The following is a 230,686-nucleotide window of genomic DNA, read 5'->3' as shown; positions in this document are numbered from 1 at the left end:
GTACAGACTGAACCCTTCACGGCGCGGGTGTTGGCATCGCCCCCCGGCTGGGTGCACCCTGAGCGCGATGCCTGCCTCTCTTCCCGCCCGAACGTTCCGCCACGAGGCGGCCGTGCTGATCCTGACCGGCCTGCTGGCCACGGGCGCCGTGCCGACGGCCACGGCGTCAGCGTCCTCCGGCAATGGCGGCGACCTTGCAGCGGCACTGGCGAAAGCCGCTCCCAACGCGGACCGTCGCGTGCTGCGACTGGCCGCCACGGCCATGCGCTGCGCATTGAAGCGCCCGGGTTCGGCGGTCGCGCGCGGGCGCCTGGGCGTCATTGATTATTCGCGCCCTTCCACCCAGCCGCGGCTGTGGGTGTTCGATCTGCAGCGGCAGCGGCTGATGTTCGAGGAATGGGTGGCGCACGGGCGCAACAGCGGCGCCAACCGGACCGAACACTTCTCCAACCGCGAAGGCAGTTACATGTCCAGCCTCGGTGGTTTCACCGCGGCAGAAACCTACAGCGGCAACGGCTATTCGCTGCGGCTGGATGGCCTGGAACCCGGCTTCAACGACCAGGCGCGAGAGCGTGCGATCGTGATCCATGGCGCCCCGTACGTGAACCCGGCGACGGCCCGCCTGCAGGGGCGCCTGGGGCGCTCGCTGGGATGCCCTGCAGTACGGTTGTCGGTGGCCCGGCCGCTGATCGACGCGTTGAGCGGTGGCACGTTCGTGTTTGCGTATTACCCGGATACGACGTGGCTGCAGCACTCGGAACTGCTCAGCGCCGATTGCGGGGACAGCGTCGCCGCGCGATGACCTGCGGCTCCGCGCAGGGCACACTGGTGGCATGAACGAAGCCGCCTTCCTGCATGCACCCAGCCGCGTCATTCCGTCCGGGGACTACGTACGCGAACGCTGGCGCAACGGCCTGGGCTGGACCCGGGAGATCCTGCGACTGCCCGCCCCGGGCATGGACTGGGCACTGCGTCTGTCCATCGCCGAGATCGAGCAGGACGCCGCGTTTTCGGCGTTTCCGGGCGTCGAGCGGGAGCTGGTGCTGCTGCACGGCAACGGCGTGCGGCTGCACCACGGCGATGGCCGGGTCAGTGACGTCCTGCCGCCGCACGGACGTGTCCGGTTTGCCGGCGAACAGGACGTGCAGGGCGCCCTGGTGGATGGCCCCACGCACGATTTCAACCTGATGTGGCGCCGCGATGTGCTGCACGCCGAACTGCTGCACCGGCCGCTGGTGGGCTCGATGTTCTTCTTCACCGGACCGGACGTGGCCTGGGCCATCCATCTGCTGGCCGGGCACGCCACGTTCGATGCGGGCAGTGGAATGGCGGCGCTGGCGCAGGGCGATACCGCCTGGCTGGGGGCGGGCGAGCGCTGCCGGTATGGCGTGGAGGGTGGCGGTGAACTGCTGGCGATCCGCGTGGCGCCGGGACCGGCGCGCGCGCTGTAGCTTGCGTGCGCATCGCGCTGCGGCGCCGCCCTCAGTACACGTCGCGCCGGTAGCGCCCCGAAGCTAGCATGGCTTCACGCAGCTCGGCGCCCAGGACCGCTTCGATCACCGCATCCACCGCCGGCGCCATGCCCTGCAGGCTGCCACAGACCAGGATCGTGGCGCCGTCGTCCACCCATGCGCGCAGGCGCGCGGCGTCGGCCTGCAGCCGGTGCTGCACGTAACGGTGGGTGCCGCCATCGCGGCTGAAGACGGCATCCAGCTGTAGACGTCCTTGCTGTTGCAGCGCAAGCAGTTCATCGCGGAAATGGAAGTCATGCGCGGCCGAGCGCTCGCCGAACAGCAGCCAGGTGCGTTGGCCGTCCACCAGGGCGCGCTCGCGCAGGTGCGCGCGCAGGCCGGCGATGCCGGTGCCGTTGCCGATCAGGATCAGCGGCGCTTGGGGCGAAACGCCGTGGAAACCGGGGTTGGACCGCACGCGCAGCGCCTGCTGCTGGCCGGTTTGCAGGTGATCGCAGAGCCAGCCGCTGCCGAGGCCTGGGCTGCCATCGGCACGCCGTTGCCGGCGCACCACCAGCTCCACCGCGCCATCGGCCATCACCGAGGCGATCGAGTATTCCCGGTGCGGCAACGGTTCAAGCTGGGCCACGAGCGTTGCCGCGGGCATCTCCTTGAACGTGCCGGGCGCCGCCTCGGGCAGGTGCGACCGCGCGAGGTGGTCAGACAATGGCCGACCTTCCACCTGCGTGGCATCGCCTTCGCGTCCGTGCGTGCGCAGCCACGTGGCCACCGTGGCCGGTGCATGGCGCGGGCCGATCTCGGCGATGTCGCCGGCCTGCCACGCCGGCTGCGTGCCGGCCGGGGCCTGCAGGCGCAGCCAGAACACCGCGCCGCCCGCACTGCCGGGATTGAGGTGCGTGCGCTCCAGCAGTGTCCACGGCTGGTACGCCGCCGGGCTCCAGTCCGGTACTTCGCTGGCCTCACCGCCGAGCTGGCCAAGCAGCTGTTGCCAGTGGCGCAGGGCAGCGGGATCGGCGTTGTCCACGTCCACCGTGTCGAACAGCGCATGCGCGCCGCGCTGGCGCAGCCACGCATCGAGCTGGTGGCCGAAGGCACAGAAGTGTCCGTAACTGCGGTCACCCAGTGCCAGGACCGCGTACTGCAGTTTTTCCAGCCGGAGCGCGGCTGGCATGACCCGGCGCAGGAAGGGCAGTGCGTGGTCAGGCGCATCGCCTTCGCCGGTGGTACTGGCGATGAACAGGGCGCGCCCGGTCTGCTGCAGCAGCGCGGCGTCGACCTGGTGCAGGCTGCGCACATGCACCGGCACGCCCGCGTTGCGCAGCGCCTCAGCGCTGCGGTTGGCCAGCGTAAGCGCGAAGCCGGTCTGGCTGGCCCACACGACCAGCACCGGTGCCTGTCCGGAATCTCCGGAGCTGTCACCCGCGCGTCCACGCCAGCAGAAGAGCAGGCACAGCGCAGCGTAGGCGAGCACGCTCAGCCCTGCCCAGGCCCAGTGCGTACGCGTAGCCGCAGCGGACCAGCCGGCATCGCCCAGATGCAGGCGCAGCAGCAGGCCCGCGATGACGGCCAGGGACAGCATCGCCAGCGCGTTGCCGAGCAGCGGGCGGGAAGGTCTTCTCATGACAGCAGGGCTTCAAAGGCGGGGCTCATCGTTTCCACCGGGGCCTGGCCTGCGCGTGCGTGCTCGAGATAACGCACGGCCAGCCCCCGCGTGGTGGCCAGCGCCAGGCCGTCCTCGCGGCCGAGCACGGTCAGTGCGGTGGCCCACGCATCAGCGAGCATGGCGGTTGCCGCAACCACGGTCACCGCCGCCGCCGCCCGCTGTACCGGTCGTCCACTGCGCGGATCCAGGCTGTGGCTGAGCGGGCCTTCGTCACCGCCATACTGGTGCCAGCGGTCGCCCGAGGTCGCCACGGCGTTGCCCTCCAGCGCGATCACGCGGGGTGGCGTGGACAGGCGCGCATCTTCTTCCGGCGCCGATTCCACCAGCACCCGCCACGGTTCGCCACCAGGCTTGGTGCCGTAGCCGTGCAGCTCCCCGCCCACCTCCACCAGCGCGGCGGTCACGCCCTGCGCGCGCAGCCAGGCGGCCACATCGTCCACGGCGAACCCTTTGGCGATTGCAGAAAAATCCAGCTCCACGCCGCCGGGCTGCAGCACGCCGCGCGCATCGCAGGCGATGCGCTGCCAACCGCAGCGCTCACGGGTGAGGGCGAGCGTCCGGGGGGCGGGCGGGTGGCGGGGCCCGGCGTGCGCGCCGAAGCCCCACAGCGCCACCAACGGGCCCACCGTGGGATCGAAGGCGCCGCCACTGGCCGCTGCCACCGACAGCGCAGCGTGCAGCACGGTGCGCATCTGGTCGGGAACCGCGATCCATCGGCCTGCCTCGGCGCGGTTGTAGCGGCTGATGTCCGATTGCGGTTCCCACGTGCTCATCTGTGCGACCACCGCGTCCAGCCGGGCCTGGATGCCGGCGTGCAGGGCGTGCAGATCGCGGCTGCGCGCAACGCACAGGCGGACGCTCCACGTAGTGCCCATGGTGGCGCCGCCGAGGCAGGCGGGTTCGAGGGAAGAGGCTGTCATGTCCGTTTCGTGCGTGGCGCCGGTCAGCAGGGTCGATGCGGTTCCTGCATGATGCAGGGACCGCATAGGGTCGTCACGCCGCCAGCGTCGCCGTCACTGCGGCAGCACTTCCAGCGTGGCCACGTAGCTCAGCCGACGCTTGGCCGCCTGCTTGACGGTGGTCTTGCTGTCTTCGCTGCCGGTTTCGAGCCAGTACATGCCGGCGTCCGGCCAGGTCACTTTGATCTCGCCCCTGGCATCGCTGGTGACCTTGATCTCGTCCTGCGCGTTGCGGTAACGCGTGGCGCCACGCACGATCTCGAACGCCAGGCCCGCCTTCGGCTGTCCATCCACCAGGACGCGGAAGGTGGCTTCTTCACCGGCGAACAGATCATTGGGATGTGCGAGGGCGACCAGTTCGATGCCCGTGCCGGTGGGCTTGAGCGCGGTCGCGTTCGGGGCACCGTTGGTGACGAAGGTTTCCACGCGGCCCACCGATTCACTGACCTGCAGGTTGCTGGCGTCCTTCGGCAGTTCTCCCAGCGCGGCGGCGGTGCCGCGCCAGCGCTTGCGCTCGCCGTTGAGTTCGTAGGTCGCCGACAGACCCTTGTTGACCGAGGCGATGCGATAGGTGCCCTGCTGTTTCAGCTCCACATCGAACACGCTGCGGAACTTGCCGGTGGCCCCGTTCTGCGGCTGCACGGCGGTGCCATCCGGTGCGGTGATCACCACCGATTCCAGTCGCAAAGGCACGTGGTTGAAATAGAACAGGTCGTTGGATACCGCACCGTCCACGGTGATCCACGGCGTGTTGCCGGCGATCACCGTCTGCGAGGGCAGCAGCCACGCCTTGTGCGCGAGGGCGGAGAAGGGAAGGGCGGCCGCAAGGGCGGCGGCGAGGACAAGCGTGCGCTTCATGAGGGAATGGACTCCGGAACGGGGACGGGTGCTTCTCAAGGGGCGGCGAGGCGATGGGCGGTACACGCCGCGCCGCCTGTTGTCAGGGTTTGACGGCGAGGGTGACCTTGCCGAGTTCGCTGGTGCCCTGGGCGCTGCCGCTCTGCGCGGCGTTGGCGGGCCAGGTGAAGGGAACCTTCAGCAGTTCGCGGCCGCCCACCTCGCGCACCGCCTCCACGACCAGGGTGTAGGTGCCCGGCGCCAGGCCCTTGAGCGCCGGCTGGCGGCCGTTGAAGCTCAGTGCATGGGTGCCGGCCGGGCGCGTTGGACCGGTCACGCCGTCCACCGGGACCTCCAACGTGCGGCCACTCTTGCGCCACCACTGGCGCAGGTCCGGCAGCCATTTGGTGCCATGGCCTTCGCTGTTGCTGGTCTGCTGGTACCACACCGACAGGTTGGCGGCGACCTTCTGGTCCGCGCCTTCCAGCCACACCGCGACATAGGGGCGGTGATACTCGGAGACGTTGAGCCTGGGCACTTCGACGCTGATATCGAGGGTGGCCGCGTAGGCCGGCGAGGTGGCCAGCAGGCCACTGAGGGCGATGGTGAGGGTGACGCGCATGGGCGGCTCCGGAAGCAGGACGGAAGGAATCAGTGGATCAACAGCAGGGCGATCAACAGCGGAATCAACAGGCCCAGGCCGACCAGCGGCCAGGTCATGCGCCGCTGCCGGGCATGCAGGTGGAGCAGGAACAGGCCGGTGATGCAGAACACCAGGCAGGCCACCGCGAACAGGTCCAGGAACCAGCCCCACGCCGGGCCCGCGTTGCGACCCTTGTGCAGATCATTGAGGTAGGACACCGCGCCGCGCGAGGTGGATTCGTACTCCACCGCGCCGCTGTGGCGGTCAATGCTCAGCCAGGCATCGCCGCCGGGGCGCGGCAGCGACAGATAGATGTCCTCTGCCGACCACTCTGCCGCACGGCCGCCGATGGAGATGCCCAGCGCGTGATCCAGCCAGCCGCGCACGCTGCGTGGCAGCGGTGCGTTGCCGTCCTGGCGTTCACCCAGCTGTTCCCGCACCTGCCGGGGAAGCTCGACCTGCTGGTTGATGACCTGCGGGGTGGCTTCGATCTTCGCGGCATGGTTGAGCGTGATTCCCGTGGCGGCAAACAGCAGCATGCCGATCAGGCACACGGCCGAGCTGATCCAATGCCACTGGTGCAGCGTGCGCAGCCAGAAACCACGGCGCTGTTGCGTCTGCACGGGCGAAGCGTCAGGTCGGCTCACAGGTCTGTTGGGCATTGCAGGCACGAAGGCGGCATTACAACATTGATGAGAATGGTTCGCAATTGAGGGGCCCGGGCGTGGTGGGTCAGAGCGAGACGTTCAGGCTCACCCACACACTGCGGGCCTTGTCCTTGTTGTTGTAGTCGTCCTCGAAAAGCACTTCGTTGGTGCCGTCGGCGTACACGCCATCGCCATCCAGATCGTTGAACAGCGACTGGTAGGTGGTGAAGTCGCGGTCCAGCAGGTTGTTGATGCGCGCATTGACTGTCAGCCACGCACTGGCTTCGTACGAGGCGCCCAGGTGCAGCACGGTGTAATCCTTGTAGTGCAGCTCCTGGCCGGTGATCGTGCTCAGTCCGCGGTAGCGCCTGGAACGCGCCTCGGCGGTCAGGAACACGTTGAAGCGGTCGCTGGCCTGCCAGTTGAACGTGGCATTGGCCATGTGGCGCGCGGCATTGCCGAGCGGATGGCCCTTCTCCGCGCCACTCTTCTGCTCGCTGTCGGTGAAGGTGTAGTTGGCACGCAGGCCGAGCCGTTCGCTGAGGTTCCAGCGGCCGGCGACTTCCGCGCCCTGGATCACCACCTCGTCGATGTTGACCGTGCGGGTGCTGCTGGCATAGCCGAGCTCGGCGTAGTCGCCGCTGCTGCTGCAGCCCACGCGCAGCGCGGGGCCGCAGGGCTGCTGGCTGATCTTGTCGTCGAACCGGTTGTGGAAGATCGTGGCGTTGAACGTGTGGCCCTGCGGGTGCTGCCAGTACACCGCCAGTTCGGTGCTGGTGCTGGTTTCCGGCTGCAGGTCCGGGTTGCCGTACATCGGCGAGGTGCCCTGGCCGCCGAACCCGGTCACCCCGTCGTACAGCTGGGTTGTCTTGGGGGTCTTGAAGCCGGTGCTCACACCGCCCTTGACCGTCCACTGCGGGTTGACGGTGTACACGCCGTACAGGCGCGGGCTCAGGTGGTTGCCGAACACTGCGTGGTCATCGAAGCGCAGGCCGTAGGTGATGGCCAGCGGGGCGGCCACCGTCCAGGTGTCTTCGGCGAACAGCGAGTACAGGTTGTGGTCCTGGGTCTGCCCCGGGTTGCCACTTTCCATGCCGAACACTCCATCGGTGAGTTCGCCGCGGATGATCTGGGTACCGACCACGGCCATGTGCTCGCCAGCGGCCTGGAACGGGATGTCCAGCTTCGCATCGAGGGTGTACTGCGCGCTTTCCAGCGTGCGCTGCGGGCGTGGCAGGAAGGTGGCTTCGGCGATGCGGCGGCGCTCGGCGAGCGGCAGGCCGGCATACGCACCGGTGCCATCGATCATCTGCAGCAGTGTGTTGCGCTCTTCCACCGTGAACGGCAGGGTGCGGCCTTCGTTGTTGGTGGCCACGTGGGCCAGCGATACCAGGCTGTTGCCGAAGCTCCAGTTGCCTTCATGGGTCACTGCCCACGCATCGCGGGTGAACTGCTGGTCGGGGCTGTAGCCCACGCGCGGGTCCGCGCGCCGCGCCCACGTACCGCCGCTGGCGCGGCAGGCATTGGCGTTGGCACCGGCGCCGCCGCGGCAGAAGTTCGCGCTGCGCCAGATGCTGCTGAGGTTGTCGACGGTGCCGACCGGGTACTCCTCCACGCCGGCGTCATTGATCTTGATTGAATTGTCGTAGTCCTGGCGGGAGGTGTCGTAGTCCAGGGTCAGCTGCTGGGCATCGCTGAGGTTCCATTCCAGGCTCACGCCGCCGGCCTTGTTGGTGTTGTCCACGGTCTTCCCGCCGGCACCGAAGCCGAGCGCCCGGTCGTGCGGCCGGCCGGCCGGATCGGTGACCGGTGCGAACACCGGGTTGGAGGCCTTGCGGTCGTACCAGCTGGCCCGTGCGGTGAGGTTGAGCACCCCCGGCACCAGCGGCCCGGTGAGGTACACATCGGCCGTGCTGTCATCGCCGAACTGGTCATCGGTCTCGAACGTGCGGCCCAGCGTGGCCGAGCCCGACCAGCGGTCCAGCGAGCGCTTGGTGATGATGTTGATGACCCCGCCCATGGCGTCGGCCCCGTACAGCGTGGACGCCGGCCCCCGGATGACCTCGATGCGTTCGATCGCATCCAGCGGCGGGATGTGGTTGAACTGGTTGCCGCCGAAATTGTTGGGATAGATGTCGCCGTGGTTGTTCTGGCGGCGCCCGTTGACCAGGATCAGCGTGTAATCCGAGCCCATGCCGCGCATCGAGATGGTGCCCTGGCCGGTTTTGTCGCGGGTTTCGCCTACGTCCACGCCTTCCAGGTCGCGCACGGCATCGAGCAGGGTCATGTAGGGGCGCGTGGTCAGTTCCTGTTGGGTGATGACCGAGATGCTGGCCGGCGCGGCGGTGATCTTCTGTTCGAAACCCGAGGCGGTGACCACCACCTGGTCCAGCGTTTTCGGGGCAGCGGCCAGTTCGGCCCGGACCGGCGAGGCCACCAGCGCGCTCAGCAGCGCGCTGGACAACAAGGTGTGGGGGAAGGACCGGCGGAAAGCAGGCGAACGGAAGCGATGGCGCTGGGCCATGGTGGCGACCTCGGAAAAAGTGCAGAGCGCGGCACCCTGCACGGAGCGGGTACCTGCGGAGCGCCCGGAGCGGGCAGCGGTGATGGGTAGGGCGGACGGGGCGGTACGCCGCAATGGCGTACGCGCGCGCTGATCAGGCCTGCGGGGGCGCCTGTCCGCGCTGCTGGCGGCGACCCGGCGCATCGCGTGTCGGTGGCGCGGACTGCACGGTGGGCCAATCGTTGGCCTTCAACACACGGCGTGCGGCGGGCAGCATGAGCGCAGTCCAGCACGGCGCGGCCGCCAGCAGGGCGGCCGGCTGCCTGGCATCAGGGCGGCTGGGAACCTGCAGCGCGGTCCGGCGCAGCTTCACCGGTGCCGGCTCGTGCAGCGGCAGCTCGCCGCCGCGGTCTTCGCTCTGGCGGTGCTGCAGGGTCACCTCGCCCTCGGCTGCACTTGTCGCGGTGACCCGTGGCAGCGCGACGAGCGTCATAGCCGCCAGGACAACCCACAGCAGCAGGCCCGACAGCGCAGGCTGCCGACCGCGCATGGCGGCGCCGAAGTGGAGGTGGCGGTGCGGATGACGCAAGGAAGGCCCCCGGAAGGTGGACATCCGCGGTGGGCGGATGTGCATGGGGCGTGATTGTAGTGAGATACGTTCGCAGTTGCAAATGATAATGATTTGCAAGAATCGCGCATCGCTTACCAAGGGCCTTCAATCGCGGTCGTCGCGCACCCAGACGGCATCGTGTTCACGCTTGACCGGAAACTTCGGAGCCGGGCTGTACGCCGGTGCGCACAGTGCGCGCCCATCGCGCACATCGAAGCGTGCGCCATGCAGGACGCACTCGATGCTGCCTTCGGTCACGTTGAACTCGCCTGCGGACAGCTCGAATTCCTCGTGCGTGCACTGGTCCTCCAGCGCATGCAGATCGCCGTCCAGGTTGAAAACGACGATGGGCGTGCCCGTAACCTCATCGAACACGGTCTTCATCTCACCGGGCAGCAACTCCGCGCTGGCGCACACGAAGGTCCAGGCCGCGCTCACAGCGGCTTCTCCAGGATCTCGAACTGCAGATCGTCGCGCTTGGGGATGCCGAAGCGCTTATCGCCGTAAGGAAACGGCTTCTTGATGCCGGTGCGCATGTAGCCGCGGCGCTCATAGAAGGCGATGAGTTCCTCGCGGACGTCGATGACGGTCATCAGCATGCGCGGCACGCCCCACGCGCGTACGGCGTGGGCCTCGGCCTCAGCGATCATCTGCTTTCCCAGGCCACTGCCCTGTTCGCAGGGGCGCACGGCGAACATGCCGAAGTAGCCGTGCCCGCCGCCGTCGGAGACATGCGCGCAGGCCAGCAGTTCACCGCCGCGCTCGGCGAGCAGGATCTGCGAACGCGGCGTGTCGAGCGCCGTCTGCAGGCTGTCCGCATCGATACGGGCGCCGTCGAGCAGGTCCGCTTCGGTGGTCCAGCCCGCACGGCTGGCATCGCCACGGTAGGCCGAGGTGACCAGGTCGATGAGGGCGGGAATGTCGGCCGCCGTCGCGGTCCGGTAGGTCAGTGTGCTCATGGCGCCCATTGTAGGCGCAGCCCAGGGTCCGGAACGACCCGGCGGCAGGGGCGGGCCGGGACGCCGGGACCTCAGCCGAGCAGTACGCGGACCTTGCGCAGGGCTGTCACGAAGCGTTCGATCTCATCATGCGTGTTGTAGAACGCCAGCGACGCACGGCACGTGGCGGCCACGCCGTAGTACTGCAGCAGCGGGTGCGCGCAGTGCTGGCCGGAGCGGATCGCCACGCCTTCCAGATCGAGCAGGGTCGCCAGATCGTGGGCATGCGCGCCCTCGATCAGGAAGGACACCACCGCCGCCTTGTCCGGCGTGGTGCCGAAGATGCGCAGCCCCTCCACCTTCTGCAGCTCTTCGGTGAAGTGGGCCAGCAGCTCCGCTTCGCGCGCCTCGACGTGGGCCAGGCCCAGCGTGTCCAGGTAGTCCACGGCGGCCCCCAGGCCGATGAAACCGGCGATGTTCGGCGTGCCGGCTTCGAACTTGTGCGGCGCCTCGTTGAACACCGTGCCTTCGAAGCTGACCTCGCGGATCATCTCCCCGCCGCCCAGGAACGGCGGCATGGCATCAAGGTGCTCGCGGCGTGCCCACAGTGCGCCGGTACCGGTCGGCCCGCACATCTTGTGGCCGGTGATGGCGTAGAAATCGCAGCCGATGGCGGCCACGTCGACCTTGCGGTGCGGCACCGCCTGCGAGCCGTCGACCACCGTGACGATGCCGCGCCGGCGGGCTTCGCGGCAGATCTCGCGCACCGGGTTGACCGTGCCCAGCACATTGGAGACGTGGGTGATCGCCAGCAGCTTGACCTCGGGCGTCATCGCCCGGCGCAGCGCGTCCATGTCGATCGCCCCGTCCGGGGTGATCTCGGCCACGCGCACGCTGGCGCCGGTACGCTCGGCCACCAGCTGCCACGGCACGATGTTGGCATGGTGCTCCATGCGCGAGACGAGGATGACATCGCCGGGCTGCAGGCGCGGCAGCGCCCAGGAATAGGCCACCAGGTTCAGGGCGAAGGTGGTGCCGCTGCACAGCACCAGCTCGCTGGCGCGCACGTTGAGGAAGCGTGCCAGCTTGCTGCGCGCGCCCTCGTAGGCGTCGGTCGCCTCGGTGCCGAGGGCGTGCACCGCACGGCTGACATTGGCGTTGTAGCGGCGATAGAACTCGTCCAGCACGCCGATGACCTGCATCGGCTTCTGCCCGGTGTTGGCGTTGTCGAAATACACCAGCGGCTTGCCGTGGACCTCGCGCATCAGCAGCGGGAAATCCAGCCGCACCCTGTCCCAGTCCGGTGCCTGGGCCTGGCCGGGGGCGCCCGGTTGCGTGGACAGGTTCATGCGACGCCTGCCTCGACCAGGGCACGGTCAAGCTGTGCACCCAGCTGCTCGCGCAGCGCGTCGGGCAGCACCCGCAGCGGCTCATGGCAGAACGCGGCGCTGAGCAGGGCCTGGGCCTGCGGCTCGGGCAGGCCACGCGAGCGCAGGTAGAACAGCGCGTTGGCATCGAGCTGGCCGACCGTGGCGCCGTGGGCGGCCTTGACCTCTTCGGCGTCGATCACCAGCGTGGGCTGGGTATCGATCTCGGCATCGGCAGACAGCAGCAGGTTCTTGTTGGACAGGTTGGCGTCGGTGCCATCGGCCCCTTCGCGGATATGGATGCCGCCATGGAACACCACGCGGCTGCGGTTGCCGGCCACGCCGCGCCACAGCAGTCCGGCGCTGGTGTCGCGGGCGATGTGCTCGATGCCCAGGCGGGTATCCACGTGGCGGCGTCCACTGCCCAGCAGCACGCCGTTGGCGGTGAGGTGGGCGTTGTCACCCTCCAGCCGCACGTTGAGCTCGTGGCGGGCCAGCGCGGCACCCAGTTCGAGGTCCACGCGGTGGTACTGCGCATCGCGCGCAAGCACCGCATCGGTGCGCAGGAAGCTGGTCTGGCGTGCGCTGCCGGCCTGCACGCGCGCATGGGAGAAACGGGCGTCACGGGCGATGTGGACGTGCATCACGCTGTTGTCCAGGTGTGCCGCATCACCGACCTGCAGGTGATGCTCGACGATGCCCAGCTGGGCGCCGGCGCGCAGCTCCACCCAGTGACGGTGGTGCCAGGCCAGGTCGGTGCCGGTGGCCGCGCTGGCGAACACCAGCTGCAGCGGCAGGGCCACCTGCACGCCTTCCTCGACACGCAGCACCACGCCTTCATCGGCGAGGGCGGTGTTGAGGCGCGCGAACACGTCCTCGGGCCGTTCATAGCGGCGGCCGAGCAGGCGCGCGCTGTCCTCGCCAGCCGCCACGGCCTGCGAGAAGCTCTGCAGCTGCACGCCGGCAGGCAGGCCGGTGAGGTCGCTCAGGCCGGCATGCAGGCGCCCATTGACGAACACCAGGCGCGGCGCGGGAATGCCCTCCACGAAGGTCGCATCCACCACCGGGGCCTCCAGTGGCGCCGGTGCGAAGGTGCGTCGATCGAGCTGGCGCAGCGATGTGTATTTCCAGGCCTCGCTGCGGGCACCGGGCAGGCCGTCCTGCAGCACGCCCTCGAGCACCTCGCGGCGTGCGTCGGCGCCATCGAAGGCGGTGGCAAGTGAATCCAGCAGGGCGCTCATCAGACCGCCGCCTCCGGCACCACACGGTCCTTGAGGAAATCGTAGCCGTGCTTTTCCAGCTGCAGGGCCAGCTCCGGACCACCGGACTGCACGATGCGCCCTTCGGCCAGCACGTGCACCACGTCCGGCCTGATGTAATCGAGCAGGCGCTGGTAATGGGTGATCACGATGAACGACCGTTCCGGGCTGCGCAGCGCGTTGACGCCGTCGGCGACGCTCTTCAGCGCATCGATGTCCAGGCCGGAATCGGTCTCGTCGAGGATGGCCAGCTTCGGTTCGAGCACCGCCAGCTGGAAGATCTCGTTGCGCTTCTTTTCACCGCCCGAGAAACCTTCGTTGACCCCGCGGTGCAGCAGTTCATCCTTCAGGTGCAGCACGGCCAGCTTCTGCCGCACCAGTTTCAGGAACTGCATCGAATCGAGCTCGGCTTCGCCACGGGCGCGCCGCTGCGCATTGAGCGCGGCACGCAGGAAATAGGTGTTGTTGACGCCGGGAATCTCGACCGGGTACTGGAAGGCCAGGAACAGGCCCGCCGCCGCACGCGCTTCGGGTGCGAGGTCCAGCAGGTCGGCGCCTTCGAACTGCACGCTGCCTTCGCTCACGTCATAGCCTTCGCGGCCGGAGAGCACATGGCCCAGCGTGGATTTGCCCGCGCCATTGGGGCCCATGATGGCGTGCACCTGGCCGGGCTTCACGTCCAGCGAGAGACCCTTGAGGATCTCCTTGTCACCGATGCGGGCGTGGAGGTTGTCGATCTTCAGCATGGCGGTTTTCGTCTTCTCGGATAGGGGGCTGGCGGCAGCGCGACTCAGAGGTCGTATTCGCTGCGCTCAAGGAACTGGTTGCGCAGGAAGGCCGTGCGCGTGGCGGTCAGCGCGGCCTTGGCTTCGGAATGGAGCATGGGGTACATGGAGCCGTAGAGCAGGCGCGGATCTTCGTCTTCGCCGACCGGATACCGGGCCTCCAGATCGGCGTCGCGCAGCTGCACCCACAGCCGCTGCGCTGCCTTGATACGGGCCAGCGCCACGGGGGCGTCGGCGTGGCGGGCAAGCACCTGCCGGTAGACCGCGTTGAGTTCGGCATCGGCCTTGCTGAAGGCCTGGCCGGCGCAGGCGTTGAGCTCCAGCTGCGTACCGGCGGGATTGCAGGCCGGCGCATCGTCGGCGTGCGCGCTGGACGCACCCCCGAGCAGCAGCGCGCAGGTGAGCGGGAAGGATGACAGGCGCATCATCCGACCGAACCCTCCAGGCTCACTTCCAGCAGCTTCTTGGCTTCCACCGCGAACTCCATCGGCAGCTCGCGGAAGACCTGCTTGCAGAACCCGTCCACGATCAGCGAAACCGCATCTTCCTGGCTGATGCCACGTGCCCGGCAGTAGAACAGCTGGTCATCGGAGATCTTGGAGGTGGTCGCTTCATGCTCCACCGTCGCACCGGGATTCTTGACCTCGATGTACGGGAAGGTGTGTGCGCCGCACTTCTTGCCGATCAGCAGCGAATCGCACTGGGTGTAGTTGCGCGCACCGTCTGCGCCGCGTTCCACCTTGACCAGTCCGCGGTAGGTGTTCTGGCCGCGGCCGGCGCTGATGCCCTTGCTGATGATCTTGCTCTTGGTGCGCTTGCCGACGTGGATCATCTTGGTGCCGGTGTCGGCCTGCTGGCAGTGGTGGGTCAGGGCGACGGAGTGGAATTCCCCGACCGAATCGTCACCGAGCAGCACGCACGAAGGGTACTTCCAGGTGATCGCCGAGCCGGTCTCCACCTGGGTCCAGGTGACCTTGCTGCGGTCACCGCGGCACTCGGCCCGCTTGGTCACGAAGTTGTAGATGCCCCCGACGCCGTTCTCATCGCCGGGATACCAGTTCTGCACCGTGGAATACTTGATTTCCGCATCGTCCAGCGTGACCAGCTCCACCACGGCGGCATGCAGCTGGTTCTCGTCGCGCATGGGCGCGGTGCAGCCTTCCAAGTAGGAGACGTACGCCTTCTCCTCGCAGATGATCAGCGTGCGCTCGAACTGGCCGGTATGGCCGGCGTTGATGCGGAAATAGGTGCTCAGTTCCATCGGGCAGCGCACCCCCTTGGGGATGAACACGAAGCTGCCGTCGGAGAACACGGCCGAGTTCAGTGCGGCGAAATAGTTGTCGCCCACCGGCACCACGCTGCCCAGGTACTGCCTGACCAGCGCCGGATGTTCCTTGATCGCCTCTGACATGGAGCAGAAGATCACGCCCTTCTCGGCCAGCTCCTTGCGGAAGGTGGTGCCCACGGAGACCGAATCGAACACCGCATCCACGGCGACGCCCGCCAACCGCGCGCGCTCATGCAGCGGCACGCCCAGCTTGTCGTAGGTATCGAGCAGTTCCTTCGGCACATCGTCCAGCGAGGCGTACTTCGGGCCCTTGGGCGCGGAGTAGTAGCTGAGTGCCTGCAGGTCGATCGGGGCGATGCGCAGCTTCGCCCAGTCCGGCATCGGCATGGTGAGGAAATGGCGGTAGGCCTCCAGCCGCCACTGCGTCATCCATTCCGGCTCGTCCTTCTTGGCGGACAGGGCGCGGATGACGTCCTCGTCCAGGCCGGGCGGCAGGGAGTCCGATTCGATGTCCGTGATGAAGCCGGCCGAATACTTGCGGCCGAGCTGTTCATGGATCTCGCGGTTGGGGGTATCGCTGTCAGCGACGGATTCGATGATTTCGGTGGCCATGGGGCTGCCTGTGGATCAGGAGACAACCGCAGCGGCGATGGTGCGGCGCGGGTTGTCATCGACAAGGGGAGGAGGGGGGAGAATCTGGGCGAGGGTGACGTTGCGCAGGGCCTCGGACACCACGTCGTTGATCAACCGCCAGCTGCTGCGCGCGCCACACTTGGGCGCCATGCCGCACTGATGGTTGTCGTGGCTGCATTCGGTCAGCGCGAGTGGACCTTCCATGGCCTCGACCACCTCGCACAGCGAAACCTCCGCCGGTGCGCGGGTAAGGCGGTAGCCGCCGCGCACGCCGCGCAGGCCTTCCACCAGCCCGGCCTGCGCCAGCGGCTTGAGCACCTTGCTGACGGTGGGGGGCTCCAGGCCGGTGAACTCGGCCAGCTCGGTCGCACTCATGACCTCGCCGGGGTGGGCAGCGAGCACGGTCAGCACGACGGTGGCGTAATCAGTGAGCTTGGTGACGCGAAGCATGGGCGGATGCAGCAACGGTAGCAAAGCGGACCAAAATTGTACGCTTTTATCATTCCCGAGCCAAGTCGCGCGTTGTCGCACGGCCAGATGGCCGCGGCCCGCCATGCTGCGGCCATGCGGGCATTTTGGCAATCACGAAGATTAAGGGAGAATCAACGCCCAACCCACCAACTGCCGCCCGCACCCATGCCGAAGAAGATCAAAGCCCGCAAATCCGCCATCCATGGCAATGGTGTGTTTGCCGTCGAGCCGCTGAAGAAGGGCGAGCGGATCATCCGTTACCGCGGCCTGCTGCGCACGCACGCCGAGGTGGACGCCGATGACAGCGGCGACGTGGAAAGCGGGCACACCTTCCTGTTCACCCTCAACGATGAGTACGTGCTCGATGCCAATTACAACGGCAACGATGCGCGCTGGATGAACCACAGCTGCTCGCCCAACTGCGAGGCGGTGATCGAGGAGAGTGCCGACGATGACCGGCGCGAAGACAAGGTATTCATCGAAGCGATCCGCAACATCAAGCCGGGCGAGGAGCTGGTCTACAACTACGGCATCACCTTGGCCGAGCGTCACACGCCACGGCTGAAGAAGATCTGGGAGTGCCGTTGCGGCTCGAAGAACTGCACCGGCACGATGCTGCAGCCCAAGCGCTGAGGCACCCCCGCCGTGCCGCCCGCGGGGGCCGGCACGGCCGTCCGGTGCGGGCCGGTCAGCGGCCGAGCAGCCCGGCCGGCACCACTGCGCCCAGATCCTGGTTGAAGGTCACCACCAGCCGCCCGTCCTTGACCTGCGCGGACTGCACCTGCAGCGCGCCGAGCAGGCCGGCCACCGAGGGGTCGATGCGGTAGATCGGCTCACGTCGCGCGTAATCGGTCAGGAAGGCATTGAGCAGGCCGCGCGTGCGCGCGTCCAGCGTCGCGCCCTGCTGGGCGGGCACGAAATCCTCCACGTTCGGCTGCTGCAGGTGGAATCCCTGGGTCTGCGCGTCATAGCGCAGCCCGCTGCTGAGCTTGACCGTGCCGAGCCGGGTCGGCTGTCCACCGGCCGTCGCCAGGGCGACGTCCATGCCGAGGTTGAGGCGTTCGCCTGCAGGCAGCGACAGCTGCGGCCGGCTCATGGTGAGCGCGATGAGCCCACCGAGCGCGTCCTGCGTGCGCGGGAAGCTGCCTTCCAGGTACTGCTGCACGTCCCCCGCACCGACGGAGATCTGCTTGCCGTTGATCGACGGTGCGGCCTGTGCGCCGACGGCGGCAGCCACGAGGACGGCCGACACGGCCAGGCGGGTGAAAAGCGGGCGCAGGGACATGGGCAAGGTCCGTCGGGAAGAAGGTGGCAACGAAGATAGCCGGAGGCACTGAACGCCACGTGCACGGCGGTGGTGGCAGGCGCGGCCTGCCGCGTGCCAGGCGGGCTCAGTCAAGCACCGGCTGCACGCTCGCAGCGTGCAGTTTCCATTGCTGCCGCGCCGGGTCAGGGACCAGGCGGTACCAGCCGCTGTAGCGCAGGTGACCGGCATCGGTGACCACCCGGACCGTCACCGGCACCTCGATCAGCGTGGCGGGCTCGCCTCCATCGCGGGCCACGGGCCGGCCGGTGGCCACGCGCAGGTTACGCACATCGCGCAGCGCACGCAGCGCGCCATCGCCGGCCGCTGTCGGCGCGGGGGCATGCAGCCAGTAGGCGTCGGACGCGCGACGATCATCGTGCAGCAGCGAGATGACATAGCCGCGCACCACCTCGGAAGGGCGCATCGCGCCGGCGGCCACGGCCCCGACGGAAGGGTCCGGAGCGGGCGCCTCTGCGCGGCGCTCCGGCGTGTCCGCGCTGACCGGCGTGCTGCGCCCGACGCGCGGCGCCTGCTGACCGGCAGCGGCGGCATCGGGGGGGTCAGGCTGGCAGGAGCAGCCTGCCAGCAGCAGCGGAAGCAGCATCAGGGGACCGCGCATCGGGGACGCTCCTGCGGACGATGGCGCAGTGTAGCTCTCGCCTGCTCAGCGTGGACGATGGAGCGCATCGAGCGCTTCGAACGCGGCCTGCAGCGCCTGTGCGTGTGCACTCACCGGGTGGCCGGGATCGTCGTGGTGACGCGCCACCACATCGCGCAGGATCTCACCGGCGATCAGTACCGCGGCCCGCTCGTCGCCGCTGAAACCGGCCAGCCGCGGCGCATTTTCCAGCAGGCGCATCCAGTCCTGGCGGGCACGATGCTCCACTTCGATGGTGCAGCGCCCGCTGCAGTGCATCCCGTCCTTTTCGATGGGCGTTACGGTCAGTCGGTAGCGGGTGGACGGGGAGGCCATGGCGGAAGCTCGTGGTCGAAGGAGCATCCACCATAGGGGCGCGGCGGTGGCGCGACGACCGCACGCGCATGCATGCAGCGTTCCATCCGGGACACCGGCCGCCAGGGTGTTGCCGATGCAGGCCTGCACAGGGCGCGCAGGCGGTCCGCCCACTGCCCGGACACAGTGTTCTGTCGTCGGCGGCTGGAAAACGAAAGGGACGGCGTGGCCGTCCCTTTCGTTCGATTCGTGCGTCGGGCGGGCTGGATTACAGCGCAGCGTCCTTGAGCTTCTTGAGCGGACGCACCTTGAGCTTGATGGTCGCCGGCTTGGCAGCGAACCACTGCTCTTCCTTGGTGAACGGGTTGATGCCCTTGCGCTTGGGCTTGGCGGCGACGCTGACGGTGGAGATCTTCAGCAGGCCCGGCAGGGTGAAGCTGCCAGCGCCCTTCTTGTGCACGGACGAGTGGACGGCGCTTTCCAGCGAAGCCAGCACGGCGCGCACGTCCTTGGCGACAACGCCGGAGGTTTCAGCGATGTGTGCAACCAGGCCGGACTTGGTCAGCACTTCCTTGAGCGGCTTCGGCGCGGCCGGCTTGGCGGCGGCCTTGGTAGCGACTTTCTTGGCAGCCTTCTTCGGGGCGGCCTTCTTAGCGGTCTTTGCCATGATTTCCTGATTCCGTGAACGGTTGGTTGTGGTGGACGCGCCGAACCCGTCGGCAAACGCAATGTAGGGCAACTGGCGGGCGCCGCCAATAGGCAGAGCGTGGAAATCGCGGGATTTCATGCGGTCCCGGCGCCGGCCGGGGACCTGGCGGCGTCCCTGTGCTGTCCCACGCGTGTCGCGGGACCGACGCCGCACTAACGCGCGGCAGGCTAGCGTGGGGTTCCATTCAAGCCGATACAGGAGCTCCACCATGGGAATTTCGCGACACGCCAACGCGCATTGGGAAGGTGATCTGAAGTCCGGCAAGGGCCAGCTGAGCACGCCGCAGAGTGGCCTGCTGGACAACACCCGCTATGCCTTCAGCAGCCGCTTCGGTGACGAGAAGGGCACCAATCCGGAAGAACTGATCGCCGCCGCGCACGCTGGCTGCTTCACGATGGCGCTCTCGGCGAAGCTCGCCGAAGCCGGCTTCACCGCGACCTCGCTGGATACCCAGGCCCAGGTCGATCTGTCGATGGACGGTGGCCCGGCCTTCTCGCAGATCACCTTGAAGCTGAAGGCGGTGGTGCCGGGGATCGATGAGGCCCGCTTCCGTGCGATCGCCGACGATGCCAAGCAGAACTGCCCGGTGTCAAAGGCGCTGAGCGCAGTGCCGACCACGCTGGAAGCCGAGCTGGCCTGAGCGCAGCGGTCCGCCTGACCGGCAGCACCCGGCGTTGCGCGGTGCTGCCGGGACGGGGTCGCTCACCAGTCGAGGGTTCCGCGGATCACGGTCTGGACCTGGCCGCCGGACCAGACATCGCCCTGATCATCGATGGCCAGTGACAGGCGCGCATCGTGGCCCACCTCACGGCCTTGGCTGACCTCGTAGGTGCGCCGGCCCTCCGGCAGCGCCTGCCGGAGATCAAGCCATGCCGCAAGCACGGCATTGGCCGCACCGGATGCGGCATCTTCGAAGCGGCGTCCATTGCCTACGAACGCGCGGACCGCCAGGTCATACCCGGTGCCGGCGGTGCTGCGGGCATACGCGAAGATGCCCATGGCATCGGTGGCTTCGGCCAGCACGGCAAGTGCTTCCCAGGCCGGCACGAGGCTGCGCAGCGCGGCTTCATCGCGCAGTTCCACCACCCACCAGCTGCGGCCGCCCTGCATGCGCGCCGGCGGCAGCGGCCCCAGGGGCCAGCCGGCCAGCGCCGCCTGCAGCCGTGGATCGGTGGCCGCGGCCACTTCGGCCAGCGTGGCACGCGGCGTGCGGATGAAGATGCGCCGTGCGTCGCCGCTGCCTTCCACGCGCAACGGCAACAGACCGGCGATCCCGTCCTGCGTCAACATGCCTTCATCCGCAGTGGCAAGTCCTGCTTCCAGCACCGCGTGGGCCGTGCCGATGCTGGGATGGCCGGCGAAGGGCACCTCCTTCTGCGGGCTGAACATGCGCAGCCGGTAGCGGCTGCCGGATGACCCGGCCGCGAACACGAACGTGGTCTCGGGCAGCCGGGTCCAGCGTGCGATGGACTGCATCGCGGCCTCGTCCAGGCCGTCGGCATCGAGCACGACCGCCAGTGGATTGCCTGCGCCAGCGGTGGGGGAGAAGACGTCCAACTGCAGGAAGCGGCGTGAGGTCATGGCAGGGTCCGGGGGCAGGGCTGCGCAGCTTAGCAGGCACGTCGATCCACCCCCGCGGCACCTGGCTCCCGCGTGGTACCGCGGCCTCGGCCGCCCGAGCGCGGCGCTGCGCGCTCATCACAGGCGCGTTGGGCTTAGAATCGGGGGTCCCGCCCCTGCGGGCGGTCTTCCCCCCTCTACCAAGCCAATTCCATGCCTGCTTCTTTCCCTGTCGATCGCTGGATCGTCCTCAAGTTCGGCGGCACATCCGTGTCGCGTCGCCATCGCTGGGACACGATCGGGAAACTGGCGAAAAAACGCGCGGAAGAAACCAATGCGCGGGTACTGGTGGTGGTCTCGGCGCTCTCCGGGGTCACCAACGAGCTGACCGCGGTCGCCGAAGGCGCCGCCGACAGCCGCGCGCGCGTGGCGGCGCTGGTCGCCCGCCACCTGGCGTTCCTGGATGAGCTGGCGCTGGCGCACGAGGTGCTCGACGAGCGCCTGGCGGCGTTGCAGGCGCTGCTGGACGATCCACGGGCCAGCACCCGCACGCTTGACTGGCAGGCGGACGTGCTGGGCCAGGGCGAACTGCTGTCTTCGAGCATCGGTGCGGCCTACCTGCGCAGTGCCGGACTGGACATGGGCTGGATGGACGCGCGCGACTGGCTGCACGCGTTGCCGCCGCAGCCCAACCAGAGCGCCTGGTCGCAGCGGCTCTCGGTCAACTGCCAGTGGAAGGGCGAGGGCGACTGGGCCCCGCGCTTCCGTGCGCAGCCCACGCGCCTGCTGATCACCCAGGGTTTCATCGCGCGGCATGCGGACGGTGGCACCGCCATCCTCGGCCGCGGTGGCTCGGACACCTCGGCGGCCTATTTCGGCGCGCTGCTGGGTGCCAGCCGCGTGGAGATCTGGACCGACGTGCCGGGCATGTTCAGTGCCAATCCCAAGGACGTGCCGGACGCGCGCCTGCTGACCCGCCTCGATTACTACGAGGCACAGGAAATCGCCACCACCGGCGCGAAGGTGCTGCACCCGCGGTCGATCAAGCCATGCCGCGATGCGGGCGTGCCCATGGCGATCCTGGATACCGAGCGGCCTGAAATGCCCGGTACGAGCATCGATGGCAGTGCCGCACCGGTGCCCGGCGTCAAGGCGATCAGCCGCCGCAACGGCATCGTGCTGGTGTCGATGGAAGGCATCGGCATGTGGCAGCAGGTCGGCTTCCTGGCCGACGTCTTCGGGCTGTTCAAGAAGCATGGGTTGTCGGTGGACCTGATCGGTTCGGCCGAGACCAACGTGACCGTATCGCTGGACCCGTCGGAGAATCTGGTCAACACCGACGTGCTCTCGGCGTTGTCGGCCGACCTGTCGCAGATCTGCAAGGTCAAGGTCATCGTGCCCTGCGCGGCGATCACGCTGGTCGGCCGTGGCATGCGTTCGCTGCTGCACAAGCTGTCCGATGTGTGGGCCACGTTCGGCCGCGAGCGCGTGCACATGATCTCGCAGTCCTCCAACGATCTGAACCTGACCTTCGTCATCGACGAAACCGACGCCGACGGGCTGCTGCCGATCCTGCATGCCGAGCTGATCGACAGCGGTGCGATGCCGGTGGAGGAGACCGAAGTGTTCGGCCCGCGCTGGCGGGAGATCGCCGGCACGGTGCGTCCACGCGCAACGCCGTGGTGGCGGGGCCAGCGGGCGCAGCTTCTGCAGCTGGCCGAGGCCGGCACGCCGCGCTATGTCTACCACCTGCCCACCGTCCGCGCCCGCGCCCGTGCGCTGGCCGCCATTCCCTCCATCGACCAGCGCTACTACGCGATCAAGGCCAACAGCCACCCGGCCGTGCTGGCCACCGTGGTGGAAGAAGGTTTCGGCCTGGAATGCGTTTCGCTGGGCGAACTGACGCACGTGTTCTCGATCCTGCCGCAGCTGGCGCCGCAGCGCGTGCTGTTCACCCCCAGCTTCTGCCCGCGCACGGAATACGAAGCCGCGTTCGCGCTGGGCGTGACGGTCACCGTGGACAACGTGGAAGCGCTGCAGCGCTGGCCGGAGCTGTTCCGCAACCGCGAGCTGTGGCTGCGCGTGGACCTGGGGCGCGGTGAAGGCCACCACGCCAAGGTGCGCACCGGTGGCAAGGAATCCAAGTTCGGCCTGCCGATGGCACGCGTGGACGAATTCGTGCGCGTGGCGACCGAACTCGGCAGCACTGTGGTCGGCCTGCATGCGCACCTCGGCAGCGGCGTGGAGACGGCGCAGCACTGGCGCCTGATGTGCGATGAACTGGCCGGTTTCGCGCGCCGCATCGGCAGCGTGCAGACCATCGACATCGGGGGCGGCATGCCGATCCCGTACAGCGAGGAAGACGAGCCGTTCGATCTGGAGGCGTGGGCCGCCGGCCTGGCTGAGGTCAAAGCGGTGCATCCGACGTTCCGCCTGGCCATCGAGCCGGGCCGTTACCTGGTGGCCGAATCCGGCGTGCTGCTGACCCGCGCGACCCAGGTGGTGGAGAAGGAGGGCATCCGGCGGGTGGGACTGGATGCGGGCATGAACACCCTGATCCGTCCGGCGCTGTATGACGCCTGGCACGATATCGAGAACCTGAGCCGCCAGGGGGGCTACGCCGAGGCCGCTTTCGATGTGGTCGGGCCGATCTGCGAATCCAGCGATGTCTTCGGCAAGCGCCGCAAGCTGCCTGCTTCCACCACGCCGGACGATGTGATGCTGGTGGCCGACACCGGTGCCTACGGCTTCGTGATGGCCAGTACCTACAACCAGCGCGCACTGCCGGACCAGGACATCCTGGAATGAGCCCTCCGTGCCTGCGCTTGACTGCCTACCCGCGCCGCGCCCATGCGCGCCGATGCGCTTATCCGGGATGAACATGACTGCTTTTGATAAACACCAGGTTGCCTGCTTCCGCTTCGTCCGCTGTGATTTCGCAGCCGACACCGGGGTGGCGCGTCTGGTCTACGCCTTCGACGATGGCCCGGAGATGGTGGAAACCATCACCGTGCCGGGCGCACCGTTCCAGCTCGAGCCGGCGCGCGCCGAGGCCGTGCAGCGTGCGCTGCGGCTGCTGCACCTGATCGCGGGCGTGAGCTATTACAAGGCCGGCGTGCCCGCGCGCGTGGCGGTGGAGAGCCATGCGGTGGACGCGGAGACGGCCGCGCTGGTGGAAGCGATCTACCTGCAGGGGCTCGGCGAGTTCGCCTATCGCAATGGACTGAACCTGCGTGGACGCTTCCGCCTGCCGGTCGGCGCGGCAGCGGCAGCGGCACCGGCGGCTGCAGCAGGATTGCGCGCGCATGCGCTGGTGGCCATCGGCGGCGGCAAGGATTCGCTGGTCAGCATCGAGGCCCTGCGCCGTGCCGGTGTGGAGGAAACGGTGGCCTGGATCGGGGGTTCGCAGTTGATCCGCAGCTGTGCCGAGCGTACCGGCCTGCCCACGCTCAATGTCGGGCGCGCGCTGGCCCCGGAGCTGTTCGAGCTCAACCGCCAGGGGGCCTGGAACGGCCATATCCCGGTGACCGCGGTGAATTCGGCGATCCTGGTGCTGGCGGCGCTGCTGCAGGGCGTGGACCAGGTGGTGTTCTCCAATGAACGCTCGGCAAGCTACGGCAGCCAGATTCCCGGCACCGGCGAAGTGAACCACCAGTGGTCGAAGGGGTGGGCATTCGAGCAGTCCTTCGGCACCCATGTGCAGCGCTTCATCGCCGCCGACCTGCAGTACTACTCGCTGCTGCGGCCGATGTCCGAGCTTGCCGTCGCCCGCCAGTTCACCAAGACCGATTTCTACGACGCGCATTTCTCCAGCTGCAACCGCAATTTCCACATCCTCGGCGAGCGGCCGGTCAACCGCTGGTGCGGTGTCTGTCCGAAATGCCACTTCGTGTTCCTGGCGCTGGCACCGTTCATGTCCAAGGCCCGTCTGGTGCGCATCTTCGGCCGCAACCTGCTGGATGACAGCACCCAGGCGCCCGGTTTCGACGCGCTGCTCGAATTCCAGGATCACAAACCGTTCGAATGCGTAGGCGAAGGGCGTGAATCGCGGGCCGCGATGGCCGCGCTGGCGACCCGTCCGGACTGGCAGGAGGATGCGCTGGTGAAGCGGTTCTGCAACGAGATCCTGCCGCAGCTGGATGCGGATGAACTGGCGCTGGAGCCGCTGCTTGAACTGCAGGGCGAGCACCGCATTCCTGCGGCACTGTGGGAGCAGGTGCGTGCAGATTTCGCAGCTTGAGGGTCGGCGCGTTGCCCTGTGGGGATGGGGCCGCGAGGGACGTGCGGCCTTTGCCGTGCTGCGCGCGCGCCTGCCATGCCTGCCGCTGACGCTGTTCTGCCCGCCGGCTGAAATCGAGGCGGCGCGTGCCGAGGCGGGTGGCGCGCTGGACGTGCGGGGCGAGCCCGATGCGGCTGCGCTGTCCGCCTTTGACGTGGTGATCAAATCACCGGGCATCAGCCCGTACCAGCCCATCGCGCAGGTGGCCGCCGCGCAGGGCACGGTCTTCCTCGGCGGCACCGCGCTGTGGTTCGCCGAGCACGCTGCGGCCGACGGCATCGTGCACGACACGATCTGTGTGACCGGCACCAAGGGCAAGAGCACCACCACGGCGCTGCTGGCACACCTGCTGCGGGCGGCTGGGCATCGCACGGGGCTGGTGGGCAACATCGGCGTGCCCTTGCTGGAGGTTCTCGATCCATGCCTCGCCCCTGTTTACTGGGCGGTCGAACTCTCCAGTTACCAGACCGGCGAAGTGGCACGCAGCGGTGCGCGGCCGGCGATCGCCGTCGTGCTCAATCTCTTCCCGGAACATCTGGACTGGCACGGCAGCGAGCAGCGCTACATCGAGGACAAGCTTTCACTGGTCACGGCGGCGCGGCCGCAGATTGCCGTGCTCAATGCCCAGGATCCGCACCTGGGGCGGTTGCAGCTGCCCGGCAGCCTCGTGGTGTGGTTCAACCAGCCACAGGGCTGGCACATGCGTGGGGAGGTCGTGTATCGCGGCGCGCAGCCGATCTTCGATACCCGCAACGCGCCGCTGCCGGGCCGCCACAACCGCGGCAACCTGTGCGCGGTGCTGGCCGCGCTGGAGGCGCTCGGGCTGGATGCTGCCGCGCTGGCACCGGCGGTGAGCACCTTCCGCCCGCTGCCGAACCGGCTGCAACGGCTGGGTGAGCGCGAGGGCGTGGTGTACGTCAATGATTCCATCAGCACCACGCCGCATGCCAGCCTGGCGGCCCTGGACTGCTTTGCCGGGCAGCGCATCGTGCTGCTGGTGGGCGGGCATGATCGCGGACTGGACTGGCAGGATTTCGTCGATCACATGGCGCACGGCACGCCGCCTCTGGCGATCGTGACCATGGGCAGCAACGGCCCGCGCATCCACGCGCTGTTGCAGCCCTTGGCCGACGCCGGGCGCCTGGCCCTGCACGCCGCTGCCGATCTGCCGCAGGCCATGGCGCTGGCGCACGCGGCGCTCGCGGGCGAAGGCGGCGTGGTGCTGCTGTCGCCCGGTGCGCCGAGCTTCGGCGCCTATCGGGACTATGTGGCGCGCGGCCAGCACTTCGCCGCGCTTGCGGGGTTCGATCCGCAGGCCATCAGTGCGATTGCCGGGCTGGGCGTGCAGGAAGCGGCGCACCGTCGGCCGTATGCTGCCGGCCTGCCGATGGAGGGACCATGAGTGACTTCGTCAGCCTGGTGCTGCCCGCCGGTGCGGATACCGTCGCGCTGGCGAGGCTGATGGCAGCGCATGGCCGGGACCTGCGTCCGCAGGACAATGCCAGCCTGCAGGCGCACATCGGCAGTGACTGGCGCGCGTTCCTGACGCACACCGGTGAATCGGACGAGGGCACGGCGCTCGGCGCAGGCAGCCGCCCATCGGGGCCTCGGCTTGATGCGGAACGCGACGCTGCCCGGATGCGCAAGCGGGGATGGAACGAAGCTCGGATCGCGCGGGCCCTGGCCCAGCGCTCGGCGCACGCACAGTGGGCGGGACAGCAGGCGCCCCAGCGTGCGCATCTACGGGCCGCGCACACCGCGGATGCGGAGGCCTGGAGCGCGCTGCTGCAGGCGCTGTTCGCCGAGGGCGTGGAGCGGCTGGGACTGATGGTGCGTTCGTACGAACGTTCCGTCGGCGCACGGCTGACCGTGGACGCAGAGCAGGACCTCACCCTGGACGCGGTGGATCCGCAGTCCCTGATCGACCTCCGCCCCGGCGTGCTTTACTGGATCACCCGCTGAGGGTCAGTGGCTGCGCTGGATCGCATAGCGCGCCAGGCCGCGCAGAGCCGCCACCGCTTCGTTCTCATCCAGTCCATCCAGCGCCTGCTCGGCACGTGCGGCGTAGGCTTCGGCGCGCTCGCGGCTGTAGGCCAGCCCCCCGGTCGCCTGGATGGCCACCAGCACCTCCGGCATGGCCGAGGCGTCGCCGTTCTGTACGATGGCGCGCAGACGTTCGCGGGTGGCGGAATCCGACTGCGCCATGGCGTGGATCAGCGGCAGGGTCGCCTTGCCTTCGGCCAGGTCGTCGCCGAGGTTCTTCCCCAGTGCTTCGGCGTCGGCCGAGTAATCGAGCACGTCATCGGCGATCTGGAAGGCGTAACCGAGGTTCAGGCCGTAGGCATGCAGCGCCTCCTGCACCGCGGCGTCCCGGCCACTGGCGAGCGCACCCAGGCGTGTCGCCGCGGCGAACAGCACCGCCGTCTTGCGTTCGATGACGCGCAGGTAGGCGGCCTCGTCGGTATCCGGGTTGTGCACGTGCAGCAGCTGCAGCACCTCGCCTTCGGCGATGCGGTTGGTGGTGTCGGCCAGGATCTGCATGACAGGCATCTGGTCCAGCTCCACCATCAGCTGGAAGCTGCGCGAATACAGGAAGTCGCCCACCAGCACGCTCGGCGCGTTGCCCCACAGCGCGTTGGCCGTGCTGCGGCCGCGCCGCAGGCTGGATTCGTCCACCACATCGTCGTGCAGCAGGGTGGAGGTATGGATGAACTCGATGATCGCCGCCAGCTGGTGGTGGTCCGGCCCGGCCCCACCCACCGCGTGCCCGGCCAGCATCACCAGCATCGGCCGCAGTCGCTTGCCGCCAGCGGAGATGATGTGGTCGGCGATCTGGTTGATCAGCACCACATCAGAGGACAGCCGGCGCCGGATCAGGCTATCGACAGCCGCCATGTCGGCAGCGGCGAAGGACTGGATCCGGGGCAGGCCCAGGGCGGGGCGGGTGTCTTCGAGGAGGGTCATGCGGCTTTGCACTGGGATATCCAGCGGAATTATAAGCGCTTGGCGTGAAATAGACGCGGCGGGCCCGCAGGCCGTCTTCTGCGCCGCATTGGCGTGGTGCCGCGTGGCGGGGCATGGCATGACCCCGGGGCGGCGACAGGCTGACGTTATCAGGCCGGCTGCCCGCCAAAGTTCTGCACTGCGGCGCACATCCGGCCTGTGATGGGACTCGCGTTGACAACTGCTGCAGCGGGAAATGACGCAAATCTGAAAAAAGAGGCCAGACCGGGCTGGCTAACGTTGCCCCGTCATTCCGACAACAACGAGGGTTCGACATGAAAACGTATTTCCGGATTGGAACCGCTGCCGCGCTGCTGATGCTGGCCAGCCAGGCCCTTGCGCAGACCACGCCGCAGGTGTGTCGCGAGAACTTCGCCCGGTCCGAGGCGTCGCGGACGTGCATCGTTTCCGGTGTCGTGGTGCCACCGGGCAGCACCCTGTGCCAGATGCAGATTGCCTGCCGGCGCAATGACGGCAGTTACCGCAACTACAACGGCGCTTTCAATCCCCATCAGCTTCCCAACTACTGCAACCGCAATGGTGAGCTTGTCCTGGGCTGTGCGCCGCGCCCCTGACGGCTCCGCGCCGTCCCGGCCCCCCGGGGCGGCGCTCCGGGGGGCCGTGAATACGTATGCACCGGCCACCGCGCAGGACGGCTGCCCGCTAAGCTTCCATCGGTGATTTCCGGCCCGTTCCGCGCCGGGTCAATGTGCCCGGAGGGGGCCCCGATGTCGAACAATCCGTGGTGGCGCGGCGCCGTCATCTACCAGATCTATCCGCGTAGCTTCCTTGACGCCAACGGCGACGGCGTCGGCGATCTGCCCGGCATCATCGAGCGTCTGGATTATGTGGCCGCGCTGGGCGTGGATGCCATCTGGATTTCGCCATTCTTCAAATCCCCGATGGCCGACTTCGGTTATGACATCGCCGATTACCGGGCAGTGGATCCTCTGTTTGGCAACCTTGAGGATTTCGATCGCCTGCTGGCCAAGGCGCACGCGCTGGGCCTGAAAGTGATGATCGACCAGGTGCTGAGCCATACCTCGATCGAACACGCGTGGTTCCGCGAGAGCCGGCAGGACCGTACCAACGCCAAGGCCGACTGGTATGTCTGGGCCGACCCCCGCGAGGACGGCACTCCGCCGAACAACTGGATGTCCCTGTTCGGCGGCGTAGCCTGGCAGTGGGAACCGCGCCGCGAGCAGTATTTCCTGCACAATTTCCTGGCTGACCAGCCGGACCTGAATTTCCATCACCCCGAGGTGCAGCAGGCCACGCTGGACAATGTCCGGTTCTGGCTGGATCGCGGCGTGGACGGGTTCCGCCTGGATGCCATCAATTTCTGCTTCCACGATCCGCTGCTGCGCGACAACCCACCCAAGCCGGTGGACAAGCGGGTCGGGCGGGGCTTCAGTCCGGATAACCCGTACGCTTATCAGTATCACTATTTCAACAATACCCAGCCGCATAACCTTCCGTTCCTGGAGGCCCTGCGCGCGCTGCTGGATCAGTACCCGGGCGCGGTGAGCCTGGGCGAGATCTCTTCGGAGGATTCGCTGGCCACCACCGCCGAATACACCACGGGCAAGCGCCTGCACATGGGCTACAGCTTCGAGCTGCTGGTGAATGACTACAGTGCCGCCTATATCCGAGAAACGGTCTCGCGGCTGGAAACGGCCATGACCGAGGGATGGCCGTGCTGGGCCATTTCCAATCACGACGTGGAGCGTGCCGTGACCCGCTGGGGCGGCCATCCGGCCAACCCGCGGCTGGCGCGCATGCTGGTGGCGATGCTGTGCACGCTGCGCGGCTCGATCTGCCTGTACCAGGGCGAGGAGCTCGGGCTCGGCGAAGCGGACGTGCCGTTCGAGGCGCTGCAGGACCCCTACGGCATGACCTTCTGGCCGACGTTCAAGGGGCGCGACGGATGCCGTACGCCGCTGCCCTGGACCAATGCGCCGTTGGCCGGTTTCACCCGCGGCGAGCCGTGGCTGCCGATTCCCGCCGACCACCAGGCCCGGGCCGTGGCGGTGCAGGAGGCCGATCCCGATTCGGTGCTGGCCGCGTTCCGTGCCTTTTTGGCATGGCGGCGGACCCAGCCGGTACTGCTGGCCGGTGCCATCGAATTCGTTGAAACGGCCGAGCCGGTGTTGATGTTCAAGCGCACGCTGGGCGAGCAGATCCTGCTGCTGGCCTTCAATCTGTCGGGTGAGGACGCACGCGTGGCGCTGCCCGAGGGGGCCTGGCAGACCGTCGCGGTACCGGGGCCGGACGCCGGCCACGCCGAAGGCGCGGTCCTGCGGCTGCCGGCGCACGCGGTCTACTGCGCGCGCCGCAGCGCCTGAGGAATTCTCCGTTGGTGGCACTTGAGGGACGGTCCGCGAGGGCCGTCCTTTTTTATGCCTGAGACCTGCAGGCTGTTGATTGTCCGGCGCAGGCGGCGGCCCACGTTGAAGCCCCGGCAGCAACGAGGGAGGGGCGCTGGGCTGGCCTCAACGAAAAAACCCGCTGCGTTGCCGCAGCGGGTTGCTGTCCAGGGTGGGCTCCGCGGACGCATCCGCGGAGACGGCACCTCAGAACTTGTAGTTCACACCCAGCATATAGGTGCGGCCCCACTCGACGTATTCCAGCGGTCGGTCGGTGGTGCCGGCGTACGTGCGGTACGGCGCGTTGGTCAGGTTCGTGCCCTGCAGCAGCAGGGTCAGGCCGGCCATCGAACTGCTGTCGCTGAAGGTGTAGCTGATCTGCGCGTCGGTCACGTTCTCGCCGACCACGTAGCGCAGGGTGCGGTTGCCGTTGAAGTTGCCGATCTCGCCGATGAAATCCGAGCGGCGGCGCTGGCTCACGCGTGCCTCGAACCCGTTGCGTTCGAAGTAGGCGGTGACGTTGTACACGCGGTCGGAAAGCCCGGGAAGCGCGATGGGATCGCTGCCCACGCTGGACGCGCTTTCCGGATCGAGGATCTCGATATCGCTGTCATTGAACGTGGCACTGGCCTGCACGCCGAAGCCGCGCAGTGCATCGGTGAACATGTCCAGCGGCAGCGAAGCGGTCAGCTCCAGGCCGCGCAGCGTCCCGCCCTTGCCGTTCTGTGGCGAGGAGAAGGTGCCGGTGGACAGCACCGGTGCGACCATGCCCGGCGGCGGCACGTAGCTGGCCAGCAGGTCGGAGAAATCATAATCGTCCACCGACTGGGTGTAGACGTAGCTCTTGAGGTCCTTGTAGAACACTGCGGCGGCCACGTAGGCACGCTCACCGAAGTACTTTTCGTAGGACAGATCCAGTGCCGTGGCACGCCAGGGATCCAGCAGCGGGTTGCCGCCGCTGCCACCGGGGCGACCGGTGGAGGTGTCCACGCCGAACTCCAGGCCTGCACGCATCTGGTCCACGCGGGGCCGCGCGACCTGCTTGGCGGCGGCGAAACGCAGCGTCTGCTGGTGCGGGAACATGAAGGCCAGGTTGAGGCTCGGCAGCCAGTCGTTGTAGCTCTTGCCGTCATCGATCGGCAGCACGTTCTGCCCGGCCGGTCGCGAACGGTCGAAGTAGTTGGACTGCGAGCTCTGATCGGCATGCTGCATCTGCACGCCGATGTTGCCGCGCACGCCGACCACGCCGATATCGGTGTTGATGTTCGCGCGCAGCCAGGCGGTGGTGATCTTTTCCTGCACCGTCCAAGCCTTGGGAATCAGGTAATCCAGATCGTTGACCGGGTTGAACTCCATGTAGCGGCCGACGGCGGCCGGCACGTTCCAGGCCGGGATGTAGCCGATGCCGGCGAAGCCCAGGTTGACACGCCCGCGCTGCAGGTCCGAAGCGATGTTCGCATCGCCCTGTTCACCGAGCAGGATGTTGCCTTCGGCCTGCGACTTGTCTTTCTGGCGGTCGGCATAGTTGACGCCCACATCGATATCGGCGAACACCGAAGCGATGCCTTCCGGCGCCGGCAGGGTGAGGGCTACTCGCGCGCCCTTCAGGCGGTCTTCCACGGTGGGTACCTTGCCGTAGCCGGAACCGTAGATCGTGTTGGTCAGGAACAGCGCGTCCGGGTTTGAGTAATCCAGCCCAGGGGTGATCTGCGAGAAACCATTGGGCCGGATCACCAGGCCGATGGTGTCCAGCTGCGGCATCGGGGTGAGCTGCAGGTTGTTTTCCAGGTTCAGCTCATCGCGCGTGGCCTTGGAGTAGTTCAGGTCAGCGACCAGCTTGACGCCGTTGCCGAAGGTGAACTCGTTGTTCCAGCCGAACGCATCGATCTTGTCTTCGCGCTTGTTGTACATGCCGCGCACCAGCGGATACACACCGCTGGCCGTACCACCGGCGAAGCTGCCGTTGGCGTTGACGATCGGATTGCTGATGAAAAGCCCCGGCGTGTAACCGCCGTTGAAGTTGCTGAGATTGAGCTCGAACTGGTTGGCGGTGTCGATCTGCTCGGCTTCGGTATGGAAGGCGTCGAACGTGCTGGTCCAGCTGTTGTTCGGGCGGAACTGCACGGTGGCCATCACGCCGTCGCGCTTGTTGTTGCCCGTGCGGCGCAGGGCCTTGATGCCGTCGCTGAAGGCCACGCCCGGGGCCACGCCCGGCCGGTTGCCGTTATCGGTCTGCTCGGTCGTCCAGGGCTCGTACAGGCCGACCTGGTTTTCCTGGATCGGGTTGTCGCTGTGCGCGTAGCCGATGGCAATACCAAGCGTATTGTCGAGGAACTGGTCGATGTAGCTGGCGCTGAAGCGGTTGCCGAACTCATCCACGCCGGCGGCCTCACCGAGCGAGCTCTTCTGGTAGCGGCCGCTGATGGCGATGACGCGGTCCGGGAAACTCAGCGGGCGCGCGGTCTGCATGTCGATGGTGCCCGACAGGCCCTGGCCGACCAGCGCGGCGTCGGGGGTCTTGTAGACAGTCACGCCGTTGACCAGTTCCGAAGGGTACTGATCGAACTCCACGCTGCGGTTGTCACCGGTGCTGACCACTTCGCGGCCATTGAGCAGCGTGGTGGCGAAGTCCGGCGAAAGGCCGCGCACGCTGATCACCTGCGCTCGGCCGGCCACGCGCTGCGCGGCCAGGCCGGGCAGGCGCGCCAGTGATTCAGCGATGCTCACGTCCGGCAGCTTGCCGATGTCCTCGGCGGAGATCACTTCCACCACCGAAGTGGCGTCCTGTTTCACCGCGATCGCATTCTCGATGCCACGGCGGATGCCGGTCACCTGGACGGCATCGAGATTGGTTGCGGCGGTGCCGCCGGTGCCCTGCGTGCTGGTCTGCGCGGATGCGATGACCGGTGACAGTGCGACGGCCAGCGCGATTGAAAGCGCGTTGCGCGTGTGGTTCGACATTTCCCCTCCCAGGCAATGGTGCCGAAACTGGATATGGTCCGCATCGGCGGTGCCGATGCGGGTCGCGACGCGGTGGTCGCTGACAGCGGGGCTATGGTATGCAGCGCGTCGTTGCGGCGAATCAGCCTGCATACGTATTCACTGCCGACGTGCGCGTTGTAAGCGATTACATGCGGGTCATCCCACCCAGACCGCCGTCCGGTACGGCGATTACAGCGGCGTGAAGCGGATCGCCTGGCCGCCACCCGGGGCCAGTACCAGCTGCATGTCGTCGCTGGCAGTGACCGTGTGCGTCTCGCGCACAAAGGCAAACGGGCGCGTACGGAAATCGGCACCCTCACCGTCCCGGTAGATCTCCGCGCGGTAACGCACTCCCGGTTCGAGGAACCCCAGCGATACCGGCAGCACCCGGCCGTGTTCGTCGGTGATGCTGCCGAGGAACCAGTCGCGGCTGTTGCGGTCGCGCCGCACGATCGTCACGTAGTCGCCCACTTCGCCCTGCAGCACGCGCGTCTGTTCCCAGTCCACCGCCACGTCCTTGATGAACTGGAAAGCGTCGCGGTGCTCCCGGTAATGCTCGGGCAGGTCGGCCGCCATCTGGATCGGGCTGTAGATCACCACGTACAGCGCGAGCTGGCGCGCCAGCGTGCTGGGAATGGACTGGCCATGGCGACCCTTCAGCGAAAGCACGCCGGGGGTGTAATCGAACGGGCCGGCCAGCATGCGCGTAAAGACCAGGTTGACCTCATGCTCCGGTGGATTGGGCGGCTGGCCCCAGGCGTTGTACTCCATGCCACGCGCGCCCTCGCGGGAGATCCAGTTGGGATAGGTGCGGCGCAGGCCGGTGTCCTTGATCGGCTCGTGCGGGTTCACCGAGAGCCGGCGCGCGGCGGCCTCCTGCACCACCTTGAGGTGGTGGCGGGCCATGAACTGGCCGTCGTGCCACTCCCGCCACAGCGGGCCACCGGCCGGGTTGCGTCGATCGATCTGGCCGTCATCGCAGACATAGCCGGTCTTGAACGAATCCACGCCCAGGCGGGCGTACAGGTCCAGCGCCGCGCCGAGCTGGTCTTCGTAATGCTCGATGGCGCAGCCGGTCTCGTGATGGCCGACCAGCCGCACGTTCTTTTTCGCGGCGTAGGCGGCGAGGCTTTCGATATCGAAATCCGCAGTGGGACGGGTGAAATCGAATTCGTAGCCGTTGCCGACCCAGTTGTGGTCCCAGCCCGGATTCCAGCCTTCCACCAGCACGCCACGGAAGCCGTTCTCGGCCGCGAAATCGATCACCCGGCGGGTCTTGGCGGTGGTGGCCGCATGCCGCGGTCCGGTGGCCCAGCTTTCCTCGTCCAGGTGCATCGACCACCACACGCCGAGATACTTCGATGGCTTTACCCAGCTCACGTCGCCCAGTGCGTTGGGCTCGTTGAGATTGAGGATGAGGTCCGATTCCACCAGCCCACCGGCGCGGTCACTGATCTGCAGCGTGCGCCAGGGCGTGGTGAACGGCAGGGTGCGGCGGACCTTCCAGCCCTCGGCCGAAGGCGAAAGCTGCGCGCGCAGGCGTTGTCCTTCGGTGCGTCGCAGCCACATGCCCGCGTAGTCCACCAGCGCGGCTTCATGGATCGCCACGTGCAGGCCGTCGGCACTGCGCAGGGTCAGCGGGGTATGCACCGTGGGCACTTCGCGCAGGGGCGTGCGTTCGTACAGATACTCGTAATGGATCGGCTCGCCGGCCGGGATCCACCATGCGGTGGATTCGGCGGCCAGGTCGAACTCGGTCAGTTCTTCATCGATGATGGCCTCGCGCACGCCCGGCTGCTGCGGGAAAACGTAGCGGAATCCGATGCCGTCGTCGTATACGCGGAACACCACGTCCAGCCGCCGCGCAGGTTGTTCCCCGGCACCGGGCTGGCGCAGGGCCACGCTGAGTTCGTTGTAGTGGTTGCGGGTGAGGCGACGCTCGCCCCAGGGTTGCTCCCAGCGTTTATCGAAGGTGCTCACGCGGCTGTCGACCAGCTGGAAATCGCGGTCCAGCCGGCCGTCGCGGAGCTCGAATCCGAGCCTGGACGCGCGTACCACCGGCTCGCCAAGGCGCTGCACCGAATAGCGGGCGGTCCCGCCATCCACCTCCAGCGTGACCTTCAGGATCCTGCCTGGCGAGTCCACGCTCGCCACCTGCGGTGCGGCCTGCAGGGGAGAGGTGGAGAGGGTCAGCACAAGGCCAAGCGCGCACGCGGCGACGCCACGCCACGATGATGAGAACAGCTGCATTTTCCCCTCCCGGGGCGACTCCGTATCTGCCCGGACCTTAGCCCACGCATCGCGCCGGGCCGTCGGCCGGTGGCATGAATACGTATGCAGGCAGGGCGGCTCCGGCGTGCGCCGTCTACCATGTCCGCACGGTGCCTTGAGGGAGGCATTGCGCCCCTGGCAGCCGCAAGGCCGGCAGGGCACTACAACGAGCAAAGAGGGAGGGAGGCCGACAGGCGCAAGCCGGTCCGCCGCTTCGATGCTGAAGATGATCTGCCTGTCCGTCGCCCTGAGCGCGGCGATGGGTTCGACCGCAGTGGCGGCGGACCTGGAATTCGACGGCCGCCATGCGCGCGCCACCGCCACGGCCACGGGGGGCTTCGTGCTGCATGCGGAGGGGCGGGCGGTCACCATCGCCCCGCAGCCGATGCACGCCACCACGGCCAGCGTGCTGTTCGATGCACTGTTCGCGCTTGCGCAGCAGGAGCTTGACCAGGACCGCGTGGATGCGATCCGCGACCCGTCCTTCGACGAAGGCCGCCCGGTACCGTGCGAGTGCTTCAAGACCGGTGCGAACTGGCCCTACGTCTGGACCCGCGACATGAGCTTTGCGGCCGATCTGGCCCTGGCCCGGCTGGATCCGCAACGCACGCGGCAGTCGCTGCAGTTCAAGCTGTCGGCCGCGCGCGACGGGCATACCGACGGGCTGTTCGTTGCCCAGGACACCGGCTCAGGCGGCAGCTGGCCGATCAGCAGCGACCGCGTAGTGTGGTTCCTCGCCGCGCGTCACCTGCTCGATGATGCGACGTTCTCCGCCCAGGTCTGGCAGGCCCTGCAGGCCACGCTGGCGCAGGACCGCGCCATGGTCTTCGACCCGCATACCGGCCTGTACCGCGGCGAGACGTCCTTCCTGGACTGGCGCGAGCAGACCTATCCGGACTGGACGCGCGAGGATGTGCGCTTCATCGGCGAGTCCTTCGCGCTCTCCACCAACGTACTGCATTACCAGGCCCTGCGGCTTGGCCAGCAGCTGGCCACCACGCAGGGCGATGCCACGCTGGCGGGTGAATACGGCCGCTGGGCCGACGCGCTCGCGGTGCAGATCGATGCACGCTTCTGGCGTGAGGATGCCGGCCAGTACATGAGCTACATCGGCGAAGCCGCGCACCCGGTGCCGTACGCAAAATACGATCTGCTCGCCACCTCGCTCGGCATCCTCGCCGGCGTGCTGCCGCCGGACCGCGCGCAGCGTGCGCTGTCAGGGTATCCGGTGACGGCCGCCGGCAGCCCGGTGGTGTGGCCCCAGGAAGCGCAGCAGCCGATCTACCACAACCGTGGCATCTGGCCGTTCGTCAGCGCCTACGCGCTGCGTGCCGCGCGTGCGCTGGACGACGCGCCACGGATCACGATGGAGATTGAATCGCTGATGCGCGGTACCGCGCTGGCCGGCTCCAACATGGAGAACTACGAGCTGCTCACGCAGAAGATCCACGTGGACGAGGGGGCGCTGAGCGGCCCAGTGGTCAACTCCGAGCGCCAGCTGTGGTCGGTGGCCGGCTACCTCTCGATGGTGATGGAAGGCATCTTCGGCGTGCAGGCGGACGGCCGCGTGCAGCCCAAGCTGCCCGTTGCGCTGGTGCCGCGTCTGTTCGGCGAGCGCCGCAGCATCGCGCTGGAGGCCCACGGCCAGCGCTACGTGCTGCTCAGGCCGCAGACGCTGAGCGGTGAGCTGCTGGTGGCGGGCGTGAGCCGGCACGAGGGCACGACCACCACCGTGCAGCTGGTCCCTGCGCCGGTCGGCACCGGCGCTCCGCGCACGCCTCCGGTGCTGCAGGGCGCTGCGCATGCACCTGCCACACCGGCGGCGCCGGTGGTGCGGGCCGCGGGCGCGCAGTGGCAGGCACAGGTGCCTGCCGGCCACCGCCTGTGGCGGGATGGCCAGGCCGTAGCGCCCGACGGCGGCATTGCGCAGTGGCCCGATGATGGCCTGCAGCACTGCTTCAGCCTGACCCGGCGCGAGCACGGGCTGGAATCCCTGCACAGCCCGACCACCTGCGTCGGGCCGCAGCAGCGCCTTGCCGGTGCGGCCGCATGGCGCTGGACGCAGCCTGTGGCCGGCCGGGTACGGCTGCGCCTGCAGTATGAGAATCCCAACGGACCGATCAACACCGGTGTCACCGCCGCGGTGAAGCAGCTGGCGCTGCACTGCGACGGCGCTGCCGTGCAGACCCGCACCGTGGTGATGCCGCACAGCGTGGCGCGGCAGGACTCCACGGCGGCCGAGTTCCAGGTGCCTGCCGGTGCCTGCCGCGTTGTCCTGGAGGAGGGCTTCAACATGAGCGCGCTCCAGCATTTCGCGCATTACACCGGCGGCAAGGGCGGGCGCGATGGAAGGCTCAACCAGGCCGACGTCAAGGCCCTGCTGCTGTCACCGGTGCCGGTGGCGGAGGCCGTGCGATGACCCGTCGTGAGAAACCGCAGCTGTCGTTCTGGCAGATCTGGAACATGTGTTTCGGCTTCCTCGGCATCCAGTTCGGCTTCGCGCTGCAGAACGCCAATGCAAGCCGCATCTTCGAAACCCTCGGCGCCCCCATGGAGGCCGTCCCCGGGTTATGGATCGCCGCGCCGCTGACCGGGCTGCTGGTACAGCCGATCGTGGGCTACCTGTCCGACCGGACCTGGACGCGCTGGGGTCGGCGCCGACCGTTCTTCATGATCGGTGCGGTACTGACCACGCTGGCCCTGCTGGTGATGCCCAACTCGCCGACGCTGTGGATCGCGGCGGGCACGCTGTGGGTGCTGGATGCCTCGATCAACATCTCGATGGAACCGTTCCGCGCGTTCGTCGGCGACCAGCTGGCGCCCCGCCAGCGGCCGACCGGTTTTGCCATGCAGAGCTTCTTCATCGGCGTGGGCGCGATCATCGCCAGCTTCCTGCCTTTCATCCTGGCGCACGCCGGGGTAGCCAACACGGCGGCGCCGGGACAGGTGCCCGATACCGTGCGCTACGCGTTCTACTTCGGTGCGGCGGTGCTGCTCATGGCCATCACCTGGACCGTGGTCAGCACGCGCGAATATCCACCGGGCGAGCTGGCGACGTTCGCCGATGCCGAGCCACCGGCGAACACGCAGGTCGCCGCGGTCGTGAACAGTGCACCGTGGTCCGCCGCGGCGGGCTGGGTCGCCGCCGGTGCGGCGCTGGCGCTGCTGATCGTCTGGCAGGGCGGCGACAAGATGCTCTATGTGCTGGCTGGGCTGATCGCCGCTTACGGCCTGCTGCTGGGCAGTGCGCGCGTGCTGCCGACCACGCACATGGTGGCGGTGATCGTGGGTGACCTGCGCAACATGCCGGCCACCATGCGGCGACTGGCGTGGGTGCAGTTCTTCTCGTGGTTCGCGCTGTTCGCGATGTGGATCTACACGACCACGGCGGTGGCCGGAACCCACTTCGGTTCGGTCGATCCCAGGTCGGACGCCTACAACGAAGGCGCGAACTGGGTCGGCGTGCTGTTCGGCGCCTACAACGGGTTCGCCGCGTTGGCGGCCCTGCTGATTCCGCTGATGGTGCGTGCCATCGGGCTGCGCTGGAGCCACCTGGTCAATCTGTGGCTGGGTGGCGCCGGGCTGGTGTCGCTGATGCTGATCGACGACCCGGCCTGGTTGCTGCTGTCGATGGTCGGCGTGGGCTTCGCCTGGGCGTCCATCCTGTCGCTGCCATATGCGCTGCTGTCGGACAGCGTGCCGGCCGCGAAGATGGGCGTGTACATGGGCATTTTCAACTTCTTCATCGTGATCCCGCAGCTGGTTGCCGCCAGTGCGCTCGGTTTTGCCCTGCGTGCCTGGCTGGGCGGCGAGCCGATGCACGTGCTGGTGCTGGGCGGGGTGAGTCTGTTCATTGCGGGACTGTGTGTGCTGCGGGTTCCGTCCCGTCCGGAGGTGGTGTGATGCGTGTGCGTCTGTCTGTTGCGGTTGCCCTGTCCCTGTGCGCCGGCGATGTGCTGGCCGCGCCCCGCCCGGAGTACGTGGGCACCACCGAGCCGTTCGCCAGCGATGCGGTGTACTTCGTGGTCACCGACCGCTTCGTCAACGGCGATCCCTCAAACGATCACCGCGACCAGGGCGGGGAACACCGCACGTTCGATATCCCGGTGCCATGCCCGGACAAGGTGGACGGCAACATCGGCTACCTCGGTGGCGACTTCAAGGGCGTGCTGGACAACGCCGCCTACATCCGCGGGCTGGGCTTCGGTGCGGTGTGGATCACGCCGATCGTGGACAACCCGGACCAGGCCTTCACCGGCAGCAAAGCGATCAGCTGCACCAGCACCCTGACCGACCGTGGCAAGACCGGCTACCACGGTTACTGGGGCGTCAACTTCTTCAAGCTCGACGAGCACCTGCCCAGTGAAGGGCTGGATTTCGCCGCCTTCACCAAGGGGCTGCACGCGGCGGACCTGAAAGTGGTGCTGGACATCGTGGGCAACCATGGTTCGCCCAGCTGGACGATGCCGAAGGCGCAGCCGCAGTTCGGCCAGATCTTCGACAAGGCAGGGCGGCTGCTGGCCGACCACCAGAACCTGCCGCCGCAGCAGCTGGATCCCGCGCACAACCAGCTGCACGCGTTCTACAACAACCGCGGCCCGGTGGACGCCGGCACGGGCTCGATCTTCGATGGCAACCTGGCCGAGCTGGGGGACTTCAACGAGCGCAATCCAGCGGTGATGGATTACCTGGTGGAGGCCTACCTGCAGTGGACGGCGCAGGGCGTGGACGCATTGCGGATCGATACCATCGGCTGGTTGCCCCACCCGTGGTGGCACGCGTTCGTGCGCCGCATCCGCGACCAGCACCCGGGCATGTTCATGTTCGGCGAGGCCTTCGACTACGATGCGGCGAAGATCGCCGAGCACACGTGGTCGTCCAATGCCGGGGTGAGCGTGCTGGACTTTCCCTCGCGTGGCGCGATGGAGCAGGTCTTCGGCACGACGGGCAAGGGTTTTGAGGCGTTGTCCGAACCGCTGCACCTGCTCGGCGGGCCGTACGCCAACCCGTATGAGCTGATGAGCTTCTACGACAACCACGACATGCCGCGGCTGGATGCCAGCGATGACGGCTTCATCGATGCCAACAACTGGCTGTTCACCGCACGCGGCATCCCGGTGCTGTACTACGGCTCGGAAACGGGCTTCATGCGCGGCCGCGCCGAACATGCCGGCAACCGTGCCTACTTCGGCCAGGCGCGGGTGGACGCGGCACCGCAGAGCCCGATCTTCGCACCGCTGCAGCGCGTGGCGCGGCTGCGCCAGGCGACGCCGGCGCTGCAACGCGGGCTGCAGGTCAACGAACGGCTGCAGGGTGACCAGGCGGTCTTCTACCGCGTGCTGCAGCACGGCGATACCACGCAGACCGCGCTGGTGCTGCTGAACAAGGGGGATGCCGCGCAGGCGCTGGAGGTATCGCGTTACCTGCAGCCGGGCGCGTGGCGCGACGCACTGGACGGCGGCACGGTGGACGTGCGCGGTGTGCTGAAGACCGTGGTGCCCGCGCACGGCATCAAGGTGTTCGTACTGGACGCGCCGGTGCGGCAGGGTCCGCTGCAGAAGGAGCTGGACAAGGCGATGGCCGAGCGCAGGCTGCCGCCGCGCTGAGCGTGAGGGCGTGCCCGCGCGGGCGGGCACGTCCCCTGAAGCGGCGCGTGGGCCGCGCTACACTGCCCCGCCCTCCATCCCGCCTTGGCGTCATGACCGATCTTCCGCCCCAGACTCCCCTCGAAACCCTGCTGCAGACGGCGATGGCCGGGACCCTGCCGATCGGCGCGTTCATGCAGGCCTTCGTGGCGTCCGACGTGCTGGTACTCACCGGCAGCCTGGTCACCCCCGATGGCAGTGGCTTCGATCCGCTTCTGTTCGACAAACAGGGCACGCTGCACGTGGCGGTGTTCACCCATGCCGCGCGGATCGGTCCGCATGCCCAGCAGGCACCGCACCAGATCCGCTGGCTGATGCGCGACGTGCTCCGGCGCGTGCCGGGCGGCTATGGCGTGGTGATCAATCCGGGTACCTCGCTGGGCTTCGAGATTTCACCGGGCGGCGTTGGCGAGATCCTCAAGGACTTCGGCGGATGAGCGTCCCGCTGTTCCACCCTGTGTCCGGCGGTGCTTGAAGCTGCCGGCCTCAACGGGCTGGGGAATCCCCTCGCGACGAGTCGCGCACCACCAGCCTGACCGGGATGCTCAGGCCTTCGGCGGGTTCTCCGGCCACCAGGGCCAGCAGCTTCTCCACCAGCAGCAGTCCGGCCTGCTTGGTGTCCTGGGCCACGGTGGTCAGCGGCGGCGACACCGAAGCGGCCAGCGGGATGTCGTCGAAGCCGGTCACCCGCACGTCCTGCGGCACGCGCAGGCCGCTTTCGCGCAGCGCGCGCAGGGCCCCGATGGCGATGAGATCACTTGCCGCGCACACCGCGTCGAACGGCCGTCCGCGCGTCTGCAGGATCTCGCACGCCGTCTGGCCGGACTCCTCGGTGGTGATGGCGTCCACCTGCAGCAGCGGGTCCGGCGAAAGGCCCTGCGCGCGCAGTGCGGCCACGTGTCCACGGTAGCGTTCCTGGAACTCCGGATAGTGACTGGAGGCGTGGCCGAGGAAGGCGATCCGCACGCAGCCCTGGTCCAGCAGGTGGCGGGTGATGTCGAAGCCGCCCTGGTAGTTGTCGCTGCCGATGGACACGCCGGGCTGGTCGGGCAGGGCCGCACCCCAGCGAACGAAGTGGGTGCCCTGGGCGACCAGCCGGTGCAGCCGCTCCACTGACTCGTGATAGTCGCCATAGCCCAGCAGGATGATGCCGTCGGCCTTGTTGCTGTCTTCGAAATCCGTGTGCCAGTCGTTGGACAGCTGCTGGAACGAGACCAGCAGGTCACGGCCGTGCAGGGCGCAGGCGCGCGTGATCGAGCCCAGCATGGAATGGAAGAACGGATTGATGAGCGAATCGTCGGTGGTGGGGTCTTCGAAGAACAGCAGCGCGAGCGTGCCCGCATTGCGCAGACGCAGGCTGGAGGCGTTCTTGTCGACCTTGTAGTTGAGCTCGCGGGCGATGCGCAGGATGCGTTCGCGGGTCTCCGCATTGACCATGGGGCTGCCGCGCAGGGCACGCGACACCGTGGGCTGTGACACCCCCGCCAGGTGGGCGATGTCCAGGGAGGTGGCCTTACCTTTGATGGTCATGAACGCGGTGCCGGGGTGCCGGCCTGCATGATGCCATGGGTGGTCAACGGACGCGGGGAGGCATCCGCACCTGGACCGGGTGTCCGCGCCGCACGGCGTAGTGGAGCAGTATCCGGATGGGGGGATTCCGGCCGTCGGGACCCCTTTTTCCGGCGCGGTCCGCAGGCGCGGCGGTGATAACATGGGGCGGTCTGTACCCCCTTTTTTCACTGGGGCGGTCCTGCGCCGGTGCCGCGAGGCCCGCCTGGAGCGTCCCCGGACAACGGAAGAACACTCCTATGGCGCGTGGCATCAACAAAGTCATCCTGGTCGGCAACCTCGGCAACGATCCGGACGTGAAGTACACCCAGGGCGGGATGGCGATCACCCGCATCAGCCTGGCCACCACCAGCGTGCGCAAGGACAAGGATGGCAACCAGCAGGAGCGCACCGAATGGCACCGCGTGGTGTTCTTCGGCAAGCTCGGTGAGATCGCCGGCGAATATCTGCGCAAGGGCAGCTCGGTCTACGTGGAAGGCAGCCTGCGCTATGACAAGTACACCGGCCAGGATGGCGTGGAGAAGTACTCCACCGACATCATCGCCGATGAAATGCAGATGCTGGGTGGCCGTGGTGAAGGCGGCGGCGGCGGCGGCGGCGGCGGAAACTACGGCGGTGACCGTCCGCAGCGCCAGCAGGCGCCGCGACAGGAGTACGGCGGCGGCGGTGGGCAGCGCCAGGGCGGGCAGGGGGGCGGCTACGGCCAGCAGCGTCCGCAGCAGCAGCCCCAGCAGTCGGCCCCGCCGATGGACGACTTCGCGGACGACGATATTCCGTTCTGATCCCCGCCTCCACGCCCATCCCCCAACGACCCCGGTATGCCTCGCGCTGTCGGGGTTTTTCTTTGGCCGCGCAACCCTCGCCGACCCGGATCCCGCTGCCTTGGATCCACGCAAGCCCCTGTTTTACTTAACCATTCACCCGTGGCCGCTTGCAGTATCAATCAAGACTAAAGATTGCCCGCCCTGAGCCGATCATGTGATGCACGGCACACTTTCATGTTTTCTAAACATCTGCGGCCTCAGGGGACCAGGGAATGAACAGAGTATTCAAGGTGGTATGGAGCAAGGCCGTAGGCCAGTGGGTGGTGACCTCCGAATTCGGTGTGGCCGCGGGTGGCCGCACCCGCCGCACGGTCAACCGGCTGACTAGCGGGCCGCTGGCGGCCCTGAGCCTGATGACGGCGTTGGCGCTGTACGGCCCCTCGGCCATGGCCGCGGTGAACATCAACAACATCGGCTTTGAAACTGGCACCCTGAGTGGCTGGACGTACTCCAAGACCGGTACCCAGGGCTCGACCAGCTATGGCAGCACCGGCGTTGGCGCCTCGGTGGTCACCGGCATGACCGATTTCGAAGCCGACGACGGCACCCACAGCTGGACGGTGACGCCCTTCGGCAACAACATGGCCTCGCTGCAGGCCGGCTCCGGTTCGGACTCCTTCGCCACGGGTGCCGCGGCGCTGGGCCTGAGTGCTGCGAGCAGCTCGCTGGTGGCGAGCACGATGGCCGGCTCGCCGACCAACGCTTCGTGGCTGTACCAGGACCTGACGCTCGCTGCTGGTGACTATTTCAGCATGGCCTGGCAGTACGTCTCAACCGACTACGAGCCGTACAACGATGCTTCGCTGACCTCGCTGGTCAACCTCGGTGATGCCTCTGTGTTCGCAACGGTCAACAACCAGAACGCGCAGTACGCGCTGCTGGGTGCGACCAACAAGGGCACGGGCAGCTACTCCACGGGGAGTTATGGTGCGACCGGCTGGCAGGTGGCCACCTATCAGGTGAGCACGGCCGGCACGTACCGCCTGGGCTTCATGTCATTGAATCTGCAGGACACCATGCTCAGCCCCGTCCTGTTCATTGACCAGGCGCCTGGCCTGACCTTCGACAACGGCGTGCCCTTCGGCCCCGTCGCGCCCAATCCGGGCAGCGGTGCGCCGACCACGCCCACGACCCCGACGACCCCGCCCGGTCCGGTCGTCATCGATGGCCCGAAGGGCACCGATGAGCTGGGCACTGCAGACGAAGCCTCCTTCGAAGGTGGCACGCTGGTGGTCGACAAGGACACCAGTGTCGATCAGGATTTCAAGATCGATGACAAGCCCGGCACCATCGACCAGAACGGCCACGACTCGACCTTCACCGGCAAGATCGACGATGCCGGCACCGGCATCCCGGGTTCGCTGATCGTCAAGAACAGCGGCAATGGCGGTTCGGTCACGCTGACCAACACCAACGGCTATACCGGCACCACGCAGGTGGACAAGGACGCCACCCTGGCCCTGTCGGGTAACGGCTCGATCGACACGTCGAAGAAGGTGGTGATCGACGGGACGCTGGACGTGACCCAGGCCGGCCCTGAGGTCAACATCACCTCGCTGGGCGGCAAGGGCGAGGTGGCGCTGGGCAGCAACACGCTGTCCCTCACCGATGCCAACGATGAGTTCGAAGGCACCATCGGCGGGCAGGGCGCCGTGGCCATCAAGGGCGGCACGCAGGTGCTCTCGGGCAAGAATACCTACGCCGGGGGCACCTCGGTCAGCAACAACGCCGTGCTGCAGGTGAGCAGCGATGAAAACCTGGGCGACGCTGCAGGCAAGCTCACGCTTGATGGCGGTACCCTGCACACCACCGGTGATGTGGTCAGCGATCGCGATGTGGTCCTGGCGGGCAACGGCACCTTCAACACCGACACCAACACCACGCTGACCAACAGCGGCGATGTGTCGGGTAATGGCGGCCTGATCAAGAACGGCGAAGGCGGCCTGGCGCTGACCGGTACGGTCAGCCACAGCGGTGGCACCACGGTGAATGAGGGTGAGCTGACCCTGTCGGGCCAGAACACCTACACCGGGGGCACCACGCTCAACGGCGGCGTGCTCAACGTGAGCAGCGATGGCAACCTCGGTAATGCGGCGGGCAACCTGACCTTCAATGGCGGCGAGCTGCACACCACCGGCGACGTCAACAGTGATCGTGACGTGGTCCTCGCAGGCAATGGCACCTTCAACACCGACACCAACACCACGCTGACCAACAACGGCGATGTGTCCGGCACCGGCGGCCTGATCAAGAACGGCGAAGGCGGCCTGGCTCTGACCGGTACGGTCAGCCACAGCGGTGGCACCACGGTGAATGAGGGCGAGCTGACCCTGTCGGGCCAGAACACCTACACCGGCGGCACCACCCTCAACGGTGGCGTGCTCAACGTGAGCAGCGACGGCAATCTCGGTGATGCGGCAGGTGGCCTGACCTTCAACGGCGGCGAGCTGCACACCACCGGTGATGTGGTCAGCGATCGCGACGTCACACTGGCAGGCAATGGCACCTTCAACACCGACACCAACACCACGCTGACCAACAGCGGCGATGTGTCGGGTAGTGGCGGCCTGATCAAGAACGGCGAGGGCGGCCTGGTGCTGACCGGTACGGTCAGCCACAGCGGTGGCACCACCGTCAACGAAGGCGAGCTGACCCTGTCGGGCCAGAACACCTACACCGGTGGCACCACCCTCAACGGTGGCGTGCTCAACGTGAGCAGCGATGGCAACCTCGGTGATGCGGCAGGTGGCCTGACCTTCAACGGCGGCGAGCTGCACACCACCGGTGATGTGGTCAGCGATCGCGACGTCACACTGGCAGGCAATGGCACCTTCAACACCGATACCAACACCACGCTGACCAACAGCGGTGACGTGTCGGGCACCGGTGGCCTGATCAAGAACGGCGAAGGCGGCCTGGCGCTGACCGGTACGGTCAGCCACAGCGGTGGCACCACGGTGAATGAGGGCGAGCTGACCCTGTCGGGCCAGAATACCTACACCGGTGGCACCACGCTCAACGGTGGCGTGCTCAATGTCAGCAGCGATGGCAACCTCGGTAATGCGGCGGGCAACCTGACCTTCAATGGCGGCGAGCTGCACACCACCGGCGACGTTAAAAGTGATCGTGACGTGGTCCTCGCAGGCAACGGCACCTTCAACACCGACACCAACACCACGCTGACCAACAGCGGTGACGTGTCGGGTAATGGCGGCCTGATCAAGAACGGCGAAGGCGGCCTGGCACTGACCGGTACGGTCAGCCACAGCGGCGGCACCACGGTGAATGAGGGCGAGCTGACTCTGTCGGGCCAGAACACCTACACCGGTGGCACCACGCTCAACGGCGGCGTGCTCAACGTGAGCAGCGACGGCAACCTCGGTGATGCCGCAGGTGGCCTGACCTTCAATGGCGGTACCCTGCACACCACCGGCGACGTCAGCAGTGATCGTGACGTGGTCCTCGCAGGCAACGGCACCTTCAACACCGATACCAACACCACGCTGACCAACAGCGGCGATGTGTCCGGCAATGGCGGTCTGATCAAGAATGGCGAAGGCGGCCTGGCGCTGACCGGTACGGTCAGCCACAGCGGTGGCACCACCGTCAACGAAGGCGAGCTGACCCTGTCGGGCCAGAACACCTACACCGGTGGCACCACCCTCAACGGTGGCGTGCTCAACGTGAGCAGCGATGGCAACCTCGGTGATGCCGCAGGTGGCCTGACCTTCAACGGCGGTACCCTGCACACCACCGGCGACGTCAGCAGTGATCGTGACGTGGTCCTAGCGGGCAACGGCACCTTCAACACCGACACCAACACCACGCTGACCAACAGCGGCGATGTGTCCGGCACCGGCGGCCTGATCAAGAACGGCGAGGGCGGCCTGGCGCTGACCGGTACGGTCAGCCACAGCGGTGGCACCACGGTGAATGAGGGCGAGCTGACCCTGTCGGGCCAGAACACCTACACCGGTGGCACCACGCTCAACGGCGGCGTGCTCAATGTCAGCAGCGATGGCAACCTCGGTGATGCCGCGGGCGGCCTGACCTTCAATGGCGGCGAGCTGCACACCACCGGTGATGTGGTCAGCGATCGCGACGTCACACTGGCAGGCAATGGCACCTTCAACACCGACACCAACACCACGCTGACCAACAGCGGCGATGTGTCCGGCACCGGCGGCCTGATCAAGAACGGCGAGGGCGGCCTGGCACTGACCGGTACGGTCAGCCACAGCGGCGGCACCACGGTGAATGAGGGTGAGCTGACCCTGTCGGGCCAGAACACCTACACCGGTGGCACCACCCTCAACGGTGGCGTGCTCAACGTGAGCAGCGATGGCAACCTCGGTGATGCGGCAGGTGGCCTGACCTTCAATGGCGGCGTGCTGCACACCACCGGCGACGTCAAAAGTGATCGTGACGTGGTCCTCGCAGGCAACGGCACCTTCAACACCGATACCAACACCACGCTGACGAACAGCGGTGACGTGTCGGGTAATGGTGGCCTGATCAAGAACGGCGAAGGCGGCCTGGCACTGACCGGTACGGTCAGCCACAGCGGTGGCACCACGGTGAATGAGGGTGAGCTGACCCTGTCGGGCCAGAACACCTACACCGGCGGCACCACGCTCAATGGTGGCGTGCTCAATGTCAGCAGCGATGGCAACCTCGGTGATGCGGCGGGCGGCCTGACCTTTAACGGCGGCGAGCTGCACACCACCGGCGACGTCAACAGCGATCGCGACGTCACACTGGCGGGTAACGGCACCTTCAACACCGACACCAGCACCACGCTGACCAACAGCGGCGATGTGTCCGGCACCGGCGGCCTGATCAAGAACGGCGAGGGCGGCCTGGCACTGACCGGTACGGTCAGCCACAGCGGTGGCACCACGGTGAATGAGGGTGAGCTGACCCTGTCGGGCCAGAATACCTACACCGGTGGCACCACCCTCAACGGTGGCGTGCTCAATGTCAGCAGCGACGGCAACCTCGGTGATGCCGCAGGTGGCCTGACCTTCAACGGCGGCGTGCTGCAGACGTCTTCTTCGATGATCACCGGGCGGTCGATGGTGCTGGATGGCGTGGGCGCGCTGCGCAGCGGCGAAGGCAGCACCCTGACCGTCAACGGTCCGATCAGCGGCGGCGGCACCCTGGTGGCCGATGGCCGGGGCACGCTGGTACTTGGCGCGGCGAACAGCCACGCGGGCGGCACGGTGATCAGTGGCGGCACGGTGGTGCTGGCGCATGCCGGCGGCCTGGGTTCTGGTGCCGTGGCGATCAACGATGCGACCCTGCGCACGACGGTCGACACCCGGCTATCGCAGCCGCTGCTGGTCATGGGCGAGGCCACGCTGGACGTGGCTTCGGGCACCACGACGCAGCTGACCGGCCTGCTGGATGGCTCGCGCAGTACCGGCTGCTTCATCAAGAGCGGTGCGGGTCGCCTGAACATGGCGGGCACCGCGGTCCTGGCCAATGGCACCTGCGTCAACGAAGGCACCCTCAGTGCCAACGGCGTGCTGCTGAGCAACGTGCAGGTTGAACGTGCCGGCACGGTGCGCGGCACGGGCGCCATCGCCGGCAACATGCGCGTCGATGGCACGCTCGCCCCGGGCAACTCGCCGGGTACGCTGGCGGTGACGGGTACGGTCACTTTGACCGACGCGGCCACGCTGCAGATCGATATCGACGGCTATGGCACCGGCGCCGGAGCGGGCAATTACTCGCGCCTGCTGGTGTCCGGCGCGGCCGGACGGTTCGTGGCCAACGGCACCCTGCAGCCCCTGCTGCGCGGCATCAGCGGCAATGCCAGCAACACCTTCACTCCGAAGGTGGGCGACATGTTCCGCATCGTCAGTGGCGAGGGCGGCGTCACCGGAACCTTCGACAGGCTGCTGCAGCCGACCGAGGGCCTGGCCGCCAGCACGCGTTTCCAGGTGTACTACACCACCGGTTTCGACATCGACCTGTACGTGACACCGACGGCCTACAGCGCCGACCTGGTGGGCAAGGTCAACGGTAACGGCCTGGCCACGGCGGCTGCACTGGATACGCTGGTGGACGCCAGCGACGCCGGCACTGCGACCGCCGATCAGACCGATCTGCTGCGCACGGTGTGGCAGCAGGATGCGGTGACACTGCCGGTGCTGGTCACCGCCCTGACCGGCGAGAACCACGCCAAGCTGGCCGCGCTCGCCCAGTCCAACGCCACCGCACTGGCCGACGATGTGACCGGTCGGCTGGGCCAGGGCGTGCTGGTGGATGCCTCCAGCACGCGGATCGAACAGCTGCTGTGGGCCAACATCGGCTACGGGGATGTGTCGGTGGACGCCGATGCCAGCGCCGACCGCTTCGATGCCCGCCAGCGTCGCGCCAGCGCCGGTATCGACGTGTACCGCTCCTCGACTGTGGCGTGGGGTGCCGGCCTGGGCCGCACGACCTCGGAGCTGGAGCGCAGTCCGCTGGACAACACCCTCGACAGCAACGCGTTCTTTGCCTACGGCGCTGCCCGGGCGGGTGCGGTGGTGCTGGACGGCATGCTGTCCTACTCGGCCGATCGCTGGGAAAGCCAGCGTCCGGACATCCTGAGCGCCGATGGCGTGCTGGCCGGCAAGGCGTCGGGTACCACGCGCATGGCCAGCGTTGGTGTCAGCCTGCCGTTCACGGCGGCAGGCCTGAGCTGGCAGCCGTCGCTGCGCGGTAACTGGCAGAAGGTGGAGCGCAATGCCTACCGCGAAGGTGGCGACTCCCTGGCTGCGCTGGACGTTGCACGTCTGCAGGCCGAAGGCAGCCGCGCCACGCTCGGCCTGTCGGTCGGCTCGCTGGTGGACAACCCGCTGGCGGCGCGTGCGACCTGGCAGTTCGGCCTGCAGGCGGGCCTCAACCACGGCCAGGTGCGCCAGGCCACGGTGACCACCGCACTGGCGGGCCAGCGCGTGGACCTGTCCGCCGCCGAGGCGGGCAAGGCCTTCGGCCGGGCCCAGCTGCAGGGCACCGTGCGACTGGGGGCCTCGAGCTACCTGTACGGTGGCATCAGCACCGAGCAGGGGTCGGGCGTGGAAAACAACAGCGTCAACGCGGGTATCCGCATCGCGCTGTGATGCCGGGGCAGCGGGAGGGCGTCGCCTTCCCGCTGCGGTATGCACCTCAAGCCGCGCAGTCCACCGGGGTGCGCGGCTTTTTCATGTCCGCACGGCGCAGCTCACGTCAGATCGTGCAGATCTTTCAGCGACGCCGGCCCCAGCGTCCAGTCCGAGAAGCTCACCCGCAATCCGCCGCGCTCCGGGCTGCACGCCATCGGGCCGGCCCAGTAATGCGATGCTGCGGGCAGGGGACACAGCCGCACCAGGGGCCACTGCCGGCCATCGCGGGAAACCTGCAGGCGCAGCACCGCATTGGACACGGTGGCGCGCATCCAGAAGTCCGCCGGATCATCGCCGTAGGGTGCGGTGGCCCAGTCCGAGCCCCCATCGGTGCGCACACTGCTGAGCATTGCGTGGCCATCATTCACTTCGATACCGGCCTTGACCCAGCGCTGGGCATCCACGCGCACCATCAGGCCCGCCTGGTCGTACAGGGCTTCGTATGTGCCACGAATGCGCAGCTGGCAGGTGAATGCGGAGGGGGTGCGGATGCCCAGGAAATGACCGCTGTCGCGGGTGAAGCCGTAGTGCGTTTCGCGCCAGAAGTCCGTGTTGGCGCCGGTCACCAGATGCAGTGCACCGCTGCCATCGAACGCGTGCTCGGCCGGGGTGTTGAGCCACTGGCCCTGCTCGAGCCCGTCGCCGCGGTCCCCGGCGGCGGGTGTGCGTGGGTTGCCTGCGCCCATTTCAATCTCCATTGCCACCTCGTTGCTCCAGGATGCGTGCCGGTATTTCAGCATGGCCACGCTCCGCAGGGGGCATGCGGCGTGCATCATGGGCGCACCTGAAAGCGAAGTGACGGTGCTCCGATGACGAACCAGGCGTTGCAGGCCCGCCGCGCAGCGTTCCGTGCGCTGCACGAACGCGGATGTTTCGTGCTGCCCAATCCGTGGGATGTGGGCAGCGCGGTTGCGTTGGCCGGGTTGGGATTCAAAGCGCTGGCCACGACCAGCGCGGGGCACGCGTGGTCCTGCGGCCACGCCGATGGCGCGATGAGCCGCGATCAGGTGCTCGCGCACCTGCGCATGCTCGCCGGGGCTACCGATCTGCCTTTGAACGCGGATTTCGAAGACGGCTTCGGCGTGGACCCGGACGCCGTGCACGAGAGCGTGCGCATGGCCCTGGACACCGGGCTGGCCGGGCTGTCCATCGAAGATGCCAGCGGTGATCCCCGGCAGCCGCTGCGTACGCTCGACGATGCCGTGGCACGCCTGCGCGCGGCACGCGCGGCCATCGATCGCCATGCGCCGGATGTGATGCTGGTGGCGCGTGCGGAGAACTTCTTTGTTGGTTGTCCTGATCTGGACGACACCGTGACGCGGCTGCGGGCATATGCCGATGCGGGTGCCGATGTGCTGTATGCGCCCGGCATCCGCACGCCCGACCAGGTCCGCGCGGTGTTGGCCGCCGCCAATGGCCTGCCCGTCAACCTGCTGCTGGGCGCTTCCGGCTCGATGTCTTTCAGCGAAGCCGCGGCGTTGGGCGTGCGGCGGATCAGCCTTGGCGGTTCCCTTGCGCGCAGTGCCTGGGCCGGGTTCCTGGATGCCTCTAGGGCGATCATCGAGCAGGGTGCCTTCGATGCCGTCGCCACGGCACCCACGGGCGCGCAGCTAAATGCGATGTTCGCACACCGCACCGACGACGAGTCGACCCTTGTTCCCCAGCAGGACGACCGTCCATGACCGTGCACTGTTCCGGGACCCACCTCACCGCGATCTTCACCGGCCGCGCGGTGCCCTACACGCGGCCGGGCAGCCTCAGTGCCATCGCGAAATCCCCCGTACCTGGGCCCGTGTGCGTGCACGCCGAAGGCATCGAGGGCGACGAGCAGGGTGACCGGCGCGTGCATGGCGGGCCGGACAAGGCCATCCACCACTATCCGTTCGAACACTATGGATTCTGGCGCGGGCTCCACGCGCATCCGCTCCTTGAGACGGCGGGCGCGTTCGGTGAAAACTTCTCCAGCACCGGCTGGACGGAGGCGGACATCCATCTGGCCGACGTCATCCGCGTAGGCACGGCCACCCTGCAGGTGTCGCAGGGGCGGCAGCCCTGCTGGAAACTCAACGACCGCTTCGGCCATCCGGAGATCGCACGGGCCATGCAGTCCAGCGGGCGCACGGGCTGGTACTACCGTGTGCTGGAGCCGGGCACGGTGCGGGCCGGTGACACGATGGCCGTCATCGAGCGTCCATGTGCCGAGTGGCCCCTGAGCCGCCTGATGAGCGTGCTGTTCGATCGTGCGCTGCGCGCCGAGGTGCTGCGCGAGGCGAGCCTCCTGCCGCTGCCCCCGTCATGGAAGAACCTGCTGCAGCGGCGGCTGGAGAAAGGCGAGGTGGAGTCGTGGCAGTCGCGACTGCAGGGGCCGTCCAGCGCGCCCTGAACATCAAGGGAGGGTCCGCTCAGCCGCCCAGCGCTTCGGCGATCGGGGTGTCGCCGGCCGTCGCTTCGATGATCACCCGGCTGATGGCCGGCCGTTCGATCAGCGCCAGCAGCGTGGCGGCGACATCGTCGCGCGCGATCTCGCCATAGGCGATGGCGGGACCGGCGTTGATCCGCCCCGTGCCCGGTGCGTCGGTCAGCGTGCCCGGCCGCAGGATCACCCAGTCCAGGTCGGACTGGGCGAGGTGGACTTCGGCGGCCTTCTTGACCGCCATGTAGACCTCGAACGTATCTGAAACCACCGTGCCACGGCCGGCTTCGGGAAACGCGGATACCAGCAGCAGCCGGCGTACACCGGCCAGCCGTGCGGCGGCTACCGCCTTCTCCAGCCCCGCACCGTCGACGGCACGGGTGGCCTCCACGCCGCCCTTGCCGCCGGCACCGGCAGTGAAGACCAGAACCTCGCTGCCATCGAGCTGCTCGGCCAGCGCATGCGCATCCATCGCCACCAGGTCGCCGGCGACGGGAACTGCACCCAGCTGCTGCAGCATCGCAGCCTGCGCGGTGCTGCGATGGAGCGCACGCACGCGATGGCCGCGGCTGGCGAGCTGGGCGGCCAGTGCCCGGCCGACCTTGCCGGCGCCACCGATGATGAAGACAGTGCTCATGAGGGGGCATTTCCAACCGGGACAGACGGGCAAGGGTGGCGCACCGCGTGTCGGCGCAATGTCGCGATGAACCTGCACGGCGAGACGGGTCAGGCGTGTCCGGCGGTCGTGGGCACACCCAGCCCCCGCCGCACCGCTCCACGCGGTGATTTCCCGTACCGGGGTGGACAAAGCGGGGACGGCGCGAATGTCCGGCGCCCCCACGGGCCACCGATCGCCGCTGGCTGCGGCTCGGCGGCGGCGTGCACGCGAACCTAGTACCCTCGCATTCCCTACGTTGGCCTGATCCGGGAAGTTGCCTGTGCTGAGCGTCGTTGCGTCTGTTCTCGCGTTGTACATCGTGCTTCGGCTGGTCTGGCCGCTGCGCCTGCCAGTGGCGGTGCGCCTGCTGCTTGGCCTGTTGGTATTCGCCATGGCCCTGCACCATCGCATCGTGGCGCAGTTCGCGGGCACGATGGCTTCGCCGGAGATTCCGGAAATGGCCATCGCCGTGCTGGCCACCGGCTTTACCGCCCTGCTGCTGGGTGCCCTGTTCCTGCTGCTGCTGGACGCGGCGCTGCTGCTTGCGCGCCTGCTGCGCTCGGCGCGGGCAGTCCGCGCATTGCGTGTGCGCTGGCTGCGGCCGGCAAGTGCAGGCATCGCCCTGGTGCTGGCGGTGTTCGGGGTCAGCCAGGGCATGGCCGTGCCCAAGGTACGCACGCTTGATGTGGTGGTGGACGGACTTCCCGCCGCGTTCGAGGGCTACCGCGTGGTGCAGCTCACCGATACCCATGTCAGCCGCCTGCTCACCGGCGACTGGCTGGCCCGTGTCGTTGCGCGGACCAATGCGCTGCAGCCGGACCTGGTGGTCATCACCGGCGACCTGATCGACGGTGACGTCAGCGCACGGGCGGACGCTGCACGGCATTTCGCGGACCTGCGCGCAGCGGACGGCGTTATCGCCATCACCGGCAACCATGAGTATTACGCGCAGTACGCGCAGTGGATGCGGGCCTTCCGGCAGCTGGGCATGACGGTGCTGGAAAACAGCCACACCCGGGTGCGCCGCGGCGATGCGGCGCTGACCATCGCGGGCGTGACCGATCCGGTGGCCTCGCGCTATGGACTGCCGCTGCCTGACCTGGACGCCGCGTTGGTGGGCGCTGATCCAGCGGCGCCGGTCATCCTGCTCGATCATCGGCCTGGCCAGGCGCGCCGCAATGCCGCCCGCGGCGTGGCGCTGCAGCTCTCCGGACATACTCACGGGGGCCACATCATCGGCATGGACCAGCTGGTGAAGCGCGCCAACGGCGGTTATGTGTCCGGCCGGTACGCGGTGGACGGGATGACGCTCTACGTCAGCAATGGCGCCGGGTTGTGGCCAGGCTTCGCGGCACGCATCGGTGTACCTTCGGAGATCACCCAGGTGACGCTGCGCGCCCGGGCGGGCACGCAGGGCCCGGCTCAGGAATCCCAGATCGCGCCATAGGCAGGCAGGCCACGCGCCTCGCAGCCTTCAACGACGAGCTGGGTGAGGCGCTGGTTGGAGATGCAGATCACCGCCTCCGCACGGGACTGGCGCGCAAGGCGCCACGCCAGCGCGAGCAGGTCCGGCTTGCCGTCCACGGCCGTATCCCAGATGAGGGCGTCGGGCACGGCCTGCAGGATCTCCTCGACCACGCCGTCGCCATAGGTCTGGCGCGGACTGCGGGCCGACCAGACCAGGCGCGCGGGAACACGCCCCGCCAGCAGGTGGGGCAGCACCGGGCCGATGCCGCTGCCGGTGGCGACGTAGACCACTGAGCGGAACAGCGTCTCGACGTTGGCGACCCCTGCGGTGGTGAATCCGCGGATCCAGACGTGAGCAGGTGGCGAATCGATGAGCTCGCCGGTCCAGTCGCCTGCCCGCGAGACGATCAACCGGAACGGGTGCTTGCCGGGCGAAGGGATGCACGCGAACCCGTGCCATTGCCCGAGCGGTGAGCGCGCGATGGCGTTGGAGGATCCTGGGAACGGCGTGCGACGCCGCGCCAGGTGCAGGATGACGGCATGGGTGGACAGCCGTTCGGCCCGTACCGGTACGCGCCGCAGGCCGAGCCATGGCAACAGCACGCTCGCCGTCGCCAGCAGCAGCAACCAGGCCGCCGGCGCGTGCAGCAACGCATCCAGGCCCTGCGGCGCAGGCAGCAGGGCCACGACCAGCCACGCGCTGGCGACCAGGCTGCTCCAGCCCGCAAAGCGGTGCACGTGCTCAAACAGGTTGTGCATCTTGCGTCGGACGGGGGGCAGGGCGGTCAGCGCCATGCCCGTCCAGAGAAGCAGCAGCGCGGTGGCGCTGGCCAGTGCTGCCGTGGGTGTGCCGGGCGTGCGCAGCATCAGCACCACGGTCAGCAGCAACCACGCCAGCGCAGCGGTGGCAGAGCCGGTGTGCAGGCCGCCGAAGTGGTAGACCTTCGCCAGTTCACGACGCACCGCGAGCGGCCATCGCAGGGGCGCGCGCGTGGCCAGGCGGAACAGACCATTGATGACCAGGCTCTGCCGCATGAGCACCGCCACCACGATGTTCAGCACCACCAGTCCGGGCGGTGAGAGCAGTTTCATGCTGGTGCCCGACCACGCCAGCGGATCGCCCGCGATCAGCAGCGCCGCACACACATTCAGCACGCAGACCAGCGCGAACAGGCGGTTGTAGTGACTGAACAGGCGCAGATGCAGCCAGCGTCGGCGCAGCGGCAGGGGCGCCGGGAGGGGGTCCTCGGCGCCTTCCGGGTCGTTGGAGGACGACGTATCCGCCACAACCGCCGTGGCCGCCATCCGTTGCAATGGGGCCCGGTCGATCTTGCCGCGTGGCGTCAGGGGCAGCCGCGGCAGCGGCGTCACGCGCTGCGGCACGCTGTAGTAGGGCAGCAGTTTCTGCAGGTGGCGGGTGGCACGCTCGACGTTCACCGAATCCGGGCTGACGAAGGCCGCAAGCTGGTTGTCAGGGGTCTTCAGCGTCACTGCCTGGTCCACATCGGGCAGGCGTTCAAGCAGTCGCGAGATTGCTTCCAATTCCACGCGGAAGCCCTGGATCTTGACCTGGTCATCCACGCGACCAAGATGCTCGAGATTGCCGTCGGCGTTCCAGCGTGCCAGGTCACGCGTGCGGAACATCAGCCAGCCGTCGCCAAGGAAAGGATCGGGACGATAGCGCTGCTGCGTCAGTCCGGGATCATCCAGATAGCCACGCGTGATACCGCGGCCACCGGCCCACAGTTCTCCGGGCACGCCCACGTCACAGGGTTGCAGGTCGTCATCGAGGACGTAGACGGTGTTGTTGGGCGTGGGGCGGCCGATCGGGACGAGACCGCTGCGACTGCCGCTGGCGAACGGATGCAGGGTGTTGACGATGGTGGTCTCGGTGGGGCCGCAGCCGTTGTAGAAGCGGCACCGCGCGCTCCACCGCTGGGCCAGTGCTTCCGGACAGGTTTCACCGGCCACCGCAACGACCTGCACCCGCGTGCAACGGTCAGGATCGATACGGGCCAGCATCGCCGGGGTGGCGATGAGCACCTCCACCTGCTCGGCGCAGGCCTGCAGATCGCTGCCGCGGATCACCAGAGTGGCCCCGTTGCACAGCGCGCCGAGGATCTCCCAGGCGGCCATGTCGAAGGCGATGTTCATCATCTGCCCGGTCCGCAGGCCCGGGCGCATGCCGAGGTTGCCGGGTGCGGTGAGCAGCAGGTTGCAGAGATTGTCATGGCTCACCTGCACGGCGTTGGGCGTGCCCGTCGTGCCCGAGGTGAAAAGGATCATGCAAAGCCCGGCTGGATGGGCCGGACGCAGGCGCTGCGGACGCGTGCTGGCGGCCTCTCCACGATCGGTCATCACATCTTCGATCACGAACTGCGGGACGTCGGGCGCGAGTCCCTCGATCCGCGCCGTTCCGCGCATGCAAAGGACGACGCGGCACTGCGCATGGCCGACAATCCGTGCGAGCGTGGCCGGTGGCGTGATGCGGATGTCCTGCGGAACGTAGGCAGCCCCGACCTTCAGCACCGCCAGGATGCCCACCAGCATCGGCAGCGAGCGCACGACGAACACTCCCACCGCATCTCCCGGACGAACGCCTGCCTCGGTCAGTGCCTGGGCCAGTGCTTCGGCATGGCGGTCGAGTTCGGCGTAAGTCATCTGCTGATCGCCGTGTCTGGCAGCGACGACCTCTGGATGCACGCGCACCTGATGCTCGAACGCCTCAGTGACGCTGGCGAAGGCTGGCGTGGCTTCCGGGCCATGACTCAGCTGGCTGATGCCAGGATGGGGATGTTCCAGCAGCTGTCGGGTGGGCCAGCCTGCGGTAGCCAGCGCATGTACGTTCAAGGAATTCTGCGTCATGGAACAGCGTCCGTATCGAGCAAGGGAGGCTGGAGTCTAGGAGCGCGAATCAACGCGGCTGAGTGACAAAGTGCGCAGTTTTTCAGACCAAAACTAAGGGTTTTCTATCAATGGAATGAAATGGATAGATACGCTGAAAGTTCGAGCGCGTTGCTGGCCCTTCACGCAGCGGAGCGGCGCATCTACCGATATCGCCAGGGGGTGATCAGGAAGGGATTGCCGGGAGTTAAGATGACACCGCAATGCGGCATAGACGGAAGGCAACGCTTTCAACGGCGTGTTCTGTGACAGGGTCGTTAATTCCGACGCGGCTCTGCTGCGAAGGCTGATATCCCATTAGGGAAATGGAGTCTTACATGGCGTCGATGCGGCAACGCTCGATCTGGATCGCAGGACTCTCCACCGCCGTGGAGTGGTATGACTTCACGTTGTATCTCTACTTCGCCACAGTCCTTTCGCGCGTGTTCTTCGGCGGCGGTGAGCAGGCACTGCTCACAACGCTGGCCGGCTTCGCGGTCTCCTATCTGATGCGACCGCTGGGAGCGCTGTGCTTTGGTCACCTTGGCGACCGCCTCGGACGCCGCTGGATGCTGCTCGCGTCGATGGCGCTCATGGCTGCGGCGATGCTCGCCACCGCGCTGCTGCCCACCCATGCGCAGATCGGTGCCAGTGCGGGGGTGATGCTGCTGGTCCTGCGCTGCGTGATGGCCTTCTCCGTAGGCGGGGAATACACCGGCGTGGTGGCCTACCTGCTTGAAAGTGCGCCGCCACAGCGTCGTGGCCTGGTGACTTCGCTGGCCTCGGCCGCGAGCGAAGTGGGCGCGCTGCTGGCGGTGGCGCTGTCCGCGTTGACGGTGGCGCTGTTGCCGCAGGCCGATCTGGACGGCTGGGGTTGGCGCATCCCGTTCTTCGTCGGCGCGGCGCTGGCCCTGCTCATCCTGCTTGCCCGCTCGGGCATGCATGAATCGCCCGAGTTCGAACGGCAGAAACGGGAGGGAAGTGTGCCGGCTTCACCGATCCGGCAGATCCTGCGCACCCACCCGGGGGCGGTGGCCAGGACATTCGCGATCTCCGCGCTGGGCTCGATCACCTACTACGTGGGGATCACCTACGTGCCGGCGTTCCTGCATGCCAGCGGCCGCAGCGAAGGGCAGGCCCTGTGGCTGTCCACGGTGGCGGCCGTAGCCGTGATCGGCGCCACGCCGGTGTTCGGGCTGCTCTCGGACCGCTGGGGGCGGCGTCCAGTGCTGCTGGGATTGACGGCGCTCTCGGCGCTGCTTCCCCTTTCGCTGTTCGCACTGATGGCCGATAGCACCGAAGCAGGGGTGATCGTGGCGGCGGTGGTGCTGGCCTGCGTGGCCGGTGGCATCAGCGCGGTGGCGGCCTCGGCCACGGCCGAGCAGTTCCCCGGCGAAGGGCGCCTGAGCGGGCTCGCGCTGGGCGTGACCATGGCCACGGCGGTATTCGGCGGGGCCACGCCGTGGCTGGCCCAGTGGTGGGTGGAACGCAGCGGGTGGTCCGCCGCACCGGGGGCGATGATCGCGATCGTGGCGGTGCTGGTGCTGCCGGTGCTGTGGCGCCTGCCGGAAACCCGCCCGACGCCGTAGCGCCGGGCGGCGCGACCCTCACAGCGCCAGGGTCTTCTCGATGTCCGCCAGCACCGCTGCGGCATCCACGCCGATGGCGATGGACTGCATCGCCTGGCCGTCCCACACGCTCGGGCCGAACGCCATGCCGGCCGGCTTGGGAATGGTCATGCCGCGCGCCACGCCATCGGTGGCCACGCGCACGCTGGCGTGCTCGTACTCGAACAGCTCCGGGCGGGTCAGGGCGATGCACGCGCAGCAGTCGTGCACCACCATGCCCTTGTGACCGGCCTGCAGGTAGAAATCCACGTAGTCCTGCGAGAGCGCGCGGACCAGGTCGGCATCGGCGCCACCGACGTGGGCGAGCGCATCCAGTCCGTGGCGATCCATCTCCACCTGCGTGGTGACATCCAGGCCGATGGCGATCAGCGGCCAGCTGGCGGTGAATACGATGTCCGCCGCTTCGGCATCGCCCCAGATGTTGGCTTCCGCCGCCGGGGTGATGTTGCCGTTGACATGGAAGGCACCGCCCATGATCACCACGCTCCGCACCAGCGAAGCGATCTCCGGCGCGTGGTGCAGGGCCAGGGCGAGGTTGGTCATGCGGCCCACGGCGACCAGGGTGATCTGCCCGGGCTGCGCGCGCACCATGTCGATGATCAGCTGATGGGCCGGGCGCGGGTCCGCGCTGACGTCCAGCTGCGCAGGCACCGGGTGGTTGCCGAGGCCGTTGTCGCCGTGGATGTGCACCGGCCAGGCTTCGGGCTGCGCCTCCGGCTGCAGCGGGCCGGCAGCGCCTCGGGCCACCGGCGCATCGAAGCCCCACGCCTGCTTCAGGAACAGCGCATTGTGGGTGGTGGACGCCACAGCGGCGTTGCCGAACACGGTGGTAACGGCCAGCAGGTTCACTTGCGGGTGCTTGTGCAGGTACAGCAGGGCCAGGGCGTCGTCGACGCCCGGGTCCGTATCGAAAATCACGTTGTGCATCATGGTGTCGTTCTTCTTCGTGCGTGCAGCGCGCATTGTGTCATGCGGCTGCCGGTGGAGCGTGGAGGATCCGCCCCTCCACGCGCCACCCGGCCTGTGCTCAGTACCGCCAGCGCAGGCTGAAGGCGACGAAGCGCGGCTCGCCGTAATTGTTGTAGTCCAGGTTGGCCCAGTAGGTCTTGTCCAGCGCGTTGCGCACGCTGAGCGTGGCCGTCCAGCTGTCACTGATGCGGTAGTTGGCGTTGAACTGCACCAGCGCGTACGCCGGCTGGTTCACGGTGACCGTGCCGCCGGTCGGGTAGGGCACGTTGAATGCCTGCACCTTGCTCTGCCACTGCACGCCGCCGCCCAGGGTCAGCCGCTCCCACGCACCGCGCAGCCGCACGCTGGTGTTGAGCTGCAGGAAATCCTCCGGCAGGTTCGCATACAGCAGATCGGTGGCGGCGCGGGTGACCTTGACGTGGGTGAAACCGGCATTGATCGTCCAGCCCGGCAGGATTTCGCCATTGAGGTCCATTTCCCAGCCGCGGGCCTTGGTGCCGTTGATGCCGATGTAGGCCGAGCTGCCATCGCTCAGCGAGCCGTCGGGTACGCTGGCATCGCGCACGGCATAGTTGTCCTGCCGGGCTTCGAACACCGCCGCGTTGGCGGTGAAGCGGCCATTGAGCCACTGCGACTTGAGACCCGCCTCCAGGTTGGAGCCTTCCACCGGCGCCAGCAGGTTTTCGTTCCTGTCCTTGTAGTTCTGCGGGTTGAAGATCTCGGTGTAGCTGGCATAGCCGGCGACGTTCGGCGTGATGTCATATACCAGGCCCACGTAGGGCGTGACTTCGTCATCGACCTTGTAGGCGCCGCTGGTGGCGGTGTACCGGTTGGCCGCGTTATAGGCACGGGTCCGGGTTTCCCACGAGCTCAGGCGCGCGCCGGCGATCAGCGAAAGCGGTTCGGCCAGGCGCAGGCGCGTGGAGGCATACACGCCGCGCTGGGTGGTGCGTGCATCGCGGTGCGCGCCGGTGCGGCTGACGACCAGTTCCGGGGCATCGCCGTTCCAGGTGTGGATGTTGGGAATGTCGTAGCGCCAGCCGCCGGTCGGGGTCATGGTCCAGGCGGTGGACTGCAGGTCGGAGAAGCTGCCGCCCAGCACCACGTCATGCTCGCGGCCGAACAGCCCGAAGGTGCCTGACAGGAACACGTCCACGCCCTTGCGGGTGTCGTCGGTCTCGCCGGCCGCACCGAGCAGGTACACGCCGGCACCGGTGGCCGGATCCGGGTAGCCGCTGCCATACACGCGCACGTTCTGCACGTTGCCGCGCGTGTAGGCGGTATTGACCTTCAGCAGCCAGTTCTCACCGAAGCGCTGCTCCAGGTTGGCGAAGGCGGTGCTGGTCTGGCGCTGCCACTTCGCCCAGTCCGGAGCCAGGTTGGTGCTGCGCGGCAGGTGCGCGAAGCTGCCATCGCTGTTGAAGAACGGCACCGTGCCCCAGGTCGTTGCGGTGGGGTTGTTGTCCTGTGTCTGGAAGCCGAGGGTGACCGTGGTGGACTCGGTCAGGTCGCCTTCCAGCACCGCCATGCCGGACATCTTGTCCTCGCTGTAGCGATCGTAATAGAAGTCCTTGTCCTGCCAGGCGGCGACCACACGGCTGCGGAAGCGCCCGTCGGCGGTCAGCGGCGCCGTGACGTCGGCCTGCATCCGGCGGAAATCCCAGGTGCCGGCGCTGACGGCGAAGGACGCGTCGAACTCCCTGCCCGGACGCTTGCGCAGCAGGTTGACCGTGGCCGAAGGCACGCCGGCGCCGCTGAGCAGGCCATTGGCGCCGCGGATCACTTCGACGCGGTCGTAGAAGGCGGTGTCGTATTCCTGGTTGGTCGCGCCGCTGTAGGTGGGCAGGCCGTCAACCTGGAAATCGGTGATGGCAAAGCCACGGGCGTAGTACAGCGGGCGCTGGGTGTCATAGAACGAGACATTGACGCCGGTGACGTTGCGCATCACATCGTTGATGCTGAAAAGCGATTCGTCCTGCAGGCGCTCCAGTCCGATCACGCTGGTGGACTGCGGCGTTTCCTGCAGGGTGATCGGCAGGCGGGTGGTGCTCGAAGGCACTGCGCGGCTGCCGTGCACACTGACCTGGTCCAGGGTCTTGGCCGTGGCCGATGCACTGGCATCGGCCAGCAGGCTGGCCTCAGCGAACACGGGAGAGGCCGCCAGGGCGGCAACCAAGGCCACGGCCAGCGGAGCAGGGCGGAACGAAGAGAAGGCAGTCATGTGGGGTCGCTGATAAGGTCGGGAAAGGCGGACAGGGCGTGGCCGGCTTGGGCGCCAGACACGTTTTTTTTCAGGGCTGGCCGGCAACAAGGGTCTGCAGGCGGGCAGGCCCGCCGGAGGACCGGGGGCAACGGGCGCAAATGTAAATGATTATCGAAAAGTTTACAATTCGCAGTGGCATATGCGACAGCGCAGGCGGCAGAAACGACAACGGCCACCCGAAGGTGGCCGTTGCAGAGACTGCCTGGCAGGGTGGCAGGCGGCTTACAGGGCCTGCAGTTCCTTGTTCTCGTGGCGCGTGTCCGGAGACGGCGGCGGCACGGTCTGGTCCGGTGCCGGCACCGCCGCCGGGGTGCCGGCGCCGACATCGGCGGGCACCTCCAGGTAGGGCAGCTTCAGCGACTGGCTGGTCAGCGAACGGATTTCGTTGGTCAGCGCCGCGCTTTCGTTGAGCTTGCGCCCGTACGAGGGCACGATCTGTTTCAGGCGCTGCTCCCAGCCGGCCTTCATCTCGTCCGGGAACGCCTTGGCCATCAGGTCGAGCATGATCGGCGGCGACGTGGAGGCACCCGGCGAGGCCCCAAGCAGTGCTGCCAGCGTGTGATCCTTGTCGGTGACGATTTCCGTACCGAACTGCAGTACCGGACCCTTCAGTGGATCACGCTTGATGATCTGCACGCGCTGGCCGGCGGTGACCAGCTTCCAGTCTTCCTGCTTCGCATTGGGGAAATACTTGACCAGCTCGGCCTGGCGGTCGGCATCGTCCAGCCGGGCCTGGCCCACCAGGTACTGCACCAGATCCAGGTTGTCCTTGCCGACGTTGAGCATCGGTCCGACGTTGTTGTGGTTGACCGAAGCGTACAGGTCGAACCACGAGCCCTGCTTGAGGAACTTGGTGCTGTACAGCGCGAAGGGCCCGAACAGCACCACCGGCTTGCCATCCAGCTTGCGGGCATCCAGGTGGGGCACGGACATCGGCGGGGAGCCGGTCTCGGCCATGCCGTAAGCCTTCACGCCGTGGCGCGACGCCACGTCCTGGCCCTGGAAGGCGAGGAACTGGCCCCCCACCGGGAAGCCGGCGTAATCACGTGACTCGGGAATGCCGGAGAGCTGCAGCAGCTTCAGCGCGGCGCCACCGGCCCCGATGAAGACGAAGCGGCTGCGCGTGGTGCTTTCCTTGCCGGAGCTGAGGTCCTTGAACGTCACATTCCAGGTCTTGTCCTCGTTCTGGCGCAACGCCGTCACTTCATGGCCCAGGTGCAGGCCGAAGTTCGGTGCGCGCTTGAGACCTTCGGTCAGCTGCCGGGTGATCACGCCGAAGTTCACGTCCGTGCCCAGGGGCATCCAGGTCGCGGCCACCTTCTGCGCCGGATCGCGACCCTCCATCATCAACGGCGCCCACTGTTTGATCTGGGCCGGGTCCTCGCTGTACTGCATGCCGTAGAACAGCGGATTGCGCACCAGTGCCTGCTGGCGCTTGCGCAGGAAATCAATGTTCTCCTTGCCCCAGACGAAGCTCATGTGCGGCGTTGGATTGATGAAATCGCTCGGCGTGCTCAGGCGGCCTTCGCGGACCTGGTGCGACCAGAACTGGCGCGAGATCTCGAACTGCTCGGCGATGCCGACAGCGCGCTTCGTCTCGATGCTGCCGTCGGGCAGTTCCGGGGTGTAGTTGAGTTCGGCGAATGCCGAATGGCCGGTGCCGGCATTGTTCCAGCCGTCCGAGCTTTCCTCGGCCACGCCGTCAAGGCGCTCGTAGACCTGGATGTTCCAGTCCGGCTGCAGTTCCTGCAGGTAGGTCGCCAGGGTGATGCTCATGATGCCGGCGCCGACGAGCACGACATCGACCGGTTTATCGTTGCTGGCCGCCGGCACCGAGCGCTGGTGCAGCGGCCAGTACAGGAACAGTACGGACACCAGCAACAGCAGCACGAGCAGGGCGAGGAGAGCCTTGCCAAACTTTTTCATGGGAGAAATGGATCCGTCTTGGGGGAGGGAATCAAGAATGCGTGCGGGCCCCCGACGGGCTGTTAAAAGCCGTCAGATCAATGCTCGACACGTACGCTATTGACGGATTTTACCCGCTTCCGGTCCTGATTTGGTGCGACGCAGCATCCTGCCCACCGTCGTGCAGGTCAGGTTGCTGACCCGTGCAAGGGTGCCCACAGGGGCGCGCGAGCCTTCATCGCCGTGTCCGGATCAAGGCTCTGGACGCCTCAAGCACGGCCTCGGTCAGCAGCGCCATGGTCTGCACGTCCCCTTTCCAGTGCTGCCAGTACAGCGGCACGTCCTCCCACGCGCGCTGCCGCACGTGGACCAGCCGGCCAGCGTCCAGGTGCCGCTTCACCAGCGGCAGCGGGTTCATCGTCCAGCCGACGCCGCCGAGGTTGGCCTGCACGAACGCGCGGGTGGAGGGAATCCACCAGGTCGGCGCGGCCGAGGGCCGGTCATCGCCGGACAGGCGCCGGGAGAAACGCGCCTGCATGTCGTCCTTGCGGTTGAACACCAGCACCGGGGCCACGGCCAGCGCCTGCGCGGTGACGCCCTTGCCGAAATAGCGCTCGCGGAAGGCTGGCGTACACGTCGCCGCGTAGCGGATGCTGCCCAGCGCATGGATCTGGCAGCCCTGCACCGGTTCGTCCAGCGTGGTCACCGCCCCCAGCACGATGCCCTGGCGCAGCAGGTCGGCGGTGTGGTCCTGGTCCTCCACGCGCAGGTCCAGCGTGGTGCCGGTGCGCTGGGCGAACAGCTGGGCGGCCTGTGGGAACCACGTTTCCAGGCTGTCATGGTTGACCGCCACGGGAATGCTGGCCTGCGGCAGGTCCTCGTCGGCCAACCCCATGCGGTGCAGCGCATCGTGCTCCAGCAGCGCGGTCTGCTCGGCGAGCTGGACCAGCAGCTGGCCCTCGGCCGTTGCGCTGGCGGGCGTGCCACGCTTCACCAGCAGGCGCCCGATGCGGTCTTCCAGCGCTTTCACCCGCTGCGAGATCGCCGAAGGCGTGACGTTCAGCGCCTGCGCGGCGCGATCGAAGCTGCCCTCGCGGATGACGGCCGCCAGCGCCCGGAGCTGGGCATGGTCGATGCGCATGATTAAGTTCCTCTAATGTGACCTTAGTAAGTTTAGCTGTGCTTTTGAATGGTGCAACGCGACAATACTCCCCGTTCCGGTGCTGTCCGCCTTCGCGAGGCACCGTCCCCATCAGTTACCAGGGTCATCGTCATGTTCTCCATCATTTCCGCCAGCGCCGGCCTCGGCGCCTGGTTCAGTGGCGCTGCCACGGGCGTCGGCCTGTTCGCCGTGGTCGGTGCGCAGAGCGCCTTCATCCTGCGCCAGGGCATCCTGCGCAAGCACATCGTGCCGGTCGTGGCGACCTGTGCGGCCATCGATGCGATCTTCATCTTCGCCAGCGTGGCCGGCCTGCGCACGCTGACCAGCGCGCTGCCGTGGCTGACCACCGCGGTGCTGTGGACCGGCGTGGCCTTCCTGGCGTGGTACGCGCTGAAGTCCGCGCGCCGTGCCGTGGCCGGTGGCGGTGGCATGGGCGAAGCCGACAGTGACGATGGCAGCCGCCGCGCGGTGCTGCTGGCGGCCGTCGGCTTCTCCCTCATCAACCCGCATTTCTGGCTCGACATGATGGTGATCGGCTCGATCGCGGAAAACTTCGGCAATGCCCGCATGGCGTTCGCCGCCGGCGTGGTGACGGCAAGCTGCCTGTGGTTGACCGCGCAGGGCCTGGGTGCGCGCCTGCTCGCACCGCTGTTCAACAAGCCAGGCACGTGGCGCGTGCTCGATGGCACGATCGCGGTGATCCTGAGCGTGCTTGCATTGGCGCTCGCGTTCCGCGGCGTGCACTGATTCCACTCTCTCCAAGGTGTGGTGTGCAGGGGCGGTACCGGCGACGGTGCCGCCCTTTTTCGTGTCCAGCTGTTTTGCATCGTTCACCTGCCGCTTAGACTTGTGCAAGGCGGACAGGGTGTCTGCATGGGAGAGAAGGATGCGAAAGACGATTCTGGCGGCGCTGTTGGCCGCCTGCGTGATGCCGTACGGCGCTGTGGCGGGGGACGTGGACCTGGATGCGTACCTCAAGCGTGACAGTTTCACCGACCTGCGGCTGTCACCGGGCGGGGACTACTACGCGGCGACCATTCCCCTGGAGAAATCCACCGCGGTGGCGATCCTCCGCGTCGCCGACGGGCAGATCGTGGGCCGGTTCGTTCCCCCGGAGAACAACCACGCCGCGCGCTTCGACTGGGTCAGCAATGACCGCGTGCTGATCGAGCTGGGGCAGAAGCTCGGCTCGCTCGATCAGCCGCAACCGACCGGTGAGCTGTACTCGCTGCGGGCCAACACCAGCAGTGGCGAGCTGCTGGTCGGTTACCGGGTGACGGGCGGCCACACGGGCACGCGCATTTCGGGCAAGAAAGCCGAGGCGGTCGCCGCCTTCCTCAGTGACGACCTGCCCGGCGACGACAAGCACGTGCTGATCGCGGTGTCGTCCTTCAACGGCGATCCGTACACCCGCCTGGAGCGCATGGACGTCACCAGCGGCCGCCGCATCCCGGTCACCCGTTCACCGGTACAGCGGGCGCGCTTCACCACCGACGCCGCAGGCAACGCGCGCTTCGCGCTGGGCGCCGGTTCGGACAACATCAACAAGCTCTACTACCGCGACCGCAACAACGAGAACTGGAAACTGGTCAACGATGAGGCGGTGACCCACCGCATCGAGCGCGCGATCGGATTCTCCGAAGACGGTGCGCTGGCCTACCTGATCGCCGAGCAGCCGCAGGGGCCGGACGCGATCGTCAGCTGGGATCCGGTCAGTGGCGAGCGCCGTACGTTGCTGCGCGACCCCGTGGTGGACCCGGCGCGGGTGATCCATCGGCCTGGTACCGCCATCCCGGTGGGCGCGCTGTTCCTGGGCGACACGCCGCGCACGCGGTTCTTCGACGAAAGCTCGGCCGATGCGCGGCTCTACCGCAGCCTGGAGGCGGCGTTCGACGGCAACGCGGTGTTCGTGGCCTCCAGCACCCGCGAGGGCGACAAGCTGCTGGTGGAGACATTCTCGGCGCGCAATCCGGGCGATTTCTTCATCTACGACCAGACCGCCAAGGCTGCCCGGCACGTGGTGAGCCGCAGCAGCTGGATCGATCCGGCCAAGGCCGCGCTGGTGCGACCCATTACCGTGAAAGCGCGCGATGGCCTGGCATTGCACGGCTACCTGACGACCCCGCACGGGCAGGAGGCGAAAAAGCTGCCAATGGTCGTGCTGCCGCACGGCGGACCGTTTTCGGTGTTCGACGATGGAACCTATGATCGCGAATCGCAGCTGCTGGCCGCGGCCGGCTATGCCGTGCTGCAGCTGAACTACCGCGGCTCTGGCAACTATGGCCGGGCCCATACCCAGGCCGGCTCGCAGCAGTGGGGCCAGGCGATGCAGGACGATCTGACCGATGCCACCCGCTGGGCGATCCGCGACGGCATCGCCGATGCGTCACGCGTGTGCATCTACGGGGCCAGCTATGGCGGCTACGCCGCGTTGATGGGGGCGGCCAAAGAGCCTGATCTGTACCGCTGCGCGGCCGGCTATGTCGGGGTGTACGACCTGCCGATGATGCACAGCCGCGGCGACATCCAGCAGCACATGTCCGGCGAAACCTACCTGCGCGAGTGGCTCGGCCCAGTGGACAAGGTACGCGCCGTGTCCCCGGTGAACCTGGCCGCCCAGATCAGGGTGCCGGTATTCCTCGCCGCGGGCGGCGAAGACCAGCGCGCGCCGGTGCAGCACACCGAACGCATGGAAGCGGCGCTGAAGCGGGCAGGCGTGCCGGTGGAGAGCCTGTATTACCCCCGCGAAGGGCATGGCTTCTACGTCGATGCCCACCGCCGCGCGTACTACGGCAAGCTGCTGGCGTTTCTTTCGCAGAACCTGGGTGGCGACACGGCGCAGGCGCCTGCGGCCGCAGGGGAAGGGAAAGCGCCCTGACAGCGCGCGAGAAGGGGAGGGCCCCGCCACGGGGTGAAGGCCCGTCCCCGCATCCCGGGATCATCTGACGCCGTGCATCATCCGTTTCAGCAGCGGGGCACTGACGAAGGCCAGCAGCGCGCAGCCCAGCCCGATCCCCGTCATCAGCCAGAACAGGTCGGCGTAGCGGGTCGACATGGCCGCCAGGTCCAGCGCCTGGCCTTCCACGCTGTCCACTGCGGCGAGCTTGCCGAACTGGGCGGCCAGGGTTTCGGAGAAGGCGGTGGCCAGGAACCAGGTGCCCATCATCAGGCTCACCACGCGCGGCACGGCCAGCTGGCTCACGGCGGACAGGCCGACAGGCGACAGGCACATCTCGCCGCTCGCCAGCAGGAAATACGCCAGCACCAGCCACCACACGCTGGCCATCTGCCCGGTGGCACCGACCTGCTGGGCGGCCAGCGCCAGCGGCACGAAGGCCAGCGCGCCCAGGACCAGGCCGAAGGCCGATTTCACTGCCTTGCCGGGTTCGGCGCGGCGGCGGTCGAGCCAGGCCCAGAGCATTGCGAACAACGGCGCCAGCAGGACCAGGAACAGGCCGCCCAGGTAAGTCAGCGAGCCGGCCGTCTGCGGAATCACCAGGCAGTCGCGGACCAGCAGCACCACGATGAGCGCACTGACGGCGATGAACACCTGGCGTGGCAACGCCGAGCCGGGAGCGCGTTCGGACAGGCGCGCGCTGGCCACGAACGCCAGCGGTGCCAGCGCCAGCGACAGGATCGACCAGGGCAGCGGGGTACCTCCGGTGATCACCAGCGAGGGCACGATGTCCTTGGTCAGCAGCCGATCGGTGAAGGTGACCCATGAGCCGTAGGTCTGCTCGTACAGGGTGAAGAACACCAGCGCCATCACGATCAGGGCCATCAGCGCGATCATCTGCCGGCGCTGCACGGGCGTGCAGCGGGTGCCGGTGAACCATGCGAACCAGACCAGGACGCCGCCCAGCACCACCAGCATCAGCAGCAGCGCCAGGCTGATTTCCCCGCCGAGGGCGAACGCCCCGTTGGCGGCGGCCCACATCAGCGCGGCCAGCGGTACCACCGCCAGCACTGCGGCCAGATAGATCAGCCACTCACGCGGTACGCCGGCGATGCGCTGCCGCAGGGCAAGACGATCGCGCGGTTCGGCATGGCCGTGCAGGTACTTCTGCCCCCACAGGAACATCCCCAGGCCGGCCAGCATGCCGATGCCGGCCGCGCCGAAGCCGTACCGCCAGCCATAGGCCTCGCCGAGAAAGCCGCAGATCAGCGAAGCGAACAGCGCGCCGAGGTTGATGCCGGCGTAGAACAGCGAGAAGCCGGAATCGCGGCGTGGATCGTCCTCGGCGTAGAGCCTGCCGACGATGGTGGAAATGTTCGGTTTCAGGAACCCCACGCCCATGATGATCAGCGCCAGGGACAGATAGGTGACCATCAATGCGCCGGTATCGCGCACCACGCCCCCGTCCTGCCGGTAGGCCGCGTGGCCCTCGAAGACCATGCCCAGATGGCCGAGCACCAGCAGCAGGCCGCCGAACACCACCGCGCGCCGCATGCCCAGCCAACGGTCGGCGAGCAGGCCGCCGAACACCGGAATGCAGTACACCAGTCCCCCGTAGGCGCCGAGCAGGTCCAGGCCGGCGCGGTCGTCGAACAGGTGGTACTTGGTGAGGTAGAGCAGCAGCAGCGCCTTCATTCCATAGAAGGAAAAGCGCTCCCACATCTCGGTGAAGAAGCAGACGTAGACACCCTTGGGATGACCCAGGAAATCGTCGGAAGCAGTGGCGGTCATCGGCGGGCAGCAAGCGGGAAGCCGCCAGTATCACGGTCATGCCCGCGCCTGGGTAGTACCGGCGGTTACAGGTAGCGCAGCCAGGCGATGTCGCGTCGGCGCGCCTTCAAGGCGGCGAACGCGCGTGTCGGCCGGTACAGCAGCAGCGCCAGCAGCGCACTGATCAGCAGCAGGGCCGCCACCGATTCCACCGCGTACAGATCGCCCACCGTAGGGCCCCATGCGGCCAGTGCGGCAAGGTACATCAGCTTCAGCACGTACAGATGCAGCAGGTAGAAGAACATCGGCGCCGCACCGATCTGTGCCAGGGGCTGCAACGCGCGCGACAGCGCCGGCACCTCATACAGCCGCAGCAGCAGCAGGCCCACGCCCAGCGTTGCCAGCAGGAACAGCAGCGACGGCGGATACTTGGTGAGGTTGAGCATGCTCATCAGCGTCTGCACCGGGGTGTCCTCCACGCTCCACGGCGCATCGCCGTAACCGTTGAGCACGCGCAGGAGCACGAAGGCGCTCAGCGCGCCCAGGCCGGCGCCGAGCAGCCAGCGCCGGCGCTGCGCCGGCTCGCGGTCGCGCGCGAACCACGGTCCCATCAGGTAACCGAGCACGATCACGCCGATCCACGGCAGCAGCGGATACGAGGTCCGCGCGCGCAGCCCGTCACCGAGGATGATCCAGTCCCGCTGGTGCAGTATTTTCCACAGCACCGCCAGCACGCCGTTGCCCTCCACATGAACGCCGTCAAGCAGGTTGTGCCCGGCCACCAGCAGCACCGCCAGCGGCAGCAGGACCGCCCGCGGCAGCCAGACCAGTGCGGCCAGCGCGACCATGCTCAGGCCGATGGCCCAGATCACCTGCAGGTAGATCGTGTCGGGGGGGAACTGGAACGTCCACGCGAAACCCACCAGGGTGAGCTCAAGCACTACCAGGAACAGGCCACGCGTGAGCAGGAAACCGGCGATCGCCCGCCGTGGGTCGGCATGGCGCTGTCCGTACAGCCAGGCGGACAGGCCCGTCAGCAGCACGAACACCGGTGCACACAGGTGGGCGAGCAGGCGGCAGGCGAACAGCGCCGGCGAGACGTCGGCCACGTCCATCGGGTCGGACACCTGATGCGTCATGTAGAACGTTTCGCGCACATGGTCGAGCAGCATCAGCAGCATCACGGTGCCACGCAGCTGGTCGATGGAGGCCAGGCGGGGAGAAGCGGGTGGGGACATGCGGACGCAGCGGCTCGATGGATCAGAAAGGATATAACATATCACTTTGACAGGATCCGGTCATCGGTCGCCGGAACTGGACTTGCCTGACCCCGGACGCTAGCGTTGCAGGGATTTTTTCCGTTCCAGGGGCTCCAATGAACAACCACGCTGCACCCAGGCAGCTCACCTTCCGCGCGGTGGTGCTTGCCATCGTGCTGGCCGTGGTGCTGTCGGCTGCCAACGCCTACCTTGGCCTGTTCGCAGGCCTGACCATCGCCACCGCCATTCCCGCCGCGGTCATTTCCATGGGGGTGCTGCGCCTGCTGGGCGGTGGCTCCATCCTGGAAAACAACATCGTGCAGACCGGCGCCTCGGCCGGCTCGTCGATCGCCGCCGGTGTGATCTTCACCATCCCGGCGCTGGTCATCATGGGGTACTGGCCGGACTTCAAGTACTGGTGGGTGCTTGGCATCGCCGGACTGGGCGGCCTGTTGGGCGTGCTGTTCTCGGTGCCGCTGCGGCGTTCGATGATCGTCGAAGATCCGCTGCCGTTCCCCGAAGGCAAGGCCGCTGCCGAAGTGCTCAAGGCCGGCGAGAATCCGGGCCCGGGGCTGAAGATCCTCGCTGTCTCGGCGGTGATCGGCGCGGTGGTCAAGGTGGCCGCCGCCAGCGGCATGCGCTTGATTCCCGATGCATGGGCCACCTCGGCCTACCTGGGCAGCTCGCGCATCACCGCCTTCATCGGCACCAACCTGTCGCCGGCGTTGCTGGGCGTGGGCTACATCGTCGGCCTCAACGTCGGCATCGTGGTGGTCTCCGGTTCGATCCTGACCTGGCATATCGCCATCCCGCTGTACCAGGCATTCTTCCTGCAGACCGATCCGGCCCTGGCCGCCTCGATCGCCACCGCCTCCTCGGCCGATGCCGCCTTCGCCATCTGGGGCGCGAAAATGCGCTACCTCGGCGTGGGCGCCATGCTGATCGGCGGCATCTGGACGCTGTTCTCGCTGCGCAACTCGCTGCTCAACGGGGTCAGGAGCGGCTTCGCCGCCGCACGCAAGAGCACGGGACCGGCCGTGGCCGAAACCGAGCGCGACCTGCCGATGAAGTGGATGCTGGTCGCCCTGGTGGTGTTCACGCTGCCGCTGCTGGCGCTGTACCAGGCGATCGTCGGCCAGTGGCACGTGTCCATTCCGATGACGATCATCATGATCGTCGCCGGCTTCCTGTTCGTTTCGGTCTCGGCTTACCTGGCCGGCCTGATCGGTTCGTCCAACAACCCGGTTTCGGGCATCACCATCTCCACCATCCTGTTCGCCTCCGGCGTGCTGGTGCTGCTGCTGGGCAAGGACGGGCTGCAGCCGGTCGGTGCCTTCGGCGCGCCGCTCGGGGCGGTGGCCGCGATCATGATCGGCGCGGTGGTTTGCTGCGCCGCGGCCGTGGGCGGAGACAACCTGCAGGATCTTAAGGCCGGCTACATCGTCGGCGCCACGCCCTGGAAGCAGCAGCTGATGCTGGGCATCGGCGCGTTCTCCTGCGCGCTGATCATGGCACCGGTGCTGAACCTGCTTGCCACCGCCTACGGCATCGGGGCACCCACGCCGGAGCACCCCAACGCGCTGGCGGCACCCCAGGCCAACCTGATGGCCTCTGTCGCACGCGGCCTGTTCGGCGGCGAACTTCCGTGGAATTTCATCCTGATGGGGGCCGGCGTGGGTGCGGTGATCATCGCCCTCGACGAATGGCTGAAGAAGACCGGCAAGCGCTTCCGCGTGCCGGTGCTGGCCGCGGCGATCGGCATCTACCTGCCGCTTGAACTGATGGTGCCGATCTTCCTCGGTGGCCTCATCGCGCATCTGGTGGAGCGTTTCCACAAGGTGCGTGCCGAGGACGAAGAAGGCCGCGACCGGGTGCACAAGCCGGGCGTGCTGTTCGCCGCCGGCCTGATCACCGGCGAAGCCCTGATGGGCATCGCGATCGCGATCCCGATCGTGGTCAGTGGGCGTGCCGACGTGCTGGCGGTGCCGTTCGCGCTGCCCGGCGCGCAGTGGATCGGCCTGGCCGTCCTGTTCCTGGTGGGGCTGCTGATCTACCGCACCGGCAGGAAGGCCAGCGCAGGCTGACCGCTGCGGGCGCCGCAGGGCATCGCCTGGCGGTGCCCGCGGCGCCGGCACCCGCCCGTGTGGCGTGCGCCCATGACCGATGGGCTAGGCAGCGGCGCCTGCAGGCGCCTACCATCGACGTTTTGCCGTCCTGCGGAGAACCCGATGAAACTGCGCCATGCCCTGTTGCCGCTGAGCCTGCTCGCGGCGCTGCCCACCGTGGCCGCCGCCCGCGGCCTCGATGTCCGCGACATGATCGCCATGGACCGGGTGTCGGCACCGGTGCTCACCGCCGATGGCGGCACCGTGGTGTTCGCTAAGCGCAGCGTCGACAGCGCGCAGAAGGCCAGCTCCGCACTGTTCATGCGCAACCTGCGGACCCGCGATGCGGCACCGCCCAGGCAGCTCACCCCGGCCGGCTGGAACGTCAATTCGGCCTCGCTGTCCGCTGATGGCCGCACCGTTTATTTCCTCAGCGCGAAGAATGGCAGCCAGCAGCTGTACGCACAGCCGCTGGACGGTGCCGCGCCGCGCCAGCTGACCGATTTCCCGGTGGACGTGGACAGCTACCACGTGTCCCCGCAGGACGACCGCGTGCTGTTCAGCGCCGGCGTCTACCAGGACTGCGGCTCGGACCTGGCCTGCACCGAAAAGAAGCTCGCCACCGCCAAGGACGCCAAGGCGAGCGGGCAGGTCTTCGATTCGATGTTCGTGCGCCATTGGGACACCTGGAACGATGGCCGCCGCAATACGCTGTTCGTGGCACCGCTGCCGACGGGCAAGGCGGGCGCGGTCAAGGGCGCCTCCGCGCTGAGCGCGACCCTGGCCGGTGATGCGCCGTCCAAGCCGTTCGGCGGCAACGATGATTTCGCCTGGTCGCCCGATGGCCAGAGCGTGGTGGCCAGCATCCGTGTGGCCGGCCGCGGCGAGCCGTGGTCGACCAACTTCGATCTGTACCGGTTCGACGCCAGCGGCAGGCAGGCGCCGGTGAACCTGACCGCCGCCAATCCCGCGTGGGATGCCGGCCCGGTCTTCAGTGCCGACGGCAAGACGCTGTTCTACCGTGCGATGAAGCGCCCGGGGTTCGAAGCGGACCGCTTCGGCCTGATGGCGATGGACCTGGGCAGCGGCGCGACGCGCGAGATCGCCGCCGACTGGGACCGCTCGGCCGGTGGCATCGTGCTCTCCGCCGACGGCGCCACGATCTACACCACGGCCGATGACATGGGCGAGCACCCGCTGTTCGCCGTGGACGTGGCCAGCGGCAAGGTGCGCAGGCTGGTGGGCGAGGGCAGCGTGACCGGCGTGGACGTGGCCGGCAGCAGCGTGGCGATCACCCGCAACAGCCTGAAGAGCAACGACCAGGTGCTGGTCGGCATGCTGCCTGCGGCGGGCGAGGCGCTGGGCGAACTGCGCGCGCTCACCCCGGCGGCGGGTGAGGTGCTCAAGGACGTGAGCTTCGGCGAGTACGAGCAGTTCGAGTTCAAGGGCTGGAACAACGAAACCGTGCACGGTTATGTCGTCAAGCCGCACAACTATGAGCAGGGCAAGTCGTACCCGGTCGCGTTCCTGATCCATGGCGGACCGCAAGGCAGCTTCGGCAATGGCTGGAGCTACCGCTGGAATCCGCAGACCTATGCCGGCCAGGGCTACGCGGTGGTGATGATCGACTTCCACGGCTCCACCGGCTATGGCCAGGCCTTCACCGATGCGATCAGCCAGCACTGGGGCGACCGCCCGCTGGAAGACCTGCAGAAGGGCTGGAGCGCGGCGCTGAAGAAGTACGATTTCCTCAACGGTGACAAGGCCTGCGCGCTGGGTGCCAGCTACGGCGGGTTCATGGTCAACTGGATCGCCGGCAACTGGAACGGCCCGTTCAAGTGCCTGGTCAACCACGATGGTGTGTTCGACCAGCGCATGATGGGGTATGCCACCGAGGAGCTGTGGTTCACCGAATGGGAGCAGGGCGGCACGCCCTACGAAAAGGCAGAGAACTACGAGAAGTTCAATCCGGTCAACCACGTGGCGCAGTGGAAGAAGCCGATCCTGATCATCCACGGGCAGCTGGATTACCGCATCCCGGTGGAGCAGGGGCTGGCCGCGTTCACGGCGGCGCAGCGCCAGGGCATCGAATCGAAGTTCCTGTACTTCCCGGACGAAAACCACTGGGTGCTCAAGCCGGCCAACAGCGTGCAGTGGCACGATACGGTCAACGGCTGGTTGAAGCAGCACATCGGCCAGTAAGCCGGACCAGAGCGCCGCCCCCCGGGGCGGCGCTTTTTCGTGCCATCTCTTCCGCAACCGGAACCCCTGCATGCCGTCGACCGCCCTGATCCAGAATGACATCGTGGTCTTCGGACTGATCGCCGCCACGCTGGGCGCCGTGTTCTGGACCGCCGCGCGCGAGCGGGGTCCGTGGAAGCGTTTCTACACCTTCGTACCGGCGCTGCTGCTGTGTTACCTGATTCCCGGCATCTACAACACGGTCGGGCTGATCGACGGTCAGGACACGGCGCTCTACAACCCGGTGGCGCGCGACATCCTGCTGCCGGCGGCACTGGTGCTGCTCACCCTGGCAGTGGACATCCGAGGCATCCTGCGCCTGGGCCCGAAGCTGGTGGTGATGTACCTGGCGGCCTCGGCAAGCATCATGGTCGGGGCCGTGGTGGCGTTCCTGGTGATGCGCGCGCTGCATCCGGCAACGGTGGCGGGCGACACCTGGGCCGGCATGGCCGCGCTGGCCGGCAGCTGGATCGGCGGCGGCGCGAACATGCTGGCCATGCGTGAAGTGTTCGACGTCGATGCGACCACCTTCGGCCAGTTCGCCGTGGTCGACGTGGGCGTGGGGTATGTGTGGATGGCGGTGCTGATCTTCCTGGCCGGTCGCTCGGCGGCGATCGATGCGCGCAGCGGGGCCGATACCTCGGCCATCGATGCACTCAAGGCACGCGTGATGCGCTTCCAGGCCGAGCATGAGCGCGTGCCGACGCTGACCGACCTGATGCTGATCGTGGCAGTGGCCTTCGGCGGCGTGGGCCTGGCCCATGCCATCGGCGCGCCGCTGGCGGCCTGGTTCAAGATTCACGTGGCGTGGGCGTCGCAGTTCAGCCTGGATGCGCCGTTCGTGTGGGTGGTGGTGCTGTCCACCACCCTGGGGCTGGCGCTGAGCTTCACCCGCGCGCGCACGCTGGAAGGGGTGGGGGCTTCACGCGTGGGCTCGCTGCTGCTGTATTTCCTGATCGCCTGCATCGGCATGCAGATGGACCTGCTCGCGCTGCTGGAGCGGCCGTGGCTGTTCGCGCTCGGCCTGATCTGGATCGCGGTGCACATCGTGCTGCTGTGGCTGCTGGCGAAGGTGTTGCGGGTGCCGTTCTTCTACTTCGCCATCGGCTCGCAGAGCAACATCGGCGGCCCTGCATCGGCGCCGGTGGTGGCCGCGGCGTTCCATCCTGCGCTGGCGCCGGTGGGCGTGCTGCTGGGCACGATGGGTTATGCCACCGGAACCTACCTGGCGTACATCGTGGGCATCACTCTGCGGGCGCTGGCAGGCTAGTCGTTGTTGCTGGCTGAGGCGTGGTGCAGGGTGGCCAGGACGGGCGGGCCAGGCCCTGACGTACAGCTCAGCCGTCCAGCAGACCCCGTTCAATCAGCCACGCGCGTGCGTCTTCGGCGTCCTGTTCGAACCACGCCTGGGTGGAGCCCAGACGATACGTATAGCCCCAGGCATCCATGTCCGCCATCAGGCGCGCGCTGCCGACGCCGGGCAGTTGGCCGGCGAGCACGATCTGCAGGTAGCAGGTGGCATCTTCTTCGGGCACCGAATCGGTGGCATCGGTGTGCACCTGCGCACGCCGCTCCGGCGGCAGCACGATCAGATGGCAGGCTTCGTGCAGCATCGAATGCACGGGCGTGTCATCGCGCACATAGACGTTGCTGGCGATGATGCCTGCCTCGGGCTCGCCCCAGTAACTGCCGGGGATCGGCGCACCGTCGGCGACGTGGTGCAGGACCAGCCCATGGGTGCCGAGCAGGCGCGCCGCATCGTCGAAGGCGATCTGCCCTACGCGGGTGACGATGGGTTCGGGGGGAGTCTCGGTCATGAGGGTTCAGTGCGGGTGTGCCGGGTCAGCGAACGGAACGCTGCGCCTGCTTCTGCTTTTTTATTTCTCTACCGTGGTTGACGCGGAACTGTCCCAAGGCCGGGCGGTGGGGCGGGGTGGGGGCGTTGAGCGCCATGGAGGGCGCGAAGCGCGGCCCGCAGGTGCGGCTCTTGCCGTCCCCCACCCCGCCTCACCGCCCGGCCCGAACCCAGTAACCCAGAACCCAGCACCCACCACGGAGGGGCCCAGCCGTTCGCCGTATGTGCCCCCAGTGGCCAGCGGACAACCGTCAGGACTTTTCAGGCCCTTCAGGCAGCGCCACCGAAATATCCAGCACGTCATGCTGGCCATCCTTGACCAGATCCACCTTCACCGCCTCGGCGTCGATGTTGACGTACTTCTTGATCACTTCCAGCAGTTCACGCTGCAGCAGCGGCAGATAATCCGGCCCGCCGCGGTGGCTGCGCTCCTGCGCGATGATGATCTGCAGGCGATTCTTCGCGGTCTCGGCAGTGGTCTTTTTCGTCTTCAGGAAATCGAACAGGCCCATGCTTACGCTCCGAACAGCTTGCTGAAGAAGCCCTTCTTCTCCACGGACGTGAAGCGCATCGGGCGGTCTTCGCCCATGATGCGCGCGACGGCATCGTCATAGGCCTGGCCAGCGGCTGATTCCCCATCCAGGATGACCGGCTCGCCCTTGTTGGAGGCATTGAGCACGTCACCGGATTCGGGGATCACACCAATGGCCTTCAGGCCCAGCACTTCTTCCACGTCGGTGATGCTCAGCATCTCGCCCGATTCCACGCGCACCGGCGTGTAGCGGGTCAGCAGCAGGAACGCCGGCACCGGCTGGCCGTCTTCGGCCTTCTTGGTCTTCGAGTCCAGCAGACCGATGATGCGGTCCGAATCGCGCACCGAGGACACTTCCGGATTCACCACCACGACAGCGCGGTCGGCGAAGTACATGGCCAGGAACGCGCCCTTCTCGATGCCGGCCGGCGAATCGCAGATCACGTACTCGAAGCCTTCCTTGGACAGGTCGGCCAGCACCTTGCCGACGCCTTCCTGGGTCAGGGCATCCTTGTCCCGCGTCTGCGAGGCGGCGAGCACGTACAGGTTGTCGAAGCGCTTGTCCTTGATCAGGGCCTGCTTGAGGGTGGCTTCGCCGTGCACGACGTTGACGAAGTCGTACACCACGCGGCGCTCGCAGCCCATGATGAGGTCGAGGTTGCGCAGGCCGACGTCGAAGTCGATCACCGCCACCTTCTTGCCACGACGCGCCAGGCCGCAGGCCAGGCTTGCGCTGGTAGTGGTCTTGCCCACGCCGCCCTTGCCGGAGGTGACTACGATGATTTCAGCCAAAGGACTTCTCCTGCTCTTGTTCTGGTTGGAGCTGCATCAATCAAGCGCAGCGATGTTTATCTGGTCCTGTTCCAGCCATACCTGCACGGCCTTGCCGCGCAGGTGGGCGGGTACATCATCCAGTACTTTGTAATGGCCGGCGATGGCCACCAGTTCCGCATGGAACTCGCGGCAGAAAATACGCGCCGCGGTATTGCCCTGGGCCCCGGCGAGCGCACGCCCACGCAGGGTGCCATAGATATGGATGCTGCCGTCGGCGATGACTTCCGCCCCGGCCCCGACGGTCGCCATGACCGTCAGGTCGCAGTTTTCCGCGTAAAGCTGCTGGCCCGAACGCACGTTGCTCAACTGCATGCGACCCGGTTTCGGTGCTGCCGCTGCCGCGGCAGCGGCCGGAGCGGGGGCAGCCACGGTGGCCGGCGCCGGCGCGGCGGCCGGACGGCGGTTTTCCCGCGGCGGCGGAGCGTGGTTTTCGTGGGCGTCGGCGCGTTCGTACTGGGCGCGGAACTTCGCCAGCAGCGGCAGGCCCAGCTGCTGGGAAAGCAGGTCGGTCTCGGTGGTGCCGTAGGCCAGCGCCACCGGCAGCACGCCGGCGCCACGCAAGCCATCCAGCAGCGCCTGCGCGCTCGCCACGTCAGGGGTGCGGCTGAGGCCGCCAAAATCGAGGATGACCGCTGCACGCCCGAACAGTTTCGGGGCGCGGGTCACGCGCTCGCGCATTTCCTGGACCAGGCGCTCGACGTCCATCGTGCGGATGCGCAGGTTCGCGATACCTACCTGGCCGATCTTCAGTTCACCGGCCTGTTCGTAATCCATGTTCACTGCCACCCTCAAGTACCCGTCGACCGATGGACCTGCGACGGCAGGCTGCGGCCGCGCGCCCAGGCCACGTCAGGAAGCTTGCCGCCGTAGGTCTCCTGCACCCACGCATGGCTGCACAGATCCTTGGTCAGCATGCTGGCGCGCACGTCCACGTGCGGCATGGTGTTCTGGCCGACTTCGCGGAATCCGAAACTGCCGTGGAACAGCAGCGCCGCGTCCGCGCCATGGTCCTGGAAAACCTCGCAGGTCATGTGCGGATAACGCAGCTCGGCATAACTCTGGGCATCGGCGTAGAACGCACGACCGACGCCGCCACCACGGCGGCGGCTGGCCACCACGATGCGATCGATATAGAAAAAGGGACTGCCCAGATGTTGTTTGAACCAGGCGAAATTGCTGCTGTCGTGGCTGCTCCCGCTGCCGAAACCAATCAGGAACCCGGCCAGGTTGCCGTCGCGCTCGGCGACGCGGAAATATTCGGCGGTCTCGTGGAACAGGCGCAGGCGATGGGCGTCCAGCGGCAGGATCGCCAGGCCGGCATTGTTGTTCAAGGCCAGGACGGAATCGAGCTCATGCTCGCGCACGTCGCGGATGACAATCGACATTGTGACTCCGTGGGGTAACGCGGTCGGGTCCGGCGAGGGGCCCTCGGGTTTGATTATTGCATGGGCCGCCGCTGCCGGGGGCGCGCCGGCATGACTTCGGCGTCGAGGGCTTCAGGGTGCATGACTTAAGTGGGAGTGACGCGGGGCCGGTTCAGCCTACTATGCAGGGATGTTGGAAGTCCTCAGCCATACCCGCGTGCTCCGCCTGGCCGGCCTGTTTACCTGGGTCATGGTCGGGCTGCCGCTCGTGCTGCTCGCCGCTGGCGAGCCGTCGGCCCTGCGCTGGGGGCTGCTGTCCTTCATCGCCTACCTGGCCTTCGGTGCCGCTTATTTCTGGCTGACCCGCGACCTGCGCAGCGGGGGGCACGCCAGTGCGCTGGACCGGGCGATGCTGGTGGTGCTCACCGCCTGCGCGCTGGGCGTGAGTTTCTTCAGCGGCTCCGGGCTGGGCAGCATCCTGATGATGGTGGCCGCCGGGGTGATTCCCTGGATGCTTCCGGCGCGGTATGGCGTGGTGTGGCTGATGGTGAGCCAGCTCGCGGTGGCGCCGGTGTACTACCTGTTCCTGCCCTTTCCGCTGTTTGAAGCAGTCATGCAGTCGCTGTTGTACGGGGGCTTTTCGATGTTCATCTTCGTGACCAGCCTGGTGGCCCGCCAGCAGACCGACGCGCGCGAAGAGCAGCGCCAGCTCAATACCGAACTGCGCGCCACCCGGGTGCTGCTGGCCGAAAGTGCGCGCGTGAATGAACGCACCCGTATTTCCCGCGAACTGCACGACCTGCTCGGGCACCACCTGACCGCGCTGAGCCTGAACCTGGAAGTGGCCGGCCACATCACCGAAGGCCGCGCGCAGGAGCACGTGCACCAGGCGCATACGCTGGCCCGGCTGCTGCTGACCGACGTGCGCGAGGCCGTCAGCCAGCTGCGTGGCAGCGGGGCCATCGACCTGGCTGCCGCGCTGCGTCCGCTGGCCGAGCAGGTGCCTTCGCTGGACATCCATCTGGATGTGAGCAGCCCCCTGAATGTCGAGGACCCTGAAGGGGCCCACGTGCTGCTGCGCTGCACCCAGGAAATCATCACCAATGCCATCCGCCACGCCGCCGCGCGCAACCTGTGGATCACCGCACGCAGTGAAGCGGGCGGGGTGGTGCTGGAAGCACGCGACGATGGCGTGGGCGCCGAAGCCCTGCTGGTGGGCAACGGCTTGCGCGGAATGCGTGAACGACTGCAACAATGCGGGGGCGACCTGCAGATCCAGACACGCCGTGGCGAAGGCTTCTGCCTGCGCGCCTCGGTTCCCGGTGTGCCGGCGATTGCATTGAGCACCGCCCCTGAAGGAGTACGTTGATGATCCGCGTGTGCCTGGTCGATGACCAAACCCTTGTGCGGCAGGGTATCCGCTCGCTGCTGGCGCTCGACGACGGGATCGAGGTCATCGCCGAGGCGGGGGATGGCCGACAGGCTGTCGAGCTGATCCCGCAGGTGAACCCGGACGTGGTGCTGATGGATATGCGCATGCCGGCCATGTCGGGCCTGGAGGCGCTGCAGATGCTCTCGCGCGCCGGGCAGCTGCCGCCGACGATCATCCTGACCACCTTCGACGACGACCAGCTGGTGCTGGCCGGGTTGAAGGCCGGTGCCAAGGGCTACCTGCTCAAGGACGTCACCCTTGAACAGCTGGTGGGGGCCATCCGTGCCGTGGCCGGCGGGGGGTCGCTGGTGCAGCCGGCGGTCACGCAGCGGCTGCTGTCGGGCCTGGAACACATGCGCAACGAGTTCGTGAGCCTGGATCGGCCGGACCCGCTGACCGACCGTGAAACAGAGATCCTGCGGCTGATGGCCAGTGGATTTTCCAACAAGGAGATCGCCAACTCGCTGGGCGTGGCCGAAGGCACCATCAAGAACCACGTCTCCAACATTCTCTCCAAACTCGGCGTGCGTGACCGCACGCGCGCGGTGTTGAAGGCGTTCGAGCTGCAACTTGTCTAGAAAATTCGTTAAATTACAATCACCTGCAATCAACATGCGGGAGCGCCGCAGGGCGGCGTGCTACTGGAGCGCGCCGTGATGCGTTACGCTGCCGCACCCCGCGTCACGTTCCATCGCACCATTACGGAAACCGGTGCACCTGTGCACATCAACAACGACGGTGAAGCCTGCTAGGATTGGCGCTTCGCTTCGCTTTATCAACCCGGCCGTGGGATCGGCCTCGGAGACTCCTGAATGACCCGTATTATCGAGTTCCTGATCGCCTTGGGGATCGTGGCTGGCCTGTTCGTCATCATCGGTGTGGTCCTGCCGGGCGAACGCCAAGTCTCCGAGAGCATCGAGACCAACCGCAAGATGACGATCGTGTACGACACGGTCAGCAGCCTGCGTCGCTTCAAGGACTGGAATCCGCTGTTGCTGCGTGACCCCGCTGCCAAGCTGGAGTTGTCCGGCCCGGCCGCAGGCGAGGGCGCCACGCTGGCTTACACCTCCGCGGTGGGCAATGGCTCCTGGAAGATCACCGAGGCCGAAGAAAACAAGCGTGTGGCGATTGCCATCGAGGATGACACCAAGGGCCACGACAAGGTCACTACGTTCACCCTGGAGCCGACCGGCAAGGGCGGCCGCAACGTCAAGATCACCCAGGATTACAGCGTCAAGTACGGCTTCGACCTGTTCGGTCGTTACGCTGGCCTGTACGTCAGCCGCCACATCGGCGACGACCTGAAGCTGGGTCTGTCGCGCATGGCCAACATGCTGGCCACCGTGCCGAACGTGGACTACCGCCAGGCCGAAGCACCGCTGGCCGATCTGGCGGTGATCGACGTGCCGGTCGAAGACCTGCTGGTGGTCACCGCCGGCAACGTCGACCGCGGCGAAGCCACCATCACCAAGTCCATCAAGGACAACCGTGAGTGGATCCAGCGCGTGATGGATGCCAACAACCTCCAGGCCGCCGGTCCGTTCCGCATCATCACCACCGATTTCGGTGCCGAGAAGTACGCCTTCGATATCGCCCAGCCGGTGAAGAAGAAGGCGGCAGCCCCGGCAGCTCCGGCGGCCGGTGCTGCGGCTCCGGCCGCGGCTGACGCGGCGGCTCCGGCCGCTGGCGAACTGTCGGTGAAGATCGATGGCGATGCCCCGGTGAAGTATGTCCGCGTGGCCCCGCACCGTTCGGCGCATGCGACCTACGTCGGCCACATGGCAGGCCTGGATATTGCCCGCAACGCGCTGCGTGCGTGGGCCGTGACCTCCGGCAACGAAGTGGTCGACCGTCCGTACGAAAGCTGGAATGGTGGACTGGAGAAGTCCTTCACCCAGGAAGGTACCTACGACATCTACTGGGCCGTCAAGTAAGCCCGGACGCTGGATGCAGGACTGAACACGAAAACGCGCCGCTCACTGCGGCGCGTTTTTTTTTACCCACGCAGAAGCAGGAGTTCGCATGTTCGCACCGGATCGCCGCGCCCGCCGCCCCTCGCTGGTGGCCAGTCTGGGCGCATTGCTGGCAGGTACCGCCATCGGCCTGTCCGCCTACGCATCACACGGGGTCAGTGATGCGCTGGCGCAGCAGCACCTGAACATGGCGGCGCTGTACGCCTTCGCGCACGGTGCGGTGCTGGCGGCGCTTGCGCCACGCGCGCAGGGCGCCCTGGGGCGGCTGGCCATGGGCCTGCTGCTGCTCGGCACGTTGCTGTTCGCCGGCAGCCTGGCCGGTCACGCCCTGTGGCACTGGCCTACGCGGCTGGCCCCGTATGGCGGCATGGCGTTGATGCTGGGCTGGGCCCTGGTGGCGATCAACGCGCTGCGGCGTTGAACCCTGCACGCCGGGCGGCGTCGCCGGGCCGGCGCTGGCTCAGCCGCCGGCATGCCAGCGCCAATGCCAGGGCTCGTAGACGATGCCGTGCGGATTGTCGCGCGGATAACTCAGCCGGAAGCCGTGCGCACCGGCATTATCCTGCAGCCACGCGAAGGCGCCGGTCTGCTCGAAACGTTCCTCGGCCGGGGGATCACCGGGCGTGCCGATATCCAGCGCAAGCCCCGTGTGATGTTCGCTGAATCCCGGCGCGGCGTTCACGGTGAGAATCTCCTGCACCGTCTGCCCGCGGGCGAGCTTGCGCTGGAAAATGCCAAGCTGGTAATCGTGGCTGCGGTAGCCGGAGATGGCATCAAGGGCGATGCCCTCGCGCTGCGCGGTCACGCGCATGCGCTGCCACGCCTGCGCGGCGGCGCGGCGCAGCCAGACAGGCCGTCCGAAGCGATCACGCCCTGCCGGGTGCAGCAGCGCCGGTTCGGCTTCCAGCACCAGGTGGCTGGCCCGGGCGTAGCTGTCCGCGTCCAGCCCCAGCCGCTGCAACCGCGCGTGCAGTCCATCCACCGGCAGATCGACGTCTTCCAGGGGGGATCGTCCGCCGCGCTGTGGCAGCGCAACGAGCGCGTCCAGAGCGACCTGCGCACCGGGTTCGCCCGGGAGGTGGGTCACCATCGAATGCACGCCGGTGCAAAGGACCGCGGCGAGATAGCGGCCATCGCCCTTGCGCCGCAGCACCCACCGGGCGCGGGCCAGCAGACGGGCATCGGCGTTGCTGCGCGCGCGCAGCAGGCGTGCCGGCCACAGTTCAATGGCCGGGGTGTTGAGCAACAGGGCAGGTGAGCGGTCCATGCATGCAGCTTAGCGCACCGCCACCGGTCACCCCGCCGCGGCGGCCGTGCGCAGCGCCGCCAACAAGGCCTTCGGCTCGGCCATGCTCAGCATCACCACCGAGCCGTCCTTGAGCGGGATCACCAGCGCACGCTGGCGGTCGGTCAGCAGCGCGAATCCCTTGCGGCCATCGTTCAACACGTAGTGACCGGAGTGGAAACCCGGCACGCTGTACCCGAGACGCCGGCGCTTCAGCGCAAGGCACGGATGGCGTTTGACAACCATCACCCCGGCCTGCTCCAACTGCATGTCGGCTACCGGCACGCGTCGACGGAACAGGGTCGAGCGCACGTCCAGCACATGGCCGTCGAAGGTGACGCGGCGCCGGAAGAAAGCCGCTCCGAGCGCGGCCGCCATCACGCAGAGTACCGCCACCGACCAGAGACTCGCCGCCTGGGGCGAGGCCCAGGCCACGCCCGCCCAGCGCGCCGGTGCGCTGTCCTGCTGCGCAACCAGCACCAGCGCGATCGCGCCGAGCATCGGCAGCACCACCCACAGCACGCCCAGCGGCGTGCCGTCGATCACTTCAAACCGGCGCGGATCGCTGCCGCGGCCGTGGGTACGCCGGTGCGTGGTCATGGGGCTTCCTCCTCGGGGGGCGTGGGTCTGGGCAACCGTCCGGCGCGGCGCAGGGCATCACGCAGCGCATATTCAATCTGGGCATTGAGGCTGCGCAGCTCGTCGTCGGCCCAGCGCTGCGCGGCGGCCAGGACCTCGGCGTTGATGCGCAATGGATAGGCTTTCTTCTCGCTCATGAAATCTCCCGCGATGGCCTGGGCGCCGACGGCAAGCGGCCGCACGGCGCCCAGGCCATCGGATCAGTACAGCGAGCCGGTGTTCACCACCGGCTGGGTGCCGCGGTCCGAACACAGCACTGTGAGCAGGTTGCTGACCATGTGGGCCTTGCGCTCCTCATCCAGCTGCACCACGCCGTTCTTCTGCAGTTCGGCCAGCGCCATTTCCACCATGCCCACAGCACCGGCCACGATGCGCGTGCGCGCGGCGATCACCGCGTTGGCCTGCTGGCGCTGCAGCATGGCCTGTGCGATTTCGGCGGCGTAGGCCAGGTGGCTGATGCGCGCGTCGATGATCTGCACGCCCGCGTCGGCCAGGCGCTCGGCAAGTTCGTTCTTCAGGTGCTGGGAGATCTCGCTGGCATGGCTGCGCAGCGCCAGTTGCCCGTCCTCGTGCTGGTCATAAGGGTAGCTGGTGGCCATCGCGCGCAATGCGGATTCGGACTGGATGGCCACGAAGCTCTCGTAGTCGTCCACGTTGTAGACCGCTTCGGAGGCATCCACCACCTGCCAGACGATCACCGCGGCGATCTCGATCGGGCTGCCGTCAAGCTCGTTGACCTTCAGCTTGCCGCTCTCGAAATTGCGCACGCGCTGGCTCACCCGGCGCTTGGCGAAAAACGGGTTGTTCCAACGCAGGCCGTTGTCCTTGACGGTGCCCACGTATTTACCGAACAGGCTCAGCACCGCCGCCTGGTTGGGCTGCACGGTATACAGGCCGGCCAGGGCGAACACCGTAAGCGCGATGACCAGCAGCCCGGCCAGCAGCAGGACCACGTTCGGGGCGCCGGTCTGGCTCTTGGCCACCGCCCCTACCACGAACAACGCCGTGCCGCCGAGGAGGGCGAGCACGGCCCCGGCAATGGCCGTGAGGCCGTTGAGGGAGGAAATCGCTTTTTCTTTCATGGCGGCACGTCCTTGAGGATTTGGAGGAAAGATATCAAAGTGATATCAGAATACAAGCGGTATTGTCCGGGAGCGTCGCCGCACGAGCGGCTAGAATGCCGATCCGCCTCCCGTTCTCCTGCCGGAATTCCCATGTCCAAGCTCGGTACCCCGCTGTCCTCTTCCGCCACCCGTGTGCTGCTGCTCGGGTCCGGCGAACTCGGCAAGGAGGTGGCCATCGAGCTGCAGCGGCTGGGCGTGGAGGTGATCGCGGCTGACCGCTATGCGGATGCACCGGCCATGCAGGTCGCTCATCGGGCGCATGTGCTCGACATGCTCGACCCCATGGCACTGCGCGCGCTGATCGCCTCGGAGAAGCCGCATCTGGTGGTGCCGGAGATCGAGGCCATCCATACCGAAACCCTGGTGCAGCTGGAACAGGAACAGGGCCTGCGCGTGGTGCCGACCGCGCGTGCGGCGCGGCTCACGATGGACCGGGAAGGCATCCGCCGCCTTGCTGCCGAGACGCTCGGGCTGCCGACCTCGCCGTACCGTTTCGTGGACACCGAAGCGGACTACCTGGCTGCGGTGGCGGCGATCGGCCTGCCGTGCGTGGTGAAGCCGGTCATGTCGTCTTCGGGCAAGGGGCAGAGCACGCTGCGCAGTGCAGCGGACATCGCGCCGGCCTGGGACCATGCGCAGACCGGCGGCCGCGCCGGGGCAGGGCGCTGCATCGTCGAGGGCTTCATCGACTTCGAGTACGAGATCACCCTGCTCACCGTGCGCCATGCGGGGGGCACGTCCTTCTGCGCGCCGATCGGGCACCTGCAGCGCGATGGAGATTACCGCGAGAGCTGGCAGCCGCAGCCGATGTCATCGGTGGCGCTGGCGCGCGCCGAGGCCATCGCCCGCGCGGTCACCGATGATCTCGGTGGCTGGGGCCTGTTCGGCGTGGAGCTGTTCGTGAAGGGCGACGAGGTGTGGTTCAGTGAGGTATCGCCACGGCCGCACGACACCGGCCTGGTGACGTTGGCCTCGCAGGAGCTGAGCCAGTTCGCGCTGCACGCGCGCGCCATCCTCGGGCTGCCGGTGCCGGTGATCCGCCAGAGCGGGTCGAGCGCCTCCTGCGCGCTGCTGGCGCAGGGCGAAGGCGTGCCGCTGTTCACCGATGTGGCGGCGGCATTGCAGGCCCCGGACACCAGCGTGCGCCTGTTCGGCAAACCCAGCGTGCACGGCCAGCGGCGTGTCGGCGTCACCCTGGCACGCGCGGACACGGTCGACGCCGCCCGCGCCATCGCGCGTGAGGCCGCCGCAGCCATCGGTGTCACCCTCCACGACTGAAGCAGAAAAGCGAACCGGGGAGGGCAGGCCGCAGGCGCTTCCACGACCTGCCCCCCGTGCCGTTTCTATCTGACGTCGACCCACACAAGGTGGTGGTCGCTGCCGTCGGCGATGGCGGCGGCGGGTGTACCGGCGGCAGGCCAGAACACGCCGCTGCGGATGTACTCCAACCCGGTGGAGGGCAGCACGTAATCCAGCCGCAGGGTGCCGGACTTCGGCCCGAAATCGCCGGTGGCATGGAACGGCGCACCGCGCCGCGTGATGCCCTTGGCCGCGTAGGCCAGGCTGGTCTGCTCGGCGCCGACGCTGCGAGGCGTGGGGTAGCGCAGCACGCGCGGGTGCTCCAGCAGCCCGGTGATGGCCTCATGCCGCCCGTCGCCGTCGGCCGGGTCGTTGTTGAGGTCCCCCACGATCACGAACTTAGCATCCGCTGCCAGTCCGCCACAGCGCTTCTGGTCATCACACAGCCACGGTTTCCCGTCACCGGCCAGGTACTCCTGCCACAGCCTGAGCTCGTCGTGGTTGCGCGCGGCGTTGCGCTTCTCCGGGCCGTCGAACACCGGCGGCGTGGGATGCGAGGCCAGCACATGCACGACCCCCGCCGGGGTCTGCACCGGAACGTCCCAATGGGACTTGGAGGACAGCCGCAGCTGCGCCCACACCGCGTCGGTGTAGAAGGATTTTCCGGTGGCGGGCACCACCGGACGCAGGGCGCCGGGCAGCGTGCTCCACTTCAGGTGCTGGAAGGTCCGCACCTGTGCGGTGTCGATCGGATACCGCGACAGCACCAGCATGCCGTACTGGCCCGGGTGCAGGCCGTAGCCCCAGGCATCGTTGCCGCGGCTGCGGCCCTCGCCGCCGACCACACCGTTGCCGTCCAGGTCCAGCCCACTGGGCACGCCGGTATTGACCGGCGCCAGGTAGCGATAGGCATAGTGCAGCGGCTCGCCGCCGCCCGGCTGGGCGACCTGCAGGTACCGCTGCTGGAACAGATCAGCGGCGCGGTGCGCGTCGTCGTAGTCGAACTCGTTGAGCAGCACGATGTCCGGGCGCACCTGCTGCAGAACGGCGGCGATCTTGCGCGCATGGGCGCTGTCGCCTTCCAGTTCGGCGATGACACCGCCGGTCTGGTCTGCGTACAGGGAGGTGTTGTAAGTGGCCAGGCGCAGCGTGGACGGGGGGGAGGCGGGCATCGCAGCGGTCCGCTGGGGCGTCTGTGCACAGGCGCCACACAGCAGCGCCAGCGCAGCGAGCAGGGCAGGGGTTCGGAAGGACGGTTTCATGGCGCTATTGTGCACCGGCGCCCGTGTCAGTGGTCTGTCAGCGCCCGGCGGTCTGCTCGTCGAAGTCGTGCCAGCGGCGCCCGTCGTAGGCTTCCAGCGGACGGAAGCGGCGCTTGTAATCCATCTTCCGGTGATCGCGGATCCAGTAGCCCAGGTAGACGTGGTCCAGCCCCTCGCGCCGCGCCCAGGCGACCTGCTGCAGGATGGCGAAGGTCCCCAGGCTGCGCGCGGCGTGCGCCGGGTCGAAGAAGGTGTAGACCGCGGACAGGCCGTGGTCGGTCTTGTCGGTGACCGCCACGCCGACCAGTTCGCCCGGCCCGCCCTGCGGCGGCGGCAGCCGGATCTCGAGGAAGCGCGTCCGCGACCAGCTGCCGATCAGGAACTGTTCGAATTCGTGCGGGCCGTGGGTATCCATGCCGCCATTGGCATGGCGATGGCGAAGGTAGCGCTGGTACAGCGCGAACAGGTCCTCGCGCGCGGTGGCCGCCGTGATCCGTACTTCCAGGTCCGCATTGCGTGCGGCGCACCGACGCTGGCTGCGGTCGGCGGCGAAGCGTGCCACCGGAATGCGCACGGCGACACAGGCCTGGCAGTGCGCGCAATGTGGGCGGTAGACCAGATCGCCGCTGCGGCGGAAGCCCCAGCCCAGTGCCATGGGGTACAGTCCCCCCAGCCGACGGTCGTGCGGATCCAGCACCAGGTCGCGCGCGGTCCGCTCGGGCCAGTACCCGCAGGGATGTTCGCCGGTCTGGAACAGCCGCAGGTCTTCGTTTTGGTTGCCGTGGATTGCCATGCAGGAAGCATAGCCGCTGCCTGTCGCAGGCGCCGCGACTGTCCGCCCGCTTAACGCGGCCGGTGCCGGTGTCAACCCGCGCCCTGGCCAGGCGTTGTTCTCCAGCAAGGGTGACCTGTGCACCCGACCCCTTTTCCCTGGAGTGACCCGATGACCCTGCGCACCCCCCTCCTGCTTGCCCTGCTGCTGGGCACCTCTGCAACCGGCATCGCGCTGGCCGCCGACGCGCCTGTACCTGCCAAGCCCCGTCCGGCCGCGCTGGACACCAACGGCGACGGCATGATCGACCGCCAGGAAGCGGCGGCCTCGCCCCGGCTCGCCGCGCGCTTCGACCAGCTTGATGCCTACAAGGATGGCCGCCTCTCGCGCGAAGAACGCCCGAGCGGCGAGCACCGTGGCCATCGTGGCCATGGGCCTGGGCGTGGCGATGGCATGGCCAGGCTCGACACCAACAAGGACGGCCGCGTGAGCCGCGAGGAAGCCAAGGCCGACACGCGACTCGCCGCGCGTTTCGATGCGATGGACCTCAACAAGGATGGCTACCTGGACAAGGCCGACCACGAACTGCGCCGCAGCCAGCAGCGCGATGCCTGGTTCAGTGCCGCCGATGCGAACAAGGACGGCCAGCTCAGCAAGGCCGAGTTCGATGCGGCCAAGGGACCGATGCACGGCCCGCGGCCTGCGGCTCCGCGCCCGCGCTGATCGGACGCACGGGTGGAGCATGAAACGAGCGGCGCCGTGAGGCGCCGTTCTTCGTCCTGCCGATCACCGCGAGACCCACAGTACGGCGGCGAGCATCCCCACGAACGCGACCAGCATGCCGGTGCGGCCGTACAGGGTTTCGTAGCGCCAGTTCCTGCCCGTGCGCCCGCGGCGGGCCGCGTCGCGCGCGACCAGCGGCTGCATGATCCGCTGCAAAGGCACCAGGCACTGCCAGCACACAAGGCCCATGCCTGTGCTGAAAGCCAGCAGCTGCAGCCATCTCGGCGCGTCCAGGACGGTCAGCAGCAGCATGCCCGCGCACACCGCCATGGCAGTGGACGTATTGACGTGCACGAAGCGGCGGATGACGCCCCGCTCGGCCGGCGATGCGGCGAAGGACATCAGGTAACGCCCGCCCAGATAACTGCCGAGCGAGCCGCCGAGCGCGGCGGCCAGGATCATGCCCAGGTCGATCTGCGAGGCGAGCAGCGGATGCTGGCCCGCCGCCGCGGTCAGCGAGCCCAGCGCGGTGCCCGCCGAGGCGCTGGCACCGCCCAGGCCCAGCTTGGTCCCGCCCACGCCGACGGTCGAGCCCAGCAGGATCGCCGCGCTGGCCGACGCGGGCGCAGCCATCATCGCCATCGAGGCCACGGTCACCGCGAACGCAGCGCTGGGTGCACTGCTGCGCGCGAACTCACCGAAGCGTTGCAGCAGCGCATCACGCACGATGGCCCGGGCACGCGACAGCCGCTTGCGTACCGCGGCATCGCTGAGCCCCAGCAGGTCGGCCACCTGCTGCGAACGCTGGCCTTCGCGGTAATACAGCAGCAGGACTTCGCGGCTGTCTTCGGGCAGGGCTGAGATGATCTCCGCGGCGGCCACTTCCTCTTCCACGCGCTGCAGGCGTTCGGCGGCGGCGGGCGCGGGGTCGGCCGCCATGCCGATGGCCAGTTCGGCCGCTGCGCCGGTCAGCGGGCGGCCACGCTGCGTACGCAGCCAGTCGCGCGCGAGATTGCGGGTGATCTGTCGCAGCCAGGGCATGAAGCTGCTCGGATTGCGCAGCTGCGCCAGCTGCTGCCATGCCCTCACGAAGGCCTCCTGCGCGATGTCCTCGCTGGCCTGCAGATCGCGGGTGATGGCCAGGGCAATGGCGGTGACCGTGTTCTGGCAGGCCTGCACGATCCGCCCGTACGCGTGCTGGCAGCCGTCCACTGCGGCGGCGAGCTCGCGGTGCAGGGTCTCATCGATACGTGCGGCGAGGACGGTCATGGCAGCGCTCCTGCGGGGGATTGTCTCCCATGACGCGCAGCGCCGGCGGATGTGACCGGCGATGGGCCGGCACCGGCGCGGACCGGTGCCCGCAGCGCCTCAGCGCTGCGGGGCGGCGGGCTGGATGCGTACGCGGCTGGGGTCGTCTTCCGCAGCCGGCGCGGGCGCGGGCGCGGCGGGCTGGACCTGGGGCGAGGGCGCCGGTTTCGTCGCGGTGCCCGCCCCCCTGTGGCCCAGGCCGATGAACAGTGCGATGCCGCCGATCACCACCAGCAGCGCGATGCGGATGCGCCACGCCCAGCCACGCCCGGTCTTCGCTTCGGCGGGCTCGCTGAAGGCGAACGTCGCCGTGGGGTGGTCGCGCCGGGTGGTATCAAGCAGGCGCGCGTCACGCAGGATCTCGCGCGCACGCGGCTGGTCGTCGGCCCGCACCACCCACACCGTGGGCGGTCGGACGTTCCTGGGCTGGTCCATGTAACTGAACTGCCCGCTGCGCCGCGAGTGGTACGTGCGGCCATCGGTGACCCGCACCTCGATCTCGTGGCGGCGCAGCAGCTCGGCCACGCCCTCCACGGTTTCAACGCGCTGGCTGCTGAAGATCTGTCTCATGCGTTCGTCCTCATTCCTTGGCCGGCACGGCGGCTGCGGCGGCGCTGTCAGGGACCACGCGGATCAGGCCTTCCTGCGCGGTGCTGGCCACCAACCGGCCATGACGATCAAAGAACTGGCCACGTGCCAGTCCGCGCGAATCCTGTGCGCTGGGGCTGTCCAAGGAGTAGAGCAGCCAGTCGTCGGCGCGGAACGGCCGGTGGAACCAGATGGCATGGTCCAGCGAGGCCATCTGCACGTGCGGCTGGTAGTAGCTGATGCCGTGCGGGAAGGTGGCGGTGCCCAGCAGATGGAAGTCCGAGGCGTAGGCCAGCAGCGCCTGGTGCAGCTCCGGCGCATCGCCCACCGGCTCGGTGAGGCGGAACCAGACCTGGTGGTAGGGCGGCCGCTTGGGCGGGCGCAGCTCATCGCGCGGATAGACATGGCGGAACTCGAACGGACCGCCACGCGAGAGCCAGCGCTGCACCTTGATCGGCAGCCGCTCAAGCGCCTCCCGGGGCAGCGGCGCATTGGGTTCGATGTCTTCCGGCTGCGGCACTTCGGGCATCTTGTGCTGGTGCTCGGCACCGGTTTCTTCCTGCTGGAACGAGGCCGCGCAGAAGAAGATGACCTTGCCGTGCTGGATCGCGGTGACCCGGCGCACCGAGAAACTGCCGCCGTCGCGGGTGCGGTCGACGTCGTACACGATGGGATGGTCGATGTTGCCGGCACGCAGGAAATAGGCATGCAGCGAATGCACGTGGCGGCCGTTGTCCACCGTGGCCTGCGCGGCGGCGAGCGCCTGCCCCAGCACCTGTCCGCCGAACACGTACTTGGTGCCGATGTCGCGGCTCTGGCCGCGGAACAGGTTGTCTTCCAGCCGCTCGAGGGTGAGCAGGTCGATGAGTTCGGAGACGACGGGTTCGTGCGTGTCGTTCAAGGGGACGGCCGGGTGTCGGAACAGGGCCTGATTATAGCGTCCGCCGCCAGGGCGGCCGGGTGCAGCGTGCGCGGGCCTCAGGGGCCCTTGCCGATCCGTGCCGCCAGCACCTGCAGGGCCTGCTGGGTGTCCTGCGCGTACCACGCGTCCACGAAGCGATCGAGCTGGATCATGTCCGGATGCAGGGCCTGGTGCAGGTCTTCCCGGGCAACGGCACGGGTCAGCAGCATGGGCTGGCGGGGCATGGCCAGCAGTCCCTGCAGCCAGGCGATGGCGCGCGCCACCACGTCCGCACCGTCGGCCAGCTCGTCCACCAGCCCGATCTGCAGCGCCTGTTCGGCCGGCACCAACGCACCGGTGGTGAGCAGCACACCGGCACGGTGCGTGCCTACCACGCGGCGGAGCAGGCGCTGGATGCCCTCCGGCGCCACCAGCCCGACCTGTACTTCATTGAGGCCGATGGCATACGGGCGCGCCGGATCCACGCTGCGCGCCATCACCCGGTAATCGCAGCACAGCGCCAGCACGCAGCCGCCGGCCGGGGCATGCCCGGTCAGTGCGGCGACCACCGGGATGCGGCTCTCGGCCACGGCGCGCACCGCCCCGAAAAACGCGTTCCAGCTGTCCATCAGGGCACGCTTGTCCTGCCCATGCGAAAGCAGGTGGGGCACGTCCATGCCCCCGGTGAAGATGCGCTCGCTGCCGGACAGCACCACACCGTGGGCCTCTTCGGCCACGGCCTGGTCCAGTGCATGGATCAGCTGGCGGCACAGCTCGGTATCGAGTGCGTTGACCGGTGGCCTTGCCAGCCGCAGCTCGCGGATGGGGCCGTGGTTGTACACCTCGATGAGCGTGGTCATGCTGCAGTCTCTTGCCGGGAAGGAACGGGTCGATGATAACCAAACCATTCGTTGGCGTACTGTCTGTGGTGCTCGCGCTCGCTGCCGCACCGGCGGCCTGGGCGGCCGGTCCGGTGCTGAGCTGCGTGAAGGTGACCGGGGGCTGGGTCCGGGTGCTGCCCGCGCCCTCGCCGATGCGGATGACGGCCGGTTACGGGCACATCCACAACGGCTGCGCACGGGCCGTCACGATCGTGGCCGCCAGCAGCCCTGCGTTCGGCCATGTGACGCTGCATGAAACCGTGGTGGAGGACGGTGTCAGCAAGATGCGGCCCCTGCCGGAACTGCGGCTGGCCGCCGGGGCCACCGCGACCCTGCAGCCGACCGGCATGCACCTGATGCTGATGGGCGCGGCGACGCTGAAGGACGGGCAGCAGGTGCCGGTGGTGTTCGAGCTGGACGGCGGCAGCGAGGTGCGGGGCGTGCTGCAGGCGCGGACCACGGCCCCCTGAATGGTTCGTGCCGGGTCCCCCCGGCACGCGGCAGCCGATCGAATCCATCAACGCCGACGCGTCGTCGGCGTCACGCCGGGCGGGTCAGACGGAGGCGCTGCGGATCGCGTCGGGCAGCGGCGCGCTGCGGCCGGTCTGGGTGTCCATCCACACCACCACCACGTTGCCATCGGAATACAGCGTGCGCTCGTCCTTCTGGTCCACGATGCGGTGGCCGATGGTCACGCTGCTGTTGCCCAGCCGCTCCACGAACAGCTCCACCAGGATGTCGTTGGGCCACACCAGCGGCATGCGGTAGTTGACGTTGGTGGCGGCCACCACCGGCGCGATGCGGTCGGTCATCGAAACGCCTTCCACGCCCAGCATCCAGCGCACGCGCGCTTCTTCCAGGTAGGAAATGTACTTGGCGTTGTTGACGTGCCCCATGCTGTCCATGTCGCGCCAGCGCACGCTGATCGGAATGCGGGCGAGGATCTTGTGCTCGTTGCTCATCAGGCGTCCTTCTTCTTGCGTGTGGCCGTGGTCTTGCTGGCGGTGCCGGTGCTCTTGGCCGCGGCGGCCTTCTTCTTCGGTTCCGGCTTGGCCTTGCGCGGTGGGCGGGCATCGGGCTTGTTGGCCATCGCCGCCGGCTTGTCCGGACGCGCGCTGGTGGAGGGCAGCATCTTGGCCAGGAACTGGCCGGTGTAGGAATCCGGGCAGGCGGCCACGTCTTCCGGCGTACCGGTAACCAGGATGGTGCCACCGCGGTGACCGCCCTCGGGCCCCAGGTCAACGATCCAGTCCGCGGTCTTGATCACATCCAGGTTGTGCTCGATCACCACCACCGTGTTGCCCTCGTCGCGCAGCTTGTGCAGCACGCCGAGCAGCGCCTCGATGTCGTGGAAGTGAAGGCCGGTGGTCGGCTCGTCGAGGATGTACAGCGTGCGTCCGGTATCGCGCCGGGACAGTTCCTTGGACAGCTTCACGCGCTGCGCCTCGCCACCGGACAGCGTGGTCGCGCTCTGGCCGAGCTTGATGTAGCTCAGGCCCACATCCACCAGCGTTTCCAGCTTGCGCGCGATGCCGGGCACCGGCTCGAACAGCTTCAACGCGTCTTCCACGGTCATCTGCAACACATCGCTGATGGTGTGTCCCTTGTAAAGGATCTCCAGCGTTTCGCGGTTGTAGCGCTTGCCATGGCAGACGTCGCAGGGCACATAGACGTCCGGCAGGAAGTGCATCTCCACCTTGATCAGGCCATCGCCCTGGCACGCTTCGCAGCGTCCCCCACGGACGTTGAAACTGAAACGTCCCGGCGAATAGCCGCGCGCGCGCGCTTCAGGCACCTGGGCGAATAGCTCGCGCAGGGGCGTGAACAGGCCGGTATAGGTGGCCGGATTGGAGCGCGGGGTGCGGCCGATCGGCGACTGGTCGATGTCCACGACCTTGTCGAACAGGTCCAGCCCGTCGATCTCCTTGTACGGCGCGATCTGGTGCGAGGCGCCGTTGATCTCGTTGGCGGCCAGCGAGAACAGCGTATCGTTGATCAGCGTGGACTTGCCCGAACCGGATACCCCGGTGATGCAGGTCATCAGGCCGGCCGGGATCGCCAGGTCCACGCCCTTGAGGTTGTTGCCGCTCGCGCCCCGCAGGTGCAGCGTCATCCTGGGATTGGGCTTGTGCCGCCGCGAGGGGATCTCGATGGCGCGCTTGCCGGACAGGTACTGCCCGGTCAGCGAACGCGGCGAATCGAGCAGGTCCTGCAGGGTGCCCTGGCCGACGATCTCACCGCCATGCACGCCCGCGCCCGGGCCGATATCCAGGACGTAGTCGGCCAGGCGGATCGCATCTTCGTCATGCTCGACCACGATCACCGTGTTGCCCAGGTCGCGCAGGCGGGTGAGGGTGCCCAGCAGGCGTTCGTTGTCGCGCTGGTGCAGGCCGATGGACGGCTCGTCGAGCACGTACATGACACCCACCAGGCCCGCGCCGATCTGCGAGGCCAGGCGGATGCGCTGCGCCTCGCCGCCGGACAGCGTGTCGGCCTTGCGTTCCAGGGTGAGGTAATCCAGGCCCACGTCCACCAGGAAGCCCAGGCGCTCGCCGATCTCCTTGACGATCTTGGCCGCGATCTCGCCACGCCAGCCCGGCAGGCTCAGCGTGTTGAAGAATTTCAGCGCATCGTCGATCGGCATCACCACCAGGTCCGGCAGCGGACGGTCGGCGACAAACACGTTGCGCGCGGCGCGGTTCAGGCGCGCGCCGTGGCACTCCGGGCAGCTCTGCTCGCTGATGTACTTGCCGAGCTCTTCCTGCACCGCGGCCGACTCGGTTTCCTTGTAGCGCCGTTCCAGGTTGGGAATGATGCCCTCGAAGCGGTGCTTGCGCTGCGTGCGCCCACCGGCCTCGGTGAAGTAGGTGAAGCTGATGCTTTCCTCGCCACTGCCATACAGCACCGCCTTCTGCACCGCCGGCGGCAGCGTGTTCCAGGCGGCGTCGACATCGAACTTGTAATGCTTGGCCAGCGAGGCGATGAGCTGGAAATAATAGGCGTTGCGGCGATCCCAGCCGCGCACGGCGCCGGCCGACAGCGGCAGCTCGGGATGCACCACCACGCGTGCCGGATCGAAGAACTCGGCCATGCCCAGGCCGTCGCAACCGGGGCAGGCGCCCATCGGGGCATTGAAGGAGAACAGGCGCGGTTCCAGCTCCGGCAGCGAGTAATCGCAGACCGGGCAGGAGTACTTGGAGGAGAACAGGACGGGGGCGGCCTCACCGGCGCCGTTCTGCACCGCGTCCAGCGACAGCACCGACGCCATGCCGTCGCCGAGTTTCAGCGCGGTCTCGAAGCTCTCCGCCAGGCGCTGCTTGATGTCATCGCGCGGGCGGAAACGGTCGATCACCGCCTCGATGGTGTGCTTCTGGCGCAGTGCCAGCGGCGGCACCTCGTCGATTTCATGCAGCACGCCATCCACGCGCACGCGCACGAAACCCTGAGCGCGCAGCTGGTCGAACACCTGGGCATGCTCGCCCTTGCGGTCGCGGATCACCGGGGCCAGCAGCATGTAGCGCTGTTCCGGATCCAGCGTGAGCACGTGGTCGACCATCTGGCTCACCGTCTGCGCTTCCAGCGGGTACCCGTGGTCCGGGCAGCGCGGCGTACCCACGCGTGCATACAGCAGGCGCAGGTAATCGTAGATCTCGGTGATGGTGCCGACGGTCGAGCGGGGGTTGTGCGAGGTGGATTTCTGTTCGATCGAAATGGCCGGGGACAGCCCTTCGATGTGGTCCAGGTCCGGCTTTTCCATCACGCTGAGGAACTGGCGGGCATAGGCCGACAGCGATTCCACGTAGCGGCGCTGGCCTTCGGCGTAGATGGTGTCGAAGGCCAGGGACGACTTGCCCGAGCCGGACAGGCCGGTGATCACGATCAGCTTGTCACGCGGCAGATCGAGATCGATGTTCTTGAGATTGTGCGTCCGCGCGCCGCGGATGCGGATGAAATCCATCGCCATGGGGGATCCGGTTGTGGAGGGCTTGGGCTGGGGCCCGGCCAGCAGAAAGGGCGTCGCAGACGGCAATCGAGCAGCCTACCGAGCAGACCAGATGGGGGCAATGGGCGACAATGCCACCCGGTGGTCGCAGGGGATGAGATTGGCATACAGCGTGATGAAGGCCTTGTCCCGTCTACGTTTGCCTCTTGTTGGGGTGGGTTGACCGGGGCAAATCCAGCCGGTAAAATCCCGCTTCTGTCTGCCCTCGATGGCAGCAGCCCATAGACCACAATAACTACAAAGGAAGTCTGGTCATGTACGCAGTACTGGTAACCGGCGGTAAGCAATACCGCGTCGCGCAGGGCGAAAAGCTCCGCGTGGAAAAGCTCGAGGCCGAAATCGGCAGCGAGATCAAGTTCGACAACATCCTGCTGCTCGGCGACAGCGATGGCATCAAGATCGGCGACGCGCTGAGCGGCGCTGCTGTGACGGCCACCGTCGTGTCCCAGGGTCGTGCTGACAAGGTCCGGATCATCAAGTTCCGTCGCCGCAAGCACCACATGAAGCGCCAGGGTCACCGTCAGTACTACACCGAAATCGAGATCACCGGCATCGCCGGTGGCAGCAAGTAAGGAGATAGGTCATGGCACATAAAAAAGGCGTAGGTTCATCACGCAACGGTCGCGACTCCAACCCGAAGTACCTGGGTGTGAAGATCTTCGGTGGCCAGGCCATCGACGCCGGCAACATCATCGTGCGTCAGCGCGGCACCCAGTTCCATCCGGGTACCGGCGTCGGCCTCGGCCGTGACCACACCCTGTTCGCCCTGGTCGGCGGCAAGGTGGAGTTCTCGGTGAAGGGTGCGAAGAAGCGTCGCACCGTCAGCGTGGTTTCGGCCGACGCCTGATCCAGGCGCGGCTGGCGCCCATGCCAGTCATGGGTACGCTGCAGAAGAGCCCCGCTTCGGCGGGGCTTTTCGTTTGGTTCAATCGTGTAGACGGGCATCGCCCGGGTGCCGGCCGCGGTCGGCATTACAACAAGGTGGCGGCATGCATGCCGCGCCCATCGCAGGCATCGAAACATGAAACTGGTAGACGAAGCAGAAATCGAAGTGTTCGCCGGCAACGGCGGCAATGGCTGTATCGGCTTCCGACGCGAGAAGTTCATCCCGCTCGGTGGCCCTGACGGGGGCGACGGCGGCAATGGCGGCAGCGTGTGGATCCGCGCCGACGAGAACCTCAACACCCTGGTCGACTTCCGCCACGACCGCATCTTCAAGGCGCAGCGCGGCGAGAACGGCATGGGCCGCCAGGCCTATGGCAAGGGCGGCGAGGACCTGGTCATCACCGTGCCGGTCGGCACGACCGTGATCAACGTGGCCACCGATGAAGTGATCGGTGACATGACCCAGCATGGCGATCGCCTGCTGGTGGCCAAGGGCGGCAAGGGCGGCCTTGGCAACATGCATTTCAAGAGCTCCACCAACCGTTCGCCGCGCCAGGCGCTGCCGGGCGAGGCGGGCGAGGAGCGCTCGCTCAAGCTGGAGTTGAAGCTGCTGGCCGACGTCGGCCTGCTGGGCTTCCCGAACGCGGGCAAGAGCACGCTGATCCGTGCGGTGTCGGCGGCTACGCCGAAGGTGGCGGATTATCCGTTCACTACGCTGTACCCGAACCTGGGCGTGGTGAAGGTCGAGAACTACCGCAGCTTCGTGATCGCCGATATTCCTGGGCTGATCGAAGGGGCGGCCGACGGTGCCGGCCTGGGCGCGCAGTTCCTGCGCCATCTGCAGCGCACCCGGCTGCTGCTGCACCTGGTGGACATCTCTCCCATGGAGGGAGGCGTGGAAGGAATCTCGCCGGTGGAACAGGTGCGGGCGATCGAGCGCGAGCTCGAGAAGCACGATCCGGAGCTGCTGCAGAAGCCGCGTTGGCTGGTGCTGAACAAGGCGGACCTGATGTTCGAGGACGAGGCGAAGGCGGCGGCCGAGCAGGTTGTCAGCGAGCTGGGCTGGAAGGAGCCGTGGTTCCTGGTGTCTGCGCTGGGGCGTGAGGGAACGTTCCCGATCATGAGCCGGATCATGGCGTTCTTTGATCGGCAGAAGGAAGACGAGCTGCAGGCTCGGCACGCAGCGGGGGAGTAATCCTGGGCTGTGTGTCCGCGAAAAGCCCGGCTTCGGCCGGGTTTTTTGTTGGCTGCGGGTGGGGCGGTGGCGGGTTGGAGGCGAACGGCTGGGCCCCTCGTGGTGCGCTTTGTTGTTGGTTGATCGTGGGGTGGGCCGGGCGATGGGGCTGGACGGGGGACGGCAAGAACTGCGTCCATGCGTGCCTCGTTTCGCGCCGTCCCTGGCGCTCAACCCCCCTCCCGCCCAGCCCCACCGCCCGGCCCGGACAGTCCGCGTGCGCACCACGGTAAAAGAAATGAAAAGCAGAGCCGTCGCGAACGGGTGGGCCCCTCGTGGTGCGCATTGTTGTTGCTGGAGCGGGGGGTGGGCCGGGCGATGGGGCTGGGCGGGGGACGGCAAGAACTGCGTCCATGCGGGCCTCATTTCGCGCCATCCCTGGCGCTCAACGCCCCCGCCCAGCCCCACCGCCCGGCCCGGACAGTCGGCGCGCGCACCACGGTAAAAGCAATGAAAGGCAGAGCCGGGCGCTGCCCGGCTCCAAGGCCGGTCAGCGCCCCGAGATCTTTCGCGGCAACGCCGCCCGTGCCGGGCATTGCCCGGCACTACCTGCTGTTCTTCTTTCTTCAACGTGGTGGGCCGCCGATATCTGTCCGAGGGCGGGGTGGTGAGGGTGGAGGGGGCGTAGAGCGCCATGGATGGCGCGAAGCGAGGCCCGCAGGACGCGGTTTTTGCCGTCCCCCTCCAGCCTCACCACCCCGCCCATCGCGCAAAGCTGCAGGAACGCGGCCCACCACGAGGGGCTCCGCCGTTCGCGGCCACCTTCCGGGCAAGCGACCAGTCGAGCATCGCGGCATCGCCACCCGTGACGGGCATTGCCCGGCACTACCTGCTCTTCTTTTTTCTTCAACGTGGTAGGCCGCCGATATCTGTCCGAGGGCGGGGTGGTGAGGGTGGAGGGGGCGTAGAGCGCCATGGATGGCGCGAAGCGAGGCCCGCAGGACGCAGTTTTTGCCGTCCCCCTCCAGCCTCACCACCCCGCCCATCGCGCAAAGCTGCACGAGAGCGACCCAGCACGAGGGGCCGTGCCGCTCGCGGCCACCCCGCAGGCAACAAAAAACCCGGCCGAAGCCGGGCTTTTCTGAACTACCGGAACCCGAAGGCGCCGGCAACCGTTCCGGATCAGGCCGCCTTGAGGGCCTTGATGCGGGCGGTCAGGCGGCTCTTATGGCGAGCAGCCTTGTTCTTGTGGATCAGACCACGCGCGCTGAAACGATCGAGGATCGGCTGGGCAACGGTGAAAGCGGCTTCAGCGCCGGCAGCATCGTTGGCATCCAGAGCCTTGATCACCTTCTTGACAGCGGTGCGCAGCATCGAGCGCTGAGCCACGTTGCGCGCGTTGCGCACGACGGTCTGCTTGGCGCGCTTCTTGGCGGACTTGATATTGGCCACGGTGGTGGTTTCCTGAAAAATCGGTGTTATGGGAACAGCAAGCTAGCTAGTATGATGACTGAAGAAATGTACGTCAAGTCGAAAGTCAAGAGGATCGTGGTGTGAGTCAACCCAAGATGTTGCGGGGCCTGCTGTCGTTCAGCAGCATGACCATGGTCTCTCGGGTGCTCGGGCTGGTACGGGATTCCGTCATCACCACGACTTTCGGCACGAACGCGGTCACCGACGCGTTCTGGGTCGCCTTCAGGGTACCGAATTTCCTGCGCCGTTTGTTCGCCGAGGGGTCCTTCGCGACCGCGTTCGTCCCGGTGTTCACCGAGGTGAAAGAGACCCGCAGCCATGCGGAACTGCGCGAACTGATGGCGCGCGTGGCCGGCACGCTGGCCGGTGTGCTGATGGTGGTCACCGCGCTGGGGCTGATCTTCGCTCCCCAGCTGGCCAACCTGTTCGCCAGCGGCGCCGATACCGATCCGGCCAAGCAGGGCCTGCTGGTCGATCTGTTCCGCCTCACCTTCCCGTTCCTGTTCTTCGTATCGCTGACCGCGCTGGCGGGCGGGGCGCTCAACAGCTTCCAGCGCTTCGCCATGCCCGCGCTGACGCCGGTGATCCTCAACCTTTGCATGATCGCCGGCGCGCTGTGGCTGGCGCCGCGCATGGACGTGCCGATCCTCGCGCTCGGCTGGTCGGTACTGGTCGCCGGCATGCTGCAGCTGCTGTTCCAGCTGCCGTCCCTGAAGGGCATCAACCTGCTCACGCTGCCGCGGTGGGGCTGGCGCCATCCGGGCGTGCGCAAGGTGATGACGCTGATGATCCCCACGCTGTTCGGCTCCTCCGTGGCGCAGATCAACCTGCTGCTGGACACGGTGATCGCCGCCAAGCTGACCGACGGCTCCCAGTCCTGGCTGTCGCTGGCCGATCGCTTCCTGGAGTTGCCCCTGGGCGTGTTCGGCGTGGCCCTGGGCACGGTGATCCTGCCGGCGCTGGCCCGCCACCACGTGGGGACCGATCGAGACGGTTTCTCCAATGCACTGGACTGGGGGCTGCGCATGACCCTGCTGATCGCCATCCCGGCCATGCTGGGGCTGCTGCTGCTGGCCGAACCGCTGATCGCCACGCTGTTCCAGCATGGTGAGTTCTCCGCGTTTGATACCCGCATGACCGCCCTGGCCGTGTATGGCCTGAGTGCCGGCCTGCCGGCCTTCGCGCTGCTGAAGATCGTGCTGCCGGCCTACTACGCCCGCCAGGACACGCGCACCCCGGTGCGCGCCGGCATCGCGGCGCTGGTGGCGAACATGGTCTTCAACTTCATCCTGCTGGCGGTGCTGTACCAGGCGATGGTGCCCGCCGAGCTGCGCGCGCAGGGCGTCATGCAGGCGCTGGGCCAGCAGCCGGGCCTGCACCTGGCGCTGGGTATCGCCAGTGCGCTGTCCAGCTACCTGAACCTGGGACTGCTCTGGTACTGGCTCGGCAAGACGGACGTCTACCAGCGGCGGCCGGGCTGGGGACGCTTCCTGGTGCGCCTGGCGGCGTCCTGTGCGGCGATGGTGGCCGTGCTGCTGGCGCTGCTGCAGTGGCTGCCGGCGTTCACGCCCATGGGCCTGTGGGAGCGGATCGGTGCGCTGGCGCTGCTGGTCGGCGGTGGCGGCCTGACCTACCTGCTGGTGCAGGTGGCGCTTGGGCTGCGTCCACGCGACCTGCGTGGGCATTGATCGCGGCCGGTGGCGGCTATACTTCATGGTTACCACACTTGATCCAGCGGCCCCCGGCGGCCGCGAGCGGAGTTGATGAGCAGGTTGTTTCGAAGCGTCGAAGGCGGGCCGTTGTTCCCGCACGGAAGCGTGGTCTGCATTGGTGCCTTCGACGGCCTGCACCTGGGCCACCGGGCGCTGGTGCGCCACGCGGTCGAGCGCGCGCGCGCGCTGGGCGTGGCCGCCGTCGCGGTGGCCTTCGAGCCGCTGCCGCGTGAGTTCTTCGCCCAGGGCGTTCCGCCGCCGCGGCTGACGCTGGCACGCGGCAAGGTGCAGATGCTGCGCGAGCTCGGCGTGGAAGGGATTGGCCTGCTGCGTTTCAATGCGGCCATGGCCGCCATGCAGCCCGAAGCCTTCGTCGAGCAGCTGCTGGTGCAGCGCCTGGGTGCACGGGAAGTGTGGATCGGCCCGGAGTTCCAGTTCGGCAACCGCCGCCGCGGCAATCTGGCACTACTGCAGGAAATGGGCGCACGCCTGGGGTTCCAGGCCAACGAAATCCCGGCGGTGGACCTGCGTGGCGAGCGCATTTCCAGCACGCGCATCCGCCAGCTGCTGCTGGCCGGCGAGTTCGAGCATGCCGGCGACCTGCTGGGACGGCCGTACAGCATCGGCGGCCGGGTGGTGCGTGGCCGCCAGCTGGGCCGCACGCTGGGGTACCCCACGGCCAACCTGCGTTTCCCGAAAACCCCTGCGCTGTCAGGCATCTACGCCACGCTGGTGCATGGGGTGTTCGAACAGCCCTGGCCCTCGGTCTCCAGCTTCGGCACCCGTCCAACCGTGGACGGCGTGGAGCCGCTGCTGGAAGCGCACCTTTTCGATTTCCAGGGCGACCTGTACGGTCGTCATATCGACGTCGAGTTCGTGGCCAAGCTGCGCGACGAAGTGAAGTTCAATGATCTGGAGGCGCTGACCGTCCAGATGCACCGCGATGCCGAACAGGCGCGCGCCATCCTTTCCGAACATAGATTGCGAGCCACTGCGTGAGCCAGGACTACAAAGCCACCCTCCATCTGCCGGCCACCGAGTTCCCGATGCGCGGCGATCTGCCCAAGCGCGAGCCGGGCATCCTGGCACGCTGGGAAGAGCAGGGCCTGTACGCCCGGCTGCGCGAGAACGCCGCCGGACGGCCGCTGTTCGTGCTGCACGACGGTCCGCCGTACGCCAACGGGCGCATTCACCTGGGTCACGCGGTCAACAAGATCCTCAAGGACATCATCGTCAAGTCGCGCTACCTGGCCGGCTTCGACGCCCCGTACGTGCCCGGCTGGGACTGCCATGGCCTGCCCATCGAGATCGCGGTGGAGAAGAAGCACGGCAAGGTCGGCGTCAAGCTCGATGCGGTGGCCTTCCGGCAGAAGTGCCGCGAGTTCGCCGAAGAGCAGATCGAGATCCAGCGTGCCGACTTCAAGCGCCTCGGCGTGACCGGCGACTGGGACAATCCATACAAGACGCTGAGCTTCGAGTTCGAGGCCAACGAAATCCGTGCACTGGCGAAGATCTTCGCCAACGGTCACGTGGTGCGCGGTGCCAAGCCGGTGCACTGGTGCTTCGATTGCGGATCGGCGCTGGCCGAGGCCGAGATCGAGTACCAGGACAAGGTGTCCCCGGCGATCGACGTGGCGTACGCCGCGCGCGACGGCAAGGCGCTGGCGGCGCGCTTCGGCGTGGACCTCCCCGAGGGCGTGGAGGTGGCGGTGCCGATCTGGACCACCACCCCGTGGACGCTGCCGGCTTCGCTGGCGGTCTCCCTCGGCGCGGACATCGATTACGTGCTCGTCGAAGGGCCGTCGCACAACGGCGCTCGTCGCTGGCTCGTGCTCGCCAGTGCGCTGGCGGCGCGCTCGCTGGCCCGCTACGGCGTGGAAGAACTGGTCAGCCACGGGCAGGCACGCGGTTCGGCACTGGAAAACCAGGTGCTGGCGCATCCGTTCTACCCGCAGCGCGACATCCCGCTGCTCAACGGCGAGCACGTGTCCGACGAGGACGGCACCGGTGCGGTGCACACTGCGCCGGGCCATGGCCAGGAGGACTACGCGGTCAGCGCGAAGTACGGCCTGCTGGAGCGCTACCACGCGGGTGAAATCAATCCGGTCGACGGCGCAGGCGTGTATCTGCCCTCGACCCCCCCGGCCGGTGACACCGTGCTGGCCGGCGTGCACCTGTGGAAGGCACAACCGCTGATCGTGGACGTGCTGCGCGCGTCCGGCGCACTGCTGGCCTACGTGGAAATCACCCACAGCTACCCGCATTGCTGGCGCCACAAGAAGCCGGTGGTGTTCCGCGCCACGCCGCAGTGGTTCATCTCGATGGAGAAGGCCAACCTGCGCAACGATGCGCTGGCCGCCATCGACCAGGTGGGCTGGTTCCCGAGCTGGGGCAAGGCGCGCATCCAGAGCATGGTGGATGGCCGCCCGGACTGGTGCATCAGCCGCCAGCGCACCTGGGGCGTGCCGATCGCACTGTTCACCCATCGCATCACCGGTGAGCCGCACCCGCGCAGCGTCGCGCTGATGCAGGCCGTGGCCGACCGCGTGCAGGCCGAGGGTATCGACGTGTGGTATTCGCTCGATGCCGCCGAGCTGCTCGGCGCCGAGGCCGCTGACTACGAGAAGGTCACCGACATCCTGGATGTGTGGTTCGACTCCGGGGTCACCCATGAAGGCGTGCTGCTCGCGCGCGGCTTCGGCAAGCCGGCCGACCTGTACCTGGAAGGTTCGGACCAGCACCGCGGCTGGTTCCAGTCCTCGCTGCTGACCGGCGTGGCCATCGACACCCATGCGCCGTACAAGCAGTGCCTGACCCATGGTTTCACCGTGGACGAGCACGGCCGCAAGATGTCCAAATCGCTGGGCAACGGCATCGAGCCGCAGGACATCATGAAGACGCTGGGCGCGGACATCCTGCGCCTGTGGATCGCCTCGGCGGATTACAGCAACGAGATGTCGCTGTCCCAGGAGATCCTCAAGCGCAACGCCGATGCCTACCGTCGCCTGCGCAACACCGCGCGCTTCCTGCTGGCCAACCTCGATGGGTTCGAGCCGGCCGTGCACCTGCGGCCGCTCAACGACATGGTCGCGCTGGACCGCTGGATCGTGCATCGCGCGCATGAGCTGCAGGAGAAGATCAAGGCCGCGTACGAGCGTTACGACATGGCCGAGATCGTGCAGCTGCTGCTGAACTTCTGCAGCGTGGACCTCGGCTCGCTGTACCTGGACGTGACCAAGGACCGGCTGTACACCATGCCGGAGGACTCGCGCGGCCGGCGTTCGGCGCAGAGCGCGATGTTCCGCATCGCCGAGGCGTTCACGCGCTGGATCGCTCCGATCCTGACCTTCACCTCCGACGAGCTCTGGGGCTACCTGCCGGGCGAGCGCAGCGGCCATGTGCTGTTCGCCACCTGGTACGACGGCCTGGCGCCGCTGCCGGACGATGCCGAGCTGAGCGCGGCCGATTTCGACCAGTTGCTGGCCCTGCGCGAACAGGTGGCCAAGGTACTTGAGCCGATGCGCGCCAACGGTGCCATCGGCGCGGCGCTGGAGGCCGAGATCACCATCGCCGCCAGCGAGGAGCAGGCCGTGCGCTGGCAGCCGCTGGCCGAGGAGCTGCGTTTCCTGCTGATCAGCGGTGACGTGCAGGTGCGTCCGGCGACCACCGATGAGGTGTTCGTCAGCGCGCAGCCGACGGACAAGACCAAGTGCGTGCGCTGCTGGCAGTTCCGGGGCGACGTGGGCACGGCGCAGGCGCACCCGGAGCTGTGCGCGCGCTGTGCGGACAACCTCGACGGCGCCGGCGAAGACCGGAGGTGGTTCTGATGGCTGCCGCCCGTCCGCGTCCCAACGCGCTGGTCTGGCTGCTGCTGTCGGCGGTGGTGATCGTGCTGGACCAGTGGAGCAAGGCGTGGGTGCTGTCCAGCCTGCCCGAGTTCCAGGCCGTGCCGGTCATCGATGGCTTCTGGAACTGGTACCGCACCTACAACACCGGCGCCGCCTTCAGCTTCCTCAGCGACGCCGGCGGCTGGCAGCTGTATTTCTTCACCGCGCTGGCGGTGGGCATCAGCGGACTGATGGCGTGGTGGCTGTATGGCACGGCGCGCAGCAACTGGCGCAGCGCGCTGCCGTTCGCCCTGGTGATCGGCGGGGCCATCGGCAACGTGATCGACCGCCAGGTGCACGGTCACGTGATCGACTTCATCCAGTGGTACGTCGGTGACCACTACTGGCCGTCGTTCAACATCGCCGATGCAGCGATCGTGGCCGGTGCCGTCGGTATCGCGGTCTTCGGCCTGTTCGAAGGCAAAGCCGCACGCAAGCCCGAAGATTCAACCCCGTAACTCCAGCCGGCTTATCCCGGGAGACGTAGATAGATGGATGTCCTGCTCGCCAATCCGCGTGGTTTCTGTGCTGGTGTCGATCGCGCGATCGAGATCGTCAAGCGTGCCATCGAAACGCTCGGTGCGCCCATCTACGTGCGCCATGAAGTGGTGCACAACCGCTTCGTGGTGGACGACCTGAAGCAGCGCGGCGCGATCTTCGTGGAAGAACTCGACGAAGTGCCCGACAACAACACCGTGATCTTCAGCGCACACGGCGTGTCGCAGGCCGTGCGTGCGGAGGCGGATCGGCGTGGCCTGAAGGTGTTCGATGCCACCTGCCCGCTGGTGACCAAGGTGCATTTCGAGGTGGCGCGCCACTGCCGCGCGGGCCGCGACGTGGTGCTGATCGGCCATGCCGGGCACCCGGAAGTGGAGGGCACGATGGGCCAGTGGAACCGCGAGGCGGGCACCGGTGCGATCTACCTGGTGGAGGACGTGGAGCAGGTCGCCACGCTGGTGCTCAACCAGCCGGAGAACTTCGCCTACACCACCCAGACCACGCTTTCGGTGGACGATACGCGTGGCATCGTGGAAGCCCTGCGCGCGCGTTTCCCGCTCATGCAGGGGCCGAAGAACGACGATATCTGCTATGCCACGCAGAACCGCCAGGATGCCGTGCGTGACCTGGCCAAGCGCTGCGATCTTGTGCTGGTGGTCGGCTCGCCCAACAGTTCAAACTCCAACCGCCTGAGTGAACTGGCGCGCCGCGATGGCGTGGAGTCGTACCTGATCGACGGTGCACACGAGATCGATCCGGCATGGGTGGTGGGCAAGCAGCACATCGGCGTGACCGCCGGCGCCTCCGCGCCGCAGGTGCTGGTGGACGGCGTCCTGGACCGCCTGCGCGAACTGGGGGCCGACGCGGTTGGCGAGCTGGACGGCGAGCCGGAGTCCATGGTATTCGCGCTGCCGAAGGAACTGCGCCTGCGCCTGATCGACTGAGGGCGACCGGGCGCGGGGTCCGGTCGGCGCTTTGCCGCATCAGGTGACATGCGCGGCCGTGACCTTCGGCCATGGGGCACGCCTGTCCATCGGCCTAGCATCGGGGTCTCTTCCCGTTGCAGGAACGTCCGATGAAACTCCATGCCCTGGTGAGCTGCCTCGTGTTGGCGCTGCCCGTTCCGTCTGCGTTCGCGCAGGCGCCGTCGCCGCCGAGCCAGGTCGCCGCGCCGGGCATGCTGCGCATCGACGTGGATGCGCGGGACCTGGAACGTCGCATCTTCAAGGTCACCGCCACCGTTCCGGCGCAGCCCGGCCCGCTGACCCTGCTGTATCCGCAGTGGTTGCCGGGCAACCATTCGCCCAGCGGTCCCATCGACAAGCTGGCGGGGCTGGAGATCAGCGCCAACGGCCAGCCGCTGCGCTGGACCCGTGACCCGTACAACGTTTACGCCTTCAAGGTGGATGTGCCGGCGGGCGCGCACGAGGTCGTGGCACGGTTCAATTACCTGTCCTCGCAGGGCGGCAGCCAAGGCCGGGTGGTGATGACGCCGGCCATGCTCAACCTGCAGTGGAATGCCAACTCGCTATACCCGGCCGGCACCGACACCCACCACCTGCAGGCGCAGGCCAGCGTCACCCTGCCACAGGGCTGGGACTACGCCAGCGCGCTGGACATCGAGCGCCGCGACGGCGATACCGTTCACTTCAAGGCGATCAGCTACGACGATCTGGTCGACTCGCCGCTGTATGCCGGCACCCACTTCCGTCGTTACGACCTGGACCCGGGCGCACGGCAACCGGTCTATCTCAACGTCTTCGCCGATGACGCCGATTCACTGAAGGCCAGCGAGGCCCAGCTGCAGGCCCACCGCGCACTGGTGCGGCAGATGGACGCGCTCTATGGCGCACGCCACTTCGACCACTACGACTTCCTGTTGGCGTTGACCGAGCAGCTGGGCGGCATCGGGCTGGAGCACCACCGCTCCAGTGAAAACAGTGCCGAGCCGGGGTACTTCACCGATTGGGACAAGAGCTGGCTGGCGCGTGATCTGCTGCCGCACGAGTTCAACCACTCCTGGAACGGCAAGTACCGGCGCGGTGCCGACCAGGCCGTGCGCGATTTCAACACGCCGCTTGGCGACAGCCTGCTGTGGGTCTACGAGGGCCAGACGCAGTTCTGGGGCCAGGTGCTGGCCGCGCGCTCGGGACTGTGGAGCGTGGAGCAGGCGCGCGACGTGCTCGCCAACGTGGCGGCGACCTACGACCGTGGGCGTCCGGGCCGCGCGTGGCGGCCGCTGCAGGACACCACCAACGACCCGACCATCGCCCAACGGCGTGCGCTGGCGTACCGCAACTACCAGCTCAGCGAGGATTACTACTCCGGCGGCCAGATGATCTGGCTGGAAGTGGAGGGCAAGCTGCGCGCGTTGACCGGTGGCAAGCGCGGCCTGGATGCGTTCGCCCAGCGGTTCTTCGGCATGGACAACGGCCGTTGGGACCTCAACCCGTACACGTTCGATGACGTGGTGGCCACGCTCCAGGCCGTCGCGCCGTTCGATTGGGCGGCGTTCCTGCGCGAGCGCCTGGACGGACCCGGGCCGCTGACCGGCGGCCTGGAAATGGCCGGCTGGCGGCTGGCCTACCGCGATACGCTCAATGAGGCGTTCAAGGCGCAGGAGACGCGCGCCAAAGCGGCCCTGCTGACCTACTCGATCGGGGCCACCGTGACCGACGCAGGCGTAGTGAGTGACGTGGTGTGGGACAGCCCCGCGTTCAACGCAGGCCTGGCGCCGGGCATGACGGTGTTGGCCGTGGACGGCCGCACATACAAGAGCGAGCGGCTCAGGAAGGTGGTGGCCGCGAGCAAGGACAGCACGGCGCCGATCACGCTGCTGGTGAAAAACTTCGACCGGATCAGCCCGCTGACCATCGAGTACCACGGTGGCGCGCAGTACCCGGTGCTGGAGCGGATTCCGGGCACCCGCGACGGCCTGGCGGCGCTGTGGAAGGCGCGCTGAGGGGCAGGGTGAGCGCAGGGCGCACCGGTGTGGGAGAAGGCCGGGCGCGGCATTGACCGGTACCGGGGAAGTCTCTAGAATTGCCTGCTCAGCCGGAATAGCTCAGTTGGTAGAGCGGCGCATTCGTAATGCGTAGGTCGTAGGTTCGATTCCTATTTCCGGCACCAGATACAGCAAAAGCCCCGGCCTTGGCCGGGGCTTTTTGTTTGTGGCGCTGATAGTGCCGCCCGCTTGCCGGCAATCTCAGTACCGGTTGATGCGCTTTGGCTGACATCGGTCCTCGATCCGGGCCGGCAACGCTGGCGCTTAGCGCCAAGGGCGTTGCTCACGTCGGGATGGCATGGTTGGCCTCGATCGCCCCCGTTGGATTCATGGCGGATCATCCCTGTTCTATTACTACCAAGCCTTGCTTCAAGCGCGCGACGTTGTCCTTTCCACACCCAACAGGCCCGTTCCGAAACAGGCAGCGGCCCGCGTCTTTCCTACAACGCCATATGGACCCGGTTACGACCGCCTGCCTTGGCGTGGTAAAGCGCCTCGTCCGCGCGGGCGATAAGTGCATCCAGAAGGGTGGCGTCCGAGCCGGGAATGGCCTCGCCCGTCGCACCGCCGATGCTCACTGTCACATTGATCGGGATACCCCCGACTGTGATCGGTTCGGCCGCGATCGCGCAGCGCAGGCGCTCGGCCGTCAATGGCACTTCGTCGCGCGCGGGCGCGGCCAGCAGTGCAATGAACTCCTCGCCCCCGAAGCGCGCGAACAGGTCGCGGTCACGCAGGGTATCGCGGCAACGGCGCGCCACGATCTTGAGGACTTCGTCGCCTACGGGGTGGCCGTGGGTATCGTTGATCTTCTTGAAATGATCCACGTCCACCATCAGCACCGCCACCGAGCGTCCGGTTGCCTCGCGTGCGGCGATGATCTGCGCCGAGCGCTCCTCGAAGTGGCGGCGGTTGGGCACGCCGGTCAGCGGGTCGGACGAGGCGAGTCGGCGCAGCTCGGCCGCCATCAGCAGATCGGCGGTGACATCGTTGAACAACCAGATGCGCCCGTACTCGCCGTTGCCGCGCACCGGGTGCGTATCCACCTCGAAAGTGCGTTCGCCCAGGGTCCAATGCAGCCTCGCCGCGAAATCCACGTTGCCCACGTGCGCAGCGTAAGCCTGTTCCAGCGCATCGTGATTGTCGCAGCGCTGGCGCAGCGCACGCATCGGCGCGGCCAGGTCAGTAGCGCGGTGCGTGCCCGGTGGCAGATCAAGTAGGGCGGCCGCGCGTGCGTTGATCACGGTGCCCGTGCCATCGCCGTCGATCAGGACGACGCCGGTTGGCACGCTTTCCACCAGATCCAGGAACTGGTTGCGCACGAGGACGCCCTGCGCCTCCCGGCGCCGTGCGGAAAGCAACTGCGCGACCGCCGTGGCCAGGTGCTGCAGCGGGACGTCCACGGCGCCGCGCGGTACGGCGCCTGCTTTCCACAGCAACAGCAGGCCGCTGGAGGGCGCGCCCTCGGAGGGAGCCGGGACGAACAGCAGGGCACCGGCGGGACCCCCCAGCGACTGGGTAACAGCGGTCGGTAGACGGAAGGCGGCAGCCTCCTCGATCTGCCCGTGCCATTCGTGCTCAAGCACACCGCTGCGGCCGAGGGTGAAGCTCACGAACGGGGCAGGCGGATGACCGGTCGCCCACGTGGTACGGCCGCCGGTTTCCACTTCGAGGGCCATGACCCGGTCGGCACCGGACACGGCTCTCACGAACTCGCACAGGTCGAGCAGTGCGGCACTGTCGCGCGTACTCACGGTGGGGTGTTGCCGAGGCGGTGTTCCAGGATGCTGATGACCTCGGCAGGTGCGGTCATGTGCGGCAAATGGCCCGTGGCATCGATCACGTCAAGCGACGCGCCCTTGATTGCAGCGGCCAGCCACTGTCCCACGGCCACAGGAACGGCCACGTCGACAGCTGTCTGGATCAGGCTGATGGGCCGCGACACCTGGCCCATCATGGCGCGCAGGTCCGAGTTGAAGATTGTGCGCGAGGTATTGAGCGCGATATCCGGACGCATGCGGAAAAGCGTTCTGGAGAAATCGGCGATGACCTCGCGATCATCCACGCCGACCACCATCGGTGCAAAGCCGGCAACCCAGGCCTGGTAGTTCGCGCTCATGCTGTCAAACAGGTTTTCCAGATCATCCGCCTTGAACCCCCCGATATACCCGTCATCGTCCAGGTAGCGCGGCGACGCACCGATGATGACCAGTTGCTCGAACAGCTCCGGGCGGGCGATGGAGGCGATGGTCCCGATCATGCCACTCATTGAATGGCCGATGTAGGTGCATCGGGTGACGTCGAGCTCGTCCAGGATGTCGATGAGGTCGTCGGCATAGCCGAACATGGAGGAATGGCGCTCGAAATCGTAGGTCGCCGCGCCTTGCGGCCCGCACCCTGCAAGATCGAACGTCACCACGTCGAAACGTTCCTCAAACCACGGACGCAGGGCAGCCCATGCGGTCTGGTCCGTACCGAAGCCATGCGAAAGCACAGCAACCTGCTTGCCAACGCCGCTGCGGCGGCCATTGAACTGCTCGAAACTTGTCACGCTCTGCTACCCATGGCATCTGGCTCCCCGCGATGGTAGGCCACATGGCGATGGGGGTCCATGACAGAGAGATTGCAGACACACATCAGAAGTGGGACAGGTGCACACCCCTGCCTGCGGGCAATGATCTAGGATCCGTTGAAATCACACACGCATGGACGCGTCGACCTCCGGCTGGATGGGGCGCGTGGAGATGCAGGTAAAAGGAGGTGTAGGGATGAAGCATCGTTCGTGGGGTGCGTGCGTAGGGCTGGGTTTGTTCATAGGCGCGAGAGCGAGCCAGGCAGCAGCAATCGAGCCGTACCAGGACTATCGAAAGCACATCGAGTCCGCGCAGAACCTGACAGCGCTCAAGGTATGAGGGCAGAAATCGTAGTTGTACGCACAGCCCAGTTGGTCACTGTCAATGCTTTAGGCCTTGCCGCATTCAATGCGGGCCAGTAGCCGGTGATTCAAAAATTTCGACGCTGATGGAAGGCCGTGCACAGGGACGCTTCCAAAGCGTTTTGCGAAGGGTGTGGAGCAGGTGGGCTGATGACGAGCGTCGCGGGTAACGGTGCTGCAAGGCAAATCGCCCGCAAGGGAGATTAAGTGATGGTGCGCACCGGCGAGGTTTGCCGGGGCAGCTGCCAGGGCGATAAGCGCGCCATCCCTGATCCGTCAGGTGGGCCTAATGTACGTCTGGGTGATCTGGTTCAGGAGGTTAAGTGAAGAGGGAGCTGGGGATCGCATTTCTGGTTTTTGCCGTCGCTGCTTTCACCGTCGATGATCGTCATCCTGACCAAGACCTGGCAGGGCCGTGTTTCACGGACGCCGAAGGCTCATCTGCATCTTGCAGTGTCTCAGCCATGCACCTGGTAGCAGCAGGGGGCAGTTTCGAGGCGAAGGTGGTTCTTGTATCTCTTTACTATCCCGGTTATGGCTCCAGCCTCATGTTCGCTTCGCAGGAAGCGGCTGAGATTCATGATGTTTCAGCCGCATTCGTATTTGATCCAAGCGCCACGATCACCTTTAGAGGTCCTGCGTCCGGCTCCAGACTTACGCCGGGCTACTATCGGGTCCGTGGACGTTTTCATCAGATAGAGCCGCTGACTGTCGGCGAAGGGGTGGTTGTGCCCTTGGTAGTGGCAGGCAGTCTTGTCGATATAACGAGTTTGGAGAGAATCAGGACGGTCAGCGAGACGAGGGAAAATTGTTCCAAGTTGCCCGGCTGCAGCATGAACTACTTACATGGCTTTTATCCGATTCCGACGTTGATTCAAGAGTCTGACTCTGAAAGACGTACGAGCAAAAACGCCCCTCAGGAGCGTCGGGACGACGGCAAATAAGTCTGAGGCGGTGCATGGTCGGATATTTAAGGCGACAGCGCGGTGTCGGATGCGCTGCCGGAAACGTGATAGAGCGGACCGTCTATGAGCCGTATGGAGCGACGGTTGGCGCGGGGCCGACTGACGCACCCGGTTACACGGGGCATGTGAGTGACTCGGCTACCGGGTTGAGCTACATGCAGCAGCGGTATATGGACCCGCAGTTAGGCGCGTTTCTGTCGGTTGATCCGGTGACGGCACATCAGAAGCCAGTTGAGCAGTTCAGTCGATATCGGTATGGAAATGGGAATCCATATAAGTTCACGGACCCGGATGGGCGCCAGAGTTGGAGCGACTTCCAGACAGGTTTTGAAGACGGCACTCTTAATGCCTCACGCTACGAGTCCGGCTTTCCGCTGTCTGCCAATTGGGCGTAGCAGGCTGGGTACGCTATTGGTTCTGGCATCGTTCGCGGAGGCCAGAGTCACGGTGGTGTTCGTATGCCAGCCGTCCGTATGCAGGGAGCCCGGACTGGAGTTGTGTCAGTTGGTGCGGTTGGCAAAGTGGCAAAGTCGCCGGATGTGAATCCAAAGGATATCGCTGGTCGCACGGCGGGGGAGATCGATGGAATCGCAAAACAGAGCGGCTTGTTGCCGAAGGGGCCAGATCCGTCTGCTGGCAAAGGAGCCTATGTGGATCCTGTCAATGGGAACCAACTGGTGCTGGTTCACCCAAGCGCAGGTTGCGGCCCGCACTGTCATGTGAACGATGCCAGCGGACAACGTTTGGATATCAATGGTAGGAGTGTTGCGCCCGAGTCACCCGAGGCGCATCTCCCTCTTGAAATAAAGTGAGGTGCAGAATGCACGATTGGACGCTGTTGGATATGCGTGTTGATTGGGCTGGTGGGTTGGCGGAGCTACGTCTTCTCGATGAATGCTCTTCAGAGCGGTTGATTTTATTTAGAGGACTCTATGAAATTAATGCAGATAGGCGGGAGCATTGGGGGCCAAGCAGTTCGATCAATGAGGTTTCATGGGCGGAGAGAGGTGGCGCAAGAGCGGTTTATTTGAAGATTGAGATGCAATCAGGCGGTATGATTTATATATCGGCAGAGTTATGTGAGATTGATGGTGTGGGATATTGCCCGGCCGTGAGCGACGTATAGAGGGTGGGTTGTTTAAGTGCCTTGTATCGCCAGTGCACCCGGAGCGGGATTCACCTGCATGTACGCATTTTTGGGTGTTAGCCTTCGGGTTGCGAAGGAGAGCGGCGCGAGAGATGCTGGCCGGTCCAGTACTTATTCCTTGTTGGGCATGGAGAAAAGAGTTGCCATCGTGGTCGGTTGCTTGAGCTGTCTCGGTCAATGATTTTGGCCGTGTCGGGCAGTGTCAGAATTCTTGGATGGGGTGTGAGCCCTATCGATCATCGAGGATTGGTCATTGACGCACGGGCGGTGCCCGGCTCAAAGCGTATCAGGTGAGAAATAATGAAGACTTTCGTCGTTGCGTTCGTGGTGGCCTTCATCGCCACACTTGCCTACATGGGTTTGTTCTTGAGGTTTACGTTCCGTATCAGGCGCCATCCCCGTGATCTATGGCGGAGCTTGGCTGTCCGGAGCCACTCGGCATTCTCGGTTTTACAGCCTATCTGCTGCTCGTATTCGGACTTGAAAAGCGCGTGCCCAAGAGTGCGCTGCTTGGCATCAGAGCGGTGGCCCTGATGGTACGTGTCGCGCTTCTGTTTGTGTTGACTGCCTTTGCTGCTGCTCTCGCGTCTGGCGTGTTGCTTACCGTGCAACCGTACGGCGCAGGTTGGTGGCATACCGTCGCGAGATGCGTGAAGCTCGCTGTAAAGCAGCGCCACGAGCCCGTCGCAAGGTGCGGCTGGAGTGGCAGCGGAGGCCAGAGCGCCAGATTCCGGGAGGTTTCTGGCCGGCAGTCGGAGAGAGATCACGTACATGGGCAGGGAGGGGGGCGCACTTTCCGGGCCAGGCGCGTGTGAACATTTCGCCGCTGACGCAATCACCTGCTAGAGTTCCTCCAGCACAGGAAAGGATCCCGCCAGATGAGAATCGCCGTCTTCAGTGCTCGCCCCTACGACCGGGTCTCTCTCGATGAGGCCAACGTGGCACCGCCGGCGGTGCCGGGCATCGAGTTCCAGTATTACGACGCGACGCTGGATCTGAAGACGGCAGCGCTCGCGCAGGGCTGCGACGGTGTCTGCGTATTCGTCAACGACCGGCTCGATGCGCCAGTACTGCAGGCATTGCATGCGCAGGGCGTACGCGCGATCGTGTTGCGCTGCGCAGGTTTCAACAATGTGGATCTGGCTTGCGCGCAGCGGCTGGGCTTTTTCATCGCCCGCGTGCCCGCCTATTCGCCCGAGGCCGTCGCCGAGCATACGCTGGCACTGGTCATGACGCTCAACCGTCAGACCCACCGCGCCTACAACCGCGTGCGGGAGGGCAATTTCATGCTCAATGGCCTGCTCGGCCGCACGCTGCATGGCAAGACCGTCGGTATTGTCGGCACCGGCAAGATCGGCCTGGCCACCGCCCGCATCTTCCACGGCATGGGGTGCACGGTGCTGGGGCATGACCCGTACCCGTCGAGCGAGTTCAGCCACTTCGGGGAAAATGTCGCGCTGGATGAGCTGCTGGCGCGCTCGGACATCGTCTCCCTCCACTGCCCGCTGATGGATGAGACCGCGCACCTGATCAATGAGGCCTCGCTGGCGCGCATGAAGCCCGGCGCAATGCTGGTCAATACCTCGCGCGGCGGGCTGGTGGACACCGATGCGGTGATCCGCGCGCTGAAATCCCGGCATCTGGGGCATCTGGCGATCGATGTATACGAGCAGGAGAGCGCACTGTTCTTCCAGGATCGCTCCGGCGAGATCATCGAGGACGATGTCTTCCAGCGCCTGATGACATTCCCCAACGTGCTGGTCACCGGACACCAGGGGTTCTTCACTGCCGAAGCGCTGCAGGAGATCGCGCAGACCACGATGGAAAACCTCGCTCATTTCGCGGCCGGCACGACCTGCCCGAACTGCGTGGCGACAGGCTAGGCGGGACTGGGCGGGCAGGGCAGGGTCCAGCGCAGCAATCCAGAGCCGGGCATCGCCTGGCGCAACCGGGGAATGGGGCATGTGGCAGCAGAACTACGATCCGCTGGGTAATCCTGATCTGTCGGCGCTGCTGGCAGCGTTGCCGGTCCTGGTCTTCCTGCTGGCGCTGACCGTCCTGCGCTTGAAAGGGCTGACGGCCGCACTGCTGGCGGTGCTGGTGTCGGCGCTGGTGTCTGCGCTGGTGTTCGGCATGCCCTCGAGCGCCATTGCCGGTGCCGCGCTGTTCGGCATCGTCAGCGGCATTTTCCCGATCAGTTTCATCGTGTTGATGGCGGTGTGGCTGTACAAGCTGGCAATCCGCAGCGGCAAGTTCGAAGTCATCCGCAGCAGCATCGGCACGGTGTCCGAGGACCAGCGCATTCAGGTGCTGCTGATTGCGTTCTGTTTCGGCGGTTTCCTGGAAGGCGCGGCAGGCTTCGGCGTACCGATCGCCATCTGCGCGGCACTGTTGGTGGAGCTCGGTTTCCGCCCCCTGAAGGCGGCCATGCTGTGCCTGCTGGCCAATGGTGCCGCCGGGGCCTACGGCGCCATCGGCATCCCCGTGCTGGTGGGCGCCCAGCAGGGTGGGGTGGCGGTGTCGGAGATGGCGCCGATGCTGATGGCGCTCGTGCAGGTCATCGCGCTGGTGTCGCCGGCCATCCTGGTGCTCATGCTGGATGGCTGGCGCGGTGTGCGCGAGACCTGGCCGGTACTGCTGGTAGTGGGGGGCGTGTTCAGTGGCGTGCAGGCCGCCACCCTGTACCTGCTTGGGCCGGAACTGGTGGACATTCTCGGGCCACTGGCGGCGATGGCGGCACTGGCCGGCTTCATGCAGGTCTGGCGGCCCCGGCGGATCTACCGCGAGTCCGAGGCCGCACCGGACTCGGCGCGGCGTTACACGCTCAGGGAGGTGCTGCTGGCGTGGTCGCCGTTCTACATCCTCACCGGTGCGATCCTCGTCTGGAGCCTGCCGGCCTTCAAGGCGCTGTTCGCCGCCGGGGGCGCGCTGCAGGACACTGTGCTGAAGCTGCCCATCGGCCTGCTGGATGGCCGGGTCCAGGAGCTGCCGCCCCTGGTTTCAAGCGCGCACGTGCTGCCGGCCGTCTGGAACGTGGGCTGGCTCAACGCCTCGGGCACGGCCATCCTGGTGGCCGCGGTGCTGACCGTGCTGTTCTCGCCACGCCTGGGCGTGCGCGCGGCCAGCCAGGAGCTGGCGCAGGCAGGGCGGGAGATGTGGAAGCCGCTGGCCACGGTGTCGCTGGTCATGGCGGTGGCCTACATCACCAATTATTCTGGCGCCTCCTCGACGATCGGCCTGGCGCTGGCACAGACCGGCGGTGTGTTCCCGCTGCTGTCGCCGGTGATAGGCTGGATGGGCGTGTTCATCACCGGCTCGGTGGTCAACAACAACACCCTGTTCGCCCACCTGCAGGCCGTCACGGCCGGGCAGATCGGCGCGCCGGAGGCGTTGCTGGTGGCCGCCAACACGGCCGGTGGTGTCATGGCCAAGCTGGTCTCACCCCAGTCGATCGCCATTGCCGCCGCCGCGGTGAAGCTGGTGGGGCAGGAGTCGGCGATCATGCGGACCACGCTGGCCGTCAGCCTGGGCCTGCTGGCCTATGTCAGCCTGTGCACCTGGGTGCTGTCGATGCTGTAGGCCGGCAGGGCGGGGCTGTGGCAGGCCCGGTGCGCGCCCGCGCGGAGCGCTGCGACAACGTGTCGCAGGCCTAAAGCGACGTTTGTTGCGTCAGATCATTGTCAATGGCCTTCTTAAATGATCGCCAACGGCCTAAAATTGAAAGGCTGACTCCTCCCCCGTTCGTCCCGCCCGTCCCAGCGACAGGTCGGGCCGGTTTTGCCGGATCGGGACGGGCGGGGCGGCATTCCCTCGCAATTGGATCGACCGATGATTCCGTTGAAAACCCTTGGGCGCAGTCTGCGCCCGGGCCTGCTGTTCGCACTGGCGGTGTTTCTCACCGGCTGCAACACGGCCATCCTCAATCCGAAGGGCCAGATTGGCCACGACGAGAAGACCCTGCTGATCACGGCCACCGTGCTCATGCTGCTGGTCGTCGTGCCGGTCATCATCATGACCCTGACGTTTGCCTGGAAGTACCGTGCTTCCAACACCAAGGCCCGCTACGAGCCGAACTGGTCGCATTCCACCGCGATCGAGGTGGTGGTGTGGTCGATCCCGTGCATGATCGTGCTGGTGCTGGCCGTGCTCACCTGGCGCTCGTCGCACGCGCTGGATCCGTACCGCCCGATTGAATCGGACGTCAAGCCGGTCGTGATCGAGGCCATCTCGCTCGACTGGAAGTGGCTGTTCATCTATCCGGAAGAGAAGATCGCGGTCGTCAACGAGATCAAGTTCCCGGTCGATACCCCGCTGAACTTCAAGCTGACCTCGGACACGGTGATGAATGCGTTCTTCATCCCGCACCTGGGCAGCATGATCTACTCGATGGCGGCGATGGAGACCAAGCTCCACCTGATCGCCAACGAGACCGGCGAGTTCCCGGGCATGTCCTCGCACTACAGCGGTGCCGGCTTCGCCAAGATGCATTTCACCGCCCATTCGGTGACCCCGGCCGAGTACCAGCAGTGGCTAGGCCAGGTCCGCGCCGGCCAGGCCAGCCTCGACAAGGAAACGTTCAACGCCCTGGGCGCCGAGCGCAACTCCGACTGGCACCCGGTGACCTACTACGGTCGCGTTGAAGATGGCCTGTTCGACTGGATCATCGCCAAGCACATGGGCGACAACAAGCACTTCGGCATGAAGCATGCGCACAAGGCGCCTGCCGACGCCGCCGCTGCCGAACACGCCGGCCATGAAGGCCACGACGGCAACCCCGCCTCGGTCGACCACAGCGACAAGGACACCGGCGTCAACGCCGATGCCGGCCCCGCTGCGGAAGAAAAGGCGGCTGACATCCACGCCGGCCATAAGGGCTCGGGAGAATGAACATGCTGGGAAAACTCTCTATTGAGTCGATCCCCCACGATCCGATCGTCCTGACGACGCTCATCGGTGCTGTGCTGGGTGGTCTGGGCGTCGTCGCCCTGATCACCAAGTTCAAGCTGTGGGGTTACCTGTGGAAGGAGTGGTTCACCTCGGTGGATCACAAGAAGATCGGCGTGATGTACCTCATCGTCGCCTTCATCATGCTGCTGCGCGGCTTCTCCGACGCCATCATGATGCGTACCCAGCAGGCCATCGCGGTCGGCGGGTCCGAAGGCTATCTGCCGCCCCACCACTACGATCAGATCTTCACCGCCCACGGTGTGATCATGATCTTCTTTGTGGCGATGCCGCTGATCACCGGCCTGATGAACCTGGCCGTGCCGCTGCAGATCGGTGCGCGCGACGTCGCGTTCCCGTTCGTGAACTCGCTCAGCTTCTGGCTGTTCGTGTCCGGTGCGGTGCTGATCATGCTGTCGCTGTGGATCGGTGAGTTCGCCGCGACCGGCTGGCTGGCGTTCCCGCCGTTGTCCGGCCTCGAGTACAGTCCAAGCGTCGGCATGGACTACTACATCTGGGGACTACAGGTCGCCGGACTGGGTACCACGCTGAGCGGCATCAACTTCTTCATCACCATCCTGAAGATGCGCACGCCCAGCATGAAGCTGATGCAGATGCCGATCTTCACCTGGACCGCGCTGATCACCAACATCCTGATCGTCGCCGCCTTCCCGGTGCTGACCATCACGCTGGTGCTGCTGACCCTGGACCGTTACCTGGGTACGCATTTCTTCACCAATGACGGTGGCGGCAACGCCATGCTGTACATCAACCTGATCTGGATCTGGGGTCACCCGGAAGTCTATATCCTGGTCCTGCCGGCCTTCGGCGTGTTCTCCGAAGTCATCGCCACGTTCTCGCGCAAGGCGCTGTTCGGTTACAAGGGCATGGTGTACGCCACCGGCGCCATCGGCGTGCTGTCCTTCATCGTGTGGCTGCACCACTTCTTCACCATGGGCTCGGGTGCCAACGTCAATGCCTTCTTCGGCATAACGACGATGATCATCTCCATCCCGACCGGCGTGAAGATCTTCAACTGGCTGTTCACGATGTTCCGTGGCCGCGTGCACTTCACCTCGCCGGTGCTGTGGACGATCGGCTTCATGGTCACCTTCGTGATCGGCGGCATGACGGGCGTGATGCTGGCCATCCCGGCCATCGATTTCGTGCTGCACAACAGCCTGTTCCTGATCGCCCACTTCCACAACGTCATCATCGGCGGCGTGGTGTTCGGCATGTTCGCCGGCATCACCTACTGGTGGCCGAAGATGTTCGGTTACAAGCTCAATGAGTTCTGGGGCAAGTGTGCCTTCTGGTGCTGGTTCATCGGCTTCTATGTGACTTTCATGCCGATGTACGTGCTGGGCTTCATGGGCATGACCCGTCGTCTGCAGAGCACGATCAACCCGGCCTACGAGCCGCTGCTGCTGATCGCGGCCGGCGGTGCCTTCATCGTCGGTGCCGGCATCCTGTGCCAGGTCATCCAGATCTTCGTGTCGGTCCGCGACCGCAAGAAGAACATGGACCTGACCGGCGATCCGTGGGACGCCCGTACGCTGGAGTGGGAAACCTCTTCGCCGCCGGCGTTCTACAACTTCGCCACGCTGCCGGAAGTGACCGAGCTGGACGATTTCTGGGCACGCAAGCAGCGCGGTGAAGCCTGGCAGAAGCCGGTCAAGTACACCGACATCCACATGCCGCGCAACACCGGCACGGGTGTGGTCATTGGCGCCTTCAGCCTGGCATTCGGCTTCGCGATGATCTGGCACATCTGGCCGCTGGCGATCATTGGCCTGGTCGGCATGATCGGCACGTTCATCTACCGTACCTTCGACCAGGACGTGGACTACTGGGTCCCGGCGGCCGAGGTGGAACGCATTGAAAACGCACACCGCAAGCACCTGGAAGCCCAGGGGCTGGTGAAGTCGGAGCTGAAGGCATGAGCACCCCCACTGCAACCGTGAACCACGGGCACGCCGCACACGCGGCGGCCCATGGCCATGACGACCACGAGCACCACGACACCGGCGGCAACACCGTCTTCGGTTTCTGGGTGTACCTGATGAGCGACTGCCTCATCTTCGCTTCGCTGTTCGCCACCTACGTGGTGCTGTCCGGCGGTACCGACGGCGGCCCGGGTCCGAAGGACCTGTTCGAACTGTCCTTCGTGGCGTGGGAAACCGCGCTGCTGCTGACGTCCTCGCTGACCTTCGGCCTGGGCATGATCTTCCTGCACCGTGGCAAGGTGGGGCCGATGTACTTCTGGCTGGCCATCACCTGGCTGCTGGGCTTCGGCTTCATGTGCATGGAAGTCTGGGAGTTCCAGCATCTGATCCATCAGGGGTATGGCCCGGACCGGAGTGCCTTCCTTTCGGCGTTCTTTGCCCTGGTCGGTACCCACGGCCTGCACGTCAGTGCCGGTCTGCTGTGGCTGCTGGTCATGTTCGTCCAGATCGGCAAGTACGGCCTGACCGCGTCCACCAAGACCCGCATGGCGTGCCTGAGCCTGTTCTGGCACTTCCTGGACCTGATCTGGATCGGCGTGTTTTCCGTCGTCTACCTCAATGGAGCGCTGTAATGGCACATGACACGCATGCAAGTGGCCACGGCCACGGCGCGGGTGGCGAGAGCCACGGCAGCATCAAGTCCTACCTGATCGGTTTCGTGCTGGCGGTCGTGCTGACCGTCATCCCGTTCTGGATGGTCATGTCGGGTGACTACTCGCGCAGCGTCAACGGCGTGGTGATCGCCGTCACCGCGGTGCTGCAGATGCTGGTGCACCTGGTGTTCTTCCTGCACCTGGACCGCTCGTCCGAGCAGCGCTGGAACGTGCAGGCGGCCGTGTTCACCGTGGTGGTGATCGGCATCATCGTCGCCGGCACCCTGTGGGTGATGCACAACATGAACGTGCACATGATGCACTGACGTCCTGCGACGTCGCCCACATGGAAAAGGCCGCCCTTCGAGGCGGCCTTTTCTTTTTCCCGGTTTGGCTGCAGCGCCGGGCAGTCCCGGCAATCGGCTCATCCCACGTCGCGCAGGAACTCGTCGGGCGGCATCGGCCGACCCAGGTGGTAGCCCTGCAGCTGGTCGCAGCCCAGGTCGCTGAGGTAATTGCGCTGGCCCGCCGTTTCCACGCCCTCGGCCACCACCTGCAGCTGCAGCGAGCGGCCCAGAGCGACGATCGAGGCGACGATCGCGGCATCCTCTGCGCTGTCTTCCAGCTCACGGACAAAGGCCCGGTCGATCTTCAGTTCGGTCGCGGGCATCCGCTTGAGGTAGAGCAGGCTGGAGTAGCCGGTGCCGAAGTCATCGATGGCGATGCGCACGCCCAGCGTCGTGAGCGCGTTGAGGATCGCCAGGCTGCTCTCCACATCCTTCATCGCGGTGGTTTCGGTGATCTCCAGCGTCAGCCGGTCCGGTGCCAGGCCATGCCGTTCCAGGGTGGCCTTGACCATCTCCAGCAGGCCGGTCGCCGCGAACTGCAGCGGCGAGAGATTCACGGCCATGGTCCAATCGGCGTGGCCGCCATCGTGCCATTGCCGCAGCTGCGCGCACGCCTGGTCCAGCACCCACTCGCCGATCGGCACGATCAGCCCGCTGCGTTCGGCGATGGGAATGAACACGTCCGGGCCGAGCAGGCCGAGCTCGGGATGCTGCCAGCGCAGCAGGGCTTCGGCGCCCACCGCCGGCGCGCCGGCGGCCATGAACTTGGGCTGGTAGTGCAGCAGCAGTTCGCCGCGGTCGGTGGCCCGCCGCAGGTCCTGCAGCAGGCGCAGCTGGCGGTTGGCGCTGGCCTGCATGGAGGGCATGAAGAACGTATAACCGTTCCGGCCGGACTGCTTGGTGTGGTACATCGCCGCGTCCGCATGGCCCATCAGCTCGCGCTCGCTGGTGGCATCTTCCGGGTACAGCGCGATGCCCAGGCTGGCGCTGACCTGCAGCTCGGCGGCATCGATCAGGAACGGTTCGGACACCGCGGCGATGATGCGTTCGGCCACGACCACGGCATCTTCGGGTTCGTCGATGGCCAGCACCACCACGAACTCGTCGCCTCCCAGCCGGGCCAGCGTATCCTGCGGGCGCAGCAGGCGCGCCACACGCTCGCTGACGCCCACCAGCAGGCGGTCGCCGAGCTGGTGGCCGTAAGCGTCATTGACGGCCTTGAAGCCATCCAGATCGCAGAACATCACGGCCACCCGATGGCCGCGACGGCGGGCCTTTTCCAGCGTCTGCTCGATGCGGTCCTGCAGCAGCGAGCGGTTCGGCAGCTGGGTCAGCGGATCATGCAGGGCAGCCTGCACCAGCTTGTCGTTGGCGCGCTCCAGCGAGCGCGCGAGGATCCCCGTGCGCAGGCGCATCTGGCGGTCGAACAGTGAAGCGACCAGCGCGATGCCGATCGTACCCAGGGTGGTCACGATCACCAGCACCGCCAGCCACTGCGTATCGATCCCGCCGTCGATCATGGCGCCGCAGACGCTGCCCTCCGGGAAGCTGGCCGCGGCCATGCCCGTGTAGTGCATGCCCACGATCGCCAGGCCCATGATGACCGAGGCGATCGCGCGCAGGCGGATCACCCTGCGGCCTTCCTCGCGCAGGTGGAACGCGATCCACAGCGCCGCACCCGCCGCACCCACGGCGATCAGGATGGACAGGATGAACCAGCCCGGGTGGTACTCGATGCCGGGCTGCATGCGCATGGCGCTCATGCCGAGGTAATGCATGCTGGCGATTCCAAAGCCCAGCAGCACAGCGCCGGCGACGATGCGGCGCGTCGGCAACTGCGGCAGGGACACCAGCCACAGTGCATACGCAGATGCGCCGATGGACACGGCCAGGGAATACAGCGTGATGGCCAGGTCGTACCCGATCGGGATGGGCAGCTCGAAGGCCAGCATGCCGATGAAATGCATGGACCAGACGCCCAGGCCCATCGCAGCCGCACCGCCTGCCAGCCACCACCGCCGGGCGCCCCGGCCCTCGGTGGTGGTCAAGCGCCCGGCCATGTCCAGCGCCGTGTAGGACGCCAGGATGGCGACCAGCAGTGAGAGGACGACAAGACTCTGGCTGTAGCTGCCAGTCATGGGGAGATCCTTGCAGAGTGGGCGGGCGCGCGGGGACGCAAGCGTTATCGGCGATTGTGCGGCGGACCTGAGTGTCTGGCCGCGCGTGGTTCAGCCGGCAGTCGGGCCGGTGCCCGGCCGGGCATGTCGCAGCGGCTGCGACCGCCCTCCGCTATGCTCCCCGGCCACGCATCACGGGGAACCGCCATGTCCAAGAAGACCACCGCTTACGTCTGCAGCGACTGCGGCGCCGAATACAGCAAGTGGCAGGGCCAATGCACCGAGTGCAACGCCTGGAACACGCTGTCGGAGATCGTGCTGGAGACCGCCGCCGCCGCGAAATCACCTGCGTCACGCCGCAGCGGCTGGGCCGGCAAGATCGACGCGCCGAAGGTGACGGCATTGAAGGATGTGCAGCAGACCGACCACCAGCGGGTCACCACGCACATCGGCGAGTTCGACCGGGTGCTCGGCGGCGGGCTGGTGGAGGGCGCGGTGGTGCTCGTCGGGGGTGATCCAGGCATCGGCAAGTCGACGCTGCTGCTGCAGGCCGTGGCCCTGATGGCCGCCGAACTGCCGGTACTGTACGTGACCGGCGAGGAATCGCTGGCGCAGGTGGCCGGGCGGGCGCGTCGCCTCGAGCTGCCGTTGGAAGGTGTCAACGCACTGGCCGAAACCTGTGTGGAGACCATCCTGCAGCACGCCGGCCGGGACAAGCCGCGGCTGATCGTGGCCGACTCGGTGCAGACCCTGTGGACCGAATCGCTGACCGCCGCGCCGGGCTCGGTCAGCCAGGTGCGCGAAAGTGCCGCACGGCTGGTGCGCTTCGCCAAGGAGACCGGTACCGCCGTGTTCCTGGTCGGCCATGTCACCAAGGAGGGCGGTATCGCCGGCCCACGGGTGCTGGAGCACATGGTGGACGCGGTGCTCTATTTCGAAGGCGAGAGCGGCAGCCGCTTCCGCCTGCTGCGCGCGTTCAAGAACCGCTTCGGCGCCGTCAACGAACTCGGCGTCTTCGCGATGGGCGACAAGGGCCTGAAAGAGGTGTCAAACCCGTCGGCGATCTTCCTCTCCGGTGGCAGCACGCGGCAGCCCGGGTCGTGCGTGATGGTCACGCGCGAGGGCACGCGGCCGTTGCTGGTGGAAGTGCAGGCCCTGGTGGATGCCTCGCCGCTGTCCAACCCGCGCCGCGTGGCGGTGGGCCTGGAACAGAACCGCCTGGCCATGCTGCTGGCGGTATTGCACCGGCATGGCGGCGTCCTGGTCGGTGACCAGGACGTGTTCGTGAACGTGGTCGGCGGCATCCGCGTGCAGGAGACCGCGGCCGACCTGCCGGTGCTGCTGGCCGTGCTTTCTTCGCTGCAGGACCGCGCGCTGGCGGAGAAAACCATCGCCTTCGGCGAGGTCGGCCTGTCCGGCGAGATCCGCCCGGTGCCCAATGGCGAGGACCGCCTGCGCGAGGCGGCCACGCACGGCTTCAAGCGCGCCATCGTGCCCAAGGCCAATGCGCCCAAAGGCGGGGTGGTCAAGGGCATGGAGGTGATCGCCGTGGAGCGCCTGTCCGAAGCGCTGGAAGCGGCCGCCCAGTAACGCCCCACGCGCACGCGCCAACACACCGCTCAGCTGTCCTGTGCTAGGTTTCCCCGCTCGATGAAAGCGCCTCCGGCGCTTGCTACACAAGGGAGTAACCGTTTCCATGCAGGACCCGATGCTCAGCACCCCGGCCGCCGAAATCCGCCGCGCCGGGGTTGATCTCAATGGACTGATGACGGTGCTGGGCAAGCACCTGTATTCCACGCCCATGGTGGCACTGCGCGAGCTGGTGCAGAACGCGCACGATTCGATCATCCGGCGCCGCCTGGAACAGCCCGGGGCGGACGTGCCCTCGCGTATCTCGGTGCAGGTCGACGCCACTGCCGGCGTGCTGCGCATCATCGACACCGGTGCCGGCCTGACCCGCCAGGAAATCCACGATTACCTGGCTACCGTCGGCGTCGGTTACACCCGCGGCCTGCGCCAGGGCGGGGACGATGCGGACGGGCTGATCGGCATGTTCGGGCTTGGCTTCCTGTCGGCCTTCGTGCTTGCCCGTCGCGTCAGCGTGCGTACCACCTCGTACCAGGCGCCGGATCTGGGCCATCTCTACGTGTCCAGCAATGCCGAGCAGTACACCGTGTCCGAGGTGCCGGCACGGGCGGTGGGTACCGAAGTGGAGCTGGAACTGCATCCGGAATTCCTCACGCTGGCCAGTGAGGCGCGCCTGCATGACGTGCTGGGCCGTTACTGCGCGCTGCTGTCCGAGCCGATCTTCATCGGTGCCGCCAGTACCGCCCTCAACCCGGAGCCGCCGCCATGGCGCGGGCAGGGCGAGGTCGCGCTGCATCCGGTGCAGGCGCGGCGCCAGGCGCTGCAGTTCGCCGCGCGCTTCGAGCATGATTTCGAACCCATCGCGACACTGCCGCTGCGTGCCGATGGAAACAGCGATGCCACCGGTCTGCTCTGGGTACAGGACGGCGCCACCTATGGCACCAGCGACAACCGCAACCTGTCGGTGTTCGTGCGCGGCATGCTGCTTGATGACGATGCCCGCGACCTGCTGCCACCGTGGGCAGGCTTCATCGGCGGGGTGATCGAGTCCTCGCGGCTGACCCCCACCGCCAGCCGCGAAGACCTGCAGCGCGATGACCAGTACCGCGCCGTCCAGCATGCGCTGGTGGAAGCGCTGATCGATGGCCTGGCCGACATTGCGCGGCAGCAGCCGGAGGCGTGGCGGCGCGTGCTGACGCGGCACAACGAGGCGCTGCTGGGCGCGGCCCTGTGCGATGAGCGGCTGTTCGAGCTGCTGCTGGAGCACGTGCGCGTGCCGACCTCGCAGGGTGATCTGCCGGCCAGCGCCTTGCCGGCGCGGGGCGCGGTGCATGTCATCCTGGACAACGGCGGTGGCTTCGAAGAAATGCTGTTCCGGGCCATGGGCGTGCCGGTCGCGCACGGTCACCGCTACGCCGTGGTGCCGTTCCTGCGCCGCTGGACGCAGGCCAAGGGGCTGCGGTTGGTCGAGCTCGGTACCGAGCAGGGCAACCGCGCCCTGTTCCGCACCGATGACAGCCTGGATGAAGCGCAGCTGGCGTGGCTGCGCGAGCACCTCGGCGACGGCGAGCAGCTGCTGCCCGCGCGCTTCAGTCCCGAGGCACTGCCGGTGGTGGTGGTGCCCGACCGCGAAGCCGAGCTCAAGCAACGCCTCGAAGACGATGAGAATGACAAGCGCGTCTCGATGGCCGCGCTGCGCCTGGCCCGCCAGTTCACTGCGCGCATCGAATCGCGCGCACCGTCGCGGCTGTATCTGAATCTGGACAACGTGGCGGTGCAGGCGCTGCTGCAGGCGCAGCGCGAAGGCCATCGGCAGGCGCCGGCGGCCGCGCGGCTGCTGCGCTCGCTGAAGATCATCGTGTCCGCACAGGGCCGCCCGCTGGGGCGGGACATCGCGGCCCCCGCGCCCGATCTCAACGGGGCCTTCGGCGAAATCGCCACCGCCCTGCAGCAGATGCTGCGCTGAGCCCTTTCTTTATCTTTCATTCCCCTATCTGCTGCACAGGAGCACGCCCCCATGGATATCTGGAACTGGGTCGAAAAGCTGCAGGACGACCTGCGCCAGGCCGGCCAGGCACAGAACGCGCATCTGCTGACCCGCCTTGTCGATGACGTCTGCGAACTGCAGGTCGACCGTGTCGACGCACTGCTGCCCGAAGCCCGCGCGCTCGGCAAGGCACTGGAAAACCCGTGGGTGGACGTCTACGTCGGCCACTGGGCGCTGCGCAACCGCGTCGGCAACCGGCTTGAAGGCGAAAGCGCACTGGGCGATGCGGTGGCGCTGTTCGAACGGGCCCACCGCGATGACACCCTGGAGTGCCCGCAGTCGGTCTGCGTGACGCAGGATCTGGCTGCCTGCTACGGCAACATCGATGGCCCGGGCTGGGTGCCCGAGCGCATCGAGGTGTGCGATGAAACCCTCGCACGGGTGGATCCCACCTGGGCCTGTTTCCAGTGCCTGAGCTGCGAGAAGGCCGATGCGCTGCTCGATGACGGCCGCCCGCAGGACGCCCTGGATTACCTGAAGGTGCAGTCCGAGGCGGTCAAGGCGCGGGGCAAGGATGTCCTCGACGGCGTGCCGGAGATGGAGATCAAGATCCTGCTGGTCAGCGGGCGTGCGGAAGAAGCGCTGGCGATGATCGAACGGCGCGACGCCGAAGTCGCGGCAGCCGGTGAGTATGAGCCCGCCACCTGCAGCGTGCCGCGCCGGCTTTCGAAGGCCTGGGCGCTGGCGCAGCTCGGCCGCGACGAGGAGGCCCTCCAGCATCTGGTGCCCTTCAGCGAGCTGACGCCGAGCAACTGGCGCCTGTGGGCCAACACCGTGCTGCTGCTGTGCCGCCGCGACCCCAGCCGCAACACCTGGGATCTTGGCACGCGGTTCAATTCGATCATCGAACACTTCGCCCGCGTGGGCGCCCACCGGCTGGTGATCGAGATGGCCGGAGCGAGCCTGGAGCTGGCCCTGCAGCGTGGCGCGCGCTGGGTGGCGCAGCGCCAGCTCGGCGTGGCCCGGCGCCACCTGGCGCAGCTGCGCCAGGATCGCGGCGCGGCGGACAAGGTTGCGGCGTTGGCCGCACGGATCGATGCGCTGCCTGAAATGGCGCCGTTGCCGGTGCCGGCCACCGGACTGCTGGCCTGGCTGCAGGCACAGGGTGAGCAGGGCCAGCCGCGCGACCCCGAGCGCGAAGCGCAATGGTTGCTGCAGGCACACGCGCAGGCACCGGACGAGGAAGGGCTGGCCGAAGTGGCGGCCTCCGCGCTGCAGGCCTGCGGTGCGCACGAGGAGGCGCGCACGCTGCTCTGGGACTTCGTGCACGCGCACCCGCAGGACGATGGCGCGGCCGCGTACACGCTGATGCGCTGGCTGGCCGAGCAGGGCGACGAGGACGGCCTGCGTCGCCTGGCCGCGCTGTATCGCCCGCACGTGCCGACCTTCGCCCACTGGTGCGAAATGCAGCGCGCCCGGCTGGTCGCCGACTGGCCGGCGCTGGAGCAGGCCGCGCAGGCGCTGCTGGCGCTCTCGCCGGGGTCGCACGGGGCGCGTGGCACGCTTGCGAACATGTACATGGAAACCGGGCGCTTCCGCGAAGCCCAGGCCTGTTTCGCGCAGATGGTGGACATGCTGGAAGAGCCCAATGCCGCGCACTGGGACCACATGAGCGCGGCCAGTGCGGCGCGTGACTGGGACGCGGTGCGTCGCTCGGCCGCGGCCATCGGCATGGAGCTTTCCAGTACCGAAGGCGTGGTGGAAGAGCCGTGGGGCTGGGTGATCATCCGCAGCGTGGAGGACGGCGAGCCGATGGAATACTACGCACGCCGCACCGGTCCGGTGACCGCCCGGATCGTGGAAAACGCACCGGCCAACCGGGCCCAGCGCGTCGGTGACTGGGTGGTGTTCGATGCCGCGCTGGTGCACCCGGCGCCGGAGGACGAAGAGGCGCGGCAGCACTTCATGCCAACCTACGCGCAGGTGCACGTGCTGGAGCGCGGCGGCTTCGCACGCAGCTGGCTGATGGACGGCGCGCATCCGGGCGAAGAGGCATGGAACGCACTCGTCGAGGCGGCCGAGGCCCAGGGCTGGAAGGTGTGGGCACACAGCCGCCCGGACTACACCGTGACTGATCCGGCCGTGGAAGGGGGCACGCTGCCTGGCCTGCTGTTCACCGTGGCACAGCCGCAGGACCACGCGCCGCTGGCGCTGCACCGGTTCCTGCAGCAGGCCACCACGGGCTGGGCGCACCCGCTGTGCTGGCTGCGCCTGGCCGAGGCGTGCGACCAGCCCGCCCAGCCGCACCTGGATGTGATCGAGCGCTATGGCCTGTAACCGGCCGCGTTAAAACCGCGGTGTCCTGCCCGGCGACCTCGTCAGCCGGGCAGGGCGCGCGTCATGCCCGGCATGACCCCGGCACCGTGGCTCAGCGGGCGGTGTGCCCGAAGACCAGCTCGATGGCGAACTGGCTGCCGAAAAACGCCAGCAGCAGCAGCACCATGGCGCTGAGCGTCCAGTGCACCGCCTTCAGGCCACGCCACCCGTAGCGGTGGCGGCCGATCAGCAGCACGCCGAACACGATCCAGGACAGCACGCTGAGCACCGTCTTGTGCACCAGCTTCTGCGCCAGCAGGTCGTCCACGAACAGCACGCCGGTGACCAGCGTCAGTGTCAGCAGCGCAAAACCCACCGTGATCACCCGGAACAACAGCGCTTCCAGGTCCGCCAGCGGGGGCAGGGCGCGCAGCCACGGCTGGAAATGGCGGCGGCGCAGGGCGCGTTCCTGCAGCCACTGCATGATCGCCAGCAGCGCGGCGATGCTCAGCGTGGCGTAGGAGAGCAGCGCCAGCCACGCGTGGCTGGCCAGCCGCCAGCCCAGTTCCTTGCTCGGCTCGTGGCCGTAGCCGTGGTAGGCCACCAGCAGCAGGGCAGCCAGCGGGAACACCACCACGCCCAGCGCCGCCATGCGGCCGCGCGCGCCCACCACGGCGGTCAGCGCCGCCATGCCCAGGCCCACCAGCGAAAGCGCCGCGAAGAAGTGCATGTCCGGCCCGCCCGCATTCTGCAGCGCCACCTGGACGTGGTACAGCGCGTGCAGCAGGCCGGCCGGCAGCGCGGCCCACAGCCAGCCGTGCCCGGGGCGTGGTGCATCGCTGCCCACGGCGCGCACCAGCAGACCGGTCGCGAGGAGATACAGCACGGTGGCGATGGCGACGATTGTCATCGGCGAAGTTTCGCACACCCCCATCGCCGTAGCGACGGCTGGACGCTCATGCCGGGCCGCCGGATCCACCCGTTATACTGTCGGCCTCATTGACCCCCGTTCCAGACAGGTTGCAGCGCATGTTCGAGTCCCTGACCCAGCGTCTCTCCGGCACCATCGAGCGCCTGCGTGGCCGTGGCCGCCTGACCGAGGAGAACATCCGCGACGCCACCCGCGAAGTGCGCATCGCCCTGCTCGAAGCCGATGTCGCATTGCCGGTGGTGCAGGCGCTGATCGAGCGCATCAAGGAACGTGCGGTCGGCCAGGAAGTGCTCAAGTCGCTCACGCCCGGCCAGGCGCTGATCAAGATCGTCCGCGATGAGCTGACCCAGGTGATGGGCGCTGAAGCCAGCGACCTGAACCTCAACGTGCCGGCGCCGGCGATCATTCTCATGGCCGGCCTGCAGGGCGCGGGCAAGACCACCACGGTGGGCAAGCTTGCCAAGCACCTGAAGGACAAGCGCAAGAAGAAGGTCATGGTGGTCTCGGCCGACGTCTACCGTCCGGCCGCGATCGAGCAGCTCAGGACCCTGGCCGACCAGGTCGGCGTGCTGTTCTTCCCCTCCAGCGCCGACCAGAAGCCGGAGGCCATCGTGCGCGCGGCCATCGACGATGCGCGCAAGTCGTTCGTGGACGTGCTGATCGTCGATACCGCCGGTCGCCTGGCCATCGATGAAGCGATGATGGCCGAGATCAAGGCCCTGCACAGCGCGGTCAATCCGGCCGAAACGCTGTTCGTGGTCGATGCCATGACCGGCCAGGACGCGGCCAACACGGCCAAGGCCTTCGGTGATGCGCTGCCGCTGACCGGCGTGGTGCTGACCAAGACCGACGGCGATGCCCGTGGCGGTGCCGCGCTGAGCGTGCGCTACATCACCGGCAAGCCGATCAAGTTCGTCGGCGTGAGCGAGAAGCCGGACGGGCTGGACATCTTCCACCCGGACCGCATCGCCAGCCGCATCCTGGACATGGGCGATGTGCTGTCGCTGGTGGAGCAGGTCGAGCAGAAGGTCGACAAGGACAAGGCCCAGAAGCTGGCCGAGAAGGTCGCCAAGGGCAAGAAGTTCGACCTCAACGACATGCGTGACCAGCTCGAGCAGATGGAGAACATGGGCGGCATCGGCGGCCTGATGGACAAGCTGCCGGGACTGGGCCAGATTCCGGACCATCTCAAGCAGCAGGTCAGCCAGGGCAAGGAAGTGCCGCGGATGATCGCCATCATCAACTCCATGACCAAGAAAGAGCGCCGCAACCCGGGGCTGCTCAACGGTTCGCGCCGCGCGCGCATCGCCCGCGGCTCCGGTACCCAGCCGGCCGACGTCAACAAGCTGATGAAGCAGTACATGCAGATGGAAAAGATGATGGGCAAGATGGCCGGTGGCGGCATGAAGGGCATGATGCGCAGCATGAAGGGCATGATGGGGGCCATGGGCGGCCGCGGCCTGCCGTTCCGCTGAAGACCACAGCGCCGATGCACAGCCGGGAAATCGCCGCCCGTGTGGAGGGCTTCTGCACTGCCTTCGGGGTGCAGGTGCCGATCCTGCTTGCGCCGATGGCCGGCGCCTGCCCGGTCGGGTTGTCGGCCGCATTGGCCACCGCCGGCAGCATGGGCGCGATGGGCGCGGTGCTGTCGCCGGCCGAAGACATCGGGCGTTGGCTGGCGGACTTCACCGCCGCCTCCGAGGGCCCGGCGCAGGTCAATCTCTGGGTGCCCGATGCACCGCCGCAGCGCGACGCCGCCGCCGAGGCCCGTACCCGGGCCTTCCTTGCCCAGTGGGGTCCGGAGGTCGCGCCCGAAGCCGGTGATGCCGCGCCGGCGGATTTCGACGCGCAGGTGGCGGCCGTGCTGGCCGCGCGTCCGGCGGTGGTTTCCACGCTCATGGGCGTGCCGGGCGCGCACCATGTGCAGCAGTTCAAGGACGCCGGGCTCCGATGGATCGCCTGCGCGACTACGTTGGCCGAAGCGCGCGCGGCCCAGCAGGCCGGTGCCGATGCCGTGGTGGCGCAGGGCTTCGAGGCCGGCGGCCACCGTGGTGCCTTTGATCCGGCACGCGCCGAGCGGCAGCTGGTGGGCCTGTTCTCGCTGCTCCCCCGGCTGGTGGATCATCTGGATATCCCTGTGATCGCGGCCGGTGGCATCGCCGACGGACGCGGCATCGCCGCAGCGCTCACCCTCGGCGCAAGTGCGGTGCAGATCGGCACCGCGTTCCTGCGCACCCCGGAGGCCGCGCTGCCTGCGGCATGGGCCGATGCGCTCGCCGCCAGCGAACCGGAAGACACCTGGCCGACGCGAGCCTTCAGTGGCCGGCTGGGCCGCGGTCTGGCCACTGCCTACGTGCAGGCGGCGGCCTCGGCCGATGCACCGCCGCCGCGACCCTATCCGGTGCAGCGCGGGCTGACCGCGCCCATGCGTGCGCAGGCCGTCCGCGAAGGACGCCTGGAGGCCATGCAGGCCTGGGCGGGCCAGTCAGCCTGGATGGCGCCGGCCGAGCCGGCCGCGGACCTGCTGCGGCGATGGTGGCAGGACGCGCAGGCGCGCCTGTGAGCCGGCTTTACTGCGCTGGCCTGCCCGCCACTGCCGCGCAGTTGGCGCCCGCCCTGGTCAACCAGGGACATTTCACGTCCCTGCAGGTGCGCAACGGCGCCGTGCAGGGGCTTGACCTGCATCTGCGCCGCCTGCAGGCGGGCACGGCGGAGCTGTTCGCCACCACGCTCGATGAGCGGTATGTGCGGCAATCGATGGTCGGCGCGCTTCGGCATGCCGGGCTGTCCGATGCCTCGCTGCGCGTCACGGTGTTCGCTCCCGCGTTCGATTTCCGCGATCCGCTGGCCCGCGTGGCGGTTGAGGTGCTGGTCGCCGTGTCCGCGCCGGTGACGCAGGAGACGCCGTGCCGCGTGCGCAGCGTGGCCTACCAGCGCGAGATGCCCGGAGTGAAGCATGTGGGCACCTTCGGGCTGTTCCAGCAGCGTCGCGCGGCCATGGCGGCCGGGTTTGACGATGCACTGTTCGTGGACGCCGCGGGGTGTTTCAGCGAAGGCACCACGTGGAATCTCGCCCTGCACGATGGGCAGCGCCTGCTCTGGCCGCAGGCGCCCGCACTGCGCGGCACGGCCGAGGCCCTGCTGCGGTCGGGCTGGCCGCAGGACCAGGCGCAGCGGCCGGTGGCCCGTGCGGAGCTGCCGCAGATGCAGGCCGCGCTGGCGTGCAATGCCAGCGGGATCTGGCCGCTGAGCGCCATCGACGGGCATGTGCTGCCGGGCTCGCAGGCCCTGGCACGGCAGGGCAGGGCGGTGCTGGCGCAGGTACCGTGGCAGCCGCTGGCCGGCTGACGCGGCGGGGTTGGCGAGGGGCGGCACTGCCGCTATAATCGCCGGCTTACCTCGCCATCCCGGCGACTGGGCAACAGGAAAAACCACCATGGTCAAGATTCGACTGACCCGCGGCGGCGCCAAGAAGCGTCCGTTCTACCACATCATCGTGACCGACGTCCGCAGCGCCCGCGACGGCCGCAACATCGAGCGCGTCGGCTTCTACAACCCGGTGGCACAGGGTGCCGAAAAGCCGCTGGAGCTGGACCTGGCTCTGGTCGACAAGTGGCTCGCCGATGGCGCCCAGCCGACCGAGAAGGTGTTCAACCTGATCAAGCAGGCCCGCAAGGCCCAGGCCGCTGCGGCCTGATCCGGGGGGCTGCGCCGCAAGGCGCAGCCCATCTCGTCTATGCAGAAGAAAGATATCGAGCGCCGGATCCTGCTGGGCAGGGTTGCCGGCGCTTTTGGTGTGCGTGGCGAACTGAAGCTCGAGTCCTGGACCGAGCCGCGTTCGGCCATCTTCAATTACCAGCCGTGGATCCTGCGCAGCCCGTCGGGCGAGGAATCGGAGCTGTCCGGCGTGCGTGGCCGTGACACCGGCAAGCACCTGATCGCCCGCTTCCCCGGCGTGGACGACCGCGATGTGGTCGAAGCCATGCGCGGTACCGAAGTGTTCGTCGCCCGCAGCGTGCTGCCGCCGCCGAAGCCGGATGAATACTACTGGGTCGATCTGGAAGGCCTGGACGTGAAAACCGTCGAGGGCGTGGCGCTCGGTCAGGTCTCGCACCTGTTCTCCACCGGTGCCAACGATGTGGTGGTGGTGCGCGGTGACCGCGAGCGGATGATTCCCTTCGTGCTGCCGGACTTCGTCAAATCGGTGGATTTCGATGCCAATCTGGTCGTGGTCGACTGGGATCCGGCGTTCTGAGCTTGCCGATGCGATTTGACGTCATCACGCTGTTTCCTGACTTCATCGCCCAGTCCGCCGGATTGGGGGTGGTCGGCCGCGCGCAGGAGAAGGGGCTGTTCAGCCTGCACGGCTGGAACCCCCGCGACTACGCCGAAGGCAATTACCGCCGCGTGGACGATCGCCCCTTTGGCGGCGGCCCCGGCATGGTGATGCTGATCGAGCCGCTGCAGGCCTGCCTCGCCGCGGCCCGCCAGGCCGATCCCACCCCGGCGCCGGTGATCTACCTCAGCCCGCAGGGACGTCCGCTGACCCAGGCCCGCGTGCGTGAGCTGGCTGCGCTGCCCCGGCTGATCCTGCTGTGCGGGCGCTATGAAGGCATCGACGAACGCTTCCTGGCCAACGAGGTCGACGAGGAGATTTCCCTCGGCGATTACGTGCTGTCCGGAGGGGAACTGGGCGCGGCGGTGATCATCGATGCGGTGGCGCGGCTGCAGGAAGGCGCCCTCAACGATGCTGATTCCGCAGCCCAGGACAGCTTCGAAGGCGAGCTCGGGCTGCTGGACTGCCCGCATTTCAGCCAGCCGGCCCAGCATCCCTTCGGCGATGTGCCCGATGTGCTGCGTTCCGGAAACCACGCCGCCATCGCGGCATGGCGGCGGCAGCAGTCATTGCTGCGGACGGCGCAGCGTCGCCCGGACCTGCTCGACGAGACGACCCTGTCCAAGGCGGACAGGACGCTGCTGGCGCAGGCGCGGCAGGCGCTTCCGCCTGGAAAAGTCCTCTAGCGCCTGTCCACCAACGTGCGCTATGATGGTGAATTACCACCAGCCGGAAGCGGCCTGGTGTGTGCGGTTTCCATAACAAACGTGCAGCACAGTCCGGTGACTGCATGAGCCCAAGCTGTCGAAATGACACGCCCACCCGAACATTGAATCGGTGTAAACCCATGAGCAAGCTGAACAAATCAATCGTCGCGGAATTCGAATCCGCCCAGATCACCCGCGAACTGCCGAAGTTCAGCCAGGGCGACACCATCGTTGTCAACGTGAAGGTGAAGGAAGGCAACCGCGAGCGCGTGCAGGCCTACGAAGGCGTCGTCATCGGCACCAAGAACGCCGGCCTGAACTCCGCGTTCACCGTTCGCAAGATCTCGCACGGCTACGGCGTCGAGCGCGTTTTCCAGACCCACAGCGCCATCATCGACTCGGTCGAAGTGAAGCGTCGTGGTAAGGTCCGCGCCGGCAAGCTGTACTACCTGCGTGGCCTGGAAGGCAAGGCTGCCCGCATCAAGGAAGATCTGGCTGCCGCGGCGCAGGCCAAGCAGGCCCGCCTGGCTGCCAAGGCCCAGTAATTCCGCCGACAACCTTGGTTGTCGCTGCAACGGCCGCCCTCGGGCGGCCGTTTGCGTTTGGGATGCCCGGGGCGGGTCACGCCCGCGGGGGACTGGCCGGTGAGACCGCCGCCGGCGCGGCCGTCTCCAGTGCCGCATCGGCGTCGGCCACCGGCGAAGGCGGGCAGGCCGGCACACCCGCGGGCGTGGCCAGGCCCGGCGAAGACGGTTCGCTCATCATGCGCGCCTTGCGCCAGCCGCCCCAGCGGTAATACGCCAGCGAGAGCAGCATGGACACCAGGGAGCTGGCCGGGAAGCTCCACCAGATCGCATCGGCGCCCCAGTAGGGTTGCAGCAGTTCGGCGAACGGCACACGTACGCCCCACAGCGAAGCGGCCAGGATCAGCAACGGCGCCAGTACGGCGCCTGTCGAGCGAACCACGCCGGAGATCACGAAGCTCACGCCGAAGAACAGGAACGACCACACCGCGATATGGTTGAGGTGCCGCGCGGCCTCCAGTGCGGCGCTGCCCTGCGGCAGGAACAGGGCCAGCGTGTAGCGGTCCAGCAGGATCAGCGGAGCGATCAGCACGCCGGTCATCAGAAAGTTGAACAGCACGCCCTGGCGTGCCGTGGCGCGCACCCGGCCCCACAGCTTCGCGCCGACATTCTGCGCCGCCATCGACGAGCACGCCGCGCCGATCGCCATCGCCGGCATCTGCACGTAGGTCCACAGCTGCAGCGAGGCCCCGTAAGCGGCCGCAGTATCGGTGCCGTACTTGTTCACCATGGTCATCAGCATGATCATCGACAGCGAGATCAGCACCATCTGCAGGCCCATCGGCACGCCCTTGACCACCAGCGCCTTGAGGATCGGCAGGTCCACCTTGAACAGCGCCATGTCCTTGCGGCCCAGCCACAGCACGTGGCGCTTGTGCCGCATGTAGAGCAGCAGGCCGGCCAACGAGAGCGTCTGCGCGAAGAGCGTGGCCCAGGCGGCACCGGCGATGCCCAGCGCCGGCAGCGGCCCCAGCCCGAAGATCAGCAACGGGTTGAGCACGATATCCAGCGCCACCGATACCAGCAGGAAACGGAACGGCGTGCGCGCGTCACCGACACCGCGCAGTGCCGAGCTCAGGAAGGCGAACGCGTACAGCGTAGGCATCGCCAGGAAGATCACTTTCAGGTAGGCCTCCGCCAGTGGCAACGAGGCGGCGGGCGTGCCCATCGCCGCCAGCAGCGGGTGCGACAGGAACCAGCCGGCCACCGCGATCACCACCGACAGCCCGATGAAGAACGTGGCGCTGGTGCCCATTACCCGCCGTGCCTGGGCGATATCGCGCCCGCCCATGGCCTGGCCGATCAGGATCGTGGCGGCCATGCCGATGCCGAACACCGAACCGATCAGGAAGAACATGATGTTGTTCGCGTTCGCCGTCGCGGTCAGCGCGGCTTCGCCCAGGAAGCGTCCAACCCAGACCGCGTTCACCGACCCATTGAGCGACTGCGCGATGTTGCCCGCCAGGATCGGCAGCGAGAACAGCAGGAGATTGCGCCCGATCGGGCCGGTGGTTAAGTCGAGCGGCGCTTTTGCCATGGCTGAGGATCGAACGGAGGACGGCGCACGCTAGCACCGATCCTGTTCAGGGCGAGTGGCGGCGGTCCGGAGGCGTCATCTGAGCCGTTCATTCTGCACGGGCTTGATTGCCCGGGTGCCGGCCGCATCTTCGTTCGTGGACCGCCCGGACGCGCTGTGGCGGCAGGGGCATGGCGGGTGGACCGCAGGCGCCTGGCCGCCGCGCTGCCGATGGCCATCCCACTTTGACCACGCAAACGGAGTAACCCCTGACGATGACTGAAGCGACATTGCCCCTGCCCAGCGTCCGGCTGGATGTGTGGTTGTGGGCGGCCCGTTTCTTCAAGACCCGCAGCCTCGCCAAGCAGGCGGTGGAGACCGGCAAGGTCGCCATCGGCGGCCAGCGACCGAAGTCCTCGCGTGCGGTGCGGGTGGGCGAGCAGTTGTCGATCGAACGCGGTGAAGAGTTCTTCGAGCTGCAGGTGCTTGGAGTGAGCGATCAGCGTGGCCCGGCTCCTGTGGCGCAGCAGCTGTACCTGGAGAGTGAGGCGTCCAAGGTCCGCCGCGCCGAGGTGCGTGCCATGCGAATCGCTGCACGCGATGGCTTCCAGGCGCCGGAGCACAAACCGGACAAACGTGCGCGCCGGCTCATCCGCGCGCTGGGTGACCTGGACGCGCTGTAGCGGCCCACGCCTGCAGGTGCGTCGCGCGCGCAGGCCAACCCGCGCGAGCGCGTGGCCAGTTTCCAGATGCCTTCATGGACAGCCGTATCGGCACGCTACACGCTGGCCGCCCATGCTCCGGATACCGTCATGACCTCCTGCCCGCCCCGCCTGCCCTTCCTGCTCTGCGCCGTCATGCTGGCGGCGTGCTCGCCGCCGCCCCCCGTGCCGGAGGCGGGCTCGGCCATCGCCATGAAAGGTCCCGCCGTTCAGGAAGCACCGCTCACGGCGTTCTGGGATGCCCAGCGGCGCGGTGCCAACAGCATGAACCAGCAGCCGCCGGATCGTGCCTACTTCCAGGCCCTGCGCGCCACTGGCGCGACCTGGGTGCGGTTGGCGCCGGACAAGTGGCCGACGGCAGGCAAACGTGATTTCCTGATCGGCGATGCGGACCATTACGACGGACTGGTCCAGGCGGATCTGGCCGTGCTGCGGCGTGTTCTGGACGATGCCCACGCGGCCGGCATGCCGGTGGTGCTGACCCCCCTCTCGTTGCCCCTGCTGCGCTGGCGCCAACACAACGACAACCGGCTCGATGACCGGATCTGGCAGTCACTGGACAACCAGAAGCCGGCGCAGGCGTTCTGGCGCGACCTGGCCACGGCCCTGAAGGGCCATCCGGCGCTGGTCGGCTACAACCTCATCAATGAGCCGGCGCCGGAAGCCGGTGGGCGCCTGCCAGAGCATGCGTCGGCCGCAGCGATGCAGGCGTGGTATGCCGACGTGCAGGGCAGCAGCCGCGATCTTCGCCGGTTCTACACCGATCTGGTGGCAGCCGTCCGCCAGGCCGATGCCGCGATGCCGGTGATGGTGGACGCAGGCTGGTATGCCGCTGCCGATGCTTTCGGCTATTGGCCGGCGCCCCTGGAAGACAGAAACGTGCTCTACAGCGTGCACATGTACGAGCCTTACGCCGCTACGAGCGCACCGAACCAGCGTCGCTCCGAGCCCTACCGTTACCCGGGCAACGTGCCCTTCGCTGAAACCGAGGCGCTCTGGAACGCGCAGCGCGTGGCCGAGTACCTGCAGCAGCCCATGACCTGGGCGCGCGGGCACGGTATCGGCGCCAACCGCATGGTCGTGGCCGAGTTCGGCTGCATGCGGCGCTGGCCGGACTGCCCGGCCTATCTGCGTGACGTGCTGTCAGTGCTGGACCGCGACCAGGTGCACTGGGCGTTCTATGCCTTCCGCGAGGATGGCTGGGACGGAATGGACTACGAGTTGGGCGACCGGCCCCTGCCGAAGGCCTACTGGGATGCAGAAGCCAAGGGCCTGGCGCCGGAGCCGCCGCGCCAGGACACGGCCCTGTTCCGCGTGCTGACCGACGCCCTGAAAGCGCGCTGAGTGCGGCTGCCCGGTGGCGGTGGAATCCACCGCCACCGGGTACGTGCTCGCAGATGACCTCAGCCGTGCAGGTCGTAGCGATCCAGCTCCATCACCCGTGTCCAGGCCGCAACGAAGTCTGCGACGAAGCGCGTTTCGCCATCGCGGCTGCCATAGACCTCGGCCAGGGCGCGCAGCACGGCATGCGAGCCGAACACCAGGTCAGCGCGGGTGGCCGTCCAGCGCGGCGCGCCGGTGCTGCGGTCGGTGCCGACGAAGCGTTCGGCCGAGACCGCCTTCCACTGCGTGCCCATGTCCAGCAGATTGACGAAGAAGTCGTTGCTGAGCGTGCCCACCCGCTGTGTCAGCACGCCATCGCTGCTGCCGTCCACCGTGGCGCCGAGCACCCGCAGGCCGCCCACCAGCACGGTCATTTCCGGAGCGGTCAGCGTCAGTTGCTGCGCCTTGTCCAGCAGCAGGATTTCGCCGCGCACGCTGAACAGCTTCTGCAGGTAATTGCGGAAACCGTCGGCCACCGGCTCAAGCACGGCGAACGAGGCCACGTCGGTCTGCTCGGCAGTGGCATCGGTGCGGCCCGGGGTGAACGGGACGCTGATGTCATGCCCGGCCGCCCGGGCCGCCTGTTCCACGCCCACGCCACCGGCCAGCACGATGAGGTCGGCCAGCGACACCTGCCGCTCGCCGCCCGCGTTGAAGCCGGCCTGCACCTGCTCCAGCGCGCCCAGCACCTTGGCCAGCTGCTGCGGCTGGTTGACGGCCCAGTCCTTCTGCGGGGCCAGGCGGATGCGTGCCCCATTGGCGCCGCCACGCTTGTCGCCCCCGCGGAAGGTAGAGGCCGACGCCCAGGCCGTGCTCACCAGCTCGGCCACGCTCAGGCCGGTGTCGGCGATCTGCTGCTTGAGCGCTGCGATGTCGTCTGCGTTGACCTGCGCCTGGGTCGGCGCGGGCACCGGATCCTGCCAGATGAAGGTCTCGGCGGGGATCTCCGGACCCAGGTAGCGCGAACGCGGTCCCATGTCGCGGTGGGTCAGCTTGAACCACGCCCGAGCGAAGGCATCGGCGAAGGCCTGCGGATCATTGAGGAAGCGACGCGAGATCTCGCCGTAGACCGGGTCAAAGCGCAGTGCCAGATCGGTGGTGAGCATGGTCGGGCGGTGCTTGCGGTGCGTGTCGTAGGCATCCGGGATCACCTCGTCAGCGTCCTTGGCCACCCATTGGTGGGCACCGGCCGGGCTTTTGGTCAGTTCCCACTCGTACTTGAACAGGTGCTCGAAGAAGTCGTTGCTCCACTGCGCCGGGGTGCGCGTCCAGGTCACTTCCAGGCCGCTGGTGATGGTGTCCGGGCCCTTGCCGCTGCCGAAACGATTGCGCCAACCCAGGCCCTGGTGTTCCAGGTCATCGGCTTCCGGTTCCACCCCGACGTTGTCGGCCGGACCGGCACCATGGGTCTTGCCGACGGTGTGGCCACCGGCGATCAGCGCCACGGTTTCCTCATCGTCCATGGCCATGCGACCGAAGGTATCGCGGATGTCCCTGGCGGCCAGCACCGGATCGGGATTGCCATCCGGGCCTTCCGGGTTCACGTAGATCAGGCCCATCTGCACTGCGGCCAGCGGGTTTTCCAGGTTCCGGGTGTGCATGTCGCCGTCGGCGTCATCGTCGGACACCAGCACGCCGCCGGCCTTCTCCACGCCGTCGGAGCCGTGTGCGTAGCGCTCATCGCCGCCCAGCCAGGTGGTCTCCCGGCCCCAGTAGACGTCCTGGTCCGGCTCCCATACATCCGGGCGTCCGCCGGCGAAGCCGAGCACCTTGAACCCCATCGACTCCAGCGCGACATTGCCGGTGAGGATGATCAGGTCAGCCCACGAAATGGCCTGGCCATACTTCTGCTTGATCGGCCACAGCAGGCGCCGCGCCTTGTCCAGGCTGACATTGTCCGGCCAGCTGTTGAGCGGCGCGAAGCGCTGCTGGCCACGGCCACCACCGCCACGCCCGTCGCCCACGCGGTAGGTGCCGGCGCTGTGCCAGGCCATGCGCACGAACAACCCGCCGTAGTGACCGAAATCGGCCGGCCACCACGGCTGGGAGTCGGTCATCAACTGCTTGAGATCGAACTTCAATGCCGCGTAATCCAACGTCTTGAATGCTTCGGCGTAATCGAACGATCCCAGTGGCGTGGAGCGTTCCGAGTGCTGGTTTAGCAGGTCCACGCGCAGCTGGTTGGGCCACCAATCCTGATTGGTGGTGCCACCGCCGGGTGCGGCATGGTTGAAGGGGCACTTGGCTTCGTTCTTCATGGGTCTTTACCTGATGGACTGGCGAACGGATTGTCCCGGCAAACGTACGGTTCCTGTGTCGGATTGGTAAAGACGATTTATCCGAAAGGTGCCATATGCGCTGACTATCGTCCGCGCCGCGCTGCCGCCGGCGCGGTCACCGCCCCCGGCAGGGAGGGCGTGCGCGTCTCAGGAACGCTTGCCCAGCAAGCCCGTGCCGAGCTTCACGACATCGCCCAGGCCGAACTTGCCGTCCCCGTCCTGGTCGAGCAGTCCACCCAGTCCGCTGCCCTGCTGCTCCTTGCCAAGTGCCTGGCCGAGCTCATTGGCATTGCCCTGCTGGGCAAAGCGCTGCGCCAGAAACGACATCACGATAGGGGCGAGGATCGCCAGTAACTGGCTGGATCGGCTCGTGTCCAGGCCGGCCTTCTGCCCGACCACCGCAGCGGCCTGCGGGCTCTGCCCGCCGAAGACATGGCCCAGGATGCCGCCGCCGTTGGTGGCCTGGCCACCGCTACCACCGAGCACGGCCGTGAGAATGCCACCCAGATCGAAGCCGCCGCCGCCGGCCGCCGCAGGGGCATGGTCGCGCTGCAGGGCATTGAGCAAGGACTGCGCACCCTGCGGGCTGCTCGCATTCTGGCCGAGCGCACCCAGCAGCAGGGGCAGGGCGGACTGCACGGCCGTGCTGGCCTGGGCCGGCTCGACGCCGAGCTGCTGTGCGACCTGCTGCAGCCCCTGGCCCTGCTGGAGCTGCTGGAAAAGGGTGGCGGCAAGCGATTGCGTGTTCACGGCGGACGCTCCTGCAGTTGAGGGTTGAGCCCCGGAGCATACGCCCGCTGCCGGAAATGAACCGCGAAGAGCGTTGCGTTACATCAAGGCCTTCAGCCGGTACAGCGCTTCCAGCGCCTGTTTCGGCGTCAGTTCGTCCGGGTCGATCGCCGCCAGCGCTTCCTGCGCCGCACGGTCCTGCGCAGCGAACAGCCCGAACTGCTGCGGCGCATCCAGCGCCTGCGGTGCCACCTTGGCGGCCTGCGTCTGGCCACCGCGCTGTTCGAGCTCGGCCAGGCGTCGCCGGGCCTGCTGCACGGTGGCGCGGGGCAGGCCGGCCAGTGCCGCCACCTGCAGCCCGAAGCTGCGGTTGGCTGGTCCATCCTTCACCGCGTGCATGAACACCAGCCGCTCATTGCCGTGTGCATCGGTGTGCTCCACCGCGTCCAGGTGCACGTTGGCAATCCCGCTGGGCCCGCCCTCGTGCTGCTCGCCGGCCAGCGCGGTGAGCTCGAAGTAATGCGTGGCGAACAGCGTGTAGCAGCGGTTGTGCCAGGCCAGGTGGCGGGCGACCGCATCAGCCAGCGCCAGGCCGTCGTAGGTGGAGGTGCCACGGCCGATCTCATCCATCAGCACCAGCGAATGTTCGGTGGCGTGGTGCAGGATGTAGCTGGTCTCGGACATCTCCACCATGAAGGTGGACTGCCCGCGCGCCAGATCATCGCCCGCGCCGATGCGGGTGAGGATGCGGTCGATCGGCCCGATCACCGCACGGCTGGCGGGCACGAAACTGCCGATGTGCGCGAGCAGTACGATCAACGCGTTCTGCCGCATGTACGTGGATTTGCCGCCCATGTTCGGACCGGTGATGACCAGCATGCGGCGGTCCGGGTCCAGGCGCAGATCATTGGGCTCGAAGGGCTGTTCGCGCACGGCCTCCACCACCGGGTGGCGGCCACGCTCGATCTGCAGGCATGGCGCGGTGTCCAGTTCCGGACGCGACCAGTCCAGCGCCTGCGCGCGCTCGGCGAACGCGGCCAGGACATCCAGCTCGCTGAGCGCGCCGGCACACTGCTTGAGCGGCTCCAGGCACTGACCAAGGGTATCGAGCAGCGTCTCGTAGAGCAGTTTTTCGCGCGAGAGCGAACGTTCGCGTGCGGACAACACCTTGTCTTCGAACGCCTTGAGTTCTTCGGTGATGTAGCGCTCGGCATTGGTCAGCGTCTGGCGGCGGGTGTAGTGCACCGGCGCCTTGTCCGACTGCCCCTTGCTGATCTCGATGTAATAGCCGTGCACGCGGTTGTAGCCGACCTTGAGCGTGGCGATGCCACTGCTCTGGCGCTCGCGCTGTTCAAGATCGATCAGGAACTGGTCGGCATGGGTGGAAAGCCGGCGCAGCTCATCGAGTTCCTCATCGAACCCATCGGCCAGCACGCCGCCATCGCTGAGCTTCAGCGGCGGCATCTCGGCGATGGCCGACGCCAGCAGGCGCGCGCATTCGTCATGCTCGCCGAGCAGGCGGTGCAGGGCCTGCAGGCGCGGCGAATCCAGCGGTTCCAGAATCCTGCGCACTGCGGGCAGCAGCCCCAGGCCATCACGCAGCGTGGAGAAATCACGCGGGCGCGCCGAGCGGAGTGCCACGCGGGTGAGGATGCGCTCGATGTCGCCTAGGCGGCGGAACTGTTCACGGATATCCGCATCGCTGCCTTGATCGATCAGTGTCTCCACCGCATGGTGGCGATGGGTGAGGACCTCGCGCAGGCGCAGGGGACGGTGCAGCCAGCGCCGCAGCAGCCGCCCGCCCATGGGGGTGACGGTGCTGTCGAGCACGCCGAGCAGCGTGTTGCGCGTATCGCCGTCCACGCGGCTGTCCAGTTCAAGATGACGGCGGGTGGCGGCGTTCATGGCGATTGCCTCGCCGGCATTCTCCATCGCGATGGCGGTCAGGTGCGGCAGCCGCTGTTTCTGGGTTTCTTCCACATACCCCAGCAGCGCGCCTGCCGCCGCGGTCGCACGGGGCTTGTCGTCCAGCCCGAAACCGCTGAGGTCGTGCAGCTTGAAGAACGCCAGCAACTGGCGGCGCGCGCTGTCGGTGTCGAACAGCCACGGTGCCCGGCGACGCACGCCGGTGCGCTGGCGCAGGAAGTCCGGCCACTCATCTTCGTCCGGCACCAGCAGTTCGGCCGGTTCCAAACGTGCGATTTCCGCTTCCAGCGCGTCATCGGACTCGACCTCGTTGACGATGAAACGGCCGCCGGCCAGATCGGCCCAGGCCATGCCGTAGCCCTGCCTGGTACGCGCCAGCGCCATCAGCAACGTATCGCGGCGTTCGTCCAGCAGCGCCTCGTCGGTGACGGTGCCCGGGGTGACGATGCGCACCACCTTGCGTTCCACCAGTCCCTTGGCCAGCGCCGGGTCGCCGATCTGCTCGCAGATCGCCACCGATTCACCCAGCGCCACCAGCCGCGCCAGATAGCCTTCGTAGGCATGCACGGGCACGCCGGCCATGGGGATGGGCGCGCCGCCGGAACTGCCGCGCTGGGTCAGGGTGATGTCCAGCAGCCGCGCCGCCTTGCGGGCGTCGTCGTAGAAAAGCTCGTAGAAATCGCCCATGCGGAAGAACAGCAACAGGTCCGGATACTCGGACTTTGCGGCGAAGAACTGCTTCATGAGCGGGGTGTGCTCGGCAGTGCTCTTCGGAGATGAGGTTTTCGGATTGGAATCAGTGGTTTGCAAGAAGCGTCCTTACGGGATGTAGCGGTCAAGCCGGGTCACTGGCGGCAAGTGACGGTGTTGTTTGTTCCGTCGCGGTTGCGTGGTTCACTCAAGCGGAATCAGGCTGACGTTGTGACGGACACGCGGCGAATCGACCTGGATACGGTTGTTGCAACGGAGGCGGCTGGCCCGCGTCGCCGAGGCACTAAGTTTAAGCTGACCTACCGGCAAATCTGCGAGCTGAGCGTGGCCAAGGGCCCGGTCGAAGGCAAGCAGGGGAGGCCGGTCATCGCTCCTCGCCCGCCCGCAGACGCTGGGAAGCCCAATCGGGACTTGGATGGCGCGCGGTTTGTTGCCACATAACATCTCTCTTGACACAAGGCGTGGATGATTAAAGGGGCCGGGCGGCGCTGGGCGCGTGGCGCTCGTCATCTGCGAAGAGTGATCGCGCTGAATCGATACTGGCCTATGATTGACTTGCAGGGCCGGATCCGGGGTGATGGCCCGGCCGAGTGAAGGCCAGCCCTTCCCGGATAACTCGGACTACCCTTGGTGGGCATTGACTGGGCATGGAGGGCATGCATTTGCTTACTCGCAACATCGCGGTGATCACCCTGTTGCTGGCTGCTCAGGCATGTGCCCAGGTCCCGGCAACGGAACAGGCACTCCAGGAGGAAGCAATGAATGGACATGCGCACAGCGCGGCGAAGGTGCGGTCCTTGCAGGACCAGGCGGCCGGTATGGCTGACGCGGCGGTTGACGAAGCCGGTGCGCAAAGCCCTGCGCCAGTCGTGGGCTCGGCTGGCTACTCGCCTTTGCCGCAAGGGCCTGAGGTGACGGCGGAGACGTTGGTGCACGCCATTGTCCATATGGCCAAGACGTTCGAGTCCCGAGAGGACATGGTCCCATCTAACGTGGCGCAGGTGACAGCACTTGGAATGATGCCAGACAGCCAACGTGAGCGTACGGGCGTCCAAGGGACTATCGGTCATGCGCGCTACGAGTTTGCTGCTTGGAAGCGCTTTGGGCGTCATCCAGGTCACAGCATCGAGTTGACCCTTCGGCCACCCGGGGTCTGTGAGATTTCATACAAATCATTGCATGACCCGTTGGTCGCAGCAGGGTTCGGCGTCACCACGAATGCTCCTGGCTTCAAGCCGATGGTCTACTTCGGTCGGGCAGTCAGCGGCGGTCTGCGCTTGGATGTCATCCTGAACACGGACAGCCATGCCAATCCTCAGTGTGTTTCCCGCGTAAGGATGGAGATGGAGCCAAGCGATGCCTGACCGGCGCGACATTGAACATCTTCTCCAAGGCCTGGGGCAGCAGTCTGGTCTGCCAAAGAGAGCACGGGAGGACATTGGTAAGGCCATCGACACATCTCCCTATCTGGCCTCGGTGATGAGTAGAGCCATCGACCTGGGAACTTTGCGTCGCATTGAGGTGTCCAGCCAGCCGAATGAAAGTGGGCACTACGATGACAAGACCGGAACTGTCAGCATCAGCAGAACGCTGTTTGCGCCTGACAACGAGTCGGATCGCTTGGACATGCTTGCCGGCACGCTGGGGCACGAGACTGGTCATGCGCTGATGGCGCTTTCGGCAAAGGAGTCGTTGCAAACATTCGTCTACAACCTCGATGTCGCCATCAAGGAGGGTATCCGTTACGGTGAGCCGGTAGTTGATGTGACCGCACAGGCCAAGCAGTATGTGGCCGCTTCGCGTCAGAACGAGGCGCTGGCTGAACTGGTGAGCATGAACTCGGTGGCCAGTCGGGTTGTGACCGTCACAGGCAAGTGGAGCGAACCGGAGTTGTTGAGTCGCCTTGAGCTCACAACGGCTTGTGTGAAGGATGGGATGCTTGAGCCAGGCATTTATTTAGACGCTCGCGGCATGCAGCGTCCGGGGAACAGCATTGCCAGTCCAGCCGTAGAAGCGGTCGCAGTCTGCCACTTTGATAAGAGCAACAGCACCTTGGGGGTTCAGGGCAGGTCTAACTATCCCGGCTACTACGCGGCTTACACAGTCAGTGCTGGGGCGGCCTTGTTGAGGGAGCGCTCTGCCGCCACGACCCAGGTTTTGCCAAGATTGGGATATGACTTGGCGGAACTTGGAACCGAAGTTGCTGAGCTTGAGGGTGCCGGAGTGAGCTTGGGCGGCCAGGGCAAGGTATTCGGCTTTGTTGACACTTCCAACGGACAGCGACGGGATGTGGAGGTTCGCCAAATGGGGCCGCTCCAACACCGGCCGGAATTGGAGGTGGCCACCATTGGGTCGATAAAAAAAATGCTTGCTGACAACCCTGGGCACAGCGACCATTCAACGTATGCCCGCATCCAGGACTGGGTGAGGGGGACCGGGAACTGGACCGATGAGGAAAGTCGCAACGTCAGCGCCGCGCTTTACAAGCAGCAAGCCGAACATCCGCTGGTAAAGCGGGTAGACCAGGTCACCGGTGGGCTTGGGAGGGACGGCGCCCACAACGTGTTTGCGGTATATGCACCCTTTGGTGATAAGGGGCCATTCTTTCACGCCCATGTGGACGGCAGGCAGGCTGCTCACGAGCCAGCGCAGCAGAACCTCCAGCAGGCTGAGTCGCTCCAGCAGGCACAGGCACTTCGGCAGGCGCTTGAGCAGACGCAGCAAAATATCCAGCAGCAAGATCAGGGGTCCAAGATGGTGATGGGTGGGCCGTGACCCGGCGCTCGGTATTTCAACGAATGGATGGGAGCCATCATGTGTTGATCGAAGAGCATCGCTTATAAAAAAGCGCTTGCTCTCTCAGTTCGAGAACATTTCCAAAGAAGCGATGCGGGCGCAGGATGCGATTTGCAGCAGTCGTGAAAGTACTTCGAGTCTGACTTACATTACACGGCTGATGTAGCGCGGCAGCATCTGGCCGCCTTTGACAGAAAAGCCGACGAGCTCAAACTAGCCGTGGCGGAGATCAGCGGCAACAATCGTCGGGCGTGGCAGGCCAACGCAGTCCGTTGCGCCGAGGCGCTTGAGGACTGGCCACCGATCGCGTTGGAACAAGCTGCCATGAAAGCAGAATGCGGTGGCGTTAACGCGCTGGTTCGGACGCGTCAGAAGCGCTCCGGCCGCCCTCAAGCGCGTGGACATCTTTAATCAGATTAGGAATACCCCGATTGAGACCTGGCCGTGTCAGGCGTCCCAATGGTCTTGAGGAAGTTGCCAGTTGAGTAACGGCGTGAACGCTCCTTCGCGTAGTGAAATGAGTGTTTCATGGAGGAGCTGTCGCTTCGGCAGCAACGCATAAGGGGTGGGCCTCAAACGACTGAACACTACATGGCTAATGGTTGTCCGAGTCGACCGATTGCTCAGCGAAAGTCGAGCAAGGGCTGCGGCCCTAAAGTCGAACACCAAGTGCGTCAAGCGTTGGAGTCGTCATGGTTCCCGTAACCTGCAGGCCATAGCGCCGCTGGAACGTGCGCAGTGCCGTCTGCGTCTTCTGGGACATGACGCCGTCGATGGCACCGGGGTCAAGGCCTTTGGAGTAGAGGGCGGCCTGGACGCGCATGATGAGCATCTTGAGCTCATCAGCGTCCGGCCGTTGGGGCTGCGCCGATCGGGCCGGCCAGAAATTGTCGTTGAACGGAGGCGCTGCAGTCGAAGCCGGATCCTCGGAGGCGTTCAAGGTGTTGGAATCGAGCGACGGCTCCACTGAGGGATGCTGCACTTCCAAGTCCCTCAGATTGATTTCCGACGAACGATAAGTGTTAGTTGCCCGCTTGGATGTGGCGGGCGCGGTGAGAGATTGGCGGGGGGATGGTGTGGTTGGCGTGCGGATAGGAGCTGGCGATGGCGTGGTCTGGCGGACGGGAGCCGGGGGCGTGTAGGTGGCCGGCGGTGTGTAGGATCGGTATGAGCTGCCCGAGCCTGACGAGTGGGAACGATGGGAGCTGTGCGAGCGATGCGAACTATGGCTCCGATGCCCGGCATAGAGGTTGTGCCGACCCGAGTTCAGTGACGAACTCAGGACGGTGGCGTATTTGCTGTCCATCTCCGACAGTGCCGACAGGTCTTGGGGTTTTTGGTTCGGCTCCGCCCCGAGTGCCCCCAGGGTCGCGCCGACAATCATCAATGCGCTGGACATGCTTCACTTTCCTTGACGGGGGCGACTGCCCGGCTGGTCCAAGCCGGCGTCACCCAAGAGAAGAAGCCGCCGCACTTGGTCTTTACTGAACAGCTGGCGCATGCGGGCAAATAGTCGTTCTTCCAAGTCGAGATGCTCTGAGCGGCATAGGGCCACAAGGAGCGGTCGATGGTGCAGAGCGGGAGGTTGTAGAGCGACACTCCGATACCGCTCGAATCGAACACGCTGACCGCTGCGGCCAGTTGGTCGCCGAAATCGGCTGGGTCAGCCCACACGTCCGCGTGATGCGCCTTGGCAAACCCGATTGGCTCGATGCCCATCAAAGCCACGTGCTCTACAAAGGGCAGGTTGCGTTGAATGTATCGAGCTATCTGTGGCAGCCGCTCGAAGGTAGGCCGGACCAGCACAACCCTAATCTCAATGCGCTGCTTTGCCGCTTCCAAGGCATAAAGCCCCCGCAGGGTCTGAGCGAACGCCCCCTCGCTTTGGACCACGTAGTCGTGGAGCCCGTAATGGTCGCCGTAGAGGGGAATGCCCCAGCTGAGGTTCGGGTGGATTCCTTCAAAGCGGCCGTGCAAAGTCGAACGGTCGAGGAGGCGGCCGTTAGACAAGATGTGGAGGTGGGTGTCGGGGAGAACTGAAGCACAGCGTGCTACGACCTCCACCAGCCCGTCCCCGAGCAGGGTGGGTTCCCCCCCGCTTATCGCGAGGGACAATTCGTCCGCATCGATCAGGTCAATGAGGTCCAAAAGCTGGCCAATCCGCCAATCATCCTGAACCTGCCTAGGTGGCTGCGAACACATCACGCAATAGCTGTTGCATCGTTCAGTCGCAAAGAGCACGTTTCCACTGTCTCCGCGCCGATACCGGCTGGCGACACGCTGTCGGAAGGGGTCCAGCTCGATGACGTCCCCTGACTTAGCTACCCTTTGGTCTCCAAGGATCTCGACGTAGGGCCTTTCACGGTCACGTGGCGCATCCGGCGACTGCACGATCCCGCCCCAGGGCAGATCCAACATCTCTCCGCCAATCAACCCGGCGGGCACACCCCGCAGGTCCAGCGCCATGCGCTCATAGGGCAGGGCGGCCGATGGGAAGTCACTGAGACCCACTACTTTAAGAATCTGGGGGCCGAGTAGCTTCGAGATGAAGGCCTTGCTCTCAAGCGGCAACATGGAGCGCCTCCTCGACCGGCTCCTGGCGCATGGACCATCGCTGCATCAGCCGCTGGTCCTCTGCTGACCCGTTCTCAAAGCGCTCCAGCAGAAAATCGAACAACCCCATGTTCCTCTGGCAAAAATCGCTCGTGGGCCGGTGCCCGACGGTATCCTTCTGCCTGGCGTAATGCTCGACCGGGTCGGCGCCGCACAGGGGCACATACGCGCAGTCCGAGCAGGTGGGCAGCGCCTCAGCGACCCCAGCGTGGAGGACGGAGGCCATGGCTGGGGACTCCAGCCAAGCGCTGACGGGCTGGCTCACGTCGCCAAGGCACCAGGTCGGGTCGCCCATCGCAGCCAGCATCCGCGCCTCATCCGAGGGATACACGCGGCCATCGTAGTCGTAGATGACCGCCCCGAGCCCGGCACCGGACGGCGAGCGCAGATCCACGTAGCCATGGCCAAACGAAGTGAACAGTTGGGACAAGAGCAGCGCGGCGTAGGACTCGTCCATTGCATAGCCGGAGTGATTGACCGCCACCAAGTGCTCAAACGCCCTCTTGTAGAATGTTAGGTAATCCGAGGTCGAATACCCGGTTCGGCTCACTGTTTTCGTAGCGAAGCCATAAGGGCTCAACGGACGGAGCGAGATGGAGTGGAGGCCGAGCTTCCGGTATTCGTCGATGATCTCTTCCGGGACGGCCAAGCTCAGCTTGGTCAACGTGGTCAGTGCGGACACCGCATCGTCACCCAGGCGTCGTCGCCCTCGCTCAATGCCTTCAATGGTCCGCCGATAGCTGTCGCGGCCAGGGCGAGGGCGGTTTGCGTTGTGCAGCCACTCGGGACCGTCCAGCGAAGTGGACAGTTTGAAGCGGTGCTCGGCCAGGAAGTCGAGCTGTGCCTCCGTCAGGTCGTGGAGGGTGGAAGCCAAGACGAATCGCAGGGCGCGGCCCTCCTGCTGGTTCCTCGCGACGATAAGGCGCGTGATGCGCATGACCTGCTCAAAGTTCAGCAGCGGCTCACCGCCTTGGAACTCAATCGTGAGCTCAGGGCTTGGCCAATCGAACAGCCGTTCCACCGCCAGCTCTGCCGGGGAGTTGGCCAAGTCAAACGCTTGAGCGTTTACGCCTTGCCTCGAGACTTGGCAGTAGCCGCAGGTGTGATGGCAGCGCAGGGAGACCACGAAGATATGGAGCGCCGGACCACCCATGAGATACGACTTGCGGCTTCGGTATTGGCTCAGCAAAGGGGCCAGCGAGCTTTTGCTAACGTCGACAACGGCAAGGTGGCGGGCTTGTAGGTCGGCCAGACAGGGCGAATTATCGGGCAGTTCATGCGAAACGAAGGCTTGGAACGTGGCAGCGGGCATCGTCAGCCAGTCCCCGGCCATCGAGGATACGAACACTCGGTCCCCATCCCACGGCAGGCGGCGGAAGCGCATTGGCAAGAGCTGGTAGCCGCTGGCTGCTCCAAAGGCCTCCCGTGTACGGAACTTCATGGCCTGTTCCCTGCACCCGCAATCGCTTGAGAGAGTGAGGCATGCACCAACTGTTCGTGCAGCCCTCTGGTTTCGGCACGAATAAGGGATCGCAGCTTCTCGTCTGCCAAGGCAGTAAGGAACCGGGCCCGGGCATCCATCGGCACAGTGGTCCCAGGCAAGGCACTAACCACTACCACATGGGCGCTGGGACGGCGGTCCACCTCGATATGGCAGGCACTAGACAGCCGATGGGCGGCCCGGATCACCTCCTCGAACGTATATAGCTCACTCTCAACGGTAAATTCTGAGCTGTCCATTGCCCGTCCCCTGTTGGATAAGATGACTTTGCTCCCCGATCGAGCTGCTGGCAAGCGTCCGGACACTATGGTCATCTCCGGTGCGCACCTTCCCAATTGTTGGTCATGGGACCGCCTGCACTCATTGGAGCTCAGCTGTAACAGAGTAGCGGATAACAGGATCCGCACCGCGTTTCCTCGATTCGCGGTAGTGGGACGACAGGCGTTCTTAGTAGGCTACGGCGCGGGGTAGTAAATGTGAATACTCATGAGCATCTACTTCACGATGAGTCGCGACCCGTGGCAGGTTGATGCCATTCGGGCCCGGTAAGGCTACAAGGGCGCGGCTGCGCGCTGAGCTGCCGCGCGCTGGAATGGCGAAGTGCGGGCTGTGATGCCAGCGCAACGCAACACCACGTGAGGACCAGGTCGCACCCCTTTCACGCTGCAGCGCGCAGCCTCGGCCCGTCAGCTGCATCCGCGGCTTTGAAACGGAGCTTCACCCATGAACAGTCGGATCGATTATCCAGAGCGCGGCGCCGTTGAGCCGGACGTTCCGGTTCTGACCAGAACACCCATCGTCGAACCCAGCCCGGAGTCCGCCGTGTCCTGGGGTGCGATCCTGGCCGGTGCGGTCGCCGCCGCCGCCCTCTCGCTCATCCTGCTCATCCTCGGTATCGGGCTGGGCCTGTCCTCGGTCTCGCCGTGGTCGTTCGATGGCGTATCCAAGGAAACCTTCGGCTGGGGCAGCATCGCCTGGCTGACCTTCACCGCGCTGGCCGCTTCGGGTCTGGGCGGTTATCTGGCCGGCCGTCTGCGCACCAAGTGGACGCGCCTGCACGGGGACGAAACCTACTTCCGCGATACCGCCCACGGTTTCGTGTCGTGGGCCGTGGCTACGCTGCTCACTGCCGGTCTGCTGACTTCGGCGATCGGCGGCATCCTGGGCACGGGCGTGCAGGCAGTGGGTGCCACCGCCGGTGCCGCCGCGTCGACCGCTGGCGCCGCCGTTGCCGGTGCAGGTTCGGCCGCGATGGGCTCGGAAGAAGGTGATCTGGACTATTGGGTGGACTCGCTGTTCCGCAACAGTGCGGCCCCGGCCCCGGGTGCCATGCCGGCACCGGCCGCCACGCCGGCCAACGCTGGGGCCCCGATGGCGCCTGCGCCGGGCATGGATCCTGCGGCACCTCCGCCGCCGCGCACCATGGCCGGTCCGGGTCCGGGTCGTCCGATGGCGGGTGACCGCCGCGAAGTCCGCGCCGAAGTGAATCGGATCATTGTCAGCAGCCTGCGCACGGAAGGCCTTGCGCCGGATGACAAGCAGTACCTGGCGCAGCTGGTGGCTCGTGAAACCGGGATGACACCGGCCGAGGCGGAAGCCCGCGTGACCGACATCCAGACGCGCATGCGCGCCGCCCTGGACGAAGCCAAGAAAACCGCGCAGCAGGTGGCGGATGACGCTCGCAAGGCCACGGCCTATGCCGCGCTGTGGCTGTTCATCACGCTGCTCATCGGTGCGTTCTTCGCCAGCCTGAGTGCCACGTGGGGCGGCCGTCGCCGCGACCTGTAACTTCCAACGAACCAGGAGACTTTCCATGAAGACACTGTTGCTCTGGGCCCTCGGCGTTCCCATTCCGCTGCTGATCCTCTACGCGATCTTCTTCTGAGGTCAGCGCCTTGAGGTAAAAAGCTCAGGCCACCGCAAGGTGGCCTGAGCTTTTATCGCCGATACCTGCGCGCACGCACTGATGCCGGGGAGGCGTCGGCGTTGCTAAGGAACGTCTAGAACAATCTGCGTTATATCCAACCGGAGCATCGTCTGCAGGCCTGCAGGCTTGAGCTCGATCAGACCCAAGCTCAAGCGTTCTTCATGCAAACGGCCTGCATGCCCTGGCAACGTTACGGCGCCGCCCACCTCAAGAAAGTCATTCAGAAAACAGGGTCTTAGAGGAGTTCAGGGAACCTCGGCGGCCAACGCACTCCGGCCGCCTACCATGTTGCTCCGTCCTTGCAGCGTGCGTCGTGACATCGCTGGTCTTTCCGACGCGGCAGAGCCTCACCGGATGGTGCGATCGACTGTCAGTCTTCTCCTGCACGTCGAGTGGTCTGGAGAGAGCACTCAGGAGAAAATCGCGCATCGGTGGCCTCGCATGGCATGGGGGCCACCCTGTGCCGGAACGCCGGGTGGCGGGCGATGCGGGTTGGCATACTCCCCGTCCATATGCGTTGCCCGGCGAATCAATGCGCGAGCTGCCGCGCCATTTCATCGAGAAACTCGAGGCCCTGCTGGTCGAACAGCAGGCCCGTGGCGCCCCGTTCTGCGCCGCGCCGTCGGCCTGTGAAACCGGGGGCCAGCTGGCTGCGCACCGCAGGCGCTGAAGACCGCTGGTGTAACGCGCGCCTGCAGGCCTTGGCGGCCGTCCTGGAACTGCTGCATGCCGTGCATCTGGAGGGCGATGATTCCACCAGCGAGCCGATACTTAGCGACCATCTGGTAGGCGGCCTGCTCATGGCCGGACGGCTGCTGGCGGGCCACGCCGAGCTGCGGGGCGAGCCCCGCAGCACGCGGCGCCCGACATGAGCCCCCACCGGAGAATTACTTCAGCGGTGGTGTCGTCTGCTGGTAGGTGCCGATGAGGTCTCCGCCGCCGACCACATGCCCCTTGGCGGCTTCGAGCACCTCATCGCGCGTGGCGCCGGGCTTCAGGTCCAGCATGCGGTCAAGCGCGAGCACCTGGAAGTGGTAGTGATGCGGCGGGTCGCCCACCGGCGGTTTCGGTCCGTAATACCCGATCGAACCGCGGCTGTTGGCTCCCTGTAGCGTGCCTTCGGGTTTCGTCAGCCGGGGGTCCACTGGAAGACCTTCCGGCAGCAACGTCACGTCTGCGGGAATGTTGTAGGCCACCCAGTGCACAAACGGTTTGATCGCTGCGGCATCCGGATCCTCCATGATCAGCGCGTAGGAGGCGGCGTTGGGCACGGCAGACCATGAAACCGTGGGCGAGGCATCGTCATGGTAGGCACTGAACCGCGGTGGCAGCGGCTGTCCCGACGCAAACGAGGTGGAGCGTGCCTGCAGCGTACCGGTCTGCACGATGCGGGAAAGTGCCAACGGCACGCCATTGCCCTGGTTGACCTGTGCCATCAGCGGCTCGCGCGGTATCGCGGTGGGCGCGGTGCTGGCAGCGGTCGTGGTGCCGTGGCTGACCCGGTAGATGATCCCGTTGGCATCGTCGCCCACCAGCAGGGCGCCACCGGCGGTCATGGCCAGCCCGACGGGCCGTGCGATGTGCTGGGTACCCGCCTCCACGAGAAAGCCGGTGAGGAAGGGCTCGAAGCCTGTGGGCGCGCCGTCGCGGAAGCGCAGCCGCACCACCTCGTAGCCCGAGGCGGGCTTGCGGTTCCAGGAGCCGCGCATCGTCACGAAGGCATCGCCCCGGTAGTCGGCGGGAAACTGGCTGCCGGTGTAGAACAGCATCTGCATGGGCGCGGCGTGTGCGGTGAAGCCCAGCACCATCGGCTCGCTCATCGCGGCCCATTGTTTCTTGCTGATCTGGCCTGGCGGGGTGCTCTGCGGATTCTCGCCGTCCGTGCCCCAGATGTGCGGCCAGCCGTATTGCTTGCCCTTGCCGATGCGGTTGAGTTCTTCGGGCTGTTCGTCATCGCCCAAGTAATCGATCCCGTGGTCCATGCCCCACAGCTCGCCGGTTGCCGGGTCCCAGGCGAAACCGATCGTGTTGCGCAGGCCGCTGGCGAAGATGCTCCGGGTCTTGCCGTCGGGCGTGGCCCGCAGCAGCGTGGCATGCTCCGGATTGGTCTCGTTGCACGCATTGCACGAGGAGCCGACGCTGATGTAGAGCATCCCGTCGGGGCCGAACGCGAGGGTACGGTTGGGGTGCTGGCCGCCATCGGGCAGGTCGTTGATGATGCGCTCTTCCGGGCCCAGCGTGCCGTCTGCCTTGATGGGCGCGCGGTAGACGTCGGTCGCCGTGGCGATGTACAGATGACCCTGCGCGATGGCCAGGCCGTGGGCACCGGGCCGGGCGAAGACCACGCGCGGTTCGCCATCCAGGGCGCCATCCTCGTTGCGGTCCTGCAGCAGCAGGACATCGCCCTGATCGCGCCGCGACACATAGATCTGGCCCTCCGGCGCCACCGCGATGATGCGCGGGTTGAGCAGGCCCTGTGCGAACACGTTCACCTGGAAACCATCAGGCGCCTTGAGCGCTGCCACGCGCCGCGCCGTGGCCTCGGTCTTTGCGGGCTTGAAGGTGTGTACGGCAGCGCGGACATCGGTGCCGTCGCCCTGCTGGGCGAGAGCGGCGAAGGGAACGGCCAGCAGCAGGGCAAGTGCGGATCGACGCATGATCGGAGCCTCCGGGTGAGGCGTTCAGCATCGGTGCGATCGGCTCAAGGCGCTGCGAATGTGCTGCATGGGCAGGATGAAGGGGAGGACCGGTCCAGCGTCCTCTTCGACGGCTTCAGAAATAGAACCCGATGTTGAGATTCAACCGGCTGTGCCACCCGGAGGGGCCGCCCGTGTCCAGCCCGATGCCATCGCCACCGGCGAACCACATGTTCTTTCCCGCGATCCAGTCGACGTAGGTGAGCATGACGCCCTTCTGCAGGCTGCAGCCGGTGACGTTCTGCCAGGAATCGCGCACGCCTTCGTGGCGCCGCACGGGACGGGTCATGCTCAGGTTGTTGTAGCAGGTGACATCGTCCAGCCAGCGCTGGCGCCCGAAGGCGTAGGCCAGATTGAAACTGGGTACGTCGGCCTCGGCAGCGATTTCGAAGGGCGCCTGGAACGCAGACAGGGCGATGCGCCCGCCGGGCACGCTGTAGCGGTAGCGCGCCCACTGCAGCTGGGCGGTCCAACCGTCGCGTTTCCACTGCGCATGAAGGGCTGCACCGTGATGGCCGCTGTGCTGGCCGGTCTGGGTATTCTGCACGCGACCGCTGAAGCCCGAGGCGCCCAGCAACAGGTCACCCCCGTTGAGGGTGCGTGTGTTTTCATAGCGCAGGTGCACGCGCTGGCGCTCGCGGTAGGGCCGCTGCGGCGTGTCGGCAACATCGAAGGAATAGCGGTCATAGCGTTTACCGCTGCCGTACTCATCGCCTGCGAACCATCCAGCTGTCCACTGGTGGCTGCCGTGGGTGCGCGTGAGGGTGAGGCCCGGATCGTAGTCGTCTTCGATGCCCAGGTAATAACCGGAGCCGAACCAGAAACTCTGGGAGACCGTCGGCAGCAGGCCGAACGGCACCTGCTGCACGCCGGCCTTGAGCTGGGTGGATTCACTCAGGTTCCAGCCGGCATAGGCATGGTGCAGGGCATCGAAGCCGTCGTACCAGCGGTATTGTGCGGAGAAGAACACCGGGCCGGCGGCAGCGCTGAGATCGGCACGCAGCAGCTCCAGCTGCAGGCGGCTGGTCGGACCGTAGTCCAGCCAGCCGTAGTTGAAGCGCACGGCGCCGCCGAGGTCGAAAGCGGGGTCGGCGGCTGTCTCCAGCGGGGCCGTGGCGTGGGCGACCGCTGACGGGCTGCCGGCGGCCACCAGAACAAGAAAAGGGAGGGCTCGCATCAAGAGGCATCAGGCTCCGTGACGGACAAGGGGCCTGAGTGTAGTGGCGCGCATGCGAACGCTTTGCACACGCGCGCGGCGTCAGTTGTTCAAGCCGGGCGTGCCTTCGGCCAAGGGCACGCGCGAGCCGTCCAGCAGCCCGCGGCTCAGCGTGTCGCCTTCGATGAAAAGCAGCTCGCCGTTCTCGCCGTTCTTGATGCTGCTGTCGATGGCGATCACGCGGCCGCCGTGGAAGCGGCTGACGTGCGGCATGGAGGTGTGGCCAACCACGATGCGCTTGAGCTTGAGCGCGTCCAGCACGGCCTGCACGCCGGCGGTGTCGAGCCGACCATCGAAATAGCCGCGGTACCAGATCGGACTGGTCTTGCCGTCGTACAGCGGGGCGGTGGCAGGGTTTGCCTTGACCTCGGCCTTGGGCGTGCCCAGCGAGGCCTGGTAAGCGGCATTGGTGGCAGCGGGGTCCAGCGCAAGTGCGATGCCCTCCGGTGAGATGCCACCGTGCAGGAACAGCGTATCGCCGATCCGCAGCAGCACTGGTCGGGTGCGCAGCCAGTGCCCGATCACCGAATCGGCGCCATACAGCTGCCCATAGCTGCGGCCGAGCAGCTGCGCGCTGCGCAGGTATTTCGGGTTGACGTAGCGCAGGTCGTCGTACAGCACCATGGTTTCATGGTTGCCGAGCACGAAATGCACCGCGCCGCCGGCCGCTGCGGCCTGCTGCTGGAGGCCGTACAACAGCCAGAAGGCCTCGGTGACCTGGGGTCCGCGATCGAACACGTCGCCGGCCACCACCAGCGTGTCCGAGCCCAGGCTCCAGCGGTCCTGCGCATCGATCACGTGGTGGGCACGCAGCAGGCGCACCAGCAGGGCGTACTGGCCGTGGATATCGGACAGGGCCACGATGCGCGGCACGGCCGGCAGCACTGCAGGCGAAGGCGCCTCGGCGGGCACCACATGCACCGCGTGCGCATGGCCGCAGCGTGCCGCGATGTCCGCCTGCCCGGTGCCGGCGGCCACGGTGTGCGTTTCCACGGCGTCCGCACACACCCACTGCGCGCGCAGGTGGTCGCCTTCGCGGAACACGTACGGGCCGTCCGCGTCAACGTGCGCGGCCGGCGCGGGAACGTCTTTCGCGCTGGCTGGCGCGGTGCCCGCCAGCAGGCTCAGCCCGATCAGCAGGGCGGCAGGACGGAGCAGGGCAGGGCACGGCATGCAGGGTTCCTCAAGGGCTCATGGCAGGGGCGGGAAGGCCGCCGCTGATGCTACCGCGCCCGCGCCGGGCCGGCACCGATGCGCCCCGGCCGGGCGGGCCGCTGCACACACCGCGCCTGCGTGAGCGGGTGCAGCAGCGCGTGAGGCGCCCACTACGCCGCCTGCACAACCGCCGCCCGATGCTCTGCGGGCCCAAGTTGCATCCTGCAACCGGCGTAGCGAGCCTCCCCCATGCGCGATAAGGTCAAGTCTTCCCGTTACACCACTCCCTCCCGCGTGCGCGAGGGACGTCCATTTCCGCAGGGCGCAAGCTTCGACGGGGAGGGCACCAACTTCGCGCTGTACAGCGCGCATGCCACCCGGGTGGAGCTGTGCCTGTTCGACGAGCAGGGCAATGAGCAGCGCGTCGAACTGCCCGAATACACCAACGAGATCTGGCACGGTTACCTGCCCGAGGTGAAGCCGGGACAGCGCTACGGTTACCGCGTGCATGGCCCGTACGCCCCGGCCGAAGGCCACCGCTTCAACCCCAACAAGCTGCTGCTGGACCCCTACGCGCGCGAGATCGACGGCGACCTCACCTGGGCTGACGAACTGTACGGCTACACCATCGGCCATCCCGACGGCGACCTGAGCTTCGACGAGCGCGACAGTGCCCCGTTCATGCCCAAGGCCGTGGTGGTCGAAGACACCTACGACTGGGAAGGCGACGAGCGCCTGCTGACGCCGTGGAACCGCACGTTCGTCTACGAGACCCATGTGCGCGGTTACACCCAGCGCCACCCCCAGGTGCCTGACGATCTGAAGGGCACGTGCGCGGGCCTGGCGCAGAAAGACGTGCTGGATTACATCAAGGGCCTCGGCGTGACCGCCGTGGAACTGCTGCCGGTGCACGCCTACCTGGACGACCAGCACCTGCTGGAAAAGGGGCTGCGCAACTACTGGGGCTACAACAGCCTGGCGTTCTTCGCGCCCAAGAGCCGCTACCTTGCCAGCGGACACCGCGACGAGTTCCGCGACATGGTCAAGGCCATGCACCGCCAGGGCCTGGAGGTGCTGCTGGACGTGGTCTACAACCACACCGCCGAAGGCAACGAGATGGGTCCCACGCTGTCGTTCAAGGGAATCGACAACGCCAGCTACTACCGACTGGCTGAAGACAAGCGCTATTACATCAACGATACCGGCACCGGCAACACCTTTAACCTGAGCAACTTGCAGGCCATCCGCTTTGTCTGCGATTCCCTGCGCTACTGGGCGCACGACATGCATGTGGACGGATTCCGGTTCGACCTGGCGACGATCCTGGGCCGCGAGCCGAGTGGCTTCGACCAGCGCGGTGGCTTCCTGGATGCGGTGGGCCAGGATCCGGTGCTGAGCCAGGTCAAGCTGATTGCCGAGCCGTGGGACTGTGGTCCGGGCGGCTACCAGGTGGGCCGTTTCCCGCCGGGCTGGGCCGAATGGAATGACAAGTTCCGCGACAACGCGCGTGGCTTCTGGAAGGGCGATGAGGGCAAGCTGGCCGAGTTCGCCACGCGCTTCATCGGCTCGGCCGATCTCTTCGATCGCCGCGGCCGGCGCCCGTGGGCGTCGGTGAACTTCGTGACGGCCCACGATGGGTTCACCCTGCATGACCTGGTCAGCTACAACGACAAGCACAACGAGGCCAACGGCGAAGACAACCGCGACGGTTCGGACAACGACGCCTCCTGCAACTATGGAGCCGAGGGCGAGACCGACGATGCGGGCATCAACGCGCTGCGCGAACAGCAGATGCGCAACCTGCTGGCCACGCTGCTGCTGGCGCAGGGCACGCCGATGATGCTGGCCGGCGACGAACGTGCGCAGACCCAGGGCGGCAACAACAACACCTACTGCCAGGACAACGAGATCACCTGGATCAACTGGGAGCGCGATCCCAGCGAGGGCCGCCTGGCTGCGTTCGTACGCGAGCTGGTCGAGGTCCGTCGCAGCCATCCCATCCTCACCCGTGGCCGCTTCCTCAACGGGCAGTACAACGAAGAGGCCGGCGTGCGTGACCTGACCTGGCTCAACCCGTCGGGCAGCGAGATGGCCGAGGGCAACTGGGAAGACGCCGGTGCACGCTCGGTGGGGCTGTTGCTGGAAGGGCGCGCGCAGGTGTCCGGCGTGCGCGAACATGGCGGCGATGCAAGCCTGCTTATCCTGATCAATGCCTACCACGAGGGCGTGAGCTTCAAGCTGCCCGACGATGAGGACGCCGCCCTTGAATGGGATGTGCTGCTCACCACCGATGCGCATCTGGAAAAGGGCGTCAAGGTGCACGGCGCGGACGACTTCGTCGCTCCGCCACGCAGCATCACGGTGCTCCGCTGCGGCGCGCCCAATGCCTGATCCGCCCAAGGCCGACCCGCGGCAGGCATGACGACAGGGGCGCTCCGGCGCCCCTGTTCCGCATCCGGGGTCCGGTCAGGCCACCAGTTGCACGCGCGGGTGGCTGGCGATGATCTCCATGATGATGTCGAAGTAGGTCGGGCCCGTGCCGGCATCCAGCGCATCAAGCTGGCGCTGCACTTCGGCGGCGTTGAAGGCGGCGATCTCAAGCTTGCCCAGCAGCCACGCGCGCGTGGTGGCTTCGCCCAGTGCCGCACGGCTGGCCTCGATGTTGGTCCAGGCCAGGGCGATCTCATCCTGATCGTGCAGGGCGCCGTAGCCGCCGCGCAGCAGGTCATCGAGGGCGTCCAGACTCTCCCCGAGCGTCCAGGACTCGTCGGCCATGAACACGCGGTTGATCTCGGCATAGAACGAGGGGATATCGGTGATGGCGTTGCCATCGATGATCAGCGTGGCGGTCATGGGGGCGCGGTGTTCGAAGGGACGGCTGCACGATCTCATGCAGGTGATCAACGGCGCGTTGCGGCTGCATGCGGACGCTGCAAAGGCTTCACGGAACAGGAATAAGCGTAGGCCTAGGGTGAGGCTCTTACCGCGATGGATGCTGCCATGAAGACACGCAAGCTGGCGACGTTCAACGTCAACGGGATCGGGACCCGCCTGCCGCACCTGCTGGCCTGGCTGGAGAAGGAACGGCCGGACGTGGTGGCGCTGCAGGAACTCAAAGCCACCGACGAGGCCTTCCCGGCCGCCGAGCTGGAGGCCGCCGGTTACGGGGCGATCTGGCAGGGCCAGCGCTCGTGGAACGGCGTGGCCCTGCTGGCACGCGACAGCCTGCCCGTGGAAAGCCGCCGCGGCCTGCCCGGGGAAGCGGCCGATGACCAGAGCCGCTACATCGAAGCGGCGGTGCACGGCATCGTGGTGGGCGCGCTGTACCTGCCCAACGGCAATCCCCAACCCGGTCCCAAGTTCGCCTACAAGCTGCGCTGGATGCAGCGCCTGGCCGCGCACGCCCGGGACCTGGTGGACCTGCCGCATCCGGCTGTGCTGATGGGCGATTTCAATGTCATACCCACCGACGAGGATGTCTACGATCCACGCGCGTGGCGCAACGATGCGCTGTTCCAGCCGGAGGTGCGCGAGGCCTTCGATGCGCTGCTCGCTCAAGGCTGGACCGATGCCCTGCGTCACGTGCACCCGGAGGGACCGGTGTACACGTTCTGGGATTATTTCCGCCAGCACGCCGAGCGTGATCGTGGGCTGCGCATCGACCACCTGCTCCTGAACAAGGTGCTGCTTGCGGGGCTCAAGGACGCCGGCGTGGACCGGTGGGTCCGCCTGCAGGAGAAAGCCAGCGATCATGCACCGACCTGGATCTCGGTGGCGCTGCCTGTGTGAGACGCATGCACGCGGGCTGAACGCCGCCCCGTATGTTGACGCCCCCTGCACGCATTTTCACCAGCGATTGCGGCCGCTGTGGTGACACTTGGGGCCACGCAACCGTGCGAGGAGAACGAACATGAAAGCAATTGCCCAGACGCTGTGCCTTGGTGCCCTGATGGCGGTGTCGACCATCGCCTCCGCGCAGACGTACGGTCCTCGCGACGAGGGTCGCCGCTTCAACGACGGCAGCAAGGTCGTGTGCCGCAACGTGGAAGTGCAGCGCAACAGCCGTGATCCGAACCGCATCGCCGGTACCGCTACGGGCGCCGTGGTCGGCGGCCTGCTCGGCAACCAGGTGGGCGGTGGCAGCGGCAAGAAGATCGCGACCGTGGCCGGCGCCGTGGCAGGCGGTGCGGTCGGCCGCAACGTGCAGGGACGTTCCCAGGAAAACAAGGGTGACCGCGTGGTCGAGCGCCGCTGCGAGCGCGAGTACAGGTAAGCCGTCGGAGGTTCCGGCAGCACGGCAGACGCCACCCCTGCGGTGGCGTTTGCCGTTGTAGGGTGCCGTCAGTGCGTAGCAGCGAGCACCGCGTCCAGTGCCTGGATCTCGCCGGCCGTGGTGGACCATGAGGTGACGAAACGCACGGGCATCTCGTGCGGGTCCAGAGCCATGCCGGCCGGGAGGCTGTCCGGATACCAGTCATAGCAGGCAACGCCTGCGGCCAGCAGGTGGGCGTGCAGCGCGCGCGGCATCACCACGATGAGCTCGTTGGCCTCCACCGGCCACGCCTGGCGCACTGCAGGGTGGCCGGAAAGCACCGCCGCGAGCTGCGTGGCGCAGGTGTTGGCGTGGCCGGCGAGTTCAAGCCAGTGCCCGCCTTCCAGCCAACCACAGTACTGCGCGCCGAACAGGCGACCCTTCGACACCAGCTGCCCCGCACGCTTGCGGCGCACGTCGAAATCCTCCGCCAGCGCCGTGTTGAAGAACACCACGGCCTCGGCACACAGCGCACCGCTCTTGGACGCGCCCAGGGACAGCACGTCCACGCCGGCACGCGCGGAAAGGTCCGCGGGGTGGCAGCCGAGCCGGGCCACGGCGTTGGCGAACCGCGCGCCGTCCATGTGGACGTGCAGGCCGCTGGCGCGCGCGCGCGCACTGAGCGCGGCGAGCTCCTGGGGTGTGTAGACCAGGCCGTTCTCAGTGGCCTGGGTGATGCTCAGCGCCGCAGGCGTGATCGTATGCGGACGCGCGCTGGGCAGGCGTGCGAGCGCGCGGTCCAGGTCATCAGCCAGCAGCTTGCCGCTCGCGGTGGCCACGGGCAGCAGGCGCGCACCGCCGGTGAAGAACTCCGGCGCGCTGGTCTCGTCGGTGATGATGTGCGCCTGGGCGTGGCACAGCACGGCCTCCCACGGGCGGGCCAGCGCGGACAACGCCAGGCAGTTCGCGGCGGTGCCGGTGGCGACGAAGAACACGCGCAGGTCGGTGTCGAAGGTCTCCTTCAGCAGGTCCTCCGCGCGCTGGCTCCAGGCGTCGTTGCCGTAGGAACTCTGGCAGCCACTGGCGGCCTCGACCAGGGTCTGCAGGATACGTGGGCAGACGCCGGATTGGTTGTCGCTGGCGAAGTTCATCAGGGCTCCGTTGAGGGCATTGGTCCGGGCCCGCTGAGGGCGGTGCCCGCTGCGTGCACGGGGCCATGATGCCTGCGAATGTGCACGACTGCGATGTTATATCCGCTGTGATGGTGTCCGGCCACGCTGCCGCGTAGCCTTGCTCCATTCCTCAACGGAGCGAGGCCGCATGGGTCACGACCACAACCACCTGCCCAGTGAGATCCGCCACGAAAAACCGTTGTGGTGGGCGTTGGGCCTGACCGCGGCGTTCCTGGTGGTGGAGGTCGTGGGCGCCTTCTTCACCAACAGCCTGGCGCTGCTGTCCGACGCCGCGCACATGGCCACCGATACGCTGGCGCTGATGATCGCGCTGGTGGCGGTACGGCTCAGCCGCCGCCCACCGGACGCGCGCCGCACCTACGGATACGCAAGGCTGGAAGCACTGGGTGCGATGTTCAACGGCGGCATGCTGTTCCTCGTGGCCGGCTACATCCTGTGGGAGGCCGTGGCGCGTTTCCGCCAGCCGCAGGAGATCGCCTCCACCGGCATGCTGGTCATCGCCGCGATCGGGCTCGGCATCAACCTGGTGGCCATGCGGCTGCTCAGGGCGGGCAGCGGCGAGAGCCTGAACGTCAAGGGCGCTTATCTGGAAGTGTGGGCGGACATGCTGGGCTCGGTGGCGGTGATCGCCGGCGCGCTGCTGATCCGCTGGACCGGGTGGAAGGTGATCGACCCGATCCTGGCCGTCCTCATCGGACTGTGGGTGCTGCCGCGTACCTGGGTGCTGATGCGCGAAGCCATCAACGTACTGCTGGAAGGCGTGCCCAAGGGGGTCGACCTGGCGAGGGTTCGGGCGCGGCTGGATGGTCATCCGGCAGTACGTGACGTGCACGATCTGCACGTATGGGCGCTGGCTTCAAGCACGCCGGCCCTGAGCGCGCACGTGGTGGTGGATGCGGGGCAGGACGCGGACCGCGTGCGCCGCGAGCTGGCCGATGCGCTGCATGACCACCATGGGATCGAACATGTGACGCTGCAGCTGGAAGGCGCGCACTGCGGGGACGCCTGCGCGCCGGCGGAGGAACGTCCGCACGACCACGCGCACGGGCACAAGCACGACCACAAGCACGACCACGGGCACGGGCACGGGCACGGCTAGCGCTGCTGCCTGCCGGACCACGGGACACGCCGGGACGATGTCCGCCGGATTGAACCCGGCGCTACACTACGGGCATCCCGACGTTGGAGAGACCGCAGTGACCCGTAAACTCGTACTGTTGCGCCACGGCCAGAGCCAGTGGAACCTGGACAACCGCTTCACCGGCTGGGTCGATGTCGAACTCACCGACAAGGGCCGCCAGGAAGCCGCCGCGGCCGGGCGCATGATGCGCGAAGAGGGCCTGCAGTTCGATGTGGCGCACACCTCCGTGCTCAAGCGCGCCATCCATACGCTGCAGGGTGCGCTGGCCGAGATGGACCAGGACTGGCTCCCGGTGAGCAAGAGCTGGCGCTTGAACGAGCGCCATTACGGTGGCCTGCAGGGACTGGACAAAGCCGAAACCGCCGCGAAGCATGGCGAGGACCAGGTCAAGATCTGGCGTCGCTCCTATGACATTCCGCCGCCGCCGATGGACCTGGCCGACCCGGGCCACCCGGTGCACGACCGCCGCTATGCCGGCCTGGACCGCAACGCGCTGCCGGGCACCGAATCGCTGGCGACCACGCTCGAGCGCGTGCTGCCGTACTGGCACGATGCCATCGCCCCGCAGCTCAAGGACGGCCGCACCGTGCTGGTCACCGCGCACGGCAACTCGCTGCGCGCTCTGTACAAGTACCTCAACAACGTCTCGCGCGAGGCGATCCTCGAGCTCAACATCCCGACCGGCATCCCGCTGCTGTTCGAGCTCAACGATGACCTGACGGTGCAGTCGTACCGCTACCTGGGCGACCCGGAAGCGGCGCGCAGGGCGGCCGAAGCGGTGGCCAACCAGGGCAAGGCGAAGTAATCCGCCCACGCGCTCGGCACGTGCCCGGGACGATGCCCGGCGCGTGCCGGGCGTGCGTGACCTTTGGCGGTCCCCTGCGGCGGCGCGGCGGGCTACCCTCGGGGATTACCCGCTGGAGCGTCCCATGAAATTCCGTACCCTGGCCCCGCTGGGCCTGACCGTCGCCATCGCCGCCACGCTGGCAGGCTGCGGCAACACTGAATCTTCCGCCCCGACCGCAGCCAGCGGGGACGCCGCCGCCAAGCCGGCGTTCGATCAGTCGCAGATCAAGACCGCGCTGATCTCCCTGGACAGTGCAGACCTCGATACGTCCGTGTCGGCCTGCACGGACCTCAACGCATTCGTCAACAGCAAGTGGCTCAAGGCCAACCCGGTGCCGGGCGACCAGACCACCTGGGGCAGCTTCGAGATCCTGCGTGAGCGTTCGCTGGAAGTGCAGCATGCGCTGGTCAAGCAGGCCGCTGAAGGCAAGGCGCAGGCCGGTTCGGTCGAAGCCAAGATCGGTGACATCTGGAAGACCGGCAATGACGAAGCAAAGATCGAGGCGGCCGGCCTGACGCCGATGCAGCCGCAGCTGGACAGGATCGCCGCACTGAGTGATACCGCCAGCATTGCCCAGTACCTGCGCGAGAGCCAGGCCGAAGGCAAGGGCGTGCTGTTCTCGCTGTTCGGCAATGCCGATTACAAGGATTCGGGCAACGTCATCGCCTACGTCGGCCAAGGCGGCCTCGGCCTGCCGGAGAAGGGCTACTACTCCGATGCCTCGCAGGCCAGGATCCGCGAGGCCTACGAGGCCTACATCACCCAGGTGCTGACCCTGTCCGGGACCGATGCCGCGCAGGCGGCCGAACAGGCCAAGGCCGTGCTCGCCTTCGAGACGCGCCTGGCCAACGCCTCGCTTTCGCGCATCGAACTGCGTGATCCGTCCAAGCGCTACAACCCGGTCAGCGCTGCCGACGCGGACAAGCTGACGCCGAACTTCAGCTGGACCGCACTGTGGGACACGCTGAAGGTTCCCGCCGCGCAGAAGTTCTCGCTGGCGCAGCCGCAGTTCTTCCAGGAAGTGGACAAGATGCTGGCCGATGTGCCGGCGGCCACGTGGCAGGCCTACCTGCGCTTCCACGCCATCGACGATGCCGCGCCGTACCTGAGCAGCAACTTCGAGAAAGCCAACTTCGATTTCTACGGCAAGACTCTGCGTGGCCAGCAGGAAATGCAGCCGCGCTGGAAGCGCGTGCTCGATGCGGTGAACGGCGGCATGGGCGAGGCACTGGGCGAACTGTACGTGGACGCGGTGTTCCCGGCCGAAAGCAAGGAGCAGATGCAGCACCTGGTGGACAATCTTTCCCAAGCCCTCAAGGCCCGCCTGGAGAAGCTGGAATGGATGGGCGAGGACACCCGGAAGAAGGCGATCGAGAAGTGGGCCAGCTTCACTCCGAAGATCGGTTATCCGGACAAGTGGCGTGACTGGTCGGGCCTGCAGACCAGCGCGGACAGCTTCCTCGGCAACGTGCAGGCAGCGCGTGCGTTCAACTACCGCTACATGCTGGACAAGATCGGCAAGCCGGTGGACAGGACCGAGTGGGGCATGAGCCCGCAGACGGTCAATGCGTACTACAACGCGACCAAGAACGAGATCGTGTTCCCGGCCGCGATTTTGCAGCCGCCGTTCTTCGATGCCAAGGCCGATCCGGCGCTGAACTACGGTGGCATCGGTGCGGTGATCGGCCACGAGATGATGCACGGCTACGACGATTCGGGCAGCCAGTTCGCCGCCAACGGCAATTTCGACAACTGGTGGACCGACGCCGACCGCAAGGCATTCACCGAACGCACCGACCAGCTGGTGGCGCAGTTCGATGGTTATGAATCGCTGCCGGGCATCAACGTAAAGGGCAAGCTGACACTGGGCGAGAACATCGGCGATCTGGGCGGCCTTACCGTGGCCTATGACGCGCTGCAGATGGCGCTGCAGGAAGACCCGGCCAAGAACGTGCCGGTGGACGGCTACACGCAGGACCAGCGCTTCTTCATGAACTGGGCCACGGTGTGGCGCCGCAACTTCACCGACGGCGAGCTGCGCGTGCGCCTGAACACCGATCCGCACGCGCCGGCGAACTTCCGTGCCAATGGTGCGCCGTCGAACATGCCGTCCTTCGCGGCGGCGTTCCAGTGCAAGCCGGGCCAGCCGATGGTGCGTGCCGACGACAAGCGCGTTGTGATCTGGTAAGCGCGAGGCGGTAACGTGAATGAAGAACCCGGCGAAAGCCGGGTTTTTCATGGGCGCATCAGTGGGCCTGGACCTCATCGCACTTCAGGTAGTTCCGCTGCGTGGTCGTCCATGCGGCGGCGGCATCGAAGTCCGGTACGAGGCCGGTGTCCTTGCCAGTGAAGGCGGACATGCCGTGGCTGAGCATGTACGTAGGACTGTAACGGGGCGGGCCGAGGCGCCGGGCAAGCACGCACAGATGCGTCTGATAGTCGTCGGCGTGGCTCATGCGGTCCTGCAGCGCCAGGGAAAAGGCGGTAAGCGGGCCTTTGCCGAGCTGGTCGAACTCGGCCACCAGGTTGGCCTTCAGTGCGTCGTAGGCGCCATGCGCGGTGCGGTCGGCCACACGCTGCGCATCGAAGTGAGCGAACACACCGGCCAGGGTGAACAGGTCGGCCGCGTCGGTCGTGCGCTTGTCCCGGAGGCAGCGCGGAATGGCCGCCATCATGTCGGCAGGCGTGTCGTTGGCCGTGATGTCCTGCAGTGCGGTGCAGGGCATCACCCTGCTCGACTGCAGGTTGCCGGGCGCCTGGTGATCAACGGGCTGGGCGAGGCCGGCCACGGGGGCCAGCAGCAGCGCCAGCAGCGTGGGGAGCGTTGCGAATCCGTGCATGTACATTCCTGGCAGGAAGGTGGCTGTGGTGCGCCGGTCAGCCCGGCGCGAGCGTGGTCAGCAGCGCACGCGCCGCATTGAAGCGATCTTCCGGCAGCGGCAGCGGATGCTTGATCCGCAGCTTGTCCGGACCGTCCATGCTGTAAAGGTTGGACTGCTTCTGGATCAGCTGGATGACCGACATCGGGTCGATGTTCGGCTTGGCGTCGAACACGATGCGTCCGCCGGCCTCGCCGAGGTCGATCTTGCGGATGCCCAGTTCGTTGGCCTGCAGCTTCAGTTCGGCGATCGCGAACAGATGCTTGGCCGCATCCGGCAGCAGGCCGAAACGGTCGATCATCTCCACCTGCAGCTCGCGCAGGGCGGCACTGTCACGCGCGCTGGAAATGCGCTTGTACAGCGTCAGGCGCGTGTGCACGTCGGGCAGGTAATCATCCGGAATCAGCGAGGGCACGTGCAGTTCCACCTCGGCGCCACGCGCTTCCTCGCCGCTGTCCAGGTCGGGCAGCTTGCCCAGCCGGATGCTGCGCACCGCGCGTTCCAGCAGCTCGGTGTACAGGCTAAAGCCCACTTCGGCCATCTGGCCGCTCTGGTCTTCGCCCAGCAGTTCACCGGCGCCACGGATCTCCAGATCATGGGTGGCGAGGGTGAAGCCGGCGCCGAGTTCGTCCATCGAGGCGATCGCTTCCAGGCGCTTTTCGGCATCAGGCGTGATCGAACGCCGGTCCGGCACGACCAGGTACGCATACGCACGATGGTGCGAGCGACCCACGCGTCCACGCAGCTGGTGCAGCTGGGCCAGGCCGAAGCGGTCTGCGCGGTTGATGATGATGGTGTTGGCGTTGGGGATGTCGATGCCTGATTCGATGATCGTCGTCGACAGCAGCACGTTGAAGCGCTGCTTCTGGAAATCCAGCATCACCTTTTCCAGCTCGCGCTCGGGCATCTGGCCGTGCGCCACGCCGATGCGTGCCTCCGGCACCAGTTCGGACAGCTCGCGCTGCATGCGCCCGATGCTCTCCACATCGTTGTGCAGGAAGTACAGCTGGCCGCCGCGCGCGAGTTCGCGCTGGAACGCTTCGCGCAGCAGGGCATCGTCCCATTGGGTGATGAACGTCTGCACCGCCAGCCGGTTCGGCGGGGGCGTGGCGATGATGGAAAGATCGCGCAGCCCGGCCATGGCCATGTTGAGCGTGCGCGGGATCGGCGTGGCGGTGAGGGTGAGCAGGTGCACGTTGGCACGCATCGCCTTCAGCGCCTCCTTCTGGCGCACGCCGAAGCGCTGCTCTTCATCCACCACCACCATGCCCAGGTCCTTGAACTTCACGTCCGGCTGCAGCAGGCGGTGGGTACCGACGATCACGTCGATGGTGCCCTCGGCGACCTTGGCCAGCTCGGCCTTGATCTCCTTGGTGGACTTGAAGCGCGACAGCACCTCCACCCTCAGCGGGTAGTCGGCGAAACGGTCGCGGAAATTGCGGTAGTGCTGTTCGGCCAGCAGCGTGGTCGGCACCAGTACGGCGACCTGCTTGCCACCGCTGGCGGCGGCGAACGCTGCACGCACGGCGACTTCGGTCTTGCCGAAGCCCACATCGCCACAGACCACGCGGTCCATCGGCTGGCTGGACTGCAGATCGCGCAGGGTGGCATCGATGGCGGCAAGCTGGTCAGGCGTTTCCTCGAACGGGAAACCAGCAGCGAACGGCTCGTACAGGGAGCGGTCGATATCCAGCGCGAGTCCGGCGCGCGCCTGGCGGCGGGCCTGGATCTCAAGCAGTTCGGCGGCCACATCGCGCACCTTTTCGGCCGCGCGGCGCTTGGCTTTGGTCCATTGCTCGCCGCCCAGCGAATGCAGCGGCGCGGTCTCCGGCGAGGCACCGCTGTAGCGGCTGATCAGGTGCAGCTGTGCGACCGGGACGTACAGCCGGTCGCCCTTGGCGTATTCGATGTCCAGGAATTCGCCGGGCATGCCGCCGACGTCCATCGCGATCAGGCCGCGGTAACGGCCGACGCCGTGGTCTTCATGGACGATCGGCGCGCCTTCGGTCAGTTCGCCGAGGTCGCGGATGATGGCCTCGGGCTCGCGCCCGACGCGACGGCTCCGGCGTTGCTGGCCGGCACGTTCGGGAAACAGCTGGCGCTCGGTCAGCACGGCGATGCGCGGATCATCCAGCGCGAAGCCGTCTTCCAGCGGCGCGACGGTGATGGCGAAACGCGCGTCCGAAGCGAGGAACGCGGGCAGGTCGGCGACCACCGGTGGCTGCAGCGCGGCCGCCTGCAGCACCTCGAGCAACGCCTCGCGGCGACCGGCGGAGTCGGCGGCGATCAGCACGCGGCCCGGGTAATGGCCGAGGAAGGATTTCAATGCCTCGCCTGCGGGAGCGTCGCGTGCAGCCACCGGCAGTGCCGGCAGCGGTTGGTCTCCCAGCGCCTGCGCCTGTTCGATGCGCGCGTGCTCCGGCGCCCACACCTCGATGCGCGCGCGGCTGTTGAGCGCCTCGCGCAACAGGTCCGGCGCGCTGTAGAGCTGGTCCGGCGAGAGCAGCGGACGCTCCACGTCATGGCGGCGCTGCTCGTAGCGCGCGCTGGTCTGCGCCCAGAAGGCCGCCGCAGCCTCACCCACGCCCGGGGCGATCACCGGCAGCACGTCGATGGAGAAATAATCGAGCAGGCTGGCGGTGCGGTCGAAGAACAGGGGGAGGTAATACTCCACGCCGGCCGGGGCCAGGCGCGCTTTCAGATCCTGGTACAGCGAACTGCGGCGCGTATCGACATCGAAGCGCTCGCGCAGCGCGTCCAGCACGCGCGCGATGCTGGCATCGTCCATCGGCACTTCGCGGCCGGGCAGCATGCGCACGGCCTGTACCTTGTCCAGCGAGCGCTGCGTTTCCGGATCGAAGGCGCGGATGGAATCGATGTCCTCATCGAGCAGCTCCACGCGCAGCGGTGCCTCGGCGCCCATCGGGAAGACGTCCAGCAGGCCGCCACGCACGGCGAAATCGCCCGGGTCCATCACCTGCGGCACGTTGCGGTAGCCGGCACTTTCCAGGCGCCGCTTCTCGGCCTCCAGGTCCAGCTGCTGGCCCACCTGCAGATCGAAGCTGCCGCCGATGACGTACTGTGTCGGCGCCAGCCGCTGCATCAGCGTCTGCACCGGCACGACCACCAGGCCGCGCTTCAGTCCCGGCAGCCGGTGCAGGGCGGCCAGACGCTGGGAGATGATGTCCGGGTGCGGGCTGAAGCGGTCGTAGGGCAGGGTCTCCCAGTCCGGAAAGGCCACCACCGGCAGCGCCGGGTCATCGCCCAGCAGCACGCGCAGGTCGGCTTCAATCTGGTTCGCGCCGTGGGTATCGCGGGCGACCACCAGCAGGGGTCCATCGTGGGCCTGCGCGGCGCGGGCGAGGTACCACGCCAGGGCCGTGGGCGAGGCGGGAGCGCGCCAGAAGGCGCGGAGCTGGCCGGCACGCGGCAGCGGCGGAGCGGGATAGTGGGAGCGCGACATTGACCGCCGAGTCTAACAGGAGCGTTCATCGGGAGCAGCCGGAACACGGCCCGGGCTGCAGTGCGGAACGCCGGCCAGTGCACGGCGTCCCACGGCGTTTCAGGGCCCGGGAAGGCTCAGGTGTCCAGTTCCAGCACCATGCGGACCAGCCCGGCGGTCCCCTGCGGGTGCGGTTGCGGCTTGAAGCCGAGCGAGGCTGCCAGCTGCTGCATCGGCACGTTCTCCTCGGCCACATCGCCATACAGGCGGTCCAGGTACTTGCCACGGGCCCATTTCACCAGCTTGCGCATCAGCTGCCGGCCCAGGCCCTGGCCGATCAGGAAGCGGCTGACCAGGATGGCGTACTCCGCTTCGCGGGTGCCCTGGATGATCGACGCACGCGCCACCGCACCGACCACGGCTTCACCGGCCGGCAGCGATTCGGCGGCCACCAGCGTGATTTCGCTCTTGGGGTTGGGATGAGTCAGGCGCTGGGTGGTTTCGGTGGACAGCTCGGTCACGCTGAGCAGGAAACGGTCGCGGATCTCTTCCGGCCCGAACAGGCTGAAGGCTGCCTGCAGCGGCGCGCCGTCTTCGGGACGGATGGGGCGGATGAGCAGCTCGTGGCCGCTTGGAGCCTTGAAGATTTCGTGCCAGGGCGGCATGCGGTTGCGGGTGGCCATACCGGTAGTTCCTTGGTGGTCGGCCGATTGTGGCATCCCGATGGCTGCATTCCGTGAACGGAAGGCTCACGGCACAGCGAGCCTGCCAAGCGGCGCCTGGCGGTCTCCGGGGCCGATCGTGGGCCTGCCTACTCGGCGGTCTTGAGCCAGTCCAGGCGGGTGCTCGCGCCGGGTTCGCCGAGGTGGGCCTTGAGGGCGGGCAGGGCCGGGCCGACCAGGCGATCGAACTGGTACGGCGCGTTGAGCACCAGCATCCCGCTGCCGTTGAGCCGCAGCGGCGATTCGTCGGGGCGGATCAGCAGTTCGATGGTCAGCGCCGACTTCACCGGCAGGGCACTGGCCTTGCGCAGGAAGTGCAGCACGGTGCGACGCTGCTTGATCGGGAACCAGACCGCGCAGGTGGCCTGCGGCCAACGCTCCAGCACTTCCTTGAGCGTGGCCAGGATGGCGATGTATTCGGCGTCCTGCGCCTCGTACGGCGGATCGATCAGGACCAGACCGCGGCCGATGCGGGCGCCGTTGACCTTCGGCGGAATCAGCGCACGCACTTTTGCGTAGCCGTCGGCCTCGTACACGCCCACGCGCGGATCGTTGGCGAACAGGGCCTTGAGCGCGGCCGCTTCCTCCGGCTGCAGTTCGCAGGCCGCCAGGCGGTCCTGCGGGCGCATGGCCTGGGCGGTCAGCAACGGCGAACCCGGGTAGGCCACCATTGCACCGACCGGGTTGTCGGCCTGCACCGCCTTGAGATACCGCTCCACCACGGCCGGCAGCTTCGGCTGGGCCATCAGGCGCATCACGCCGGCCTCGATCTCCAGGGTCTTGCGACTCTCTTCGCTGGCGAGCAGATAGCGGCCGCGGCCGCCATGGGTGTCCAGCACGAAGAACGGGCTGTCCTTGCGCTTGAAGCTGTCGATCAGGGCCAGCTGCACGATGTGCTTGAGGACATCGGCATGGTTGCCGGCATGGAAGGCGTGGCGGTAGTTCATGGGGCGCAGTGTACGGGTCGGCAGCCGCAGCGGCTATGCTGCCGGCCATGACCGATCCGATTGCCCACGTGCTGCTTGTCGAGGACGAGAGCGCCATCGCCGATACCGTGCTCTATGCGCTGCGCAGCGAAGGCTTCGCCGCAAGCCACTGCCTGCTGGGGAGCGAAGCCCTGCAGCTGCTGCAGACCCGACCGGTGGACCTGCTGATGCTGGATGTCGGCCTGCCCGATATCGGCGGCTTCGAGGTGTGCCGCCGCGTGCGGGCGCTGCCGGGGAGGGCCGGGCAGGTGCCGGTGATCTTCCTTACCGCACGCAACGAGGAGATCGACCGCGTGCTCGGTTTCGAGCTGGGCGCGGACGATTACGTGGTCAAACCGTTTTCCCCGCGCGAGCTGGTGGCGCGGGTACGCGCCCGGCTGCGCCGCAGCCCCGCGCCGGGATCGGCCCCGGAGGCCGCCCACTGGCAGGTGCATGGGCCGTTGCAGATCGATCGCCAGGGCCGGCGCATCCGCCACGACGGGCAGCTGCTCGACCTGACCCGTTATGAGTACGCGGTGCTTGCCGCGCTGCTGCTGCGCCCAGGCGCGATCCTCAGCCGCGCGCAGCTGATGGACCACGGCTGGGACGCCAGCGCCGACAGCGCCGACCGTACCGTGGACACGCATATCAAGACCCTGCGCGCGAAGCTGCGCGCGGCCGGCGCCCAGCGCGACCCGATCCGCACCCACCGGGGTGTGGGCTATGCGCTGGAGCTCTGAGGTGCGGCTGGGCCTGAAACTGTTCCTGGGCGTGTTCCTGATCGTGGGGCTGGCCGCGTTCTTCGTCATGCGCGTGTTCGTGGACGAGGTGAAACCCGGCGTGCGCCAGGCCATGGAGTCCACGCTGGTGGATGCCGCCAACGTGCTGGCCGAGCTGGCCGCGCCGGAACTCAAGGCCGGCACGCTGCACGGCGGGGGCTTCAGTGCGGCGCTGGCGCGCGCGCAGCGGCGCGATCCGAACGCGATGGTGTGGCGCTTCCCGAAGCGCACGCTGGATTACCGGGTGACCATCACCGATGCCCGTGGCGTGGTGGTGTATGACACGCTCGGGCGTGATGTCGGGCGTGACAATTCGCGCTGGAACGATGTCTACCGCACGCTCCGCGGCGAGTACGGCGCCCGTTCGAGCCCGGAATCGCCCGGCGATACGCACAACACGGTGATGCACGTGGCCGCGCCGGTGCACGATCCGGCCGATCCGGCCACGCTGATCGGCGTGCTCACGCTGTCCCAGCCAAACCGCAGCATCGAGCCGTTCATCGCCGCCAGCCAGCGCCAGATCATGCGCAACGGGGCCTGGCTGATCGGGTTGTCGGCGCTGATCGGGGTGCTGATGACGGCCTGGCTCATGGTGGGCGTGGGCCGCCTCAACCGTTACGCACAGGCGGTCAGCGCCGGCCTGCCGGTGCCACCGCCGCCAACCCGCCGCGACGAGATCGGCGATCTGGGCCGCGCGCTGGAGACCATGCGCCGGCGGCTCGAGGGCAAGGCCTACGTCGAGCAGTACGTGCAGTCACTGACGCATGAGATGAAGAGTCCACTGGCGGCCATCCGCGGAGCGGCCGAACTGTTGCAGGAGCCGATGGACGAAGCCGACCGCGCACGCTTCGCGCGCAGCATCGTCGATCAGCAGCAGCGCCTGACCGAGACCATCGACAAGCTGCTGGCGCTGGCCGAAGTGGAGCAGCACGGCTGGCTGCAGGCGCGCGAGCCGGTGCCGGTCGGCCGTCTGTTGGCGGCGGTGGCGCAGGCCGCGCAGGTGCGTGCGCAGGCAGCGGAGGTCCAGCTGGACGTGGAGGCGACCTCGCTTTCGGTCATGGGCGATGCCTACCTGCTGCGGCAGGCGCTGCAGAACCTGGTCGACAACGCGATCGATTTCTCACCGCCGCGGAGCGTGGTGCAGGTCGGCGCGCGGAGCGAGGGGCAGGGCATCGCGCTGCGCGTGCGTGACCACGGCACCGGCGTGCCGGAGTACGCGCGCGAGCGGATCTTCGAGCGGTTCTACTCACTGGCGCGGCCCGCCACCGGACGCCGCAGCTCCGGCCTGGGCCTGCCGTTCGTGCGAGAGGTGGCCCGCCTGCACGGCGGCTCGGTGCGGGTGGACGCCGGTGCCGGTGGCGGCACGCTGGCGACGGTGTGGCTGCCCGGCGCGCGCTGACTTCACACTCGCTTCAACCAGGCCTCAAACCCCGCACATCCGCGCCGTCCATCCTGCACGCCTCACCCAGGAGGATGGACGATGAAATCCCTGCACTTGTTTCTGCGTTTCGCGGTGGTCGGCGGGCTGATCCTGCTGCTGTTGATACCGCTGCTGATGATCCGCGGCGTGATCACCGACCGCAGCCAGTACCGCGAGGAGGCGTTCCAGCGCGTGGCCGAAAGCCGCGCCGGCACCCAGCAGCTGATCGGCCCGGTGCGCGTGGTGCCGTGGACCGAAACCACGACGGTGGTGGTAGTGGACAAAGAGGGCAAGTCGCATGCCGAGGAGCAGGTGACGCACGGCCAGTGGCTGCAGATGCCACAGACGCTGCAGGTGGACGGGCGTCTGCTGCCGGATCAGCGTGCGGTGGGGCTGTTCAAGGTGCCGGTCTACAGCTGGCACGGCCAGATCACCGCGACGTTCGCTGTCGATGACTATCCGGGCAAGGCGGGACGTACCTACGGCACGCCCTATCTGGCCGTCGGCCTGAGCGATGTCCGTGGCGTGGTCGGCACGCCGGCGCTGCACGTGGACGGCACGCCGCGGCGCCTGCAGCCGGGGGCGGGCGGTGCCGCCCAGCTTGGGCGTGGGCTGCATGTCCCGCTGCCGGCGTTCGCCGACAACCGCCAGGGCCAGCTTCCCGCCAGCAAGGTCACGCTGGACATGCAGGTGGACGGCAGCCGCGCGCTGTCGGTGGTGCCGGTGGGCGACGACAACCAGATCGCACTGCGCTCCAGCTGGCCGCACCCTTCCTTCGGCGGTGCGTTCCTGCCCAACGAGCGGCGCGTGGACGCGCAGGGCTTCGAGGCGCGCTGGATGGTGTCTTCGCTGGCGTCCGACGCGCAGGAACAGGTGCGCCAGGGCAGCGACGCCGATGGCGTGCAGGCGGTGACGGTTTCGCTGGTGGACCCGGTGGACGTCTACACCCAGGCCGACCGCGCCTCGAAGTACGGCGTGCTGTTCATCCTGCTTACCTTCACCGGCTTCCTGCTGTTCGAGCTCATCCGTCGCCTGCGCATCCATCCGCTGCAGTACCTGATGGTCGGCCTCGCGCTGGCGATCTTCTTCCTGCTGCTGATCAGCCTCTCCGAACACATCGCGTTCTGGCAGGCGTACCTGGTTTCGGCGGCGGCGTGCATCGGCCTGCAGGCGGTCTATCTCAGCAACGTGCTGGGGCACTGGAAGCGTGGGCTGGGCTTTGCGGCCCTGCTGACCGTGCTGTATGGCGCGCTCTACGGGCTGCTGGTTTCGGAAAACAACGCGCTGCTGATGGGCTCGCTGCTGCTGTTCGGCATCCTGGCCGTGGCGATGTGGGTCACCCGCCGCGTGGACTGGTACACGCTCGGCAAGCCGTGACTGATGGCCCACGGGTGAACGGCCGGCGCTGGTTACACTCCAGCGTCAGGCCGGTCCGGCGCGCAGTTCTGGGGATAGCGATGTACAAGTGGGGAATGCTGGCGCTCGCGCTGGCCTTGAGCGGCCAGGCCGCCGCACAGCAACGTGAGCCGGTGGACCTGGACATGGTCAGCCGGATCCGCCAGGAGGCGTTCCACAACTCGCAGGTGATGGACACGTTCAGCCATCTGACCGAGTCCATCGGCCCGCGGCTCACCAACTCCCCGGCGATGGCGCGCGCCAATGCGTGGACCCGCAGCCGCTTCACCGACTGGGGCCTGGTGAACGTGCACGACGAAGCGTTCGATGGCTTCGGCCGTGGCTGGGAATTCTCCTCGGCCAGCGTGATGCTGCTGGGCGACGGTAGCCCCGACGCCCGCGTGCAGCCACTGCATGCGCTGCCCAAGGCCTGGACGCCGGGCACGAAGGGGCCGGTGGAAGGCGAGCTGGTGCAGGTGGACATCAAGACGCTGGCCGACCTGGAAAAATACAAGGGCAAGCTGCGCGGCAAGATCCTGCTGCTGGGCACCGCGCGTGACTACAAGCGCGGTACCGAGGCCGACTCGCACCGGCACGATGCCACCTCGCTGGAGGGGCTGCAGGAGTTCACGGTGCCCAAGGCGGCCGCCGCCGACCGCGCCAAGCGGGTGAAGGAGTACGAGGAACGGCAGGCGCTGGCCAAGGCCACCAATACCTTCTTCGTTGACGAAGGTGCGCTGGCGGCGATCAGCATCAGCAGCTGGGACAACGGCATCATCCGCGTAGCCGGCGGCGGCTCGCGCAAGGCCGGCGAACCGGTGGGCATCCCGGAACTGGCGATGATCGCCGAGCACTTCAACCCGCTGGTGCGCGCGCTGGACACCAAGCAGACGGTGCGCCTGCGCGTGGCCGTCGATGCGCGCTTCACGGACCAGGCCGACCAGCCGGGTTACAACACGCTGGCCGAGATCCGCGGCAGCAGCAAGGCCGACGAAGTGGTGATGCTCGGCGCGCACCTGGATTCCTGGCATTCCGGTACGGGTGCGGCCGACAACGCCGCCGGCGTGGCGGTGATGATGGAAGCCATGCGCATCCTCAAGGCTGTTGGCGCAACGCCCCGCCGCACGATCCGGGTCGCGCTGTGGAGCGGGGAGGAACAGGGGCTGATCGGCTCGCAGGCCTATGTTGCGCGGCACCTGGCCGCGTTCCCCGAGCCGACCGATGCGGCGCAGCGCGCATTGCCGGCCTCGCTGCGGGAACCGACCGGCCCGCTGCAGAAGCAGCGCGATTACGGCAAGTTCCAGGCCTACTTCAACATGGACAACGGTTCGGGACGTTTCCGCGGCATCTATGCGCAGGAGAATCTCGCCGCGATGCCGATCTTCGAGGCCTGGCTGGCCCCGTTCCATGACGTGGGCGCCACCACGGTGGCCACCCGCAACACAGGCAGCACCGACCACATCAGCTTCGACCGCGTGGGCCTGCCTGGCTTCCAGTTCATCCAGGACCGGCTGGACTACTTCACCAACGTGCACCACTCGCACCTGGATACCTGGGACCACGCCGAACCGGAGGACCTGAAGCAGGCCGCCGCCATCGTCGCATCCTTCGTCTACCATGCCGCCCAGCGCGAGGGCCGCTTCCCGCGCAAGACCGAACCCACCGGCAGGTAAAGGGGGCGGGGGGCTGGTAAAATCGGCGGGAATCCGTTCCCGCTGAGCCTTCCATGACCTGCCGCACCCGTTTTGCTCCCAGCCCCACCGGTTACCTGCACATCGGCGGCGCCCGCACTGCGCTCTACTGCTGGCTGCAGGCCCGCCACCGGGGCGGCGAGTTCGTGCTGCGCATCGAGGACACCGACCGTGAGCGCAGCACCCAGGGCGCGATCGACGCGATCCTGGAGGCGATGGACTGGCTCGGCCTGGGGTACGACGAAGGTCCGATCTACCAGACCCAGCGCGTGGCGCGCTACCTGGAAGTGGCCGAGCAGCTGGTGGCCGACGGCAAGGCGTACTACGCCTACGAGACCCGGGAAGAACTCGATGCGATGCGCGAAGCCGCGATGGCTCGGCAGGAAAAGCCGCGCTACAACGGCGCCGCGCGCGAGCTGGGCCTGCCGTACAAGGACGATCCGAACCGGGTGATCCGGTTCAAGAATCCGCTGGACGGCACCGTGGTGTTCGATGACCTGATCAAGGGCCCGATCGAGATCGCCAACAGCGAGCTGGACGACATGGTGATCTTCCGCCCGGATGGCTACCCGACCTACAACTTCGCCGTCGTGGTGGACGACTGGGACATGGGCATCACCGAGGTGATCCGCGGCGATGACCACATCAACAACACGCCGCGCCAGATCAACCTGTATGAAGGCATCGGCGCGCCCGTGCCGCGGTTCGGCCACATGCCGATGATCCTGGATGAGCAGGGCGCCAAGCTGTCCAAGCGCACCGGCGCGGCCGACGTCATGCAGTACAAGGACGCCGGTTACCTGCCCGAGGCGCTGCTGAGCTATCTGGCGCGCCTGGGCTGGTCGCACGGTGACCAGGAGATCTTCACCCGCCAGGAGTTGATCGAGCTGTTCGACGTGACCGAGTGCAACTCCAAGGCCGCCCGCCTGGACATGGCCAAGCTCGGCTGGGTGAACCAGCATTTCCTGAAGAGCGAGGCCCCCGGAGCGGTGGCACCGGGGCTGGTGTACCAGCTGGAGAAGCTGGGCCTTGACGTGGCGGCGGGCCCGGCGCCGGCGGACGTGGTGATCGCACTGCGTGAGCGCGTGCAGACGTTGAAGGAAATGGCCGAGAAGGCGGCGGTCTGGTACCAGCCGCTGACGGTGTACGACGAAACCGCGGTGGCCAAACATCTCAAGCCGGGTGCGGAGGTCGCCCTGGGCAAGGCCCGGGAGCTGCTCGCCGCCCTGCCGGAATGGACCGCCGAAACGGTGGGCGCGGCGCTGCACGATGCGGCGGCGGCACTGGCGATCGGCATGGGCAAGGTGGCGCAACCGCTGCGCGTGGCCATCACCGGCACGCAGGTGAGCCCTGACATTTCCCATACCGTGTATCTGGCGGGACGCGACGAAGCCTTGAAACGCATCGATATCGCCATCACCAAGGTAGCAGCGGCCTGATCCGCTGCTGGTCCGAACCGGAGAACGCGCATGGCTTCACAGCACGACTGCACCGCCCCGCACCACCACGTCCACGACGCGTCTGATTTCGTGGCGGTGGTGGAGCGCGTGTCGCGCGAGCGCGGGCTGCGGCTGACGCCGATCCGTGCCAACGTGCTGCGGCTGATCGCCGAGGCGGGCAAGCCGGTGAAGGCCTACGAGCTGCTGGAATGGGTGCGCAATGGCAAGGGCGTGGGGGCGGATGCGCCGCCGACGGTCTATCGCGCGCTGGACTTCCTGATGGCCAACGGGTTCGTGCACAAGCTGGAGTCGGTGAATGCGTTCGTGGCCTGCCATCATCCGAGCAGTGCGGCGCATTCGGTGCCGTTCCTGATCTGCAACAGCTGCCACAGCGCGGTCGAGCTGGAGGATCGGGAGATCGTGAGCCAGTTGGAAAGGCGGGCGAAGGAGCTGGGGTTCCAGCCGCAGGCGCAGACGCTGGAAGTGCACGGACTCTGCGCCCGCTGCGCGGGGTGAGTGTTTCACGCAGGGCCGCGGCCCTGCAGCTGCCGAAGCAAAGGCAACTGCAACGGCCCCGAGCCAGGGTGAGCTGTGGGTTGGCGGGCCGGGGTGGATAGGCAGGGGACGGCAGAAACGGCGTCCTGCGCGCCGCGCTTCGCGCCATCCATGGCGCTCAAGGCCCCTGCGCTGGGTCGCCCGACCGGCTGACGACGCCAGGGCCAGCCTGGGATTCTGCGCGGTTCACGTAAATGACACCCAGCCCACCACGAGGGGCTGGGCCGTCGGCGGTCACTCCACCGAGGTGTCGACCTTCGCCACCACCGACATGCCCGGGCGCAGGCGTGCGGCCAACGGCTGGTCCGGATCGATGGATATCCGGACCGGCAGCCGCTGCACCACCTTGGTGAAGTTGCCGCTGGCATTGTCCGGGCGCAGTACGCTGAACTCCGAGCCGGTCGCCGGGGCGATCTGCTCGATATGACCGCGCAGCACTTCGCCCTCGAACGCATCCACTGCGAACGTGGCCGGCTGGCCGATGCGCATCCGCCAGGTCTGGCCCTCCTTGAAGTTCGCCACCACCCAGAGGGTATCGGGCACCAGGAACAACAGCTGCGAACCGGCGGCGACGTACTGGCCCACGCGCACCGAAGCTTCGCTGACCTGGCCGTCGCGTGGCGCACGGATGACCGTGTTGGCCAGATCGATGCGTGCCAGCTCCAGCTGGGCGCGCGCGCTTTCCACCTGCGCTTCGAGGCCCTTGCGCGAGACCTGGGTTGAAAGCAGGCCTTCTTCGGCGATGCGGATCTGCGCCTGCGACTGCTGCACGCCCGCCTGCGCAGCGGCCTGGCTGGTGCGGAACTTGTCGCGGTCGTTGAGGGCCACCAGGCGCTGCGCGGCCAGCTGCTCATAGCGCGCGAGCTCGGCACGCGAACGCCGCAGTTCCGACTGGCCCGCTGCCAGCGTGGCTTTCGCCGAGGCGATCTGTGCCCGTCCCTGTGCCTGCGACTGGTCAGCGTTGGCCAGCGAGGCGAGCGCGGCGTCCAGCGCGGCCTGGGCCTGCGCCACCCGCTGGGTGTAGATGCGCTCATCCACCTGCACCAGCACGTCGCCCTGCTTCACATGCTGGAAATCCTTGACCCGCACGTCGGTGACGTATCCGTTGACCTGCGGCGCCAGCACGGTGATCTGGCCGCGGACATAGGCGTTGTCGGTGCTGGCCATCGCGGTGGTGAAGGGCCACAGGTGCCAGGCGCGCAGGATCAGGGCGATCCCCACCAGCGCCACCAGGATCATCAGCACCACCGAGCGCCGGCTCGGCACCAGGTATTTCGGGACGGTGGACGCGGATGAAGGGGCAGGCGCGGGCGGCGCCGCAGCCGCGTCCGGGGCCGGGGTTGCAGGCGGGGGCGCGGCATCGGTCGGTGGCGGCGGATTGAGGTTCTCGGGCGCTTCGTCGTCGCGCGGGGGGAGCTGGGTCATGGGGAGGTGCTCAACGGGGAGGTGCGGCGGCGGCCGGCGCTGGGGAGGAGGAGGACGGGCGGCGCTTGCGCCATTGCTTCAGCACGGCGGTACGCAGCGAAAGCAGCAGGAGCCAGCCCAGGAAGCCTAGTGCCAGGCGACCACTGAGCGTGAACACATCATTGAACGCGCTGACGTTCGCTTCGCGGCGCGTGATCTGTGCCAGCTGCGCGGTGCCTTGCGCACTGCGCAGTACCGGGTCGGTGATCTGGGCAGCATAGAGCTGCTGCTGCAGGCGCAGCCGCTGCGCGACCACGGGATCGGCCGGATCGAGCTGGCTGACCAGCGCACTGGAGTGGGCCTGTTCGCGATGCAGCTGGAAGCTGCTCAATGCCGCCGAGCCGGCCAGTCCGCCCAGGGTCTGGGTGATCGACAGGGTGACCAGGAACGTGATCATGTGGTCCACGCCCTGCTTCAATACCGCGGTGATGCCCAGCATGATGAGCGGGCCCATGAACATTCCCGCGCCGACCGAGGCCAGGAACTGGCTGATGAAGAAATCGTGCGGGCGGTCCAGGCTGGTGCGGTGCTGGTCCAGCAGGGCGGCGCTGCCGAGCAGGGCAATGGCCATCAGCACCTGGGGCACCAGCCGCTTGGGCCCGAAGGTCAGCGAGCTGGCCGCTATGCCACAGATCACGCCGCACAGGATCACCACGAACAGCGGCCGCATCTGGTCCGGGCCCATGCCCAGCACGCGCATCAGGCCCACCACCCCGTAGGACTGTTCGGTAGTGAGGAAACGCAGCAAGAACGCCCCGACGATGAAGTGCATGACCGGCAGGCTGGCCAGCCAGCGGGTCTGCAGCAGCGGATTGCGCCGGTAATGCTCGAGCACGAACGCCGCCGTGCCCAGGGTGATGGAGGCCACCAGCGCCCAGCCCAGCCACGGCGTGTCCAGCCACCAGCGCACGTAGCCCTGCGCGAGCACGATCACCAGCAGCGCCACGGCCGGAGCAAGCAGCGCGAAGGTCAGGAAATCCAGCGGCTCGAAGGCTTTGACCTGCGCGCCCGGCGGCAGCTTGAGCAGCACCACGGCAGCGAAGGCGCACAGGGCCAGGCCGGCCTCGAAGAAATAGAGCTGGTGCCACTGGCCGGTATCCACCAGGCCCGGCGACACCACCCAGGCCACCGGCACCGCCAGTTGCGACAGACCAACGCCGATCACCAGCAGATTGCCGGTGAAACGGCGCGGCAGCGACTGCAGCATGTACAGCGTGCCGAGCGTGGAACAGGCCGCCCCGGCGAAGCCGCTGGCCGCGCGCAGCAGCACCGTGGTCTCGAAGGTGCCCACGGCCAGATGCAGCAGCGCGAGGGCCGCGTACAGCCCCAGTCCGATTTCGGCGAACAGGCGGATGCCGTACTGCTGGCGGAACTTGAAGGCCAGCAGGTTGGCGGTCACGTTGACCATCACGTACGAGGCCACCAGCCAGCTGCCCTGCGCCGGATCCAACCCGAGCTGGCCCTGCAGGAAGGGCAGGTTGGCGGTCACCAGCGCCGTGCCGAGCCCGCCGGTGATGGCCACCAGTACCGAGACCAGCGCATACGCCACGCGCCGGTAAGGGGGATGCCATGGCATCGACGCCGAGCCCGGCAGGGTCGGTTTCTCGTGTTCTTCCCAATCGGGAACCGGCTTGAGGTACTGCGGCATCAGCCCTCCGGGGCAGCGGGTCCCTGCAGGCCGCCGCGCAGCAGCTCAAGCGCACGGCGGGCGAGGGCGGCGCGCTCGTCACGCGTCTTGCCGCGCAGCGCCGCACCCAGCATGCCCGAGATCAGTGAAATGTCCGTGGAGGTGAGGTCGGGCCGGCACAGGCCAGCGGCGATCGCCCGTTCGATGGGGCCTTCGAGCATCGTCCGCACGGTATTGCGCGCGGCGTTGACGATGGGGTTGTCCTGCTGGACGGCGCGCCAGTAGTCGGCGAGGGCCGGCGAATCGATGTTGCGCTGGGCGATGCCTTCCAGAAGTTCGAACAGCGCATCATCGCGTTCGCCAAGCTCCTGTACGTGGCGGTCGATGCGTTCAACCGTGCGCTCCAGCAACGCCTGGATCAGCGCGGCGCGGTCGGGGAAATTCCGGTAGAGGGTGGCGCGTCCTACCTGGGCGCGCTCGACGACGAGGTCCAGCGGCGCCGTCACGCCATGGTTGCCGAACACATGATCGGCGGCATCCAGGATCAGGGCGCGGCGGGCGGCTGCATCGGCACGGAGGGTAGGCATCCGTGCATCATCGGACAAAATTGTCCGTACCGCGAGGTCCGCCCATGGCAAGGTTGGCGGACAGTTACCTTGGGCACCGGCGCGTGAGTGGCAGGTGAGCGCAGGAGGAGGGCCCGGAACGTGATCAGGCCGGGCGGTCGCCTATTGACCGCCCGGCCCGTGATGGTCCTGCTGCTCCCGGCCCGATGGCCGGACGCGGGTCACTCAGAAGTACGCGCGGATGCCGAACGCGACGCCGCGACCCGGCAGTGGCGAGTAATCGCGCAGCAGCGAGGTGTGCGGGCGGACTTCCCGGTTGGTCAGGTTGTTGCCGTCCAGGAACACTTCGAAGCTGTTGCTGTCCGAACGGTCCCAGCGGTAGGCCACATGCGCATCGACCAGGGTGTAGCCATCACTGGGCAGTTCGTTCTGCGCGGTGTCTTTCTGCCGGCTGTAACGCACCGCCCCCAGGGATGCGCGCCAGCCATCGCGGGCCCAGCGCAGGTCGGCGCCCACCCGTGCCGGCGCGATGCGCGGCAGGTAGCCGCCGTTGGCCAGGTCCACGGTGTAGTTGTGGGCATGGTCACCGTGCGGCACGGCGATATCCACGCGGCGGGTGCCGCTGCCATCCAGCTCGGCTTTCACATAATCGCCGAACAGGCGCAGGTCCCAGTCACCGGCGTTGCCTTCGAACAGGTGCACCACCGCTTCGGCCTCCGCACCACGGAAGGTCGCATCCTGCTGCGCCCACAGGCGCACCGGCAGGCTCTCCACCACGCCGGTGTCGGCCAGGTAGATGAAGTCCTTGAACTTGGTCTGGTATACCGACGCCGAGACGTCCAGGCGCTCGCCATGGGTATGGATGCCCAGCTCGAACCGCTGGCCGCGCTCGGTCTTCAGGTCCGCGTTGCCCAGTTCGATGGAGCGCGTGGCGATGTGCGCACCGGCGGCGTAGAGCTCTTCGTTGGTCGGTGCGCGCTCGGAACTGTCCACGCCGAAGCGCAGGTCCACCCCGTCGGTCAGTTTCCAGATGCCGGCCGCAGAGAGGTTGGTGGCATCGAAGGTGCGGCGCGCGTGGTCATCGGACGGGTCGAGTTTCACCTTGTCATGGCGCGCACCCAGTTCGAGCTTGAGCGGGCCGAACTGCTTCTCCTGCAGCACGAACACCCCGAGGTTCCTGGTCGCGGTATCCGGCACGAAAGCTTCCTCGCCGCGTGCGCCGAAATCGCTGTTGCCGAACTGCAGGCCGAAGGCACCGTCCCAGCCGCCGATCTGCTGCTGCACCGCCTCCAGGCGGCCTTCGATGCCGCGGTTGGTGAAACGCGTGGCGGGCGTGCCAGCTTCCAGCTCCACGTGCTCGTAGTCGGTGTAGGCCGTGCGCAGGCTCAGGGTCTTCAGGAACGAGGCCGGGTTGTAGATGCCGCCCTTGGCTTCGAAGCGGTTCTGCACCATGTCGATGCGCACGTCATGCTCGTCGCCTTCTTCTTCCTCGCTATGGTCGTGGTCATGATCGTGGCCGTGGCCGTGGTCATCCTCGGCGTGTACATGCGCGCCGTTGGGAATGCCGTAGTTGGTGCGGTAGGTGCTGGCCGAAGCGCCGAGATAGCCGCCCTCGCCGAGCCAGGTGGCGCCCACACCGCCGGCCCGCGTGCGGATGCTGCTGTTGTCCAGACGGCCGCGGCGCGGCGCATCACCGTCCTCGTGATCGCCATCGCCGGCATGATCGTGGTCGTGGTCGTGGCCGCTGTGGTCTTCCAGGCCATCGATCACCGCGTAGCCGGGAATGCGGTAGTCGTCGCCGTTGCGGACCAGGCCATCCACGTGCAGCACCACATCACCGCTCACACCATCGAGGCGGAACATGCCGCTGCGCTCGTTGTTCACCGAGTTGCCGCGCAGTTCCGCACGACCGCTGAGCGGGCGGTCGGGCAGCTCCCGTGCGATGCGCCCGTCCACCACGTTGACCGCGCCACCGATCGCGCCGCTGCCGAACAGCAGCGTAGCCGGGCCCTTCAGGACCTCGATCTGGTCGGCAAGGAACGGCTCGATGCTGGTGGCATGGTCAGCGCTGACCGTGGAGGCGTCCATGTTGCCGATCCCGTTGGACAGCACCGCCACGCGCGGACCCTCCTGGCCCCGGATGATCGGACGGCCGACGCCGGGTCCGAAGAAGGAGCTCTGCACGCCCGGCAGCTTGGCCACCGTATCGCCGAGGGTGCCGGCCTTGACCTCGTCCAGGTGTTCGCCGGCCAGCACGTCGACGGGGCGGGCCAGGGATTCGGCATCGCCCTGCAGCGGCGAGGCGGTGACATTGACGCTGGAGAGTTCGGTCAGGTGGCCTTCGGCAGGCGCATCGGCCGCCGCTGCCAAGGTAGGCAGCAGGGCCGTGGCCAGGGCCAGGGTCAGCGCATGGGGGCGAAGGCAGAGGCTTGAGCGGGACATGAGTCGATCCAATGAATTGTTATAACGTATCAGTACTGGGGCGCGGCAATCCCGCAAGGGCAGGCGGGAGACGACACGATGAGGCAGGAACGCAGTGTAGCGCGGAGATGTTATATTATTCCACGTCGGTTTCGTGCCCCTGCTGGAAGTCATGCTGTGAACCCACGCCTTCGTCGTCTGCTTGACCGGTTCGGTGCGACCGGCTCGCTGCTGTGCGCGGTGCACTGCGCGGTCATTCCCGTGCTGCTGGCGCTTGCGCCATCGCTGGGACTGTCGTTGTGGCTGAGCGACGGCATCGAGCAGGCGCTGGTGGTGTTTGTGACCCTGCTCGGCCTGACCAGCCTGGTATGGGGCTATCGCCGGCATGGCGCCCTGCGTGCGCTGGGCTTCCTCATCCCGGGCCTGACCGCACTGTGGGCCGGGCTGCTGTATGAGCCCCTGCACCACGACCCCGTACCGCACGCGGTGGTGATGACGCTCGGCGGACTGCTGGTCGGGGTGGCGCACCTGGTGAACCTGCGGCTCAACCACGGCCACGTCCACGACGCCAGCTGCGCGCATTGAGGCCGTCGTGGTAGGCTTTCCGATCGTGCGCGGGGGCGTCCATCAAGACGGCCCCGCCGAACCCGTGTCAGTACGGGGTAATCAGAATCAACATAGCCAGGAGTTCAAGACATGGGTAAGGGTGACCGCAAGACCGCCAAGGGCAAGCGCTACAACGCCAGCTACGGCAATGCCCGTTCGCACACCGTGAGCAAGGCCGCCGTCGGCGCCGCTGCTCCGGTCGCCAAGAAGACCGTGACCAAGGCTCCGGCCAAGAAGGCTGCGGCGAAGAAGGCGGTTGCCAAGGCCAGCTGATCGCTGACCCGGCACCAATGAAAACGCGGCGCTCGGCGCCGCGTTTTTTTTGGGGTTCAGGCGACCGGTTCGCGCAGCACCGGATTGTCCCAGCCGGGACGCGGAGCGAAGCGGTCGCCGTGGCGCTGCTGCAGGACCTTCAGGCGCTCCACCAGCACGTGCGCCCCCGTGGCGCGGATGTACTGCACCGGGCCACCGCGGAATGGTGCGAAACCGGTGCCGAAGATCACGCCGGCATCGAGCAGGTCCGCGTCCGCCACCACGCCGTCGTGAAGGCAGGCCACTGCCTCGTTGAGCAGGGGCAGCACCAGCCGGTCTTCGAGGTCGTCCGGCGCCTGGTAGTCCTTGGGCACCTCCGGCTTCTTCGCACGGCCGTCTTCCCAGGTGTAGATGCCCTGGCCGTCCTTCTTGCCGCGCTTGCCCGGCTCGACCGTCTGCAGGGCGGCCGGGATCTGCAGCCCGAGGAAGGGCGCCAGTTCCTCGCCCACGCCGGCCGCCACGTCCAGGCCGACGGTGTCCAGCAGTTCGATCGGCCCCATCGGCATGCCGAAGCTCACTGCGGCCTTGTCGATCACCGGCCCCGGGATGCCCTCGGCATAGGCCGTCGCCGCCTCCAGCATGTACGGGAAGAGCACGCGGTTGACCAGGAAGCCCGGCGTGCCGGCCACCGGCACCGGGAACTTGCCCAGCGCCTTGCAGAATGCGGCCAGCCGGCGCTCGGTCTCCGGTGCCATGCCGTCGTGATGGATGATCTCCACCAGCGGCATCTGCGCGACCGGGTTGAAATAGTGCAGCCCGGCGAACTGCGCCGGACGCTGGATATGGTCACGCAGCTCCACCAGCGGGATCGAGGAGGTGTTGGTGGTGAGCAGCGCATCGGCCTTCATCTTCGGCTCCAGCGTCTGGTACAGATCGCGCTTGGCCTGCGGGTTCTCGATGATCGCCTCGATCACCAGGTCCGCACGCGCGGCGCCTTCGCCTGCAAGGTCGGCCTGCAGCCGCGCGGCGACGGCAGGGCGCTTGCCCTCGTCACGCACCTTCTTGGCGAACAGCGCCTGCGCGCGCTGCAGGGCCGGATCGATGAAGCGCTGCTCGCGGTCCTGCAGCGTGACGGTGAAGCCTTTGTAGGCTGACCACGCCGCGATGTCGCCGCCCATCACACCGGCACCGACCACGTGCACGTGGTGGATGCCATGGTCCCCACCGCCCAGCGCCTTCAGGCGCTCGGTGAGGAAGAAGATGCGGATCAGGTTGCGCGCGGTCGGCGTGCTGGCCAGCTTGACCACGGCGCGGCGCTCGGCGTCCAGGCGCGCCTGGACCGGCTTGCCACCGCTGCGTTCCCACGTGCTGATCAGCGCGTAGGGCGCGGGGTAATGCGCCTTTTTGGCCTTGCGGGCAACCTGCTTGGCCATCTGCGGGGCAAGCAGCTTGCGTGCCGGCCAGGTGTTGGTGACCCACGCCGTGGCGCGCTGCTTGAACGGCCGCACCGTGCCTTTCAACGCCAGCGCCACGGCCGTGTCCAGGACCAGCGCGGGCGCGACCACCCGGTCCACCAGGCCGATGCTGCGCGCCGCCGACGCCGAGAGCGTACGCCCGGTGAGCATCATGTCCATCGCCGCCGGCGCACCGACCAGCTGCGGCAGGCGGGCACTGCCGCCCCAACCGGGAAAGATCCCCAGCTGCGTTTCGGGCAGGCCGATGCGGGTTGAACTGTCATTGGACGCCACGCGGTAACGGCAGGCCAGCGCCAGCTCGGTGCCACCGCCCAGGCAGTGGCCATGGATGGCCGCAACCGTGGGGCAGGGCAGCTCGGACATTTTCTGGTAGGTCACCTGGCCGCGCCGGATGGCATCGTTGACCGTGCCGCGGCGATCGAACTCCTGGAACTCCTTCAGGTCCGCCCCGGCGATGAAGCCGGCCCGCTTGACCGACTGCACCACCACGCCCTTGGGCGGGTCGATGGCCAGCCGTTCCACCAGTGCGCCCAGCTCCAGCAGCACGTCCTGTGACATCGCGTTTACGTTGGCATCCTGGCGGTCGAGGTTGAGCACCACGACACCGTCGTCGCGGATTTCCGGGTGCCAGTGCGCGAGGCGAAGCCCATCGAAGCCTGAGAGCATGGACATTCCATCCGGTTGTGTATGGAGAAGCGGCTATGATCCAGAGGTTGTTTCCTTCCCGTCAAATCCCAATTGGGAGGGGAGTGGGCCTGCCTCGTTCATCACGTGAACAGGCACGCTAGCCCAACGTGGGTTAAAAGCTGGTGCGGTGCCGTGTGACCAGTTGTTGAACTTTTCCCGGGATTGGCAGTCTCAGTGCCCGACGTTGGTTGGGCTGACAGGAGTGCGGCCCCTCATGGCCGAGGTCGAAATACCACAGGAGCTGGACCTCGAACTGGTCCGGCGCGTGCAGCGCGGCGAGAGCGCGGCCTTCGATGCCTTGGTGCGCAAGCACCAGCACCGGGTCGTTTCCCTGGTCGGTCGCTACATCGCCGACTGGAGCGAATGCCAGGACGTGGCCCAGGAAGCGTTCATCCGTGCCTACCGCGCGATCAACAGCTTCCGTGGCGACGCCCAGTTTTCCACCTGGTTGCACAGGATCGCCGTGAACTCAGCCAAGAACCATCTCGCCGCGCACAATCGCCGCCCGCCGACCGACGACATCGAGATCGGCGACGCCGAGCAGTACGACACCGGCACGCGCCTGCGTGACACCGACACCCCGGAACGCCAGCTCATGCGCCAGGAGCTGGAGAACACCGTGATGAAGGCCGTCGCGGCGTTGCCCGAGGAGCTGCGCCTGGCCATTTCCCTGCGCGAGGTGGAAGGCCTGAGTTACGAAGACATCGCGCAGAAGATGGGATGCCCGATCGGTACGGTGCGGTCGCGGATCTTCCGCGCCCGCGAAGCCATCGACACCGAGCTGCGTCCGTTGCTGGACAACGGCAGCGCTACCCGTGAGAAGAACCGCCCATGAACACGCAACGACCCACGCTCGACAAGATCGACGAACACAACCGCCAGCAGCTTTCGGCCCTGGTGGATGGTGAACTCGGCAGCGATCAGGCGCGCTTCCTGCTGCGCCGGCTGGAACACGATCCCGAACTGCAGGCCTGCCAGGAGCGCTGGTCGCTGCTGGGCGACGTGCTGCGCGGCCAGGCCGTGGCGCCGGCGCCGGCGGATTTCGCCGCGCGCGTAAGCGCCGCGTTGGCCAACGAGCCGCGACCGCAGGCGGCCCCGCGCCGGGCCGTCACGCGCGATGGCTGGCGCGCCTGGGGCGGCGGTGCGGCGCTGGCGGCGTCGGTGGCCGTGGTCGCGCTGTTCATGGGTCGGCAGTCCATGGACGATGCCGGCCCGGGAGCGGACCTGCCGACAACGGTGATCGCCAGCGAAGCCGTGCTGCCCGTCACGCCGGCAGCGCCGGATGCACCGGCAGCCGTGGCTGCTGTGGCGCCCGCCGTGGCGGTCGCCGCGGCAACGCGTGCCCAGGAGGCCTCGGCCCGCCGTGCCAGCGCGACGCGCAACCAGCAGGCCGCGCGCGTGAGCCAGCGCAACGAGGTACCGCTGCGTGCGGTGGCCGCGCAGTCGCCGCTGGTGCCCTCGGTACCTGCAGGGCAGGTGCATGAGCCGGCCTTCGGTGATGTCGGGGCACTGCAGGCGCGTCCGTGGCCGCGTGCCACCCTGGCCCCCGCGGGGACGGGCAGCGTGCTCAACGCACGTTTCTCCAGCGGCGGTTCGACGCGTTTCTACCCGTTCGAGCCCCGTCTGCAGGACGAATCGCCGCGCATGGAAACGCGCGAGTAAGACGTTGCTGCGCCATCGGCACCCGTGCCGTGCTGCTTCCCCGAGCGCTGTTCCCGGTGCTCCCCCACATTTCCCCGCGTGCGCCTCACAGGCGCGCGCCCACCCGAACCGTCGACCGGAGGCTGTGATCCGATGAAGCTGCATCCCCGTAATTTCCGCCTGAACGCGCTGGGCCTGCTGGCCATGACGCTGCCGCTGGCGGCCTGTGCGCAGTCTCCCTCGCCACCCACGGCGCAGGCGCAGGAAAGCCAGGTGGCAGCCCCGCGCGCGCCTGCCCAGCCGCTGGTGAGCGGCCTGCCGGACTTCACGCACCTGGTCGAGCAGGTCGCCCCGGGCGTGGTCAACATCGAGACCGTGATCGAACGGGGAGGCGGCCGCCAGGCACGCGGCCCGGTGGGCCCGTCGCAGGACGAGATTCCCGAGATCTTCCGCCGCTTCTTCGGCCCGGGCTTCGGCATGCCGGGCCCGGATGGCGGCGACGGTGGCCCCTCCATCAAGGGCCGCGGCATGGGCTCGGGCTTCATCATCTCTGCTGACGGTTACGTGCTGACCAACCACCACGTGGTGGCCGATGCCTCCGAAGTGAAGGTGCGCCTCAGCGACCGCCGCGAGTTCACCGCCAAGGTGATCGGCAGCGATGCGCAGTACGACGTGGCGCTGCTGAAGATCGACGGCAGCAACCTGCCGACCGTGCGCATCGGTGAATCCCGTTCGCTCAAGCCGGGCCAGTGGGTGGTGGCCATCGGCTCGCCGTTCGGCCTGGACCACTCGGTGACCGCCGGTGTCGTCAGTGCGACCGGGCGCAGCACCGGCGGCCAGGACCAGCGCTACGTGCCCTTCATCCAGACCGACGTGGCGATCAACCAGGGCAACTCCGGTGGCCCGCTGTTGAACACCCGCGGCGAAGTGGTCGGCATCAATTCGCAGATCTTCTCGGCCTCGGGCGGCTACATGGGCATCAGCTTCGCCATTCCGGTGGACCTGGCCATGGGCGCGGTGGAGCAGATCAAGAAGAACGGACGGGTCAGCCGCGGCCAGATCGGCGTGCTGGTCGGCCAGATCACCAGCGACATGGTCAAGGGCTTCAACCTGCCTGATTCGCGCGGTGCGCTGGTCAACCAGCTGGTCGAGGGCGGCGCCGGGCAGAAAGCCGGGCTGGAAGTGGGTGACGTGATCCGCTCTGTCAACGGCACGGCGATCAATGATTCGGCCGAGCTGCCGCCGCTGATCGGCATGCAGGCGCCGGGCTCCAAGGTGCGCCTGGGCATCCTGCGCGACGGCAAGCCGCGCGAGATCAGCGTGACGCTGACCGAGCTGTCCGAAGACGCACAGGCCGCCTCGGACCGACCGGCGACCGCCGGCGCGGACGCCGCGCCGCAGACCGGTGCCAGTGCCCTGCTGGGGCTGGAAGTGACCGAACTGACCGCCGCCCAGCGTCGGCAGATGGGGCTGGCTCCGGACGAGGGTGTCGCGATCAGCCGGGTCACGGGCCAGGCCGCGCGCGATGCCCGCCTGTCCAATGGCATGGTGATTCTGCAGGTCGGCCGCACGCCGGTGAACAGCGTGGCGGCGTTGAACCGCGCGCTGGGCGGCTACAAGAAGGGCGATGTGGTGATGCTGCTGGTCCGCAGCGGGGCCAACAGCGCCTTCGTCGCGGTGAAGGCCGGCGAGTAAGCGGGTCGGGCGTACCGGGCCAGTCCCGGTGCGCCCTGGCGGCCTCGCGCCGAGCCACCGTCCGGGTCCGGGCCGTGCGATAATCCAACGTTACCCTGACGACGCCCGGCGCCGCCGCCACCTCTATGTCCTCTGATCCGATGCGGAATATCCGCAATTTCTCCATCATCGCCCACGTCGACCACGGCAAGTCCACCCTGGCTGACCGCATCATCCAGCTGTGCGGCGGCCTGCAGGCCCGCGAGATGGAGGCGCAGGTGCTCGACTCGAACCCGATCGAGCGCGAACGCGGCATCACCATCAAGGCGCAGTCGGTGTCCTTGCCCTACCTGGCGAAGGACGGGCAGACCTACCACTTGAACTTCATCGATACCCCCGGCCACGTTGACTTCTCCTATGAAGTCAGCCGCTCGCTGGCCGCGTGCGAAGGCGCGCTGCTGGTGGTCGATGCGGCCCAAGGCGTGGAAGCGCAGTCGGTGGCCAACTGCTACACCGCCGTGGAGCAGGGCCTGGAAGTGGTGCCGGTGATCAACAAGATCGACCTGCCCACGGCCGATATCGAACGCGCCAAGGCGGAGATCGAGGCGGTGATCGGCATCGATGCCGAGGACGCCGTGGCCGTGAGTGCCAAGACCGGCCTCAACGTGCTGGACGTGCTGGAAGCCATCGTGCATCGCATTCCGCCGCCCAGGCCGCGCGATACGGACAAGCTGCAGGCGCTGATCATCGATTCCTGGTTCGACAACTACCTGGGCGTGGTCTCGCTGGTGCGCGTGATGCAGGGCCAGATCAAGGCCGGGGACAAGCTGCAGGTGATGTCCACCGGCCGCAACCACCAGGTCGACAACGTCGGCGTGTTCACCCCCAAGCGCAAGGTGCTGCCGTCGTTGAACGCCGGTGAAGTGGGCTGGGTCACCGCGAGCATCAAGGACGTGCATGGCGCGCCGGTCGGCGACACGCTGACCCTGGCCGCCGATCCGGCGCCGGGTCCGCTGCCGGGCTTCCAGGAAATGCAGCCGCGCGTGTTCGCCGGCCTGTTCCCGGTGGATGCCGAGGACTACCCGGACCTGCGCGAGGCGCTGGACAAGCTGCGCCTGAACGACGCCGCGCTGCGTTTCGAGCCGGAAAGCTCCGAAGCCATGGGTTTCGGCTTCCGCTGCGGCTTCCTCGGCATGCTGCACATGGAGATCGTGCAGGAGCGCCTGGAGCGCGAATACAACCTGGACCTGATCAGCACCGCGCCGACGGTGGTGTATGAAGTGCTCAAGACCGACGGCTCCATCGTCAACATGGACAACCCGGCCAAGCTGCCGCCGGTGAACCAGGTCGAGGAGATCCGCGAGCCGATCATCCGCGCCAACGTGCTTACGCCGGAAGAATACATCGGCAACATCATCAAGCTCTGCGAGGAAAAGCGCGGCAGCCAGATCGGGATCAACTACCTCGGCAGCCAGGTGCAGATCAGCTACGAGCTGCCGATGGCCGAAGTGGTGCTGGATTTCTTCGACAAGCTGAAGTCGGTCAGCCGTGGCTACGCCTCGCTGGACTACCACTTCGTGCGTTTCGATGCCGGTCCGTTCGTGCGCGTGGACGTGCTGATCAACGGTGACAAGGTCGACGCGCTGTCGCTGATCGTGCACCGCAGCCACGCCGATCGCCGCGGCCGCGAGCTGTGCGAGAAGATGAAGGACCTGATCCCGCGCCAGCAGTTCGACGTGGCCATCCAGGCAGCTGTCGGCTCGCAGATCATCTCGCGCACCACGGTCAAGGCCATGCGCAAGAACGTTCTGGCCAAGTGCTATGGTGGCGACGTTTCGCGCAAGAAGAAGCTTCTGGAAAAGCAGAAGGAAGGCAAGAAGCGCATGAAGCAGGTGGGCCGCGTGGAGATTCCGCAGGAAGCGTTCCTGGCCGTGCTGCAGATGGACAACAAGTAAGCGTGCGTCCGGCCCGTCCGCGGGCCGCGGCCTGGATACGTTGCAAAGGATCCTTCAATGAAACTGTTTGAGTTCGTGCTCGTCGCGCTGACCCTGCTGTCCGGCCTGGTGCTGCTCGCCGAGAAACTGTACTTCGCGCGCCGCCGCGCCCGCCGCGCCGGCCTGCTCGATACCGAGCCGGCGCTGGTGGATTATTCGCGTGCGTTCTTCCCGGTGCTGGCCATCGTGCTGGTGGTGCGCAGTTTCATCGCCGAGCCGTACAAGATTCCCTCCAGCTCGATGATGCCCAACCTGCTCATCGGCGATTTCATCCTGGTGAACAAGTTCGCCTACGGCCTGCGCCTGCCATTGACCAACACCAAGGTGGTGCCGGTCGGTGAGCCCAAGCGCGGTGACGTGGTGGTGTTCCACTACCCGGGTCGTGGTGACCAGGATCCGGCCAAGGGCGAGAACTTCATCAAGCGGGTCATCGGCCTGCCGGGTGACCACATCGTGTTCGAAGGCAACGGCGTGATCCTCAACGGCGAGCCGCTGAAGTATGAGGCGCGCGGCATCTACGCCGGTCATCGTGGCGTGGAAACCGGCGCCCAGCTGCTCACCGAAGAGCTGCCGGGGCGTCCGCACACCGTGCTGGAAACCGGCCTGGCGACCGGGCAGGGCGAGTGGACCATTCCCGCCGGGCACTACCTGATGATGGGCGACAACCGCGACAATAGTGATGACGGCCGGTTCTGGGGCCTGCTGCCGGAGGAGAACCTGCGCGGCAAGGCGTTCGTGATCTGGCTCAACTGCTACGGGTGGTTCTGCAAGGACGGCTTCGAACCGTCGCGGATCGGCTCGAGCGTCAACTGACCTGCAACGCGTATCTGGGGAGAACGCAATGAAGAAGACGATGAGCACGCAACGCGGCATGACCCTGACCTCCTTCCTGGTGGTCCTGATCGTGATCGGTTTCATCCTGTACATCGCGATGAAGCTGTTCCCGATGTACCAGGAGTACTACGCCGTGCGCTCTGCGATGAAGAGCCTGGCCACCGAGCCGGGGGTCAGCCAGATGCAGCCGGCCAATATCCAGTCGCTGTTCTTCAAGCGGCTCTACATCAACTACTCCGACAACGTGAAGCCGTCCAACGTGAAGTTCGACCGCGTCAACAACGGCTGGAACCTGCGCGTGAACTACGAAGTGCGCCGTCCGCTGGTCGGCAACATCGACGTGGTTGGCAAGTTCGACGCCACGCAGGAACTGACGGGCAGCGGTGCAGAATAAGACGCCTCTACGCGGTGACCGCATCGGTCACGTCTTCAGGACGCCGGACCTGCTGGTGCAGGCCCTGACGCACCGTTCTGCCGGTACGCCCAACAACGAGCGCCTGGAGTTCCTCGGCGACAGCATCGTCAACATGATGGTGGCCGAGGCGCTCTACGCACGCTGGCCGAAGGCCGACGAGGGCGCGATGACCCGGGGCCGTGCCGAGCTCGTCCGCGAGGCGGCGCTGGCCGTGATCGCCCGCGAGCTGCAGCTGGGCGAGCGCCTGATCCTGGGCGCCGGGGAAATGAAGTCCGGTGGCCACCGGCGCGACTCGACCCTGGCCGACGCCCTCGAGGCGGTGGTCGCGGCGATCTACCTGGACGTGGGCTTCGAGGCCTGCCGTGCGGTGGTGCTGCCCTGGTTCGAGCCCTCCATCGCCGCCCTGCCGGCGACCGGCCGGCCGGCCAAGGATCCCAAGACGCGCCTGCAGGAATGGCTGCAGGGCCGACAGAAGGCGCTGCCCCAGTACGAACTGGTGGCAGAATCCGGGGACGACCACGCCAAGACGTTCCAGGTACGCTGCAACATCATCGAGCCGCCGATCCGAACCGAAGGCGAAGGTGCCTCCCGGCGGCTGGCGGAACAACAGGCGGCCGCGGCCGCACTTGAACAACTGGTGGAATCCAAGTGAGTGAACACACGCCCCATCGTTGCGGCAGCGTTGCCGTCATCGGCCGCCCCAACGTGGGCAAATCGACCCTGACCAATGCACTGGTCGGGGCCAAGGTCAGCATCGTCTCCAACCGCCCGCAGACCACGCGGCACCGGTTGCTGGGCATCGCCACCTATCCGGAAGGCCAGCTCGTACTGGTCGATACGCCCGGGCTGCACAAGGTGCAGAAGCGGGCGATGAACCGGGTCATGAACCGTGCCGCGCGCGGCTCGCTGGAAGGCGTCGATGCCGGCCTGCTGGTCATCGAGGCCGGCCGCTGGGACGAAGAGGATGCGCTGGCCTTCAACGTGCTGCGCGATTCGGGCATCCCGGTCGTGCTGGTGGTCAACAAGGTGGACCGCCTGAAGGAGAAAGCCGCGCTGCTGCCGTTCCTGCAGCAGGTCACCGAGGGCCGCGAATTCGCCGCGGTGCACCCGATCTCCGCACAGAAGCGCAACGGTCTGGAGGCACTCGTGCGCGACGTGCTGGCGCTGGTGCCCGAAGCCCCGCCGATGTTCGGCGAAGACGAGATCACCGACCGCAGCCAGCGCTTCCTGGCCGGCGAGCTGGTCCGCGAGCAGCTCATGCGGCAGCTTGGCGAAGAGCTGCCGTATGCCACCACGGTGGAGATCGAGCGCTTCACCGAGGACGGCAACCTGCTGCGCATCGGCGCGGTGATCTGGGTCGAACGCGAGGGCCAGAAGGCGATCGTGATCGGCAAGGGAGGCACGCGCCTGAAGGAGATCGGTGCCAAGTCCCGCCTGCAGATGGAGCGGTTGTTCGGTGCCAAGGTGTTCCTGGAGACCTGGGTGCGCGTGCGCGAAGGCTGGTCCGACGATGAGGCCGCGCTGAAGGCCTTCGGTTACGAGTAACGGTAGCCAGGGCCCGGATCGATGCACATCGACGCCGAACCGGGCTTCGTCCTGCATGCCCGTGCGTACCGGGAGACCAGTCTGCTGGTCGAGGTGCTCACCGCCGGACAGGGCCGCGTGGGCCTGCTGGCCCGTGGCGTGTCCAGCGCCAAGGGGCAGGTGCTGCGGGCCGCGCTGCAGCCCCTGCAGTGGATCCGCTTCGACGCCGTGCAGCGCGGTGAGCTGGCGCAGCTGCGCGCAGCCGAGGCGCTGGATGCCGCGCCGCGGCTGAGCGGCCACGACATGCTGGCCGGCTTCTATATCAGCGAACTGGTGATGCGGCTGGCGCCGCGCGGCGATCCCTTGCCCGACCTCTATGGAGCCTACGGGCAGGTACGGGGCCGCCTGGCCGTGGGCGCGCCACTGGCCTGGAGCCTGCGCCGTTTCGAGCGCGATCTGCTGGAGGCGCTGGGTTTCGGCTTCGCCCTCGGCGAGACCGCCGACGGCCAGCCGGTGGATCCGGCGGCGCGTTATGTGCTGGATCCGCTGGAGGGCCCGCGTCGACAGCTCAGCGAGCGTGACGGGGAAGGGCGGCGGGGCACGGCCACCGGCGCCGCGCTGCTGGCGCTGGGCGATGACCAGATGCCTGCGGCCGCGGACCTGGCCAGCCTGCGGCTGCCGATGCGCGCCGTGCTGGCGCATCACCTGGGGACGCGTGGCCTGAAATCCTGGGAACTGATGGACGACCTGACGCGCCGCGGCTGAGGCCGGCGTGGCCGCTGCCGGCAATCAGTGCAGCAGGGACGCCACCGCATCCTGGAAGCCCGCGTGGGCCTGGTTGGAGGCCGGCATCTGGTGCAGCTGGCGTACCGCGCGGGCCAGCCGCGCAGCGCCCACGAACCCGCAACTGGCCTGCAGGCGATGCAGCTGGCTGCGCAGCGCCGGTTCATCGTGGCGCACCACGGCCTGGTCCACCGCATCGCGCACGCCGGGGAGTTCGGCCAGGAACAGCTCGCGCAGCGCGATGAGGTGCTTGTGCTGCCCGTTGAGCGCGGCCAGCGCCGAGGTCTCATCCCAGTCCTCGGGATCGGCCTGCAGGTCCACCGCCACATCAAAGCCCGCGTCCGCCCGGGCAGCCGCAGGGCGCGACGCCAGCGCCCGGCGCACCACGTCCAGCAGCGCGGCGCGGCTGATCGGTTTGATCAGGGTGTCGGCGAACCCGGCCTGGCGCAACTGCCCATGCAGCGTGCCGTTCGCGTCGGCGGTGTGCGCGACTGCCGGAGTGCCTGGGCGGCGCGCACGCAGGGCGCTCAGCAGGTCGATGCCATGGCCATCGGGCAGGTTGGCGTCGATCAGCCAGAGGTCATGAACGGCTGCCTCGGCACACGCCTGTGCGGCGCTGGCGGTGTCGGCCACCTCCACGTCCGCAGGCAGGCCTTCCAGCGCTGCCTTGAGGAAGCGGCTGGTGATGATGTCGTCCTCGACAAGCAGGATGCGGGGCCGAGGCACCGGCGGGGTCGTCTGCATGATGGCTGCCTCCTTGTCAGCTGCTGTCATATTAAACGCCGGGCTGCGGTGCGCAAGGGTGAGTGGGCGCCCGATGAGCGTATCTGCGACAATACGCACCCTTTTTTGCCCGCAGCCGATACGCCACGTGGCCCGTCACCGTTCGCGACTCGATCGCACTCCGTTCCAGACCGACATCCTCGACCTCAGCCACGACGGCCGGGGCGTTGCCCGCCGTGATGGCGAAGGCGGCAAGGTCACCTTCATCAACGGCGCGCTGCCCGGTGAAGTGGTGGCGGCCGAGCCCACCGCACGCAGCCGGCATTTCGATGAGGCGCGTACCGTGGAGGTGCTGCAGCCCTCGCCGCTGCGGGTCACCCCGCGCTGCCCGCACTTCGGCACGTGCGCTGGCTGCGTGCTGCAGCATCTGCAGGAAGATCAGCAGATCGTGGCCAAGCAGCGTGTGCTGATGGACAACCTGCAGCGTATCGGCCATGTGCAGCCGGCCGCCGTGCTGCCGCCGCTGGCCGGGGACAGCTGGGGTTATCGGCGCAAGGGCCGCTTCTCCGTGCGCCGCGTGGAGAAGAAGGACAAAACGCTGGTCGGGTTCCGCGAGCTCGATCCGCGCTTCGTGGCGGACCTGTCGGTGTGCCTGACGGTGATTCCCGAGATCGGCCAGAAGGTGGCCGCGCTGTCGGCGTTCATCGAGACGCTGGACGGCAAGCGTGACATCCCGCAGATCGAGTTCATCGGTGGTGATGCGGCCATTGCGTTGACGGTACGCCACATGCAGCCGCTCAGCGATGCTGACCGGTCGGCGTGGGCGGCGTTCGGGGAGGCGAACGGGTTTGCGATTTACCTGCAGCCCGGTGGCGTGCACACGGTGCATCCGCTGTGGCCGGCCGAAGGGGTGCCGCTTTCGTTCCGGCTCGCGCCGTGGGATGTGGAGCTGGCCTTCAAGCCGCTGGATTTCATCCAGGTCAATGCGAAGCTCAATGTGAGGATGATCGAGCATGCGCTGGCACTGCTCGATGCCGGCCCAGGGGACCGGGTGCTGGATCTGTTCTGCGGGCTGGGCAACTTCACGCTGCCCTTGGCGCGCACGGTGCGCGAGGTGGTGGGCGTGGAGGGCGACGCCGGCCTGGTGGAGCGCGCGCAGGAAAATGCCGCGCGCAACGGGCTGGGTAATGCGCGTTTCCACGCGGCCGACCTCACGCTCGACCAGCGTGCGGCGCCGTGGATGGCCGAGGGCTTCGACAAGCTGCTGCTGGATCCACCGCGGTCCGGGGCGATCGATGTGCTGCAGCAGCTGCCGCTGGAGCAGTTCAAGCGGATTGTCTATGTGAGCTGCCACCCCGGTTCGCTGGCCCGTGATGCGGCGTACCTGGTGAACGAGCGTGGCTTCACGCTGGTCAGTGCGGGGGCGATGGACATGTTCCCGCATACGGCGCACGTGGAGAGCATTGCGGTGTTCGAGAAGGGCTGACCCGCGAGCGCCGATGCCGGTGCGCATGCCGCATAATCGCGGGCATGGGTATTGAAATCGAGCGGAAGTTCCTGGTCGCGGGGGAAGGCTGGCGCGCGGCGGCGCATGCGGTGATCCCGATGGCGCAGGGGTATATCAACGACATGGGGGCGCTTGATCGGGGCGACCAGAAGGCGTCGGTCCGGGTGCGGGTGGAGGGGGACGCGGCAGCGTTGAACCTGAAATCACGGACGCTGGGCCGCAGCCGCCAGGAGTTCGATTATCCGATCCCCGTGGAAGACGCGCGCGCACTGCTGGCGCTGTGCGTCGGGGGCCTGGTGGACAAGCGCCGGCACCAGGTGTGGCACGAGGGCCTGCTCTGGGAAGTGGACGAGTTCCTGGGCGACAACGCCGGGCTGGTGGTGGCGGAGGTGGAACTGGACGATCCGGACCAGCACGTGCCGCTGCCGCCGTGGGCGGGGCGGGAGGTGACCGACCAGGCGCGCTATTACAACGTCGCGCTGGCCTCGCGGCCCTATGCCCTGTGGACGCCCGAAGAGCGCTGATTTGCGTTGGCAGGCTGCCGTCCCCATTGTGCTGGCATGAAAATCGACATCTATTCCGACGTGGTCTGCCCCTGGTGCTGGATCGGCAAGGCCCGCCTGGCGCAGGCCCTGGCCGAGCTCGGCGAGGAGGCCGCAGGCATCCAGATCCAGTGGCGGCCGTTCCTGCTGGACCCCGAGGCCGACACCACGCCCGTGCCGCTCCGCGAAGCCTATGCGCGCAAGTTCGGTGGCGCCGAGCGCACCGAGCAGCTGTTGCAGCAGACCCAGGCCACGGCGCGCAGCGAAGGGCTGCCGATGGATTTCAGCCAGGGCCAGGTGCGGGTCACCACGCGGCTGGCGCATCGTCTGATTGGGTTGGCCGGCCAGCACGGCTGCCAGGATGCCGTCGGCGAGGCGCTGTTCCGTGCGCACTTCCAGCACGGGCACAACCTGGCCGATCCCGCCGTGCTGCTGCAGGCCGGCCGGGAAGGCGGCCTGACGGAAAGGGCGGTACAGGGCCTGCTGGATACGGACCAGGGCACGGCGGAGGTGGAGGCGGGTCTGCGCCGCGCCGCCGCGCTCGGCATCCGGTCGGTGCCCACGTTCGTGATCGACGAACGCTGGGCCATCCAGGGGGCGCAGCCGGCTGCCGAGATCGTGGCGGCCTTGCGCGGCATGCTGCGCGAGCGTGCCGCGCACGCGTCCGGGCAGGCCGCCGAGGGCGCTGGCGGGGCCCACGCAGGTGCGCCCGGGGTCTGACGCTGGGCTCCGGTTCTGCGACAATGCGGCGTTGCGCCATCACGGCGCATCGTCGTGGAGATCGACCATGTTGCTGATCGGCGTTGCCGGAACCGGACTGACCGCGCAGGAGCGCGACTGGCTGCAGCACGATGCGGTGGCGGGCGTGGTGCTGTTCGCCCGCAACTTCGCTTCGCGCGCGCAGGTCGGCGAACTCTCGGCCGCCATCCGCGAGGCGGCGCCGCGGCCACAGCTGATCTGCGTGGACCAGGAAGGTGGCCGCGTGCAGCGCTTCCGCGAGGGCTTCAGCGCGCTGCCGCCGCTGCAGGAGATCGGCGCACGGCATGCGGACGATCCCGCAGGGGCGCTGGAACTGGCCGAGCAGCATGCGTGGCTGATGGCCAGTGAAGTGCGCGCCAGCGGCGTGGATCTGAGCTTCGCCCCGGTGGTGGATCTTGGGCGCGGCAACCGGGCCATCGGCAACCGGGCCTTCAGCGAAGACCCGCAGGTGGTGGCCGCGTTCACCGCCGCCTATGTGCGCGGCATGCACGCTGCAGGCATGGGCGCCACGCTCAAGCATTTCCCCGGCCACGGCACCGTGCTGGAAGACACCCACGTGGATGTGGCCGTCGATCCGCGCCCGCTGCATGAACTGCGGCAGCAGGATCTGGTGCCGTTCGAGGCCGGCATCGCCGCCGGCGCCGATGCGGTGATGATGGCCCATGTGGTCTACCCGCAGGTCGCTCCGGAGCCTGCCGGCTACTCGCGGCGCTGGATCGAGCAGATCCTTCGCGGCGACATGGGTTTCCGCGGCGTGGTCTTCTCCGATGACATCGGCATGGCGGCCTCGCACACCGCCGGCGGCGTCGGCGCACGCGTCCACGCCCACCTCGATGCCGGCTGCGATGTCGTCCTCGTCTGCCACCCTGAACTCGTCGAGGACGCCCTGCACGCCGTGCAGGGCCGTTCCTTCAACACCGCCGCGCTGCTCGGCCTGCTGGGCCGCGGCCCGCTGGGCTGGGATGGCTTGCTGGCCGATGCCCGCCACGACGATACCCGTCACTACCTGTCTGAATCCCTCGGAAGAACCGTCTGATGCCCAACCTCACCATTGCCCAGGCCCTGTCCCAGGCCGACCTGCTGGTCGATCGCCCCACCCTCGACCAGGCCATCGGCCGTATCGCCGACGAGATCGCGCGCGACTACCAGGGCGAGGTGCCGCTGTTCCTGTCGATCATGCACGGCGCGCTGCCGTTCGCCGGCCAGCTTGCGCTGGAACTGGGTGCGCGCGGCCAGGATGTCCAGTTCGACTACCTGCACGCGACCCGCTACCGCGGCGAGACCACCGGAGGCGACCTGGTGTGGAAGCACAAGCCGGCCACCGCGCTGTTCGGTCGCCGCGTGCTGCTGGTGGACGACATCCTCGATGAGGGCTACACGCTGCAGGGCGTGCGCACGTGGTGCCTGGAGCAGGGCGCCACGGATGTGCGCATTGCCGCGATGACGGTGAAGAAACACGACCGCGCGCTGCCTGATGTCACCGCTGACTATGCGGGCATCGAGCTGCCCGACCGCTACGTGTTCGGCTTCGGCATGGACGTCAACGAGACGCTGCGCTGCCTGCCCGCCATCTATGCGATGAAGGAATAAGCGATGCAGCAGATCGCGCTTGCGGTGATCGGCGGCACCGGTGTCTACAACCTGGCCCGGCTCGACGACGTGCAGACCCATGAGGTGTCCACGCGCTTCGGCGTGCCGTCCGGCCCGGTGCGCGTGGGCACGCTGCTCGGGCACCGCGTCGCCTTCCTGGCCCGGCACGGCGAAGGCCATTCGCTGCCGCCGCACCGGATCAATTACCGCGCCAACCTGGCCGCCCTGCAGCAGCTGGGCGCCCACCGCGTGCTGGCGCTGAATACCGTCGGCGGCATCACCGAGGATTTTGGTCCACGCGTGCTGGCCTGCCCGGACCAGCTGATCGACTACACCTGGGGCCGGATCAGCACGATCTGTGAGGAAGACGGCAGCGACGTGGTGCATGTGGACTTCGGCCACCCCTACACGCCGATGCTGCGAAGCAAAATTCTCGCGGCTGCAAAGGTGACCGGCGTCACAGTGCAGGACGGCGGCTGCTATGCCGCCACGCAGGGCCCCCGGCTGGAAACCATTGCGGAAATCGCCCGCCTGCGGCGTGACGGCTGCGACCTCGTCGGCATGACGGGCATGCCCGAAGCCGCGCTGGCACGGGAGCTGGGGCTGGATTACGCCTGCCTGGCGATCGTGGCCAACTGGGCTGCCGGCTGCGGCACGGCCGAGGAAATCACCATGGCCGAAGTGCTGGCCAACGTGCAGGCCGCCTCCAGCGGATTGCCCGAACTCGTCGGTGAATTGGCGCGGGGGTGATTGTCATCCTCGTACAAGGTTTGCATACTCGGCCCCGTGCGCGGGGATTCGTGCGCACACCACCCATCATTGCAAAGGTCTCGCATCAACATGGCAACAGGTACCGTCAAGTGGTTCAACGACGCCAAGGGATTTGGCTTTATTACTCCGGACGACGGCGGCGCTGATCTGTTCGCGCACTTCTCCGCCATCCAGGGCAGCGGCTTCAAGTCCCTGCAGGAAGGCCAGAAGGTCAGCTTCGAGAAGACCCAGGGCCCGAAGGGCGACCAGGCTTCGAACATCCAGCCGGCCTGACGTTCGCGTCTGGCTGATGAAGAACCCCGCTCCGGCGGGGTTTTTTTTCGGGCACATGCGGCACAATCCGCAGATGGACAAGCGACTGCGCATCGCCGTGATCGGATACGGCACCGCAGGCCAGGCACTGAGTGTGCTGCTGGGCCGCGACGAGCACCACGTGGAGAGCTTCGAACGCGCGGCCGAACCCGGCCCGGTGGGTGCCGGTTTCCTGCTGCAGCCCAGCGGCCTGCAGGTGCTCTGGGAGATGGGCCTGCTTGATGCCGTGCGTGCGCACGCCACGCCGGTACATCGCCTGCACGGCGATACGCCCTGCGGCCGCACCGTCATGGACATGCGCTACGACCAGCTGGATCCGCGCCTGCACGGGCTCGGCATGCAGCGCGGCGCGTTGTTCAGCCTGCTGCACACCGCGCGCGGAAACAACGGCGTACTGCACGTAGGCACTGCGATCCTGGCCGTGGACAGCGAGCGTGGCCTGCTGCGCGACCAGCATGGGCGGCAACATGGTCCTTTTGATCTCATCGTGGCCGCCGATGGCGCGGCCTCCACCCTGCGCGGCCAGTTTGACGCAGAGGTACGTGACCGTCCGTACCCCTGGGGTGCGCTGTGGTGCCTGTTGCCCGCCGAGGATTGGCCGCACGCCCAGGTGCTCCAGCAGCGCTACGTGGCGGCGCGCAAGATGATCGGCCTGCTGCCGGTGGGGACCCGGCCGGGCGACGACGTGCCGCGCCTGAGTTTCTTCTGGAGCCTGCCATGCACGGATTTCGCACGCTGGGAGGAGGCCGGCCTGCCCGCCTGGCTCGATGAACTGCACGCACTCTGGCCGCAGGCCTCCGGCCGCTTCGTGCATCTGCGCGCGCCGGGACAGCTGGCCCGCGCGGCCTACCGTGATGCCGTGGTGCGGCGGTGGCACTCGGGCCGGCTGGTGCTGGCCGGCGACGCGGCCCACGCCATGAGCCCACAGCTGGGGCAGGGCGTGAACATGGCGCTGCTGGACGCGCTGGCGCTGCGCGAGGCGCTGCGCGTGCATGGCGGCGGCCAGGCAGCGCTGCAGGCCTACCAGGCCCAGCGGCAGGCCCATGTGGCGGTCTACCAGCGCTGGAGCCGGTGGCTGACGCCGCTGTTCCAGTCCGAGCGTGATTACTGGGCGAATGCGCGTGATGTGCTGATGGGCCCGTTGGCCCGCCTGCCGGTGGGACGCGGCCACATGCTGCGGGTGCTCAGCGGCACCCAGCAGGGCTGGCTGGGACGCCTGCCCCTGGCCCCGGCGTTCCTGGACGCACTGGCAAAGCCCATGTCGCAGGAGCCGAGGGCCGCCACGCGCGCCGTGGCGTGAAGAAGCGCCTCGACCGTGGTTGACGTTCGACTCACCCCGCATGTGGCAAAACAGGGCAGTTCGCGTGGCATGCGATCGGAGGGCAGGTGGCCGGATTCCCGGGCGCACTGTCACCGCAGGACGCCACGCACCCCCACAGGGCTCGCGTGAGCCGCATGCAAGGAGTGTGACCCATGATGTTCTCGGCCGATGCGCTGGAAGCGGAGATCTGCAAGCTGCGGGGCTTGCTGCAGATGCTGCATGAAGACCAGCCGGATGTGATGGAAGATGTGTTCCAGTTCCACCTGGGCAACCTGCTCAGCCATTCCTCGATCGAGCGCCATGGCTACATCCGCACCTGCGCCGATGAAATGCTGGCCGCCGTCCAGGCGATGCCGGTGGCCGCCCACCCGCGTGGCACCCGCAGGCCCGATTTCCGCTTGATGGATGCCGTTGCCTGAAACGCCTGCCGGGCGCTCCTGGCTGACGCCGAAGAGCGCGCGTTGCCCCGGCTCAGCCGAGTTCGATCGCGCTGCCTTCCACGCAGGCGACCAGCCGGTCCTGCGCCTGGAGTGCAGGCACCACGCCTGCGGTGAAGCGTGAAAACGCGGGCAGTACCGTTACGCCCTCCTGCAGCCAGAAGGCGGGAAACCGACGCATGAGCCCGCGTGGCGCCGCGAGCGGGTGCAGGTGACCGGCAATGACATGCCGCCCGGGACGCCGGCACGGCTCGTGACGCAGCAGGAAGGGGCCCAGGTCCACGTCTTCATCGTGCACCTCCACCGCGAGGGCCTGCGCGGCGAGCGCGCGGTCGTGGTTGCCGCGGATGACGTGCACATGGAGGGTGGGGCATGCCGCGCGCCAGGCCATCCAATGCGTGTGCCAGGCGGCTCTGTGCAAAGGCCCGTGCAGCACATCGCCAAGGATCCAGAGCTGGGCGCAGCCGGTGCGCTCGACCAGCTGCTGCAGCCGCAGCAGATCGCCCTGCGTGCCCCCGCTCGGCAGCGCGATGCCGGCACGGCGGAAGATGTCCGCCTTGCCCAGGTGCAGATCGGCCAGCAGCAGCGCTGAGCGCGCTGGCCACCACAGGGCACGGTCACCGAGCAGCACCACCTCTTCGGCGGCCAGCTGCACCGCCAGGTCAGCGTCCATGGCGCTTCTCCAGTTGCCCGGCGGCACGTTGCACGCGCGTGCGCCAGTCTTCGTTGCTCAGTTGGCCGCGCTGGCGCTCGGCCCATAGCGGGAAGCCGAGCGGCGTCAGCGAAGGCGGCGCATGCAGCGCAAGCTCGCGTGCCTGAAGCCGCTGCAGGGTCGCCTGCAGGCCCTCGAAGTCCAGGCTGTCGTACAGCACTTCGTGCTCGGCCAGCTGCAGCAGCAGGTGGTCCGGATCGTGTTCGCGCAGGACATCGTGCAGCAGGCCGGCCGATGCCTGCAGCTGCCGCAGCGAACGCGGCATGCCGCCCGGCAGCGAGGGCACCAGCAGCCCCGCCACGCGGGCGATGCTGCGGAACTGACGGCGTGCCAGCTCGCCCAGGTTCACCGCCGCGCGCAGGTCGTGCAGCAGGTTGTCGGCCGACAGCAGCCCGCGCCACAGCGACGCCGAGAGCGTGACCGGCTCGGCCGGGGTGAGCACCAGGCCCAGGTCATTGACCGCATAGCCGATGCTGTTGCGCTGCTGCCGGGTGCAGCGCCAGGCCAACAGCGCGGCCAGCGCCTCGTGGACGTGGCGGCCGGCGAAGGGATACACGAACAGGTACTGTCCCTCGCGGCGGCGCACGTCCTCCACCACCAGCCGGTTGGGCGAGGGGCGAGCGGACAGCCGCTGCTGCAGGGCGAGCAGCGGCTGCAGCCAGCGCACTTCGTCACCATCATCGGCGCCGGACAGCACCGTCTCCAGTGCCTGCCCCAGTGGCGCGGACAGCGGCAGCTGGCCCCCCTGCCAGCGTGGCACGGCGCCCTCCCCACCGCGCGCCAGGCGCACGTAGGCCGTCATGTCCTCCAGCCGCACCAGTTCCAGCAGGCGGCCGGCGAACTGGAAGCGGTCCCCGCGGCGCAGGCGGCCGGCAAACTGTTCTTCCACCGCACCCAGGGCGCCGCCGCGCAGGAACTGCACGCGCACGCTGCCATCGCTGCTGATGGTGCCGATGGAAAGGCGGTGGCGCAGCGCCTGGCGGCGGTCGTGCACCCGGTAGAGGCCATCGGCATCGCGCACCACCTTGTGGAAGTCCGGATACTGCGAGAGGGCCCGCCCGCCCTGCACGATGAACTCCAGCACCGCCTGCCACTGCGCATCGGTCACTGCGGCGAAGGCATGCGTGGTGCGCAGCTGCTGCAGCAGCGCGGCACTTTCAAAGCCGCCGGCCAGCGCACGGCTGATGCAATGCTGGGCCAGCACGTCCAGCGAAAGCTGCAGTGGCCTTCGCGATTCGACCACGCCGTGCTGCAGCGCCCGGCGCACGGCGGCATACTCGGCCAGTTCCAGCGCATGGCTGGGCACGCACAGCACCTCGCCACTGGCACCGGGACGGTGGCGCGCGCGTCCGGCGCGCTGGCGCAGACGCGCCACGCCCTTCGGGCTGCCCAGTTGCAGCACCTGGTCCACTTCCGGGAAGTCCACGCCCAGGTCCAGGCTGGAGGTGGCCACCACGCAGCGCAGCGTGCCCGCACGCAGGCCCTCTTCGACCTGCTGGCGCAGCCCGGGATCGAGCGAGCCATGATGCAGCGCAAGCGTGGCGGCGTCTTCCGGCCAGACCGCGGCCAGCGCCTGGTGCCACAGTTCGGCCTGGGCGCGGGTGTTGGTGAACAGCAGGCTGCTGCGCGCGCCCATCAGTGCCCGCAGCACCCGGGGCAGCTGCACCAGGCCGAGATGGCCAGCCCACGGGAAGCGCTCGCCGGCGGCGGGCAGCAGGCTGCGCACGCGCACCGGACGTGGCCGCGCACCTTCCACCAGGGCGGCCTGCGGGCGGTGCGGCAGCAGCACATCGCGGGCCTGTTCGAGATTGCCCAGCGTGGCCGACAGCCCCCACAGCTGCAGGTTGGGCGAGGCTTCGCGCAGCAACGCCAGGTTGAGCTGGAGCAGCACGCCACGCTTGCTGCCGAGCAGCTCGTGCCATTCATCCACCACCACGCAGCGCAGCTGGCGCATGCGGGCCAGCGTGTCCGGATAGCTCAGCAGCAGCGCCAGCGATTCAGGCGTGGTGACCAGCACGTCCAGGCGTCCTTCACGGGCCAGGCGGCGTTCGCGTTGGGTGGCATCGCCGCTGCGCAGGCCCACTTTCCAGTCCAGCCCGATGGCCTGCAGCGGCTCCTGCAGTGCGCGCGCGGTGTCCGTGGCCAGTGCCCGCAGGGGGGTGACCCACAGCACCTGCAGGGGCCGCACGGCACTGGCCCGGGCCGGGCGCGGCAGGGGATCGATCAACGCCTGCAGCAGGGGGCCGCCGAACATCGCCAGTGTCTTGCCGCTGCCGGTGGGCGTGTGCAGCAGCCCGTCGGCGCCGTCCAGATAACGGCGCCACATCGCGCGCTGGAACGGCAGCGCACGCCAGCCGCGGCCGGTGAACCACGCCTGCAGGCGGGCCAGCGCCTCGCTTCGGGTCATCGCGCCAGTGCCTGCAGCTGGGCCAGCACGTCGGCCTCGCGGGCCGGCTTGTCCTGGCGCCAGCGCAGGATGCGTGGGAAGCGCACCGCGATGCCCGACTTGTGCCGCTTGGAGACGTTCACCGCTTCAAAGCCCAGCTCGAAGACCTGTTCGGCGCGCACGCTGCGGACCGGGCCGAAGCGCTCGCGGGTGTTGGCGCGGATCCAGCGGTCCAGCGCCAGGATCTCCTTGTCGTCGAGACCGGAATACGCCTTGGCGACGGGCACCAGCGTGTCGCCGTCCCAGACGCCGAAGGTGTAATCGGTGTACAGCGTGCTGCGCCGGCCATGGCCGGCCTGCGCGTAGAGCAGCACCGCATCGATGGTCAGCGGGTCGATCTTCCACTTCCACCAGTCGCCGCGGCGGCGACCGGCCTGGTAGACCGAGTCGGCACGCTTGAGCATCAGCCCTTCCACGCCGCGCTCGCGCGCTTCCAGGCGCAGGCGCGCGGCGTGTTCCCAATCGCTGGCATGGACCTGCGCGGAGACCTGCAGGCGGGGGTCGTCGAGCGCGTCCAGCAACGCGGTCAACCGGGCCCGCCGCTCGTGCAGCGGCACCTCGCGCAGGTCCTCGCCGTCGAGCTCGAGCAGGTCATAGGCCAGCACGCGGACCGGCGTGGCCCGCAGCGTGGCCGCCCCCGGCTTGCGGCGCTGGATGCGGGTCTGCAGGGCGGTGAACGGACGCGGGGCATCGGCGGCTTCGTCCCAGGCCAGCAGTTCGCCATCGATCACACAGCCATCGGGCAGCGCCATCGCGGCGGCTTCGATCTCCGGGAAGCGGCCATCCAGGCGCTCCTCGCCACGCGACCACAGCGCTACCTCACCACGGCGGCGAAGCAGCTGCAGGCGGATGCCATCCCATTTCCATTCCAGCTGCCAGTCGCTGATCGGGCCCAGCGAAGCGGCCTCGGCTTCCAGGGGCGAGGCCAGGTAGAACGGGTAGGGCTGCGCGCGGTCCAGCGGCTGCTCTTCGTGCGAAAGCAGCGTGGCCAGCAGGGTGGGCGAGGGCACCCACTCGCCGAGCATGCGCTGGGCGATGCGCGAGATGTCCAGCCCGGACAGCTCGGCCAGCGCCTGCTGCACCAGGCGCTGCGAAACCCCCACGCGCAGTGACCCGGTCAGCAGCTTGTTGAACACCAGCCGTTGCGGCGCCGGCAGCGTGCGCCAGCCCGCGATGACCGCTGCCCGCCGACGCGCCTCGTCCAGGTTCGCCACCGCCAACAGATGGGTTTCGATCCAGCTCGCCAAGGGGCGGTCCACCGCTTCCTGCGTCGGCTCGTCGTGCAGCAGTGTGAGGGTCTCGGCCAGGTCACCGACCTGCTCGTAGCTGTCTTCCACCAGCCAGGCGGGCAACCCGGATTCCTCGCTGATCCAGGCCCGCAGTTCCATGCTGCCGGCGATCTTGCGGCGCGCGCCGCTGACCTTGCCGCCACTGAGCAGATACAGCGCCCAGGCGCCGTCGTGGGCGTCCACAGCGCTGAAGTAGGCCACCAGTGCGGCGCGCTTGTCGCCAGTGGCGGTGCTGCGGTCCAGGCGCTGGTAGAGATCGGCGAAAGCCTTCATTCTTCGCTCCCGTAATCGGTGCGGAAGGCTTCGGCGGCCGTGCCGCGCTCGCGCAGGTAGCGGATCAGCGCATCGGTATTGCCGTGCGTGGCGATGATGCGGCGCGCGCCGGTCTCTTCGATGGTCTGCAGCAGGGCCGGCCAGTCGGCGTGGTCGGAAACCACGAAGCCGCGGTCCACGTTGCGGCGGCGGCGGTTGCCGCGCAGCTGCATCCAGCCCGAGGCAAAGGCCACCTGGTGGCGACCGAAGCGCCGTACCCACGGTGTACCGGCGGCCGAGGGGGGAGCCAGCACCAGGCGCCCGGCCGAGTCCGGCTGGCGGCCCTGCTCGGCGACCGCTTCGGTGGGCAGCATGGCCACGCCGGCCTTGCGGTACACCTCCACGCCGTTGGCGATCGCACCGTGCAACCAGGCGGGCTGGTCGTCGTGCGCGCCGACCTCGGCCAGGATGCGCTGTGCCTTGCCCAGCGAATAACACAGCAGGATCGCCGCCTCACCGCGTTCGCCGCACTCGCGTCGCCACGCCACGATGTCAGCGGCGACCTCGCGCGTGTCCGCCCAGCGGTAGATCGGCGAGGCGAAGGTGGCCTCGGTGATGAAGGTATCGCAGGGCACCACTTCGAACGGCGCGCAGGTGGGATCAGGCTGGCGCTTGTAATCGCCGGAGGCGACCCAGACCTGGTGGCCGTCATCGATGCGCACCTGGGCCGAACCCAGCACGTGACCGGCCGGATGCAGTGAGACTTCAACATTGCCGAGGCGGAACGCGGCGCCGTGGGCGTGGGTATGGATGCGGACATCGCCCAGCCGCCAGCGCAAAATGGGTTCGCTGGCCTGGGTGCAGTGGTATTCGCCCATGCCGGAGCGGGCGTGGTCGCCGTGGCCGTGGGTGATGACGGCGCGTGGCACCGGCTTCCAGGGATCGATGTGGAAATCGCCGGCGGGGCAGTAAAGGCCCTCCGGTCGCAGTACCACCAGGTCGTTGCGATCAGTCATGGCTGCACTTTGGCGGGGCGCTCGTGCAGGAGGTGAGAATCCGTGGTGCGGGGCGAACGGCTGGGCCCCTCGTGGTGGGCTTGGCACAGAGGTCATCGGGCTGGGCCGGGCGGTGGGGCTGGGCGGGGGACGGCAGGAGCTGCGTCCTGCGGGCCTCGTTTCGCGCCATCCCTGGCGCTCAACGCCCCCGCCCAACCCCACCGCCCGTCCCTGTGACGGTTCGGCGCGCACCACGGGGAAAATAAAAAAAGCAAAAGCGAAAGCGAAAGCAAAAGCAAAAGCAAAAGCAAAAGCAAAAGCAAAAGCGGCCTCTTGGCTGCCGGCGCTTCTGCTCCTGCTTTCGCTTTCGCTTTCGCTTTTGCTTTTGCTTTTGCTTTTGCTTTTCTAGTTCTTCTTACGTGGCGGCACGTGGTATGTCGGGGGCTGGGCGGGTGGGGGCGGTGGGGGTGTTGAGCGCCAAGGATGGCGCGAGACAAGGCCCGCAGGAGCGGCTTTTGCCGTCCCCCGCCGCGCCCACCCGCCCAGCCTGATCACTGGACCTGACCCGGGGGGGCCGCGACGGGGGGGCCCGCTGTTCGCCGCCGACTTAGCGCATCAGTGCTTGGCTTCGTCAGCGTTCTGACGCGCGTCCTGGGCCACATCGCGTGCTTTGTCCGCCACCTTGTCCGCTGCGTTCGCGGTGGCTTCGTTCGCATTGGCCGAGGCATCGCGTGCGGCGACGCTGGCTTCGGCGGCGGCGTTGGCGGTTGCGTCGGCGGCGCGGTCAAGTGCCTGGCGCGTATCGGCTGCGGCTTCCTTCGAGGCGGCGGCGGCTTCGTCGGCCGCATTGCGCGTGGCGACCGCCGCGCGGTCGACTGCGACACCGGCCGCGACGCTGGCGCTGTCGGCCGCCTTGGCTGCATCCTGGCGTGCCTGCTCGGCTTCGGGGCCCTTGCACGCGGACAGTGCCAGTACCAGTGAGGCGGCCAGCAGGGAGGTGGTGAACGGACGGATTTTCATGGCGCGCTCCAGAAGCAGGTGACGGGAGCGCCAGCGTATTCATGGCCAGGTCGCGGAGCGGTGAAGGACACTCGGCGCCTGCGCGGCGCCCGGCAGAGGGCAGGCAAAGAAAAAGCCGCTGGCGAACCAGCGGCTTTTCCAGAACAGCGTGAAGAAAGAAGTTATTACTTCTTGGCTTCTTCAGCAGCGTCCTTGGCCTGCTCGGCGGTGGCTTCAGCAGCCTTGGCCGAATCAGCAGCAGCGTCGGCAGCGGCGTCGGTGGCAGCACCGGCAGCGGCGCCAGCAGCGTCGGCCGAAGCGTCAGCAGCGGTGGCGGCGGTGTCAGCGGCCTGCTGGGCAGCGTCGGCGGTGGCGGTGCCGGCAGCGGCAGCCTGGTCGGCGGCAGCCTGGGCTTCGGTGGCGGCTTCGTTGGCGGAAGCGGCGGCGTCCTGGGCAGCTTCCTGCTTCGAGCAGGCAGCCAGGGCCAGAGCCAGGGACATCGCGACCAGCAGCTTGTTGATGCTCATTAGGTGAATCCTCGTCGTTAGATTAGGCAACGCGCTAGTGCGCGCCGACAACATGATGACAAGCCACGAATGACTGTCAAGCGAAGGCGCATTCAGTTTTGAGAAACGCAGGTTAACTTCAATCAAATCAATTCGATGGCGATGGCCGTCGCTTCGCCGCCGCCGATGCAGAGCGTTGCGATGCCGCGCTTGCCCCCACGCGTGCGCAATGCGTTGACCAGCGTGACCACCAGGCGGGCACCCGAGGCGCCGATCGGATGACCCAGCGCGCAGGCGCCACCATTGACGTTCAGGCGTTCGTGCGGGATGCCCAGTTCGCGCATGGGCGCCATGGCGACCACGGCGAAGGCTTCGTTGATTTCGAACAGATCCACAGAATCCAGGGTCCAGCCCGTGCGTTCGAGCAGCGCATGGATCGCGCCGATCGGTGCGGTGGTGAACCACTCCGGCGCCTGCGAATGGGTGGCGTGGCCCACGATGCGGGCCAGCGGCTGCAGGCCCCGGGCGGTTGCATCGTCCTCGCCGAGCAGCACCACGGCGGCGGCGCCGTCGGAGATGCTCGAGGAACTGGCCGCGGTGACGCTGCCATCCTTCTTGAACGCCGGACGCAGGGTCGGGATCTTCGCCACATCCGCGCGCGTGGGCTGCTCGTCGGTGCTGATCTGCACCTCGCCCTTGCGGCCGCTGACGGTGACCGCAACGATCTCATCGGCAAACGCGCCATTGGCCTGCGCGGCCTGCGCGCGGCGCACCGACTCGATCGCGTAGGCGTCCTGCTCTTCGCGGGTGAACTGGTACTTGTCGACCGCAGATTCGGCGAACTCGCCCATCGCCTTGCCGTCGTAGGCGTTGACCAGGCCGTCGTGGGCCATGTGGTCCACCGCCTGGAAATTGCCGAAGCGGTTGCCGGTGCGCGAGTTGGGCAGCATGTGCGGCGCGTTGGACATGGATTCCATGCCGCCGGCGACCACGATCCTGGCCGAGCCGGCCTTGATCAGGTCGTGCCCCAGCATGATCGCTTTCATGCCCGAACCGCAGACCTTGTTGAGCGTGGTGGCCCCGACGGCCAGCGGAACACCGGCGGCGATGGCCGCCTGGCGGGCAGGTGCCTGGCCAAGGTTGGCCGGCAGCACGCACCCCATGATGACTTCGGAGACGTCGCTGGCAGGCACGCCGGACTGTTCCAGTGCGGCGGCGATCGCCGCGGCGCCCAGGGTCGGCGTGGGGACGCCGTTGAACTGGCCGAGGAAGGAGCCAATGGCGGTGCGCTTGGCAGCGGCGATGACGATGTTGGGCATGGCAATCTCTTGTTGCGTGAGCAAGTTCAGGATGGGAAACGGCGCGGCGTTGGAACGCGTCACGATTCCCGGCAGACTGCGTGGGGGACGCTCAGTATAGAGCCAGCCCGTGGTGGCCGGGCTTGCCTGTCCCGGCTGCATGACCCGTCATGGACAGCGCCAGTGGGGGATACGCGGATGAACCAGCAGGACGTTGGGCGATCGATCTTGGCTTCGGCACTGGCGCTGGCGCTCACCGCCTGCGGCGGCGGCGGTGGCGGTGGGGGAAATGTGCGCGTCGATCCGCCCCCCGCGCCACCGCCCGCCACGCCGCCGCCACCGGTGCCGCCGCCGGTCACACCGCCGCCCACCACGCCCGAGCCGCCGCGGCCCGCGCAGCCCACGCGCCAGGGGCATCTGCAGGCGATCAACGCGTTGGGCCTGCAGGAAACCGGCCGCGGCGTGCGGATCGGGGTGGTGGATTCGGGCGTCAACCGCGTCCATCCCACCCTCGCCGGTCGCGTAGTGGCCAGCTACGCCTATGTGGACCCGCAGGCCAACGATCTGCGTCGCGATGATGTGGTCGGGCATGGCACCACGGTGGCCGGCCTGGCCGCAGGTGGCACCTGGAACGGCGCGCAGATGGGGGTCGCGCCGGGGGCTGAAATCGTCTCCGCCCGCATCATCGCCGACCGGCGTCCCGCCGATGATGGTTCGGGAAACGGCAACGCGGTCAGCGGATCGCTGGGCCTGGCACGCGTGCACCAGGACCTGGTCAATGCCGGCGTGCGGGTGATGAACAATTCGTGGGGCGGGCTGTACTGGACCGATCTGGCCACCACGGCCGCCATCGCGGCCGAGTACCGGCCCTTCATCGCGCAGAACGGCGGGCTGGTGGTGTTCGCTACCGGCAACGAGGGCCGTGCCGATCCGTCCAACATGGCGGCACTGCCCAGCCGGCCGGGCGTGGGGGGCGGGCAGCCGGCGGCGGACCTGCAGCGTGGCTGGCTGGCGGTCACGGCAGTGGACACGGTCAACCCCACCGAGCGTGCGGCCTACGCCAATGCCTGTGGCGAAGCGGCGGCGTACTGCCTGGCGGCGCCGGGCACGGCCGTGTATCTGGATCCGCAGGCGACCACCGCGGCAGGCAGTAGCACCGACCTGTTCTACGGCTGGGGGACGTCCTACGCCGCACCGCTGGTGTCCGGCGCGGCGGCCGTGGTGTGGGAACGCTTCCCGTATTTCAGCAACGATCTGGTCCGCCAGACGCTGCTGGGCACCGCACGTGACATCGGGGCGCCCGGCGTGGACCCCGTCTTCGGCCAAGGCGTGCTGGATGTCGCGCGTGCGTTGCAGGGGCCGGCATCGTTCGGCTGGGGCGATGTCACGGTGAATGTCGACCGGCTCGGCCTGGATTCGGTCTGGCGCAACGACATCAGTGGTACCGGCGGACTGGTCAAGCAGGGCCCCGGCGCGCTGGGACTTGCGGGCCGCAACACCTATACCGGTGCGACACGCATCGAGCGCGGCACACTGGCGCTGCAGGCAGCCAGCCTGACCTCCGACGTCACGCTGGTGGCGCAGGCGGGGCAACCAACCGGCGCGGCGCTGCAGTTCATGGGCGGGACCTCGCGGATCGCTGGACGCGTGGATAACGGGGCCAGCGTGATCCTGATCAGTCCGGGCACCAGTGCCCGTATCGACGGCGACTACATACAGCGCGACGGGGCGCAGATGGTTGTCGCCCTGGGCGCGGGGGCGCTCAGCGTGGGCGGCAACGCACGGCTGGAAGGCGGTGGCGTGCTGGTCAACGGCGCGCTGCCGGGCTATGTGCCCGCCGATGGCACGCGCCAGGCCCTGATCCGTGCCGAGGGCGGGGTGTCGGGGCAGTTCAACCAGGCGCCGCTGGGCCAGAATGGCGTGACCCTGCTGCAGGCAGGCTATGGTTACGATGCCAACGCGGCGTGGCTGGAGTTGGCGCGGGTCAGCGTGACCCAGGCCGCGGCGACCGCAGGCTTGGACAGCCGGGCACGGGTCTCCGCGCAGCGGCTGGAACGTGCCTTCGAGCAACTCGATGCCCAGGGCGCTGGGCGCGATGCCGCGCTGGCTGGCGCCGCCGGCCGGCTGCAGGCGGCAACGGGCGGAAACGCGGCGCTCGGCACCCGTCTGGACAGCCTTTCGGGCAAGGCGCATGCCCTGGCGATGCAGGCCAGCTTCGACACACTGCAGGCGGGGCGGCGCGCAGTGGCCCACCGCTTCGGCGAGGTGCAGCAGCGGCCCGCGCTGGGCGGTGCGTGGCAGTCGGCCAATGCCCCGGGGCAGGGCGCATTCGCAGGCAGCCCGGCACCCAGCGAAGGCTTCACCGCCGGGCATGATTTCGCCCTCGGCGCCCACGCGGTGGTGGGTGCCGCCTTCGCGCGGACCCGCAGCGGCGCAGCGCCCGATGGCGGCAACGCGAACCTGCGCGACCGGCAGTTGCAGGCCCAGCTCTATGCCGGCTGGTCGGCAGGCCGCGCCTACGCCCTGGTGCAGCTCGGCCGTGGCACCTATGAGCGCCGCCTGGAGCGGCAGCTGCTGCTCGGCGCGATGCCGGTCGGGGCCGCTTCCCGCTACGGCGGCACGCTTGCGATGGCCGGCGCGGAGAGCGGAGTGCGCCTGGGCGATGCGCGCGCATCACTGACGCCATACGTGGGCATCGAGCATGCGCGCATCGACAACGAGGGGTTTGTCGAAGGGGGCGGGCTGGGGTTCGGGCTGCGCATGCAGGACACCACCCTGCGCCGTACCACGGCGCTGGCCGGGTTGCGCGCCGAACGCAGCTGGGGCGCGTGGCGGCTGCAGGGGTATGGTGAATGGCAGCGGCCGGTGGCAAGCGCGGGGTTCGATGCGCAGGCCAGCTTCACCGGCATCGAAAGCTGGGCACCCCTGTTCACCGGGGAACTGCCTCGTGCCTACGGCATGCTGGGCGTAGCGCTGCAGGCGGATATGGGACGCGGTGGCCGGATGTCGTTCGGCTATGACCGGCGACTGGGCAGTGGCCTTGACGTGGCCCAGGCCGCGCTGCGTTACAGCGCCGGGTTCTGAAACGCATCGGCCGCCCCGGGGGCGGCCGATCTGCGCGTCAGCCTGCGCGCAGGTTGCCCAGTCGCGGCGTGCCGCGACCGAAGGGCATCTTCAGCGTGCCGATGGCATGGATGCGTGCCTCGGCCATGCGGTCGGCCGCACGCTGCGGGGCGATGTCCTCGCGCCGGGACAGCTCGAACACGCGGGTCAGCGTGTGGTAGATGCTGCGGATCAGGCGCATGGCGCGTTCGCGGTTGTAGCCGTCGATCTCCAGCGAAACGTTCATCACGCCGCCAGCGTTGACCGCGTAATCCGGTGCGTAGAGGATGCCGCGCGCGTGCAGTGCATCGCCCACCTCCGGACTGACCAGCTGGTTGTTCGCCGTGCCGCAGATGATCCTGCACTTGAGCCGCCCCAGCGTATCGAGCGTGATGGCGCCTTCCAGCGCGCAGGGCGCGAAGATGTCGGCGTCCACATCGTGGATGTCCTCCACCCGCACCGCCTCGGCGCCATACTCCACCACCGCACGCTCCACCAGCACCGGATCCAGATCGGCGACGAACAGCTTGGCGCCGCGGTCGCGCAGCAGCTTCACCAGTTCCATGCCGATATGGCCCAGGCCCTGCACCGCGATGCGCGTACGGCCCACTTCCTCGTGGCCCAGCTGGACCTGCATCGAGGCCATCATCGCCTGCAGGGCGCCGTAGGCGGTAAACGGGGCCGGGTCGCCGGAGCCACCGTGGACCTGGTGCACACCGGTGACGAACTGGCTTTCCAGGTAGATCTGCTCCATGTCGTTGACATCGGTGCCGACGTCCTCGGCCGTGATGTAGCGGCCGCCCAGGGCGTCGACCTGGCGCCCGAACGCGCGGAACAGCACCTCGCTCTTGTCGGTGCGCGGATCGCCGATGATCACCGCCTTGCCGCCACCGATGTTGAGCCCGGCCAGCGCGTTCTTGTAGGTCATCGTGCGGCTCAGGCGCAGCACATCGGCCAGGGCTTCTTCGGTGCTCGCATAAGGACGCATCCGCACGCCACCCAGGGCAGGACCCAGCGTGGTGTTGTGGATGGCGATGATCGCCCGCAGACCGGCGTCCGGGTTATGGCAGAACAGCACCTGCTCATGGCCGGTGGCAGCGAGGGTTTCAAATAGCATGGCAGCTCCGTTGGCGGGGGTGACGGCGCATGGCCGCCACCTGCGTTCGTCGGTACGGGTGGCAGGATCCAGAAACGAAAAAAGCGACTTCGTCTGTGGTGGGGACGGGTCGCGTGGTGCTCATTCTAGACCAATCGGCGCGCGGCTGCGGCCGGGTGCGCGTTGAACTGCTTAAAGGGGTTAAAGAAGCTGAAGGATGTGCCGATGCTGCTCCGAAGGGCGGCATGCCGCCGGCAACAGGGCGGAGCGGATCATGCGGGAATCGGCAATGCGGGCGCATGGTGCGCCAGGACCCTGCTCCGGGGCCGCAGGGTGATGCGCGCACGGGCGGGTATTCGCCACTGGTGGCAGCGGCTGTGGCGGAAGGACGTGACAGCGGGGCGCGTCGGGCGAGGCGATCCCTGCGCGCTGGCCCCGGCGCCCACGGAAGCGGACGGCGCGCCTGATCCCATCGAGGGAAGGGCGGCGAACGTCCCCCCGGCGCAGGCCGGGCAGCTCCTTGAATCCGGCTTCCTGGCGCTGTCGCTGCAACCGGCGCCAGGCGGCGGGGGTACGCCCGATGCAGTGCTGGTGCAGGCCACCGTGCAGGCGCTGGCGGCACGTGACTGGAGTTCGCGGCACCTGCCGCGACGTCCGCAGCTGTTGCCGCAGCTGATGCAGGCCATCAACGATCCAGATGCATCGGCGCGGCTCACCGCGCGCATCATCAGCCAGGACCCGGTACTGGCAGGCAACCTGCTGCGCATCGCCAACAGTCCGGCGTTCCGGGTGCAGGAACACGCCGTCTCCAGCGTGCACCGCGCCGTGACCCTGGTGGGCACCGAAGGCGTCCGGCAGATCATCAGCGCCGTGCTGGTGCAGCCGGTGATGGACATCCAGTGCACGGTCTTCCCCGACTTCGGGCGCCTCGTCTGGGACCATGCCTTGCTGTCTTCGCGCGCGGCCGCCGACCACGCGCATACGGTCCATCACGCCGATGCGTTCGCTGCGCAGTGGATGGGCCTGACGCAGGGGCTGGGCGCCGTGCTGGTGATGCGGCAGTTGCAACAGACCGCCGCAGAGACGGCGCGCACGCTCGACGCCGCCACCGCCGGAACCGTGCTGATGCAATGGACGTTGCCGGTGGCGCAGCGTGTGGCCGACGCCTGGGAGCTGCCCCAGTCCGTGCATGACGCGCTCGATGGCGGGCATCTGGAGGGCGAACTGGGGCAGAGCCTGCACTTCGCGCGTGCGGCTGCGGCGGCCAGTCTGCTGTGCCGCCATGGCCGCATGGGCCAGAGCCAGGCGACGGCGCTGCTGGAGCAGCTGCCCGGCACGCCGCTGCCCACCGCGCGCTGGATCTGGCGTCGCCTGCATGGCCGGGCCATGGAAACCCTCGCTGATGAACAGGCCCGCGAGCAGGCCTGAGTCAGAGCTGGGATTCCAGCGGCAGCCAGCTGATCACCCGTGCCAGGACGCGCTGCCGCGGACTGCTGTCCGGCTCGGTTTCCAGCCATCGGGCCGGCGCCTGGCGATCCAGCCAGCGCAGGTCACCCCGCGGATCCAGCGCCAGCCACCAGCTCTGCCCGGGACTGGCCAGGTGCAGGTATTCGCGCGTCAGCTGGCGGGCCAGCACGGGGTCGTCGAACACCACGCCCATCTCCGTGTTGACATAGGCCGAGCGCGGATCGAGGTTGAACGAACCCACGAATCCGTGGCGGTCGTCCAGCACGAAGGCCTTGGTATGCAGGCTGGCGCCACTGCTGCCGAAGATGCCCGAGCTGCTGGCCTGGCCGTGTGCCTTGAGCTCGTAGAGCTGCACGCCCGCCTCCAGCAGCGGCGCACGGTAGTGCATGTAGCCGCCATGCACGGCGACCACATCGTTGGCGGCCAGCGAGTTGGTCACCACGCCGACCTGCACTGCACGGGCGCGCATGCCCTGCAGCGCGCGCAGGCCTTCATCGCCAGGCACGAAGTAGGGCGACATCAACAGTGCCTTGTGGCGGGTGGCGGTGAACATCCGGCCGATGTGCGTGACCAGCCAGCCCTGCCGGTCATCGCGGCGGTGCTTCATGGGTGGATCGGACAGGATGTGCACCTGGCCACTCCAGTGCAGCGGTGCGGCGCTGGCCTGCACGCGCCCGCGCGAGGCGGCGACCTCGCGCAGGTAGGGCCTGGCACTCTCGAGCCCTGCTTCGTGTTCGGACTCACGCATCAGCAGGCGCAGCTGGGCAGGCGTATGGAACGCCAGTGCGCTGATCGGTACGGCCGCTTCGCTGTTCCAGAAGTCATCGAAGACCTGGTTGGCCTCCTGCACGGCCGGGCCGGCCACCAGCAGGTCCAGGTCACGGAAGTTGACATCGGGGCGCGCGCTGAAATATTCCTCGCCGATGTTGCGGCCGCCGACGATCGCGATGCGGCCATCGGCGATCCAGCTCTTGTTGTGCATGCGGTGGTTGACCGAAAACACGCGCTGCACCATTTCCACCATCCGCCACAGCCCGGTCCGGTTGCGGAAGGGGTTGTAGAGGCGGATCTCGATGTTGGGATGGGTGTCGAGCGCCATCATCAGGGCATCCTTGTCCTGGGCGTTCATGTCGTCGAGCAGGATCCGCACGCGCACGCCACGCTGGGCGGCATCGTGCAGCGCACGCGCCATCAGGTGGCCGATCAGGTCGTCCTTCCAGATGTAGTACTGCAGATCCAGGCTGCGTTCGGCACGCTCGGTGATCACCGCGCGTGCAGCGAAGGCGTCCAGGCCATCGGACAGGAAGGCCACGCCGGATTGGCCGGGGTGTGCAGCCTGCAGCGCGGTCAGGTCACGGTCGATACGCGTCTGCGCCGGCTGCACGGGCAGCACGGTGGACGGTTCACCGTGCGCGCGTGGGGTGAGGTGGTCGGCAAGCAGCAGGCCGGAAAGCACCAGCAGCACGAGCACGGCCAGGAGCAGGGCAAGCACGCGCAGCGCGCGTCGCCACAAGGGCAAAGGTTCACTCATGCGGTGGATCGTACCCGGTTACCGCTGCAGGAGGGGGCGGCCATGCAGCCGGGCGGGGCCTGGCGTCCGCGTGGCGTGACGCGTTTCAGAAACGTTCGTCGGCGCCGAGATACCGCCAGCTGCCCGGGGCCAGCTTGCCCAGCGACACGCGGCCGATGCGCAGGCGGCGGATCGCCACGACCTGCATCGACGCGCCGGCACACGCTTCGCGCAGCATGCGCGGATGCAGGCCCTTGCCCGCAAACCGCAGGCGCTGTTCGCTCTGCCAGCTGATCTTGCAGCCGGGCAGGGTGCGGCCGTTCTCTTTCAGCCCGGTCTGCAGGCGGGCCACATCCCACATGGCGCGCTCACCCTGGATATCCACGAGGAATTCCTGCTCGGTGCGGGCAAGCTGCTGCTGCAGGTGGCTGATGATCAGCGGATCCTGGCTGACCACCACCAGCCCGCTGTCCGCCGCCGGCAGCGCAGCCGCCAGCTGCAGGCCATGGAAATGACGCTGCAGCGGGCGTACGTCGGCCGCATCCAGCGGGCTGCGCGTTTCCGGGGTGACCTGCGCGCTGAGCGTGTGGGCCGCCGCGTCCACAGGCTTGGCCAGCAGCATGGTCACCCGTTCGGTCTTCTCATCGCGGGCGGCCGGATCCATTTCCACCGTTTCGGTGGTGACCTGGGCCTGTGGCTGTTCCACCACCTGGCCGTCGACCCGCACCCAGCCGCCTTCGATGTAGCGGCGGGCTTCGCCGCGGGGACAGCCGAGCAGTTCGGCCAGGCGCTTGTCGAGACGGGTAGGGAGCATGGGGACGGGAACCTCCGGGGGGCGGGCAGTGTACCTGCCAGCGCGCCCGCACGCCTCAGCCGGCCCGGTGCGCCAGCTCGGTCAGGTACAGGCGGGTATCGAACTCCAGCTGCATGTAGTCCGGCTCCATGTGCTGGCACAGCTGGTAGAAGGCCTTGTTGTGGTCGGCTTCCCTGAGGTGGGCCAGTTCGTGCACCACGATCATGCGCAGGAAGGCGGCCGGTGCCTCGCGGAAGACCGTGGCCACGCGGATCTCACGACTGGCCTTGAGCCGGCCACCGTGCACCCTGGAAACCGCGGTGTGCAGGCCGAGTGCATGCTTGACCGCTTCCAGCGTGCTGTCATAGCAGACCTTGTGCAGCGGTCCGGCCTTGCGCAGGTAACGGTCCTTCAGTTCCTGGGTGTAATCGTAGAGCTGGCGGTCGTTGCGCACGGCGTGCGGCTCGGGGTAGCGGCGCTGCAGCAGCGCGCCCAGCCGGTCTTCGGCAAGCAGCTGGCGGACCTGCGCCTGCAGTGGCTCGGGATAACCGGCCAGGTAGTTCGGCGGGGGCATGGGGCAGCCGGGGCTCCGGTATCATGGGGGCCCCTACGATAGACCAGTTGCAGGCAGGATCATGGCAAAGCCCAACGCGCTGCAGGAACAGTTGCTCAAAGCCGGCCTGGCGAAGAAATCGCAGGCCAGTGCAGCGGCCCGCGAGCAGGCCAAGGCCCGCCAGGGCAAGGCGCCGGACGCTTCGGCGGAGATCCAGCGCGAGGCCGAACGGGCGCGGCAGGAGAAGATCGACCGTGACCGTGCGATCGCCGCCGAGCGCAACGCGCAGCTGCGGAGCGGGGAGCTGAAGGCACAGGCGCGGCAGATCATCCAGGCCCACGCCGTGCCGCACGTGGGCGAGAGCGAATACCGGTTCAGCGAGGGCAGCACGATCCGCACGCTGTACATCGACGCCAACCTGCGCAAGGCCCTCGCCGCCGGCGCGCTGGTGATCGTGGCCCATGGCGAGGGCTTCGCGGTGCTGCCCCGCGCGGCGGCGGAGAAAGTGCGCGAGCGCACGCCGGAAGCCATCGTGGTCGACCATGGACGCGCCGGCGACACCGGCGTGGCGTCCACCGGCAACGCCGAGGACGATGCGTATTACGCCCAGTTCCAGATCCCCGACGACCTGGTCTGGTAAGCCCTGCCCGGGGCACGACCTGGCCCTCACCCGTCTGGTCCTAAGCTGACCTCCCTACACGACGGAGAATGGCCATGGCCACCGGATGGGCGGGCGATGGTGCGGTCCAGGACCAGATCGATGCGACGGTGGACGATGCCATCGCGCGCGCGCGGCGGCAGTTGCGCGAAGGCCCCGGCCTGGAGAACTGCGAAGAATGCGGTGCCCCGATTCCAATGGCGCGGCGCCAGGCGGTGCCTGGCGTGCGCCTGTGCGTGGCCTGCCAGCAGGCGCATGACGAAGACGAGCACGCCAACAGCGGCTACAACCGCCGCGGCAGCAAGGACAGCCAGCTGCGCTGACGGGCTCGGACCGTGGCCTCAGCCGTCGCCCTGGATGCCGCCCGGGGCAGTGGACGGATCGCGCCAGCGGCGCACGGTGCGCTGGAAGAACAGGTTGTTCGGCAGCTGCAGCACGGTTCCCTCGTGGCCTTCGCCGGTTTCCTGCAGCGTGGTGTAGATCAGGTTGACATCGATCACGCGGCCCTTGAGCCCGGGTTTCTCACCGTTCTCGAGGACCTCGATGTAATCGTAGAGCCGGAACGGCCGCGTGGTGAAGATCAGCAGCGTGCAGAAGATGTTCGACAGCACGCTCCAGGCGGCGAAGAACGCGACCGCACCCACGGCAGCAAACCCGGTGAACGCACTCCACAGCACGGTGGCGGAGGTGCCGAGCACATGCAGGGCGACCATCAATGCGGCGGTATAGATCACGGCCGTGGTGATCCGCCTGGCGCCCATCACCATTTCCGCCGGCAGGGTGTAGTGCTCGGCGAAACGGCGGATCAGCCGGCGCGCGATCAGGCGCAGCAGCAGCGCGGCCAGTACGGTGAGCACGAGCAGCAGCGCGGTCTCGATGTGCAGCAGCCACGCATGCGTCCAGGTCGGCAGGTACTTCTCCATCACTACATCCAGGCAACGCGGGGCCGCTGATTTTACCCCTCGACCCGCTGCCACGTGGTGCCTGTACCGCCCTCAGGCCGTGCAACAGGGGAATGAGACTGAAATGGCGCGCAGGTCCGTGTGGAGCGCAGGCGCGTGTTGCCGGCCGCGGCGGTCGATCCGCCGCGGTCGCCGGGCCGGTCAACCGGCCTTGCGCAGCGCCCAGGTGGTGCCGAGCACTTCGATCTTGCCACCGGCCTTGCGGAAGTTGGCCAGGTCCGCCGCGATGCTGTCGCTGCTCACTGCGCCGGTGCTTGCCGCACCCTTGCGTTCAGTGCGGATGGTGGTATTGGCCTTCGCCGGGGTCTTTGCCTTGCGGGGCATGATGGCTCCTGTCAGGTAGGGGAAGGGTGCGGGGCGGGCAAACGGCCCGGCGCGATGGGATGGCGCCACAAGGGCGACGAGACGCGGGTTCGCGACCACATGGATCGGGGCATCCGGCGCGAATTCAAGCTGCACGAAGGGACTCGCCGCGGGGCGAACGGGAAGTGCGGCTGAATGTCAAGCCTGTGGAGTGTACCCCAGAAGCGGTCGAACTGGCTTAACGGGCGCCCGCAGCGGCCCAGGCCAGTCCCTGCACGACGCCGAAGGAAGCATCCCCATGGACCTGGCGGGCGCCCGGAAACGCCTCCGCAACGGCCGCACGCAGGTAGCCGGCGCGTGACATGCCACCGGTCAGGAACACCGCGGCGGGGTCGCCGCCGATATCCGTCCGCACCTCGGCAAGCAGAGCGCGCAGCTGGTCCAGGTAGCTGCGTGCGGCTTCGCCCAGCCCCTCGGCGGAATTCTCGGCCTGCAGGCCACGCTCGATGAAGGGCAGGGCGCTGGGGTGTGCGGCGGCACTGCTCAGGCCGATCTTCGCGCGCTCTACTTCCCGGTACAGGCGCGCGGTGTTGCCGGTTTCCTGCAGGGCCTGCAGGCGAGGCCCGAACGGTGCGTCGACGTGGTCGTAGCGGTGCTGGCGGAAATCCCGCTGCCGGGTCATGTCCTGCACCGTGGCCGCTTCCACGTA

Annotated in this window: 194 protein-coding genes and 1 tRNA gene (1 of these 195 cut by a window edge); 104 read left to right on the top strand and 91 right to left on the bottom strand. The window is 67.4% G+C overall.

The window, feature by feature from the left end; translation table 11 throughout:
• The first annotated feature begins 67 nt into the window (after positions 1-67).
• Both FHY09_RS05915 and FHY09_RS05910 read left to right on the top strand, forming a co-directional pair.
• Entirely contained in the window at positions 68-802 is a 735-nt protein-coding gene (locus FHY09_RS05915) for a murein L,D-transpeptidase catalytic domain family protein (RefSeq protein ID WP_166925102.1), read from the top strand.
• A 31-nt stretch (positions 803-833) separates the two neighbouring features.
• A complete protein-coding gene (locus FHY09_RS05910; RefSeq protein ID WP_166925100.1) occupies positions 834-1,451 on the top strand; it encodes a HutD family protein in 618 nt (205 codons plus the stop codon).
• A 31-nt stretch (positions 1,452-1,482) separates the two neighbouring features.
• Here FHY09_RS05910 and FHY09_RS05905 read toward each other — a convergent pair whose 3' ends face one another.
• From FHY09_RS05905 to FHY09_RS05835, 15 genes are all read right to left on the bottom strand, one after another.
• On the bottom strand, positions 1,483-3,093 hold the full coding sequence (locus tag FHY09_RS05905) for a sulfite reductase subunit alpha (RefSeq protein WP_166925098.1): 1,611 nt from the start codon (positions 3,091-3,093) through the stop codon (positions 1,483-1,485).
• Positions 3,090-4,055: an FAD:protein FMN transferase gene (locus FHY09_RS05900; protein ID WP_166925096.1), complete on the bottom strand. Its 966-nt coding sequence runs from the start codon at positions 4,053-4,055 to the stop codon at positions 3,090-3,092. The genes FHY09_RS05905 and FHY09_RS05900 overlap by 4 nt, the downstream gene beginning before the upstream one ends.
• A gap of 93 nt (positions 4,056-4,148) precedes the next feature.
• A complete protein-coding gene (locus FHY09_RS05895) occupies positions 4,149-4,952 on the bottom strand; it encodes a DUF4198 domain-containing protein (RefSeq protein ID WP_166925094.1) in 804 nt (267 codons plus the stop codon).
• A gap of 82 nt (positions 4,953-5,034) precedes the next feature.
• A complete protein-coding gene (locus FHY09_RS05890; protein ID WP_166925092.1) occupies positions 5,035-5,553 on the bottom strand; it encodes a DUF2271 domain-containing protein in 519 nt (172 codons plus the stop codon).
• A gap of 29 nt (positions 5,554-5,582) precedes the next feature.
• Positions 5,583-6,221, bottom strand: a complete 639-nt coding sequence (locus FHY09_RS05885; RefSeq protein ID WP_456362717.1) for a PepSY-associated TM helix domain-containing protein — start codon at positions 6,219-6,221, stop codon at positions 5,583-5,585.
• 85 nt (positions 6,222-6,306) lie between these two features.
• Positions 6,307-8,745, bottom strand: coding sequence for a TonB-dependent receptor domain-containing protein (locus FHY09_RS05880; protein WP_166925088.1), 2,439 nt, complete (start codon positions 8,743-8,745; stop codon positions 6,307-6,309).
• 133 nt (positions 8,746-8,878) lie between these two features.
• The gene (locus tag FHY09_RS05875; protein ID WP_166925086.1) at positions 8,879-9,274 is read right to left on the bottom strand and encodes a hypothetical protein; all 396 of its coding nucleotides are present in this window, start codon (positions 9,272-9,274) and stop codon (positions 8,879-8,881) included.
• A 165-nt stretch (positions 9,275-9,439) separates the two neighbouring features.
• Complete coding sequence (locus FHY09_RS05870) at positions 9,440-9,772, bottom strand: non-heme iron oxygenase ferredoxin subunit (protein ID WP_166925084.1); 333 nt, start codon at positions 9,770-9,772, stop codon at positions 9,440-9,442.
• Complete coding sequence (locus tag FHY09_RS05865; RefSeq protein ID WP_166925082.1) at positions 9,769-10,293, bottom strand: GNAT family N-acetyltransferase; 525 nt, start codon at positions 10,291-10,293, stop codon at positions 9,769-9,771. Before FHY09_RS05865 ends, FHY09_RS05870 begins: the two co-directional genes overlap by 4 nt.
• Before the next feature lie 71 nt (positions 10,294-10,364).
• On the bottom strand, positions 10,365-11,621 hold the full coding sequence (locus tag FHY09_RS05860) for a cysteine desulfurase (RefSeq protein ID WP_166925080.1): 1,257 nt from the start codon (positions 11,619-11,621) through the stop codon (positions 10,365-10,367).
• Positions 11,618-12,880, bottom strand: a complete 1,263-nt coding sequence (sufD, locus tag FHY09_RS05855) for a Fe-S cluster assembly protein SufD (protein WP_166925078.1) — start codon at positions 12,878-12,880, stop codon at positions 11,618-11,620. The genes FHY09_RS05860 and sufD overlap by 4 nt, the downstream gene beginning before the upstream one ends.
• Positions 12,880-13,644: a Fe-S cluster assembly ATPase SufC gene (gene sufC, locus FHY09_RS05850; protein ID WP_166925076.1), complete on the bottom strand. Its 765-nt coding sequence runs from the start codon at positions 13,642-13,644 to the stop codon at positions 12,880-12,882. The genes sufD and sufC overlap by 1 nt, the downstream gene beginning before the upstream one ends.
• 44 nt (positions 13,645-13,688) lie before the next feature.
• Positions 13,689-14,108 (bottom strand): lysozyme inhibitor LprI family protein, encoded by a 420-nt coding sequence (locus FHY09_RS05845; protein ID WP_166925074.1) that lies wholly within the window; start codon positions 14,106-14,108, stop codon positions 13,689-13,691.
• Entirely contained in the window at positions 14,108-15,583 is a 1,476-nt protein-coding gene (gene sufB / locus FHY09_RS05840) for a Fe-S cluster assembly protein SufB (protein WP_166925073.1), read from the bottom strand. The genes FHY09_RS05845 and sufB overlap by 1 nt, the downstream gene beginning before the upstream one ends.
• 15 nt (positions 15,584-15,598) lie before the next feature.
• On the bottom strand, positions 15,599-16,054 hold the full coding sequence (locus FHY09_RS05835; RefSeq protein ID WP_166925072.1) for an SUF system Fe-S cluster assembly regulator: 456 nt from the start codon (positions 16,052-16,054) through the stop codon (positions 15,599-15,601).
• Positions 16,055-16,240: 186 nt separating this feature from the next.
• On the opposite strand from FHY09_RS05835, the gene FHY09_RS05830 reads away from it, so the two are divergent.
• Positions 16,241-16,708, top strand: coding sequence for an SET domain-containing protein-lysine N-methyltransferase (locus tag FHY09_RS05830; RefSeq protein ID WP_166925071.1), 468 nt, complete (start codon positions 16,241-16,243; stop codon positions 16,706-16,708).
• Between the two features lie 55 nt (positions 16,709-16,763).
• Here the strand turns inward: FHY09_RS05830 and FHY09_RS05825 are convergent, their stop codons facing one another.
• The 4 genes from FHY09_RS05825 to FHY09_RS05810 all read right to left on the bottom strand — a co-directional run bounded on the left by FHY09_RS05825 (position 16,764) and on the right by FHY09_RS05810 (position 19,000).
• Positions 16,764-17,360: a DUF1439 domain-containing protein gene (locus tag FHY09_RS05825; protein ID WP_166925070.1), complete on the bottom strand. Its 597-nt coding sequence runs from the start codon at positions 17,358-17,360 to the stop codon at positions 16,764-16,766.
• Between the two features lie 106 nt (positions 17,361-17,466).
• Positions 17,467-18,000, bottom strand: coding sequence for a hypothetical protein (locus FHY09_RS05820; protein ID WP_166925069.1), 534 nt, complete (start codon positions 17,998-18,000; stop codon positions 17,467-17,469).
• 45 nt (positions 18,001-18,045) lie between these two features.
• A complete protein-coding gene (locus tag FHY09_RS05815) occupies positions 18,046-18,354 on the bottom strand; it encodes a DUF3861 family protein (protein ID WP_166925068.1) in 309 nt (102 codons plus the stop codon).
• Positions 18,355-18,601: 247 nt separating this feature from the next.
• Positions 18,602-19,000 (bottom strand): HU family DNA-binding protein, encoded by a 399-nt coding sequence (locus FHY09_RS05810; protein ID WP_166925067.1) that lies wholly within the window; start codon positions 18,998-19,000, stop codon positions 18,602-18,604.
• Between the two features lie 250 nt (positions 19,001-19,250).
• Between FHY09_RS05810 and FHY09_RS05805 the strand changes: the two genes are divergently transcribed.
• Entirely contained in the window at positions 19,251-19,682 is a 432-nt protein-coding gene (locus FHY09_RS05805) for an OsmC family protein (RefSeq protein ID WP_166925065.1), read from the top strand.
• Positions 19,683-19,744: 62 nt separating this feature from the next.
• Here the strand turns inward: FHY09_RS05805 and FHY09_RS05800 are convergent, their stop codons facing one another.
• Positions 19,745-20,623: a PhzF family phenazine biosynthesis protein gene (locus tag FHY09_RS05800; RefSeq protein ID WP_166925064.1), complete on the bottom strand. Its 879-nt coding sequence runs from the start codon at positions 20,621-20,623 to the stop codon at positions 19,745-19,747.
• Between the two features lie 192 nt (positions 20,624-20,815).
• Here FHY09_RS05800 and FHY09_RS05795 point away from each other — a divergent pair, with 192 nt between their 5' ends.
• The 4 genes from FHY09_RS05795 to FHY09_RS05780 all read left to right on the top strand — a co-directional run bounded on the left by FHY09_RS05795 (position 20,816) and on the right by FHY09_RS05780 (position 26,843).
• Positions 20,816-23,410, top strand: coding sequence for a bifunctional aspartate kinase/diaminopimelate decarboxylase (locus FHY09_RS05795; RefSeq protein ID WP_166925063.1), 2,595 nt, complete (start codon positions 20,816-20,818; stop codon positions 23,408-23,410).
• 73 nt (positions 23,411-23,483) lie between these two features.
• Positions 23,484-24,842, top strand: a complete 1,359-nt coding sequence (gene murL, locus FHY09_RS05790) for a UDP-N-acetyl-alpha-D-muramoyl-L-alanyl-L-glutamate epimerase (protein ID WP_166925062.1) — start codon at positions 23,484-23,486, stop codon at positions 24,840-24,842.
• Positions 24,823-26,283, top strand: a complete 1,461-nt coding sequence (gene murD, locus FHY09_RS05785) for a UDP-N-acetylmuramoyl-L-alanine--D-glutamate ligase (protein WP_166925061.1) — start codon at positions 24,823-24,825, stop codon at positions 26,281-26,283. The genes murL and murD overlap by 20 nt, the downstream gene beginning before the upstream one ends.
• Positions 26,280-26,843, top strand: coding sequence for a hypothetical protein (locus FHY09_RS05780; RefSeq protein ID WP_166925060.1), 564 nt, complete (start codon positions 26,280-26,282; stop codon positions 26,841-26,843). The genes murD and FHY09_RS05780 overlap by 4 nt, the downstream gene beginning before the upstream one ends.
• A gap of 3 nt (positions 26,844-26,846) precedes the next feature.
• Here FHY09_RS05780 and FHY09_RS05775 read toward each other — a convergent pair whose 3' ends face one another.
• Positions 26,847-27,845 carry a polyprenyl synthetase family protein gene (locus tag FHY09_RS05775; protein ID WP_166925059.1) on the bottom strand — a complete coding sequence of 333 codons (999 nt, stop codon included), beginning with the start codon at positions 27,843-27,845 and terminating at the stop codon, positions 26,847-26,849.
• Between the two features lie 314 nt (positions 27,846-28,159).
• On the opposite strand from FHY09_RS05775, the gene FHY09_RS05770 reads away from it, so the two are divergent.
• Positions 28,160-28,459 (top strand): hypothetical protein, encoded by a 300-nt coding sequence (locus FHY09_RS05770; protein WP_166925058.1) that lies wholly within the window; start codon positions 28,160-28,162, stop codon positions 28,457-28,459.
• Between the two features lie 153 nt (positions 28,460-28,612).
• The gene (locus FHY09_RS05765) at positions 28,613-30,229 is read left to right on the top strand and encodes an alpha-glucosidase (protein WP_166925056.1); all 1,617 of its coding nucleotides are present in this window, start codon (positions 28,613-28,615) and stop codon (positions 30,227-30,229) included.
• Positions 30,230-30,457: 228 nt separating this feature from the next.
• Here FHY09_RS05765 and FHY09_RS05760 read toward each other — a convergent pair whose 3' ends face one another.
• Both FHY09_RS05760 and FHY09_RS05755 read right to left on the bottom strand, forming a co-directional pair.
• The gene (locus FHY09_RS05760) at positions 30,458-33,211 is read right to left on the bottom strand and encodes a TonB-dependent receptor (protein ID WP_166925054.1); all 2,754 of its coding nucleotides are present in this window, start codon (positions 33,209-33,211) and stop codon (positions 30,458-30,460) included.
• Positions 33,212-33,421: 210 nt separating this feature from the next.
• Entirely contained in the window at positions 33,422-35,482 is a 2,061-nt protein-coding gene (locus FHY09_RS05755; protein WP_166925052.1) for a glycoside hydrolase family 97 protein, read from the bottom strand.
• Positions 35,483-35,720: 238 nt separating this feature from the next.
• On the opposite strand from FHY09_RS05755, the gene FHY09_RS05750 reads away from it, so the two are divergent.
• The 4 genes from FHY09_RS05750 to FHY09_RS05735 all read left to right on the top strand — a co-directional run bounded on the left by FHY09_RS05750 (position 35,721) and on the right by FHY09_RS05735 (position 41,585).
• Complete coding sequence (locus FHY09_RS05750; protein ID WP_166925050.1) at positions 35,721-37,922, top strand: Six-hairpin glycosidase-like protein; 2,202 nt, start codon at positions 35,721-35,723, stop codon at positions 37,920-37,922.
• Positions 37,919-39,406, top strand: coding sequence for an MFS transporter (locus tag FHY09_RS05745; protein WP_166925048.1), 1,488 nt, complete (start codon positions 37,919-37,921; stop codon positions 39,404-39,406). Before FHY09_RS05750 ends, FHY09_RS05745 begins: the two co-directional genes overlap by 4 nt.
• Positions 39,406-41,109, top strand: coding sequence for an alpha-amylase family glycosyl hydrolase (locus FHY09_RS05740; RefSeq protein ID WP_166925046.1), 1,704 nt, complete (start codon positions 39,406-39,408; stop codon positions 41,107-41,109). The genes FHY09_RS05745 and FHY09_RS05740 overlap by 1 nt, the downstream gene beginning before the upstream one ends.
• Before the next feature lie 92 nt (positions 41,110-41,201).
• The gene (locus FHY09_RS05735) at positions 41,202-41,585 is read left to right on the top strand and encodes an SseB family protein (protein ID WP_166925044.1); all 384 of its coding nucleotides are present in this window, start codon (positions 41,202-41,204) and stop codon (positions 41,583-41,585) included.
• Positions 41,586-41,634: 49 nt separating this feature from the next.
• On the opposite strand, the gene FHY09_RS05730 is transcribed toward FHY09_RS05735, so the two are convergent.
• The gene (locus FHY09_RS05730; protein WP_166925042.1) at positions 41,635-42,678 is read right to left on the bottom strand and encodes a LacI family DNA-binding transcriptional regulator; all 1,044 of its coding nucleotides are present in this window, start codon (positions 42,676-42,678) and stop codon (positions 41,635-41,637) included.
• A gap of 278 nt (positions 42,679-42,956) precedes the next feature.
• Here FHY09_RS05730 and FHY09_RS05725 point away from each other — a divergent pair, with 278 nt between their 5' ends.
• Both FHY09_RS05725 and FHY09_RS05720 read left to right on the top strand, forming a co-directional pair.
• Positions 42,957-43,499 carry a single-stranded DNA-binding protein gene (locus FHY09_RS05725; protein WP_166925040.1) on the top strand — a complete coding sequence of 181 codons (543 nt, stop codon included), beginning with the start codon at positions 42,957-42,959 and terminating at the stop codon, positions 43,497-43,499.
• 254 nt (positions 43,500-43,753) lie between these two features.
• Positions 43,754-50,650, top strand: a complete 6,897-nt coding sequence (locus FHY09_RS05720; protein WP_166925038.1) for an autotransporter-associated beta strand repeat-containing protein — start codon at positions 43,754-43,756, stop codon at positions 50,648-50,650.
• Positions 50,651-50,751: 101 nt separating this feature from the next.
• On the opposite strand, the gene FHY09_RS05715 is transcribed toward FHY09_RS05720, so the two are convergent.
• Complete coding sequence (locus tag FHY09_RS05715; protein WP_456362723.1) at positions 50,752-51,378, bottom strand: DUF1349 domain-containing protein; 627 nt, start codon at positions 51,376-51,378, stop codon at positions 50,752-50,754.
• 123 nt (positions 51,379-51,501) lie between these two features.
• Between FHY09_RS05715 and FHY09_RS05710 the strand changes: the two genes are divergently transcribed.
• Positions 51,502-52,374: an isocitrate lyase/PEP mutase family protein gene (locus FHY09_RS05710; protein WP_166925036.1), complete on the top strand. Its 873-nt coding sequence runs from the start codon at positions 51,502-51,504 to the stop codon at positions 52,372-52,374.
• Positions 52,371-53,075: an MOSC domain-containing protein gene (locus FHY09_RS05705; RefSeq protein WP_166925034.1), complete on the top strand. Its 705-nt coding sequence runs from the start codon at positions 52,371-52,373 to the stop codon at positions 53,073-53,075. Before FHY09_RS05710 ends, FHY09_RS05705 begins: the two co-directional genes overlap by 4 nt.
• 19 nt (positions 53,076-53,094) lie before the next feature.
• Here the strand turns inward: FHY09_RS05705 and FHY09_RS05700 are convergent, their stop codons facing one another.
• Entirely contained in the window at positions 53,095-53,742 is a 648-nt protein-coding gene (locus FHY09_RS05700) for an NAD(P)-binding oxidoreductase (protein WP_166925032.1), read from the bottom strand.
• A 301-nt stretch (positions 53,743-54,043) separates the two neighbouring features.
• Here FHY09_RS05700 and FHY09_RS05695 point away from each other — a divergent pair, with 301 nt between their 5' ends.
• Positions 54,044-55,210: a metallophosphoesterase gene (locus tag FHY09_RS05695; protein WP_166925030.1), complete on the top strand. Its 1,167-nt coding sequence runs from the start codon at positions 54,044-54,046 to the stop codon at positions 55,208-55,210.
• Here the strand turns inward: FHY09_RS05695 and FHY09_RS16350 are convergent.
• Entirely contained in the window at positions 55,186-58,095 is a 2,910-nt protein-coding gene (locus FHY09_RS16350; protein WP_208407571.1) for an amino acid adenylation domain-containing protein, read from the bottom strand. The genes FHY09_RS05695 and FHY09_RS16350 overlap by 25 nt on opposite strands.
• Positions 58,096-58,451: 356 nt before the next feature.
• On the opposite strand from FHY09_RS16350, the gene FHY09_RS05680 reads away from it, so the two are divergent.
• Positions 58,452-59,702, top strand: a complete 1,251-nt coding sequence (locus FHY09_RS05680) for an MFS transporter (protein ID WP_166925028.1) — start codon at positions 58,452-58,454, stop codon at positions 59,700-59,702.
• Between the two features lie 18 nt (positions 59,703-59,720).
• Here the strand turns inward: FHY09_RS05680 and FHY09_RS05675 are convergent, their stop codons facing one another.
• The 4 genes from FHY09_RS05675 to FHY09_RS05660 all read right to left on the bottom strand — a co-directional run bounded on the left by FHY09_RS05675 (position 59,721) and on the right by FHY09_RS05660 (position 66,019).
• Positions 59,721-60,668, bottom strand: a complete 948-nt coding sequence (locus tag FHY09_RS05675) for a nucleoside hydrolase (RefSeq protein ID WP_166925526.1) — start codon at positions 60,666-60,668, stop codon at positions 59,721-59,723.
• A 100-nt stretch (positions 60,669-60,768) separates the two neighbouring features.
• Positions 60,769-62,931, bottom strand: coding sequence for a TonB-dependent siderophore receptor (locus FHY09_RS05670; RefSeq protein WP_166925025.1), 2,163 nt, complete (start codon positions 62,929-62,931; stop codon positions 60,769-60,771).
• Positions 62,932-63,195: 264 nt separating this feature from the next.
• The gene (gene mqo, locus FHY09_RS05665) at positions 63,196-64,899 is read right to left on the bottom strand and encodes a malate dehydrogenase (quinone) (protein WP_166925023.1); all 1,704 of its coding nucleotides are present in this window, start codon (positions 64,897-64,899) and stop codon (positions 63,196-63,198) included.
• 214 nt (positions 64,900-65,113) lie between these two features.
• Positions 65,114-66,019 carry a LysR family transcriptional regulator ArgP gene (locus FHY09_RS05660; RefSeq protein WP_166925021.1) on the bottom strand — a complete coding sequence of 302 codons (906 nt, stop codon included), beginning with the start codon at positions 66,017-66,019 and terminating at the stop codon, positions 65,114-65,116.
• Between the two features lie 132 nt (positions 66,020-66,151).
• On the opposite strand from FHY09_RS05660, the gene FHY09_RS05655 reads away from it, so the two are divergent.
• Positions 66,152-66,787, top strand: a complete 636-nt coding sequence (locus tag FHY09_RS05655; RefSeq protein ID WP_166925019.1) for a LysE family transporter — start codon at positions 66,152-66,154, stop codon at positions 66,785-66,787.
• A gap of 139 nt (positions 66,788-66,926) precedes the next feature.
• The gene (locus tag FHY09_RS05650; protein WP_166925017.1) at positions 66,927-68,918 is read left to right on the top strand and encodes an alpha/beta hydrolase family protein; all 1,992 of its coding nucleotides are present in this window, start codon (positions 66,927-66,929) and stop codon (positions 68,916-68,918) included.
• A 60-nt stretch (positions 68,919-68,978) separates the two neighbouring features.
• Here the strand turns inward: FHY09_RS05650 and FHY09_RS05645 are convergent, their stop codons facing one another.
• Positions 68,979-70,727 (bottom strand): oligopeptide:H+ symporter, encoded by a 1,749-nt coding sequence (locus FHY09_RS05645; RefSeq protein WP_166925015.1) that lies wholly within the window; start codon positions 70,725-70,727, stop codon positions 68,979-68,981.
• Between the two features lie 65 nt (positions 70,728-70,792).
• Positions 70,793-71,944 (bottom strand): heparan-alpha-glucosaminide N-acetyltransferase domain-containing protein, encoded by a 1,152-nt coding sequence (locus FHY09_RS05640; RefSeq protein ID WP_166925013.1) that lies wholly within the window; start codon positions 71,942-71,944, stop codon positions 70,793-70,795.
• Positions 71,945-72,081: 137 nt separating this feature from the next.
• On the opposite strand from FHY09_RS05640, the gene FHY09_RS05635 reads away from it, so the two are divergent.
• The 3 genes from FHY09_RS05635 (at position 72,082) to FHY09_RS05625 (ending at position 77,581) form a co-directional block, all read left to right on the top strand.
• On the top strand, positions 72,082-74,049 hold the full coding sequence (locus FHY09_RS05635) for an OPT family oligopeptide transporter (protein WP_166925011.1): 1,968 nt from the start codon (positions 72,082-72,084) through the stop codon (positions 74,047-74,049).
• Positions 74,050-74,193: 144 nt separating this feature from the next.
• On the top strand, positions 74,194-76,272 hold the full coding sequence (locus FHY09_RS05630; protein WP_166925009.1) for an alpha/beta hydrolase family protein: 2,079 nt from the start codon (positions 74,194-74,196) through the stop codon (positions 76,270-76,272).
• A 70-nt stretch (positions 76,273-76,342) separates the two neighbouring features.
• Positions 76,343-77,581: a DUF819 family protein gene (locus FHY09_RS05625; protein WP_166925007.1), complete on the top strand. Its 1,239-nt coding sequence runs from the start codon at positions 76,343-76,345 to the stop codon at positions 77,579-77,581.
• Positions 77,582-77,648: 67 nt separating this feature from the next.
• Here FHY09_RS05625 and FHY09_RS05620 read toward each other — a convergent pair whose 3' ends face one another.
• From FHY09_RS05620 to FHY09_RS05600, 5 genes are all read right to left on the bottom strand, one after another.
• Positions 77,649-78,128: a hypothetical protein gene (locus tag FHY09_RS05620; RefSeq protein ID WP_166925005.1), complete on the bottom strand. Its 480-nt coding sequence runs from the start codon at positions 78,126-78,128 to the stop codon at positions 77,649-77,651.
• A gap of 289 nt (positions 78,129-78,417) precedes the next feature.
• Positions 78,418-78,678, bottom strand: a complete 261-nt coding sequence (gene minE / locus FHY09_RS05615) for a cell division topological specificity factor MinE (protein WP_166925004.1) — start codon at positions 78,676-78,678, stop codon at positions 78,418-78,420.
• A 2-nt stretch (positions 78,679-78,680) separates the two neighbouring features.
• A complete protein-coding gene (minD, locus tag FHY09_RS05610) occupies positions 78,681-79,490 on the bottom strand; it encodes a septum site-determining protein MinD (RefSeq protein WP_166925003.1) in 810 nt (269 codons plus the stop codon).
• A gap of 36 nt (positions 79,491-79,526) precedes the next feature.
• Complete coding sequence (minC, locus tag FHY09_RS05605) at positions 79,527-80,306, bottom strand: septum site-determining protein MinC (protein ID WP_166925524.1); 780 nt, start codon at positions 80,304-80,306, stop codon at positions 79,527-79,529.
• A gap of 14 nt (positions 80,307-80,320) precedes the next feature.
• Complete coding sequence (locus FHY09_RS05600) at positions 80,321-80,917, bottom strand: GNAT family N-acetyltransferase (RefSeq protein WP_166925002.1); 597 nt, start codon at positions 80,915-80,917, stop codon at positions 80,321-80,323.
• Positions 80,918-81,086: 169 nt separating this feature from the next.
• Between FHY09_RS05600 and FHY09_RS05595 the strand changes: the two genes are divergently transcribed.
• The 4 genes from FHY09_RS05595 to FHY09_RS05580 all read left to right on the top strand — a co-directional run bounded on the left by FHY09_RS05595 (position 81,087) and on the right by FHY09_RS05580 (position 84,722).
• Positions 81,087-82,265, top strand: a complete 1,179-nt coding sequence (locus FHY09_RS05595) for a sensor histidine kinase (protein ID WP_166925001.1) — start codon at positions 81,087-81,089, stop codon at positions 82,263-82,265.
• The gene (locus FHY09_RS05590) at positions 82,265-82,906 is read left to right on the top strand and encodes a response regulator transcription factor (RefSeq protein WP_166925000.1); all 642 of its coding nucleotides are present in this window, start codon (positions 82,265-82,267) and stop codon (positions 82,904-82,906) included. The genes FHY09_RS05595 and FHY09_RS05590 overlap by 1 nt, the downstream gene beginning before the upstream one ends.
• A gap of 234 nt (positions 82,907-83,140) precedes the next feature.
• Positions 83,141-84,262, top strand: coding sequence for a polyketide cyclase (locus FHY09_RS05585; protein WP_166924999.1), 1,122 nt, complete (start codon positions 83,141-83,143; stop codon positions 84,260-84,262).
• A gap of 88 nt (positions 84,263-84,350) precedes the next feature.
• Positions 84,351-84,722 carry a DUF423 domain-containing protein gene (locus FHY09_RS05580; RefSeq protein WP_166924998.1) on the top strand — a complete coding sequence of 124 codons (372 nt, stop codon included), beginning with the start codon at positions 84,351-84,353 and terminating at the stop codon, positions 84,720-84,722.
• A 39-nt stretch (positions 84,723-84,761) separates the two neighbouring features.
• On the opposite strand, the gene FHY09_RS05575 is transcribed toward FHY09_RS05580, so the two are convergent.
• The 4 genes from FHY09_RS05575 to FHY09_RS05560 form a co-directional block, all read right to left on the bottom strand.
• Positions 84,762-85,568 (bottom strand): M15 family metallopeptidase, encoded by an 807-nt coding sequence (locus FHY09_RS05575; RefSeq protein WP_166924997.1) that lies wholly within the window; start codon positions 85,566-85,568, stop codon positions 84,762-84,764.
• 27 nt (positions 85,569-85,595) lie between these two features.
• Positions 85,596-86,186, bottom strand: coding sequence for a hypothetical protein (locus tag FHY09_RS05570; protein WP_166924996.1), 591 nt, complete (start codon positions 86,184-86,186; stop codon positions 85,596-85,598).
• Entirely contained in the window at positions 86,183-86,362 is a 180-nt protein-coding gene (locus FHY09_RS05565) for an Arc family DNA binding domain-containing protein (protein WP_166924994.1), read from the bottom strand. Before FHY09_RS05565 ends, FHY09_RS05570 begins: the two co-directional genes overlap by 4 nt.
• 63 nt (positions 86,363-86,425) lie before the next feature.
• Positions 86,426-87,307 (bottom strand): SPFH domain-containing protein, encoded by an 882-nt coding sequence (locus tag FHY09_RS05560; protein ID WP_166924992.1) that lies wholly within the window; start codon positions 87,305-87,307, stop codon positions 86,426-86,428.
• 132 nt (positions 87,308-87,439) lie between these two features.
• Here FHY09_RS05560 and purT point away from each other — a divergent pair, with 132 nt between their 5' ends.
• Positions 87,440-88,627, top strand: a complete 1,188-nt coding sequence (gene purT / locus FHY09_RS05555; protein ID WP_166924991.1) for a formate-dependent phosphoribosylglycinamide formyltransferase — start codon at positions 87,440-87,442, stop codon at positions 88,625-88,627.
• A 65-nt stretch (positions 88,628-88,692) separates the two neighbouring features.
• Here the strand turns inward: purT and FHY09_RS05550 are convergent, their stop codons facing one another.
• Positions 88,693-89,910 carry an endonuclease/exonuclease/phosphatase family protein gene (locus FHY09_RS05550; protein ID WP_166924990.1) on the bottom strand — a complete coding sequence of 406 codons (1,218 nt, stop codon included), beginning with the start codon at positions 89,908-89,910 and terminating at the stop codon, positions 88,693-88,695.
• Positions 89,911-89,947: 37 nt separating this feature from the next.
• Positions 89,948-90,703 (bottom strand): arginyltransferase, encoded by a 756-nt coding sequence (locus FHY09_RS05545; RefSeq protein ID WP_166924989.1) that lies wholly within the window; start codon positions 90,701-90,703, stop codon positions 89,948-89,950.
• A 150-nt stretch (positions 90,704-90,853) separates the two neighbouring features.
• On the opposite strand from FHY09_RS05545, the gene FHY09_RS05540 reads away from it, so the two are divergent.
• Positions 90,854-91,405, top strand: coding sequence for an EF-hand domain-containing protein (locus tag FHY09_RS05540; RefSeq protein ID WP_166924988.1), 552 nt, complete (start codon positions 90,854-90,856; stop codon positions 91,403-91,405).
• 63 nt (positions 91,406-91,468) lie between these two features.
• Here FHY09_RS05540 and FHY09_RS05535 read toward each other — a convergent pair whose 3' ends face one another.
• The 4 genes from FHY09_RS05535 to FHY09_RS05520 form a co-directional block, all read right to left on the bottom strand.
• Positions 91,469-92,674 carry a sigma-70 family RNA polymerase sigma factor gene (locus FHY09_RS05535; RefSeq protein WP_166924987.1) on the bottom strand — a complete coding sequence of 402 codons (1,206 nt, stop codon included), beginning with the start codon at positions 92,672-92,674 and terminating at the stop codon, positions 91,469-91,471.
• A 99-nt stretch (positions 92,675-92,773) separates the two neighbouring features.
• Positions 92,774-93,283, bottom strand: coding sequence for a DUF2007 domain-containing protein (locus FHY09_RS05530; RefSeq protein WP_166924986.1), 510 nt, complete (start codon positions 93,281-93,283; stop codon positions 92,774-92,776).
• Positions 93,284-93,293: 10 nt separating this feature from the next.
• The gene (gene tesB, locus FHY09_RS05525; protein WP_166924985.1) at positions 93,294-94,202 is read right to left on the bottom strand and encodes an acyl-CoA thioesterase II; all 909 of its coding nucleotides are present in this window, start codon (positions 94,200-94,202) and stop codon (positions 93,294-93,296) included.
• 77 nt (positions 94,203-94,279) lie between these two features.
• Positions 94,280-95,062, bottom strand: coding sequence for an enoyl-CoA hydratase/isomerase family protein (locus tag FHY09_RS05520; protein WP_166924984.1), 783 nt, complete (start codon positions 95,060-95,062; stop codon positions 94,280-94,282).
• Positions 95,063-95,094: 32 nt separating this feature from the next.
• Between FHY09_RS05520 and FHY09_RS05515 the strand changes: the two genes are divergently transcribed.
• Positions 95,095-95,553, top strand: coding sequence for a copper chaperone PCu(A)C (locus FHY09_RS05515; RefSeq protein WP_166924982.1), 459 nt, complete (start codon positions 95,095-95,097; stop codon positions 95,551-95,553).
• 84 nt (positions 95,554-95,637) lie between these two features.
• Here FHY09_RS05515 and FHY09_RS05510 read toward each other — a convergent pair whose 3' ends face one another.
• Positions 95,638-96,045, bottom strand: a complete 408-nt coding sequence (locus FHY09_RS05510; protein ID WP_166924980.1) for an acyl-CoA thioesterase — start codon at positions 96,043-96,045, stop codon at positions 95,638-95,640.
• Complete coding sequence (gene uvrA / locus FHY09_RS05505) at positions 96,045-99,047, bottom strand: excinuclease ABC subunit UvrA (RefSeq protein ID WP_166924978.1); 3,003 nt, start codon at positions 99,045-99,047, stop codon at positions 96,045-96,047. The genes FHY09_RS05510 and uvrA overlap by 1 nt, the downstream gene beginning before the upstream one ends.
• Before the next feature lie 293 nt (positions 99,048-99,340).
• On the opposite strand from uvrA, the gene rplU reads away from it, so the two are divergent.
• From rplU to obgE, 3 genes are all read left to right on the top strand, one after another.
• Positions 99,341-99,658 (top strand): 50S ribosomal protein L21, encoded by a 318-nt coding sequence (gene rplU / locus FHY09_RS05500; RefSeq protein WP_166924976.1) that lies wholly within the window; start codon positions 99,341-99,343, stop codon positions 99,656-99,658.
• Positions 99,659-99,669: 11 nt separating this feature from the next.
• Positions 99,670-99,933 (top strand): 50S ribosomal protein L27, encoded by a 264-nt coding sequence (rpmA, locus tag FHY09_RS05495; protein ID WP_166924974.1) that lies wholly within the window; start codon positions 99,670-99,672, stop codon positions 99,931-99,933.
• 174 nt (positions 99,934-100,107) lie between these two features.
• Positions 100,108-101,166 (top strand): GTPase ObgE, encoded by a 1,059-nt coding sequence (gene obgE / locus FHY09_RS05490; protein WP_166924972.1) that lies wholly within the window; start codon positions 100,108-100,110, stop codon positions 101,164-101,166.
• Between the two features lie 1,161 nt (positions 101,167-102,327).
• Here obgE and rpsT read toward each other — a convergent pair.
• A complete protein-coding gene (gene rpsT, locus FHY09_RS05485; protein WP_166924970.1) occupies positions 102,328-102,597 on the bottom strand; it encodes a 30S ribosomal protein S20 in 270 nt (89 codons plus the stop codon).
• Positions 102,598-102,713: 116 nt separating this feature from the next.
• On the opposite strand from rpsT, the gene murJ reads away from it, so the two are divergent.
• From murJ to FHY09_RS05450, 7 genes are all read left to right on the top strand, one after another.
• A complete protein-coding gene (gene murJ, locus FHY09_RS05480) occupies positions 102,714-104,306 on the top strand; it encodes a murein biosynthesis integral membrane protein MurJ (RefSeq protein ID WP_166925522.1) in 1,593 nt (530 codons plus the stop codon).
• A 75-nt stretch (positions 104,307-104,381) separates the two neighbouring features.
• Entirely contained in the window at positions 104,382-105,329 is a 948-nt protein-coding gene (locus FHY09_RS05475; RefSeq protein ID WP_166924968.1) for a bifunctional riboflavin kinase/FAD synthetase, read from the top strand.
• Positions 105,326-108,157, top strand: a complete 2,832-nt coding sequence (gene ileS / locus FHY09_RS05470) for an isoleucine--tRNA ligase (RefSeq protein WP_166924966.1) — start codon at positions 105,326-105,328, stop codon at positions 108,155-108,157. Before FHY09_RS05475 ends, ileS begins: the two co-directional genes overlap by 4 nt.
• Positions 108,157-108,675, top strand: a complete 519-nt coding sequence (gene lspA, locus FHY09_RS05465; protein ID WP_166924964.1) for a signal peptidase II — start codon at positions 108,157-108,159, stop codon at positions 108,673-108,675. The genes ileS and lspA overlap by 1 nt, the downstream gene beginning before the upstream one ends.
• 33 nt (positions 108,676-108,708) lie before the next feature.
• A complete protein-coding gene (gene ispH, locus FHY09_RS05460) occupies positions 108,709-109,659 on the top strand; it encodes a 4-hydroxy-3-methylbut-2-enyl diphosphate reductase (RefSeq protein WP_166924962.1) in 951 nt (316 codons plus the stop codon).
• A 131-nt stretch (positions 109,660-109,790) separates the two neighbouring features.
• Positions 109,791-111,677: a M61 family metallopeptidase gene (locus FHY09_RS05455; protein ID WP_166924960.1), complete on the top strand. Its 1,887-nt coding sequence runs from the start codon at positions 109,791-109,793 to the stop codon at positions 111,675-111,677.
• A gap of 91 nt (positions 111,678-111,768) precedes the next feature.
• Positions 111,769-111,844 (top strand) — tRNA-Thr (locus FHY09_RS05450).
• A gap of 315 nt (positions 111,845-112,159) precedes the next feature.
• Here FHY09_RS05450 and FHY09_RS05445 read toward each other — a convergent pair.
• Both FHY09_RS05445 and FHY09_RS05440 read right to left on the bottom strand, forming a co-directional pair.
• The gene (locus FHY09_RS05445) at positions 112,160-113,473 is read right to left on the bottom strand and encodes a sensor domain-containing diguanylate cyclase (protein WP_166924958.1); all 1,314 of its coding nucleotides are present in this window, start codon (positions 113,471-113,473) and stop codon (positions 112,160-112,162) included.
• On the bottom strand, positions 113,470-114,270 hold the full coding sequence (locus tag FHY09_RS05440) for an alpha/beta fold hydrolase (protein WP_166924956.1): 801 nt from the start codon (positions 114,268-114,270) through the stop codon (positions 113,470-113,472). The genes FHY09_RS05445 and FHY09_RS05440 overlap by 4 nt, the downstream gene beginning before the upstream one ends.
• 707 nt (positions 114,271-114,977) lie before the next feature.
• Between FHY09_RS05440 and FHY09_RS05435 the strand changes: the two genes are divergently transcribed.
• From FHY09_RS05435 to cyoD, 9 genes are all read left to right on the top strand, one after another.
• The gene (locus FHY09_RS05435; RefSeq protein ID WP_166924954.1) at positions 114,978-115,598 is read left to right on the top strand and encodes a hypothetical protein; all 621 of its coding nucleotides are present in this window, start codon (positions 114,978-114,980) and stop codon (positions 115,596-115,598) included.
• 14 nt (positions 115,599-115,612) lie between these two features.
• Positions 115,613-116,014, top strand: coding sequence for an RHS repeat-associated core domain-containing protein (locus FHY09_RS05430; RefSeq protein WP_166924952.1), 402 nt, complete (start codon positions 115,613-115,615; stop codon positions 116,012-116,014).
• Positions 116,015-116,439: 425 nt separating this feature from the next.
• Entirely contained in the window at positions 116,440-116,745 is a 306-nt protein-coding gene (locus FHY09_RS05425; protein ID WP_166924950.1) for a hypothetical protein, read from the top strand.
• Positions 116,746-117,644: 899 nt separating this feature from the next.
• Positions 117,645-118,649 (top strand): 2-hydroxyacid dehydrogenase, encoded by a 1,005-nt coding sequence (locus tag FHY09_RS05420; RefSeq protein WP_166924948.1) that lies wholly within the window; start codon positions 117,645-117,647, stop codon positions 118,647-118,649.
• Positions 118,650-118,728: 79 nt separating this feature from the next.
• The gene (locus FHY09_RS05415) at positions 118,729-120,345 is read left to right on the top strand and encodes a lactate permease LctP family transporter (protein WP_166924946.1); all 1,617 of its coding nucleotides are present in this window, start codon (positions 118,729-118,731) and stop codon (positions 120,343-120,345) included.
• A 249-nt stretch (positions 120,346-120,594) separates the two neighbouring features.
• Entirely contained in the window at positions 120,595-121,653 is a 1,059-nt protein-coding gene (cyoA, locus tag FHY09_RS05410) for a ubiquinol oxidase subunit II (RefSeq protein ID WP_166924944.1), read from the top strand.
• A 2-nt stretch (positions 121,654-121,655) separates the two neighbouring features.
• Positions 121,656-123,653: a cytochrome o ubiquinol oxidase subunit I gene (gene cyoB, locus FHY09_RS05405; protein ID WP_166925520.1), complete on the top strand. Its 1,998-nt coding sequence runs from the start codon at positions 121,656-121,658 to the stop codon at positions 123,651-123,653.
• Positions 123,650-124,288, top strand: a complete 639-nt coding sequence (gene cyoC, locus FHY09_RS05400; RefSeq protein WP_166924942.1) for a cytochrome o ubiquinol oxidase subunit III — start codon at positions 123,650-123,652, stop codon at positions 124,286-124,288. Before cyoB ends, cyoC begins: the two co-directional genes overlap by 4 nt.
• Entirely contained in the window at positions 124,288-124,635 is a 348-nt protein-coding gene (gene cyoD, locus FHY09_RS05395) for a cytochrome o ubiquinol oxidase subunit IV (RefSeq protein WP_166924940.1), read from the top strand. The genes cyoC and cyoD overlap by 1 nt, the downstream gene beginning before the upstream one ends.
• A 98-nt stretch (positions 124,636-124,733) precedes the next feature.
• Here the strand turns inward: cyoD and FHY09_RS05390 are convergent, their stop codons facing one another.
• A complete protein-coding gene (locus FHY09_RS05390; protein ID WP_166924938.1) occupies positions 124,734-126,794 on the bottom strand; it encodes a bifunctional diguanylate cyclase/phosphodiesterase in 2,061 nt (686 codons plus the stop codon).
• A gap of 186 nt (positions 126,795-126,980) precedes the next feature.
• Here FHY09_RS05390 and radA point away from each other — a divergent pair, with 186 nt between their 5' ends.
• From radA to FHY09_RS05375, 3 genes are all read left to right on the top strand, one after another.
• Positions 126,981-128,363, top strand: coding sequence for a DNA repair protein RadA (radA, locus tag FHY09_RS05385; protein WP_166924936.1), 1,383 nt, complete (start codon positions 126,981-126,983; stop codon positions 128,361-128,363).
• A 106-nt stretch (positions 128,364-128,469) separates the two neighbouring features.
• On the top strand, positions 128,470-130,326 hold the full coding sequence (locus FHY09_RS05380; RefSeq protein ID WP_166924934.1) for an ATP-binding protein: 1,857 nt from the start codon (positions 128,470-128,472) through the stop codon (positions 130,324-130,326).
• Between the two features lie 51 nt (positions 130,327-130,377).
• On the top strand, positions 130,378-132,684 hold the full coding sequence (locus tag FHY09_RS05375; protein WP_166924932.1) for a hypothetical protein: 2,307 nt from the start codon (positions 130,378-130,380) through the stop codon (positions 132,682-132,684).
• A gap of 91 nt (positions 132,685-132,775) precedes the next feature.
• Here FHY09_RS05375 and FHY09_RS05370 read toward each other — a convergent pair whose 3' ends face one another.
• Positions 132,776-133,573 (bottom strand): cytochrome c biogenesis protein CcsA, encoded by a 798-nt coding sequence (locus FHY09_RS05370; protein WP_166924930.1) that lies wholly within the window; start codon positions 133,571-133,573, stop codon positions 132,776-132,778.
• 119 nt (positions 133,574-133,692) lie between these two features.
• On the opposite strand from FHY09_RS05370, the gene ffh reads away from it, so the two are divergent.
• From ffh to rplS, 7 genes are all read left to right on the top strand, one after another.
• A complete protein-coding gene (gene ffh / locus FHY09_RS05365) occupies positions 133,693-135,069 on the top strand; it encodes a signal recognition particle protein (protein ID WP_166924928.1) in 1,377 nt (458 codons plus the stop codon).
• Between the two features lie 14 nt (positions 135,070-135,083).
• Entirely contained in the window at positions 135,084-136,157 is a 1,074-nt protein-coding gene (locus FHY09_RS05360; protein WP_166924926.1) for a nitronate monooxygenase, read from the top strand.
• Positions 136,127-136,942 carry an aminotransferase class IV gene (locus FHY09_RS05355; protein WP_166924924.1) on the top strand — a complete coding sequence of 272 codons (816 nt, stop codon included), beginning with the start codon at positions 136,127-136,129 and terminating at the stop codon, positions 136,940-136,942. The genes FHY09_RS05360 and FHY09_RS05355 overlap by 31 nt, the downstream gene beginning before the upstream one ends.
• A gap of 88 nt (positions 136,943-137,030) precedes the next feature.
• A complete protein-coding gene (gene rpsP, locus FHY09_RS05350) occupies positions 137,031-137,291 on the top strand; it encodes a 30S ribosomal protein S16 (protein WP_166924922.1) in 261 nt (86 codons plus the stop codon).
• 39 nt (positions 137,292-137,330) lie between these two features.
• Complete coding sequence (gene rimM / locus FHY09_RS05345) at positions 137,331-137,849, top strand: ribosome maturation factor RimM (RefSeq protein WP_166924920.1); 519 nt, start codon at positions 137,331-137,333, stop codon at positions 137,847-137,849.
• 8 nt (positions 137,850-137,857) lie between these two features.
• Positions 137,858-138,616 (top strand): tRNA (guanosine(37)-N1)-methyltransferase TrmD, encoded by a 759-nt coding sequence (gene trmD, locus FHY09_RS05340; RefSeq protein WP_166924918.1) that lies wholly within the window; start codon positions 137,858-137,860, stop codon positions 138,614-138,616.
• A gap of 161 nt (positions 138,617-138,777) precedes the next feature.
• Complete coding sequence (rplS, locus tag FHY09_RS05335) at positions 138,778-139,182, top strand: 50S ribosomal protein L19 (protein WP_166924916.1); 405 nt, start codon at positions 138,778-138,780, stop codon at positions 139,180-139,182.
• A 76-nt stretch (positions 139,183-139,258) separates the two neighbouring features.
• On the opposite strand, the gene FHY09_RS05330 is transcribed toward rplS, so the two are convergent.
• Complete coding sequence (locus FHY09_RS05330; RefSeq protein WP_166924915.1) at positions 139,259-140,758, bottom strand: MATE family efflux transporter; 1,500 nt, start codon at positions 140,756-140,758, stop codon at positions 139,259-139,261.
• A 254-nt stretch (positions 140,759-141,012) separates the two neighbouring features.
• Between FHY09_RS05330 and FHY09_RS05325 the strand changes: the two genes are divergently transcribed.
• Together FHY09_RS05325 and FHY09_RS05320 are read left to right on the top strand one after the other, a co-directional pair.
• Complete coding sequence (locus tag FHY09_RS05325) at positions 141,013-141,420, top strand: RNA-binding S4 domain-containing protein (RefSeq protein ID WP_166924914.1); 408 nt, start codon at positions 141,013-141,015, stop codon at positions 141,418-141,420.
• A 129-nt stretch (positions 141,421-141,549) separates the two neighbouring features.
• Positions 141,550-142,803 (top strand): glycoside hydrolase family 5 protein, encoded by a 1,254-nt coding sequence (locus FHY09_RS05320; RefSeq protein WP_456362716.1) that lies wholly within the window; start codon positions 141,550-141,552, stop codon positions 142,801-142,803.
• 59 nt (positions 142,804-142,862) lie between these two features.
• Here FHY09_RS05320 and katG read toward each other — a convergent pair whose 3' ends face one another.
• The 3 genes from katG to mutS form a co-directional block, all read right to left on the bottom strand.
• The gene (gene katG / locus FHY09_RS05315; protein ID WP_166924913.1) at positions 142,863-145,100 is read right to left on the bottom strand and encodes a catalase/peroxidase HPI; all 2,238 of its coding nucleotides are present in this window, start codon (positions 145,098-145,100) and stop codon (positions 142,863-142,865) included.
• Between the two features lie 168 nt (positions 145,101-145,268).
• Positions 145,269-145,871, bottom strand: a complete 603-nt coding sequence (locus tag FHY09_RS05310; protein WP_166924912.1) for a DUF937 domain-containing protein — start codon at positions 145,869-145,871, stop codon at positions 145,269-145,271.
• Positions 145,872-145,949: 78 nt separating this feature from the next.
• Positions 145,950-148,520 (bottom strand): DNA mismatch repair protein MutS, encoded by a 2,571-nt coding sequence (gene mutS, locus FHY09_RS05305; RefSeq protein ID WP_208407630.1) that lies wholly within the window; start codon positions 148,518-148,520, stop codon positions 145,950-145,952.
• 623 nt (positions 148,521-149,143) lie between these two features.
• Here mutS and FHY09_RS05300 point away from each other — a divergent pair.
• On the top strand, positions 149,144-149,851 hold the full coding sequence (locus FHY09_RS05300) for a hypothetical protein (protein WP_166924910.1): 708 nt from the start codon (positions 149,144-149,146) through the stop codon (positions 149,849-149,851).
• Complete coding sequence (locus FHY09_RS05295) at positions 149,844-151,262, top strand: XVIPCD domain-containing protein (RefSeq protein ID WP_166924909.1); 1,419 nt, start codon at positions 149,844-149,846, stop codon at positions 151,260-151,262. The genes FHY09_RS05300 and FHY09_RS05295 overlap by 8 nt, the downstream gene beginning before the upstream one ends.
• 673 nt (positions 151,263-151,935) lie before the next feature.
• On the opposite strand, the gene hxsA is transcribed toward FHY09_RS05295, so the two are convergent.
• The 3 genes from hxsA to hxsB are packed head-to-tail and all read right to left on the bottom strand — an operon-like array spanning position 151,936 to position 155,337.
• Entirely contained in the window at positions 151,936-152,682 is a 747-nt protein-coding gene (gene hxsA / locus FHY09_RS05290; protein WP_166924907.1) for a His-Xaa-Ser repeat protein HxsA, read from the bottom strand.
• Positions 152,667-153,857 carry a His-Xaa-Ser system radical SAM maturase HxsC gene (hxsC, locus tag FHY09_RS05285; RefSeq protein WP_166924905.1) on the bottom strand — a complete coding sequence of 397 codons (1,191 nt, stop codon included), beginning with the start codon at positions 153,855-153,857 and terminating at the stop codon, positions 152,667-152,669. The genes hxsA and hxsC overlap by 16 nt, the downstream gene beginning before the upstream one ends.
• The gene (hxsB, locus tag FHY09_RS05280) at positions 153,844-155,337 is read right to left on the bottom strand and encodes a His-Xaa-Ser system radical SAM maturase HxsB (RefSeq protein WP_456362715.1); all 1,494 of its coding nucleotides are present in this window, start codon (positions 155,335-155,337) and stop codon (positions 153,844-153,846) included. The genes hxsC and hxsB overlap by 14 nt, the downstream gene beginning before the upstream one ends.
• A gap of 783 nt (positions 155,338-156,120) precedes the next feature.
• Between hxsB and FHY09_RS05275 the strand changes: the two genes are divergently transcribed.
• The 3 genes from FHY09_RS05275 to FHY09_RS05265 all read left to right on the top strand — a co-directional run bounded on the left by FHY09_RS05275 (position 156,121) and on the right by FHY09_RS05265 (position 158,196).
• A complete protein-coding gene (locus FHY09_RS05275) occupies positions 156,121-157,185 on the top strand; it encodes a hypothetical protein (RefSeq protein WP_166924903.1) in 1,065 nt (354 codons plus the stop codon).
• Between the two features lie 671 nt (positions 157,186-157,856).
• A complete protein-coding gene (locus FHY09_RS05270; RefSeq protein WP_166924901.1) occupies positions 157,857-157,994 on the top strand; it encodes a hypothetical protein in 138 nt (45 codons plus the stop codon).
• 31 nt (positions 157,995-158,025) lie between these two features.
• A complete protein-coding gene (locus tag FHY09_RS05265; protein WP_166924899.1) occupies positions 158,026-158,196 on the top strand; it encodes a hypothetical protein in 171 nt (56 codons plus the stop codon).
• Between the two features lie 15 nt (positions 158,197-158,211).
• Here the strand turns inward: FHY09_RS05265 and FHY09_RS05260 are convergent, their stop codons facing one another.
• The 3 genes from FHY09_RS05260 to FHY09_RS05250 form a co-directional block, all read right to left on the bottom strand.
• Complete coding sequence (locus FHY09_RS05260; protein WP_166924897.1) at positions 158,212-159,981, bottom strand: YbhB/YbcL family Raf kinase inhibitor-like protein; 1,770 nt, start codon at positions 159,979-159,981, stop codon at positions 158,212-158,214.
• A 115-nt stretch (positions 159,982-160,096) separates the two neighbouring features.
• Entirely contained in the window at positions 160,097-161,197 is a 1,101-nt protein-coding gene (locus FHY09_RS05255) for a hypothetical protein (RefSeq protein WP_166924895.1), read from the bottom strand.
• Positions 161,198-161,278: 81 nt separating this feature from the next.
• Positions 161,279-162,409 carry a metallophosphoesterase gene (locus FHY09_RS05250; RefSeq protein WP_166924893.1) on the bottom strand — a complete coding sequence of 377 codons (1,131 nt, stop codon included), beginning with the start codon at positions 162,407-162,409 and terminating at the stop codon, positions 161,279-161,281.
• Positions 162,410-162,640: 231 nt separating this feature from the next.
• Between FHY09_RS05250 and glgX the strand changes: the two genes are divergently transcribed.
• On the top strand, positions 162,641-164,782 hold the full coding sequence (gene glgX / locus FHY09_RS05245; protein ID WP_166924891.1) for a glycogen debranching protein GlgX: 2,142 nt from the start codon (positions 162,641-162,643) through the stop codon (positions 164,780-164,782).
• 75 nt (positions 164,783-164,857) lie between these two features.
• Here the strand turns inward: glgX and FHY09_RS05240 are convergent, their stop codons facing one another.
• Complete coding sequence (locus FHY09_RS05240) at positions 164,858-165,244, bottom strand: barstar family protein (protein WP_166925513.1); 387 nt, start codon at positions 165,242-165,244, stop codon at positions 164,858-164,860.
• 147 nt (positions 165,245-165,391) lie between these two features.
• On the opposite strand from FHY09_RS05240, the gene xth reads away from it, so the two are divergent.
• On the top strand, positions 165,392-166,180 hold the full coding sequence (xth, locus tag FHY09_RS05235) for an exodeoxyribonuclease III (RefSeq protein ID WP_166924889.1): 789 nt from the start codon (positions 165,392-165,394) through the stop codon (positions 166,178-166,180).
• Between the two features lie 121 nt (positions 166,181-166,301).
• Positions 166,302-166,664 carry a glycine zipper 2TM domain-containing protein gene (locus FHY09_RS05230; RefSeq protein ID WP_166924887.1) on the top strand — a complete coding sequence of 121 codons (363 nt, stop codon included), beginning with the start codon at positions 166,302-166,304 and terminating at the stop codon, positions 166,662-166,664.
• A gap of 68 nt (positions 166,665-166,732) precedes the next feature.
• On the opposite strand, the gene FHY09_RS05225 is transcribed toward FHY09_RS05230, so the two are convergent.
• The gene (locus FHY09_RS05225) at positions 166,733-167,794 is read right to left on the bottom strand and encodes a beta-eliminating lyase-related protein (RefSeq protein WP_208407569.1); all 1,062 of its coding nucleotides are present in this window, start codon (positions 167,792-167,794) and stop codon (positions 166,733-166,735) included.
• A gap of 169 nt (positions 167,795-167,963) precedes the next feature.
• Here FHY09_RS05225 and FHY09_RS05220 point away from each other — a divergent pair, with 169 nt between their 5' ends.
• The 3 genes from FHY09_RS05220 to FHY09_RS05210 all read left to right on the top strand — a co-directional run bounded on the left by FHY09_RS05220 (position 167,964) and on the right by FHY09_RS05210 (position 172,012).
• On the top strand, positions 167,964-168,935 hold the full coding sequence (locus tag FHY09_RS05220; RefSeq protein WP_166924884.1) for a cation diffusion facilitator family transporter: 972 nt from the start codon (positions 167,964-167,966) through the stop codon (positions 168,933-168,935).
• A gap of 97 nt (positions 168,936-169,032) precedes the next feature.
• Positions 169,033-169,782 (top strand): 2,3-diphosphoglycerate-dependent phosphoglycerate mutase, encoded by a 750-nt coding sequence (gpmA, locus tag FHY09_RS05215; RefSeq protein WP_166924882.1) that lies wholly within the window; start codon positions 169,033-169,035, stop codon positions 169,780-169,782.
• A 124-nt stretch (positions 169,783-169,906) separates the two neighbouring features.
• The gene (locus FHY09_RS05210) at positions 169,907-172,012 is read left to right on the top strand and encodes a M13 family metallopeptidase (protein ID WP_166924880.1); all 2,106 of its coding nucleotides are present in this window, start codon (positions 169,907-169,909) and stop codon (positions 172,010-172,012) included.
• Between the two features lie 58 nt (positions 172,013-172,070).
• Here FHY09_RS05210 and FHY09_RS05205 read toward each other — a convergent pair whose 3' ends face one another.
• The 4 genes from FHY09_RS05205 to FHY09_RS05190 all read right to left on the bottom strand — a co-directional run bounded on the left by FHY09_RS05205 (position 172,071) and on the right by FHY09_RS05190 (position 177,814).
• A complete protein-coding gene (locus FHY09_RS05205; RefSeq protein WP_166924878.1) occupies positions 172,071-172,664 on the bottom strand; it encodes a hypothetical protein in 594 nt (197 codons plus the stop codon).
• A 37-nt stretch (positions 172,665-172,701) separates the two neighbouring features.
• Positions 172,702-176,166 (bottom strand): transcription-repair coupling factor, encoded by a 3,465-nt coding sequence (gene mfd, locus FHY09_RS05200; protein ID WP_166924876.1) that lies wholly within the window; start codon positions 176,164-176,166, stop codon positions 172,702-172,704.
• Positions 176,167-176,282: 116 nt separating this feature from the next.
• Positions 176,283-176,828, bottom strand: coding sequence for a GNAT family N-acetyltransferase (locus FHY09_RS05195; protein WP_166924874.1), 546 nt, complete (start codon positions 176,826-176,828; stop codon positions 176,283-176,285).
• Positions 176,829-176,956: 128 nt separating this feature from the next.
• Positions 176,957-177,814: a 23S rRNA (adenine(2030)-N(6))-methyltransferase RlmJ gene (locus tag FHY09_RS05190; protein ID WP_166924872.1), complete on the bottom strand. Its 858-nt coding sequence runs from the start codon at positions 177,812-177,814 to the stop codon at positions 176,957-176,959.
• Between the two features lie 35 nt (positions 177,815-177,849).
• On the opposite strand from FHY09_RS05190, the gene creB reads away from it, so the two are divergent.
• The 6 genes from creB (at position 177,850) to FHY09_RS05160 (ending at position 185,072) form a co-directional block, all read left to right on the top strand.
• Positions 177,850-178,572, top strand: coding sequence for a two-component system response regulator CreB (creB, locus tag FHY09_RS05185; protein ID WP_166924870.1), 723 nt, complete (start codon positions 177,850-177,852; stop codon positions 178,570-178,572).
• 1 nt (position 178,573) lies between these two features.
• Positions 178,574-180,010, top strand: a complete 1,437-nt coding sequence (gene creC / locus FHY09_RS05180; protein ID WP_166925509.1) for a two-component system sensor histidine kinase CreC — start codon at positions 178,574-178,576, stop codon at positions 180,008-180,010.
• Positions 180,011-180,091: 81 nt separating this feature from the next.
• Complete coding sequence (gene creD, locus FHY09_RS05175) at positions 180,092-181,408, top strand: cell envelope integrity protein CreD (RefSeq protein WP_166924868.1); 1,317 nt, start codon at positions 180,092-180,094, stop codon at positions 181,406-181,408.
• 80 nt (positions 181,409-181,488) lie between these two features.
• Positions 181,489-183,099 (top strand): M20/M25/M40 family metallo-hydrolase, encoded by a 1,611-nt coding sequence (locus FHY09_RS05170; RefSeq protein WP_166924866.1) that lies wholly within the window; start codon positions 181,489-181,491, stop codon positions 183,097-183,099.
• A 53-nt stretch (positions 183,100-183,152) separates the two neighbouring features.
• Positions 183,153-184,556: a glutamate--tRNA ligase gene (gene gltX, locus FHY09_RS05165; RefSeq protein ID WP_166924864.1), complete on the top strand. Its 1,404-nt coding sequence runs from the start codon at positions 183,153-183,155 to the stop codon at positions 184,554-184,556.
• 30 nt (positions 184,557-184,586) lie between these two features.
• Positions 184,587-185,072, top strand: coding sequence for a transcriptional repressor (locus FHY09_RS05160; RefSeq protein ID WP_166924862.1), 486 nt, complete (start codon positions 184,587-184,589; stop codon positions 185,070-185,072).
• A 273-nt stretch (positions 185,073-185,345) separates the two neighbouring features.
• On the opposite strand, the gene FHY09_RS05155 is transcribed toward FHY09_RS05160, so the two are convergent.
• The 4 genes from FHY09_RS05155 to FHY09_RS05140 all read right to left on the bottom strand — a co-directional run bounded on the left by FHY09_RS05155 (position 185,346) and on the right by FHY09_RS05140 (position 191,210).
• Complete coding sequence (locus tag FHY09_RS05155; protein WP_166924860.1) at positions 185,346-186,536, bottom strand: HlyD family secretion protein; 1,191 nt, start codon at positions 186,534-186,536, stop codon at positions 185,346-185,348.
• Between the two features lie 10 nt (positions 186,537-186,546).
• The gene (locus tag FHY09_RS05150) at positions 186,547-188,226 is read right to left on the bottom strand and encodes an MFS transporter (protein WP_166925507.1); all 1,680 of its coding nucleotides are present in this window, start codon (positions 188,224-188,226) and stop codon (positions 186,547-186,549) included.
• Entirely contained in the window at positions 188,223-188,789 is a 567-nt protein-coding gene (locus tag FHY09_RS05145) for a TetR/AcrR family transcriptional regulator (protein WP_166924858.1), read from the bottom strand. Before FHY09_RS05145 ends, FHY09_RS05150 begins: the two co-directional genes overlap by 4 nt.
• Before the next feature lie 204 nt (positions 188,790-188,993).
• Positions 188,994-191,210: a TonB-dependent receptor domain-containing protein gene (locus FHY09_RS05140; protein WP_166924856.1), complete on the bottom strand. Its 2,217-nt coding sequence runs from the start codon at positions 191,208-191,210 to the stop codon at positions 188,994-188,996.
• Between the two features lie 156 nt (positions 191,211-191,366).
• On the opposite strand from FHY09_RS05140, the gene FHY09_RS05135 reads away from it, so the two are divergent.
• Both FHY09_RS05135 and FHY09_RS05130 read left to right on the top strand, forming a co-directional pair.
• Positions 191,367-191,774: a MerC domain-containing protein gene (locus tag FHY09_RS05135; protein ID WP_456362714.1), complete on the top strand. Its 408-nt coding sequence runs from the start codon at positions 191,367-191,369 to the stop codon at positions 191,772-191,774.
• Between the two features lie 111 nt (positions 191,775-191,885).
• Positions 191,886-192,068, top strand: a complete 183-nt coding sequence (locus FHY09_RS05130) for a 30S ribosomal protein THX (RefSeq protein WP_166924852.1) — start codon at positions 191,886-191,888, stop codon at positions 192,066-192,068.
• Between the two features lie 56 nt (positions 192,069-192,124).
• Here the strand turns inward: FHY09_RS05130 and FHY09_RS05125 are convergent, their stop codons facing one another.
• On the bottom strand, positions 192,125-194,188 hold the full coding sequence (locus tag FHY09_RS05125; protein ID WP_166925506.1) for a 3-hydroxyacyl-CoA dehydrogenase NAD-binding domain-containing protein: 2,064 nt from the start codon (positions 194,186-194,188) through the stop codon (positions 192,125-192,127).
• 235 nt (positions 194,189-194,423) lie between these two features.
• On the opposite strand from FHY09_RS05125, the gene rpoE reads away from it, so the two are divergent.
• The 9 genes from rpoE to recO all read left to right on the top strand — a co-directional run bounded on the left by rpoE (position 194,424) and on the right by recO (position 203,056).
• Positions 194,424-195,044, top strand: coding sequence for an RNA polymerase sigma factor RpoE (gene rpoE, locus FHY09_RS05120; protein WP_166924850.1), 621 nt, complete (start codon positions 194,424-194,426; stop codon positions 195,042-195,044).
• Positions 195,041-195,871 carry a sigma-E factor negative regulatory protein gene (locus FHY09_RS05115; protein WP_166924848.1) on the top strand — a complete coding sequence of 277 codons (831 nt, stop codon included), beginning with the start codon at positions 195,041-195,043 and terminating at the stop codon, positions 195,869-195,871. The genes rpoE and FHY09_RS05115 overlap by 4 nt, the downstream gene beginning before the upstream one ends.
• A 132-nt stretch (positions 195,872-196,003) precedes the next feature.
• Positions 196,004-197,545 (top strand): DegQ family serine endoprotease, encoded by a 1,542-nt coding sequence (locus tag FHY09_RS05110; RefSeq protein ID WP_166924846.1) that lies wholly within the window; start codon positions 196,004-196,006, stop codon positions 197,543-197,545.
• 140 nt (positions 197,546-197,685) lie between these two features.
• Positions 197,686-199,479 (top strand): translation elongation factor 4, encoded by a 1,794-nt coding sequence (gene lepA / locus FHY09_RS05105; protein WP_166925503.1) that lies wholly within the window; start codon positions 197,686-197,688, stop codon positions 199,477-199,479.
• A 57-nt stretch (positions 199,480-199,536) separates the two neighbouring features.
• Positions 199,537-200,331: a signal peptidase I gene (gene lepB, locus FHY09_RS05100; RefSeq protein ID WP_166924844.1), complete on the top strand. Its 795-nt coding sequence runs from the start codon at positions 199,537-199,539 to the stop codon at positions 200,329-200,331.
• 40 nt (positions 200,332-200,371) lie between these two features.
• Positions 200,372-200,746, top strand: a complete 375-nt coding sequence (locus tag FHY09_RS05095; protein WP_456362713.1) for a DUF4845 domain-containing protein — start codon at positions 200,372-200,374, stop codon at positions 200,744-200,746.
• Positions 200,736-201,419: a ribonuclease III gene (rnc, locus tag FHY09_RS05090; protein WP_166924840.1), complete on the top strand. Its 684-nt coding sequence runs from the start codon at positions 200,736-200,738 to the stop codon at positions 201,417-201,419. The genes FHY09_RS05095 and rnc overlap by 11 nt, the downstream gene beginning before the upstream one ends.
• Positions 201,416-202,312 carry a GTPase Era gene (gene era, locus FHY09_RS05085; protein ID WP_166924838.1) on the top strand — a complete coding sequence of 299 codons (897 nt, stop codon included), beginning with the start codon at positions 201,416-201,418 and terminating at the stop codon, positions 202,310-202,312. Before rnc ends, era begins: the two co-directional genes overlap by 4 nt.
• Before the next feature lie 21 nt (positions 202,313-202,333).
• Entirely contained in the window at positions 202,334-203,056 is a 723-nt protein-coding gene (recO, locus tag FHY09_RS05080) for a DNA repair protein RecO (protein WP_166924835.1), read from the top strand.
• Positions 203,057-203,080: 24 nt separating this feature from the next.
• Here recO and FHY09_RS05075 read toward each other — a convergent pair whose 3' ends face one another.
• Positions 203,081-203,821 carry a response regulator gene (locus FHY09_RS05075; protein ID WP_456362722.1) on the bottom strand — a complete coding sequence of 247 codons (741 nt, stop codon included), beginning with the start codon at positions 203,819-203,821 and terminating at the stop codon, positions 203,081-203,083.
• Positions 203,822-203,945: 124 nt separating this feature from the next.
• Here FHY09_RS05075 and rlmD point away from each other — a divergent pair, with 124 nt between their 5' ends.
• The 9 genes from rlmD to FHY09_RS05030 all read left to right on the top strand — a co-directional run bounded on the left by rlmD (position 203,946) and on the right by FHY09_RS05030 (position 211,018).
• The gene (rlmD, locus tag FHY09_RS05070; protein WP_166924831.1) at positions 203,946-205,283 is read left to right on the top strand and encodes a 23S rRNA (uracil(1939)-C(5))-methyltransferase RlmD; all 1,338 of its coding nucleotides are present in this window, start codon (positions 203,946-203,948) and stop codon (positions 205,281-205,283) included.
• Between the two features lie 44 nt (positions 205,284-205,327).
• Positions 205,328-205,828, top strand: a complete 501-nt coding sequence (locus FHY09_RS05065; protein WP_166924829.1) for a CYTH domain-containing protein — start codon at positions 205,328-205,330, stop codon at positions 205,826-205,828.
• 36 nt (positions 205,829-205,864) lie between these two features.
• Positions 205,865-206,566, top strand: a complete 702-nt coding sequence (locus FHY09_RS05060; protein WP_166924827.1) for a DsbA family oxidoreductase — start codon at positions 205,865-205,867, stop codon at positions 206,564-206,566.
• Between the two features lie 67 nt (positions 206,567-206,633).
• On the top strand, positions 206,634-207,641 hold the full coding sequence (nagZ, locus tag FHY09_RS05055; RefSeq protein ID WP_166924825.1) for a beta-N-acetylhexosaminidase: 1,008 nt from the start codon (positions 206,634-206,636) through the stop codon (positions 207,639-207,641).
• On the top strand, positions 207,641-208,195 hold the full coding sequence (locus FHY09_RS05050; protein WP_166924823.1) for a hypoxanthine-guanine phosphoribosyltransferase: 555 nt from the start codon (positions 207,641-207,643) through the stop codon (positions 208,193-208,195). Before nagZ ends, FHY09_RS05050 begins: the two co-directional genes overlap by 1 nt.
• A 3-nt stretch (positions 208,196-208,198) precedes the next feature.
• Positions 208,199-208,945: an S-methyl-5'-thioinosine phosphorylase gene (locus FHY09_RS05045; RefSeq protein ID WP_166924821.1), complete on the top strand. Its 747-nt coding sequence runs from the start codon at positions 208,199-208,201 to the stop codon at positions 208,943-208,945.
• Between the two features lie 90 nt (positions 208,946-209,035).
• Positions 209,036-209,239 (top strand): cold-shock protein, encoded by a 204-nt coding sequence (locus FHY09_RS05040; protein WP_166924819.1) that lies wholly within the window; start codon positions 209,036-209,038, stop codon positions 209,237-209,239.
• Between the two features lie 73 nt (positions 209,240-209,312).
• On the top strand, positions 209,313-210,578 hold the full coding sequence (locus FHY09_RS05035) for an FAD-dependent oxidoreductase (protein WP_166924817.1): 1,266 nt from the start codon (positions 209,313-209,315) through the stop codon (positions 210,576-210,578).
• A 173-nt stretch (positions 210,579-210,751) separates the two neighbouring features.
• Positions 210,752-211,018, top strand: a complete 267-nt coding sequence (locus tag FHY09_RS05030; protein ID WP_166924815.1) for a hypothetical protein — start codon at positions 210,752-210,754, stop codon at positions 211,016-211,018.
• A gap of 52 nt (positions 211,019-211,070) precedes the next feature.
• Here the strand turns inward: FHY09_RS05030 and pdeM are convergent, their stop codons facing one another.
• The 7 genes from pdeM to FHY09_RS04995 form a co-directional block, all read right to left on the bottom strand.
• On the bottom strand, positions 211,071-211,709 hold the full coding sequence (gene pdeM, locus FHY09_RS05025) for a ligase-associated DNA damage response endonuclease PdeM (protein ID WP_166924813.1): 639 nt from the start codon (positions 211,707-211,709) through the stop codon (positions 211,071-211,073).
• Positions 211,699-214,155: a ligase-associated DNA damage response DEXH box helicase gene (locus FHY09_RS05020; RefSeq protein WP_166924811.1), complete on the bottom strand. Its 2,457-nt coding sequence runs from the start codon at positions 214,153-214,155 to the stop codon at positions 211,699-211,701. The genes pdeM and FHY09_RS05020 overlap by 11 nt, the downstream gene beginning before the upstream one ends.
• Positions 214,152-215,756: an ATP-dependent DNA ligase gene (locus FHY09_RS05015; RefSeq protein ID WP_166924809.1), complete on the bottom strand. Its 1,605-nt coding sequence runs from the start codon at positions 215,754-215,756 to the stop codon at positions 214,152-214,154. Before FHY09_RS05015 ends, FHY09_RS05020 begins: the two co-directional genes overlap by 4 nt.
• Complete coding sequence (locus tag FHY09_RS05010) at positions 215,753-216,751, bottom strand: ligase-associated DNA damage response exonuclease (protein ID WP_166924807.1); 999 nt, start codon at positions 216,749-216,751, stop codon at positions 215,753-215,755. The genes FHY09_RS05015 and FHY09_RS05010 overlap by 4 nt, the downstream gene beginning before the upstream one ends.
• Before the next feature lie 594 nt (positions 216,752-217,345).
• The gene (locus FHY09_RS05005) at positions 217,346-217,750 is read right to left on the bottom strand and encodes a hypothetical protein (RefSeq protein WP_166924805.1); all 405 of its coding nucleotides are present in this window, start codon (positions 217,748-217,750) and stop codon (positions 217,346-217,348) included.
• 164 nt (positions 217,751-217,914) lie between these two features.
• On the bottom strand, positions 217,915-218,256 hold the full coding sequence (locus tag FHY09_RS05000) for a hypothetical protein (RefSeq protein WP_166924803.1): 342 nt from the start codon (positions 218,254-218,256) through the stop codon (positions 217,915-217,917).
• Positions 218,257-218,378: 122 nt separating this feature from the next.
• The gene (locus FHY09_RS04995; RefSeq protein WP_166924801.1) at positions 218,379-219,554 is read right to left on the bottom strand and encodes an acetyl-CoA C-acyltransferase; all 1,176 of its coding nucleotides are present in this window, start codon (positions 219,552-219,554) and stop codon (positions 218,379-218,381) included.
• 177 nt (positions 219,555-219,731) lie between these two features.
• Here FHY09_RS04995 and FHY09_RS04990 point away from each other — a divergent pair, with 177 nt between their 5' ends.
• Positions 219,732-222,617, top strand: coding sequence for an autotransporter serine protease (locus tag FHY09_RS04990; RefSeq protein ID WP_166924799.1), 2,886 nt, complete (start codon positions 219,732-219,734; stop codon positions 222,615-222,617).
• Between the two features lie 37 nt (positions 222,618-222,654).
• Here the strand turns inward: FHY09_RS04990 and FHY09_RS04985 are convergent, their stop codons facing one another.
• Positions 222,655-223,752 (bottom strand): Glu/Leu/Phe/Val dehydrogenase, encoded by a 1,098-nt coding sequence (locus FHY09_RS04985; protein WP_166924797.1) that lies wholly within the window; start codon positions 223,750-223,752, stop codon positions 222,655-222,657.
• A 369-nt stretch (positions 223,753-224,121) separates the two neighbouring features.
• Between FHY09_RS04985 and FHY09_RS04980 the strand changes: the two genes are divergently transcribed.
• Entirely contained in the window at positions 224,122-225,159 is a 1,038-nt protein-coding gene (locus FHY09_RS04980; protein WP_456362712.1) for an HDOD domain-containing protein, read from the top strand.
• A 1-nt stretch (position 225,160) separates the two neighbouring features.
• Here FHY09_RS04980 and FHY09_RS04975 read toward each other — a convergent pair whose 3' ends face one another.
• The 3 genes from FHY09_RS04975 to FHY09_RS04965 form a co-directional block, all read right to left on the bottom strand.
• Positions 225,161-226,729 (bottom strand): phospholipase D family protein, encoded by a 1,569-nt coding sequence (locus FHY09_RS04975; RefSeq protein ID WP_166924792.1) that lies wholly within the window; start codon positions 226,727-226,729, stop codon positions 225,161-225,163.
• Positions 226,730-226,814: 85 nt separating this feature from the next.
• Entirely contained in the window at positions 226,815-227,522 is a 708-nt protein-coding gene (locus FHY09_RS04970; RefSeq protein WP_166924790.1) for an RNA pseudouridine synthase, read from the bottom strand.
• Between the two features lie 55 nt (positions 227,523-227,577).
• On the bottom strand, positions 227,578-228,075 hold the full coding sequence (locus FHY09_RS04965) for a M48 family metallopeptidase (protein WP_166924788.1): 498 nt from the start codon (positions 228,073-228,075) through the stop codon (positions 227,578-227,580).
• Positions 228,076-228,136: 61 nt separating this feature from the next.
• Here FHY09_RS04965 and FHY09_RS04960 point away from each other — a divergent pair, with 61 nt between their 5' ends.
• Both FHY09_RS04960 and FHY09_RS04955 read left to right on the top strand, forming a co-directional pair.
• Entirely contained in the window at positions 228,137-228,694 is a 558-nt protein-coding gene (locus tag FHY09_RS04960) for a DUF2058 domain-containing protein (RefSeq protein ID WP_166924786.1), read from the top strand.
• A gap of 74 nt (positions 228,695-228,768) precedes the next feature.
• Positions 228,769-229,035, top strand: a complete 267-nt coding sequence (locus tag FHY09_RS04955) for a DksA/TraR family C4-type zinc finger protein (protein WP_166924784.1) — start codon at positions 228,769-228,771, stop codon at positions 229,033-229,035.
• An 18-nt stretch (positions 229,036-229,053) separates the two neighbouring features.
• Here the strand turns inward: FHY09_RS04955 and FHY09_RS04950 are convergent, their stop codons facing one another.
• The 3 genes from FHY09_RS04950 to FHY09_RS04940 all read right to left on the bottom strand — a co-directional run.
• Entirely contained in the window at positions 229,054-229,647 is a 594-nt protein-coding gene (locus FHY09_RS04950) for a mechanosensitive ion channel family protein (RefSeq protein ID WP_208407626.1), read from the bottom strand.
• A 168-nt stretch (positions 229,648-229,815) separates the two neighbouring features.
• On the bottom strand, positions 229,816-229,998 hold the full coding sequence (locus FHY09_RS04945) for a hypothetical protein (RefSeq protein ID WP_166924780.1): 183 nt from the start codon (positions 229,996-229,998) through the stop codon (positions 229,816-229,818).
• A gap of 217 nt (positions 229,999-230,215) precedes the next feature.
• Positions 230,216-230,686 carry the end of an Hsp70 family protein gene (locus tag FHY09_RS04940; protein ID WP_166924778.1) on the bottom strand. 891 nt of this gene lie beyond the right edge of the window, so only the last 471 of its 1,362 coding nucleotides appear in the window; the start codon falls outside the window, past its right edge; the stop codon is at positions 230,216-230,218.

Source organism: Xanthomonas sp. 60, assembly GCF_011761925.1.
Note: the sequence above shows the minus strand (reverse complement) of the source record. Positions and strands in the feature narration are given on the sequence as shown.

Bases quoted from the DNA above. Each gene is read 5' to 3' on its own strand.
- FHY09_RS05915 (WP_166925102.1), top strand. From the start codon at position 68: ATGCCTGCCTCTCTTCCCGCCCGAACGTTCCGCCACGAGGCGGCCGTG.
- FHY09_RS05910 (WP_166925100.1), top strand. From the start codon at position 834: ATGAACGAAGCCGCCTTCCTGCATGCACCCAGCCGCGTCATTCCGTCC.
- FHY09_RS05905 (WP_166925098.1), bottom strand. From the start codon at position 3,093: ATGAGAAGACCTTCCCGCCCGCTGCTCGGCAACGCGCTGGCGATGCTG.
- FHY09_RS05900 (WP_166925096.1), bottom strand. From the start codon at position 4,055: ATGACAGCCTCTTCCCTCGAACCCGCCTGCCTCGGCGGCGCCACCATG.
- FHY09_RS05895 (WP_166925094.1), bottom strand. From the start codon at position 4,952: ATGAAGCGCACGCTTGTCCTCGCCGCCGCCCTTGCGGCCGCCCTTCCC.
- FHY09_RS05890 (WP_166925092.1), bottom strand. From the start codon at position 5,553: ATGCGCGTCACCCTCACCATCGCCCTCAGTGGCCTGCTGGCCACCTCG.
- FHY09_RS05880 (WP_166925088.1), bottom strand. From the start codon at position 8,745: ATGGCCCAGCGCCATCGCTTCCGTTCGCCTGCTTTCCGCCGGTCCTTC.
- FHY09_RS05875 (WP_166925086.1), bottom strand. From the start codon at position 9,274: ATGCGCGGTCGGCAGCCTGCGCTGTCGGGCCTGCTGCTGTGGGTTGTC.
- FHY09_RS05865 (WP_166925082.1), bottom strand. From the start codon at position 10,293: ATGAGCACACTGACCTACCGGACCGCGACGGCGGCCGACATTCCCGCC.
- FHY09_RS05860 (WP_166925080.1), bottom strand. From the start codon at position 11,621: ATGAACCTGTCCACGCAACCGGGCGCCCCCGGCCAGGCCCAGGCACCG.
- sufD (WP_166925078.1), bottom strand. From the start codon at position 12,880: ATGAGCGCCCTGCTGGATTCACTTGCCACCGCCTTCGATGGCGCCGAC.
- sufC (WP_166925076.1), bottom strand. From the start codon at position 13,644: ATGCTGAAGATCGACAACCTCCACGCCCGCATCGGTGACAAGGAGATC.
- FHY09_RS05845 (WP_166925074.1), bottom strand. From the start codon at position 14,108: ATGCGCCTGTCATCCTTCCCGCTCACCTGCGCGCTGCTGCTCGGGGGT.
- sufB (WP_166925073.1), bottom strand. From the start codon at position 15,583: ATGGCCACCGAAATCATCGAATCCGTCGCTGACAGCGATACCCCCAAC.
- FHY09_RS05835 (WP_166925072.1), bottom strand. From the start codon at position 16,054: ATGCTTCGCGTCACCAAGCTCACTGATTACGCCACCGTCGTGCTGACC.
- FHY09_RS05830 (WP_166925071.1), top strand. From the start codon at position 16,241: ATGCCGAAGAAGATCAAAGCCCGCAAATCCGCCATCCATGGCAATGGT.
- FHY09_RS05825 (WP_166925070.1), bottom strand. From the start codon at position 17,360: ATGTCCCTGCGCCCGCTTTTCACCCGCCTGGCCGTGTCGGCCGTCCTC.
- FHY09_RS05820 (WP_166925069.1), bottom strand. From the start codon at position 18,000: ATGCGCGGTCCCCTGATGCTGCTTCCGCTGCTGCTGGCAGGCTGCTCC.
- FHY09_RS05815 (WP_166925068.1), bottom strand. From the start codon at position 18,354: ATGGCCTCCCCGTCCACCCGCTACCGACTGACCGTAACGCCCATCGAA.
- FHY09_RS05810 (WP_166925067.1), bottom strand. From the start codon at position 19,000: ATGGCAAAGACCGCTAAGAAGGCCGCCCCGAAGAAGGCTGCCAAGAAA.
- FHY09_RS05805 (WP_166925065.1), top strand. From the start codon at position 19,251: ATGGGAATTTCGCGACACGCCAACGCGCATTGGGAAGGTGATCTGAAG.
- FHY09_RS05800 (WP_166925064.1), bottom strand. From the start codon at position 20,623: ATGACCTCACGCCGCTTCCTGCAGTTGGACGTCTTCTCCCCCACCGCT.
- FHY09_RS05795 (WP_166925063.1), top strand. From the start codon at position 20,816: ATGCCTGCTTCTTTCCCTGTCGATCGCTGGATCGTCCTCAAGTTCGGC.
- murL (WP_166925062.1), top strand. From the start codon at position 23,484: ATGACTGCTTTTGATAAACACCAGGTTGCCTGCTTCCGCTTCGTCCGC.
- FHY09_RS05780 (WP_166925060.1), top strand. From the start codon at position 26,280: ATGAGTGACTTCGTCAGCCTGGTGCTGCCCGCCGGTGCGGATACCGTC.
- FHY09_RS05775 (WP_166925059.1), bottom strand. From the start codon at position 27,845: ATGACCCTCCTCGAAGACACCCGCCCCGCCCTGGGCCTGCCCCGGATC.
- FHY09_RS05770 (WP_166925058.1), top strand. From the start codon at position 28,160: ATGAAAACGTATTTCCGGATTGGAACCGCTGCCGCGCTGCTGATGCTG.
- FHY09_RS05765 (WP_166925056.1), top strand. From the start codon at position 28,613: ATGTCGAACAATCCGTGGTGGCGCGGCGCCGTCATCTACCAGATCTAT.
- FHY09_RS05760 (WP_166925054.1), bottom strand. From the start codon at position 33,211: ATGTCGAACCACACGCGCAACGCGCTTTCAATCGCGCTGGCCGTCGCA.
- FHY09_RS05755 (WP_166925052.1), bottom strand. From the start codon at position 35,482: ATGCAGCTGTTCTCATCATCGTGGCGTGGCGTCGCCGCGTGCGCGCTT.
- FHY09_RS05750 (WP_166925050.1), top strand. From the start codon at position 35,721: ATGCTGAAGATGATCTGCCTGTCCGTCGCCCTGAGCGCGGCGATGGGT.
- FHY09_RS05745 (WP_166925048.1), top strand. From the start codon at position 37,919: ATGACCCGTCGTGAGAAACCGCAGCTGTCGTTCTGGCAGATCTGGAAC.
- FHY09_RS05740 (WP_166925046.1), top strand. From the start codon at position 39,406: ATGCGTGTGCGTCTGTCTGTTGCGGTTGCCCTGTCCCTGTGCGCCGGC.
- FHY09_RS05735 (WP_166925044.1), top strand. From the start codon at position 41,202: ATGACCGATCTTCCGCCCCAGACTCCCCTCGAAACCCTGCTGCAGACG.
- FHY09_RS05730 (WP_166925042.1), bottom strand. From the start codon at position 42,678: ATGACCATCAAAGGTAAGGCCACCTCCCTGGACATCGCCCACCTGGCG.
- FHY09_RS05725 (WP_166925040.1), top strand. From the start codon at position 42,957: ATGGCGCGTGGCATCAACAAAGTCATCCTGGTCGGCAACCTCGGCAAC.
- FHY09_RS05720 (WP_166925038.1), top strand. From the start codon at position 43,754: ATGAACAGAGTATTCAAGGTGGTATGGAGCAAGGCCGTAGGCCAGTGG.
- FHY09_RS05715 (WP_456362723.1), bottom strand. From the start codon at position 51,378: ATGGGCGCAGGCAACCCACGCACACCCGCCGCCGGGGACCGCGGCGAC.
- FHY09_RS05710 (WP_166925036.1), top strand. From the start codon at position 51,502: ATGACGAACCAGGCGTTGCAGGCCCGCCGCGCAGCGTTCCGTGCGCTG.
- FHY09_RS05705 (WP_166925034.1), top strand. From the start codon at position 52,371: ATGACCGTGCACTGTTCCGGGACCCACCTCACCGCGATCTTCACCGGC.
- FHY09_RS05700 (WP_166925032.1), bottom strand. From the start codon at position 53,742: ATGAGCACTGTCTTCATCATCGGTGGCGCCGGCAAGGTCGGCCGGGCA.
- FHY09_RS16350 (WP_208407571.1), bottom strand. From the start codon at position 58,095: ATGACGCAGAATTCCTTGAACGTACATGCGCTGGCTACCGCAGGCTGG.
- FHY09_RS05680 (WP_166925028.1), top strand. From the start codon at position 58,452: ATGGCGTCGATGCGGCAACGCTCGATCTGGATCGCAGGACTCTCCACC.
- FHY09_RS05675 (WP_166925526.1), bottom strand. From the start codon at position 60,668: ATGCACAACGTGATTTTCGATACGGACCCGGGCGTCGACGACGCCCTG.
- FHY09_RS05670 (WP_166925025.1), bottom strand. From the start codon at position 62,931: ATGACTGCCTTCTCTTCGTTCCGCCCTGCTCCGCTGGCCGTGGCCTTG.
- mqo (WP_166925023.1), bottom strand. From the start codon at position 64,899: ATGAAAAAGTTTGGCAAGGCTCTCCTCGCCCTGCTCGTGCTGCTGTTG.
- FHY09_RS05660 (WP_166925021.1), bottom strand. From the start codon at position 66,019: ATGCGCATCGACCATGCCCAGCTCCGGGCGCTGGCGGCCGTCATCCGC.
- FHY09_RS05655 (WP_166925019.1), top strand. From the start codon at position 66,152: ATGTTCTCCATCATTTCCGCCAGCGCCGGCCTCGGCGCCTGGTTCAGT.
- FHY09_RS05650 (WP_166925017.1), top strand. From the start codon at position 66,927: ATGCGAAAGACGATTCTGGCGGCGCTGTTGGCCGCCTGCGTGATGCCG.
- FHY09_RS05645 (WP_166925015.1), bottom strand. From the start codon at position 70,727: ATGACCGCCACTGCTTCCGACGATTTCCTGGGTCATCCCAAGGGTGTC.
- FHY09_RS05640 (WP_166925013.1), bottom strand. From the start codon at position 71,944: ATGTCCCCACCCGCTTCTCCCCGCCTGGCCTCCATCGACCAGCTGCGT.
- FHY09_RS05635 (WP_166925011.1), top strand. From the start codon at position 72,082: ATGAACAACCACGCTGCACCCAGGCAGCTCACCTTCCGCGCGGTGGTG.
- FHY09_RS05630 (WP_166925009.1), top strand. From the start codon at position 74,194: ATGAAACTGCGCCATGCCCTGTTGCCGCTGAGCCTGCTCGCGGCGCTG.
- FHY09_RS05625 (WP_166925007.1), top strand. From the start codon at position 76,343: ATGCCGTCGACCGCCCTGATCCAGAATGACATCGTGGTCTTCGGACTG.
- FHY09_RS05620 (WP_166925005.1), bottom strand. From the start codon at position 78,128: ATGACCGAGACTCCCCCCGAACCCATCGTCACCCGCGTAGGGCAGATC.
- minE (WP_166925004.1), bottom strand. From the start codon at position 78,678: ATGGGCCTGTTCGATTTCCTGAAGACGAAAAAGACCACTGCCGAGACC.
- minC (WP_166925524.1), bottom strand. From the start codon at position 80,306: ATGGATTACGAACAGGCCGGTGAACTGAAGATCGGCCAGGTAGGTATC.
- FHY09_RS05600 (WP_166925002.1), bottom strand. From the start codon at position 80,917: ATGTCGATTGTCATCCGCGACGTGCGCGAGCATGAGCTCGATTCCGTC.
- FHY09_RS05595 (WP_166925001.1), top strand. From the start codon at position 81,087: ATGTTGGAAGTCCTCAGCCATACCCGCGTGCTCCGCCTGGCCGGCCTG.
- FHY09_RS05590 (WP_166925000.1), top strand. From the start codon at position 82,265: ATGATCCGCGTGTGCCTGGTCGATGACCAAACCCTTGTGCGGCAGGGT.
- FHY09_RS05585 (WP_166924999.1), top strand. From the start codon at position 83,141: ATGACCCGTATTATCGAGTTCCTGATCGCCTTGGGGATCGTGGCTGGC.
- FHY09_RS05580 (WP_166924998.1), top strand. From the start codon at position 84,351: ATGTTCGCACCGGATCGCCGCGCCCGCCGCCCCTCGCTGGTGGCCAGT.
- FHY09_RS05575 (WP_166924997.1), bottom strand. From the start codon at position 85,568: ATGGACCGCTCACCTGCCCTGTTGCTCAACACCCCGGCCATTGAACTG.
- FHY09_RS05570 (WP_166924996.1), bottom strand. From the start codon at position 86,186: ATGACCACGCACCGGCGTACCCACGGCCGCGGCAGCGATCCGCGCCGG.
- FHY09_RS05565 (WP_166924994.1), bottom strand. From the start codon at position 86,362: ATGAGCGAGAAGAAAGCCTATCCATTGCGCATCAACGCCGAGGTCCTG.
- FHY09_RS05560 (WP_166924992.1), bottom strand. From the start codon at position 87,307: ATGAAAGAAAAAGCGATTTCCTCCCTCAACGGCCTCACGGCCATTGCC.
- purT (WP_166924991.1), top strand. From the start codon at position 87,440: ATGTCCAAGCTCGGTACCCCGCTGTCCTCTTCCGCCACCCGTGTGCTG.
- FHY09_RS05550 (WP_166924990.1), bottom strand. From the start codon at position 89,910: ATGAAACCGTCCTTCCGAACCCCTGCCCTGCTCGCTGCGCTGGCGCTG.
- FHY09_RS05545 (WP_166924989.1), bottom strand. From the start codon at position 90,703: ATGGCAATCCACGGCAACCAAAACGAAGACCTGCGGCTGTTCCAGACC.
- FHY09_RS05540 (WP_166924988.1), top strand. From the start codon at position 90,854: ATGACCCTGCGCACCCCCCTCCTGCTTGCCCTGCTGCTGGGCACCTCT.
- FHY09_RS05535 (WP_166924987.1), bottom strand. From the start codon at position 92,674: ATGACCGTCCTCGCCGCACGTATCGATGAGACCCTGCACCGCGAGCTC.
- FHY09_RS05530 (WP_166924986.1), bottom strand. From the start codon at position 93,283: ATGAGACAGATCTTCAGCAGCCAGCGCGTTGAAACCGTGGAGGGCGTG.
- FHY09_RS05520 (WP_166924984.1), bottom strand. From the start codon at position 95,062: ATGACCACGCTCATCGAGGTGTACAACCACGGCCCCATCCGCGAGCTG.
- FHY09_RS05515 (WP_166924982.1), top strand. From the start codon at position 95,095: ATGATAACCAAACCATTCGTTGGCGTACTGTCTGTGGTGCTCGCGCTC.
- FHY09_RS05510 (WP_166924980.1), bottom strand. From the start codon at position 96,045: ATGAGCAACGAGCACAAGATCCTCGCCCGCATTCCGATCAGCGTGCGC.
- uvrA (WP_166924978.1), bottom strand. From the start codon at position 99,047: ATGGCGATGGATTTCATCCGCATCCGCGGCGCGCGGACGCACAATCTC.
- rplU (WP_166924976.1), top strand. From the start codon at position 99,341: ATGTACGCAGTACTGGTAACCGGCGGTAAGCAATACCGCGTCGCGCAG.
- rpmA (WP_166924974.1), top strand. From the start codon at position 99,670: ATGGCACATAAAAAAGGCGTAGGTTCATCACGCAACGGTCGCGACTCC.
- obgE (WP_166924972.1), top strand. From the start codon at position 100,108: ATGAAACTGGTAGACGAAGCAGAAATCGAAGTGTTCGCCGGCAACGGC.
- murJ (WP_166925522.1), top strand. From the start codon at position 102,714: ATGTTGCGGGGCCTGCTGTCGTTCAGCAGCATGACCATGGTCTCTCGG.
- FHY09_RS05475 (WP_166924968.1), top strand. From the start codon at position 104,382: ATGAGCAGGTTGTTTCGAAGCGTCGAAGGCGGGCCGTTGTTCCCGCAC.
- lspA (WP_166924964.1), top strand. From the start codon at position 108,157: ATGGCTGCCGCCCGTCCGCGTCCCAACGCGCTGGTCTGGCTGCTGCTG.
- ispH (WP_166924962.1), top strand. From the start codon at position 108,709: ATGGATGTCCTGCTCGCCAATCCGCGTGGTTTCTGTGCTGGTGTCGAT.
- FHY09_RS05455 (WP_166924960.1), top strand. From the start codon at position 109,791: ATGAAACTCCATGCCCTGGTGAGCTGCCTCGTGTTGGCGCTGCCCGTT.
- FHY09_RS05430 (WP_166924952.1), top strand. From the start codon at position 115,613: ATGGTCGGATATTTAAGGCGACAGCGCGGTGTCGGATGCGCTGCCGGA.
- FHY09_RS05425 (WP_166924950.1), top strand. From the start codon at position 116,440: ATGCACGATTGGACGCTGTTGGATATGCGTGTTGATTGGGCTGGTGGG.
- FHY09_RS05420 (WP_166924948.1), top strand. From the start codon at position 117,645: ATGAGAATCGCCGTCTTCAGTGCTCGCCCCTACGACCGGGTCTCTCTC.
- FHY09_RS05415 (WP_166924946.1), top strand. From the start codon at position 118,729: ATGTGGCAGCAGAACTACGATCCGCTGGGTAATCCTGATCTGTCGGCG.
- cyoA (WP_166924944.1), top strand. From the start codon at position 120,595: ATGATTCCGTTGAAAACCCTTGGGCGCAGTCTGCGCCCGGGCCTGCTG.
- cyoB (WP_166925520.1), top strand. From the start codon at position 121,656: ATGCTGGGAAAACTCTCTATTGAGTCGATCCCCCACGATCCGATCGTC.
- cyoC (WP_166924942.1), top strand. From the start codon at position 123,650: ATGAGCACCCCCACTGCAACCGTGAACCACGGGCACGCCGCACACGCG.
- cyoD (WP_166924940.1), top strand. From the start codon at position 124,288: ATGGCACATGACACGCATGCAAGTGGCCACGGCCACGGCGCGGGTGGC.
- FHY09_RS05390 (WP_166924938.1), bottom strand. From the start codon at position 126,794: ATGACTGGCAGCTACAGCCAGAGTCTTGTCGTCCTCTCACTGCTGGTC.
- radA (WP_166924936.1), top strand. From the start codon at position 126,981: ATGTCCAAGAAGACCACCGCTTACGTCTGCAGCGACTGCGGCGCCGAA.
- FHY09_RS05380 (WP_166924934.1), top strand. From the start codon at position 128,470: ATGCAGGACCCGATGCTCAGCACCCCGGCCGCCGAAATCCGCCGCGCC.
- FHY09_RS05375 (WP_166924932.1), top strand. From the start codon at position 130,378: ATGGATATCTGGAACTGGGTCGAAAAGCTGCAGGACGACCTGCGCCAG.
- FHY09_RS05370 (WP_166924930.1), bottom strand. From the start codon at position 133,573: ATGACAATCGTCGCCATCGCCACCGTGCTGTATCTCCTCGCGACCGGT.
- ffh (WP_166924928.1), top strand. From the start codon at position 133,693: ATGTTCGAGTCCCTGACCCAGCGTCTCTCCGGCACCATCGAGCGCCTG.
- FHY09_RS05360 (WP_166924926.1), top strand. From the start codon at position 135,084: ATGCACAGCCGGGAAATCGCCGCCCGTGTGGAGGGCTTCTGCACTGCC.
- FHY09_RS05355 (WP_166924924.1), top strand. From the start codon at position 136,127: ATGGTGGCAGGACGCGCAGGCGCGCCTGTGAGCCGGCTTTACTGCGCT.
- rpsP (WP_166924922.1), top strand. From the start codon at position 137,031: ATGGTCAAGATTCGACTGACCCGCGGCGGCGCCAAGAAGCGTCCGTTC.
- rimM (WP_166924920.1), top strand. From the start codon at position 137,331: ATGCAGAAGAAAGATATCGAGCGCCGGATCCTGCTGGGCAGGGTTGCC.
- trmD (WP_166924918.1), top strand. From the start codon at position 137,858: ATGCGATTTGACGTCATCACGCTGTTTCCTGACTTCATCGCCCAGTCC.
- rplS (WP_166924916.1), top strand. From the start codon at position 138,778: ATGAGCAAGCTGAACAAATCAATCGTCGCGGAATTCGAATCCGCCCAG.
- FHY09_RS05330 (WP_166924915.1), bottom strand. From the start codon at position 140,758: ATGGCAAAAGCGCCGCTCGACTTAACCACCGGCCCGATCGGGCGCAAT.
- FHY09_RS05325 (WP_166924914.1), top strand. From the start codon at position 141,013: ATGACTGAAGCGACATTGCCCCTGCCCAGCGTCCGGCTGGATGTGTGG.
- FHY09_RS05320 (WP_456362716.1), top strand. From the start codon at position 141,550: ATGACCTCCTGCCCGCCCCGCCTGCCCTTCCTGCTCTGCGCCGTCATG.
- katG (WP_166924913.1), bottom strand. From the start codon at position 145,100: ATGAAGAACGAAGCCAAGTGCCCCTTCAACCATGCCGCACCCGGCGGT.
- mutS (WP_208407630.1), bottom strand. From the start codon at position 148,520: ATGAAGCAGTTCTTCGCCGCAAAGTCCGAGTATCCGGACCTGTTGCTG.
- FHY09_RS05300 (WP_166924910.1), top strand. From the start codon at position 149,144: ATGCATTTGCTTACTCGCAACATCGCGGTGATCACCCTGTTGCTGGCT.
- FHY09_RS05295 (WP_166924909.1), top strand. From the start codon at position 149,844: ATGCCTGACCGGCGCGACATTGAACATCTTCTCCAAGGCCTGGGGCAG.
- hxsA (WP_166924907.1), bottom strand. From the start codon at position 152,682: ATGTCCAGCGCATTGATGATTGTCGGCGCGACCCTGGGGGCACTCGGG.
- hxsC (WP_166924905.1), bottom strand. From the start codon at position 153,857: ATGTTGCCGCTTGAGAGCAAGGCCTTCATCTCGAAGCTACTCGGCCCC.
- hxsB (WP_456362715.1), bottom strand. From the start codon at position 155,337: ATGAAGTTCCGTACACGGGAGGCCTTTGGAGCAGCCAGCGGCTACCAG.
- FHY09_RS05275 (WP_166924903.1), top strand. From the start codon at position 156,121: ATGAACAGTCGGATCGATTATCCAGAGCGCGGCGCCGTTGAGCCGGAC.
- FHY09_RS05270 (WP_166924901.1), top strand. From the start codon at position 157,857: ATGCGCGAGCTGCCGCGCCATTTCATCGAGAAACTCGAGGCCCTGCTG.
- FHY09_RS05260 (WP_166924897.1), bottom strand. From the start codon at position 159,981: ATGCGTCGATCCGCACTTGCCCTGCTGCTGGCCGTTCCCTTCGCCGCT.
- FHY09_RS05255 (WP_166924895.1), bottom strand. From the start codon at position 161,197: ATGCGAGCCCTCCCTTTTCTTGTTCTGGTGGCCGCCGGCAGCCCGTCA.
- FHY09_RS05250 (WP_166924893.1), bottom strand. From the start codon at position 162,409: ATGCCGTGCCCTGCCCTGCTCCGTCCTGCCGCCCTGCTGATCGGGCTG.
- glgX (WP_166924891.1), top strand. From the start codon at position 162,641: ATGCGCGATAAGGTCAAGTCTTCCCGTTACACCACTCCCTCCCGCGTG.
- FHY09_RS05240 (WP_166925513.1), bottom strand. From the start codon at position 165,244: ATGACCGCCACGCTGATCATCGATGGCAACGCCATCACCGATATCCCC.
- xth (WP_166924889.1), top strand. From the start codon at position 165,392: ATGAAGACACGCAAGCTGGCGACGTTCAACGTCAACGGGATCGGGACC.
- FHY09_RS05230 (WP_166924887.1), top strand. From the start codon at position 166,302: ATGAAAGCAATTGCCCAGACGCTGTGCCTTGGTGCCCTGATGGCGGTG.
- FHY09_RS05225 (WP_208407569.1), bottom strand. From the start codon at position 167,794: ATGAACTTCGCCAGCGACAACCAATCCGGCGTCTGCCCACGTATCCTG.
- FHY09_RS05220 (WP_166924884.1), top strand. From the start codon at position 167,964: ATGGGTCACGACCACAACCACCTGCCCAGTGAGATCCGCCACGAAAAA.
- FHY09_RS05210 (WP_166924880.1), top strand. From the start codon at position 169,907: ATGAAATTCCGTACCCTGGCCCCGCTGGGCCTGACCGTCGCCATCGCC.
- FHY09_RS05205 (WP_166924878.1), bottom strand. From the start codon at position 172,664: ATGCACGGATTCGCAACGCTCCCCACGCTGCTGGCGCTGCTGCTGGCC.
- mfd (WP_166924876.1), bottom strand. From the start codon at position 176,166: ATGTCGCGCTCCCACTATCCCGCTCCGCCGCTGCCGCGTGCCGGCCAG.
- FHY09_RS05195 (WP_166924874.1), bottom strand. From the start codon at position 176,828: ATGGCCACCCGCAACCGCATGCCGCCCTGGCACGAAATCTTCAAGGCT.
- FHY09_RS05190 (WP_166924872.1), bottom strand. From the start codon at position 177,814: ATGAACTACCGCCACGCCTTCCATGCCGGCAACCATGCCGATGTCCTC.
- creB (WP_166924870.1), top strand. From the start codon at position 177,850: ATGCTGCCGGCCATGACCGATCCGATTGCCCACGTGCTGCTTGTCGAG.
- creD (WP_166924868.1), top strand. From the start codon at position 180,092: ATGAAATCCCTGCACTTGTTTCTGCGTTTCGCGGTGGTCGGCGGGCTG.
- FHY09_RS05170 (WP_166924866.1), top strand. From the start codon at position 181,489: ATGTACAAGTGGGGAATGCTGGCGCTCGCGCTGGCCTTGAGCGGCCAG.
- gltX (WP_166924864.1), top strand. From the start codon at position 183,153: ATGACCTGCCGCACCCGTTTTGCTCCCAGCCCCACCGGTTACCTGCAC.
- FHY09_RS05160 (WP_166924862.1), top strand. From the start codon at position 184,587: ATGGCTTCACAGCACGACTGCACCGCCCCGCACCACCACGTCCACGAC.
- FHY09_RS05155 (WP_166924860.1), bottom strand. From the start codon at position 186,536: ATGACCCAGCTCCCCCCGCGCGACGACGAAGCGCCCGAGAACCTCAAT.
- FHY09_RS05145 (WP_166924858.1), bottom strand. From the start codon at position 188,789: ATGCCTACCCTCCGTGCCGATGCAGCCGCCCGCCGCGCCCTGATCCTG.
- FHY09_RS05140 (WP_166924856.1), bottom strand. From the start codon at position 191,210: ATGTCCCGCTCAAGCCTCTGCCTTCGCCCCCATGCGCTGACCCTGGCC.
- FHY09_RS05130 (WP_166924852.1), top strand. From the start codon at position 191,886: ATGGGTAAGGGTGACCGCAAGACCGCCAAGGGCAAGCGCTACAACGCC.
- FHY09_RS05125 (WP_166925506.1), bottom strand. From the start codon at position 194,188: ATGCTCTCAGGCTTCGATGGGCTTCGCCTCGCGCACTGGCACCCGGAA.
- rpoE (WP_166924850.1), top strand. From the start codon at position 194,424: ATGGCCGAGGTCGAAATACCACAGGAGCTGGACCTCGAACTGGTCCGG.
- FHY09_RS05115 (WP_166924848.1), top strand. From the start codon at position 195,041: ATGAACACGCAACGACCCACGCTCGACAAGATCGACGAACACAACCGC.
- FHY09_RS05110 (WP_166924846.1), top strand. From the start codon at position 196,004: ATGAAGCTGCATCCCCGTAATTTCCGCCTGAACGCGCTGGGCCTGCTG.
- lepA (WP_166925503.1), top strand. From the start codon at position 197,686: ATGCGGAATATCCGCAATTTCTCCATCATCGCCCACGTCGACCACGGC.
- lepB (WP_166924844.1), top strand. From the start codon at position 199,537: ATGAAACTGTTTGAGTTCGTGCTCGTCGCGCTGACCCTGCTGTCCGGC.
- FHY09_RS05095 (WP_456362713.1), top strand. From the start codon at position 200,372: ATGAGCACGCAACGCGGCATGACCCTGACCTCCTTCCTGGTGGTCCTG.
- recO (WP_166924835.1), top strand. From the start codon at position 202,334: ATGCACATCGACGCCGAACCGGGCTTCGTCCTGCATGCCCGTGCGTAC.
- FHY09_RS05065 (WP_166924829.1), top strand. From the start codon at position 205,328: ATGGGTATTGAAATCGAGCGGAAGTTCCTGGTCGCGGGGGAAGGCTGG.
- FHY09_RS05060 (WP_166924827.1), top strand. From the start codon at position 205,865: ATGAAAATCGACATCTATTCCGACGTGGTCTGCCCCTGGTGCTGGATC.
- nagZ (WP_166924825.1), top strand. From the start codon at position 206,634: ATGTTGCTGATCGGCGTTGCCGGAACCGGACTGACCGCGCAGGAGCGC.
- FHY09_RS05050 (WP_166924823.1), top strand. From the start codon at position 207,641: ATGCCCAACCTCACCATTGCCCAGGCCCTGTCCCAGGCCGACCTGCTG.
- FHY09_RS05045 (WP_166924821.1), top strand. From the start codon at position 208,199: ATGCAGCAGATCGCGCTTGCGGTGATCGGCGGCACCGGTGTCTACAAC.
- FHY09_RS05040 (WP_166924819.1), top strand. From the start codon at position 209,036: ATGGCAACAGGTACCGTCAAGTGGTTCAACGACGCCAAGGGATTTGGC.
- FHY09_RS05035 (WP_166924817.1), top strand. From the start codon at position 209,313: ATGGACAAGCGACTGCGCATCGCCGTGATCGGATACGGCACCGCAGGC.
- FHY09_RS05030 (WP_166924815.1), top strand. From the start codon at position 210,752: ATGATGTTCTCGGCCGATGCGCTGGAAGCGGAGATCTGCAAGCTGCGG.
- pdeM (WP_166924813.1), bottom strand. From the start codon at position 211,709: ATGGACGCTGACCTGGCGGTGCAGCTGGCCGCCGAAGAGGTGGTGCTG.
- FHY09_RS05020 (WP_166924811.1), bottom strand. From the start codon at position 214,155: ATGACCCGAAGCGAGGCGCTGGCCCGCCTGCAGGCGTGGTTCACCGGC.
- FHY09_RS05015 (WP_166924809.1), bottom strand. From the start codon at position 215,756: ATGAAGGCTTTCGCCGATCTCTACCAGCGCCTGGACCGCAGCACCGCC.
- FHY09_RS05010 (WP_166924807.1), bottom strand. From the start codon at position 216,751: ATGACTGATCGCAACGACCTGGTGGTACTGCGACCGGAGGGCCTTTAC.
- FHY09_RS05005 (WP_166924805.1), bottom strand. From the start codon at position 217,750: ATGAAAATCCGTCCGTTCACCACCTCCCTGCTGGCCGCCTCACTGGTA.
- FHY09_RS05000 (WP_166924803.1), bottom strand. From the start codon at position 218,256: ATGAGCATCAACAAGCTGCTGGTCGCGATGTCCCTGGCTCTGGCCCTG.
- FHY09_RS04995 (WP_166924801.1), bottom strand. From the start codon at position 219,554: ATGCCCAACATCGTCATCGCCGCTGCCAAGCGCACCGCCATTGGCTCC.
- FHY09_RS04990 (WP_166924799.1), top strand. From the start codon at position 219,732: ATGAACCAGCAGGACGTTGGGCGATCGATCTTGGCTTCGGCACTGGCG.
- FHY09_RS04985 (WP_166924797.1), bottom strand. From the start codon at position 223,752: ATGCTATTTGAAACCCTCGCTGCCACCGGCCATGAGCAGGTGCTGTTC.
- FHY09_RS04975 (WP_166924792.1), bottom strand. From the start codon at position 226,729: ATGAGTGAACCTTTGCCCTTGTGGCGACGCGCGCTGCGCGTGCTTGCC.
- FHY09_RS04970 (WP_166924790.1), bottom strand. From the start codon at position 227,522: ATGCTCCCTACCCGTCTCGACAAGCGCCTGGCCGAACTGCTCGGCTGT.
- FHY09_RS04965 (WP_166924788.1), bottom strand. From the start codon at position 228,075: ATGCCCCCGCCGAACTACCTGGCCGGTTATCCCGAGCCACTGCAGGCG.
- FHY09_RS04960 (WP_166924786.1), top strand. From the start codon at position 228,137: ATGGCAAAGCCCAACGCGCTGCAGGAACAGTTGCTCAAAGCCGGCCTG.
- FHY09_RS04955 (WP_166924784.1), top strand. From the start codon at position 228,769: ATGGCCACCGGATGGGCGGGCGATGGTGCGGTCCAGGACCAGATCGAT.
- FHY09_RS04945 (WP_166924780.1), bottom strand. From the start codon at position 229,998: ATGCCCCGCAAGGCAAAGACCCCGGCGAAGGCCAATACCACCATCCGC.